The 191,486-nt window shown below is 72.7% G+C and carries 187 protein-coding genes and 4 pseudogenes; 96 read left to right on the top strand and 95 right to left on the bottom strand.

Annotated features, from left to right (window positions below; translation table 11 throughout):
• Window positions 1-95, top strand: a pseudogene (locus ACTMTB_RS26845) (YdeI/OmpD-associated family protein); the annotation flags it as partial.
• 70 nt (window positions 96-165) lie between these two features.
• Here the strand turns inward: ACTMTB_RS26845 and ACTMTB_RS26840 are convergent.
• A complete protein-coding gene (locus ACTMTB_RS26840; RefSeq protein WP_441148978.1) occupies window positions 166-780 on the bottom strand; it encodes a hypothetical protein in 615 nt (204 codons plus the stop codon).
• Window positions 781-918: 138 nt separating this feature from the next.
• Here ACTMTB_RS26840 and ACTMTB_RS26835 point away from each other — a divergent pair, with 138 nt between their 5' ends.
• The gene (locus ACTMTB_RS26835) at window positions 919-2,019 is read left to right on the top strand and encodes a hypothetical protein (RefSeq protein ID WP_441148977.1); all 1,101 of its coding nucleotides are present in this window, start codon (window positions 919-921) and stop codon (window positions 2,017-2,019) included.
• Window positions 2,020-2,185: 166 nt separating this feature from the next.
• Here ACTMTB_RS26835 and ACTMTB_RS26830 read toward each other — a convergent pair whose 3' ends face one another.
• From ACTMTB_RS26830 to ACTMTB_RS26815, 4 genes are all read right to left on the bottom strand, one after another.
• Window positions 2,186-2,776 (bottom strand): TIGR03086 family metal-binding protein, encoded by a 591-nt coding sequence (locus tag ACTMTB_RS26830; protein ID WP_441148976.1) that lies wholly within the window; start codon window positions 2,774-2,776, stop codon window positions 2,186-2,188.
• A gap of 254 nt (window positions 2,777-3,030) precedes the next feature.
• On the bottom strand, window positions 3,031-3,705 hold the full coding sequence (locus tag ACTMTB_RS26825; RefSeq protein ID WP_441148975.1) for a hypothetical protein: 675 nt from the start codon (window positions 3,703-3,705) through the stop codon (window positions 3,031-3,033).
• A gap of 253 nt (window positions 3,706-3,958) precedes the next feature.
• Window positions 3,959-4,576: a GNAT family N-acetyltransferase gene (locus ACTMTB_RS26820; protein ID WP_441148974.1), complete on the bottom strand. Its 618-nt coding sequence runs from the start codon at window positions 4,574-4,576 to the stop codon at window positions 3,959-3,961.
• On the bottom strand, window positions 4,573-4,758 hold the full coding sequence (locus ACTMTB_RS26815) for a hypothetical protein (RefSeq protein ID WP_441148973.1): 186 nt from the start codon (window positions 4,756-4,758) through the stop codon (window positions 4,573-4,575). Before ACTMTB_RS26815 ends, ACTMTB_RS26820 begins: the two co-directional genes overlap by 4 nt.
• Before the next feature lie 320 nt (window positions 4,759-5,078).
• Between ACTMTB_RS26815 and ACTMTB_RS26810 the strand changes: the two genes are divergently transcribed.
• The gene (locus ACTMTB_RS26810; RefSeq protein WP_074310625.1) at window positions 5,079-5,366 is read left to right on the top strand and encodes a hypothetical protein; all 288 of its coding nucleotides are present in this window, start codon (window positions 5,079-5,081) and stop codon (window positions 5,364-5,366) included.
• Window positions 5,367-5,731: 365 nt separating this feature from the next.
• On the opposite strand, the gene ACTMTB_RS26805 is transcribed toward ACTMTB_RS26810, so the two are convergent.
• The 3 genes from ACTMTB_RS26805 to ACTMTB_RS26795 all read right to left on the bottom strand — a co-directional run bounded on the left by ACTMTB_RS26805 (window position 5,732) and on the right by ACTMTB_RS26795 (window position 9,300).
• On the bottom strand, window positions 5,732-7,114 hold the full coding sequence (locus ACTMTB_RS26805; protein WP_441148972.1) for a DUF4241 domain-containing protein: 1,383 nt from the start codon (window positions 7,112-7,114) through the stop codon (window positions 5,732-5,734).
• Between the two features lie 328 nt (window positions 7,115-7,442).
• The gene (locus ACTMTB_RS26800; RefSeq protein ID WP_441148971.1) at window positions 7,443-7,967 is read right to left on the bottom strand and encodes a hypothetical protein; all 525 of its coding nucleotides are present in this window, start codon (window positions 7,965-7,967) and stop codon (window positions 7,443-7,445) included.
• A gap of 73 nt (window positions 7,968-8,040) precedes the next feature.
• The gene (locus ACTMTB_RS26795) at window positions 8,041-9,300 is read right to left on the bottom strand and encodes an IS110 family transposase (protein WP_441148970.1); all 1,260 of its coding nucleotides are present in this window, start codon (window positions 9,298-9,300) and stop codon (window positions 8,041-8,043) included.
• Between the two features lie 322 nt (window positions 9,301-9,622).
• Between ACTMTB_RS26795 and ACTMTB_RS26790 the strand changes: the two genes are divergently transcribed.
• From ACTMTB_RS26790 to ACTMTB_RS26770, 5 genes are all read left to right on the top strand, one after another.
• Complete coding sequence (locus tag ACTMTB_RS26790) at window positions 9,623-11,287, top strand: DUF885 domain-containing protein (RefSeq protein WP_441148969.1); 1,665 nt, start codon at window positions 9,623-9,625, stop codon at window positions 11,285-11,287.
• 573 nt (window positions 11,288-11,860) lie between these two features.
• On the top strand, window positions 11,861-12,265 hold the full coding sequence (locus ACTMTB_RS26785; protein ID WP_441148968.1) for a hypothetical protein: 405 nt from the start codon (window positions 11,861-11,863) through the stop codon (window positions 12,263-12,265).
• 224 nt (window positions 12,266-12,489) lie between these two features.
• Window positions 12,490-12,960 carry a hemerythrin domain-containing protein gene (locus ACTMTB_RS26780; protein ID WP_441148967.1) on the top strand — a complete coding sequence of 157 codons (471 nt, stop codon included), beginning with the start codon at window positions 12,490-12,492 and terminating at the stop codon, window positions 12,958-12,960.
• Between the two features lie 218 nt (window positions 12,961-13,178).
• Window positions 13,179-13,691 (top strand): transposase, encoded by a 513-nt coding sequence (locus ACTMTB_RS26775; RefSeq protein WP_441148966.1) that lies wholly within the window; start codon window positions 13,179-13,181, stop codon window positions 13,689-13,691.
• 38 nt (window positions 13,692-13,729) lie between these two features.
• Window positions 13,730-14,281, top strand: a complete 552-nt coding sequence (locus tag ACTMTB_RS26770; protein ID WP_441148965.1) for a CbrC family protein — start codon at window positions 13,730-13,732, stop codon at window positions 14,279-14,281.
• Here ACTMTB_RS26770 and ACTMTB_RS26765 read toward each other — a convergent pair.
• Entirely contained in the window at window positions 14,254-15,096 is an 843-nt protein-coding gene (locus ACTMTB_RS26765; RefSeq protein WP_441148964.1) for a hypothetical protein, read from the bottom strand. The genes ACTMTB_RS26770 and ACTMTB_RS26765 overlap by 28 nt on opposite strands.
• 145 nt (window positions 15,097-15,241) lie before the next feature.
• Between ACTMTB_RS26765 and ACTMTB_RS26760 the strand changes: the two genes are divergently transcribed.
• Window positions 15,242-15,586, top strand: a complete 345-nt coding sequence (locus ACTMTB_RS26760; protein ID WP_280838951.1) for a DUF1330 domain-containing protein — start codon at window positions 15,242-15,244, stop codon at window positions 15,584-15,586.
• A 581-nt stretch (window positions 15,587-16,167) separates the two neighbouring features.
• On the opposite strand, the gene ACTMTB_RS26755 is transcribed toward ACTMTB_RS26760, so the two are convergent.
• The 3 genes and pseudogenes from ACTMTB_RS26755 to ACTMTB_RS26745 form a co-directional block, all read right to left on the bottom strand.
• Window positions 16,168-16,752 carry a hypothetical protein gene (locus ACTMTB_RS26755; RefSeq protein ID WP_441148963.1) on the bottom strand — a complete coding sequence of 195 codons (585 nt, stop codon included), beginning with the start codon at window positions 16,750-16,752 and terminating at the stop codon, window positions 16,168-16,170.
• 219 nt (window positions 16,753-16,971) lie between these two features.
• Complete coding sequence (locus ACTMTB_RS26750) at window positions 16,972-18,801, bottom strand: hypothetical protein (protein WP_441148962.1); 1,830 nt, start codon at window positions 18,799-18,801, stop codon at window positions 16,972-16,974.
• Window positions 18,802-18,854: 53 nt separating this feature from the next.
• Window positions 18,855-19,075, bottom strand: a pseudogene (locus tag ACTMTB_RS26745) (cupin); the annotation flags it as partial.
• Window positions 19,076-19,581: 506 nt separating this feature from the next.
• Here ACTMTB_RS26745 and ACTMTB_RS26740 point away from each other — a divergent pair.
• Both ACTMTB_RS26740 and ACTMTB_RS26735 read left to right on the top strand, forming a co-directional pair.
• Window positions 19,582-19,737 (top strand): hypothetical protein, encoded by a 156-nt coding sequence (locus tag ACTMTB_RS26740; RefSeq protein ID WP_441148961.1) that lies wholly within the window; start codon window positions 19,582-19,584, stop codon window positions 19,735-19,737.
• A gap of 81 nt (window positions 19,738-19,818) precedes the next feature.
• Window positions 19,819-21,120 (top strand): ROK family transcriptional regulator, encoded by a 1,302-nt coding sequence (locus ACTMTB_RS26735; RefSeq protein ID WP_441148960.1) that lies wholly within the window; start codon window positions 19,819-19,821, stop codon window positions 21,118-21,120.
• Window positions 21,121-21,163: 43 nt separating this feature from the next.
• Here the strand turns inward: ACTMTB_RS26735 and ACTMTB_RS26730 are convergent, their stop codons facing one another.
• From ACTMTB_RS26730 to ACTMTB_RS26690, 9 genes are all read right to left on the bottom strand, one after another.
• Window positions 21,164-23,053, bottom strand: coding sequence for a ricin-type beta-trefoil lectin domain protein (locus ACTMTB_RS26730; protein WP_441148959.1), 1,890 nt, complete (start codon window positions 23,051-23,053; stop codon window positions 21,164-21,166).
• A 151-nt stretch (window positions 23,054-23,204) separates the two neighbouring features.
• A complete protein-coding gene (locus ACTMTB_RS26725) occupies window positions 23,205-24,665 on the bottom strand; it encodes a GH1 family beta-glucosidase (RefSeq protein WP_441148958.1) in 1,461 nt (486 codons plus the stop codon).
• Between the two features lie 47 nt (window positions 24,666-24,712).
• Window positions 24,713-25,720, bottom strand: a complete 1,008-nt coding sequence (locus ACTMTB_RS26720) for an ABC transporter ATP-binding protein (protein WP_441148957.1) — start codon at window positions 25,718-25,720, stop codon at window positions 24,713-24,715.
• The gene (locus ACTMTB_RS26715) at window positions 25,717-26,766 is read right to left on the bottom strand and encodes an ABC transporter permease (protein WP_441148956.1); all 1,050 of its coding nucleotides are present in this window, start codon (window positions 26,764-26,766) and stop codon (window positions 25,717-25,719) included. The genes ACTMTB_RS26720 and ACTMTB_RS26715 overlap by 4 nt, the downstream gene beginning before the upstream one ends.
• Window positions 26,767-26,769: 3 nt before the next feature.
• The gene (locus ACTMTB_RS26710; RefSeq protein WP_280839617.1) at window positions 26,770-27,747 is read right to left on the bottom strand and encodes an ABC transporter permease; all 978 of its coding nucleotides are present in this window, start codon (window positions 27,745-27,747) and stop codon (window positions 26,770-26,772) included.
• Window positions 27,744-28,910 (bottom strand): ABC transporter ATP-binding protein, encoded by a 1,167-nt coding sequence (locus ACTMTB_RS26705; RefSeq protein WP_441148955.1) that lies wholly within the window; start codon window positions 28,908-28,910, stop codon window positions 27,744-27,746. The genes ACTMTB_RS26710 and ACTMTB_RS26705 overlap by 4 nt, the downstream gene beginning before the upstream one ends.
• Window positions 28,911-29,000: 90 nt before the next feature.
• Entirely contained in the window at window positions 29,001-30,677 is a 1,677-nt protein-coding gene (locus ACTMTB_RS26700; protein WP_441148954.1) for an ABC transporter substrate-binding protein, read from the bottom strand.
• A gap of 124 nt (window positions 30,678-30,801) precedes the next feature.
• Window positions 30,802-31,803, bottom strand: coding sequence for a LacI family DNA-binding transcriptional regulator (locus tag ACTMTB_RS26695; RefSeq protein ID WP_441148953.1), 1,002 nt, complete (start codon window positions 31,801-31,803; stop codon window positions 30,802-30,804).
• Between the two features lie 304 nt (window positions 31,804-32,107).
• Entirely contained in the window at window positions 32,108-32,239 is a 132-nt protein-coding gene (locus tag ACTMTB_RS26690; protein WP_441148952.1) for a hypothetical protein, read from the bottom strand.
• A gap of 246 nt (window positions 32,240-32,485) precedes the next feature.
• Here ACTMTB_RS26690 and ACTMTB_RS26685 point away from each other — a divergent pair, with 246 nt between their 5' ends.
• Entirely contained in the window at window positions 32,486-32,854 is a 369-nt protein-coding gene (locus tag ACTMTB_RS26685) for an SgcJ/EcaC family oxidoreductase (protein ID WP_441148951.1), read from the top strand.
• A 37-nt stretch (window positions 32,855-32,891) separates the two neighbouring features.
• On the opposite strand, the gene ACTMTB_RS26680 is transcribed toward ACTMTB_RS26685, so the two are convergent.
• The 3 genes from ACTMTB_RS26680 to ACTMTB_RS26670 all read right to left on the bottom strand — a co-directional run bounded on the left by ACTMTB_RS26680 (window position 32,892) and on the right by ACTMTB_RS26670 (window position 36,125).
• On the bottom strand, window positions 32,892-33,185 hold the full coding sequence (locus tag ACTMTB_RS26680; RefSeq protein ID WP_441148950.1) for a DUF1330 domain-containing protein: 294 nt from the start codon (window positions 33,183-33,185) through the stop codon (window positions 32,892-32,894).
• Window positions 33,186-33,327: 142 nt separating this feature from the next.
• A complete protein-coding gene (locus tag ACTMTB_RS26675) occupies window positions 33,328-33,987 on the bottom strand; it encodes an SGNH/GDSL hydrolase family protein (protein ID WP_441148949.1) in 660 nt (219 codons plus the stop codon).
• Window positions 33,984-36,125 carry an alpha-galactosidase gene (locus tag ACTMTB_RS26670; protein WP_441148948.1) on the bottom strand — a complete coding sequence of 714 codons (2,142 nt, stop codon included), beginning with the start codon at window positions 36,123-36,125 and terminating at the stop codon, window positions 33,984-33,986. The genes ACTMTB_RS26675 and ACTMTB_RS26670 overlap by 4 nt, the downstream gene beginning before the upstream one ends.
• A 341-nt stretch (window positions 36,126-36,466) precedes the next feature.
• Between ACTMTB_RS26670 and ACTMTB_RS26665 the strand changes: the two genes are divergently transcribed.
• The 5 genes from ACTMTB_RS26665 (at window position 36,467) to ACTMTB_RS26645 (ending at window position 43,390) form a co-directional block, all read left to right on the top strand.
• Window positions 36,467-37,309: a carbohydrate ABC transporter permease gene (locus ACTMTB_RS26665; protein ID WP_441148947.1), complete on the top strand. Its 843-nt coding sequence runs from the start codon at window positions 36,467-36,469 to the stop codon at window positions 37,307-37,309.
• Window positions 37,306-38,205, top strand: coding sequence for a carbohydrate ABC transporter permease (locus tag ACTMTB_RS26660; RefSeq protein WP_441148946.1), 900 nt, complete (start codon window positions 37,306-37,308; stop codon window positions 38,203-38,205). Before ACTMTB_RS26665 ends, ACTMTB_RS26660 begins: the two co-directional genes overlap by 4 nt.
• The gene (locus ACTMTB_RS26655; protein ID WP_441148945.1) at window positions 38,202-40,766 is read left to right on the top strand and encodes a glycosyl hydrolase family 95 catalytic domain-containing protein; all 2,565 of its coding nucleotides are present in this window, start codon (window positions 38,202-38,204) and stop codon (window positions 40,764-40,766) included. Before ACTMTB_RS26660 ends, ACTMTB_RS26655 begins: the two co-directional genes overlap by 4 nt.
• Window positions 40,763-42,100 (top strand): ABC transporter substrate-binding protein, encoded by a 1,338-nt coding sequence (locus tag ACTMTB_RS26650; protein ID WP_441148944.1) that lies wholly within the window; start codon window positions 40,763-40,765, stop codon window positions 42,098-42,100. Before ACTMTB_RS26655 ends, ACTMTB_RS26650 begins: the two co-directional genes overlap by 4 nt.
• A 117-nt stretch (window positions 42,101-42,217) precedes the next feature.
• A complete protein-coding gene (locus tag ACTMTB_RS26645; RefSeq protein WP_441148943.1) occupies window positions 42,218-43,390 on the top strand; it encodes an ROK family transcriptional regulator in 1,173 nt (390 codons plus the stop codon).
• Between the two features lie 45 nt (window positions 43,391-43,435).
• On the opposite strand, the gene ACTMTB_RS26640 is transcribed toward ACTMTB_RS26645, so the two are convergent.
• Genes ACTMTB_RS26640 through ACTMTB_RS26625 form a run of 4 tightly spaced genes read right to left on the bottom strand, consistent with a single transcriptional unit; the run spans window position 43,436 to window position 46,953 of the window.
• The gene (locus ACTMTB_RS26640) at window positions 43,436-44,056 is read right to left on the bottom strand and encodes a LutC/YkgG family protein (protein ID WP_441148942.1); all 621 of its coding nucleotides are present in this window, start codon (window positions 44,054-44,056) and stop codon (window positions 43,436-43,438) included.
• Window positions 44,053-45,510, bottom strand: a complete 1,458-nt coding sequence (locus ACTMTB_RS26635) for a LutB/LldF family L-lactate oxidation iron-sulfur protein (protein ID WP_441148941.1) — start codon at window positions 45,508-45,510, stop codon at window positions 44,053-44,055. Before ACTMTB_RS26635 ends, ACTMTB_RS26640 begins: the two co-directional genes overlap by 4 nt.
• Entirely contained in the window at window positions 45,507-46,217 is a 711-nt protein-coding gene (locus tag ACTMTB_RS26630) for a (Fe-S)-binding protein (protein ID WP_441148940.1), read from the bottom strand. Before ACTMTB_RS26630 ends, ACTMTB_RS26635 begins: the two co-directional genes overlap by 4 nt.
• Before the next feature lie 25 nt (window positions 46,218-46,242).
• A complete protein-coding gene (locus ACTMTB_RS26625) occupies window positions 46,243-46,953 on the bottom strand; it encodes a GntR family transcriptional regulator (protein WP_441148939.1) in 711 nt (236 codons plus the stop codon).
• 97 nt (window positions 46,954-47,050) lie between these two features.
• Between ACTMTB_RS26625 and ACTMTB_RS26620 the strand changes: the two genes are divergently transcribed.
• The 5 genes from ACTMTB_RS26620 to ACTMTB_RS26600 all read left to right on the top strand — a co-directional run bounded on the left by ACTMTB_RS26620 (window position 47,051) and on the right by ACTMTB_RS26600 (window position 51,841).
• Window positions 47,051-48,028 (top strand): aldo/keto reductase, encoded by a 978-nt coding sequence (locus ACTMTB_RS26620; protein WP_441148938.1) that lies wholly within the window; start codon window positions 47,051-47,053, stop codon window positions 48,026-48,028.
• Window positions 48,025-48,867, top strand: a complete 843-nt coding sequence (locus ACTMTB_RS26615; RefSeq protein WP_441148937.1) for an amidohydrolase family protein — start codon at window positions 48,025-48,027, stop codon at window positions 48,865-48,867. Before ACTMTB_RS26620 ends, ACTMTB_RS26615 begins: the two co-directional genes overlap by 4 nt.
• Window positions 48,864-49,703 carry a fumarylacetoacetate hydrolase family protein gene (locus ACTMTB_RS26610; RefSeq protein ID WP_441148936.1) on the top strand — a complete coding sequence of 280 codons (840 nt, stop codon included), beginning with the start codon at window positions 48,864-48,866 and terminating at the stop codon, window positions 49,701-49,703. The genes ACTMTB_RS26615 and ACTMTB_RS26610 overlap by 4 nt, the downstream gene beginning before the upstream one ends.
• A complete protein-coding gene (locus tag ACTMTB_RS26605; RefSeq protein ID WP_441148935.1) occupies window positions 49,703-51,007 on the top strand; it encodes an enolase C-terminal domain-like protein in 1,305 nt (434 codons plus the stop codon). The genes ACTMTB_RS26610 and ACTMTB_RS26605 overlap by 1 nt, the downstream gene beginning before the upstream one ends.
• Before the next feature lie 75 nt (window positions 51,008-51,082).
• Complete coding sequence (locus ACTMTB_RS26600) at window positions 51,083-51,841, top strand: SDR family NAD(P)-dependent oxidoreductase (protein WP_441148934.1); 759 nt, start codon at window positions 51,083-51,085, stop codon at window positions 51,839-51,841.
• Window positions 51,842-51,866: 25 nt separating this feature from the next.
• On the opposite strand, the gene ACTMTB_RS26595 is transcribed toward ACTMTB_RS26600, so the two are convergent.
• Window positions 51,867-52,826: an acetylxylan esterase gene (locus ACTMTB_RS26595; RefSeq protein ID WP_441148933.1), complete on the bottom strand. Its 960-nt coding sequence runs from the start codon at window positions 52,824-52,826 to the stop codon at window positions 51,867-51,869.
• A gap of 201 nt (window positions 52,827-53,027) precedes the next feature.
• Here ACTMTB_RS26595 and ACTMTB_RS26590 point away from each other — a divergent pair, with 201 nt between their 5' ends.
• The 3 genes from ACTMTB_RS26590 to ACTMTB_RS26580 all read left to right on the top strand — a co-directional run bounded on the left by ACTMTB_RS26590 (window position 53,028) and on the right by ACTMTB_RS26580 (window position 56,602).
• Window positions 53,028-54,194 carry an ROK family transcriptional regulator gene (locus tag ACTMTB_RS26590; protein ID WP_441148932.1) on the top strand — a complete coding sequence of 389 codons (1,167 nt, stop codon included), beginning with the start codon at window positions 53,028-53,030 and terminating at the stop codon, window positions 54,192-54,194.
• Between the two features lie 81 nt (window positions 54,195-54,275).
• Window positions 54,276-56,240, top strand: a complete 1,965-nt coding sequence (locus tag ACTMTB_RS26585; RefSeq protein WP_441148931.1) for an alpha-galactosidase D — start codon at window positions 54,276-54,278, stop codon at window positions 56,238-56,240.
• A 206-nt stretch (window positions 56,241-56,446) separates the two neighbouring features.
• Entirely contained in the window at window positions 56,447-56,602 is a 156-nt protein-coding gene (locus ACTMTB_RS26580) for a hypothetical protein (protein ID WP_280838622.1), read from the top strand.
• A gap of 180 nt (window positions 56,603-56,782) precedes the next feature.
• Here ACTMTB_RS26580 and ACTMTB_RS26575 read toward each other — a convergent pair whose 3' ends face one another.
• A complete protein-coding gene (locus tag ACTMTB_RS26575) occupies window positions 56,783-57,772 on the bottom strand; it encodes a sigma-70 family RNA polymerase sigma factor (RefSeq protein WP_441148930.1) in 990 nt (329 codons plus the stop codon).
• A 103-nt stretch (window positions 57,773-57,875) separates the two neighbouring features.
• Here ACTMTB_RS26575 and ACTMTB_RS26570 point away from each other — a divergent pair, with 103 nt between their 5' ends.
• From ACTMTB_RS26570 to ygiD, 3 genes are all read left to right on the top strand, one after another.
• The gene (locus tag ACTMTB_RS26570) at window positions 57,876-58,508 is read left to right on the top strand and encodes a maleylpyruvate isomerase family mycothiol-dependent enzyme (protein WP_441148929.1); all 633 of its coding nucleotides are present in this window, start codon (window positions 57,876-57,878) and stop codon (window positions 58,506-58,508) included.
• 90 nt (window positions 58,509-58,598) lie between these two features.
• Entirely contained in the window at window positions 58,599-59,138 is a 540-nt protein-coding gene (locus ACTMTB_RS26565) for an RNA 2'-phosphotransferase (RefSeq protein ID WP_441148928.1), read from the top strand.
• Window positions 59,139-59,215: 77 nt separating this feature from the next.
• Window positions 59,216-60,085: a 4,5-DOPA dioxygenase extradiol gene (ygiD, locus tag ACTMTB_RS26560; RefSeq protein ID WP_441148927.1), complete on the top strand. Its 870-nt coding sequence runs from the start codon at window positions 59,216-59,218 to the stop codon at window positions 60,083-60,085.
• Between the two features lie 12 nt (window positions 60,086-60,097).
• Here ygiD and ACTMTB_RS26555 read toward each other — a convergent pair whose 3' ends face one another.
• Both ACTMTB_RS26555 and ACTMTB_RS26550 read right to left on the bottom strand, forming a co-directional pair.
• Window positions 60,098-60,757, bottom strand: a complete 660-nt coding sequence (locus ACTMTB_RS26555) for a TetR/AcrR family transcriptional regulator (RefSeq protein WP_441148926.1) — start codon at window positions 60,755-60,757, stop codon at window positions 60,098-60,100.
• Window positions 60,754-61,968 carry an acyl-CoA dehydrogenase family protein gene (locus tag ACTMTB_RS26550; protein WP_441148925.1) on the bottom strand — a complete coding sequence of 405 codons (1,215 nt, stop codon included), beginning with the start codon at window positions 61,966-61,968 and terminating at the stop codon, window positions 60,754-60,756. The genes ACTMTB_RS26555 and ACTMTB_RS26550 overlap by 4 nt, the downstream gene beginning before the upstream one ends.
• Before the next feature lie 121 nt (window positions 61,969-62,089).
• On the opposite strand from ACTMTB_RS26550, the gene ACTMTB_RS26545 reads away from it, so the two are divergent.
• From ACTMTB_RS26545 to ACTMTB_RS26510, 8 genes are all read left to right on the top strand, one after another.
• Entirely contained in the window at window positions 62,090-62,842 is a 753-nt protein-coding gene (locus ACTMTB_RS26545) for an SDR family NAD(P)-dependent oxidoreductase (RefSeq protein WP_441148989.1), read from the top strand.
• A 76-nt stretch (window positions 62,843-62,918) separates the two neighbouring features.
• Entirely contained in the window at window positions 62,919-64,472 is a 1,554-nt protein-coding gene (locus tag ACTMTB_RS26540; protein WP_441148924.1) for a long-chain-fatty-acid--CoA ligase, read from the top strand.
• A gap of 195 nt (window positions 64,473-64,667) precedes the next feature.
• The gene (locus ACTMTB_RS26535) at window positions 64,668-65,513 is read left to right on the top strand and encodes an ABC transporter ATP-binding protein (protein ID WP_441148923.1); all 846 of its coding nucleotides are present in this window, start codon (window positions 64,668-64,670) and stop codon (window positions 65,511-65,513) included.
• On the top strand, window positions 65,510-66,226 hold the full coding sequence (locus ACTMTB_RS26530) for an ABC transporter ATP-binding protein (protein WP_441148922.1): 717 nt from the start codon (window positions 65,510-65,512) through the stop codon (window positions 66,224-66,226). The genes ACTMTB_RS26535 and ACTMTB_RS26530 overlap by 4 nt, the downstream gene beginning before the upstream one ends.
• 28 nt (window positions 66,227-66,254) lie before the next feature.
• Window positions 66,255-67,133: a branched-chain amino acid ABC transporter permease gene (locus ACTMTB_RS26525; RefSeq protein WP_357616097.1), complete on the top strand. Its 879-nt coding sequence runs from the start codon at window positions 66,255-66,257 to the stop codon at window positions 67,131-67,133.
• Window positions 67,130-68,269, top strand: a complete 1,140-nt coding sequence (locus ACTMTB_RS26520) for a branched-chain amino acid ABC transporter permease (protein ID WP_441148921.1) — start codon at window positions 67,130-67,132, stop codon at window positions 68,267-68,269. The genes ACTMTB_RS26525 and ACTMTB_RS26520 overlap by 4 nt, the downstream gene beginning before the upstream one ends.
• Before the next feature lie 52 nt (window positions 68,270-68,321).
• Window positions 68,322-69,593 (top strand): ABC transporter substrate-binding protein, encoded by a 1,272-nt coding sequence (locus ACTMTB_RS26515; RefSeq protein ID WP_441148920.1) that lies wholly within the window; start codon window positions 68,322-68,324, stop codon window positions 69,591-69,593.
• Window positions 69,594-69,868: 275 nt separating this feature from the next.
• Entirely contained in the window at window positions 69,869-70,495 is a 627-nt protein-coding gene (locus ACTMTB_RS26510) for a TetR/AcrR family transcriptional regulator (RefSeq protein ID WP_441148919.1), read from the top strand.
• A 45-nt stretch (window positions 70,496-70,540) separates the two neighbouring features.
• Here the strand turns inward: ACTMTB_RS26510 and ACTMTB_RS26505 are convergent.
• Window positions 70,541-70,825, bottom strand: a pseudogene (locus ACTMTB_RS26505) (family 1 glycosylhydrolase); the annotation flags it as partial.
• A gap of 161 nt (window positions 70,826-70,986) precedes the next feature.
• Between ACTMTB_RS26505 and ACTMTB_RS26500 the strand changes: the two are divergent.
• On the top strand, window positions 70,987-72,186 hold the full coding sequence (locus ACTMTB_RS26500) for an ROK family transcriptional regulator (RefSeq protein WP_441148918.1): 1,200 nt from the start codon (window positions 70,987-70,989) through the stop codon (window positions 72,184-72,186).
• 317 nt (window positions 72,187-72,503) lie between these two features.
• Here ACTMTB_RS26500 and ACTMTB_RS26495 read toward each other — a convergent pair whose 3' ends face one another.
• The 3 genes from ACTMTB_RS26495 to ACTMTB_RS26485 form a co-directional block, all read right to left on the bottom strand.
• Entirely contained in the window at window positions 72,504-73,184 is a 681-nt protein-coding gene (locus ACTMTB_RS26495; RefSeq protein ID WP_441148917.1) for a hypothetical protein, read from the bottom strand.
• 274 nt (window positions 73,185-73,458) lie between these two features.
• Window positions 73,459-74,691 (bottom strand): hypothetical protein, encoded by a 1,233-nt coding sequence (locus ACTMTB_RS26490; protein ID WP_441148916.1) that lies wholly within the window; start codon window positions 74,689-74,691, stop codon window positions 73,459-73,461.
• Window positions 74,692-74,805: 114 nt separating this feature from the next.
• Window positions 74,806-75,333 carry an STAS domain-containing protein gene (locus ACTMTB_RS26485; RefSeq protein WP_441148915.1) on the bottom strand — a complete coding sequence of 176 codons (528 nt, stop codon included), beginning with the start codon at window positions 75,331-75,333 and terminating at the stop codon, window positions 74,806-74,808.
• A 330-nt stretch (window positions 75,334-75,663) separates the two neighbouring features.
• Here ACTMTB_RS26485 and ACTMTB_RS26480 point away from each other — a divergent pair, with 330 nt between their 5' ends.
• Window positions 75,664-76,374 carry a GAF and ANTAR domain-containing protein gene (locus ACTMTB_RS26480; protein WP_441148914.1) on the top strand — a complete coding sequence of 237 codons (711 nt, stop codon included), beginning with the start codon at window positions 75,664-75,666 and terminating at the stop codon, window positions 76,372-76,374.
• 8 nt (window positions 76,375-76,382) lie between these two features.
• On the opposite strand, the gene ACTMTB_RS26475 is transcribed toward ACTMTB_RS26480, so the two are convergent.
• From ACTMTB_RS26475 to ACTMTB_RS26455, 5 genes are all read right to left on the bottom strand, one after another.
• Window positions 76,383-77,120 (bottom strand): GAF and ANTAR domain-containing protein, encoded by a 738-nt coding sequence (locus tag ACTMTB_RS26475; RefSeq protein WP_357619059.1) that lies wholly within the window; start codon window positions 77,118-77,120, stop codon window positions 76,383-76,385.
• Window positions 77,121-77,486: 366 nt separating this feature from the next.
• Entirely contained in the window at window positions 77,487-77,927 is a 441-nt protein-coding gene (locus tag ACTMTB_RS26470) for a Rieske (2Fe-2S) protein (protein WP_441148913.1), read from the bottom strand.
• Between the two features lie 22 nt (window positions 77,928-77,949).
• Window positions 77,950-78,462, bottom strand: a complete 513-nt coding sequence (locus ACTMTB_RS26465; RefSeq protein ID WP_441148988.1) for a DUF6529 family protein — start codon at window positions 78,460-78,462, stop codon at window positions 77,950-77,952.
• Window positions 78,463-78,587: 125 nt separating this feature from the next.
• Entirely contained in the window at window positions 78,588-79,322 is a 735-nt protein-coding gene (locus ACTMTB_RS26460; RefSeq protein WP_441148912.1) for a hypothetical protein, read from the bottom strand.
• A gap of 144 nt (window positions 79,323-79,466) precedes the next feature.
• Window positions 79,467-80,480, bottom strand: a complete 1,014-nt coding sequence (locus ACTMTB_RS26455) for a LacI family DNA-binding transcriptional regulator (RefSeq protein WP_280838644.1) — start codon at window positions 80,478-80,480, stop codon at window positions 79,467-79,469.
• 230 nt (window positions 80,481-80,710) lie between these two features.
• On the opposite strand from ACTMTB_RS26455, the gene ACTMTB_RS26450 reads away from it, so the two are divergent.
• The 4 genes from ACTMTB_RS26450 to ACTMTB_RS26435 are packed head-to-tail and all read left to right on the top strand — an operon-like array spanning window position 80,711 to window position 85,507.
• A complete protein-coding gene (locus tag ACTMTB_RS26450; RefSeq protein ID WP_441148911.1) occupies window positions 80,711-82,000 on the top strand; it encodes an ABC transporter substrate-binding protein in 1,290 nt (429 codons plus the stop codon).
• Window positions 81,997-82,920 carry a carbohydrate ABC transporter permease gene (locus ACTMTB_RS26445; RefSeq protein WP_441148910.1) on the top strand — a complete coding sequence of 308 codons (924 nt, stop codon included), beginning with the start codon at window positions 81,997-81,999 and terminating at the stop codon, window positions 82,918-82,920. The genes ACTMTB_RS26450 and ACTMTB_RS26445 overlap by 4 nt, the downstream gene beginning before the upstream one ends.
• The gene (locus tag ACTMTB_RS26440; protein ID WP_441148909.1) at window positions 82,917-83,846 is read left to right on the top strand and encodes a carbohydrate ABC transporter permease; all 930 of its coding nucleotides are present in this window, start codon (window positions 82,917-82,919) and stop codon (window positions 83,844-83,846) included. Before ACTMTB_RS26445 ends, ACTMTB_RS26440 begins: the two co-directional genes overlap by 4 nt.
• Window positions 83,847-83,872: 26 nt before the next feature.
• Window positions 83,873-85,507, top strand: a complete 1,635-nt coding sequence (locus ACTMTB_RS26435; protein WP_441148908.1) for a glycoside hydrolase family 43 protein — start codon at window positions 83,873-83,875, stop codon at window positions 85,505-85,507.
• A 25-nt stretch (window positions 85,508-85,532) separates the two neighbouring features.
• On the opposite strand, the gene ACTMTB_RS26430 is transcribed toward ACTMTB_RS26435, so the two are convergent.
• Together ACTMTB_RS26430 and ACTMTB_RS26425 are read right to left on the bottom strand one after the other, a co-directional pair.
• A complete protein-coding gene (locus tag ACTMTB_RS26430) occupies window positions 85,533-87,164 on the bottom strand; it encodes a copper resistance CopC/CopD family protein (RefSeq protein WP_441148907.1) in 1,632 nt (543 codons plus the stop codon).
• A gap of 53 nt (window positions 87,165-87,217) precedes the next feature.
• Window positions 87,218-88,420, bottom strand: coding sequence for a PucR family transcriptional regulator (locus tag ACTMTB_RS26425; RefSeq protein WP_441148906.1), 1,203 nt, complete (start codon window positions 88,418-88,420; stop codon window positions 87,218-87,220).
• Between the two features lie 100 nt (window positions 88,421-88,520).
• Between ACTMTB_RS26425 and ACTMTB_RS26420 the strand changes: the two genes are divergently transcribed.
• Window positions 88,521-90,179: an FAD-binding dehydrogenase gene (locus tag ACTMTB_RS26420; RefSeq protein ID WP_441148905.1), complete on the top strand. Its 1,659-nt coding sequence runs from the start codon at window positions 88,521-88,523 to the stop codon at window positions 90,177-90,179.
• 115 nt (window positions 90,180-90,294) lie between these two features.
• Here the strand turns inward: ACTMTB_RS26420 and ACTMTB_RS26415 are convergent, their stop codons facing one another.
• The 5 genes from ACTMTB_RS26415 to ACTMTB_RS26395 form a co-directional block, all read right to left on the bottom strand.
• Complete coding sequence (locus ACTMTB_RS26415; RefSeq protein WP_441148904.1) at window positions 90,295-91,749, bottom strand: cellulase family glycosylhydrolase; 1,455 nt, start codon at window positions 91,747-91,749, stop codon at window positions 90,295-90,297.
• A 301-nt stretch (window positions 91,750-92,050) separates the two neighbouring features.
• Window positions 92,051-93,391 (bottom strand): carbohydrate-binding protein, encoded by a 1,341-nt coding sequence (locus ACTMTB_RS26410; protein ID WP_441148903.1) that lies wholly within the window; start codon window positions 93,389-93,391, stop codon window positions 92,051-92,053.
• 76 nt (window positions 93,392-93,467) lie between these two features.
• Window positions 93,468-96,200, bottom strand: coding sequence for a hypothetical protein (locus tag ACTMTB_RS26405; protein ID WP_441148902.1), 2,733 nt, complete (start codon window positions 96,198-96,200; stop codon window positions 93,468-93,470).
• Window positions 96,193-96,738: a hypothetical protein gene (locus ACTMTB_RS26400; RefSeq protein WP_441148901.1), complete on the bottom strand. Its 546-nt coding sequence runs from the start codon at window positions 96,736-96,738 to the stop codon at window positions 96,193-96,195. Before ACTMTB_RS26400 ends, ACTMTB_RS26405 begins: the two co-directional genes overlap by 8 nt.
• Window positions 96,739-97,003: 265 nt before the next feature.
• Window positions 97,004-97,786 (bottom strand): RNA ligase family protein, encoded by a 783-nt coding sequence (locus tag ACTMTB_RS26395; protein ID WP_441148900.1) that lies wholly within the window; start codon window positions 97,784-97,786, stop codon window positions 97,004-97,006.
• A 277-nt stretch (window positions 97,787-98,063) separates the two neighbouring features.
• On the opposite strand from ACTMTB_RS26395, the gene ACTMTB_RS26390 reads away from it, so the two are divergent.
• Entirely contained in the window at window positions 98,064-99,107 is a 1,044-nt protein-coding gene (locus ACTMTB_RS26390) for a zinc-dependent alcohol dehydrogenase family protein (protein WP_441148899.1), read from the top strand.
• Window positions 99,108-99,166: 59 nt separating this feature from the next.
• Window positions 99,167-100,093, top strand: coding sequence for a diacylglycerol kinase family protein (locus ACTMTB_RS26385; RefSeq protein ID WP_441148898.1), 927 nt, complete (start codon window positions 99,167-99,169; stop codon window positions 100,091-100,093).
• Here the strand turns inward: ACTMTB_RS26385 and ACTMTB_RS26380 are convergent.
• The 3 genes from ACTMTB_RS26380 to ACTMTB_RS26370 form a co-directional block, all read right to left on the bottom strand.
• Entirely contained in the window at window positions 100,056-101,051 is a 996-nt protein-coding gene (locus tag ACTMTB_RS26380; protein WP_441148897.1) for an EamA family transporter, read from the bottom strand. The two genes, ACTMTB_RS26385 and ACTMTB_RS26380, sit on opposite strands and share 38 nt — an antisense overlap.
• Window positions 101,052-101,132: 81 nt before the next feature.
• Window positions 101,133-101,834, bottom strand: coding sequence for a TetR/AcrR family transcriptional regulator (locus ACTMTB_RS26375; protein ID WP_441148896.1), 702 nt, complete (start codon window positions 101,832-101,834; stop codon window positions 101,133-101,135).
• 84 nt (window positions 101,835-101,918) lie between these two features.
• Window positions 101,919-102,605, bottom strand: coding sequence for an HAD family hydrolase (locus tag ACTMTB_RS26370; protein ID WP_441148987.1), 687 nt, complete (start codon window positions 102,603-102,605; stop codon window positions 101,919-101,921).
• Window positions 102,606-102,769: 164 nt separating this feature from the next.
• Here ACTMTB_RS26370 and ACTMTB_RS26365 point away from each other — a divergent pair, with 164 nt between their 5' ends.
• On the top strand, window positions 102,770-105,571 hold the full coding sequence (locus ACTMTB_RS26365; protein ID WP_441148895.1) for a DEAD/DEAH box helicase: 2,802 nt from the start codon (window positions 102,770-102,772) through the stop codon (window positions 105,569-105,571).
• 57 nt (window positions 105,572-105,628) lie between these two features.
• Here ACTMTB_RS26365 and ACTMTB_RS26360 read toward each other — a convergent pair whose 3' ends face one another.
• Window positions 105,629-106,549: a 5'-3' exonuclease gene (locus ACTMTB_RS26360; protein ID WP_441148894.1), complete on the bottom strand. Its 921-nt coding sequence runs from the start codon at window positions 106,547-106,549 to the stop codon at window positions 105,629-105,631.
• Between the two features lie 98 nt (window positions 106,550-106,647).
• Window positions 106,648-106,863, bottom strand: a complete 216-nt coding sequence (locus ACTMTB_RS26355) for a hypothetical protein (RefSeq protein WP_441148893.1) — start codon at window positions 106,861-106,863, stop codon at window positions 106,648-106,650.
• Between the two features lie 107 nt (window positions 106,864-106,970).
• Here ACTMTB_RS26355 and ACTMTB_RS26350 point away from each other — a divergent pair, with 107 nt between their 5' ends.
• Window positions 106,971-108,044 carry a DUF4037 domain-containing protein gene (locus ACTMTB_RS26350; protein ID WP_441148892.1) on the top strand — a complete coding sequence of 358 codons (1,074 nt, stop codon included), beginning with the start codon at window positions 106,971-106,973 and terminating at the stop codon, window positions 108,042-108,044.
• A gap of 7 nt (window positions 108,045-108,051) precedes the next feature.
• Here ACTMTB_RS26350 and ACTMTB_RS26345 read toward each other — a convergent pair whose 3' ends face one another.
• Window positions 108,052-109,314, bottom strand: a complete 1,263-nt coding sequence (locus ACTMTB_RS26345) for an MFS transporter (RefSeq protein WP_441148891.1) — start codon at window positions 109,312-109,314, stop codon at window positions 108,052-108,054.
• An 85-nt stretch (window positions 109,315-109,399) separates the two neighbouring features.
• Between ACTMTB_RS26345 and ACTMTB_RS26340 the strand changes: the two genes are divergently transcribed.
• The 3 genes from ACTMTB_RS26340 (at window position 109,400) to ACTMTB_RS26330 (ending at window position 116,134) form a co-directional block, all read left to right on the top strand.
• Entirely contained in the window at window positions 109,400-110,293 is an 894-nt protein-coding gene (locus ACTMTB_RS26340; RefSeq protein WP_441148890.1) for a winged helix-turn-helix transcriptional regulator, read from the top strand.
• 230 nt (window positions 110,294-110,523) lie between these two features.
• Window positions 110,524-114,972 (top strand): HAMP domain-containing protein, encoded by a 4,449-nt coding sequence (locus ACTMTB_RS26335; RefSeq protein ID WP_441148986.1) that lies wholly within the window; start codon window positions 110,524-110,526, stop codon window positions 114,970-114,972.
• Window positions 114,973-115,165: 193 nt separating this feature from the next.
• Window positions 115,166-116,134, top strand: a complete 969-nt coding sequence (locus ACTMTB_RS26330) for a metallophosphoesterase (protein ID WP_441148889.1) — start codon at window positions 115,166-115,168, stop codon at window positions 116,132-116,134.
• A gap of 45 nt (window positions 116,135-116,179) precedes the next feature.
• Here the strand turns inward: ACTMTB_RS26330 and ACTMTB_RS26325 are convergent, their stop codons facing one another.
• Entirely contained in the window at window positions 116,180-117,205 is a 1,026-nt protein-coding gene (locus ACTMTB_RS26325; RefSeq protein WP_441148888.1) for an aldo/keto reductase, read from the bottom strand.
• 154 nt (window positions 117,206-117,359) lie between these two features.
• Between ACTMTB_RS26325 and ACTMTB_RS26320 the strand changes: the two genes are divergently transcribed.
• Genes ACTMTB_RS26320 through ACTMTB_RS26300 form a run of 5 tightly spaced genes read left to right on the top strand, consistent with a single transcriptional unit; the run spans window position 117,360 to window position 121,907 of the window.
• On the top strand, window positions 117,360-118,820 hold the full coding sequence (locus tag ACTMTB_RS26320) for a hypothetical protein (RefSeq protein ID WP_441148887.1): 1,461 nt from the start codon (window positions 117,360-117,362) through the stop codon (window positions 118,818-118,820).
• Window positions 118,821-118,876: 56 nt separating this feature from the next.
• Window positions 118,877-119,992, top strand: coding sequence for a M24 family metallopeptidase (locus ACTMTB_RS26315; RefSeq protein WP_441148886.1), 1,116 nt, complete (start codon window positions 118,877-118,879; stop codon window positions 119,990-119,992).
• The gene (locus ACTMTB_RS26310; RefSeq protein ID WP_441148885.1) at window positions 119,989-121,131 is read left to right on the top strand and encodes an acyl-CoA dehydrogenase family protein; all 1,143 of its coding nucleotides are present in this window, start codon (window positions 119,989-119,991) and stop codon (window positions 121,129-121,131) included. Before ACTMTB_RS26315 ends, ACTMTB_RS26310 begins: the two co-directional genes overlap by 4 nt.
• 9 nt (window positions 121,132-121,140) lie before the next feature.
• Window positions 121,141-121,362: a DUF433 domain-containing protein gene (locus ACTMTB_RS26305; RefSeq protein WP_154936964.1), complete on the top strand. Its 222-nt coding sequence runs from the start codon at window positions 121,141-121,143 to the stop codon at window positions 121,360-121,362.
• Window positions 121,363-121,415: 53 nt separating this feature from the next.
• Complete coding sequence (locus tag ACTMTB_RS26300) at window positions 121,416-121,907, top strand: Lrp/AsnC family transcriptional regulator (RefSeq protein WP_280838668.1); 492 nt, start codon at window positions 121,416-121,418, stop codon at window positions 121,905-121,907.
• 9 nt (window positions 121,908-121,916) lie between these two features.
• Here ACTMTB_RS26300 and ACTMTB_RS26295 read toward each other — a convergent pair whose 3' ends face one another.
• Window positions 121,917-122,483, bottom strand: a complete 567-nt coding sequence (locus ACTMTB_RS26295; RefSeq protein WP_441148884.1) for a histidine phosphatase family protein — start codon at window positions 122,481-122,483, stop codon at window positions 121,917-121,919.
• 518 nt (window positions 122,484-123,001) lie between these two features.
• Between ACTMTB_RS26295 and ACTMTB_RS26290 the strand changes: the two genes are divergently transcribed.
• Both ACTMTB_RS26290 and ACTMTB_RS26285 read left to right on the top strand, forming a co-directional pair.
• A complete protein-coding gene (locus ACTMTB_RS26290; RefSeq protein ID WP_441148883.1) occupies window positions 123,002-123,184 on the top strand; it encodes a CsbD family protein in 183 nt (60 codons plus the stop codon).
• A gap of 63 nt (window positions 123,185-123,247) precedes the next feature.
• Window positions 123,248-123,580 carry a YnfA family protein gene (locus tag ACTMTB_RS26285; RefSeq protein WP_350795493.1) on the top strand — a complete coding sequence of 111 codons (333 nt, stop codon included), beginning with the start codon at window positions 123,248-123,250 and terminating at the stop codon, window positions 123,578-123,580.
• Here the strand turns inward: ACTMTB_RS26285 and ACTMTB_RS26280 are convergent.
• On the bottom strand, window positions 123,558-124,715 hold the full coding sequence (locus tag ACTMTB_RS26280; protein ID WP_441148882.1) for a low temperature requirement protein A: 1,158 nt from the start codon (window positions 124,713-124,715) through the stop codon (window positions 123,558-123,560). The genes ACTMTB_RS26285 and ACTMTB_RS26280 overlap by 23 nt on opposite strands.
• A 102-nt stretch (window positions 124,716-124,817) precedes the next feature.
• Window positions 124,818-126,224: a KamA family radical SAM protein gene (locus tag ACTMTB_RS26275; RefSeq protein WP_441148881.1), complete on the bottom strand. Its 1,407-nt coding sequence runs from the start codon at window positions 126,222-126,224 to the stop codon at window positions 124,818-124,820.
• Between the two features lie 157 nt (window positions 126,225-126,381).
• Between ACTMTB_RS26275 and ACTMTB_RS26270 the strand changes: the two genes are divergently transcribed.
• From ACTMTB_RS26270 to ACTMTB_RS26245, 6 genes are all read left to right on the top strand, one after another.
• A complete protein-coding gene (locus ACTMTB_RS26270; protein ID WP_441148985.1) occupies window positions 126,382-127,431 on the top strand; it encodes a zinc-binding alcohol dehydrogenase in 1,050 nt (349 codons plus the stop codon).
• Between the two features lie 5 nt (window positions 127,432-127,436).
• Entirely contained in the window at window positions 127,437-129,008 is a 1,572-nt protein-coding gene (locus ACTMTB_RS26265; RefSeq protein ID WP_441148880.1) for an amidohydrolase, read from the top strand.
• 67 nt (window positions 129,009-129,075) lie between these two features.
• On the top strand, window positions 129,076-130,638 hold the full coding sequence (locus tag ACTMTB_RS26260; protein ID WP_210779588.1) for a lysine 5,6-aminomutase subunit alpha: 1,563 nt from the start codon (window positions 129,076-129,078) through the stop codon (window positions 130,636-130,638).
• On the top strand, window positions 130,635-131,396 hold the full coding sequence (locus ACTMTB_RS26255) for an OAM dimerization domain-containing protein (protein WP_334573002.1): 762 nt from the start codon (window positions 130,635-130,637) through the stop codon (window positions 131,394-131,396). The genes ACTMTB_RS26260 and ACTMTB_RS26255 overlap by 4 nt, the downstream gene beginning before the upstream one ends.
• Entirely contained in the window at window positions 131,393-131,785 is a 393-nt protein-coding gene (locus tag ACTMTB_RS26250) for a hotdog domain-containing protein (protein ID WP_441148879.1), read from the top strand. The genes ACTMTB_RS26255 and ACTMTB_RS26250 overlap by 4 nt, the downstream gene beginning before the upstream one ends.
• On the top strand, window positions 131,782-133,119 hold the full coding sequence (locus ACTMTB_RS26245; RefSeq protein ID WP_441148878.1) for a glutamate mutase L: 1,338 nt from the start codon (window positions 131,782-131,784) through the stop codon (window positions 133,117-133,119). Before ACTMTB_RS26250 ends, ACTMTB_RS26245 begins: the two co-directional genes overlap by 4 nt.
• Before the next feature lie 402 nt (window positions 133,120-133,521).
• Here ACTMTB_RS26245 and ACTMTB_RS26240 read toward each other — a convergent pair whose 3' ends face one another.
• Entirely contained in the window at window positions 133,522-134,226 is a 705-nt protein-coding gene (locus ACTMTB_RS26240; RefSeq protein ID WP_441148877.1) for an alpha/beta fold hydrolase, read from the bottom strand.
• A gap of 142 nt (window positions 134,227-134,368) precedes the next feature.
• On the opposite strand from ACTMTB_RS26240, the gene lnt reads away from it, so the two are divergent.
• From lnt to ACTMTB_RS26225, 3 genes are all read left to right on the top strand, one after another.
• Window positions 134,369-135,940, top strand: coding sequence for an apolipoprotein N-acyltransferase (gene lnt, locus ACTMTB_RS26235; RefSeq protein ID WP_441148984.1), 1,572 nt, complete (start codon window positions 134,369-134,371; stop codon window positions 135,938-135,940).
• A gap of 12 nt (window positions 135,941-135,952) precedes the next feature.
• Window positions 135,953-136,753, top strand: coding sequence for a polyprenol monophosphomannose synthase (locus tag ACTMTB_RS26230; protein ID WP_441148876.1), 801 nt, complete (start codon window positions 135,953-135,955; stop codon window positions 136,751-136,753).
• 98 nt (window positions 136,754-136,851) lie between these two features.
• Window positions 136,852-137,397, top strand: coding sequence for an FxsA family protein (locus ACTMTB_RS26225; protein ID WP_441148875.1), 546 nt, complete (start codon window positions 136,852-136,854; stop codon window positions 137,395-137,397).
• 62 nt (window positions 137,398-137,459) lie between these two features.
• Here the strand turns inward: ACTMTB_RS26225 and ACTMTB_RS26220 are convergent, their stop codons facing one another.
• Window positions 137,460-137,801 (bottom strand): RNA polymerase-binding protein RbpA, encoded by a 342-nt coding sequence (locus tag ACTMTB_RS26220; protein ID WP_007070998.1) that lies wholly within the window; start codon window positions 137,799-137,801, stop codon window positions 137,460-137,462.
• Window positions 137,802-138,019: 218 nt separating this feature from the next.
• On the opposite strand from ACTMTB_RS26220, the gene ACTMTB_RS26215 reads away from it, so the two are divergent.
• A complete protein-coding gene (locus ACTMTB_RS26215) occupies window positions 138,020-139,501 on the top strand; it encodes a peptide MFS transporter (protein WP_441148874.1) in 1,482 nt (493 codons plus the stop codon).
• Between the two features lie 70 nt (window positions 139,502-139,571).
• Window positions 139,572-141,650, top strand: coding sequence for a molybdopterin-containing oxidoreductase family protein (locus ACTMTB_RS26210; protein ID WP_441148873.1), 2,079 nt, complete (start codon window positions 139,572-139,574; stop codon window positions 141,648-141,650).
• Here ACTMTB_RS26210 and ACTMTB_RS26205 read toward each other — a convergent pair.
• Entirely contained in the window at window positions 141,638-142,756 is a 1,119-nt protein-coding gene (locus ACTMTB_RS26205; RefSeq protein ID WP_441148872.1) for a hypothetical protein, read from the bottom strand. The two genes, ACTMTB_RS26210 and ACTMTB_RS26205, sit on opposite strands and share 13 nt — an antisense overlap.
• A gap of 33 nt (window positions 142,757-142,789) precedes the next feature.
• A complete protein-coding gene (locus ACTMTB_RS26200; protein WP_441148871.1) occupies window positions 142,790-143,074 on the bottom strand; it encodes a hypothetical protein in 285 nt (94 codons plus the stop codon).
• A gap of 16 nt (window positions 143,075-143,090) precedes the next feature.
• On the opposite strand from ACTMTB_RS26200, the gene ACTMTB_RS26195 reads away from it, so the two are divergent.
• Window positions 143,091-143,600, top strand: a complete 510-nt coding sequence (locus tag ACTMTB_RS26195; RefSeq protein WP_441148870.1) for an NUDIX hydrolase — start codon at window positions 143,091-143,093, stop codon at window positions 143,598-143,600.
• 32 nt (window positions 143,601-143,632) lie between these two features.
• Here the strand turns inward: ACTMTB_RS26195 and ACTMTB_RS26190 are convergent, their stop codons facing one another.
• The gene (locus ACTMTB_RS26190; RefSeq protein ID WP_441148869.1) at window positions 143,633-144,283 is read right to left on the bottom strand and encodes a LysE family translocator; all 651 of its coding nucleotides are present in this window, start codon (window positions 144,281-144,283) and stop codon (window positions 143,633-143,635) included.
• Between the two features lie 104 nt (window positions 144,284-144,387).
• Between ACTMTB_RS26190 and ACTMTB_RS26185 the strand changes: the two genes are divergently transcribed.
• Entirely contained in the window at window positions 144,388-144,942 is a 555-nt protein-coding gene (locus tag ACTMTB_RS26185) for a GNAT family N-acetyltransferase (protein WP_441148868.1), read from the top strand.
• A gap of 16 nt (window positions 144,943-144,958) precedes the next feature.
• On the opposite strand, the gene ACTMTB_RS26180 is transcribed toward ACTMTB_RS26185, so the two are convergent.
• Window positions 144,959-145,363, bottom strand: a complete 405-nt coding sequence (locus ACTMTB_RS26180) for a YkvA family protein (RefSeq protein WP_280838691.1) — start codon at window positions 145,361-145,363, stop codon at window positions 144,959-144,961.
• Between the two features lie 142 nt (window positions 145,364-145,505).
• On the opposite strand from ACTMTB_RS26180, the gene ACTMTB_RS26175 reads away from it, so the two are divergent.
• The 4 genes and pseudogenes from ACTMTB_RS26175 (at window position 145,506) to ACTMTB_RS26160 (ending at window position 148,134) form a co-directional block, all read left to right on the top strand.
• Complete coding sequence (locus ACTMTB_RS26175) at window positions 145,506-145,994, top strand: DUF1992 domain-containing protein (protein ID WP_441148867.1); 489 nt, start codon at window positions 145,506-145,508, stop codon at window positions 145,992-145,994.
• A 112-nt stretch (window positions 145,995-146,106) separates the two neighbouring features.
• Window positions 146,107-146,658, top strand: a pseudogene (locus tag ACTMTB_RS26170) (VOC family protein); the annotation flags it as partial.
• A 322-nt stretch (window positions 146,659-146,980) separates the two neighbouring features.
• Window positions 146,981-147,466, top strand: a complete 486-nt coding sequence (locus tag ACTMTB_RS26165) for a DUF1062 domain-containing protein (RefSeq protein ID WP_441148866.1) — start codon at window positions 146,981-146,983, stop codon at window positions 147,464-147,466.
• Between the two features lie 263 nt (window positions 147,467-147,729).
• Window positions 147,730-148,134 carry a hypothetical protein gene (locus tag ACTMTB_RS26160; protein ID WP_441148865.1) on the top strand — a complete coding sequence of 135 codons (405 nt, stop codon included), beginning with the start codon at window positions 147,730-147,732 and terminating at the stop codon, window positions 148,132-148,134.
• A 69-nt stretch (window positions 148,135-148,203) separates the two neighbouring features.
• Here the strand turns inward: ACTMTB_RS26160 and ACTMTB_RS26155 are convergent, their stop codons facing one another.
• From ACTMTB_RS26155 to ACTMTB_RS26125, 7 genes are all read right to left on the bottom strand, one after another.
• Window positions 148,204-148,488, bottom strand: coding sequence for a hypothetical protein (locus ACTMTB_RS26155; RefSeq protein ID WP_319462039.1), 285 nt, complete (start codon window positions 148,486-148,488; stop codon window positions 148,204-148,206).
• A gap of 352 nt (window positions 148,489-148,840) precedes the next feature.
• Window positions 148,841-149,392 (bottom strand): AAA family ATPase, encoded by a 552-nt coding sequence (locus ACTMTB_RS26150; protein WP_441148864.1) that lies wholly within the window; start codon window positions 149,390-149,392, stop codon window positions 148,841-148,843.
• A gap of 70 nt (window positions 149,393-149,462) precedes the next feature.
• Entirely contained in the window at window positions 149,463-150,248 is a 786-nt protein-coding gene (locus ACTMTB_RS26145; RefSeq protein WP_441148863.1) for a maleylpyruvate isomerase N-terminal domain-containing protein, read from the bottom strand.
• 126 nt (window positions 150,249-150,374) lie between these two features.
• Entirely contained in the window at window positions 150,375-150,572 is a 198-nt protein-coding gene (locus ACTMTB_RS26140; RefSeq protein ID WP_441148862.1) for a hypothetical protein, read from the bottom strand.
• Between the two features lie 8 nt (window positions 150,573-150,580).
• Window positions 150,581-151,369 (bottom strand): IS21-like element helper ATPase IstB, encoded by a 789-nt coding sequence (istB, locus tag ACTMTB_RS26135; protein ID WP_441148861.1) that lies wholly within the window; start codon window positions 151,367-151,369, stop codon window positions 150,581-150,583.
• Entirely contained in the window at window positions 151,366-151,695 is a 330-nt protein-coding gene (locus tag ACTMTB_RS26130) for a transposase (protein ID WP_441148860.1), read from the bottom strand. Before ACTMTB_RS26130 ends, istB begins: the two co-directional genes overlap by 4 nt.
• Window positions 151,692-152,252 carry a Mu transposase domain-containing protein gene (locus ACTMTB_RS26125; RefSeq protein WP_441148859.1) on the bottom strand — a complete coding sequence of 187 codons (561 nt, stop codon included), beginning with the start codon at window positions 152,250-152,252 and terminating at the stop codon, window positions 151,692-151,694. Before ACTMTB_RS26125 ends, ACTMTB_RS26130 begins: the two co-directional genes overlap by 4 nt.
• On the opposite strand from ACTMTB_RS26125, the gene ACTMTB_RS26120 reads away from it, so the two are divergent.
• Complete coding sequence (locus tag ACTMTB_RS26120) at window positions 152,241-152,462, top strand: STAS domain-containing protein (RefSeq protein ID WP_441148858.1); 222 nt, start codon at window positions 152,241-152,243, stop codon at window positions 152,460-152,462. The genes ACTMTB_RS26125 and ACTMTB_RS26120 overlap by 12 nt on opposite strands.
• 218 nt (window positions 152,463-152,680) lie before the next feature.
• On the opposite strand, the gene ACTMTB_RS26115 is transcribed toward ACTMTB_RS26120, so the two are convergent.
• The 6 genes from ACTMTB_RS26115 to ACTMTB_RS26090 all read right to left on the bottom strand — a co-directional run bounded on the left by ACTMTB_RS26115 (window position 152,681) and on the right by ACTMTB_RS26090 (window position 159,027).
• A complete protein-coding gene (locus ACTMTB_RS26115; RefSeq protein ID WP_441148857.1) occupies window positions 152,681-153,247 on the bottom strand; it encodes a YbaK/EbsC family protein in 567 nt (188 codons plus the stop codon).
• Complete coding sequence (locus ACTMTB_RS26110; protein ID WP_441148856.1) at window positions 153,244-154,053, bottom strand: 2OG-Fe(II)-dependent halogenase WelO5 family protein; 810 nt, start codon at window positions 154,051-154,053, stop codon at window positions 153,244-153,246. Before ACTMTB_RS26110 ends, ACTMTB_RS26115 begins: the two co-directional genes overlap by 4 nt.
• Window positions 154,040-154,798 carry a class II glutamine amidotransferase gene (locus tag ACTMTB_RS26105; RefSeq protein WP_357611695.1) on the bottom strand — a complete coding sequence of 253 codons (759 nt, stop codon included), beginning with the start codon at window positions 154,796-154,798 and terminating at the stop codon, window positions 154,040-154,042. The genes ACTMTB_RS26110 and ACTMTB_RS26105 overlap by 14 nt, the downstream gene beginning before the upstream one ends.
• A 5-nt stretch (window positions 154,799-154,803) precedes the next feature.
• Complete coding sequence (locus tag ACTMTB_RS26100; protein ID WP_441148855.1) at window positions 154,804-156,087, bottom strand: ATP-grasp domain-containing protein; 1,284 nt, start codon at window positions 156,085-156,087, stop codon at window positions 154,804-154,806.
• A 5-nt stretch (window positions 156,088-156,092) separates the two neighbouring features.
• Window positions 156,093-157,607 (bottom strand): hypothetical protein, encoded by a 1,515-nt coding sequence (locus ACTMTB_RS26095; RefSeq protein WP_441148854.1) that lies wholly within the window; start codon window positions 157,605-157,607, stop codon window positions 156,093-156,095.
• Window positions 157,608-158,088: 481 nt separating this feature from the next.
• Window positions 158,089-159,027 (bottom strand): LysR family transcriptional regulator, encoded by a 939-nt coding sequence (locus tag ACTMTB_RS26090; protein ID WP_441148853.1) that lies wholly within the window; start codon window positions 159,025-159,027, stop codon window positions 158,089-158,091.
• A gap of 102 nt (window positions 159,028-159,129) precedes the next feature.
• Here ACTMTB_RS26090 and ACTMTB_RS26085 point away from each other — a divergent pair, with 102 nt between their 5' ends.
• Window positions 159,130-160,047, top strand: a complete 918-nt coding sequence (locus tag ACTMTB_RS26085; RefSeq protein WP_441148852.1) for an EamA family transporter — start codon at window positions 159,130-159,132, stop codon at window positions 160,045-160,047.
• Between the two features lie 61 nt (window positions 160,048-160,108).
• On the opposite strand, the gene ACTMTB_RS26080 is transcribed toward ACTMTB_RS26085, so the two are convergent.
• Window positions 160,109-160,654 carry an ATP-binding cassette domain-containing protein gene (locus ACTMTB_RS26080; RefSeq protein ID WP_441148851.1) on the bottom strand — a complete coding sequence of 182 codons (546 nt, stop codon included), beginning with the start codon at window positions 160,652-160,654 and terminating at the stop codon, window positions 160,109-160,111.
• Window positions 160,618-161,559, bottom strand: a complete 942-nt coding sequence (locus tag ACTMTB_RS26075; protein WP_441148983.1) for an ABC transporter transmembrane domain-containing protein — start codon at window positions 161,557-161,559, stop codon at window positions 160,618-160,620. Before ACTMTB_RS26075 ends, ACTMTB_RS26080 begins: the two co-directional genes overlap by 37 nt.
• 439 nt (window positions 161,560-161,998) lie before the next feature.
• Here ACTMTB_RS26075 and ACTMTB_RS26070 point away from each other — a divergent pair, with 439 nt between their 5' ends.
• Window positions 161,999-162,580: a hypothetical protein gene (locus tag ACTMTB_RS26070; protein WP_441148850.1), complete on the top strand. Its 582-nt coding sequence runs from the start codon at window positions 161,999-162,001 to the stop codon at window positions 162,578-162,580.
• 8 nt (window positions 162,581-162,588) lie between these two features.
• A complete protein-coding gene (locus tag ACTMTB_RS26065; protein WP_441148849.1) occupies window positions 162,589-163,323 on the top strand; it encodes a class I SAM-dependent methyltransferase in 735 nt (244 codons plus the stop codon).
• 21 nt (window positions 163,324-163,344) lie between these two features.
• Here ACTMTB_RS26065 and ACTMTB_RS26060 read toward each other — a convergent pair whose 3' ends face one another.
• A complete protein-coding gene (locus ACTMTB_RS26060) occupies window positions 163,345-164,874 on the bottom strand; it encodes a glycosyltransferase family 39 protein (RefSeq protein ID WP_441148848.1) in 1,530 nt (509 codons plus the stop codon).
• A 110-nt stretch (window positions 164,875-164,984) separates the two neighbouring features.
• Here ACTMTB_RS26060 and ACTMTB_RS26055 point away from each other — a divergent pair, with 110 nt between their 5' ends.
• Both ACTMTB_RS26055 and ACTMTB_RS26050 read left to right on the top strand, forming a co-directional pair.
• Entirely contained in the window at window positions 164,985-165,470 is a 486-nt protein-coding gene (locus ACTMTB_RS26055) for an N-acetyltransferase family protein (RefSeq protein ID WP_441148847.1), read from the top strand.
• 70 nt (window positions 165,471-165,540) lie between these two features.
• A complete protein-coding gene (locus ACTMTB_RS26050; RefSeq protein ID WP_441148846.1) occupies window positions 165,541-165,930 on the top strand; it encodes a cupin domain-containing protein in 390 nt (129 codons plus the stop codon).
• Between the two features lie 4 nt (window positions 165,931-165,934).
• Here ACTMTB_RS26050 and ACTMTB_RS26045 read toward each other — a convergent pair whose 3' ends face one another.
• Window positions 165,935-167,164 (bottom strand): MFS transporter, encoded by a 1,230-nt coding sequence (locus ACTMTB_RS26045; RefSeq protein WP_441148845.1) that lies wholly within the window; start codon window positions 167,162-167,164, stop codon window positions 165,935-165,937.
• Between the two features lie 69 nt (window positions 167,165-167,233).
• On the opposite strand from ACTMTB_RS26045, the gene ACTMTB_RS26040 reads away from it, so the two are divergent.
• The 6 genes from ACTMTB_RS26040 (at window position 167,234) to ACTMTB_RS26015 (ending at window position 170,447) form a co-directional block, all read left to right on the top strand.
• The gene (locus ACTMTB_RS26040) at window positions 167,234-167,731 is read left to right on the top strand and encodes a MarR family winged helix-turn-helix transcriptional regulator (protein WP_441148844.1); all 498 of its coding nucleotides are present in this window, start codon (window positions 167,234-167,236) and stop codon (window positions 167,729-167,731) included.
• 55 nt (window positions 167,732-167,786) lie between these two features.
• A complete protein-coding gene (locus ACTMTB_RS26035) occupies window positions 167,787-168,305 on the top strand; it encodes a DUF2087 domain-containing protein (RefSeq protein ID WP_441148843.1) in 519 nt (172 codons plus the stop codon).
• Window positions 168,306-168,357: 52 nt separating this feature from the next.
• Window positions 168,358-168,825 carry a MarR family winged helix-turn-helix transcriptional regulator gene (locus tag ACTMTB_RS26030; protein WP_441148842.1) on the top strand — a complete coding sequence of 156 codons (468 nt, stop codon included), beginning with the start codon at window positions 168,358-168,360 and terminating at the stop codon, window positions 168,823-168,825.
• 75 nt (window positions 168,826-168,900) lie between these two features.
• Window positions 168,901-169,314 (top strand): DUF6069 family protein, encoded by a 414-nt coding sequence (locus ACTMTB_RS26025; RefSeq protein ID WP_441148841.1) that lies wholly within the window; start codon window positions 168,901-168,903, stop codon window positions 169,312-169,314.
• Window positions 169,315-169,420: 106 nt separating this feature from the next.
• Window positions 169,421-169,945 (top strand): GNAT family N-acetyltransferase, encoded by a 525-nt coding sequence (locus tag ACTMTB_RS26020; RefSeq protein WP_441148840.1) that lies wholly within the window; start codon window positions 169,421-169,423, stop codon window positions 169,943-169,945.
• Between the two features lie 70 nt (window positions 169,946-170,015).
• Window positions 170,016-170,447, top strand: coding sequence for an Hsp20/alpha crystallin family protein (locus ACTMTB_RS26015; protein ID WP_441148839.1), 432 nt, complete (start codon window positions 170,016-170,018; stop codon window positions 170,445-170,447).
• Here ACTMTB_RS26015 and ACTMTB_RS26010 read toward each other — a convergent pair.
• A complete protein-coding gene (locus ACTMTB_RS26010; protein WP_441148838.1) occupies window positions 170,437-171,459 on the bottom strand; it encodes a helix-turn-helix transcriptional regulator in 1,023 nt (340 codons plus the stop codon). The two genes, ACTMTB_RS26015 and ACTMTB_RS26010, sit on opposite strands and share 11 nt — an antisense overlap.
• A gap of 81 nt (window positions 171,460-171,540) precedes the next feature.
• Between ACTMTB_RS26010 and ACTMTB_RS26005 the strand changes: the two genes are divergently transcribed.
• Window positions 171,541-172,539: a tyrosine-type recombinase/integrase gene (locus ACTMTB_RS26005; RefSeq protein ID WP_441148837.1), complete on the top strand. Its 999-nt coding sequence runs from the start codon at window positions 171,541-171,543 to the stop codon at window positions 172,537-172,539.
• A gap of 72 nt (window positions 172,540-172,611) precedes the next feature.
• On the opposite strand, the gene ACTMTB_RS26000 is transcribed toward ACTMTB_RS26005, so the two are convergent.
• Complete coding sequence (locus ACTMTB_RS26000; protein WP_357611638.1) at window positions 172,612-172,986, bottom strand: VOC family protein; 375 nt, start codon at window positions 172,984-172,986, stop codon at window positions 172,612-172,614.
• Between the two features lie 42 nt (window positions 172,987-173,028).
• Complete coding sequence (locus tag ACTMTB_RS25995) at window positions 173,029-173,466, bottom strand: DUF6194 family protein (RefSeq protein ID WP_441148836.1); 438 nt, start codon at window positions 173,464-173,466, stop codon at window positions 173,029-173,031.
• Window positions 173,467-173,691: 225 nt separating this feature from the next.
• Here ACTMTB_RS25995 and ACTMTB_RS25990 point away from each other — a divergent pair, with 225 nt between their 5' ends.
• Window positions 173,692-174,150 carry an Rv0361 family membrane protein gene (locus tag ACTMTB_RS25990; RefSeq protein ID WP_377608953.1) on the top strand — a complete coding sequence of 153 codons (459 nt, stop codon included), beginning with the start codon at window positions 173,692-173,694 and terminating at the stop codon, window positions 174,148-174,150.
• Here the strand turns inward: ACTMTB_RS25990 and ACTMTB_RS25985 are convergent.
• Genes ACTMTB_RS25985 through ACTMTB_RS25975 form a run of 3 tightly spaced genes read right to left on the bottom strand, consistent with a single transcriptional unit; the run spans window position 174,147 to window position 177,078 of the window.
• Window positions 174,147-174,863, bottom strand: coding sequence for a thymidine kinase (locus ACTMTB_RS25985; protein ID WP_441148835.1), 717 nt, complete (start codon window positions 174,861-174,863; stop codon window positions 174,147-174,149). The two genes, ACTMTB_RS25990 and ACTMTB_RS25985, sit on opposite strands and share 4 nt — an antisense overlap.
• Window positions 174,864-174,906: 43 nt before the next feature.
• A complete protein-coding gene (locus ACTMTB_RS25980; protein ID WP_441148834.1) occupies window positions 174,907-176,295 on the bottom strand; it encodes an MFS transporter in 1,389 nt (462 codons plus the stop codon).
• Window positions 176,296-176,310: 15 nt separating this feature from the next.
• On the bottom strand, window positions 176,311-177,078 hold the full coding sequence (locus tag ACTMTB_RS25975; protein WP_441148833.1) for a glycerophosphodiester phosphodiesterase: 768 nt from the start codon (window positions 177,076-177,078) through the stop codon (window positions 176,311-176,313).
• A 139-nt stretch (window positions 177,079-177,217) separates the two neighbouring features.
• Between ACTMTB_RS25975 and ACTMTB_RS25970 the strand changes: the two genes are divergently transcribed.
• Window positions 177,218-178,048 (top strand): hypothetical protein, encoded by an 831-nt coding sequence (locus ACTMTB_RS25970; RefSeq protein WP_441148832.1) that lies wholly within the window; start codon window positions 177,218-177,220, stop codon window positions 178,046-178,048.
• An 18-nt stretch (window positions 178,049-178,066) separates the two neighbouring features.
• Here the strand turns inward: ACTMTB_RS25970 and ACTMTB_RS25965 are convergent, their stop codons facing one another.
• Window positions 178,067-178,912, bottom strand: a complete 846-nt coding sequence (locus ACTMTB_RS25965) for an SDR family NAD(P)-dependent oxidoreductase (RefSeq protein WP_441148831.1) — start codon at window positions 178,910-178,912, stop codon at window positions 178,067-178,069.
• A gap of 372 nt (window positions 178,913-179,284) precedes the next feature.
• Between ACTMTB_RS25965 and ACTMTB_RS25960 the strand changes: the two genes are divergently transcribed.
• Entirely contained in the window at window positions 179,285-180,121 is an 837-nt protein-coding gene (locus tag ACTMTB_RS25960) for a nitroreductase/quinone reductase family protein (protein ID WP_441148830.1), read from the top strand.
• A gap of 19 nt (window positions 180,122-180,140) precedes the next feature.
• On the opposite strand, the gene ACTMTB_RS25955 is transcribed toward ACTMTB_RS25960, so the two are convergent.
• Window positions 180,141-180,917 carry a lysophospholipid acyltransferase family protein gene (locus ACTMTB_RS25955; protein ID WP_441148829.1) on the bottom strand — a complete coding sequence of 259 codons (777 nt, stop codon included), beginning with the start codon at window positions 180,915-180,917 and terminating at the stop codon, window positions 180,141-180,143.
• Between the two features lie 177 nt (window positions 180,918-181,094).
• On the opposite strand from ACTMTB_RS25955, the gene ACTMTB_RS25950 reads away from it, so the two are divergent.
• From ACTMTB_RS25950 to ACTMTB_RS25940, 3 genes are all read left to right on the top strand, one after another.
• A complete protein-coding gene (locus tag ACTMTB_RS25950; RefSeq protein WP_441148982.1) occupies window positions 181,095-182,510 on the top strand; it encodes a cytochrome ubiquinol oxidase subunit I in 1,416 nt (471 codons plus the stop codon).
• A gap of 13 nt (window positions 182,511-182,523) precedes the next feature.
• Window positions 182,524-183,522, top strand: a complete 999-nt coding sequence (gene cydB, locus ACTMTB_RS25945) for a cytochrome d ubiquinol oxidase subunit II (RefSeq protein WP_441148828.1) — start codon at window positions 182,524-182,526, stop codon at window positions 183,520-183,522.
• Between the two features lie 115 nt (window positions 183,523-183,637).
• Window positions 183,638-184,828: a GNAT family N-acetyltransferase gene (locus ACTMTB_RS25940; protein WP_441148827.1), complete on the top strand. Its 1,191-nt coding sequence runs from the start codon at window positions 183,638-183,640 to the stop codon at window positions 184,826-184,828.
• Between the two features lie 149 nt (window positions 184,829-184,977).
• Here ACTMTB_RS25940 and ACTMTB_RS25935 read toward each other — a convergent pair whose 3' ends face one another.
• The 3 genes from ACTMTB_RS25935 to ACTMTB_RS25925 form a co-directional block, all read right to left on the bottom strand.
• Entirely contained in the window at window positions 184,978-185,505 is a 528-nt protein-coding gene (locus ACTMTB_RS25935; RefSeq protein ID WP_441148826.1) for a DUF4396 domain-containing protein, read from the bottom strand.
• 78 nt (window positions 185,506-185,583) lie between these two features.
• A complete protein-coding gene (locus ACTMTB_RS25930) occupies window positions 185,584-186,111 on the bottom strand; it encodes a DUF2269 domain-containing protein (protein WP_441148825.1) in 528 nt (175 codons plus the stop codon).
• Entirely contained in the window at window positions 186,108-186,290 is a 183-nt protein-coding gene (locus tag ACTMTB_RS25925) for a hypothetical protein (protein ID WP_441148824.1), read from the bottom strand. Before ACTMTB_RS25925 ends, ACTMTB_RS25930 begins: the two co-directional genes overlap by 4 nt.
• Window positions 186,291-186,403: 113 nt before the next feature.
• On the opposite strand from ACTMTB_RS25925, the gene ACTMTB_RS25920 reads away from it, so the two are divergent.
• Window positions 186,404-186,973, top strand: coding sequence for a TetR/AcrR family transcriptional regulator (locus tag ACTMTB_RS25920; protein WP_441148823.1), 570 nt, complete (start codon window positions 186,404-186,406; stop codon window positions 186,971-186,973).
• Between the two features lie 105 nt (window positions 186,974-187,078).
• Here the strand turns inward: ACTMTB_RS25920 and ACTMTB_RS25915 are convergent, their stop codons facing one another.
• The 3 genes from ACTMTB_RS25915 to ACTMTB_RS25905 form a co-directional block, all read right to left on the bottom strand.
• Complete coding sequence (locus tag ACTMTB_RS25915) at window positions 187,079-187,768, bottom strand: hypothetical protein (protein ID WP_441148822.1); 690 nt, start codon at window positions 187,766-187,768, stop codon at window positions 187,079-187,081.
• Window positions 187,769-187,835: 67 nt separating this feature from the next.
• On the bottom strand, window positions 187,836-188,294 hold the full coding sequence (locus ACTMTB_RS25910; RefSeq protein WP_441148821.1) for a peroxiredoxin: 459 nt from the start codon (window positions 188,292-188,294) through the stop codon (window positions 187,836-187,838).
• A gap of 47 nt (window positions 188,295-188,341) precedes the next feature.
• A complete protein-coding gene (locus tag ACTMTB_RS25905; RefSeq protein ID WP_441148820.1) occupies window positions 188,342-189,172 on the bottom strand; it encodes a patatin-like phospholipase family protein in 831 nt (276 codons plus the stop codon).
• Between the two features lie 77 nt (window positions 189,173-189,249).
• On the opposite strand from ACTMTB_RS25905, the gene ACTMTB_RS25900 reads away from it, so the two are divergent.
• Together ACTMTB_RS25900 and ACTMTB_RS25895 are read left to right on the top strand one after the other, a co-directional pair.
• Window positions 189,250-189,978 (top strand): SDR family NAD(P)-dependent oxidoreductase, encoded by a 729-nt coding sequence (locus ACTMTB_RS25900; protein WP_441148819.1) that lies wholly within the window; start codon window positions 189,250-189,252, stop codon window positions 189,976-189,978.
• A 279-nt stretch (window positions 189,979-190,257) separates the two neighbouring features.
• Window positions 190,258-191,166, top strand: coding sequence for a S8 family peptidase (locus tag ACTMTB_RS25895; RefSeq protein ID WP_441148818.1), 909 nt, complete (start codon window positions 190,258-190,260; stop codon window positions 191,164-191,166).
• The last annotated feature ends 320 nt before the right edge of the window (window positions 191,167-191,486 follow it).

Here is a 191,486-nt window from a genome sequence, read left to right as displayed (position 1 = left end):
AGATCAGCGAGTTCGTTGCCATGCTGGCCCGTCACGAGACGATCTACCCGCAGAAGGCCAAGCCTCCGAACTCGCCGCAATCGGCACCTTCATGATCATCTGCGCTCATCTGCCGCGAGCCGCGCCGGTATCCGCGCCGTAGCCTTGGCACGGCGCCGGCCTCAGTCAGGTGTCCAGGTCGGTGAGCGACGGGTCGTATCGCCGCAGCCGGATGCCGAGCACGTCGTAATGCGAGTACGTGTGGATGTCGTCGGTCGTCTCCAGCAGCAGCGCCCGGTCACCACGTCGCCACACCGCCCGGTAGCTGTCGTACGCTCCGGTCACCACGCTCTCCGGCGCACCGAGACGGGTGGTGATTAGCGCGGCGAGGCGATCCCGTTCGGCATGGAACTTGGCCCGCCTTGCGTCCGGCCACCGAGCCCACAGCGGGGGAAGGTCCTCGTCGTGCTCGTCCTCGTCGTGCTCGTCCTCGTCGTCGCGGTCGTCCGGCTCCTCCGCCCCGAACGCCGGCCAGTACAGCGCGCACGGCAGGTGCACCCACACGTCCGGATCCGGCGGGGCCGCGCCGAGCTCGACGAGCCACCCCGACGGTTCACCCTCGTGGTCGACGGCGAACTGCGGTGCTCCCGGGCCCCCCTCCCAACCGACGTCCTCGCCGGGCCGGACGAGACCCCACTCCACGAACATCGCCTCGACCGTCGCCCGTTCCCAGGGCACGTCGGCCAGCATGATCATGCGGTCCACCCACACGTCGTCGACCGGGAGCAGCTTGAGCGACATGACCGCAGACCGTACACGGCAAGGTACGGCCCTTGGAGGAGCGTGCGCCTGGCTCGTCGGCGAAAGATCTGGGTTTCCGCTCGGCGGGCCGACGCCTACACCCTGGGTCGGTCGTGTCGACGGGCGTTAACGCCGGCGATGCCTGGTCTGTGGCCGAGCAGTCGTCCGGAGGCCGAGGTGATATTTTGCCGCGATGCCGATCAAGCCCGTGACGGGTATGGCACCGTTACCGCTGGCCCGGACGATCTTGCCGCGCTGATGGAACTCCTCCAACGGCCTGACTCGGACACCCGAGGGCTCGGTGACCATCTGGCTTTCCTCGCAGGCACGCGACCGGAGTTGTTCCGGCCGTACCAAGAGGCAGTCATCACCGACATGCTCGAACGGTTCGACGTCAGCTTCGCGGACCAGTGTCTGCTGTTGGGCGGTGCACCGGATCGGTGCGTGGAGCACCTGGCGCGAAGGTTGCGTCATCACTGGTCGTTCGGTGACGCTTGGGCGTTCGCCGCGATCGGCAGCGCTGCCGCCCTGAGCGCGATCGCAGAGGATGTGCGTAACGGCGGAGACCGCGAAGAGTATGAGCTCTGCGGGATCTGGGTGCCGCCCACAGGACCAGCACTAAACCGGTTCTCGCCCCATCGCCGCGCCGTTTTCCTGCGGCCCATCAACCAACCGGGAGAACTCGCGGCCGTAGATCACCCGGTGCGACTGCCGGTCGAACAGGTAGCGCAGCGCCCCTCGGCCACCCTGATCTCCTGGCACTACCTGTCGTTGCGTCACACAGACGTGCCGGGCCTGCCACCTTGGCCGGCCGATCGTGTCCACCTCGTCGGGATACGGGCCACCTGCTCGTGGACCCTCCACGCAGGCATCGACGACTACGGCCGCTACCACAGCGAGGCCATCACGTACGACGAGCCGCCCGCCGCCGAGGAAGAGGAGACCTACCGCTCGCTGGAGGTACCCGGCTTTGGGTTGGGCTCGGTGGAACTGCGGCCCTACGACACGGACCTCGTATATCGCAACGGCCACGTCCAACTCACCCCTGGTGTCGTCGGCACTGCCGGCGGCCCGCCGACCGGCCTCTACGCGAATCCGTCCTGGCCCTCCTGCGGACAGCTGATGTTCCACGTCGTCTCGGTCGAGAACCGGATCCGTGAGTACGGCGACGGCTGGCGCAGCCTCTTCATCTGCGAGGACTGCCAGACCGTGTCCTGCAACGCCACGGGATGGAACTAATCACCGCCGTCATCGCGCGCGATTCCTGCTCGTGACGGCTGTACGTTCTCAAGGTCACGTGCACGGTTCTGCCGCTGACCGCGCAGTTGCTCAGAAGGTCTGACTGAGCCCCGGCAGCCAGAGATCCCTTGCCGTCTGCCATCTTCGCCGGATTTGCGTATCGGTGCTAGGACTTCCACCCGGGGTCGCGGCCGGTGAGCCCGAGGACCCGGTCGAGCAGGGGAGCGCCGGCGGGCAGGGTAATCGACGGTCCGAACAGGCCAGGGGTGCCGTCGCTGCTCGCCTGTTGGGACACCAGGCGAGAGACCGTCTCGACGGTCCGATTATCGGCGTCGTATGGCTGTCCGGTCGCGCTGGCGAGATCCCATCCGTGGACGACCAGCTCGTTCAGCGCGACGATGCCCATGATCTCGGCCGGCAGCACCACCCCGCCGGCCGCGGTCTCGCCCCTCCAGGCGGCCGGCTCGCGCCACGCAGCAACCAACTCATCGAGCTGCACCGGCAGTCGGCTGCGCCACTCCGGGTCGAGCTTCGCAACCGAGGGATTGCCAGGGCCAGCCGGCGCGGCGTCGGGTCCCTTCTCAGCAGCTATCCGGAACGCGACCGTCAGCCCCATGAGGTGGTCGAGTAAATCGCCGACCGTCCACCTCTCACACGGGGTGGGACAGGTGAGCAGGTCGTCGGTCACCCCACGCAGCAGCGTCTCCAGCGCGCGGGCCACAGGCTCGAAATCCGAGGTGCCGTTACTGTCGATCATCTGGCTTCTCCTCCGTCGCGAACACTTCTGGACGCTACGCGCCTGGACCGACAAGACAGTTCGCTTGCGCATGATCATGCTGATGACGACCGATCACACCACGGGCCGGCGACGTCGGCCCGATCGCCCAGCCGGTGACCGGCCTAACTGCACTCATTTGCCACGGACAGCGCGTTCGAGACGACCGGATCTGCCGAGGAGAGTGCACCCGCTCAGCCGGGAGACCCGGGCCGAGGAGGTACTGAGGCACGGCGTTACTGCAGTGCCCGCGTCAGATTGAGCAGGTCATCCGGAGGCAGCCCGCCCGGTCGGCGAACCGCATGTCTACCATCGCAAAGCAGTACTTCACCTTGCATAGTCCACCGCGTTTCGTCCTTGAGCAGTTGCTGAGCGGCCTCCACAGCGATCTCGTAGGAGCACGTGGCGTTGCCGACGGCTAACAGTGCTTCGGCAACTTGTCCCACCACGTCCGTCGGCATATCCGCGTCCCCCAGCGCGCGCACAAGCAGAAGCAGACGCTGAGCAGTCGAGCCGAGGTGCCCTCGCTCGATCAACCTCTCTGCCTCCGGCCAGGACAACCCAGGTCCGTAGAAGCCGCCTTCGACACTCGCCACGCTGATACACCGATCGCCACCAGGCAAAACGACGAAGTCGTAGCCCTCCGTGCCGTGACCATGCCAGGCGACCATCGCGAAGTCTGAAGCCTGGGTTCCGAGCCTGAGCACTGGCCACTTACCGGACTGTTCGATCTCTTCATGCAGATTGTCGATCTGGTCAGTTAGCCAGACCTCTTCACCACTGCCGAACAGAGCATCGAGGAGGTCCTCTTCAGCCAAGCCGTACATCAGGCTCGCCCAGAAGGTTCGCCGCTCAAGCAACCAAGTCCCATCGGCCAGGATCTCCGGCGGGACGCCGTCGTAGCGACGCAAGAAGTCGACAGGCTCATTGTGATGTAACACAGGCTCATAATCGCAGCGGAGAGCCAACATCGAACATCCGCTTCTGCCGCGATCTGCGCGCTACGCAGCGTCACGCCGAGCTGGCCCGGTTGCCGTCCGGACGTAGCCGCTGGGCGCGCGGTCGTGCCGAATTGAGGATGTTCGATCAGAGCGTCAGGTCGGACCGGTCAGGCGGGCCAGGAGCTCGCTTGACTGCGGGCTCGGAACCTGAAATCGCCGGTCGCTACCTGACCGGTGGGCGGCGCATCGCGATGTGGGTTGGGCCGCCGGGCACGAGGGGCAACGCGTCGTCGACGACGGTGAAGCCGAACCGTTGATAGAACGCCACGTTGTCCGGGTCGGAGGTCTCCAAGTAGCAGGCGGTGCCGGCGCGGTCGGCATGTCGAAGTCCCGCAGTGACGAGCCGGGATCCGTGGCCGTGGCCCTGGTGGCTCGGACGTACTCCGAGCACGACGAGGTACCAGTGTGGCTCGGTGGGGTGTGCCCGTGCGGCGTTGGACCCTAGGCGCATGAAGGCGGGGAAGGACCGGGGCGCGGCGATCATGGTCTGGATGAGTGTCGGTACGGCCCGCGCCTGCCGGGTGCCGGTCCAGGGGAACGCGCCCGGAGGCAGCCAAACCGCGACGGCGGCCGTGGCGCCGGCATCGGTACTGGCGTACACGGAGCCGAATGGGATCGCGTCGCGCACGGTGGCTTCGAAGAACGGACGCAGTGCCTGCAAGCGGCGCCGAGGGTCAGGGAAGACGTGGCGGAATGCCGGGTAGGCGGCGTGGCTTGCGATTAGCACGTCCGCTCCTTGCCGGTGCTGTCCGCGGCGAAGTCTGATCGCGCCGGTGTTCACGGCGCAACCTTTTCGCCGATAACGGTAGGGATGGTCACGTTCGCGGTGCGGGCGCGGTGGGCGAGCCACTTGATCAGCGGCGCACCGACCGCTATTGGGATGAGCCAGCCCAGCCGCGCATACCAGGCCATGGCAGCTTCGGCGTTGTTGGTGCGAAGGATCGGCGTGATTTGCTCGTCCACGAGCCCATGGTGGCAGACGAGGGCGCTGACCCGAATGCGGGACATCCGCACATGCCGCCGATCGTGCGCGCCGACAACCTGCCGAGGCGTCTGGGACTGGTGCGGACAAGTGCGGACGCGGTGGCGAGACGTCGGCCGAGCCGGCGGGCTGTCGGCCGCCGAAGTTGCAGGTTCGGCGGCCGGGGTTTAGCTCGGGCCGCGGCCAACGCACGGTCAACCCAAGGGGTGAGAGCAGATCAAGGTCGCTCCCCGTGGCCGTTCGCGTTACGGGGCAGTTGTCGTGGCGCGAACGAGCGCAGTCCGGGATAGCCTTGGCGTATATGGCTACCTATCGCAGCGCCTCAGTGCTTCTCTCCTCGGACGGCACCAGGACCCCCGGCACCGCCGCGCTCTTCGCCGAGCCCGCCCGCAAGGGTGGGACCCCGCCGTGGGCAGGCGACTTCCGACCCGCCAACAGCGCCGGCAATGGCCCCAAGAACGCGGTCGGGAAGACCTTTACGTTGGAGTTGCCCGACGGCAGCACAGGCAAGGTCGTGGTCCAGAGCCTCAAGAGCGGGAAGGGAGGCGTCGTGCTGGCGTTGATGGGCGAGGACGCACCTCCCTTCTGATCAGGAAACTGATCGCCGCCGACGCCACCGGCTGGAGACGGCCGGTGTGCGATCCTGCCGATGTCAATGCGTTCGGATAGCTGCCGGGCGCATTGCCTTACCGGTGGCTGGGCGTCGACGAAGGTCAGGTGTACTGATCTGCCGCGATCCGCGCGCTACGCAGGGTTACGTGATCGTTCGCGGCTCGCGGTGCGGATCTGCCGAGATGAGGACGTTTGGCCGGCACGGTGACCGGCGGCGCGCATGCCGACTGCCGCTATTAGGACCTCTTTGTCCGGTCGGATCAGCGGGGCGGACCGGGGCCTTCGGCCTGGACTCGCCGACGGGCTTCGCCAGGACCCGGACGCCGTTGGGCGGGCGGTGCGTCAGCGACGGCTGACCTGCTCCTTTTTGGCGGCGATGCTGGCACCAACGGTGGCCAGGAACTCGGCGGTTGCCTCGGGGTCTGCTGGCTTCGGCTCCGGTCGCACGCCGCTGCCCGTCGGGGTTGGGGTGAGGAAGACGGTGGTGTCGGGTGCGGTGGGCGGCAGGGGCCTCATGTCGTGGAGGACGAGCATGTCGGCCACCAGGCAGGTGACCTCGCCGTCGGCGGTGCGGCCGATCCAGACCGGGTAGGAGCCGTCGCCTCTCCCGCTCGGGTAGGCGATCAGATTGGTGCCGGTGGCCGGGTCGGCGGCCTCCGTCTCCTTGTCATCGTCCCGGGCGCCGCTCTGTTGCCGGTGCTCGTACGCTGCGGCGAGGGCGTCCCGCCCTGACGCGTCCAGGAATGCGCCCATGCCGGTGTCCACTCCGAAGCCGTAGAACTCGTCGTCGCCGAGCAGCCGTATGTCCTGCCCGGGACGGACCGCGAGTTCCCAGCTTGCGGTGGGCTTGTCGAGGATCCGCAGCATGGCGGCGGTCGTCTCGTTCCAGCCTTCGCTCTCCCACCGCATGCCGGCGATCAGCAGGGGGTGGTCTCCCGCCGGGACCATTACCGTGTACGGCTCATCGCGGCTGCCGAGGGTGCTTGGGTCGGCGGCGATCACTGCGCCGGTAGGCACTCGCAGCACCCCGGCGGGTTGGGGTTCGGTAACGATCGCGACGCCGAACTCGGTGTCGGTGAACCGACTGCCCGGGGTGAACAGCGCCTCCAGATGGCGGGGGCGCAGGCCCGACGGAGCCCCCCACAGCGGCGTTGCGGCCTCCCGGTGCTCCTGGTCTTCCTTGTGCCTGGCGGGTACGAGCGTCACGTCGCCGGCACTGCGTTTGAAACCGAGCATCCGGCCGTCCGCGTACGCCGTCCAGTCGCCGAACGGGGCCCTGCGCAGGGTGCGGTGCCGCTCCGGGATGTCGTGGCTGGTCTGGAAAAGGCCGCCATGGTCCAGCTGCACATCGGCGGTGTCACTGTCCGGCCGGGACGTGAGGGTGAAGTGCCAGCCGCGCTCGGGGAATTCCGGCTCGTCCGCAGACGCGTAGCGCCACTGCTCGTAGTGGCGCAGATCGAGCAGGCCCGGCTCGAGCTCGCGGTAGTCATAGGCACGGTCGCGGCGGCCGTGCTCGTCGAAGAGGAACAGGCCCAGGTAATGGCGCCCCCAGTCGATCTGCAGCAGCGCCCTCGGCCGCGCGTCGGCGGTGAGCAGCACCGCGTAAGGCTCTCCGGCCGAATCGCGCTTGCGCGCCCCTTCCACACCCATCACGCCGACGGGCTTTCGGCTCCCCGGATCCCATCCCGCGCAGTAGGTGACCTCGACCGCGCTCTCCTCGGCCACGCCCTGCTCCGCTCTCTCGATCAGTGACGAGCTGATCCGGACAGTAGCCGCCACCACGGAGAGTCCGCCTACCAGCGCTAGGCAGGTCAGGAACACCAGACCGGATCGCCGGCGGCCGAAAGCCCCGCCGGCCGAACCGAACTTCCGCAGACTTCCCCATGAACCACCACGATCTGGAACTCCTCGGGCGCGGTCGGTCGCCCGAGCGTCACCGGCATCATGCTGGGTCGACATGACGTCATGATCCCATGGGTCTCCAGCCATCCATTCGGCTCCCGCCGCCGCAGACACGACCGCTTCAGCCGCCGACCGTGCGTCACGTGGACGACTACGCCGTTGTGGCTCCGGCAACGGCGTTGTGCTGCTGGTTTGCTGCGGTGCGCCGGACGACCTGGATACCGGCGGTCGTGGTGGTCACGAGTGCCACGGATGCGGCGACCAGCAGCAGGGTGGTCTCGGCCAGAACAGTGCGCATGTACTCGCCCCCGTTTGCGGTGGCGGACAGATACTGCACGGCTGCGATCAGGTTGAGGGGTACGGCGATGGTGGCGCCCATCCACCACCAAGCCACTGGCGCTGTGGGTGCGACCGGTGGTCCGGTGCGCCGGGCCCGGATGACCCAGTTGGCGACGCCGGCCCAGGCGGTAAGCAGCGTGAGAAGCAGCAGACAGAACATCGCTGCGGACAGCTCGCGAAGCGGCACGATGGTGTCGAGCATGTCCAACGTGCCGGACCCGTCGTGGGTCACTACGCCGATCCGGTGCTCGTACGCTGCGAGGGCGACGATGGTGTGGAAGACGTCAACGACCATGAGGGCGACAAGGGCGGTCACGGCGATGCGGGCACCGGGCATCTGACGACGATAGCGGTGAAACATCGCTTGAGCGCTGATCCTTAGTTCACGGGTCGCCTCGTAGAGTCCACGCTCACGTGCACGGATCTGCCGCGATCCGCGCGCTACGCAGCGTCACGCCGAGCTGGCCCGGTTGCCCTCCGGTCGTGGCACCCCTCTGTGTCATCCATGAAGAGGCGGCGAGGAGCGGTGTTCTAGGCTGGGGTTCGGCGGGTCCGGGAAGTGACTGTTCCGAAGTGTCGATCATGGGGATCGTGTCGGCCGCGCTGGATTGAAGAGTCGCCCCCACGTGTCCTCCCGGGCCCGTCCCGGCCTTCTTGACGTCTTTGATCATTTGCTTGTAGACGATGTCGGACAGCCGTCGCTTGAGGGCGCGCATGGCCTCCATCGGTGTTTTGCCTGCGGCGAGTTTGCGCCGGTAGTGGGCGCGGCCTTCGGTGTCGTGGCGCAGCTGGACGACGGCCATGATGTGCAGGGCCCGGTTGATGCGCCGGTTCCCGGCCCTCGACAGGCGGTGGCGTTGCTGGTCACCGGACGACGCGTCCAGGGGTGCGGTGCCGTTCCTGGACGCGAAGTGCCCGCGGGTGGCGAAGCGGCTGATGTCCGCGACGTCACCGATCAGGCGGGCGGCGCCGGAGGGGCCGATGCCGTGGAGGTCCTGCAGACTGCTGCCGGTGGTCTCGACGAGCTCGGTCAGTTCCTTGTCCGCGGCCTTGATCTTCTTGTCGACCTGGACCAGTTCACTGATCAGCTCGGAGGCGAGCCGGCGGCGGGTGCGCCCGACCAGATCACGCGGCCGGACGGTATTGAGCAGGGCGCGGGCCTGCGGAGCGGACAGGAACTTCTTCGCCCCACCGGGCAGCAGTTCCAGCAGCAGCTTGTGGATGCGGTTGAGCAGATCGGTGCGGGCATGGCCGAGACCGTCGCGGCGGTCGGCCAGCAGCCTCAACGCAATCGTCACGTCGTCGACGGTGACCTGCCGTAGACCCTTGCTGCGCAGGGCGGCGACGGCGACGCTGTGGGCGTCGACCGGGTCGGTTTTACGGCCCTGACCGGTGTCGAACACCCGGGCCCGCGCGGACAGTTTCGCCGGCACGTCCACCACCGTTTCGCCGTCAGCGACGAGACGCTGGGCGATGTGTCGGCCGATGCCGTTGCAGCCCTCCACCGCCCAGACACGGTCCTTGTGCTGCCGGCCGAGCTTCAACATCGTCTGGTAGCCGTCGCGGTCGGTGCCGAACCGGCCCTGCGCCAGGACCTTCGCGCGGCCGTTGATGACTTCGATAGTCGCGGACCGCTTATGCGGATCCATACCGATGATGACCTGTCCCACGCTCGTCCTCCTCGATCAGACCGGGGCTGAATCCGGCGAGGAGGGCAGCGCTACTTCGAGCTGGGCAGACCCCTCTTGAGCCTCTCCGCGCCACGGTGACCGGCAGGACGCATGCCACGAGTGAGCCACACCAAAACGCGGTGGGCAGCCGAGGTGAGAGCGACCCCACCGGTCACCTCGACCAAGCCTGGCCGGGCTGCGGTCACACCACCAGTAGATAAGTAGCCGATGAGCGGAAGTTGTCAGTTGGTTCTGAACCGCTTGCCGCGATCGATGCAGCTCGCACCACGGCAGCTAGGGCAAGGCCCTAGCAATGCCCCCCATGGTCGAGGACTTCGCGGATCGGCTCCTGTGCGAGATGGCCGACCTCGACCCCTGCACAGCGGTCGTCGAGGCTGGCGAGCAGGATGTCGAGGGGCTTACCGACTACGGCCCGGAGGGCCACCAGGCCCGCGCCGATCTCGCAGCCCGCGCCCTGCGCGAGCTCGAGATCTTGGGTGACGCACTGCCGGCCGCGAGCCCGCTGCACGCCCACCTCGCCGAACGGCTGCATACGCGTATCGCCTTTCACGACGCCGGGGAGGACCTGCGTGAACTGCACGCGGCGGCCACCGGTCCGCTCCAGCTCATCCGCCAGGCCGTCGAGGCCGCGGTTCCCGGCCGCGGCGCCGCGGGCGCGGCCTTCGAGGAGGGCTGGGCTCGTGTCGGCGCACGCCTGGCCGCGATCCCCGCGGCCTTGGACGGGTATGCCCGCAGCCTTTTACTCGCCGCGGAGCGCGGCAATTTGCCGGCGCGGCGCCAGGTGGAGCTCGTCACGCAGCGCTGCCGCAACTGGATCGACGGCGATGTCGCCCTGGTGGATCGCTACGGCGAGGGGCGTCAGCGGGCGTCGTTGCAGGCCGCGGCGGCGGGCGCGCGAGGGGCGTACCAGAAACTGGCCGAGATGCTGACCGCGGACCTGGCACCGCGGGCCGTTGATGAGGAAGCGTTCGGCCAGCAGCGGTACGCGCTCTGGGTGCGCACCTTCCTCGCGACCCAGCCTGACCTGCGCGAGCTGTACGACTGGGGCTGGGACGAGTTCCGAGCGATAGAGGCAGAGCTGATCGCGGAGGCGAAGGCCCTGGGCGGGAGCGTGCCAGAGGTGCTCGCCTGGCTCGCCAGCCCCGACGCACCCGGCACGCTGCACAGCAGGGAGGCGTTCGCCGCGTGGCTGCAGGAGCTGTTGGAGGCCGCCACCGAGCGACTGGACGGCGTGTACTTCGACATCCCCGCCCCGCTGCGGCGCATCGAGTCGCGGTTGACCACGTCGTCCGGCATTGCCTACACCGGGCCGTCGCGGGACCTGACGCGGCCGGGCCGGGTCTGGTGGTCGCTGCCCGAGGACGCAGCGAGTTTCCCCACCTGGTACGCCTACAGCACCGCCTATCACGAGGGCGTTCCCGGCCACCACCTCCACCTCGGCGCCGAGGTCTGCCGGGGAGGCCTCGGGCAGCGGCTGAACCTGCTCGGCGGCCTCTCCGGCAGTCAGGAGGGCTGGGCACTGTACGCCGAGCGGTTCATGGACGAGCTCGGGCTCTATGAACAGCCGGGTGCGCGACTGGGGCATCTATTCATGCAGCTCCTGCGGGCGGCACGGGTCGTGCTCGACATTGGCCTGCACCTGCGGCTGCCGATGCCGTCTGGCGACAGAGCATTGTGGACGCCGGACGCGGCGTTGAAGCTATTGCGGGACCGCTGTCATCAGGGGCCGTACGCGTCCGCCGAGCTCGCGCGTTACCTGGGCCGGCCAGGGCAGGCGCTGGCCTACAAGGTGGGTGAGCGCGTGTGGCTGGCAGGCCGCTCGTCCTTTCCCGGCGACGGGCGCGCATTCCATCGTCAGGCGCTTGAGCTGGGTTCGCTGGGCTTGGATCAGTTGACGGCCGCCCTCCAGGGTGACCGCGCACCACTCGTGCACCGTGGTGAAACGAGCCAGGGACCGCACTTGTAGCTGCACGTCCTTGACGTCGGACCAGTCTGAACCAGGGCCAGACTTAACAGCGCGTACGACCTTGGTATCAACACGGTCATGGTCTATTTCCACGTCCGGATCTGCCGCGATCCGCGCTATGCAGTTGCGGCATGTCGGCGTCGTCAGCGCGTGGACATGCCTCCCAACGAATCCCACGACTGGTCGCCACCCTACGATCGCGGTTCGACCGCCTCTACCAGGTCGAGCAGGACTGGCTGAGCGAGCACTGGCGCGGCATTACCCCGGACGGACCTCACCCAGACCGGCTCGCCCCCGCCCGACCCCGCACCATTCCAGGCCTTGGCATACGCCACCCACCTGTTCCGTCCGGTGCACTGACCGTTCCGAAACAGCGATCCTCGGCGGCGCGATCGACGAGGACAGCAGAGACGGCCCTGCCAGGCTCCACTCCCCGGGAACTCGGCCAAGTCGCCAGAGACAACGGCTACGTGATTGGGGCTCGCGCATGACCGCACGATCAGCGGCATGACAGGACACCGCCCGCGCAAACTCCGATATTCAGGAGATCTTGGACCCCCTACGATCTCCTTCGTGGCTGACTTGGCGCAGTGCTTGAGCAAGAGTTGCACAACCGGCTGGCTCGATTGGGTCCACGGCGAACTGTGGCTTTCGCCGGTCGGTTTGATCAGGCGCCGGCTGAGCTGGAGCGAGTCGAAGTCGCACGGCCTCGGGCCGACGGTTGGCACACCGTTGCCTGAATCCGCCTTGGGCTCGTTCGATCTCGCTACGCTGCTGGCCGAGCATCCCACCAACAAGGTCATTTACTTCGACGCGGTGGTCACTGCGCGGCTGGTCAAGGGCAAAACAAGCGATGCGCTCCGACTCGCCATGAGCGACGGGGACCGACACAAGCTGCTTTGGCTTCGCCGGGACCGGGCATACGAGATCTTGTCGAACTCGCTGCCCGCTGCACTCGGTGACCGGCTACTGCGATGAGGCACTGACCTGCAGAAGCGCGATGGTGGCGGAGCCATTCGGCGCGCGTTGTCGGCGGCAGAAGCGTGCACGGGCTGACCATGGCAGTCTTTCGCCTTTCCGTCAGCTGATCTCGATGAACTATGCTTCGGGTAGCGTCGCGTGCCGGTGGCAGACGGTGTCAGGCATGGAGGCGCCCGACCGAGGGAGACCGACGATGTTGACGTCGCATCCTTCGTCTTCGCGTGACTGAGCGCGAGACGACCAGGCTCATCGCCTGGAGCCGTGAGCTTCGCCAGGTGCACACGCGCCTGCGCGAGGCGCTCGACCTCACCCGCAGTGCGGTTGCCGAAGGCGGGTCCGGCGAGGCAGCCACCCGTGACCTGCTGCTGTACTGCCACGGGTTCTGCGCTGCCCTTGACGGGCACCATCGGGGCGAGGACCACACCCTGTTCCCGGCCATCAAGGCGGTCCACCCGGAGCTGGAGCCCGTGCTCCGCTACCTCACCCAGGACCACTCGATGATCGCGCACCTGCTCGCAGGCCTGCAGGCCGCGGTCGATCGGGCCGCACCGGTCGCCGAGTTGGATCGTCACCTCGAGGGCGTCGCAGCCATTATGGAGAGCCATTTCCGGTACGAGGAGCGTCAGCTGCTCACTGTGCTCGAGACGCTCTCGCTGGATACGCCACCCGAGGAGGTCCTGGGACCGCTGTGAGCAACCCGGGCCCGCGAACCGGCGGGCCCGGCCGCTCCATCCTCAGCTGCCGAACTCGGTCCACGTCCCCCGATTGCCGGGACGAGGACAGCACGATGGTGTCCGGACAGGGTTCACCGCATCGACAGCGCGCTCTTTGGGTCTTTCATCCCTTGTGGAGGGCAATCTACGATGCCGAGACGTGAGGCGTGGCGAGCAGCCGCCGTGGGTCGTGCCGGATGGGCTGTGGCAGCGCATCGAGCCGTTGCTGCCCAAACCTGAGCGCAATCCACGGCACCCGGGACGCAAGCGGATCCCGGACCGGCAGGTGCTGTGCGGGATCCCTGTTCGTGCTGCACACCGGCATCCAGTGGGAGTTCCTGCCCCAGCAGCTGGGGTTCGGTTCCGGGGTGACCTGCTGGCGGCGCCGGGAGGAGTGGAACCGGCCCGGGGTGTGGCAGCGGCTGCATGAGGTGCTGCTGGCCGAACTGCACGGCGCGGGCAAGGTCTACTGGTCCCGCGCCGTGATCGAATCCTCACACGTGCGCGCCGCCGGACGTGGGACGTTGGCAAGCCCATCGATGGCCAACCTACCCCGCCAGGAGGTAGCCCGCTCGGCTGCCGGCTCCCGGTTGCGAGCTGGCCGCCGGCCGCCGCCCGATGTCGGGTCTCAGGACCTGCGTGACAGATCAGTCTCGGGACGTGGGGGACACGTCCGGCTAGACGATCTTCGTTTCAGGGTAGCTGTTTAGGGCTCAGGTGGCTGCTCGTGACGCCCTAGGATCGGCGGGTGCTGGCTGACGAGGAAGGTCTTCCGCAGTTCCCTTATCACCCGGATCCGGTGGGGACGGGTTCGATCGTGGCCGCTGAAGTGGTGTGCGTGTGTTGCAGGCGGCGGCGGCCGTTCACTTATGTCGGCCCGGTCTATGCGGTGGAAGAGCTGGCCAGGGCGCTGTGCCCGTGGTGCATCGCGGACGGCCGGGCGGCGGCGATATTTGACGCGCAGTTCACCGACGCGAGCTGGCGGGTTCCGGATGATGTGCCTGCCGACGTGACGGAGGTGGTTCTCCGCCGAACGCCCGGCTTTGTGGGGTGGCAGCAGGAGCAGTGGTTGCACCATTGCCGAGACGCGGCGGAGTTCCATGGCTCGGTCGGGGCGGACGAGTTGGCTGACTTTCCGGACGCGCTGGAACACCTGCGGCTGGAGTTGGCCGGGGTTGGCTGGTCGGCCGATGAGAAGGACTGGTATCTGCAAGCGCTGAGCAAGGACGGCCCGGTCACCGCATATCTCTTCCGCTGCCGGCACTGCGGCAGTCACCTCGCGTACTCCGACTCGACCTGACCGCCCGCTTTGTGCCGTGAGGGCTCCGGCTTGCGGACCTTGAAGCGGGCGATCGGTTTGACGGTGGTGCGTGGCACTTCGGTGAGGAGCTGGTCGCCGTCATGGACGCGGAAGGTGGTGTCGGCGGCTTCGACGGTGAGGGTTGCTCCGGCGTGGGCGATGCCGACATGGATGCGTTGACCGGCAATGACCAGGGCTCCTCGGCAGCTGACGCGGCGTCTGACCCGCACTGGTTGCGGGTTCGGGGTGGGTGGTGGTCCAGCGGGGCGGGCGTCGCGGATGCTGGCGGCCTCGGCCGGTGTCAGGGGGTTGGGCAGGCTGCGCAGCAGGACCCCGTCGGCGGTGATCTGCATGAGGCCGAGGTCGAGCCGGACGGTGACCCGCCTGCCGGCGAAGTGGTAGCCGACGGGGTGTTGCCGGCCGGCGAGGCTGATCAGGCCGGTGGCGTTGACGAGCCGTTCGACTTCGGTCGGGGCGCCGGCTTGGACGGGGCCGGTGGTGATTGGTGGTGGCCCGGCGGGTTGGCCATCGTCGGCGAGGAGTTGGCGCAGGTGGGTGGGGGTGAGCCGGGACGGGACGGTTTTGAGCCGGACGCCGTCGATGAGCAGGTGAACGACGGAGGTGTCAGCCCACAGGGTGACCGGCAGTCCGGCTCGGGTGGCGCTGAGCCAGAACTGTTGCCCGCAGACGGTCAGGTTGCCCGAGGCGGGAACGAGGCGGGTGACCTCCACGGCCAGGCCGCCGTCGTCGCCGATTGCCAATGGTGCTGCCGCTACCGGTCGGCCGAGCCAGGCGTAGCTCGCACCAGTGCGCATACCAGTCCAGCACCGCCCGGGAGGTCCTGGTGATGCTGCTCGGACGAGTCTCAGTCAAGACGCGGTCGGCGCCGGGACCAAGCCGCTAGATTGAGGGCAGCGGCCCGGTGTTCAGCCGGGCGGATGCACCCCACGTGGAGGAAGCATGCCCGCCTTCGTGCTCGTCCACCTGCGCAGCCCGCAGCTCAACGAGGAAGTCTTCACCTATATGGAGCGGGTCCAGTCAACCCTGGAGCCGTTCGGCGGGCGGTTCCGGGTGCATGTTCCCGAGGTCGAGGTGATCGAGGGCGACTGGCCGGGCACGGTGGTCATCCTCGAGTTCCCTGACAGGGACGCCGCCCGCGCCTGGTACGACTCGCCCGCTTACCAGGAGATCCTGCCGTTGCGTACCCGGAACATCGGTGGTGCGCTGATCATCGTCGACGGGGTCGGGCCGGACTATGACCCCGCCCGGACGGCCGCGGCGTTGCGGGCCCGGACGGCTGGCTGAACCGGACGGGCGGCTGGCAGGTCTGGGCAGCGGACCTGCCGCCATGGGGGGTGTGCACGTCCCGGGTCGGTGCGTGCGACCTCCCGAGCGACGTCCGTCCACAAGCGGCGACTCTTCAACGCTTCAGCGATCGAGTAAGGCACGAAGCCTGGCGGGATAAGCCAACCGTCGGCGGCCTGAAGGCTAAAATGCGCCCCGTCGGCGTACAACCACCAGGCCCGCAGGTCCGGCGGCAGTGGCTGGCCGACCGCCTCCTGCGCCGCCACGAGGTCGGGCTCAGACGCCGGCGGTCGTAGAGCCGCGCGGGCCCGAGGCGCGTGCTGTTGAAGCCACGTGTCAATGCGAACTATCGCGGCCGCCGCGACCGCCGCACGATTTGCACCCGCCATAATCACCGTTCCGATCGCCGAACCAGGCCACCTGCCCGGAGCGGCGACAGTTCAACGCCAAGTGTCAGTAGCAAACCACCCAACTCCCTCCGCGGTTCTCGGAGCCATTGGCCGTGGCCGGCGTGATCTCAGGGTGCCTTCATCCGATCGCACCGACACATGACAGTTGCGGCCCATCGGCGTCGTGACTGCTCAGACGGACAAGCACGTGCCATCGGGCAGCGTCCCAGCTACACCGGCCGCCTCGCGCGAGGAAGACACGTAGCCGAGCACGCAGGCACCTTCAACCCGCGCGGCGAACACGAGCCCCTTGCCCTCGGTGATGTCGTCGGACCGCGCCGGCCGTACGACATGGTCGACCAGACCCACACGGTTCAGCGCGTTCCGCAGCTCGCCGGCGTCGACGTTGTCGCGACTGCATGGCCCGGGCCCGCCGGCCGCAGTCGTCACGCAGACCGGCGGCTGTCGATCCACCACGGCCGACAACTCCGTTCGGAGTTCAACGGCGGCGAGTCGGGCGGCCTCCCGCGCCGCTTCGCTCGGCGTGCTCCGGCCAGCCGCGACGGCGAGGTCCCAGTATGGATCGGGCACCGCTCCGGTCGGTTGCGGGGGTTGGAAACAGGTGATGAAACGGGGGACGCTCGGTTCTGCCGCAGTGCTGCCACCACGACTGCTCTGGACCAAGATCGGCGCGGTGAGCGAGACGGCGGCAGAGAGGACGAAGGCAGCACCGAGCGCTGCCGCTACGACAGCCGGTCTCGGTGAGCGCCAGTTCACCTCGCAGACAGTACGCGGAACGGCTTGGCTCCATGGTCCGACGTTGTCCGAAGGGCCGCCCGCTGGCTCCCGCCCACCGCGGATTCGCCCGTCGTCGCGGCATCGTCTGCGGACGCCACGACTCTTGCCCAGAACGCCTTACAAGCGAACGGTCGATTGGGCCGTCTACGGGCCGTCTGGGCCGTTGCTGGGCCGTCAAGCGCCGACCAAACCGTGGAACTACCCGCGGAGTGACCGGCGACCGCTCTCCCGATGCGGCTCGTTGTCCGCCACCGGCTTGCCCAGCCGGGTCACCCAGTCGACGAACTCCGCGTCCTGCCTCGGCAGCGGCTCGCCGTCCGCCGGGGTGCCCGCGCCGTCCCCGTCGGCCCGGGACTTGTTGCGCCGGAACAGGCCCAGCCGGCCGCTGGCCCGCCCGCTGGCCCGTCCCGCCTCGACGACGGATGCCGGGGCGGCCGGCGCGGCGTCGGTCGTGGGCGGGGGCCCGGCGCGCTGGGCGGTCGCGAGGGCGTCCCAGTTCGCGGCCCGGTTCAGGTCCGTCAGGGGCGGCCGGTGCCGAGGCGGGAGCGCCGGTTTGGGCCTCTCTTGCGTGCCGGCCGAGTGGGTCGCCTCGGCGCCCGGAGCGGGCTCGGTCGAGGGCGGCACCCGCCGCGCCGGCACGACCGACCAGGTCGCCTGAACCCGCGTCCGGTCGGTCCTCGGCGGCTGGTACATCCGGCGGGTCCCCGGGGCGACGAGTGCCCCGTCGGGCGGCATCCAGTCGGGTTCGGTGTTGTCGGCCTCCGCCTCCGCCGTCCCGGAGCCGTCCCCACCGGGTCCCGCGGGAAGGTGGGCCGCCGTCGCGGGGGCCGGTTCCAATGTCTCCGGGGTGTCGTCGAGGTCGGCGGGTGCGGCGGGTGCGGCGGTAACGGCCGGTGCGGCGGTCCGCGTCGCGGAGTCGGCCGGTACGGCGCTGGCGTCCCGGTCGCCAGCCGGCGCACCGAAGCCCAGCGGTTCGGCTGCGGTCGGAAGCTTCGCTGCGGTGGCGCCGGCGACCGGCCCCGTGCCGGCCAGGTCGACGGGCTCCGGCTCGTCGGTCGTACCACCAGCGGCTGGCGTCATGGCCTGCGGCACGGCGGGGCCGGCGGACAGCGGACGGAGGATGTCGGTCGGCTCGACGACCCGCGCTTCGACGGTGCGCGGCAGGAGCGGCCAGCGGAACGACGCGGCGGCGGCCGAACCGAGCACACCGGCGGCGACGGCGAGCAGCGCGACGTAGTACGGCGTGATCTGGTACCGGTCGACGGCGTCGCCGGGACCGGCGGTCAGGTAGGCGAACGCGACCAGCACCGTGCCGGCCGCGCCGGTCGCGCCGTTGACCAGCGGCGGGTGCCCGCGCCAGCGGGCCAGCCCGCCGGTCGCCGCGCCGATGAGCAGGGCCACCGCCGGCAGAATCAGGATCGCCTGCCGGTGTGCCGCGTCGGCGTCGAGCCAGGCCGGCTCCAGCACACCGAGCCGGACGGCGGGCAACGGCCCGGCGGTTGCGAGCGACGGGACGACCGAGACGAGCGCCAGCAGCCAGACCACGCCGCCCACCGCCGCCATGTTCCAGCCCAGCGGCGGCTTCACCAGTACGGCGATCGCGGCACCCGCGCCGACCAGCGCGCCGAGGGTCGCGCAGATGCCGACGGCCCAGATCGGGTCCACAGAGAAGCGCTCGGCGGCCTGGGCCGGCCGGACGCAGAGCGGCGCCACGACGGTGGCGCCCAGCGCGGCGGCGGCGGCGAGGGCCACCAATCTGCCCGTGCTCTCCAGCACCCCGTACCGGCGGGCCAGGCGTGCGGTGACGACGGTGCCGGCTGCGGCGGCGTGTGCCGCGAACCAGCCCACCCAGACGAGCTGGGCAGGCCACTGGTTGACGGTGGCGCCGGGGGAGGCGCCGGTGAGCTGGACGATGCCGAAGCTGAACGCGATGCCGAGCTGACCGGCGCCGGCGAGCACGCCCATCCCGAGCGCTGTGAGCAACAGGTTACGCCAGGTGCGATAGACCATGTCCCGCACGTTACGCACCTGATGCACCATTTTCCGCCGGAATGCCGGATTCAATGCCGCCGTGCCAACGGTTACTTCAGTTCGACCAGGCGCGCGATGTACGCGGTGCCGCCCACATTGGTGAGCATGTGGACGGTGCCCGGGCCACGGTAGACGACGTCGTCGGTCGGCTCGTCGGCGTCGATGCGGTGCCGTCCATGGTCTGCACCACGTTCTTCGCGCCCCGGATCGCCACCACCAGGTACGGGTGGTCGTGCCGGTGCAGCGGCTGCCGCTCACCCGGCTCGAGCCGGCCGGTACAGCGCCGACAAACTGGCTGGGCAACAAGGGGTTCGCCGAGAATGCGTAGCCCGGGTGGGGAATTGGTTGGTGTCGATCATCCTGCACGAACGATTCCCAAGGGCGTAGCTCGGCGCCGATGGTTACCTGGGTGCCAACTGTAGTTCTTCCCAGACGACGATCATGGGTTCATGGTCGCGATCGTCCCTCGGGTACGAACCGAATCCCAACGGCGCGTGGCAAGATCCATTCTTGCCCGCACCGTTTGTGTTTCGGGGTCGTACGTCAGGTGCAGCCCGAGGCTGCGGTAGACCTCCGGCTCGGCGTCCCGCAGGGCGCACGCATGGTCTCCGAGTTCCTCGACGACGGCAATGATCCGCTCCTCGCTGAAGCGAGGAGGGACGTCGGTCTTCTCTTCGACTGGCGTGTGGTGTTGTTCGGGCGCGTCGGCGTTCGGCCTGGGTTTCGGCGATCCAGCCGGCGACCACGCCGGATCGGCGGCCGAGGCGGGCGGCGTAGGTGGCCGAGCTGCCGGCGGTCCAGGTGACGCCCTCGGCCCAGGCCGGCGCGGAGCAGGCCACCAGGGCGGTCTGCGTGGCGGCGAGCTCGGTGGCGGCGAGCAGCGCGACGCCGCCGAGCGCGGCGGTCAACCCGCGTCTGAGTCGCCTGGCATAGCACTTCATCAATGCGCTCGCCCTAGCAGTTAACTTTGTTAAATGTAAACGCGCAGTAGTCTGTCAGCACTTGGTTCACCGCATGAAGCAGGCCGCCGGGGGCGGCCGGGAGAGGATGGCGGCGGACGTGGACGCCAAACGCACCACCGTGCGCGACATGCGTCGTGCCAACCGGTCGGTCCTGCTCACCCGGATCTGGCTGGACGGCCCGCTGAGCCGGCACGAGCTGGGGCAGTCCACCGCGCTGAGCCTGGCCAGCGTGAGCAACCTGGTCGGCGAGATGATCGCCGAGGGCCTGGTCGAGGAGGCCGGCTTGGTCGAGTCCGACGGCGGCCGCCCGCGGGTGCTGCTGCGGGTCGCCCCCGGCTACGGCTACCTGGTCGGCGCCGACGTCGGCGAGACCCGGGTGCAGGTCGAACTCTTCGACCTGGCGATGACCGCCCTCGCCAAGGCGGAGTACCCGATCGCCGCCGCCGAGCCCGACCCCCGGCAGGTCACCGACCACCTGCTGCACGGTCTCACCGCGGTGATCGAGCAGGCCGGCATCGACCCGGCGGCGGTGCTCGGCTTCGGCGTCGCCGTCTCCGGCACCGTCGAGCGCGCCGCCGACGCCGTGGTGCACGCGCAGACCCTCGGCTGGGACGGCGTGCCACTCGGCGCCATGCTGCGCGCCGGCACCGACATCCCGGTGCACATCGACAACGGCGCGAAGACCCTCGGCCAGGCCGAGATGTGGTTCGGCGCCGGCCGCGGCGTCCAGCACGCGGTCGTTGCCCTGGTCGGCTCCGGCGTCGGGGCCTGCGTGGTGGCCGACGGCGTGGGCTACCGCGGCGCGCACAGCAGCGCCGGCGAGTGGGGGCACACCACCATCGTGTACGGGGGCCGTCGCTGCCGCTGCGGCAACCTCGGCTGCCTCGAGGCGTACGTCGGGGCGGAAGGGGTGCTCGACCGGTTCCGCCAGGCCAACCGTGGTCGCCCGGCGACCGGCGGCGACGAGGAGACCGCCTTCGGCGAGCTGCTGCGGGCCACCAGCCGCACCGCCGCCAAGGTGCTCGACGAGACGGTCGGCTACCTCGGCGCCGGGGTGGCGAACCTGGTGAACCTGTTCAACCCCGACCGGGTGGTGCTGGGCGGCTGGGCCGGCCTGGCCCTGGGCGAGCGCTACCTGCCGCAGATCCGCGAGGTCACCGCGCGGCACGCGCTGCGCCAGCCGTACGCCCAGACCTCGATCGAGCTGTGCCGGCTCGGACCGGACGCGGTCGCGATGGGCGCGGCCACCCTGCCGATGGCCCGGCTGCTGCGCCACGGCGGCGTGCCGCGCGAACCCGTCGCCCGGGTGGTCCCGGCGCAGGCCGCGCGGCGGCCCCGGACGCGGACCCGCTGAGCCACCGGGCCGGCGGCGGGAGCGCCGCCGGCCCGGCCCCGGCTCAGGACGGGAGGTTCCACTTCTGGTTGGCCCCGCCGGTGCAGCTCCAGATCTGCGTCTTGGTGCCGTCGGCGGAGGTGTTGCCGGTGACGTCCAGGCACTTGTTCGCCTGCGGGTTCACCAGGTCCCGCCCGGCCGTCCAGGTCCACCGCTGGGCGGCGCTGCCGTTGCAGGTCCACAACTGCACCTTCGTGCCGTCGGCGGTGCCGCCCCCGGCCACGTCGAGGCACTTGCCCAGCGAGCGGAGGGTGCCGTCGGCGGCCCGGGTCCACTGCTGGTTCGCGCCGCCGGTGCAGCTCCAGATCTGCGCCGGCGTGCCGTCGGCGCTGGTGTTGTCGGTGACGTCGAGGCACTTGCCGCCGATGCCGGTGATCGGGCCGGTCGGCGTGCCGCCCCCGCCCGACTGGCTGCCGGACCAGGTGAACGTGGCGGTGGTGCGGGCTGGCAGGGTGTAGGTGAAGGACTGCCCGCCCCAGACCACCTTCACCGACTGGGCGGAGCTGCCGCCGTTGTGCGCCAGCAGCGCCTTGGTCCCGTCCGGGTTGCGGTACGCGACGTTCTGCACGGTGCCGTTGGCGGTGGAGTCGATCCGCACCGCCCCCGGCCGGACGAACTTGGTCAGGTGCCCGGTGGTGTAGTACTCGATCGTGTAGTCGACCTGGCCGGCGCGGGCGCCGCCCTCCTGCACCGTGATGAGGCCGGTGCAGGTGCCGCAGCCGCCGTTGTGCGGGCCCATGAACTGGTTGACCGCGAGGCTCCACTTCACCACGCTCCGGCTCCAGTTCCGGGCGTAGTTCACGATGTCGGCCATGTCCTCGTTGTGCTGGTTGGCGATCCAGGTGCCGCCGGAGTGCTCGGTGCTGAACTGCGGCACCGCCGGGTACTGGCCGTGCACCTGGCTGCCAACCGCCGGGTCACCCCAGTAGCCGTGCCAGGCGATGCCGCCGAAGAGCGGGTCGGTGCGGACCGCGCCGTCGGCGAGCAACCCGGAGCCGATGGTGCCGTAGTCGCCGTAGTTCCAGTCGTGCACGAGCACCTTGGTGGTGATGCCGGCGGCGCGGAACGCCGGGTAGACGAAGTTCTTGGTCAGCTCGACCAGGCCGGAGGAGTTCCAGCTCATCCCCGGGTAGTCCATCGCGGTGGGGTTGCCGGCCTGGCAGCAGTTCGGCTCGTTCTGCACCGAGAGGTAGTCGACCTTCACGCCCCGGGCCGCGTACGCCTGGATGGTCTTGACGAAGTACTGGGCGTAGGTGGCGTAGTACTCCCACTTGAGCCAGCCCATCTGGTCCATCCGGCCGTTGTCCTTCATCCAGCCGGGCGCGCTCCACGGCACCACCATCACCCGCAGCGCCGGGTTGAGCTGCCGGGCCTGGGCGGTGAGCAACTCGACGTTCGTGTCGTAGCCGTTGGCCCCGAAGTCGTTCAGGTCGCAGCAGGTGTCGTCGAGCGAGACGTTGCCGGGCCGGGACAGGTCGGAGGCGCCGATCGGGTTGCGCACGTAGGACAGGCCGATGCCGTCGGTGGGGCTGAACAGCTTGCGCATCACCTCGTCCCGGGTGGCCGCGCTCACCGGCCCGCCGCGTAGCAGGTACGCGGTGGTGTCGGTGATGGACGCCCCGGCGCCCTCGAACGGCTGGTACCGGGTGTTCTCGTCGACGGTGACGGTGTGCGCGGCGGCGGGGCTGCTGGCGGCGAAACTCAGCGGGCTCTGCTGCTGCAGGCCCCGGGTGACGGTCCGCCCGCCGGAGTCGGAGGTGGTGGTCAGCCAGACGTTGACGGTCTCGCCGGCGGCCTGCGCGGCCGGCGGCGGGGTGAGGGCGAGGGTGCCGGCCGCGAGGCAGAGCGCCAGGACGGCGCGGCCGGCGAGCCGGGGAACGGTGGTGGGGGACACGGATGCTCCTTCCGGATAAATCGACATCCGTGAACGAGAAAACCCCTCGCACCTGCTTATGTCAAGACATGAAAAATGTGGCCGGCAAGGTGCCCGGGCGCGGCGGGGCAGCCGCCCGGGAGGATCCCGCGCGGCCGCCCGGAGCGGCCGGTCAGCGCTCCCCGCGCACCCGCCGGATGGTGTCGCGGTACCAGTGCGCGCTGCGCTTCGGCGTGCGCCGCTGGGTGTCGTAGTCCACCCGGACGATGCCGAACCGCTTGTCGTAGCCGTACGCCCACTCGAAGTTGTCCAGCAGCGACCAGGCGAAGTAGCCGCGCACGTCCGCGCCGGCCTGCCGGGCCCGGGCCACCGCCCGCAGGTGCTCGGTCAGGTACGCCACCCGGTCGTCGTCGGCCACGAACCCGTCGGCGTCCGGCTTGTCGTCGAAGGCCGCCCCGTTCTCGGTGATCACCATGGGCACGCCCGGGTAGTCCCGGTGCAGCCGGACCAGCAGCTCGGTGAAGGACTCCGGCACGATCTCCCAGTCCATCGCGGTACGCGGCAGGTCCCGGCGGACGACCCGGCGCACCGGCCGGCCGTCGTCCTCCCGCTCCCGGCCCTGCTCGTCCACTCCCGAGTGCGCCTGCCCGAAGTAGTAGTTCACCCCGAGCACGTCGATCGGGGACGAGATGACCGCCAGGTCGCCGTCCTCGACCGGGATGCGCACCCCCTCGGCGGCTAGGTCTGCCACCACGTCCTCCGGGTAGCGGCCGTGGAAGAGCGGGTCCAGGTAGATCCGGTTGCCCAGGCCGTCCGCCGCCCGAGCGGCGTCCCGGTCGGCGGGGCTGTCGGTGGCCGGGTCGGCGGTGGCCATGTTGAGGGTGATGCCCAGCTCGATCGGGCTGCCCGCCGCGCGCAGCCGCTGCGTCGCCAACCCGTGCCCGAGCAGCAGGTGGTGCGCGGCCGCGATCCCGGCGCCGAGGTCTCGCCGGCCCGGGGCGTGCAGGCCGTACGCGTACCCGAGCATCGCCGAGCACCACGGCTCGTTCAGCGTGGTCCAGGTCTTCACCCGGTCGCCGAGGGCGCCGAAGACCAGCTCCGCGTAGTCGGCGAAGCGGTGGGCGGTGTCCCGGTTCGGCCAGCCGCCCGCGTCCTCCAGCTCCTGCGGCAGGTCCCAGTGGTAGAGCGTCACCCACGGGTCGATCCCGCGGCCCAGCAGCTCGTCCACCAGGCGGTCGTAGAAGGCCAGCCCGGCCGGGTTGGCCGGCCCGCGCCCGCCCGGCTGCACCCGCGGCCAGGCCACCGAGAACCGGTAGGTGTCCAGGCCCAGGTCGGCGATGAGTGCCACGTCCTGCGGCATCCGGTGGTAGTGGTCGCAGGCCACGTCGCCGTGGTCCCCGTTGGCCACCGCGCCCGGGACGTGGCAGAAGGTGTCCCAGATCGACGGCGTCCGGCCGTCCTCGGCCACCGCGCCCTCGATCTGGTACGACGAGGTCGCCACCCCCCACCGGAAGGCCGGCGGGAGGGTGTCGATCGGGTCGGCCTGCCCGTGCGACGACTCCAGCTCAGCGCGTCTGACGCCACGCGGCGACCTGGAGCCGTCGGTGGTCGGGCTGGTGAGGTGGGTGTCCATGGTTCTCCTCGCGGTAGCGGGTCGTTCTGTCGGACGGAGAGCGGGGGTCAGCGGGGTACCGGCGCGGCGACCGGGTGCAGCCAGCAGGCGACGTGCCGGCCCGGGTGGTCGTCGACGGGCGGGCCCAGCGCCGGCACCTTCTTGTCGCACGGGTCGAAGGCTTTCGGACAGCGCGGGTGGAACGCGCAACCCTCCGGCATGGCCCGCAGGTCCGGCGGCGAGCCGGGGATGCCGGTCAGCTCGCGGCGCGGGCCGCGCAGCGCCGGGAAGGACTGCAGCAACCCCTCGGTGTACGGGTGCAGGGCCCGCCGGTAGAGCTGCGCGGCGGGCGCCTCCTCCACGATCCGGCCGCCGTACATGATGGCGATCCGGTCGGAGAACTCGACCAGCAGCGACAGGTCGTGGGTGATGAACAGCACCGCGAAGCCCAGCCGCTCCCGCAGCTCGGCGAGCTGGCCGAGGATCTGCCTCTGCATCACCACGTCCAGCGCGGTGGTCGGCTCGTCCATGATGACCACCTGCGGTTCCAGCGCCAGCGCCATCGCGATCATCACGCGTTGCCGCATGCCGCCGGAGAGCTGGTGCGGGTAGCTGTCCAGCCGGTCGGCGGCGATGCCGACCAGGCGGAGCAGGTCCCGGGCCCGGGCCAGCCGGCCCGCCGCCGTGCTCGTCGGCTCGTGCGCCTTGATCACGTCGAGCAGCTGGGTGGAGACCTTGTGCACCGGGTTGAGCGAGTTCATCGCGCCCTGGAACACGATCGAGGTCTCCGCCCAGCGGAACTTCCGCAGCTGCGCCGGGCTGAGGGTCAGCACGTCCACCGGCGGGCCGTCGACCGGGTGGTAGACCACCTGGCCGCCGCTGACGACCCCGGGCGGCGGTAGCAGCCGGGTCAGCCCGTACGCCAGGGTGGACTTGCCGCTGCCGCTCTCCCCGGCCAGCCCCAGCACCTCGCCCCGGTGCAGGGTCAGGTCGACGTCGCGGACGGCGTGCACCGCCGCGTCGCCGAGCCCGTAGTCGACGCGCAGCCCGCGGATCTCCAGCACCGGATCGCTCATCGCACAACGTCCTCTCGGGTGGTGGCAGCCCGTGGCGTCGGGACGGACGGGGTAGGGGCCAGCACGGGGGTGAAGCCGACCCGCATCCGCACGGTGCGGCCGTCGGCGGTGCGGATCCGGGTCTTGCCGGCGCTGCGCAGCCGGGGGCTGACGAACTCGTCGATGCCGAAGTTGATCAGGGCGAGGGCGGTGCCGAGCAGCGCGATGGCCAGCCCGGCCGGGACGAACCACCACCAGGCGCCCTGCGCGAGGGCCTGCTGGCCCTGGGCCCAGAACAGGATGGTGCCCCAGTTCCAGGATGAGATCGACGAGATGCCGATGAAGGCCAGGGTGATCTCCGACATGACGGCGAAGATGACGGTGCCGACGAAGCCGGACGCGATGATGGCGGTGAGGTTGGGCAGGATCTCGAACAGGATGATGCGCCAGGTCCGCTCGCCGGTGGCCCGGGCCGCCTCGACGTAGTCGCGGCGCCGCAGGGACAATGTCTGGGCGCGTAGCACCCGGGCGCCCCACGCCCACGAGGTGCAGCCGATGATGAGCGCGACCAGCGTGTCGCTGGCCTGCTCGACGATCGACGTCACGATGATGATCAGCGGCAGCGCGGGGATGACCAGGAACACGTTGGACAGGGCCGACAGGCCCTCGTCGGCCGCGCCGCCGATGTAGCCGGCGGTCACGCCGATGAGGATGGACAGGATCGTCGCCAGCACACCGGCGACCAGTCCCACCAGCATGACGCTGCGCGCGCCGACCAGGATCTGGCTGAAGATGTCCTGCCCGAGGTGGGTCGTGCCGAACCAGTGCGTGGCCGACGGCGCCTGGAGCACGTCGCTGCTGCGCGCGTCCGGGTCGTACGGCGCCACCCACGGCCCGATCACCGCGAAGAGGCAGTAGATGCCCAGGATTACCAGCCCGGTGGCGGCCTTGGCGTTGGCGACGAACCGGAACCGGCGCCGCTTCGCTCGGCCCGGCGCGGCCGACGGCTGGGCCATCGCCCCCTGACCGGGGATGACCTGCTCGATGCTCGACGGTGAGATGGTCATCGCTCAGCTCTTTCGGGTCCGCGGGTCGAGAAGCAGGTACGCGACGTCGGCGAGCAGGTTCGCCACCAGCACGGAGATCGTGATGATCAGGAAGATGCCCTGCATCAGCGGGTAGTCCTTGGCGCCGACGGCCTGGAAGAGCTGGTAGCCGAGCCCGGGGTAGGAGAAGACGATCTCCACCAGCAGCGTGCCGCCGACGATGAACCCGAGCGACAGGGCGAAGCCCGACACGTTCGGCAGCAGCGCGTTGCGGGCCGCGTAGCTGAGGGCGACCCGGCGCTCGGACAGCCCCTTCGCGTGGGCGACCGTGATGTAGTCCTCTGAGGAGACGGTGACCATCATGTTGCGCATGCTGAGGATCCACCCGCTCATCGAGGAGACCAGGATGGTGGCGGCGGGCAGGATGCTGTGCTGGATCGCGCTCGGGATGAAGTACTGGTCGAACGCTGGCACGAGGCCCGGCTCGTAGCCGCCGGAGGACGGGAAGAAGCTTCCCGGGCCGGCGAACAGGGCGATGGCGACGAGGCCCAGCCAGAAGTACGGAATCGAGGACAGGAACGTGGTGGCCGGCAGGAGGCCGTCGACCCAGGAGCCGCGCCGCCAGCCGGCGCCGACGCCGAGCGCGGTGCCGAGGAGGAAGCTGATGATCGTGGTGATGCCGACCAGGCCGATCGTCCACGGCAGGCTGTCGCCGATCACCGTCGACACCGGCGCCGGGAAGAAGGTGAACGACAGCCCCAGGTCGCCGTGGAGGAGCTGTCCCCAGTAGTGCAGGTACTGCTCCCAGACGTTCTCGTTCGCGTCCAGCCCGAACAGCACGCGCAGCGACTCGATGGCGTCGGCGCTGATCCGGCCCTGGTTGCGCGAGATGAGGGACTGCACCGGGTCGCCCGGGACCAACCGCGGGATGAAGAAGTTGAGCGTGATGGCCGCCCATGCGGTGAACAGGTAGAAGGCCGTGCGCTGCAGGAGGAATCTCATCGGGTCTCCTCCAAGGTGGCGTTGTCGTCCCGCTCGACCGCTGCCGGGGGCGGTGGCACGGCCGGGTCGGCGTCCGGCGCGGCGGAGCCGGGAGTGTCGGCGGCGACGGTGGCCGGGTCGTAGAGCCAGCAGGCCGCCCAGTGGCCGGGCCGGTCGCCGATGGTCAGCCGTGGCGGCAGGTCCGCCGTGCAGCGCCGCATGGCGTGCGGGCACCGGGGGTGGAACCGGCAGCCGGCGGGCGGGGTGATCAGGCTCGGCGGCTCGCCCTGACCGCGGTCCTCCCCGGCGGCCGCGTCGACGCCGGCGCCGTCGCCGGTGATGCGCTCGGGGTCTGGCGCCGAATCGGTGAGCAGCCGGGTGTACGGGTGGGCCGGGTTCTGGGTGACGGTCTCGCTGTCGCCGCCCTCGACCATCCGGCCGGCGTACATCACGATCGTCTCGTCGGCGAAGTAGCGGGCCGAGGCGATGTCGTGCGTGATGTAGAGGATGGCGATGTTGAGCCGCTGCTTGAGGTCTTGGAGCAGGTTGAGCACGCCGAGGCGGATCGAGACGTCGAGCATGGAGACCGGCTCGTCGGCGAGGAGCACCTCCGGGTCGGCGCCGAGCGCCCGGGCGATGGCGACCCGCTGCCGCTGGCCGCCGGAGAGCTCGTGCGGGAAGGCGTCCAGGTAGCGCTCGGGCGGGGTGAGGCTGACCCGGGTGAGCAGCTTGCCGAGGGCCGCCTCCAGGTCCTCGGCGCTGCGCCCGGCGTTGCCGTGGATCCGCAGCGATCGGGTGAGGTGGTAGCGGACGGTGTGCACCGGATTCAACGACGCGAACGGGTCCTGCAGGATCAGCTGGACCCGTCGCACGTACGACCGGAACGGACGACCGCCGCGCACCCTGGTCGACGTGCCGTGCAGGCGGAGGTCGCCGGCGGTGCGGGGGTAGATCTGGGCCAGCAGCCGGGCCACCGTGGACTTGCCGGAGCCGGACTCCCCGACCAGCGCGGTCACCCGGCCGCGACGCAGCGCGAACGATACGTCGTCGACGGCGTGCACGACTGCCGGCGTCCGGGAGAAGAGGTCACGCAGCCGTCTGCGGACGGGGAAGTGCTTGGTCAGGCCGACGGCCTCCAGCACCACCTCGTCGGCGGGTGCCGCCGCGCTCTCGCTCAACGTCATGCCGAGTTCCTGTCTGGGATCGCGATGTCACGAATATCTGGTGCCGCCTCCCCGGTCGGCCGGGGCCGACCGGGGAGGCGGTGTCGGGGGTCAGCTACCGGCGGGCTTCAGGTGCAGGACCACGTCCAGCGCGTTGGGCTGGGTGGGCTGCATGGCGCCGTACGGGTTCGAGTCGTCGGGCCAGCCGGTCCAGTTCTTCGTGCTGTACGCGCCGCCGATGTTGTCCGCGCCGACCGGGATCATCGGCATCTGGTCGACGAAGATCTTCTGCAGCGTGCTCATCGCGGCGGTACGGGCCGCCTCGTCGGTGGCGTTCGCGTAGGCGACCAGGGCGTCGGTCGCCTGCTTGTTGTTGAAGCGGCCGAAGTTGCCCGCCGGGGAGGCGGTGCCGATCGGCTTGAGCTGCCGGCCGTCCATGATCGTCCGGTAGATGTCGTACGGCGTGGCACCGCCCTCGGTCCACCGGAAGGTCGCCTCGAAGTTGCCCTGCTCGACGTTGCGGAACCAGGCGTCCTGGTTGGCCTTGTCGACCGTCGCGGCGATGCCGATCTTCGACAGGTTGTCCTTCACGATCTCGAGGCTGGTCTGGTAGTCGGACCACCCGGCCGGGTCGGTCAGCTTGATCGTGACGGCCTTGCCGGTCTTGTCCTTGAGGGTGTTGCCGTCGAGCTTGTAGCCGGCGCCGGTGAGCAGCGCCTTGGCGCCCTCGACGTCGACCTTGTGCTCCTGGCCCTTGAACTCCGACGCGATGAACGCGTCACCGGCCGGGCTGGGCAGGCCGGTCACGCTCTTCACCAGCGGGTGGAAGTACCCGGCCTCGGCCGTGGTGAAGATGTCCTGGCGGTCGATGACCATGTTCATGGCCCGGCGCAGCGTCGGGTCGTCGAACGGCTTCTTCGTGGTGTTGAGGTAGAGGCCGTGGATGCCCAGGATCGCGGGCGCCCACATCTTGTGGTGCTCCTGGTCCTTGGCCACAAAGACGGTCTGGTAGTTGGGGATGAAGACGAAGCTCCACTCCGACTCGCCGTTGGCCAGCGCGGTGGTCTGCGCGCTGTTGTCGGTGTAGGAGGTGTAGCGCAGCTCCTTGACCTTCGGCAGGTCCTGCCAGTAGCCACTGTCGCGTACCGCCAGGGTCATGCTGGCCGGGGTGAACGACTTCAGGGTGTACGGGCCGCTGCCGACCGGCTGCTTGACGGTGTCGGTCGTCGGGTCGCTGATCTTCTCCCAGATGTGCTTGGGCACGATCGGCACCCGCCACAGCACCTTCTGCTGGTTCACGAACTGCGGGCTGGCCATCTTGATGGTGACCTCGTTGCCGCTGGCGGTCGCGTCCGTGTAGGGCACGCCCTGGTCGTTGAGCGCCGGGTACTTCTTGACCAGGTTGTAGGTGAAGGCGACGTCCTCGGCGGTGACCTTCTGCCCGTCTGACCAGGTGGCGTTGTCTCGGATAGTGACCTTGACCGAGGCGTAGTCTGACGACCACTCGGCCTTGGTCGCCAGCCACGGCTTGAACGGGTCGGCCGGCTTCACCGGGTTCCACATCATCAGCGGCTCGAAGATCTGCCAGCGGTAGCCCAGCGAGGCTGCGGCGGACGTGGTGAGGAACGGGTTGTTGTTCTCGGCCTGCGGGCCGTTCGGCATGCCGACGTTCAGCACCGTGGCCGCCTGGCCGTTCTTCTTGTTCGCGTTCGGGCTGTCGCCGCACGCGGCGACGCCGGTGGCCATCGCGCCGGCCAGCGCGACGGCGAGGAACTGCCTTCTTCTCATGGAGGTCTCCCTCGGTGCTCCCGCAATCCTCGAGCGGGATGTGGTGGATGGAGGGTGTGCGGTGTTGCCACCGGTGGGCGCGGTGCTCCCGCCGGTGTGGGTGGTGGATACAGCGGTGGAGAGGTCAGGTGGTGCCGGTCGAGGCGCGGACGGTGAAGCTGGTGGGAATGACGGTCGGGGTGTCGGGCAGCGGCGTGCCGGCGAGGTGGGCGATGAGGGTGCGGGCGGCGGCCGCCCCCATCTCCCGCAACGGCTGGCGGACCGAGCTCAGCGGGGGGTGGGTGTGCCCGGCCAGGGGCAGGTCGTCGAAGCCGACCACCGCCACGTCGTCCGGGACCCGCCGGCCGGCGTCGCGCAGCGCCTGGAGCGCCCCGGCGGCGGAGAGGTCGTTGTGCGCGAAGACGGCGTCGAACGGCACGCCGTCGGCGAGCAGGCGTTCCACCGCGACCCGCCCGCACTCGAAGGTGAAGTCACCCTCCACGACGAGGGCGGGGTCGATGGGCAGGCCGGCGTCGGCGTAGCCATCCGCGAAGCCGGCCAGCCGCTCCCGGGTGCAGCCGAAGCGGCTCAGGCCGGTGACGACCAGCGGCCGCTTCCGCCCGTGCGCCAGCAGGTGCACCGCTGCGGCTCGCGCGCCGGACTCGTTGGTGGTGCGCACCGACGGGAAGCCGGGCTGGTGGCCGCGGTCGTCGATGAGGATGACCGGCAGTCCGCGTTCGTGCAGCTCGGTGATGTAGTCGAGGGTGCCCTCCGGCTCGACCACGAGCAGGCCGTCGAAGGACTTCGCGGAGACCTGGGAGGCGAACCGCCGCATCGACTCGTCGCCGTGGGTGCAGGTGAACAGCAGCATGCCATACCCCTCGGCCTCGACCACGTCGGCCGCGCCCTGGAGCACCTCGCCCATCCAGGGCCAGGTCAGGGCGGGCACCAGCATGCCGACCACCCGGGTACGCCCGCGGGCCAGGCCGACCGCGCGGGCGCTCGGCACGTACCCAAGGGCGTTGATGACCGCGCGGACCCGGTCGGCGGTGCGGACGTGCACCTCGCCCTTGCCGTTGAGCACCCGGGAGACCGTCGTCTTGCTCACCCCCGCGCGGGTGGCGACGTCGGCGATGGTGATCGGCACGTGACGCTCCCGGGTCGAAGGGGTGAGGCCTTGTTTCGGAACCGGTTGCGGAAGCGGTTCCGTCGCAGTCAACCGAAGTGGCGGAGGTCACGTCAATAACGGGCGGGTAACGAAACATGGCTAAGTTCGAAACCTGAAAAAACTGCCTCTGGGCAGCGCGGCCGATCCAGGGTGTCACCAGCGTCGATGCGAGGAAACGGGGTCGTCCGCGGGGCGTGCCGGCGCCTACCGTGATCCGATGACCGAACCGGCCGGCCTGGACCGGCTCACCGCCTTCGCCGCTGCCTGACGTCCACCAGGCGGGTCAGGCGGGCCGGGCGCGGGCGTAGACGTCGCCCGAGTTGGCCTCGTGGGGCAGCGCCCGCACGTACGCCGCCACCTCGCCCGCCGGCCGCCAGCCATCAAGGGCGAACGCCACCTGGTCGCCGAGCGCCACGGTGGACCTGGTGAAGCCCAGCCGGGTGAGCCGGTCCAGGCAGTGCGCGGGCAGCGCGGGTCGAGCCGATCTTCTCCAGTCTCAAGCGCTACGACTGGCGACCCGATTCACGAACGACGAAGCGGCACATCCCCCGCGATGTCCGAGATGTTCAAAGCAGTCAGTAGCGGCGAGCCGAACGGGCACGATTGACGGATGAAGGCCCGGACCACCCTCGGCCGAGGTCATGCCAGAACGAGGAGCCCCATGACCAGCAATCCGATGGACGAGGTGCTCGGCCGGTGGAAGGCAGCATTTGACGACCATGATGTCGAGGCCATGGCCGACCTGTTCCACCCGGATGCCCTCTTCCTCGGCTTCGGCCCCGAGGTGCTCGTCGGCCGGCAGATGGTACGTGCCTACTACGGCGCCGCACCCGACGATCGCAGCGCGGACGTGACCGTGTTGCACACCTACTCGATCGGCCAGGGGGCGGCTGGTGGTTTCGCCCACGTCGTTTTCCGCGATCCCACCGGCTGGGAAGCCCCGGTGTACCTGTCCCTGGCCCTCCAGTTCAGCGCGGGTTCCTGGCGGATCCGTCAATACCACGTGTGCAGGATCGGCCCACAACGCTGAAAACCGGAGGCGGGGCTTCAACGCCGGCGGCGTGCGTTCAGGAAAGCGCCTCGATGATGCGCAGGTCGCGTTCGGCTCCGTCGTCGAGCACCCGGAGCGCCTGCTGGTAGGCGGGGCTGTTGTAGGCCGCGACGGCGGCGTCGACACTGTCGAACTCGATCAGCGTGGTGCGCTCCATGATTCCGGACTCGAACGCTCGAGCCGGAAGTCCGCGCGCCAGGAACCTGCCACCCGCGGCGCGCATCGCCGGCCCGGCCAGCTCAACGTAGGCGACCAGCTTCTTCTCGTCTTTGATCGACCGGAAGGTGTTGATCCAGTATGCCTTCGCCATCTTCTCTGTCTCCTGCTCGAGTACGGGGCAAGTAGAACTCGGCCTTACTTGGCATGTAACACCAGGTCGGATCTGCTGGCTTCCCGGTTGCAGGTAACCGAACCGTAGGTTCGGCTGTGGGGACTGCGATTCGCCCGGCCGATCATGTCGCGGGCAACGGTGCTTCGGGCATGGGGCGAGGCGGCGCGTCACCCCGACGTCGGAGCACCGCCGTCAACTGGGAAGTCGCGTGTTCCAGCCACAGCGTCGCAAGCGCCTGGTGACCGCGATGACTCGGGTGTACGCCGTCGGGCGCGAGGCCGGCTGCGTCGCCGAGGGCGTTGAGGGCCGTGTCCGCCGGCACGAGCGCGGCGTCGTACTCCCGCGCGAGGCTCCGTACGATCGCGATCTTCGGTTCGAGGTCGTCGCGCCAGGCGATCTGCTCCGCCCGAACCGGGAGCAGGAATGGCTCGATGAGCACGAGTTCGACCCGGTCGGCGGCGATTGGCTCGAGCAGCGCCCGACAGTTCGTCTCGAAGTCCGCCGCCGGGGTGGGGTCGTCGCTGTCGTAGCGTCGCCAGGTGTCGTTGACGCCGACGAGAATGCTCACGAGCGTCGGCCGCGCCGCCAGCACATCTCGGTCCCACCTTTCGCGGAGATCGCGGCTCCGATCGCCGCTGATGCCGCGGTTGAGCCAGTGCGCCTCGCTGCCCAGCGTCTCGGCGATCCGGCGCACGTATCCGTCGCCGAGCCCGGTGGGGTCTTCACGCCGCCCGCAGTCGGTGACGCTGTCGCCGGCGAAGAGGATGGTCGGCTTGTTCATGGGATCCTTTCGATGTCGATGAGCATCGCCTGCTGCGGGTTGAGCGTCGGCATGGGAACGCCGGCGCCCGCGAGCACGGCGCCGGAGAGTTCGATCGGGTGTTCGGCGGCGCGGGCCACCCACTCGGGGTCTCGCCCCTGGTGCCGGCTCGCCGCGCCGAGTTCCTCCCGGATGGCGACCCGGTAGCGGACGGTGCGGTCGAGTCCGGGGAAGCGGACCCGGCCGGATTGACCGGCCGCGGAGGTCTGGAACCGCACCCAGGTGAACAAGGCTCTCGAGCCGTCGCGGGCGACGGTGCCGTAGAGCGCGGTCGCGTCGTCAGCGAGGTCGGCGTTGACCACCCGTCCCGTCTGGAGGAGCGGCCGGATCTCCCGATACAGCCGCGACCACGCGGCGATCGTCGCGAGTTCGCTGTCGCTCGCGACGGTGAGGTCCTGCTCGATACCCGGGTGCGCCGTGAGCGACGCGATGAGCCGGAACGACAGGTCGGTCGTGCGGGAGGTGGTGTGGGCCCGGGCCGATCCGAGGTGCGAGCCGATCAGTTCCGGCGGCACGAGTGCCCGCGTCCACCGCTCGATCTGCACGCGTTCCACCGGGTCGTTGCAGTCCGAGGCCCACACCCGGTCGGTGCGGTCGAGGATGCCGAGATCGACCCGCCCGCCGCCGCCGGAACACGTCTCGATCTCCAGGCCCGGATGCCGTTCGCGCAGTTCGTCGAGGAGCCGGTAGAGCGCGAGCGTCTGCCGGCGGACGCTGGGCCGGTCGCCGCTCGCCTCGCGGCTGACCGCCTCGATCAGGTCGCGGTTGTGGTCCCACTTGAGGTAGTCGATCGAGTGCTCACGGACGAGAGCGTCGATGCGGGTGAGAAGGTGTTCGTACGCCTCGGGGCGGGCGATGTCGAGCACGTACTGCTGCCTGGAGCTCGGCCCGAGACCGGCGCTCGGCCCGAGGATCCAGTCCGGATGCCGTTCGGCGAGCTCCGAGTCCAGGTTGACCATCTCGGGCTCGAACCAGAGCCCGAACTGCATGCCGTGGGAACGCACGACCTCGACGAACGGGCCGAGGCCGTCCGGCCACACGTCGCGGTCGACGAACCAGTCGCCGAGGCCGGCGTCGGCCTGGCGGCGGCGGTGGAACCAGCCGTCGTCGAGCACGATCCGCTCGACGCCCACCTCGGCGGCTCGTTTCACGAGCTGGGTGAGCCGGTCGAGATCGTGGTCGAAGTAGACGGCCTCCCAGGTGTTCAGCACCAGCGGCCGGGGCGTCGAGGGGTGGTTCGGCCGGCTGCGCAGTCGGCGGTGCAAGCGGTCCGCGAGGCCGTCGGTGCCGGCATCGGACCAGATGAACAGCACCGTCGGCGCCTCGTAGCGGTCGCCGTCGGCGAGCAGGACCTCACCCGAGCGCAGGGACTCGCCCGCGCCGATGACGGCGGAGAACGCACCGGCTCCCTCGGGGAGGCGTTCGGCGAGGTAGCGCTGCTCGCCGCTCCACGCCAGGTGCATCGCCCAGACCTCGCCGTGGCCGAAGCCGAACGACGGCGTGCCGGCGACGAGGAGATAGGGCGAGTCGTGTCCGGGCTTGCCGCGACGGGTGGCGCGGGCGTGCGTACCGAACCCGAACGGCGTGCGCTGCGGGGCGCGCTCACGGCACCACTTCCCGGTGAAGTCGAGCAGCTCGGTGGCCCGTTCGGGCACGGGCATGAGGGCGAGGAGGCCGTCGAGTGTGTACGGGGCGCCGCCGGTCGACGGGTGGAGAGCGGCGTCGCGTTCGATGCTCATCCGCACGGCGAGCACGCCGAAGCGGTCCAGTTCGTAGACGAGCGAGGACCGCAAGGCCGTCACCCGGTCGACGAATCCGAACTCGATCCTGCCGCCGACTCCGTCGTCGGGGACGTCGATGCGATGCGATTCGAGCCGGGGCCGCGGGGTCGTCGCGTACCCCGCCGCGTTCCCCGACTGCGCGGTCGTGCCCGACCAGCCGTCGTACTCGCTCGGCCACACGGACAGGACCCGGGGTTCGTCGGGTGAGTTGTTGAGGACCGCGGGTTCCGCGGTGAGCCGAAGATCGTCGCCGTGGACATCCGTCTGGTCTCCGAGATCCGCCCCCCAGTGCAGGACCCGGGGGGTGGGATGGCGCACCTCGACGACGAGAGCGGTGCCTCCGGCACGGAGGGCGAGTACGGCTTCAGCGCCGGAAAGCATGGGTCACGGCCTCCGTGGACGGTTACAAGAGAGTTACTTGACGCCGTAAATTAATCATGTTTAGTCTGGCCCGGCAAGCGCAGGACGAGATCGGGCACCTCGCCGCCGAGCCGGCACGACAGGTCGAACATGCGGGAGCAGGAAGACCAATGGCGCTCTTGGAATCAGCGGCTCGCGACACGCGGCCACCGCAGCAGGCGGCGCGGCGCCGTAGGGCGCTCCGCCGCCCGATCAACGCGAACTCCCCGGCCCACCGGGGCGACGCACGGCTCGCGTGGGTGCTCATCGCGCCCTCGTTCATCGGATTCGCCGTCTTCGCGGTCTACCCGACGCTCCGCGGCCTCTACCTGAGCTTCACCGACTTCCAGGTCCTCACCCCGCCCACCTGGGTCGGCCTGGACAACTACGTGAAGCTCGCGGACGACGAGGTCTTCTGGTCCTCGCTCGGCGTCACCGTCTACTTCGTCCTGCTCTCGGTGACCCTCAGCATTGCCGTGTCGGTCGTCACCGCGGCGGTGCTGCACCGTCTCACGTCCTCGACCGTGGTCCGCGGCCTCATCATCCTGCCCTTCCTCATCTCCGGGGTCGTCGCCGCGACCGTGTGGTCGTGGCTGCTCGACACCCAGCTCGGGATCGTCAACATCCTCATCGAGGCGCTCGGCGGCGACGGCGTACAGTTCCTGACCTCCCGCGGATGGGCGATCCCGTCGATCGCGCTCATCAACGTGTGGAAGCAGATGGGCTACACCTCGATCATCATCTTCGCCGGCCTGCAGACCATTCCGGCCACGGTCTACGAGGCCGGACGCATCGACGGGGCGAGCGAGCTGCAGATGTTCCGCCGACTCACGCTCCCCCTGCTGCGTCCGATCCTCGCCCTCGTGCTCGTGCTCAACGTCATCGGTGCGTTCCAGGTCTTCGACATCGTCCAAGTCACGACGAAGGGCGGCCCGGCCAACGCCTCGAACGTCCTGCAGATGTACATCTACAGCAAGGCGTTCGGCCAGTTCGACTTCGGCTACGCCTCCGCGATGTCGTTCGCCCTCTTCGCGATCCTCATCGTCATCACCTTCCTGCAGATGCGCCTGCTGCGCGCGAGCGAATCGGACACCAGCGAATGAGCACCTCCGCCACCCGTCGACGCCGCTTCACCACCGGTCGCGCCCTTGCCTGGGCGTACCTCATCGGCATCCTCTTCGTGACGATCTTTCCGTTCTACTGGATCCTGCGCACCGCGCTCTCCGACAACTACGCGCTGATGGCCAACCCGGCCTCGATCCTGCCCGTCGGCTTCACCCTCGGACCCTTCAAGCGGGTGCTCGGGCTCGCGACGACCGAGGAGTCCATCGCCGAGGGCGGCTCGGGCGCATCGGTCGAGATCGGCCACTTCCTCGTCAACTCCCTCATCTACGCCACGGTCTCGACGGCGCTCATCGTGTTCTTCTCCACGATCGCCGCGTACGCCTTCGCGCGCCTGCAATGGCGGGGCCGCGACCTCATGTTCAGCCTCTTCCTCACCGCGCTCATGGTTCCCGGCATCCTCACCCTGCTGCCGAACTTCGTGCTCGTGAAGGAGCTCGGCCTGCTCAACACCTTCGCCGGGATGATCCTGCCCGGGGCGCTCTTCTCGGCCTTCAACATCTTCTTCCTCCGGCAGTTCATGCTCGGCCTGCCGATCGAGACCGAGGAGGCGGCCCTGCTGGACGGCGCCGGCCGGATCAGGATCCTCTTTGGCATCACCCTCCCGATGACGAGCGGGCCCATGATCACGCTGTCGATCCTCGGGTTCATCGGGATGTGGAACGACTACTTCTGGCCGCTGCTCGTGACGAGTGACGAGTCCGTGCAACCGCTCACCCTCGCGCTGGCCGTGTTCAAGCAGTCGTCGCCGCAGGCCCAACCCGACTGGGCGGGACTGATGGCGGCGACGCTCGTCGCGGCCCTGCCGATGCTCGGGCTGTTCATGGTCTTCGGCAGGCGCATCGTCAACTCCATCGGCTTCTCGGGGATCAAGTGACGGCCGGGACCCTCCGCGTCGCCTGGCGGCAACCCGCACGCGACTGGGTCGAGGCCACGCCGCTGGGCAACGGCCGCCTCGGCGCGATGGTCTTCGGCGGCGCCCGAACCCGCATCCAGGTCAACGACGCGACCATCTGGTCGGGTCACCCCGACGGGCCGGCCGACGCGCTCGCCGACCTCGTCGCGCGTGGAGCCGGACCCGAACGCCTCGCCGAGATCCGGTCGGCGATCGACGCCGGGGACCTCCGACGCGCCGAAGCGCTCCTGATGACTTTCGAGGGCCCGTACTCCCAGGAGTTCCTGCCCTTCGTCGACCTGGAACTCGAGACGCGCGGCGCGGCCGTGGCGGAAGGCCGGCCCGCCCGCGTCCTCGACCTCGACGAGGCGTACGTGACCGAACCGCTCGTGGTCGACGGCGCCGCCGTCACGCGCCGTACCTTCGCCTCCGCGCCCGCCGGCTGCCTCTTCGTCGAGTACCTCGCCGACCGGCCGGTGCTCGACGTCGACCTCCGCCTGTCGACGCGCCTGCGCGAGGCGGGCCGCGACACCGCCGCGACCGGCATCACCCTCGACGTGGTCGCGCCGATCGACGGTGCGCCCCTGCACGAGCCCGCGGTGGAGCCGGCTCATCGCTACCTGCCCCCGGACGCCGACGGCTTCGACCACTTCGCGGCCGCGGCGCTCGCGCTGCGAAGCGACGGAACCGTGGGTTCCGCCGGCGACACCCTGCGGATCCGCGGGGCGAGCCGGCTGCTGATCGCACTGTCGACGTCGAGCAGGGCCGGACTGTGGTGGGCCGACCCTGACGGCGCCGGCTGGCGGAGCTCCTCCCGCGAGGAGATCCGGGAGCGCGCCCGCTCGAACGTCACGGCCGCCCTGCGGCAGACGGCGCACGAGCGGTTCGCCGAGCATCTCGCCGACGTGCGGGAGCATGCCTCGGGGGCGCGCTTCGCGATCGGCGGTCGGCGCGCCGGCACCTGGGACGTCGAGCGCGACATCCTGCACGGCGACGACGAAGGCCTCCGGGCGACCGTGCTCGCCGAGTACGGCCGCTACCTGCTCGCCGCGTCGTCGCGCTCGGGCAGCCCCGCCGCGAACCTGCAGGGGATCTGGAACGACGAGCTCCGACCGCCGTGGTCGGCCAACTACACGATCAACATCAACACCCAGATGAACTACTGGGCCGCACCGATCGTGGGACTCGACGATTCGACCGAGCCGCTGGCCGAACTCGTACGGCGAATCGCCAGCACCGGCTCCGACGTCGCGGCCCGCCTCTACGGCGCCCGTGGCTGGGTCGCCCACCACAACAGCGACCTCTGGGGCTGGAGCCTGCCGGTCGGCCTGGGTCACGGCGCCCCGAGCTGGGCGATCTGGATGATGGGCGGCGTCTGGCTCACCCACAACCTCTGGGACCGCTACGAGTTCGCCGGCGACCGCGAGCTGCTGGAGCACACCGTGTGGCCGCTCATGCGCGGGGCGGCGCTGTTCTGCTTCGACTGGCTCGTCGACGACCCCGCGAGCGGCCGGCTGCGCACCATCCCCTCGACCTCGCCGGAGAACCTGTTCGTCGGCTCCGATGGACGGCCCGAAGCGCTCAGCGTCTCGACGACGACGGACATCGCCCTCATCCGAGCGCTGTTCGAGCGCGCCCGCTCGGCGATCGCCGTACTCGGCCTCGACGACCCGCTCGACCGCGACCTCACCGCCGCCCTCGAACGTCTTCCGGAGCTCAGGGTCGGCCCCGACGGCCGGCTGTGCGAATGGTCGACCGATGTCGCGGACGCGGACCCGCACCACCGGCACCTGTCTCCGCTCGTCGCGCTCTACCCGCTCGATCTCATCGACCCCGTCCGCACGCCTGAACTGGCCGAGGCGGCGCGCCGCTTCCTCGACGCGCGCGGACCCGGGGCGATGGGCTGGTCGTGGGCGTGGAAGATCGCGCTCCGAGCCCGGCTCGGCGACGCCGCCGAAGCCCGAGCGCTACTGCTCGAGGCCAGCACCGCGTTCGACCGCGACCACCGCCGGCTCGCCCCCGTCGACGGATCCGAATGGGGCGGGCTCCTGCCGAACCTGTTCAGCACGCACCCGCCCTTCCAGATCGACGGCAACTACGGGTTCACGGCGGCCATCGCCGAGCTGCTCGTGCAGAGCCACCACGGCCGCATCCGGCTGCTGCCCGCGCTGCCCGCGCAATGGCCGAGCGGCCGGGTAGCCGGGTTGCGGGCCCGCGACGGGCTCGAGGTCGACCTCGCCTGGACCGACGGCGCCGTCGACAGCGCCGTGATCCGCGACCTTCGCGGCGCCCCCCACCGGGTCGTCGTCGAGCACGACGACCGGCTGCTCGAACTCGAGGTCCCGGCACACGGCGAGGTCTCGCTACGGCCCGTCGACCTCCCGCGCCGACCTGACACCGCATCGAGGCCGGCGGCGGCAGCGCAGCCGCCGGCCCCGCCGCCAGGCGCACGAACGCGCCGGCGCCGCAGACCCACCACACCCACACCCACCCAACCGGGCGTCAGTGACGGCGCCCCGCCACCCATAGTGAGGAACTCGTGAAACCGAAGCGGATCGCGGCGGTGCTGGCGCTCGTCGCCATGACCGTCACACTCACCGCCTGCTCGACCGGCGAAGACTCCGGCAGCAGCAGCGGCGGCACGGTCAACTGGTGGACCTGGGACGAGCGGCAGGCCGCCTCGTACCAGAAGTGCCTGCCCGGCTTCCAGCAGGCCAACCCCGGCATCACCGTCAAGATCTCCCAGTACGGCGTGGAGGACTACTTCACGAAGCTCACCGCCGGCTTCGTCTCGGGCGCGGCGCCCGACGCGTTCCAGAACAGCGTCCCCCTGCTGGGCGCCTACGCCGGGCAGAAGCAGATCCTGGCCCTCGACGACCAGATCAAGAAGACCGGGTACGACCTGTCGGTCTTCGACATCGGCGTCGACTCGTGGAAGTACACCGACGGCAAGCAGTACGGGATCCCGCTGGACTGGGCGGCCGCCGCGATCTACTTCAACAAGGACAAGGTCGCCGCGGCGGGCCTCACCGACGCCGACATCACGGGCATGACGTGGAACCCCGACGACGGCGGCACCTTCGACGACGTCGTCGCGCGCCTCACCGTCGACAAGAACGGCGTCCGCGGCGACCAGCCCGGATTCGACAAGACCAAGGTGGCCACCTACGGCATCGGCAGCCTCGCCGCCGCTGACTTCAACGGGCAGACCTCGTGGAACCCGTTCGTGTCGACCCTCGGCTGGCGGCTCGGTGACAAGCCGGCCTGGCCGACCCGGTTCCCGTACGACAACCCCGACTTCGTCAAGACCCTGGAGTACGTGCGCGGTCTCGGCGAGCGCGGCCTGATGCCCAAGTTCGGGCAGCTGACGGTCGCGGGCAGCCAGCAGATCGGCTCGGGGTCGGTCGCGATGGTGCAGGGCGGCACGTGGGACGCCACCTCGATCACGAAGATCCCGGGCGCCAAGGTGGGCATCGCGCCGACGGTCAAGGGCCCCAAGGGCCGCTCGATGATCAGCAACTCGAACGCCAACAACATCTACGCCGGCACGAAGAACCTCGACGCGACCTGGAAGTGGGTCACGTACATGGGCTCGGAGGCCTGCCAGTCGGCCGCCGGCGCGGACGCGACGTTCCTGCCGTCGATCGCCAAGTCGCTCCAGGTCGCGGTCGACGCCCAGAAGGCGCAGGGGCTCGACCTGTCGGGCTTCGTCGCCGCACTGAACAACGGCGAGCTGTACCCGGCGCCGCCGACGGCCAACGGCCAGGAGCTCTCCGACACGATCCAGCCGATGTTCGAGGCGTACTTCAGCGGCGAACGTGACAAGGATGTGTTCCCGGAGATGGCCACGAAGACGGAGAAGATCCTCGCCGAGTGACACCGGTGCCGGGGCGGAGTCGGCGCATGCCGGCTCCGCCCCGCTCGCTGACTACGATGGTGCCCGGACGACGCGCTACCACGCCCTGACCGGCGTCCAACCAAGAGGAATCCCGGAATGAACGACGCAGACGCCGCAGTCTCGCTGCTCCAAGGGGCGTCGGCGGCGGCGGCCGAGGTCTTCAGGAGCATCCTCACGCGGGGCCCGATCAGCCGCATCGACATCGCCCGGCTCACCGGACTCTCGCAGGCGGCGGTCACGAAGGCGGTCGCACCACTCATCGGGGCCGGGCTCGTCTCCAACCAGCTCGAGTCGCAGCGCGACGGGCAGCCGGGGCGGCCGGCGAACCCCCTCATGATCGTTGCCGACGCGCTGGTCTTCGTCGGGATCAAGGTCAATGCCGACGAGATCGTCGGCGTCGCGACCGATCTGACGACGAGCATCCTCGCCAGCGACCGGCGCCCGCTGCACTCCACCAAGCTCGACGTCGTCGTCGACGCCATCGAGGCGACCACGACCACACTCGTGGACACGCTCGGCGGGCGAGCCGAACGCATCTGCGCCGTCGCGGTCACCGTGTCCGGCGACGTCGACGCGCACAGCGGCGTCGTCCGCGAGTCCGCGATCATGGGCTGGACCGATGTGCCCCTCGCGAAGATCCTGACCGGCCGCCTCGACCGCGACGTCCTGGTCGAGAACGACGTCCGGGCCCTCACGATCGGCGAGCACTGGTTCGGCGTGGGCGTCGGCACCGCCTCGTTCGCGATCGTCACGATCGGCCGCGGCATCGGCAGCGGACTGCACGTCAACGGCGAGGTCGTCGAAGGCGCCTACGGCGTCGCGGGCGAGATCGGACACCTCCCGCTGACCTCACCTGACCGGATCTGCCCCTGCGGCCGCCGCGGCTGCGTCGAGGCTGTCGCCGGCACCCCCGCCATCGTCGCCGAGGTCTCGCGCGGACACGGCAGGAAACTGTCGATCGACGAGGTCCTCGACCTGGCGCACCGCGGTGACTCCGTCGCCGTGCGGACGTTCGAGCAGGCAGCGACCGTGATCGGCACCGCGATCGCGACACTGGTCAACCTCGCCGGGCCCGAACTCGTCATCATCGGTGGCGAGGCGGTGAGCGACTTCGACCTCTTCGAGGCGCACCTGCGTGCCGCCTTCGCCGAGCACGCCTTCGGCGCGGCGGGCCGCTGCCGGATCGTCACGCGCCCGCACACCTTCGAGGACTGGGCACGCGGCGCCGCAGCCTCGGCTGTCCGTCGGCTGGTGGAGAACCGGATCTGAAGCGCGGCCGGGTCCCGGTCGGTCGGTCCGGCGCCGCCGCCGGCCTCAGCGGCCGGTTGCGGTGGCGGCGTCGTCGGGGACCAGGACGACATCCAGTCGGCGGGGCCCGTGCACCCCCTCCACCCGGTTCAGCTCGATGTCGCTGGTCGCCGACGGGCCGGAGATCCAGGTCTGCGGTGCGCGTGGGTCGAGCCGGGCGACGGCCTCGGGCACCAGGCCCACGATCTGGCCGGTTCGGACCACACAGATGTGCCGGTCGGGGACGAGCGTCAGCATCCGGCGCCCCTGGGTGGATCCGGCGTCCAGCACGATGGTGCCGGTGTCGGCCACCGCCACCGCGCAGCCGGTCAGCACGGCCTCCATACCGTCGAGCTCGGCCGGCGACAGCGGGGGTGTGTCCCGGCGGACCTGCCCGGCGAAGCCGGTCAGCCAGTGCCCGGGGATGTCGTCGGGCACCGCGAGCCGGTCGACGCCGGCCAGCAGACGCGGAAGGGCATCGAGACCGTGGTGGACCACCGCGCGATAGTCCACCAGCCGGTCGACGAACAGCTCGATCAGATCGACGGACTCGGCGACGCGGCGATAGTGACGCGGCACGTCGACCGGCGCCGGCGCGTCGACCAGCGCCGCCCGCAGGCGGGCGAGGATCTCGTCTCGGGCGTTCACTGTTTCTCCCACCATTCCCGGAAGGTCTGCGGCGCGGGCAGCGGTGCGTCCCGCGACCGCGTCCACGCCGACGCCGGCCACGGCAGCCTGCGCAGGGTGCGGGCCCCGGCTCGCCGCTGCCGCCAGGTGCCCAGGGGGCCGGCGGCGCGGCGGGCAACCCGCAACGCGAGGGCCCACCGTCGTGGGCTGCGCATGAGCCACGAGAGGGTACGCATGGCCGTCCGCTCCGCCGCCGCGTGTGGCGCCTGTTGGCGCAGGTGGACGAGGATCTCCGGTATGTCGATCTTGACTGGGCAGACGTCGGCGCAGGCGCCGCAGAGCGTGGACGCGTACGGCAGCGAGGCGTTGTCGGCGACCCCGGTCAACTGCGGCGAGAGGATCGCCCCGATCGGCCCCGGATACACCGACCCGTACGCGTGCCCACCGGCCCGCTCGTAGACCGGGCAGACGTTGAGGCAGGCGGAGCAGCGGATGCAGGACAGCGCCGACCGGCCGACCGGATCCGCCAGCACCGCCGAACGTCCGTTGTCGACGAGCACCACGTGCACCTCCTGCGGGCCGTCGCCCGGCGTGACCCCCGTCCACATCGACGTGTAGGGGTTCATCCGCTCCCCGGTCGAGGAGCGCGGCAGCAGTTGCAGGAAGACCTCCAGGTCGGCGAAGCTCGGCACCAGCTTCTCCACCCCGACGACGCTGATCAGGGTCTGCGGCAGGGTGAGGCACATCCGCCCGTTGCCTTCGGACTCCACCACCACCAGCGTGCCCGTGTCGGCGACCGCGAAGTTCGCCCCGGACACCGCGACCCTCGCCTCCAGGAACCGGCGCCGCAGGTGCTGGCGGGCCGCTTCGGCCAGCTCGCGCGGCTCCGCGCCGAGGTCGGCAGGGGCGTCGGCCATCCGGCGGCGGAAGATGTCCCGGATCTGCGCCCGGTTGTAGTGGATCGCGGGCACCAGGATGTGCGAGGGGGTGTCGTCGCCGAGCTGCACGATCAGCTCGGCGAGGTCGGTCTCGTGGGCGGCGATGCCGGCCGCCGCCAGGGCCTCGTTGAGCTCGATCTCCTGGGTGGCCATGGACTTGACCTTCACCACCTCGTCGGTGCCCGCCGCGCGGGTCAACTCGACCACGATCCGGCATGCCTCGGCCGCGTCCCGGGCCCAGTGCACCCGGGTGCCGGCGGCCGTGGCCGCCGCCTCGAACCGTTCCAGCAGCTCGGGCAGGCGCCGCTGGACATCCGCCTTGATCGCCGCCCCGGCGTCGCGCAACGCCGCCCAGTCCGGGACCTCGTCGACGACGCGGGCCCGTTTGCCGCGGATCGTGCGGGTGGCCCGGTGCAGGTTGGCGCGCAGCTGGTCGTCGGCGACCGCGCTTCGGGCGGCCGTCGGGAACGGCAGCGGGGTGCGGATGCGGCCACCGCCGGTGGCCGGAACTCCGGCGGGGGCGGCGTGCTGGCTCACGCGTCGTCTCCCGTCATGGCGAGGATCTCGGCGTAGTGCATCGCCCGGACGCCGGAGCGGGCCCGGTCCAGGCCGCCGCCGATGTGGGCCAGGCACGAGTTGTCCGCCGCCGCGAGCACCGCCGCGCCCGTCTCGCGTACGCGGGCGCACTTGTCGGCCAGCATCGCGGTGGACACCGCAGCGTTCTTCAGCGCGAAGGTGCCGCCGAAGCCGCAGCATTCGGTGGCGTCGTCGAGCTCGACGAGGCGGATCTGCCGGACGTGGCGCAACAGGGTGAGCGGCTTGTCGCCCAGCCGCAGCATCCGCAGGCCGTGGCAGGTCGGATGGTAGGTGACCGGCTGTGCGAACGCGGCGCCGACGTCGGTGAGGCCGAGGACGTCCACCAGCAGCTCGGACAGTTCGTAGGTGCGGCCGGCGACGGAGGCCGCGGCCGGGTGCAGGCGCGGGTACTGCTCGCGGATCATGGCGGTGCACGAGGCGGACGGCGCGACGACGGCGTCGTAGCCGTCGAAGGTGTCGGCGAAGCCGCGGACCAGCGGCACCGCCTCGTCCCGGTACCCGGTGTTGGCGTGCAGCTGACCGCAGCAGGTCTGCGTGACGGGGAACTCGACGGTGTGACCGAGCCGCCGCAGGATGCGGGTGACCGCGATGCCGGTCTGCGGATAGGCGAGGTCGTTGACGCAGGTGATGAAGAGGGCGATGCGCACGGCGGGTCCTCGGATGTTCGGGGGGTCAGGGCGCGCTGCCCGCGCCCGACGCCGGCAGCCGGTGGAACGCGGGCAGGTGGCGGCGGCGGGCTGCGGTCAGGTGGGCCCGCATCGCCTCGGTGGCGCCCTCGGGGTTGCCAGCGGCGATGGCGGCGGCGATGTGCTGGTGCTCGGCGGCCGTCTCCGACGCGGTCGCGGCGGGGAAGTAGAGGCGGTGCAGATGCAGGTGCGCGTGCAGGCGGGTGATCGCGTCGCGCAGCAGGGGACTGCCGGCAGCCTCCGCGACGAGGTCGTGGAACCGTGCGTCGAGGGCGGTGAAGGCGGCGTGGCGGCGGTAGTCCTCGCCCGCCTCCACGCCGACCGTCGCCCCGGCCTCCGTGCCGATCCGCTCGCGGTCCGCGGTGCCCGCGTGCACCGCCGCCCGGGCGGCGGCCGCACCCTCGAGCAGGATGCGCATGTCGAACAGATCGTCGAACTCGGCCCTGCTCAACAGCGGGGTCGTGGTGTATCCGGACAGCGGCCGCTTGCGGACCAGCCCGTCGGACTCGAGGCGGGCCAGGGCCTCCCGGACGGGGGTGGGGGAGACGTCGAGCTGCCGGGCGAGCACGTCGATGGTCACCCGCGCGCCCGGAGGCAGCGTGTGGTCCATGATCAGCCCCTTGACGGCCTCGTAGACGTCCTCGGAGAGGGTGAGCCGCCGGGCGGGGCGGATGCGGCCTGCGGTCTGGTGCGTCATCGCTTCCTCGTGCCCCCTTGACTGGCTCGGTTCGGACAGAGTAGACACTCTATCCGGGCAATATCCTATAGGAAATAGCATCGCGGGAGGTCGGCGCGTGAAGGCCACCGAGAAGGTGCCCCTGGGGCGTACCGGCCTGACGGTGACCCGGTTGGGGCTCGGGCTGGCGCCGATCGGCGGGCTGTTCACCGCCGTCGGCGACGAGGTCGCCCGGGCCACCGTGGAGGCGGCCTGGGATCTCGGACTGCGCTACTTCGACACCGCCCCGCTGTACGGGTGCGGGCTGTCGGAGCGCCGGGCCGGGGCGGTGCTCGCCGGCCGACCGCGCGACGAGTTCACCCTCTCCACCAAGGTCGGTCGCCTGCTCGTGCCCGACGGCCGCGAGCGGCAGGAGTTCTGGGCGGAGTCGACCGACCTCGCCCCGGTCTTCGACTTCTCCGCCGCCGGGGTCCGCCGCTGTCATGCCGGGAGCCTGGAACGGCTGGGACTCGACCGGATCGACATCGCGCACCTCCACGACCCGGACGACCACCTCGCCGAGGCGATGACCGGCGCCTACCCGGCCCTCGCCGAGCTGCGCGCCGCCGGCGAGATCGGTGCGGTCAGCGCCGGCATGAATCACGCTCCTGGCCTCGTCACGCTGGTCCGGGAGGGCGACTTCGACTGCGTCATGCTCGCCGGTCGGTACACGCTTCTCGACCAGTCCGGCCTGGCCGAGCTGCTGCCGCTGTGCGCGCGGCGGGGCGTCGCCGTCCTCGCCGCGGGCGTCTACAACTCCGGTCTCCTGGCCGACCCACGCCCGGGCGCTCACTACGACTACGCCCCGGCCGACCGCACCGTCCTGGGCCGGGCCGCCGCCATCCGGGCGGTGTGCGACCGGCACGGGGTGCCGCTGCGGGCCGCGGCCATCCAGTTCCCGCTCGGACACCCGGCCGTCGCCAGCGTGGTGATCGGCGCCCGCGACCCGGGGCAGATCGCCGACAACGTCGCGATGTTCCAGTGGGACGTCCCGGGTGCGCTGTGGGCCGACCTGAAGGCCGAGGGACTGCTGGCAGAGGAGGTGCCGACGCCGTGATCGTCGATGCCCACCACCACGTGTGGACCGCCGACTACCCCTGGCTCGCGGCACCCGGGCTGGAGCCGCTGCGCCGCGACTACACCCTCGGCGACCTGACGCCCAGCCTGGCCGAGGCGGGCGTGACGGCGACGGTCCTGGTCGAGGCGGGCCGTTGCGACAGCGCCGAGACCGCCGAGTTCCTGGCCCTCGCCGCCGGCACGCCGCGGATCGCCGGCGTCGTCGGTTGGGCGTCCCTGACCGACCCCGACCTCGCCACCACCCTGGCCGGCTACCGCGCCCTGCCGGGCGGCGCAAAGCTGGTCGGCATCCGCGACCAGGTGCAGGCGGTCACCGACCCGGACCATCTGGCCCGCCCCGACGTCCGGGCCGCCCTCGCCGCCGCCGGCGCCGCCGGACTGACCGTCGACCTCATCGTCCACACCGGACAACTGCCCGCCTGCGCCGAGGCGGCCAGGGCCACCCCGGGCACCACGTTCGTCCTGGACCACCTCGGCAAGCCACCGATCGCCGCGGGCGCCCACGCCCGCTGGCGGGCGGCCATCGCCCGGCTGGCCGCCTGCCACAACGTCACCGCCAAGGTGTCCGGCCTGCTCACCGAGACCGGGCCCGGGTCCGGCCCGGACACCATCCGGCCCTACGTCGACACCGCGCTGGAGCTCTTCGGCCCCGAGCGGCTGATGCTCGGCTCCGACTGGCCGGTGTGCGAGCTGGTCACCACGTACGCGGGTGCCCTGGCGGCGCTCGACGCCTGCCTGGCGGAGCTGTCGCCGCACGAGCGATCGGCGGTCAGGGCCGGCACCGCGATTCGCACCTACGCACTGGAGGTTGGTTCGTGAGACTCATGCGCGTCGGGCCGGTGGGTCAGGAACGGCCCGTACGGTACGACGACGGGCACTACCTCGACCTGTCGGGGCTGACGGCCGACATTGACGCGACCTTTCTCGCCGGCGACGGACTGCGGCGAGCCCGCGAGGCCACTGACCTTCCAGAGATCGACGTCACCGGCCAGCGGATCGGCCCCCCGATCGCCCGCCCCGGCGCGATCCTCTGCGTCGGACAGAACTACGCGGCCCACGCCGCGGAATCCGGCTCGGTGCCGCCCGAGCTGCCGATCGTGTTCTACAAGGCCCCCAACACGGTGGTCGGCCCGTACGACGACGTGCTGATTCCACGCGGGTCGACGAAGACCGACTGGGAGGTCGAACTGGCCGTGGTGATCGGCCGTCAGGCCCGCTATCTGTCCTCGCCCGACGAGGCGCTGGCCCACGTCGCCGGGTACGTGCTCTCCAACGACGTCTCCGAACGCGACTTCCAGCTCACCGTCTCCGGCGGGCAGTGGTCCAAGGGCAAGTCGTGCGAGACGTTCCAGCCGCTCGGACCCTGGCTGGTCACCACCGACGAGGTGGCCGACCCGCAGGCGTTGCGCCTGCGCTCCTGGGTCAACGGCGAGCCCCGCCAGGACTCCACCACCAAAGACATGATCTTCGACGTCGCGTACCTGGTCTGGCACCTGTCCCAGTACACCGTGCTCGACCCGGGGGACGTGATCAACACCGGAACGCCGCAGGGGGTGGCGCTGTCCGGACGGTTCCCGTATCTGTCACCCGGGGACGTCATGGAGGTCGAGATCGACGGTCTCGGCCGGCAGCGCAGCACGATGAGGAGCGCCTGATGGCCCGGATCACCCGCGTCGACACGTACGACGTCCGGTTCCCCACCTCACGGGAGCTCGACGGATCCGACGCGATGAACCCCGATCCCGACTACTCGGCGGCGTACCTGGTGCTGCGCACCGACGACGGCCCGGACGGCCACGGCTTCACCTTCACCATCGGCCGCGGCAACGACATCTGCCGGACGGCGATCGACGCCCTCGTCCCGTTCGTGGTGGGCCTGGACCCGGACACCGTCGACCTGGGCGCGTTCGCCCGATCCCTCACCCACGACTCGCAGCTGCGCTGGCTGGGCCCCGAGAAGGGAGTGGTGCACCTCGCCGCCGGCGCGGTCATCAACGCCATGTGGGACCTGGTCGCCAAACGGGCCGGCAAGCCCGTCTGGCGGTACCTGGCCGAGCTCGGCCCCGAGCAGATCGTCGACCTGGTCGACTGGCGGTACCTCACCGACGCCCTGACCCCGGCGGAGGCCCTGCGGATGCTGCGCGCCGCCGAACCGGGCCGAGCCGGCCGCGCGGCGATCCTGACCGAGCGCGGCTACCCCGCGTACACCACCTCGCCGGGCTGGCTCGGCTACGACGACGACAAGGTGGTACGGCTGGCCAAGCAGGCCGTCGCCGACGGGTTCACCCAGATCAAGCTCAAGGTGGGCGCCGACCGGGCCGACGACCTCCGACGGCTCCGGGCGGCCCGGGCGGCGGTCGGGCCGGACATCCGCATCGCCGTGGACGCCAACCAGCGATGGGACGTGCCCGACGCGATCGCGTGGATGCGCGACCTGGCGCCCTACGACCCCTGGTGGATCGAGGAGCCCACGAGCCCCGACGACGTGCTCGGGCACGCCGCGATCCGGGCCGCGCTCGCCACCGCCGCGCCGTCGGGCGGGGCCATCCGGGTGGCCACCGGCGAGCACGTGCAGAACCGGGTGGTGTTCAAGCAACTGCTCCAGGCCGGGGCGGTGGACGTGGTGCAGATCGACGCCGCCCGGGTGGGCGGGGTGAACGAGAACGTGGCGATCCTGCTGCTGGCCGCGAAGTACGGCGTACCGGTCTGCCCGCACGCCGGGGGAGTCGGCCTGTGTGAACTGGTGCAGCACCTCTCGATGTTCGACTTCGTGGCCGTCTCCGGCAGCACCGACGACCGGGTCATCGAGCACGTCGGTCACCTGCACGAGCACTTCCGCACCCCGGTGGTGGTGCGCGACGGCCACTACCACGCGCCGACCGCACCCGGCTTCTCCGCCGAGATGCACGCCGACAGCCTCGCCCGGTACGCCTACCCGGACGGACCCGCGTGGGCCTGATCGACCTCGACCTCGCCACTGGCCGACCGGCGGTGCAGCGGCTCCGACGACTGCCGGAATGAGAAGGAGACGTTCATGACCTGTGACGGACTGGTCGCCGTGGTGACCGGGGGTGGTTCGGGGATCGGCCGCGCCTGCACCGATGCGCTGCTCGCCGCGGGGGCCCGGGTGGTCGTGCTGGACCTGGACCCGTCAGGTGCGCCGTCCGGACCGGCGGTCCGCGCCGTGCGGGCCGACGTAGCGGACCGCGCCTCCCTGGCGGCCGGCATCGCCGCCGCCGTGGACGCCTTCGGCCGCCTGGACATCCTCGTCAACAACGCCGGCATCTCGGCGGTCGGCGCCGTCGAGGACAACGACGACGCCCAGTGGGCCCGCGTGCTGGACGTGAACGTCGCCGGGGTGGCCCGCACCAGCGCGGTCGCGCTGCCCCACCTCCGCCGGTCACCGGCGGCGGCCATCGTCAACGTGTCCTCCATCGCGGCGACCGCCGGCCTGCCCCGCCGGGCGCTGTACTCCGCGTCCAAGGGCGCCGTGCACGCCCTCACCCTGGCCATGGCCGCGGATCTGATCGGCGACGGCGTACGGGTGAACTGCGTGGCGCCCGGCACGGTGGACACCCCCTGGGTCACCCGGCTGCTCGCCGGCGCCGACGACCCGGCCGCGGAGCGGCGGCTGCTCGCCGCGCGTCAGCCGACCGGCCGCCTGGTCAGCGCCACGGAGGTCGCCGCGGCGGTGGTGTACCTCGCCTCACCCGCCGCGGGAGCTGTCACCGGGACTTCACTCGCCGTCGACGGCGGCATGGCCGGTCTGCGGCTCCCGGCACGGCGCAGCTGAGCGGCCGGCGCCGCCGATCGGGGGCTCAGGCCGCCAACAGGTCGCGCAGCCAGCGCAGTTGGATCGGTGGCTGGAACGTCGCCCCGCCCTCGTGCCCGTTGTACGGCCAGATCTGCAGCTCCTTCGGGCCGGCGTAGTGGTTGTACGCGGCGAACACCGTGGACGGTGGACATACGTCGTCCATCAGCGCGACCGAGTAGAGCGCCGGTGCGGTGGCCCGCGCCGCGAAGTGCACGCCGTCGAAGTAGCTCAGCGTATGGAAGACCTGCTCGATCCGGTCGCGGTTCGTCGCGCAGAAGTCGGCCAGTTCCTGGTACGGGTGGGTGTCGGTGATCTCGGTGGCCCGCCGGAAGTGGGTCAGGAACGGCAGGTCGATGAGCGCGCCTCGTACCTGGGAGTGCAGGCCGGCCACCGCCTGCGCGATCCCGCCGCCCTGGCTGGCACCGGCGACGAGGATCCGGCTGTCGTCCACCTCGGGATGGCTGGCCGCCGCGTCCACCGCCCGCACCGCGTCGGTGAACAACCGGCGGTAGTAGTACTGCTCGGGGTCCAGCACGCCGCGGGTCAGGACGCCGCCGTGCTGCGGCGAGTCGCTGCCCGGCAGATCCACGGTGTCGCCGTCGCCCTGGCCGCGGGAGTCCATGACGAACACCGCGTACCCGGCCGCCGGCCACAGCAGCCACTCGTGGGGCCGGCCCCGGCCGCCGCCGTAGCCGATGAACTGCACGACGCACGGCAGTGGCCCGGCCGTGTCCGCCGGGGTGAGGAACCAGCCGGCCACCCGCTGCCCGCCGGAGCCGCTGAACCGTACGTCGTGGACGTGCACCCGGGGTAGCAGGGCGTCGTACGGGGTGAACTCCGTCGCCAGGTCGTGCTCGGCCGCGGCGGACAGCGTGGCATGCCAGAACGCCTCGAAGTCGTCCGGCTCGGCGCGTTGCGGGCGGTAGGCGCGCAGCTCGGCGAGGGGCAGATCGAACAGGGCCACGGCGACTGCCTTTCTTGCTGCTCGCTGCCGGGTACGTACGCTCGGCAACCGGCACCGCCCTGGTCAGCGCCGGCGCGACTCCCCAATGGACGTGCCGCAGGTGTCTCCGTGGGCGTGCGTGACGGGCTGGCTGAGCGTAGGACTCCCGGTCAGCCGGAATCAATACTTGACGAAGTTAATTATTGAACCTAGGTTTCGGCTATGTTTCCCGAGACCGGCTTGGGCTCGCTCGCCGTCGCCCCGGCGGCAACGGCGGTGTTCACCGCCGTACTGACCGAAGGTCCATTGAGCCGGGTCAGTCTCGCGCGCCGGCTCGGGCTGTCCTCCGCCGCCGTCACCAAGGCCGCGCGCCCGCTCATCGACACGGGTTACCTGCATGAGCTGGCCGCGACCGAACGCACCGGTCCGGGCGCCGGACGCCCGGCCAGTCCACTGGCCGTACGCGCGGACCGCGAGTTCTTCGTCGGGGTGAAGATCACCGCCGATGAACTCATCGGCGTCGTCTGCGACCTCCGTGCGGCGGTACGGGCCACGGCCCGCCGGCCGCTGACCGCCCCCGACGTCGAGGCCGTCCTCACCGACCTCGGCCAGCTCGTCGACGGGCTGCTCGACGGCCCCGGCGACTACCGGGTCCGCACCCGCCGGCTGGGGCTCGCCATCTCCGGCGACGTGGATCGCACCACCGGGCTGGTCCGGTACTCGCCGTTCCTGCGGTGGCGCAACGTCCCGCTCGGCCAGCGCGCGGCCCGGATCACCGGGCTCGCCGCCACGGTGGAGAACGACGTGAAGGCGCTCACCGCCGCTGAGCACTGGTTCGGCGAGGGGGTGGGCGCCGAGTCCTTCGCCCTCGTCACCGTGGGCACCGGCATCGGCTGCGGCCTGGTCGTCCACGGCCGGCTGGTCTCCGGCTCGCACGGCGTCGCCGGCGAGATCGGTCACCTCGCCGTCGACGCCGATGGCCCCAGTTGCCACTGCGGTGGTCGCGGCTGCGTGGAGGCCATCGCCGGCACCCAGGCCATCGTCCGGCAGGCCCGGGAACGCACCGGTCGGCCCGAACTCACCATTGACGCCGCGGTGGCCCTGGCCCGCGCCGGTGACGAGCAGGTCGGTGCCGTCTTCGCCCGTGCCGGCAACGCGATCGGCTCCGGCATCGCGGCCGTGGCGAACCTGGTCGGCCCCGCCCGGATCGTCGTGTCCGGCGAGGGGCTGGCCGCCTACGACCTGTTCGAGGCGCACATCCGCACCGGCTTCGAGCGCCAGGCGTTCGGTGCCGCCGCCCAGTGCCCGCTCTCCATCCGCCCGCTGCCCTTCGAGGAGTGGGCGCGCGGAGCGGCTGCCGTGAGCATCCAGTCGCTCGTCGTTCCCTGAACCATCGGCGTCAATCCGGCCCCCGGCCGGCCATATCGCAACAGGCACCACCCTCGGCCCCCCAAACCAGGAGGTGTGACTGTGAGGTCACCGTTACGCACCACCGCGCAGCGAGTCGAACCACCCACCCGGCGCGAGAGCCGGGTCCGCACGGGCGTGGCCCTCGCCGCCACCCTCGCGGTGGCCATCGGCGCGGGCGCGATCCCGGCGCAGGCTGCCGCACCCGGCGCGAAGACGCGGGCTGCCGCACCCGGTCCGAAACCGAGCCCAGCGCCGAACAGCGCGGGGGCCGGCGCCACCACGAAGGACCCGTCGCCCGCCGACCGGGCGGCCGCGCACAAGGCGGCCGCCGGGGCGGCGGCGGAGGGCGTCGCGGCCCGCCCCTACCTGGGGTGGAGCAGTTGGAGCCTGCAGGCCACCAAGTACCCGGGGGTCAACCCGAACGGTCCCGCGAGCTGGCTGAACGAGGCCAACGTCCTCCAGCAGGCCGACGTGCTCGCCACGAAGCTCAAGCCCTACGGCTACGAGTACGTCAACATCGACGCGGGCTGGTCCACCAACTACCAATGGGAGATCAACTCCGACGGGTACGGGCGCGAGATCGCCTCGCCCGAACGGTTCCCGCACGGCATGAAGTACGTCGCCGACGCCGTCCACGCCAAGGGCCTCAAGGCCGGCATCTACCTCACCGTCGGGCTGAACAAGCCCCTGTACGGCGGCGGCACGGTACCGATCTGGAACGCCCCCGGCTGCACCACCGCCGACATCGTCTACCCGGACCTGCGTACGACGAACGGCTGGGACGGGGCGTACAAGATCGATTTCTCGAAGCCCTGCGCGCAGAAGTATGTCGACTCGCAGGCACAGCTGATCGCCGACTGGGGCTATGACTTCCTCAAGTTCGACGGCGTCGGCCCGGGCTCGTTCCGCAGCGGCGACAACTACAACAACGTCGCGGACGTCGCCGCCTGGCACGCGGCCATCGCCAGGACCGGACGCCCGATCGAGTTTCTCCTGTCCTGGTCGCTCGACCGCAACCACGCCGCCGACTGGAAGCGGTACTCCAACGGCTGGCGGATCGACACCGACGTGGAGTGCTACTGCGACACGCTGGTGACCTGGAACAACTCCGTGAAGGTCCGGTGGGACAACGTACCCGGCTGGACGCCCTGGGCCGGCCCCGGCGGCTGGAACAACCTCGACTCCCTCAACGTCGGCAACGGTGAGATGGACGGCATCACCGAGGACGAGCGGCAGAGCTACATGACGCTGTGGGCGATCTCGGCGGCCCCGCTCTACATCGGTGACGACCTCACCAAGCTCGACGCGTACGGCCTCTCCCTGCTCACCAACCGCGAGGTGATCGCGATCGACCAGCAGGGCATCCCGGCCCGGCCGGTTACCCCGACCGGCCCCACGCAGGTCTGGGGAATGAAGAACGCTGACAACTCGTACACCGTCGCGCTGTTCAACATGGGCAGCCTCCCCGCCCAGGTCACCGCCAACTGGAGCAGCTTCGGCTTCGGTGGCACCGCCACCGTCCGTGACGTGTGGCGGAGCGAAGAACTGGGCGTGCACAACGGCGCGATCTCGGCGACCCTGCCGTCGCACGGTTCCCGGCTGTTCAAGGTCACCCCGACGGGTGTTGCCCCCAAGGTGGCCAGCTACGAGGCGGAGGCCAGCACGAACACCCTCGTGCGGGGCGCCTCGGTCGGCGGCTGTGCCAACTGCTCCGGCGGCGCGAAGGTTGGCAACCTCTACAACGGCGGCGCCCTGCGCATCAACGGCGTCACCGTGCCGAAGACGGGCACCTACCAGGTGAACATCCGCTACACCACGAACGACCCGCGCTCGGCGACCGTCTCGGCCAACGGCCAGAATGCCGTCACCCTGGCCTTCCCGCCCAGCGGTGGTTGGGACATCCCGGCCACCGTGACCGTAGCGATGCAGTTGCGTGCCGGCGCCAACACGATCGAGATCGACAGCACGACGCCGGTCTACTCACCGGACATCGACAAGGTCGAGGTGCCGCTGACCGTACGGTAGGCACGGCTCGTCGGGGGGCCGGAGCGGCACTGCCGCCCCGGCCCCCACGCCATCCAGACGCTACGCTCTGTGACCGTGGCCATACGGGTAATGCTTGCTCGATCAGGTAACCGAGGACTAATTTTGCTTCGTCAAGCAAGTAAAAATTCCTCACCGTTCCGCGCATCCAGATGCCTACCGCGCCCCGTGTCGTTCAGGAGTCGGACATGATTTTTGGGCCAGTTCGTCGCAGCTACCGCGACGAGCAACAATGTCGATCGGCCCGGCGGCGGATCCGGGAGACGCTCGCGGTCCGCCGGGCCGCCGCAGCGGTCGGGCAGCAGAGCGTCGAACTACCCGACGAGGCGAAGTCGGCCGCATGACACGGCGCGACCGCCGGCGGAGGCGATGAGCCACGTCGTGTCGGGGGTGCCGTCGGTGAGCGCGCGCGACCAGGCGTGGCGGTATCTCATCGGATATGCCAGTTACGCGGCCGGTACCCGACTCGCACCGTCCGTCCGCTCCGCGTGACCCCGCGAGTTCCCGGGCCGGGCCCGGGGGCGTCAGGCTGCCGGCGCCGGACCGGTCGAGCGGGCCGGCGGGCCGAACAGCGGCAGCAGCCGGTCCGCGTCGAGGTAGGTGATGATGCCCCGCACCCGGTCGCCGGCGAGGTCCAGGATGACCAGCCCGAAGGGCCGGTGGACGCCGTCGGGCCCCAGCCGGGTCTGCCAGTACGCCGGTGCGCCGTTCGCCGCGGTGGGTACCAGCCGCGAGCCCGCGCACGAGGCCGCCGGGTCGGACAGCGCCTGCGCGATCCGGTCCCGGCCGCGCAGCCACCAGCGCAACGGCGGCATCGACATGGTGGCGTCGGCGTGCAGCAGAGCCACCAGGGCCGGTACGTCGTGGCGTTCGAACGCGGTGCAGTAACGGGTCAGCAGCTCGCGCTGGGCCGCGTCGGCGGGCCGGACCGGCTCCCCGGGGTCGGGGGCGACCGTGCGCAGGGTGGACCGGGCCCGCTGGAGCGCGCTGTTCACCGACGCGACGCTGGCGTCCAGCAGGTGCGCGACCTCGTCGGCCCGCCAGCAGAGCACGTCGCGCAGGATCAGCACGGCCCGCTGTCGGGGCGGCAGGTGTTGCAGGGCGGCCACGAACGCCAGCCGGATGCTCTCCCGCCGCAGCGCCTGCTCCGCCGGGTCGCCGTACCCGGGCAGCACCCGGTCGTCCGGGACCGGCTGGACCCACACGTGCTCCGGTGCCGGCGCCCCGAGCGCCGCACCGGCCTCGGCGGCGGGGCCGAGGTCCATCGCCCGGGCCCGCCGTTGCGCGCCGCGCAGCATGTCCAGGCAGACGTTCGTCGCGATCCGGTAGGCCCAGGTCCGCAGCGACCCGCGGGCCGGGTCGTAGCGGTCGGACGCCCGCCAGATGCGGGTCAACGTCTCCTGCACGGCGTCCTCGGCCTCGAACCCGGAGCCGAGCATCCGGTAGCAGAAGCCGGTCAGTTCGGTGCGCAGCAGCTCGACCGGGACGTCCTCGGCGACCGCTCTCACCCGCACCCGGCGACCATACGCCCACCGACCGATGAGTTTCGCGGGTCCGGCCCGTATCAGTTGCGAGGGCCCCGCGAAGGGTGCCCCGCACTGGACGAAAGGAATCCGGATGACCGACGACGATGTCCGCGCCGCGGTGGTGGCGGAACGGGCGGAACTGGTCGACCTGCTGGCGGCGCTGCCCGCCGATCGGTGGGACGCGCCGACGCTGTGCGACGGGTGGCGGGTGCGGGAGGTCGTCGCGCACACCACGATGCCGTTCCGGACCTCGGTCGGGCGGGCCCTGATGGAGTTGGCCAGGGCGCGCGGGAACGTCAACCGGATGGCCGACCGGACCGCCCGCCGCGACGCCGCCGCGCTGTCGCCCGCGCAGTTGCTCGCGGCGCTGCGGGACAACGTCGAGCACCGGTGGACGCCGCCGGGCGGGGGCGTGCGCGGGGCGCTCTCCCATGACGTCATCCACGGCCTGGACGTCACCGTCGGCCTCGGGCTGGACCGCCGCGTCCCACCGGAGCGGGTAGCCATGGTGCTGACCGGGATGTCGCCGCGCAACGTGGCGTTCTTCGGCACCGACCTGAGCGGCGTCCAGCTCCGGGCGACCGACCTCGACTGGTGCCACGGCGAGGGCACACCCGTGCGCGGGCTCGCCCAGGATCTGCTGCTGGTGGTCTGCGGGCGCCGGCTCCCGTCCGGCCGGCTCGACGGCCCGGCGGCGACCCGGTTCAGTCGGCGGGACCCGTAGCGGGCGCGCGCCTCGCCCCGGGCCCGGGCGCGTCCGGGGCGAGGCGGTATCCCGTCGCCACCGCGTCCGGCCATGGTCGACAATGGTGCGATGGACGATCGGGCGCTGGTGCGGCTGAGCAAGCGGATGTCACTGGCACTGCGCCACCAGCCCGGGAAGTTCGGCCTGGCGCCGGACCGGGCCGGCTGGGTCACCGTGGACGACCTGCTCGCCGCCCTGCGGATCGACCGCGCCGACGTCGACGCCGTCGTGGCCGGTAACGACAAGCAGCGCTTCGCCGTCGAGCGGGGCGCCGACGGGGTGGAGCGGATCCGGGCCAGCCAGGGGCACTCCATCCCCGTCGACCTCCAGCTGGAGCCCACCGCGCCGCCGGAGCACCTGTACCACGGCACCGGCGCGGCCGCGCTCGACTCGATCCGGGCCACCGGCCTGCACCGGGGCGGGCGGCACCACGTACACCTGTCGCCGGACGTGGCGACGGCCCGGCGGGTCGGCGCCCGCCGCAGCGGGACGGTGGTGGTGCTCACCGTCGACGCGGCGGCGATGGCCCGCGACGGGCACGTCTTCTACCGCAGCGCGAACGGGGTGTGGCTGACCGACGCGGTGCCGCCGGCCTACCTCGTCGCCTGACGGCGCGTTCCGCGCCCGATCGGCCGCGACGCCGACCACGCCGGATTACCCTCGGACCACGACCCGGAGGGAGCGGCATGAGCGGTCAGACCAGCCCCGGCACGATGCCCGCCGCCTTCTTCGGCCACGGCAACCCGATGAACGCCCTGGCGGTCAACCGCTACACCTCGGCCTGGCGGGCGTTCGGGCGGGCGGTGCCACGGCCCCGGGCGATCCTGGTGATCTCGGCGCACTGGTACATCGGCGCGACCGCCGTCACCGCGATGCCCCGGCCGCGCACGATCCACGACTTCTACGGCTTCCCCCCGCAGCTCTTCGACGTCGAGTACCCGGCGCCGGGCCTGCCCGAGCTGGCCGAGGAGGTCAGCGACCTGGTGCATCCCACCTGGGTGGGCGCCGACGTGGACTCGTGGGGCATCGACCACGGCACCTGGTCGGTGCTGACCCACGCCTTCCCGGCGGCGGACATCCCGGTGGTGCAGCTGAGCATCAACGCCTTCAAGGGGCTGGACTACCACCTGGGGCTGGGCGCCCAGCTCGCGCCGCTGCGCGAGCGCGGGGTGCTCATCGTGGCCAGCGGCAACGTGGTGCACAACCTGGGCGGGGTGGATCCGCAGCTCGTCGACCAGGGCTTCGACTGGGCGCGGCGCTTCGACGACGCGGCCCGCGAGGTGATGCGGACCGAGCCCTCCGAGGCGGCCCGGCTGGACGCCCACCGCGACTTCGGGTCGGCGGTGCCGACGCCGGACCACTTCATCCCGCTGCTCTATCTCGCCGGCATCGCCGGTGCGACCAGGACCCGGCCCGAGGTGCTGGTGAACGGGTACGCGTACGGGTCGTTGTCGATGACGGCGTACACCCTGGGGTTGGCCTGCCCGGGTGGCGACCAGCCGGCGGGCGCGCCGTCGCTGCCGGCCGACGTGCCGGCCGACTCGGCGAACATCTGACCCCGGCCGGCGTCAGCCCCGCGCCGGGTCCCCGCTCGGCGCGGACTCGGCCGTGGCGCGCACGCCGTCGACGAACAGCGCGACGAGCTGGTGGCCGACCTCGGTGAAGGTCAGCGGCCCGTCCGGGTGGAACCAGGTGTGGATATTGCCCAGGGCGCTGAGGAACGTGTGGGTGACCACGGTGGCGGAGACGTCGGCGCGGACCACGCCGGCCAACTGGGCCTCGTGCACCAGGTCGCGGAACAGGTCGTGGTAGCGCCGGCGCTCCCGGCGGGTGGCCTCGGCGTGCTCGTCGTCGAGCAGGTGCGCCGAGCGGGCCCAGACGGTCAGCTCGGCCAGGTGTTCGGCGGTGTGTTCGACCACGTCGAGGGCCGCGGCGCGCAGCCGCTCCCCGACCGGCCCGTCGCCGGCCGCGATCTCGGCCAGCCGCCGGGTCTGCTCCGCGAGCAGTTCCCGGTAGATGCTGGTCAGCAGCTCGGACTTCGACCCGAACCAGTGGTACAGCGCCCCCTTGGTCACCTCCGCCGCCGCCACGATCTCCTGGACGCTCGTCGCCTCGTAGCCGCGCCGGGCGAACAGCTCGGTGGCGGCCGCGACGATGCTCTGCCGGGCCGATCCGCGGGGTGCCCGCCGTCGCTCGGTGGTGACGGCGGCCTCGGTCACCACGGTCACCGCGACTCCAGCTGGCGGCGGATCTCCCGGCGGGCCACGTCGCGCACGTGCACCTCGTCGGGGCCGTCGGCGATGCGCAGGGTACGGACGCCCGCGTACATCGCCGCGAGCGGGAAGTCGTCGGACACGCCGGCCCCGCCGTGCACCTGGATGGCCCGGTCGAGCACCTCCAGCGCGACGCGGGGCGCGATCACCTTGATCGCGGCGATCTCGGTGCGGGCGGCCTTGGCACCGTACCGGTCGATCATCCAGGCCGCCTTGAGGGTGAGCAGCCGCGCCTGCTCGATCGCCATCCGCGACTCGGCGATCTGCTGCTGCACCACGCCCTGGCGGGCCAGCTCCTGACCGAAGGCGACCCGGGTGGTGGCGCGGCGCACCATCAGGCTCAGCGCCCGCTCGGCCAGGCCGATGGCGCGCATGCAGTGATGGATGCGGCCGGGGCCGAGCCGGGCCTGGGCGAGGGCGAAGCCGCCGCCCTCCTCGCCGAGCAGGTGCGACGCCGGGACCCGGACGTCGGTGAAGACGACCTCGCCGTGGCCGTGCTGGTCGTGGTAGCCGAAGACGGGCAGCGAGCGCACCACCTCGACGCCGGGGGTGTCCACCGGGACCAGGATCATCGACTGCTGGCGGTGGGTGTCCGCCGACGGGTCGGTCTTGCCCATCACGATCATGACAGCGCAGCGCGGGTCGGCGATGCCGGTGGTCCACCACTTGCGGCCGTTGATGACGTACGAGTCGCCGTCGCGCTCGATGCGGGTGCGGACGTTGGTGGCGTCGCTGGAGGCCACGTCCGGCTCGGTCATCGCGAAGGCAGACCGGATCTCGCCGTCGAGCAGCGGGCGCAGCCAGCGCTCCTTCTGCTCGTCCGTGCCGAACATGTGCAGGATCTCCATGTTGCCGGTGTCCGGGGCGGCGCAGTTGACGGCCTCCGGGGCCAGCTCGATGGAGCGGCCGGTCAGCTCCGCGAGGGGGGCGTACTCCAGGTTGGTCAGCCCGGAGACGTCGGGCAGGAACAGGTTCCACAGCCCCCGGCGGCGCGCCTCGGCCTTGAGTTCCTCGACGACCGCGGGCAGGTGGTGGCGGCGGCCGGCCTCGGTGAGTTCGGCGCGCTGGGCCGCGTAGACCGGTTCGGCGGGGTAGACGTGGTCGTCCATGAACTCCTGGAGCCGCTTGAGGTACTCGGCGGACCGTGCGCTCGGTTCGAAATCCATGGCTGGCTCCCCATTGACGGGTGTGTCGGCGGCTCGCTACCGTCGCCGGACGCCGAACATACCGGCTGGTCGGTATGGCGTCCAGAGCACCGTGACCGTGAGGAGCCCCAGGGTGAGCGTGATGGACCGGTTCCGCCTCGACGGGAAGGTCGCCGTCGTCACCGGCGCCTCCTCCGGCCTGGGGGTGTCGTTCGCCCGCGCGCTCGCCGAGGCCGGTGCCGACGTCGTGCTCGGCGCCCGCCGCGTCGAGCGCCTGCCGGAGACGGGCAAGCTGGTCGAGGCGGCCGGCCGGCGGTACGCGGCCCGCGCCACCGACGTCAGCCGGCCCGAGGACTGCCAGGCGCTGGTCGCCACCGCCATCGAGCAGTTCGGTCGGGTGGACGTGCTGGTCAACAACGCCGGGGTCGGCACCGCCGTGCCCGCCTCCCGGGAGTCCCCGGAGCAGTTCCGCTCGGTCGTCGACGTCAACCTGATGGGCAGCTACTGGATGGCACAGGCGTTCGCCCGGGCGGCGACCGGCGGCGGCGCCATCGTCAACATCTCCAGCGTCATCGGCCTGCGCCCGGGCGGCATTCCGCAGGCCGCGTACGCCGCCAGCAAGGCCGGTGTCATCGGCCTGACCCGCGACCTGGCGGCACAGTGGACCGGCCGCAAGGGCATCCGGGTCAACTGCATCGCCCCCGGCTTCTTCGCCTCGGAGATGAGCGACCAGCTCGAGCCGGGCACCTTCGAGATGGTCAAGGCGCTCGCCCCGGCCGGGCGGCTCGGCGAGCACGAGGAGCTCGCCGCCACGCTGATCTGGCTCGCCAGCGACGCCTCGTCGTACGTGACCGGGGTGACCGTGCCGGTCGACGGCGGCCTCGTCATGCCTTGACGCCCGAGGGCGGAGGGCGTAGACCGGCTGTCACGTTGCTCGATGTCCCGCGACTCGCCGTACAGGAGGAGCACCGATGAGCTTCAACCTCGCGACCATCCTCCGGGAGCCCCGCCGGGCGCATCCCGACAAGCCGCTCTGCCACCTCGACCACCTGACCTTCAGCTATCGCCAGGTGGACGAGATCTCCGGGCGGGTCGCCGCCGGCCTGCTCGGGCTGGGCCTGCGCCGGGGCGACAAGGTGGCGGTGCAGCTGCCGAACGTGCCGCAGTTCCTCTTCGCCTACTTCGCCGTCCTCAAGGCGGGCCTGGTCATGGTGCCGCTCAACCCGCTGCTGCGCGCCGGTGAGGTCGCGTACCACCTGGCGGACTCCGACACCAAGGTCCTCATCACCTTCGAGCTGTTCGCGCAGGAGGCGGCCAAGGGGGCCGCCGAGGTCGACGGCGTGACGACGTACGTGGTCAACCTGCCGGGCAGCGACCGGCGGCCCGACGGCACCCGGCACTTCGACGAGCTGTACGCGGCCGAGGACACCGGCGAGATCGCGCCGACGGCCGCCGACGACACGGCCGTGCTGCTCTACACCAGCGGCACCACCGGTCGGCCCAAGGGCGCCGAGCTGACCCACTTCCAGCTCTACATGAACTGCACCGTCGGCGGCGAGCTGTTCGGCTTCCGCGACGACGACATCGGCCTGGCCGTCCTGCCGCTGTTCCACGTCTTCGGCCTCTCCAGCGTGCTCAACGTGGCCGTGCGCTACGGCGGCACCATCGTGCTCGTGCCGCGCTTCGAGGTGGGGCCGGTGGTCGACGCCATCGAGCGGCACCGGTGCACGATCTTCTCCGGCGTACCCACCATGTACTTCGCCCTGTTGCAGGCCGACCTCACCGGTCGGGACCTCTCCTCGCTGCGGGTCGGCGTCTCCGGTGGGGCGGCGATCCCCGGCGAGGTGATCCGGTCCTTCGAGGAGCGGTTCCCGGGCGTGGTGATCCTGGAGGGGTACGGGCTGTCGGAGACGGCCAGCACGACGACGTTCAACATCAGCGCCGAGCAGCGCAAGGTGCTCTCCATCGGCAAGCCGATCTGGGGCGTGGAGACGCGCATCGTCGACGACGCGGACCGGCCGCTGCCGCCCGGGCCCGAGCACGTCGGCGAGATCGTCGTCCGCGGCCACAACGTGATGAAGGGCTACTACAAGAATCCCGAGGCGACCGCCGAGGCGTTCCGTGGCGGCTGGTTCCACACCGGAGACCTGGCGTACGCCGACTCAGACGGCTACCTGTTCATCGTCGACCGCAAGAAGGACATGATCATCCGGGGTGGCTACAACGTCTACCCCCGGGAGGTCGAGGAGGTCCTGTACGCCCACCCGGCGGTCGTCGAGGCGGCGGTGCTCGGCCGCCCCGACGCCAAGCTGGGGGAGGAGGTGGTGGCGGTGCTCAGCGTCACGCCGGACGCGGAGGTGACGCCCGACGACCTGGTGGCGTACTGCCGGGAGCGGCTCGCCGCGTACAAGTACCCGCGGCAGGTCCGCATCGTGGCCGAACTGCCGAAGGGCCCGACCGGCAAGCTGCTCAAGCGCGAGTTGAAGAAAGACCTGCTGGAAACGCCTGCACAGGAAGTGCAATAGCTCTCACGAATCCGGTCGATGGCGGCCCGGGTCGCCCTCATTGTCCTGGTAAGACCCGTCCACATCACAGCGTCGTAACAAGTCATTGACGGTCTCCGCTCGAAAAGTACACTCCCGGTGTAATAACCACCCCCTGATGCTTCGCCCGAGTCGCACCGCGTTTTCCCCCGTCGCCGCGTCCCGTAGAAGGTGAAGATGAGCCCACCACCCACCGACACTCCCGCCGACGGCACCGACCTGGTCCTGCGCGAGGTCGGCGTCCGGTTCGGCGGACTGGTCGCGCTGGACGGCGTCTCCCTGCGGGTGCCGCCCGGCCGGATCGTCGGCGTCATCGGCCCGAACGGCGCCGGGAAGACCACCCTGTTCAACGTGGTCTGCGGCTTCGTCCCGCCGACCAGCGGCTCGCTGACCCTCGACGGCCGGCCGTTCCGGCCGCGTCCGCACCGCCTCACCCGCCTGGGCATCGCCCGCACGTTGCAGGGCGTCGGACTCTTCCCCGGCCTCACCGTCGTCGAGAACGTCATGGCCGGCGCCAGCCACGCCGCCCGGGCCGGCTTCACCACCGCCCTGTTCGGCCTGCCCCGCAGCGACCGTGACGAACGGCGGCTGCGCGAACAGGCCCTCGACCTGCTCACCGAGCTGGGCGTCGGGCGGCACGCCGCCGCCGCGCCCGGCACCCTGCCGTACGCGGTGCGCAAGCGGGTCGCCCTCGCCCGCGCCCTGATCGCCCGACCCCGCCTGCTGCTGCTCGACGAGCCGGCCGGCGGGCTCGGCGCCGAGGACATCGGCGAGCTGGCCGAGCTGATCACCGGGCTGCCCGGCCGGGCCGACGCCGCCTGCTCGATCATGCTCGTCGAGCACCACATGGACCTGGTCATGTCCGTCTGCCACGAGATCGTGGTGCTGGACTTCGGCAAGGTCATCGCCGCCGGCACCCCGGAGCAGGTCCGCGACGACCCGCTGGTGACCGAGGCGTACCTCGGCGCCGACGTCCCGGCCGGCGCCACCGGCACCGCCGCCGGTCCGGTGGTCGCGCCGTGAGCGCCATCCTGGCGGTCGACGGGCTCAGCTCCGGCTACGGCCCGGTGCCGGTGCTGCGCGATGTCACCTTCGAGGTGCCGACCGGGACCATCGCCGCCGTCCTGGGCGCCAACGGCGCCGGCAAGACCACCCTGCTGCGTACCCTGTCCGGCCTGCTGCGTCCCACCACCGGCCAGGTCCGGTTCGACGGCGCGGACCTGCGCGGCGTCCGCGTCGAGGCGCTGGTGCACCGCGGCCTGGCGCACGTGCCCGAGGGCCGCGGCATCGTCGCCGAGCTGACCGTCGAGGAGAACCTGCGCCTCGGCGGGCTGTGGCGCCGCGACCGCGCCGACGCCCGGCGCGCCCAGGACGAGGTGTACGAGCTGTTCGAGCCGCTGGCCCGGCGGCGACGGCACGCCGGGCACCAGCTCTCCGGCGGGGAGCGGCAGATGCTCGCCCTCGGTCGGGCGCTGATCGCCCGGCCCCGGCTGCTGCTGCTCGACGAGCCGTCGCTCGGCCTCGCACCCCGGGTCACCGCGCAGATCATGGCGCTGCTGCGCCGGCTCTGCGACGACACCGGGTTGACCGTCCTGCTCGTTGAGCAGAACGTGCGCAGTGCCCTCTCCGTCGCCGACCAGGGCGTCGTCATGTCCCTGGGCCGCGTCGTCATGGCCACCCCGGCGGCGCAGCTTCGCGACGACGAGACGCTACGTCACGCGTACCTCGGGTTCTGACCACCCCACCCGTAGGAAGGATCCGTTCTTGGACCGGTTCTTGTTCCTCACCTTCGACGGACTGTCCACCGGCGCCGTCTACGCGGCGTTCGCCCTCGCCCTGGTGCTCATCTGGCGGGCGGCCCGTCTGGTCAACTTCGCGCAGGGCGCGATGGCGGTGGCGACGGCCTACGTCGGCTACGCCGTCGCCTCCGCCACCGGTTCGTACTGGCTGGGCCTGGGCGCGGCCGTCCTCGCCGGGCTGGCGATGGGTGCGCTCGTCGAGCGGGTGCTGATGCGCTTCGTCGGTCACGCCAACCCGCTCAACGACGTCATCGTCGCCCTCGGCCTGGTGCTGCTGATCCAGGCGGTGCTCGGCATGGTCTTCGGCAACGAGTACCGGCCGGCGGCCGCGCCGTTCGACACCGACGCCCTGTCGATCGGCGGGATCGCCGCACTGTCCCCGTACGACCTGTGGGTCCTCGGCGCCGTCCTGGTGGTCGTGGTGCTGCTCGCGCTGCTGTTCACCCGTACGCCGATTGGCCTGCGGATGCGGGCCTCCGCCTTCGCTCCCGAGGTGTCCCGGCTGCTCGGGGTGAACGTCAACCGGATGCTCACGGTCGGCTGGGCGCTGGCCGCCGCGGTCGGCGCCCTCGCCGGCATGCTGGTCATCCCCACCGGGCTGGGGCTGCACCCGCACGCGATGGACCTGGTCTTCGTCGTCGCGTTCACCGCCGCCGTCGTCGGCGGCCTGGACAGCCCCGCCGGGGCGGTGGTCGGCGGCCTGCTGGTCGGCCTGATCCTGTCCTACGTCACCGGCTACCTCGGCCCGGACACCACGCCGCTGGCCGTCCTCGTCCTGCTGCTGGCGGTCCTGCTGGTCCGCCCCGGCGGGCTCTTCTCCAGCGCGAGAGCGAGGCACGTGTGACCACCACCCAGCCCGACGTGTCCACGGCCGAACCGCCACCCGGCCGGCCGTCACCGCTGCGCCGGCTGCTGCCCGGCGCGCCGGACGCCGCCCCGGCGGGCGGCTCCACGCTGCTGCGCCACCTGGTCCCGGCCGTGCTCGCCGGCACCCTGGTCGTGCTGCTGACCAACCAGTTGCCGCCGTACCAGAACCTCCAGGTCGCCCGGGTCTGCGCGTTCCTCTGCGTCACCGCCGGCTACACCGTCCTGGTCGGGCTCAACGGCCAGCTCTCGCTCGGGCACGGGGCGCTGATGGCGACCGGCGCGTACACCGTCGCGCTGGTCCAGCGGGCCTTCGAGGCGCGCGCGGTGCAGGGCCGGTGGATCCTGCCGCTGTCCCTGCTGGCCGCCGTCGCGGTGACCGCGGCGGCCGGGCTGGTCATCGGGCTGGCCGCCGCCCGGCTGCGCGGGCCGTACCTGGCCGGCGTGACCCTGACCGTCGCCACCCTGGTCCCGGCGATCGCCACGATCTTCACCGGCGTCTTCAACGGCGAGCAGGGGCTGCGCTTCCCGGCGGAGACGCCGCCGGCGTTCCTGGGGTCGTACTTCCAGCCGGAACGGTGGCTGGCCTGGGTCGCGCTGCTCGCCGCGCTGCTGACCATGCTGCTCATGGCGAACCTGGTGCGCAGCCGGTTCGGCCGGTCCCTGCGCGCCGTCCGCGACGACGAGGTGGCCGCCCGGCTCGCCGGCATCCACGTCGCCCGCAACCAGGTGCTCGCCTTCGTGGTGAGCGCCGCCTGCGCCGGCCTGGGCGGTGGCGTGTACGCGATGTTGACCGCCACCGTGGCCCCCGGCAAGTTCGCCCTCGACCTGTCGCTGTTCCTGCTGATGGCCATCGTGATCGGTGGGCTGGGCAGCCTCGCCGGGGCGGTCTGGGGAGCGGTCCTGCTGGTGGCCCTGCAGGACCTGCCGAGCCTCGTCACCGACACCTTCACCCTGCCCGCGGGCCTCGCCCAGCGACTGGAGGGCAACCTGGCCCTCGCCGTGTTCGGTCTGATCCTCATCGTCGTCATGCTCGCGGCCCCGGGCGGCCTCCAGGGCGCCGCCCGCAGGCTCACCGCACGCCTCCGGCCGGGCCGCCGGACCCCGCACCCCTGACTCTCCCGGTTCCACCCCACCCCGTTTCGCACCTGCACTGGAATGGAGAACCATGCATCCCACCACACGCCGCGTACTCGCGGCCACAGCCGGCCTCGCGCTGTTGGTCGGCGCGTCGGCCTGCGCCAACGACGAGCAGCAGGCGGCCGAGAACGTCCCGGGCGTCACCGACACCGAGGTCGTGATCGGCACCCACCAGCCACTCACCGGCCCCGCCGCGGCCGGCTACTCGAAGATCTCCGCCGCCACCAAGGCGTACTTCGAGCACGTCAACAGCAAGGGCGGCGTCAACGGCCGGAAGATCGTCTACAAGGTGATGGACGACGGCTACAACCCGGCGAACACCGACAACGTCGTCCGCAAGCTCGTCCTCGACGACAAGGTCTTCGCGCTCCTCGGCGGCCTCGGCACCCCCACCCACACCAACGTGCTGGAGTTCGTCAAGACGCAGAAGGTGCCCGACCTCTTCGTCTCCTCCGGCAGCCGCAACTGGAACCAGCCCGAGAAGTACCCGACCACCTTCGGCTGGCAGCCCGACTACACCGTCGAGGGCAAGATCCTCGCCACCTTCGTCAAGCAGCAGTTCCCCGGCCAGAAGGTGTGCCACTTCGGGCAGAACGACGACTTCGGCCGCGACTCCCTCGCCGGGGTGGAGAAGATCCTCGGGCCGGTGGTCGCCAAGCAGACCTACACCCCCACCAACCCGCAGGTCGGCCCGGCGATCGGCGCGCTGAAGGCCGCCGGCTGCCAGGTGGTGATCTCGGCGAGCATCCCGGGCTTCACCGCGCTGGCCATGGGCCAGGCCGCCGGGCAGGGGTTCCGGGCGCAGTGGGTGGTGTCCAATGTCGGCGCCGACTACACCACGCTCTCCGGCCAGCTCGGCGACAAGAAGGTGATCCTTGAGGGGATGATCGCCGACAACTACCTGCCGATGGCGAACGACCCGAGCGACCCGTGGATCAAGGAGTACACCAAGATCCACCAGCAGTACAACGCTGCCAACCCGATCGACGGCAACGCCGTCTACGGCTACTCGATGGCGTACACCTTCGTGCAGGCGCTGCTCGCGGCCGGCAAGGACCTGACCCGCGAGAAGCTGGTCGAGGCGGTGCGCAAGGGCGGCTTCACCGGGCCGGGCCTGACCCCGTTCCGCTACAGCAAGGACGTCCACGCCGGCTACAGCGGCGTGCGGATGAACAAGGTGCAGAACGGCGTCCAGGCGTACTTCGGCCCGACCTACACCACCGACGACGGTGACGGCGCCGTCACCGAGCTGACCGGTGCGCCGGCCGCGCCGCCGGCGGAGGCGATCCCGACGAGCTGATCCGCGACCGCCGCCGGCCACCGCGCTGCGGCGCTCGGTCCCGGGCCGCCACCCGACGGGTGGCGGCCCGGTCTCGTTGTTGGCCAACGCGGCCAGCCGGGCCTGGCCGACCACGCGCCGGTCACGGTGGCCAACAGGTCGCACGTAGGGTGCGCATTGTCGAGCCAACTGGTCGCGGATCGGCGGAGCGGAAGCCCTCCGAACCCCGCTTGCCCTATGTCGATACACTGCCGGTGCAGATTTCTCGGTAGCCGCCGACGACAGGGGACCATCACATGATCGACGTGGACGCCGACGGGCCGGCACGGGTGGACGGGCGCTCGGCGCGCGCCGAGCGTACCCGCACCGCCATCGTCGACGCGCACCTCGCGCTGATCGACGAGGGGGACCTGCGGCCCACCGGGGAGCGCATCGCCGAACGCGCGGGGGTGTCGCTGCGTACCTTGTGGACCAACTTCAAGGACATGGAGACCCTGTTCGCCGCGACCGGCCGGCGGGTCAGCGAGCGGCAGGAGTCGATGGTCCGACCGATTTCGCCGGACTTGCCGCTCACCCGGCGGGTCGGGGAGTTCAGCGTCCAGCGCGCCCGGATGCTGGAGGTGCTGGCGCCCTCGGCCCGCGCCTCCGCGCTGCGCGAGCCCTTCTCGCCGCAGCTGCGCCGCAACCGCGAGGGCAACATCGCCCGGGTACGCGGCGAGATCGAGACCGTCTTCGGCCCGGAGCTGGCGCACGCCGGGCCGGGACGTGAGCAGCTGCTCGACGCGCTGACCGTGGCGAGCACCTGGTCGACCTGGTCGATGCTGCGCGACGCGATGGGCCTGGACGTCGAGGCGGCGCGGGCCACCCTGACGCGGATCCTGGGCGCGCTGCTCGTCGACGCCATCGCCGCCGGGCTGCGCTGACGGCCCGGCCGCCCGCCGGGTGACCCGGCGGGCGGCCGGGGCCGGTCAGCCGCTGACCGGGACCGCCTCGGTCGATCCGGCCAGCCGCTGGTGGGCGCGGATCAGCTCGGCGTAGCGCAGCCCGCTGGCCTTGACCGTGCGCCGCTGGGTGGCGTAGTCGACGTGCACCAGGCCGAAGCGCTTGTCGTAGCCGTAGGCCCACTCGAAGTTGTCCAGCAGGGACCAGACGAAGTAGCCGTCCAGCGGCACGCCACGCTCGCGCACCGCCGCGCAGGCCGCCAGGTGTCCCTCCAGGTACGCGGTCCGCTCCAGGTCATCGACCGTCCCCTCGGGGTGACCCGGGCGGTGGGGCGGGGAGCGAACGGAGACCGTCGATCCCGACGGGTTACATCACGCCTAATTAATGTCGTCATTGAAGTGGTTGTCCGAAGGGCCGCCAAGCATGGGGACGTACAGTCGCCCGGGCGGCCGAGGAGGATGCGAGGTGGCAAGTGGAGCTGGTGCGAGCGACGAACCGGGGGCTCCGGCTGCGCAACCGGTCCACCCTGCTGACGAAGGTCTTCCTCGACGGCCCGCTGACCCGGCAGGACCTGGTGCGCAGCAGCGGGCTGAGCCAGCCCGCGGTGAGCAACGTCGTCGGTGACCTGATCGACGAGGGGCTGGTGGTGGAGGCGGGCGCGGCCTCGTCCGACGGGGGGCGGCCGAGCATGATGCTCCGGGTCGCGCCGGGGTTCGCCGCCGTGATCGGCGTCGACGTGGGGGAGACCCGGGTCCGGGTCGAGCTGTTCGACCTGGCGATGACGCTGCTGGCCAGCGGCGAGTACCCGCTGGACCCGGCCCGCACCGAGCCCGCCGAGGTGGCCGGCCACGTGCTGGCCGGCATCGACGCGGTGACCGCCCGCGCGGGCGTCGCGGCGGCCGACGTGCTCGGCGTCGGCATCGGCGTCTCCGGGGTGGTCGAGCAGGGCGCCCAGGCGGTGGTGCACGCCCAGGCCCTCGGTTGGGACCGCGTTCCGCTGCAACGGCTGATCGCCGACGGGACCGACCTGCCGCTGCACCTCGACAACGGGGCCAAGACCCTCGGCCAGGCGGAGATGTGGTTCGGCGCCGGCCGGGGCGCCCGGCACGCCGTGTTCGCGCTGGTCGGCTCCGGCGTCGGCGCGGCCGTGGTGACCAACGGGATCACCTACCGGGGGGCGTCCAGCAGCGCCGGCGAGTGGGGGCACACCACCCTCATGTACGGCGGCCGGGCCTGTCGCTGCGGCGCCCGGGGCTGCCTGGAGGCGTACGTCGGGGCTGAGGCGATCATCGACCGCTACCGGGAGGCCCGCCGGGGCCGGCCGGTGCCCGGCGACGACGAGGAGTCCCAGCTCGCCGCGCTGGTCGACGCGGCGGCCACCTCGGCCACCGCCCGGCGGGTGCTCGACGAGACCGCCGGCTACCTCGGCGCCGGGGTGGCCAACCTGATCAACCTGTTCAATCCGGAGCGGGTGGTGCTCGGCGGCTGGGCCGCCATGGCCCTCGGCGACCTGCTGCCGGCCATCCGGGCGGCCACCGGCCGGCAGGCGCTGCGCCAGCCGTACGAGCAGGCGTCGATCCAGCTCGGCCGGCTGGGGGTGGACGCGGTGGCGTTGGGCGCGGCGACCCTGCCCATCGCTCGGCTGCTCGCCTCGGGCGGCGTACGCGACTGACCGTCACCGGGCCCGCTGGAAGGCGCGGCCGAGCTCAGGTGTGGCACCAGCCCGCGCCGGACTCGTTGCGGGCCATGGTGGACGGGCGGTCGGGCAGCGCCGGGTGCCCGGTCCGCCCAACGCCGTGGTCGCCGGGGCGCCCAGGTCACGACAGTGGGGCCTATGTCGCGACGGCGCTCGCGGAGCGACATCGCCGGCTCAATGAACGCCCCTGGACGAGGGTCACCGCGGGTCCGCCGAACGACGACGGGGGGCCGGGGCGGCCTCGGGGCCGCCCCGGTTCATCGATGCGCCCGGGACGGTGCGGTGGCGCCCGGTCACCTCGGGACCCACTCCCGCGCCCGGTTCTGCTCGGGTCGGGGTGGTCGCCCGGTCGGCCAGTGGGCGACGTTGGCGGCCCGTCGCCCCGGCCGCGGCGCCGGACGCCACATCGGGTGCACCAGCATCCCGTTCAGCAGGGGGAAGCTGTCGCGCTCCAGGTACCCGTGCCGACCGTGCAGGGCGCGGTGGCCGTCGCTGAAGGTCTCCGCGTACGTCGGCAGGCCGAGCGTGTCCATCCACCGCTGGCTGCCGGCGAGGACGGCGTCGGCCCGCGCGGCACGGTCCGGGCCGGACGGCACCGCCAGGATCGCCAGGTGGTGGTGCGCCTCGGTGGGGCGGTGCGCGGCCAGGGCCTGTTCGAGGAGGAGGAAGCGTTCGTGGTCCTCGCCGCAGGCCAGCGCGAGCCGTTCCTCGTAACGGGCGGGCGACGGGATGGGGCGGTAGCGGTGGAACCAGACGGTGGCGGCCGTGCCGGCGGGCAGCAGGAACACGTCGCCGACCAGCAGCGCGTGTTCGGTCCAGATCCGGGCCACCTCGGCCAGCACGAGCGGCCTGCGCTGCTCGTCGGGAACCAGCCAGGCACCGACCACGGTGGGGGCGAGGCTCGCGGTGACAAGGTCGACGATCCGGCCGACGTCGCACCAGCGGGCGCGGGCGACGGGCATGGGGTAGCTCATGGTGTGACTCCTGATCAAGATCATGATCGGGTACGGCAGGCGTGGTCGACCGGCCGGTGGCCCGGTGACACCAGGCGCCGGTGTGGTCGACGAAGCGGGGCCCGCGCAGGGCCGTCAGTCCGGCGGACGCCGGAGCGGTGGGCGACAGGGACGCGCGGCCGAGGGCGACGGCGGGAACTCCGGTGGCGACGGCCGTCGGGGTCGGACCCGATCCGACGCGACGGCGGCGCCGCCACGACGAGGTGGACCCCCACGTCGCGTCGGCGGACCGCCGTCAGGCGGGTCTGCTCCCCGGCCGGGGACAGCGGGACGGCAGCGGACTGGGAGCGTCCGGCCGGCAGAGCCGCAGCCCGGTGGCGGGCGGCGTCCAGGTGACCGTCGAGGCGTCGCCGGCGGGCTGGTGGACACCGCCGGCCGACGCCACGCCGCCGGTGTCGGTGGCGGGCCCACCGCGGTGCGGGATGACGTCGGGTCGGAGCGGGTGGCGGACCGGATCGGCGCCGGCTCCCGCCGGCGACCACGCGACCGCGCTCGTCTGTGCCGGGCCGGCCAGGGCCGCGCCGGTCCAGGGTTGCCCGGTGGGCGGCATCGCGGCGGATGGTGTCGGCGGGGCGGCCGCGGCGGATGGTAGCCCGGCCGCGCCGGTCACCCCGGGTGCCTGCTCGGCCGTGCCACCCGTCCCGGGTGCCCGCTCGGCGGGCGGGGCGGCCTCGGCCGGACGCAGCGCCCCCAGCACCGGCTCCAGCGGCCGAAGCACGGGCTCCAGCGGTTGGAGCGCGGGCTCCAGCGACTGGAGCACCGGCTCCAGCGGCCTGAGGACCGGGTGGAGGCTGCGCAGCAGCGGGTCGACCACGGGGGTCAGAGCGCCGACGATGGGACCGGCGACCGGGTCGACCACCGGGGGCAGGGCGCCGAGGACGGGACCGGCGACCGGGTCGAGCACGGGGGGCAGGGCGCCGAGGACGGGGCCGGCCACCGGGTCGAGTACGGCGGGCAGAGCGCCCACGACGGGGGTGGCCACCCGGTCGACGGCGTTGGCCGGCGGTGTCGCCACCCGGTCCCGCGGCGGCCGGCTCGCGCGCGCGGCCACGGTCTCCGGCGTCTCCAGGCGGGGCGGGACGGTTCGGGTCGGTCGGCCGGCGGGCGGGGTCGTCCGGCGTTTCGGTGCCGGCGTCGCCTCGCGGGTGTCAGTTGTCGGGGACGACCCGGCCCGGGACGGCGTCGTGCCGCCCGTGCCGCCGCCCACGTCGACGGACCCGGGCGGGCGCGGGGGATCCGGGGTGTCGGCCCCGACCGAGGGCAGGATCGCCACCGGGGAGAGGGTGGACTGGAGCAGGTCGGTCACGCCTCCGACGACCGTATCCACCGTGACGACGGGTAGCGCATCGGCGGCGCGCGCCGACTGGGCCTCGCCCGCCTCGTAACCGATCCAGGCGCAGGCGGCGGCGCCGAGCACGAGCCCGAGGCGCAGCGCGAGAGGCCCCAACGGCCCGCTCCGCACGCCCATCGCCGCACCCCCGACCTCAGCCGCCCCCGAGGGCCGGCACCGGGGACTCTACCGAAAGCGCCGGTGCGGTGACAGAGAGCGCGCGGCGCGGCGCTCAGGTTTCTGTGCCGCTGGTCAGGCCGGCACCTCCCGGCCGCGGGGCAGGGGCGGTCGACCGGCGCCCATCCCAGGGTGGGGCGTCGACAGGGCGCCGATGGCTCGCCTCGGCGGGCCGTGGTCGCCGGTGGCGGCCGGCCCGGCCGACGGCGCGTCGCCCGGGACCGGACCTTCGTCCACTCCGAACAGGTGTGCCGTCGCGGTGAGGTGCAGCAGGCGGGAGACGCAGCGGGACGGTCGTCGCAGCGCCAGGCCGCCCGCCGCCTCGCGCAGCAGGCGGTCCGCCTCGACGAGGGCGCGTACCGCGTGCAGGTCGACGAAGCGGACCCCGGAGAGGTCCAGGACGACCCGGGGGGCGGGGCGGCGGGCGAGCTCCGCCACGAGGTCGACGAGCAGGTGCGCGTTGCTCATGTCCACCTCACCGTGGACCGAGACCACCCTCAGCGGTCCCTCGTGCTCCCAGTCGAGTGACATCACCGGCGCGTCCGGCGCGGGGACGTCGCCGCCCGCGCGCCGGCTCGGACCGTACGGCAGTTCCGTGGACATCGCGCCCCCTTGCGGGATTGATCGGACTTCACGGCACCGCGGTGCGGTGCCGGTCCTGGGCGCGTGTCTCGACCCGGGCCCGACGCTACCCCTGTCGGCCGATTTCCACACGTCACGGTGGCGACCGCCTCCCGGTGCCTCCGGCTCGGGCGACGCGACCTCGGCGCGGCGGGTAGGGTGCGAGGTGCCACGCCGCCCCGGTGCGAGGCCGCCACCGCGGCCCCGGGCACGCGGCCGCCGCGCGCGGTCCGGGGACGGTCCGACCGAAGACCGACGCGGCACACGCCCGCCGCACCCGTGGGGTACGCCCCGTCGTGAAGGGCCCGTTCCATGGCACAGACTCCGCTGTCCCCGCAGGACGCCCTGGCCGAGCTCGGTCGGATCCGGCTCGACGAGGCCGGCGTCGACGAGGTGCTGCGCTCCGTCGCCGGGCTGGCCCGGCGCAGCATCCCCGGCGCCGCCGAGGTCTCCGTGACGCTGTTGCGGGACGCCACCGCGCAGAGTGTGGCCACCACGGGCGAACTCGCCCTCGAACTCGACGAGTTCCAGTACGAGCAGGGCCGGGGCCCGTGCCTGGACGCCTCGGTCAGCGGCGACGCGATCTCCGTGCCGGACACCGCCGACGAGGACCGGTGGCCGGTCTGGGCCGGCCGGGCCCGGGATGCCGGCGTCGGCAGCTCCCTGTCGATCGGGCTGCCCATCCAGGAGGCGGTGGTGGGCACCCTCAACGTCTACGGGCTGGCGACGCGCGCCTTCGACCGGGACGCGCAGGAGCTGGCGAAGACCTTCGCCGCGTACGCCGCCGTGGCCGTGGCCAACGCCCACCTGTACGAGAACGCCGCGACGCTGGCCGAGCAGATGCGCGCGGCGATGGAGAGCCGGGCGGTCATCGAGCAGGCCAAGGGCATCATCATGGGCGAACGGCGGTGCTCGGCCGACGAGGCGTTCGCGATCCTGTCAAAGCTGTCCCAGGACACCAACCGCAAGGTACGCGACGTCGCCGCGGCGCTCGTGGCGCGGGCCGAGGGGACGCCCGGCTGAGCGGTGACTCAGCCCTCCGGGCGGGTCGACTGCCGGGGCGCCGCGCCACCCGCGGTGACCTGACGCACCAGCGCCTCGGCCACGTCCCGCACCTTGCGGTTGGAGTTCTGCGACACCTTGGCCAGGATCGCGAACGCCTCGTCCGCCGAGCACCGCCGCTGCCCCATGATGATGCCCTTGGCCTGCTCGATGACCGCGCGGCTGTGCATCGCCGACTGCATCTGCTGGGCGAGGTTCGCGGTGCTGTCGTAGAGGTGGGCGTTGGCCAGGGCGACGGCGGCGTGGTCGGCGAAGGTCTGCGCGGCCTCGGCCACCTCGTCGAACGCGCCCGGCCGGGTGCCGTAGACGTTCAACGCCCCGACCACCGCCTCCTGGATGGGCAGGCCGATCGACATCGAGCTGCCCGCGCCGGCCTCGCGCGCCCGCCGCGCCCACTCCGGCCACCGGCTCTCCGTCGCCATGTCTGCCACGATCATCACGGTGCCGGTCGTCGCCGCGTCGAGGCACGGGCCCCGACCCTGCTCGTACTGCCACTCGTCGAGGCGCAGCGCCAGGTCGCCGGTGTAGGCGGCGGTGGTGGCCTCGGTGCCGTGCACCAGCGTCACCGACACCTCGGCGGCCCCCGGGATGCCGTCCCGGGCGACCTGGGCGATCCGGGTCAGGATGGCGTCCAGGCCGGTCTCGTCGTGGCGGATCGTGCCCAGCTGGATGAAGGCCTCGGTCAGGTCGAGGGGGGACTGCGGCATGGCGTCTGACGTCCTTGCGAACCGGCGCAATCGTTCCGGCGGAGCCGGGGCAGCGCATGATGGGAACGGCCCATTCCCGTCGGCCGCGGGTGCGGCTCCACGGGGCGGACCGGGGACCAGCGCCGCTGCTTGACGCTCGCTCGCGACGCCTGGCGGGGCGTCGGCTGCGGTGGTCCACTCTACCGTCCCCTCCGGTCGCGGCGGTCCCCGGACCGTCCGTGCGTCGCCAGCCGGGCCGGCCGCCCGGACGGGCCCGCCGGGCCCTACCGTGCGGGCGGTGGGACGACGTGATCCCGTTCGCCACGCGGTGCTGGCCCGGCACCGGCCGCGGGCGGTCACCCCCGGCACCCGAGCGCGCGGCCCCGGTCAGGCCAGCCGGATGCTGTTCCCCTCGACCGAGACGGCCGCCTCCGGCAGCGGCTGACCGGCCGGTCCGCCGCGCACCGAGCCGTCGGCGATGTCGAAGACGCTGTTGTGGCACGCGCAGACGATGGTGCGGTCGCGGACGGCGGTGACGGTGCAGCCCTGGTGGGTGCACTTCGCCGAGAACGCCTTGATGGTGCCCTCGGCGGGCTGGGTGACCACCACCCCCTGGGCGGCGAAGATCCGCCCGCCGCCGACGGGGATGTCCGCCACCGTGGCCAGCGGCTTCGCCGCTCCGCCCGCCGCGCCGGTCGCCTGGGGGGCCGGGGCCCCGGCCTCGCCGTACGTCTGGCAGCCGGTCAGCAGGGCGGTGAGGCCCGCCGCGCCGGCACCGGCCAGCATCGCCCGCCGGGACGGGCAGCCGGGATCGCGGTCGTCGACCATGTCCTCGCCTTCCTCTCGTACCTCAGATGCCGACGCCGACCGTGGTGAAGTACCACAGCGACGAGGTCAGCCAGATGCCCATCAGGACGGTGAAGACCACCCCGCCGATCACCGGCAGCACCCAGCCGGCCAGGCCCGGCCGGGGCAGGGCGAGCATCTTGGTGGTGAAGGCGCCGAAGAACAGGCAGCCGAGCAGCGAGTGCAGCAGGGTGCGCGGGTCGTGGTCGGCGAAGCCGAGCGCGTAGAGACAGTGCACCGCCACCGGCACGGTCAGCAGGAACGCGATCCGGCCCGACCAGCGGTGCGCGGTGCCCGCCCAGGACGGGGAGAAGCCGCCCAGCCGGCCCCACATGGCCAGCGCGGAGAGCAACTGGAGGACGGCGAAGAACGCCGCGCCGCTGCCCAGCCACACCTTCACCGCCTGCGGGCCGGAGAAGCCGGCCAGGTTGACGGCGATGCCGGTCGGGGTGTGGAGCCGACCGTAGACGCCCGTGGCCACCGCGACGGCCGCGCCGACGAGCAACGGAACGAGCAGCGACGCCCGGGGCGCGCCGAACGTGGCGGGCCGGTCCGGCGCGGGAGCCGGGTCGAACCGGACGTGCACGACCGGCGTGGTGTCGTCGACGGAGTCCGCGTCGACGCCGTGCCGGGGACCGAGCCTCACTCCGCCGTACCCGGTTCGGCGGCCACCGGCTCGGCGGCGACGGTGCTGCCGTCGACGATCGTCGTGCCGAACGCCGGGTCGAGCGGCGGGGCCGGCGCCGGGGAGCCGTCGCGGGTGAGCACGCCGATCTGGGAGCCGTCCGGCAGCATGATCCAGCCGCCGTCGACGCCGGCCCGGCGCGTCTGCGCGGTGGCCCGGTAGAGCACGGGCGCGGGCGTGGCGGCGGCCTTGGCGGTGAACCTCCACCGCTGGTCGCCGACGACCAGTTCGCCGGTGACGTCGCCGTCGCCGATCGTGGCGGTGAGGGTGGCGCCCTTCTTGCCGGTCAGCTTCAGCCGGCCGTCCGCGGCGGTGCCCCGCAGCCAGATCTCCAGGCGGCGGCCGTCGCAGACGTAGGCCACGGCCGTGCCCTTGGTGGCGGTGACGGCGATGGTGGCGCCGCTGTCGAGCCGGCCGGTCCAGTTCCCGGTGACCGGCGCGGCCGGGGCGGCCGGGGCGGTGGTGGGAGCGCCGGGGCGGCCGCGCTGCTCGGACGGCTGCGCGGGCGGTTGCCCGGTCGGGTCGACCGGTGGTGACGAGGGCGCGTCGGGTGGCGCCGTGGCGCTGGCCGAGGGGGTGACGGCGGCCGTCGGCTGGACCGTACGCGGCGCCGCCTGGGCGCTCATCGCGAACAGCACGGCGGCCGTCCCGGCCCCGGTCAGCAGGGTCAGCAACGGGGTGATGCGCTTCATGAGCAGCTCCCTTCACCCGGTCGTACGGTGCCGGGGCGCCGGTCGTTCAATCCGCGCGCCGATCCGTCCCGGCAATTTCGCGGGCACGGCCGGGAGCAGCCGCGGCGGCGCCGGGCCCACGGACCCGGGAGGGTGGGGCTCCGCTCAGGCCGGCCGGCGGGTGCTCTGCCGGACGATCAGCGGGGTGGCCAGCTCGATGCGGTGGCTGTCCAGTTCCTCGCCGGCGACCAGCGCGAGCAGCATCCGGGTCGCCATCCCGGCCATCTCGGTCAGCGGCTGGCGGACGGTGGTCAGCGGCGGGGCCGACCAGCGGGCGGCGTCCAGGTCGTCGAAGCCGACGATGCTCACGTCGTCGGGGACCCGCGCGCCGCGCTCGTAGAGCGCCTCGTAGGCGCCGAGGGCCATCTGGTCGGCGCAGGCGAAGACGGCGGTGGGCGGGCGGGAGAGGTCGAGCAGGGCGTTCATCTCCCGGTATCCGGACGGCGCGTTGAAGTCGCCGTGCCGGACGTACCCGGCGGGGATCTTGCGGCCCGCCGCGTTCATCGCGGCCCGGTAGCCGTCGACGCGGGCCCGGCTGCACGGCACGGTGGGCTGGCCGCCGATCACGGCGATCCGGTCGTGGCCGAGGGCGAGCAGGTGCTCGGTTGCGGCGACGCCACCGGCCCAGTTCGTCGCGCCGACGGACGGGATGCCCGCGCCGGGCTGCCCGGCCGGGTCGATGATGACCACCGGGATGCCCAGTTCGTCGAGTTGGCTCTGCTGGCTGGGGGAGAGGTCGGAGAGTACCAGCAGCACCCCGTCGCAGCGGCGGGCGGAGAGCTGCTCGATCCAGCGCCGGTCGGGGCGGGTGCGGTGCCGGCCGTGCACGGCGGAGACCACGACGCCCATGCCGGCCCGGTAGGCCAGCTCCTCGACGCCGTCGAGGATCTGCATCGCCCAGGGGCTGCCGAGGTCGCGGAAGACCAGGTCGATGAGGCCGGCGCCGCCGGAGGAGGTGGCCCGCCGGGCCGTGTAGCCGCGCCGGTCGAGCAGGTCCTGCACCTTCTGCCGGGTGGTGGGCGCGACGTCCGGCCGGCCGTTGAGCACCTTCGAGACGGTGGGCACGGACACGCCGGCGGCGGCCGCGATCTCCGACAGGGTCGCCCGCGTCTCCGGCATGCCACTCTCCTCGGCGATCGATGTGCCCTGCCCTCGATCGTATCCCGAAAGTTTCGAAAACTGCGCACCGGCGTGTCCGATCCGTTAGATTTCGCTGCCAATCCATCGACAGCGACCCCTTGACCCGATCTCGCGACGCTGCCTAGTCTGCCTCGAAATCGAAACTTTCCCGAAACTTGTCGAGGCATCCGGTCGGCGCGGCCGGGTCGTGGAGAGGACGGTGATCGGCCATGCGTCGGCGCGATTTCCTGGGTGGTACGGCCGCAGCCCTGCTCAGCACCGGCGTGCTGGGCTCGCTCGCCGCGTGCGGCAACTCCGGACCGGGCGGGGGTGAGCAGCTTCAGCTCTGGGCTCTGCAGGACGCCGAATACCAGAAGGTCCTCAAGCCCGCCATCGACGCCTACAACTCCGGCGCCGAGAACAAGATCCAGTTCACCACGTACGTCAACGACGCCTACAAGCAGAAGCTCCAGGTGGCGATGGGGTCGCCGCAGGCGCCGGACGTCTTCTTCAACTGGGGTGGCGGCAACCTCGCCCAGTTCGTCAAGGCCGGCCAAGTGGTCGACCTGACCGACCGGACGGCCGACCTGTCCGCCGCGTTCCTGCCGAGCGTGCTGTCGGTGGGGCAGGTCGACGGCCGGCAGTACGCCCTGCCGATGAACGGGATCCAGCCGGTGATCCTCTATTACCACAAGGGCGTCTTCGCCGCCGCCGGGCTCCAGCCGCCGAAGACGTACGACCAGCTGCTCGCGGTGGTCGACGCGCTGAAGGCCAAGGGGGTCACCCCGATCGCGCTGCCCGGCTCGCAGGGCTGGACCGAACTGATGTACCTGGAGTACCTGCTGGACCGGGTCGGTGGCCCCGACAAGTTCGCCGCGATCGCCGCCGGCGGGGCCGGCGCCTGGTCGGACCCGGCGGTGGTGCGGGCCGCCACGATGTGCCAGGAGCTGGCGAAGCGGGGTGCGTTCGGCGGGAACTTCTCCTCGATCAACTACGACAACTCCGGCGCCTCCAAGCTCTTCGCCACCGGCAAGGCGGCCATGTTCCTCATGGGCAGCTGGGAGTACTCCACCCAGCTGACCAACAACCCGGCCTTCGTCAAGGACGGCAAGCTGGGCTGGCTGCCCTTCCCGACGGTCGCCGACGGCGCCGGCGACCCGACGGCGGTGGTCGGCAACCCGAGCAACTACTACTCGGTGTCGGCCAGCTCCAAGCACGCCGACACGGCGGTCGACTTCCTGAAGCGGACCCTGACCTCCGAGTCGTACGTCCAGGGGCTGATCGCCGCCGGGCAGGTGCCGGCGGTCAAGGGCGTGGAGACCAAGCTGGCCGGCACCCCGGGCGCCGAGTTCACCACCTTCACCTACCAGCTGGTGTCCGGCGCGTCCTCGTTCACCCAGTCCTGGGACCAGGCGCTGCCGCCCTCGGTCGGCAGCGAGCTGCTGACCAACCTGCAGAAGCTCTTCCTCTCCCAGCTCACCCCGGCCGAGTTCGTCGCCGCGATGGGCAAGGCGCGGTGACCGCGGCCGTGCCGGCCCTCGGCCGGGCCTCGGCGGACCGGCGCCGGCACGGCCGGCCGGGCGCGCTCTGGGCGGTCCCCGCCGGGCTGTTCTTCACCGTCTTCGGGCTGGCGCCGATCCTGGTCGTGGCCTACCTCAGCCTGACCCGCTGGAACGGGCTCGGCGATCCGGTGTGGACCGGCCTGGACAACTGGCGGGCACTGCGCGACGACGCCGACCTGACCCACGGCATCTGGACCACGCTGCTGCTGACCGCGCTGTGCTGGGTGGTGCAGACGCCGCTGGCGCTGCTGCTGGGCGTCTGGGCGGCGGCGCCGCAGCGCAACCGGGCGATCCTCTCGGCGGCCTTCTTCCTGCCCCTGCTGCTCTCCACCGCCGCGATCGCGCTGGCCTGGCTGTCCCTGCTGGACCCCAACTTCGGCGCCGCGGCGACGCTGGGGCCCTGGCTGGGCGCACCCGACGGCAACCTGATCGGCGACCCGGACCGCGCGCTGTACGTGGTCGCCCTCGTCATCGCCTGGCAGTTCGTCCCGTTCCACACGCTGATCTACCAGGCCGCCGTCCGGCAGATCCCGGCGAGCCTCTACGAGGCCGCGGCCATCGACGGCGCCGACCGGGTACGCCAGTTCCGGTCGATCACCCTGCCGCTGCTGCGCCACACGATCGTCGCCTCCTCGGTGCTGATGATCGTCGGATCGCTCACCTACTTCGAGACGATCCTGCTGCTCACCGGTGGCGGGCCGGGCACCGAGACCCGGGTGCTGCCGCTGCACATGTACATCAAGGGCTTCGTCGGCTTCGACATGGGCTACGCCAGCACGCTGTCGGTGCTGCTGGTGGCCGTCGGCACCGTGCTGTCGGTGCTGATCGTCCGGGCCACCGGCTACCACCGGATGGCCAGCGACCGGGAGGGCCTGTGAGACAACCGCAGTCCGTGCGGCCGGCGCCGCCGCCGACGCCCGGCACGCCCACGCCGGCCACCACGGGGGTACCCGCCGACGAGCCGCCCGCCGCGGGCCGGGCGCGGGCCCGCGGGCCGGTGAACCTGCCGGCCGGGGTCGGGGCGACACTCTGGCTGCTCGTGGTGGTGCTGCCGCTCTACTACATCCTGGTCAGCAGCCTGCGCACCCCCGACGGCTACCTCAACGACGGCGCGCTGGCCCTGCCCGGGACACTGACTCTCGACAACTACGGTCGGGTGCTCGGGCAGGGCTTCGCCCGGCTGCTGCTCAACAGCGCGGTGGTGACCGCCGCGACGATGGTGCTGGTGCTCGCGCTCGCGCTGCCCGCGGCGTACGCGATCGTGCGCGGCACGAGTCGGGCCGTGCGGGTCGGGTTCTCGCTCTTCCTGCTCGGCCTGGCCATCCCCGCCCAGGCCGTGGTCGTCCCGATCTACCTGATCATCACCCGGCTCCAGCTCTACGACTCGCTGCTGGCGATCATCCTGCCCACCGTGGCGTTCTCCCTGCCCATGTCGGTCGTCGTGCTCACCAGCACGCTGCGCGACATCCCCGACGAGCTGTACGAGGCGATGACGGTCGACGGGGCGGGCCCGGCGCGGACCTTCACCCGGCTCGTCGTGCCGCTGGCCCGGCCCGGCCTGGTCAGCATCGGCATCTTCAGCGGGCTGGGCGCCTGGAACGGCTTCCTCTTCCCGCTCGTGCTCACCCAGAGCCCCGAGCAGCGGGTGCTGCCGCTCGGGCTGTGGAACTTCCAGAACCAGTTCGGCACCGACGTGCCCGGCCTGATGGCGCTGGTGGTGTTCTCCGCCCTGCCGGTGCTCACCCTCTACCTGTTCGGCCGGCGTCACCTGCTCGGCGGCCTCACCGCCGGCTTCGGCAAGTGACCCGCCCCCCACGAGGAGACCTCCCCATGACCAGCGGGGTAACCACGCCCACCACCACCCGTGTGATCCACAACCCGGTGCTGCCGGGCTTCCACCCCGACCCGTCGATCCTGCGGGTGGGGGAGGACTACTACCTGGCCACCTCGACGTTCGAGTGGTACCCGGGGGTGCGGCTGCACCACTCCCGGGACCTGGTCCACTGGCGACCGCTCGGCGGCATCCTCACCGAGCGCCGCCTGCTCGACCTCACCGGCGTCGGCGACTCGTGCGGCGTCTGGGCGCCCTGCCTGTCGTACGCGCACGGGCGGTTCCACCTCGTCTACACCGACGTGGCCAGCTTCGCCAGCGGCTACTGGGACCCGCAGAACTACGTGGTCACCGCGCCCGACGTCACCGGCCCCTGGTCGGACCCGGTGCCCGTGCACGCGCACGGCTTCGACCCGTCGCTCTTCCACGACGACGACGGCAGCACCTGGCTGCTGGCGATGCGCGCGGACTGGCGCCCCGGACGGGACTCGTTCGGCGGCATCGAGATCCAGCGGTACGACTCGGTGGCGGGGCGGCTCGTCGGCCCGCCCCGGCTGATCTTCGAGGGCACCACCGCCGGGGTCACCGAGGGGCCGCACCTCTACCGCCGCGACGGCTGGTACTACCTGCTCACCGCCGAGGGCGGCACCAGCTGGGAGCACCAGGCGACGGTGGCCCGCTCCCGGTCGCTGTTCGGCCCGTACCGGCCGGACCCGGCGGGCCCGCTGATCAGCTCGTACGGCCGGCCCGAGCTGCGGTTGCAGAAGGCCGGCCACGGCAGCCTGGTCGAGACCGGTGACGGCCGGTGGTACCTGGCCCACCTCACCGGCCGCCCCTACACCCCGCTGGGCAACTGCGTGCTGGGCCGGGAGACCGCCCTGCAGCCGGTCGAGTGGACCGCCGACGGGTGGCCCCGGGTACGCGGGGGCGTACCGGCCGACGTGGTGGCCGCCCCCGACCTGCCGCCCGCGCCGTGGCCGGCGGAGCCGGCGACCGACCACTTCGACGCCCCCACCCTCGGGCCGGCCTGGTCGACCCTGCGCCGCCCGGCCACCCCGGACTGGGTCGACCTCGCCGCCCGCCCCTCCCACCTGCGGATCGTCGGCGGCCAGTCACCGGTCGGGCGGCACCGGCCCAGCCTGGTCGCCCGCCGGGTCACCGACCCGCGCTGCGCCCTGTCCACCGTGCTGGAGTTCCGGCCGGAGACCTTCCGCCAGCTGGCCGGGATCACCGGCTACTACAACAGCCGGAACTGGCACTACGCCTACGTCAGCCTCGACGACGCGGGGGAGCCGGTGCTCGAGGTGCTCAGCTGCGACTCCGGCCGGCGCACGGCGTACCCGGAGGCGACCGTGCGGCTGGGGCGGCGCGCGCGGATCGGGCTGCGGGTGGTCTTCGACGGGCCGGCCCTGCGGTTCTCCTACGACCTCGGCGACGGGTGGCGGCCCCTGTCACCGGTGCTCGACGCCACCATCCTCTCCGACGAGCACGCCGCCCGCGCGGTGGACGGCGAGCCGACGGGCTGGGGCTTCACCGGGGCGTTCGCCGGCCTCTGGGTGCAGGACATCGGCGCCGACGGCGGGTACGCCGACTTCGACTCGGCGACCTGGCACACCGGCGCGGCCGTCGACTGAACGGCGGGCTCGGCGGATCGGTGGCTCAGCCGACGGGCACGGTGGCGGTGACGGTGGCCTGGTCGACGTCGCTGGTCCGGGCGGTGAACCGCAGCGTCCACTCGCCCCGGACCGGGAAGGTGACCTCCGCGCTGGCGTGGTGCGGTTCCGGCGTGTCGACCGGCACCCGGACCGGCTCCACGCCGGCCGCCGGCAGCGCCAGACTGACCGTCCACTCGACGACCGGCAGCGCCTGGCCCTGCGGGGTGTAGACGTAGGCGTGCAGCGAGTTCGGCGTCCCGACCCGCACCGGGTAGACGTCGAACTGCAAGGTGTACAGGCCGCTGGTCAGCGTCTGGGCGACCCCCTCCCGGCTGGCCCGGGCGGCCTCGGTGCCGGCCGTGCGGCCCGGCGGCGTCTGCACCAGCACGGCGCTGAAGGTCAGCACCAGCGCGGTGGCGACCAGTTCGACCCCCGCCGCCCGGCTGACCCGGCCCGGCCGCCCCGCCGCCAACCCCCGGCGCACCAGGCGTCGCTGGCCGGCGGCGACCGCCAGCACCACGGCGAGCAGGGCGGCCTTGCCGCAGAGCAGCCGCCCGTACGTGGTGTCGAGCAGCGCGGCGGGCCGGCCGAGCTCGACCGCGGCCTGGGCGACGCCGCTGGCGACCAGCCAGCACACCGCGAGGGTGGCCAGCCGGGACCAGGCGGGCAGGACGCGGGCGCGCAGCCGCTCGTGCAGGCCGGGCAGCAGGAACGCCACCAGGGTGAGCAGCCCGCCCGCCCAGACCGACATCGCGGCCAGGTGCACCACGCCGACGGCGACACTGACCGGCGGCAGCGGCCCGGCCACCGGGTGCCCGGCCAACGGCCAGGTGGTCAGCGCGGCAACGCCGACCACCGCCAGCGCGGCCCGCCGCCCCCGACCCGACCGGCCGGCCACGACGGCGGGCAGCAGCGCCGCGGCCACGCCGACCAGGGCCAGCCGGGCGCCCAGCACCGGGCCGACGGCGCTGGCGCCCACCGCCCGCAGGTCGGCCGGGGACAGCTCACCGACCGGCGCTCCCACCATGTCCGCGGCCTGTGCCACCCACTGCCCGGCGGTGGCCACCACGACCAGGCCGAGCCCCGCCCAGGCGGCGACCACGACCGGGCGGCGGGAGCGCCGGCGCGGCCACATCCCGACGGCCAGCAGCACCGGACCGACGGCCAGGACCAGCCCCAGGTAGCCGACGTACCGGGCGGCCGGCGCCAGCGCGCCGCTGGTCCGGGTCCGACCGTCGGGCGGCGGGGGAGTCGCCGACGGGGCGCCGGCGGAGTAGGTGAAGCTGCCCGCCACCGGATGGCTGTCGGCCGAGATCACCCGGTAGCTGACCAGGTAGGTGCCGAGCGGCCGGTCGGGCACCCGGACCGGGATGCGCAGGGTGCCGCCACGCACCACCGGCTCACCCGTGTGGACCTTCCGCCCGTCCGGGCCGAGGACCTGCACCCGCCCCGCGACGGGGGACACCGGCTCGCTGAAGGTCACCACCACCTCCCGTGGCGGGGAACCGATTACCGCGTCGCGTACCGGGCTGGTGGCGATCAGCAGGGCGTGGGCGGCGGCGGGAACGGGTGGCGTCAGCGGAACGGACAGCAGGGCGAGCAGCAGCCCCAGCAGCGCGGCGGTTCGGGTACGCACGACCAGTGGTTCGGATCGGACGGCCGTACGGTTCAACGCGGATGGGTTCCGGATCACCCCTGGCCACCGGCCGGCCGGCTCAGCCGGTGCCGGAGGGCGAGTTGCAGGGCGAGCCGGGCGTCGGGATCGTCCAGCGCCGGGCCGAACAGCTCACGTAGTCGGCGCATCCGGTACCGCACGGTCTGCGTGTGGGTGTGCAGCTCCTCGGCCACGGCGACCACCTGCCCCTGCCGGCGCAGCCAGCTGTGCAGCGTCTCGGCCAGCGCCTGCCGGGCGGCGGGCCGGACGCCGTCCAGCGCGGCGAGCCTGACGGCGGACAGCCGGTCGGCGAGGCCCGGCTCCCACGCCATCAGCAGGGTCAGCAGGTGCTCGTCGCAGCCGAGCGGCCCCGGTGGGAGCACGCCGTCGTGTTGCAGCGCCAGCGCGCGTCGGGAGAGCCGGTACGACAGCCGGGCCCGGCCCAGCTCGACGGTCGGCCCGAGCGCCGCCCGCCGGCCGGACAGCGCCTGCCGGGCGCGGGCCAGGCGTCCGGGCGTGCCCGGGTCGGGCAGGACGAGCCGTACGGCGTCGTCGATGACGGTGGCGATCGCGCCCCCGCCGATGGACCGCGCCAGGTGCTCGGCGTCGGTGCCGTCGACGCTGACCACGGCGACGCTGCGGGGCAGCGGCCAGCGGGCCGCGTCGGCCGCGGCGTGCAGCGCGCTCTCGGCCGGGGCTTCGGGCTGCACCAGCAGGGTGATCAGCCGGCGTCGGGTGGTCGCCCAGTCCTGCGCGACGTCGCGCTGCTCGTCGAGGAACCCCTCCGCCGCCGCGCCGGCGAGGGCGTCGGCGAAGCCGAAGAGCGCGCCGGCGATGACGTACAGGTCGCCCGGCGCCGGGCCGGCCGGGCCGGCGTTCTCCACGAGGAAGGCCCAGATGTCCCGGGCGCCGAGGGTGAGGACGATGCGCAGCGCGTCCACCCGGTGGCCCTCCCGGTACTCGGTGCGGCCGAGAGCGTGGAACACCGCCCGGGTGGCGGCGAGGTCGCGGCCCGGATCGGCGACCGCCTCGACGAACGCGTCGACGGCGGTTTCGACGCCGAGGGTGAGGCCCTGCCCCTGCCCACCGGTCAGCGACCGGCCCTGCGCCCGCATGGCCGCGCGGACGGTCGCGAGGATCCGCCCGTGCAGGGGTGCCCGCAGCCCGCGGAGGTGCTCGCCGACCGTCGGTGGGAGGGCGGCGAGCCCCGGCTCGATGTCGATGAGCGCGTCGGACACCCTTCCGCCCCTCACTTTGTCATCCGGGTTACAAAACCTACCTTGGATCTTGCGCGTGGACCGCCACCACCTTGGCAACCCCGTACGTAACGTCGGTGGCATGGATACGGATGTCATCGTGATCGGCGCCGGGCTGGCCGGGCTGGTCGCCGCCGCCGAGGCCGCCGACGCGGGTCGGCGGGTGCTGCTGCTCGACCAGGAGCCCGCGCAGAACCTCGGCGGGCAGGCGTTCTGGTCGTTCGGCGGCCTCTTCCTGGTGGACTCGCCCGAGCAGCGGCGGATGGGCGTCCGCGACTCGGTCGAGCTGGCCTGGCAGGACTGGACGGGCAGCGCGGCCTTCGACCGGCCCGAGGACCACTGGCCGCGCCGCTGGGCCGAGGCGTACGTGCACTTCGCGGCCGGGGAGAAGCGGGCCTGGCTGCGGGGGATGGGCCACCGGCTCTTCCCGGTGGCCAGCTGGGCCGAGCGGGGCGGGGGAGCGGCCGACGGCCACGGCAACTCCGTACCCCGGTTCCACGTCACCTGGGGCACCGGCCCGGGGCTGGTCGAGCCGTTCGCCCGGCGGGTCCAGAAGGCCGTCGACGAAGGCCGGGTGCGACTGCTGTTCCGGCACCGGGTCGACGAACTGGTCACCACCGGCGGCGTGGTCACCGGGGTACGCGGGACGGTCCTCGAACCCGACGACGCCCCGCGCGGCCGCAGCACCTCCCGGGTGGCCGTCGGTGACTTCACGTACGGCGCGCAGGCCGTGATCATCACCTCGGGCGGCATCGGCGGCAACCACGACCTCGTCCGGCGGGCCTGGCCGGCGCGGCTCGGCACGCCGCCGACCCGGATGGTCGCCGGGGTGCCCGCCCACGTCGACGGCCGGATGCTGGCCATCACCGAGGCCGCCGGCGGGCAGGTGATCAACCCGGACCGGATGTGGCACTACACCGAGGGGCTGCGCAACTGGGACCCGGTCTGGCCGGACCACGGCATCCGGATCCTGCCCGGCCCGTCGTCGCTGTGGCTCGACGCGACCGGCCGGCGCCTGCCCGCGCCGCTGTTCCCCGGCTTCGACACCCTCGCCACCCTGCGGCACCTGCGCGGCACGGGCCACGACTACAGCTGGTTCCTGCTCACTCAGAAGATCATCGAGAAGGAGTTCGCGCTGTCGGGCTCCGAGCAGAACCCGGACCTGACCAACCGCAGCGTCCGGCAGGTCCTGCAACGGGTCCGTCCCGGCGCGCCCGGCCCGGTCGAGGCGTTCAAGCGCCACGGCGCGGACTTCGTGGTCGCCGACACCCTGGAGGAGCTGGTCGACGGGATGAACGCGTTGGCCGCCGAGACGGGCGGCCCGCAGCTGGACGTCACGCCGCTGCGCCGGCTGGTCGAGGCGCGCGACCGCGACATCGCGCACCCGTTCGGCAAGGACGCCCAGCTGCACGCCGTCCGGGGCGCCCGCCGGTACCGGGGCGACCGGCTGATCCGGGTCGCCACGCCGCACCGCCTGCTCGACCCGGCGGCGGGCCCGCTGATCGCCGTCCAGCTGCACGTGCTGACCCGCAAGACCCTCGGCGGGCTGCACACCGACCTCTCCGGCCGGGTGCTGCGCCCCGACGGCGAGCCGCTCGGCGGGGTGTACGCCGCCGGCGAGGTCGCCGGGTTCGGTGGCGGCGGCATGCACGGCTACAACGCCCTGGAGGGCACCTTCCTCGGTGGCTGCCTCTTCTCCGGGCGCACGGCCGGGCGGGCCGCCGCGGCGGCCGTCGCCTGAGGGCCACGCCGGTCGCGGGGCGGCCCGCCCCGCGACCGGCCGGCCGGCCCGCCGCCGGGCGGGAACGGGCGGCGCCCGCCCCGACCGGGACGGGCGCCGTGCGGTGTCGCTCGGGTCAGCTGGTGGGGAAGTTGTCCGGGGTACGGATCCGGTTGCGCATGAAGACGCCGGACTCGGTGAGCACGCCGGTGCCGGCGTACGTGCCGCCGTAGCAGGTGCCCGGCTTGAAGGCGGCGCTGCCCTCGTCGGCGTCGGAGTAGGTCCAGTTGGCGTAGCTGATCTTCAGCCGGTCCAGCAGGTCCAGCCAGGCGGTGCTGCTGCCCGCGTCGACGGCACCGCCGCCGGTGTAGGTGACCGTGCCGAACTCGGTGACGAACAGCGGCAGCCGGGTGGCGGCCCGCTCGACCTCGGCCCGGTAGTTGTCCTTGTGCGACGCGGCGTAGAAGTGGAACGCGTACATGACGTTGCTGGCGTTCACCGGGTTGTTGATCACCTCGGTGGAGTTGCCGCCCTCCGACACGCCCAGCGAGGACCAGCCCCGGGTGCCGACGACGACGATCGCGTCCGGGTCGTTGGCCCGGATCACCGGGATGACCTGTTCGGCATAGTTCTTGATGGTCTGCCAGCTGACCCCGTTGGGCTCGTTGGCGATCTCGTAGACGACGTTGTTGCGGTTGGCGTTGCGAGCCGAGACGGCGGCGAAGAAGGTCTTGGCCCGGTCCAGGTTGTACATCGGGTCGCCGGGGGTCAGCGTGTGGAAGTCGATCAGCGCGTACAGGCCCCGCTCACCCGCCTCGTCGACCAGCGTGTTGACCCGGTCGGTGAAGCCGCTGGGGCTGGTCTCGTAGCCGCCCTCCTGCACGTACATCGAGATCCGCAGCAGGTCGGCGCGCCAGTCGGTGGCGAGCGCGTCGAGGGACGCGTCGTTGTAGCACCGGGCGAACCACTGCAGGCCGTGGGTGCTCATGCCGCGTAGCTGGATCGGCCGGCCGTACTGGTTGCACAGGTTCACCCCGCAGACCCGGAGCTGACCGTTGATCGCCACCGGCGTCTGGCCGGCGGGCGGCGGCGTCGTGGGCGGGGGCGTGGTGGGCGGCGGCGTGGTCGGGGGCGGGGTGGTCGGCGGCGGGGTGGTGGGGGTCGTCGCGCCGGTGCAGACCGTGCCGTTGAGGGTGAACGACGTGGGCGCCGGGTTGCTGCCGGCCCAGCTGCCGTTGAAGCCGATGGTGGTGGACGCGCCGCTGGCCAGGGAGCCGTTCCAGCTCAGGCTCTGCGCGGTGACGGACTGGCCGCTCTGCTGGTACGTCGCCGACCAGCCCTGTCCCACCCGCTGCCCGGCGTCCGGGAAGCTGAAGCCGAGGGTCCAGCCGTTGACCGCGTCCCCGAGGTTCTTGATCGTGATGTTGGCGGTGAACCCGCCGGTCCAGGAGCTGGTGGTGTAGGTGACGGCGCAGCCGGGTGCCGCCATCGCGTTGGCGACCGGCAGGAACGCCGACGCGCCGATGGTCAGGGCGGCCGCGGCACCGGCGGCGAGCAGGTGCCGCCGCGTCGGGCGGGGGATCTTCTGCATGGGACCGTCTCAATCTGTGCGGGGGGTCGGGTGCGAGGTGGTGCTCGGGCCGGCCGTGGACCGGATGGATGTGGTGCCCACACATCACCCACGGGTCGCAGGCGGTGCCCGGTGTCGCCTCGATGCCCGGACGAGGCCCGGGAGCGCTCCCATGGCAGCCTAGAGGCGTCCGCGACATCCTCGCAACATGTCGATGCGTCGAAGTGTCCGGCGCGGGGGGTCCGGCTGCCCGACCGCCGGGTGCGGGCGCGCGCCGGCCCCGCGCCCCGGTGAGCGGGGAGCGGGGCCGGGGGAGCCGATCTCAGCGGCCCTGCAGGGAGCGGACGTTGTCGCCGAAGGTCCAGCCCTTCGCGCCGTCCCAGTTCAGCGACCAGGTCATCAGCCCCTTCAGGCCGCCGCGGTAGGTGTTCCACGCCTGCGCCACCGACGCCGGCGGCAGGTGTCCGCCGCCGGCGCCGGGCTGCGCCGGCAGGCCGGGGACCTGCTTGTCGTACGGGACGCGGATGGTGGTGCCCTGGACGACCAGTCCGGTGTGGAGGCAGTCGGTCTGCGCGGTGAAGCCCTGCACGGTGCCCGCCGGGTAGGAGTCGCCGGAGCAGCCGTACATGCTGCCGTTGTAGTACTGCATGTTCAGCCACCAGAGCCGGCCGTTGTCGGCGTACCGCTTCACGATCGGCAGGTACGCGCCCCAGATGGAGCCGTAGGTGACGCTGCCGCCGGTGACGTACGCCGTCTCCGGGGCCATGGTGAGGCCGAAGCCGGCCGGCATCTGGGCCAGCACCCCGTCGATGATCCGGATCAGGTTCGCCTGGGAGGGGGAGAGCCGGTTGATGTCGCCGCTGCCGGTGAGACCGGTCTCGATGTCGATGTCGATGCCGTCGAAGTTGTGCTTCTTGAGGATCGGCACCACCGTGGCGACGAACCGGTCGGCGACCGCCGCCGAGCTGAGGTCGATGCCGGCGGTGGCGCCGCCGATCGACAGCAGGATGGTTAGGCCGGCCGCCTTCGCCTGGCACATCTCGGCCGGGGTGGGCACCTTGACGGTGGTGTCCATGCCGTCCTCCCAGAGCACCGTGCCGTCGGCGCGGATGACCGGGAAGGCGGCATTGACCACGTTGTAGCCGTGTCCGATGATCCGCGGGTCGGTGATCGGGATCCAGCCCAGCGGCGGGTGGACGCCGTTGGCGGCGCCGTCCCAGTTCTCCCAGTAGCCCTGCAGCACCTTGCCCGCCGGCCGGGGCTTGACCGCGCAGGTCGTCGTGCCGGGCGGCGGGGTGGCGGTCGGCGTTGCGGTCGGCGTCGGCGTCGGTGTGGGCGACGAGGTGCGGGTGGGCGACGGCGTCGGCGTGCCGCCGCCGTCACAGGCCCCGAGGTCCCGCCACAGCGCCGGCGTGGCGGCCGGGTTCCAGCCGGCGCCCGGCGGTGGCGTGTGGGTCACCAGGGCCTCGTAGCGCCGGCCCGCGTAGCTGACCTGGCTGCCCGCCGGATACGTGGTGCCCTCGGCCCAGGCGGGCGCGGTGCAGGCGACGGCCGCGACGTCGGTGATCGCCGCGGCGAGCCCCTGCGTGGTCGGCAGGGCGGCGGCGGCCGTGGCCAACGCCACGCCGGCGGCCAGGGCGGTGAGTGCGGGTCGGAGTCGCATGACATACCTCCTCGTCGATGCGCCGGAGGTTATCAGTTAACTTTGTTAAATGTAAATGTCGCGATGTCTCGGCCCGTCAGGCGCGGCTGCGGACGAAGGTCTCCTCGCCCCACGACCCGTCGTCGGCCGCGAGCCGGATCACCAGCCGGTCACCGGCGCAGCGGTACGAGCCCTCCGAGTCCGCCATCACCGAGCTGATGTCCAGCTCCCGGCCGTCGACCCGCAGCAGGTTCACGTCGCCCGCGGTCACCCCGTTACGCTGCCGGTACCGCCCGGCCCCGGCGCTCCACCGGTACGTCTGCGTGCCCCGCCGGACGTTGCGCACGGTGTGCCCGTTGAGGGAGCCCTCGGCCACGGTCAGGTCGAACAGGTCCGTCGCGGTGCCATCCACCCGGTACGCGCTGGCGAAGCCGGTCTCCGGGCCGCTGGCGAGATCCACGCTCGCGTCCTGTCGCAGCCCGGCCAGCGTGCCCAGCGGCGAGTCGGCGGCGACCTTGACGTGGTAGCGGCCGGCGGTGAGCCGCCACACCCCGACCAGGCAGCCGTCCTGTCCGGTCACCGCCGCACGCCCCGACCCTCGCTGCACGCCGGCGACCGCCCCGGACGCGCCGAGCAGCACCACGACGGCGGCACCGGCCAGCAGCCAGCGCCGGTGCCGGGCGCGTGCCGCCACGGCGAGTGCCGCCGTCACCGCGGCGCCGAGCGCCGCGGCGAGCGTCGCGAAGACCGGTGCGACGAGGAGGGCGTGACTGACCGCCCGGACGACGAGAACCTGCTCGGGAGGTCGGACACAGCCGAGGTCGGCGCCGGTGCCGAGGCAGGGCAGCGCCGCCGTCACGGCCACCAGCACCGGCGCCAGCAGCAGCCCCGCCGTGCCGGCGGCGAGCAGGGCGTGCCAGACCGACAGCCGCCGGCCGGCCACGGCCGCGACCGCCACGGTCATCTCCACCAGCGTCACCGGCAGCAGCGTGTGACCGTCGACCAGCCCCCGCAGCGCCGCCGGCCCGAGGCCCGGGTCCCGGACCGCGACCGCGACGCCGGCCACCACCAGCGGCAGCGCCGCCGCGCCGACGACCCCCGCCACCAGGCCGAGCCGGATCGCCCGCCGGGTGGCGTGCCGGTTCGCCAGGACCGGGTACAGCGCGGCGGCGAGCGGCAGCGCGAGCAGGTACGGCGCCTGGTCGGCCAGCACGCGGACGTACCAGCCGAGGGTGTCCAGCAGGGTGAGCGCGGTGACCTGGTCGGTGTGGCCCTCCCGCGCCGCGAGCACCCGCGGCATGCTCATCTCGGAGTCCGCCGACCACGCGTCCAGGACCAGGAACGACGCCACGAAGGCGGCGGTCAGCACGGTCGTGGCCACGGCGGCGCCGGCCCACGCCAGGCGGGTGCGGGTCGCGTCGTCCGCGGCGACCCGGCGCAGGTGCGCGCGAGCGCCGAGGGCGACCCAGCGGCCGAGCAGGACGCCACCGGCGATCCCGAGCACGGCCCAGGCCAGCTCGACCCACCAGGCCGGCCGGTCGCTGGCGTACCCGGTCGACCAGGCCAGCCGGCGGCCGACGAGCAGCCCGACGGCGAGCGCCGCGCCGAACAGGCCACCCCGGGACGCCGTGCCGCCGCCGTGCCGCGCCCACCAGGCCGACCGCCACAGGGCGCCGGTGGTGACCAGGGCCAGCGGCGCGCCGAGCAGCAGGCCGACGAGGAACGCGCCGCCGGTGAGCGGATCGGGGCCGCCCAGGGTGCGCGGCAGTTGCGACATCAGGTCCAGCAGCGGCGGTGCGGCGATCCCGGCCGCCAGCCCGGCGCCCAGCGCCTCGACCGGGCGGGCGGCGACCCGGCGCGCCGGCCGGGCCAGCTCGTCGGCGCGGGCCCCGGCCAGCGGCTGGAACCGGAACACCGCGGCGAGGCGGGACCAGCGTCCGGCGCGGGTGCGGTCGGCCGCGAGCATCGCCCGGGCGGTCGCCGCGTCCACCTTGCTCAGTCGGGCGTCAGCGGCGAACTCCCGGGCCCGCAGCACCGACCAGGCCGACACCTGCACCACCAGCGCGAACACCGCCAACCGCCAGGCGTCGCCGAGCAGGTGCGCGGCCGGTACGGCGCCGGCGTAGTTGACCGCGACGGGAGCGAGCACGCCCAGCGGGAAGGCCCACGCCAACGCGATCGTCAGCCGGGTCAGGTCCACGTCCGCGTTGCGCAGGTGAGCGAGTTCGTGCAGCACGACCGCCCGGAACACGCCGGGCGCCGTCCGGTGGGCGTGCACGAGCCCCAGGTCGAGCCGGACGTACCGGACGCCGAACGTGCCGAAGGTGTTGCCGCTGACCCGTGCCGACCTCGACACCACGAACGTCGGCGGCCGACGCAACCCCGCCTCGCGGACCAGGGCGGCCAGGTCCGCCCGCAACGCCTCGGTGCCCGGCATCCGGTCCAGCCGGCGCAGGTCACGCAACCGGCGTTCGCACCACGGCGCGGCCAGGTAGATCGCCGCCGTCACGGCCGCCAGCACCGCCAGCCCGACGAGCATCTGACGCACCACGTCGGCGTGCAGGGTGCCGAGGCACCGTTGCACCGCCGCGGCCGACTCCTCGTTGACCGTGCCGGCCCGCACGTCGATCGGCGGCGGAAACCGGCGCAGCCCGCTGACGCACTCGGCCCGTTCCCGGGTGAGCGCCGCGTCGATGAGCACCGTCTGCCAGCCGAACATGCTCGTCCCGACGACCGCGGTCACCACGGCGACGAAGCGGCCCAGGGCCGGCGAGGGCAGCGGCGGGGTCACCGCGGCGTGGCCGGCGCGGTGCGCCGTCGCCTCACTCACCGTCGGCGTTCCCGCCGTCCACTCCGAACCGCGCCACGAACGCGTCCCGCACCGCGGCGCGCAGCAGTGCCACCTGGTCCTCGGTGAGCGCCCAGCGCGGGTCGCGGGCGGCGGCGGTGACCGCCTCCTCGATGCGCAGCACCTGCCCGGGCCGCAGCCGCACCGCCGGCAGCGTCGGCGCCTCGGCACCCGAGCGGCGGGCCCGCCACCGCCGGCCGAGCCGGCGCAGGCCGCCGCGCACCGCCTCGGTGGCGTGGCCCTGCGCCGCGTCGCGCAGCGCGGTGAGCGCGACGCCGGTCAGCACCATGACGTACGGCAGCAGCGGCTCGACGGTCTCGTGGAACCCGCCGCCCCCGGCCTCACCGCCGCCGACCCGCACCAAGTCGCGCGGGTCGTCGCGCCAGCGGTCGGGGCGACGCCGGTACGCCGGTTGCAGGAACACCAGCAGCGGCTCCTCCTCGGGGGCCACCGCCCGGATCGCCAGCCGGACGAGGTCCTCCTCCGTCCCGCCGCCCGAGACCTGCCTGGTCGGGTTCATGGTGATCGTGCCTCCCGGCCTCTCGGGTCGCCGCGCGCTCCCGCGGTCACGTTAGGAGCCACCCTCAAAGAGCGCGATCAGCAATCAGACAGTCACCATGCGTCACTCCCTCGGTGCAACCGCCCTCCCGCCTCGCTGATCAAGAGGTTTGCGTCAGGTCCGGGGCTGATTCCGACGCCAACTTCTTGATCACCGAGGCGGGAGGCCGCGCTCGGTGCCGGGGCCCGGCGGTGGCCCGGGGGAGCGGGCCACCGCCATGGCGGGTTCAGCGGCCGCCGGAGCGCCGCCGCCGGGCCCGCTCGTAGTCCTGGAAGCGGGCCTTGGCGATCACCGACCGGTCCGCGCCGCGCAGCACCAGCCCCTCCGACCGGCCGGGTACGCCGTCCAGCGCCACCAGCGTGTGCGGCAGGTGGTCGGTCAGGAACGCGTACGTCTTGTCCACGTCACGAGGCAGCTCGGCGGCGTCCACCGTCGCCAGCCGGGGAACGGTGTCCACGCCGTACGCCTGCGCCCGCGCGAGGAGTTCCCGCTCGTCGAGCCAGCGCTGGCCGCCGCCGTCGCGCCAGGCGGCGAGCTGCTCCGGTGACCGGTCCAGCAGGTCGGCGTACCCGTCGAACTCGGCGATGTCGAAGAGCCGGTAACCGACCCGGCGGCTGCCGGTGTAGTGCTTCGACGCGCCGGTCACCTTCCCGCCGTACACCTCCAGGTAGCAGACGGTGAACCGGTCGGCGTCGGTCGCGCGCAGCCGCCCGGCCAGCCCGCGCAGCGCCTCGACGATGCCCAGCGCCGGGTTGGCGATCAGGTCACCGTGAGCGTGCAGCAGCTCCTCGCGGCTGCCGATCAGGTACCGCCCGTCCGGGGTGAGGATGATCCGGCTGTTCGTGCCGTCCACCTTCTCGGTCAGGGTCACCGGGCCGGTGAACTCGACGGTCTCCTCGCGCAGGCCCCCGTCGCGCGGCTCGAGCGCGTGGTAGGTCGGGATCGACGGGTACTTGGTCATCGAGTTGACCGCGCGCAGGTCGACGGCCCGCAGGTCGAAGCTCGGCACTGGCGTTCCTCCCCGTGGCGTCCGCCGGCCGTCGGCGGGTGGGCGGCAGCGTATCGGGACCCGCTCCGGCGGCGCCCGCCCTTTTCCGCCCCGCCGGGGCGCATCGCGTCCGTGCCGAAACGGCCGGACCGTGCGGGGTGAGCCCCGCCACCCTGGTCACGCCGCGTGCGGTGGGCACCCGGCGCCGGTCTACCGTCGTCCGGGCCCGTCGACCGCCCGCCTGAGCGGGGCGGTCCACGGACCGCCGAGCACTGTCGATCCCGCGAAGGACGGTCACATGCGCGCCACCGTGATCCACGGCCCGAACGACATCCGCGTCGAGGAGGTGCCCGACGCCGCCGTGCGCCAACCCACCGACGCCGTCGTCCGGGTCGTCACCGCGTGTATCTGTGGCAGTGACCTGTGGGCGTACCGGGGCGTGGCCAGCCGGCAGCCCGGGCAGCGCATCGGCCACGAGTTCCTGGGCGTGGTGGAGGCCACCGGCGCCGAGGTGACCTCGGTGCGCACCGGCGACCTGGTGGTGGCCCCGTTCGTCTGGTCCGACGGCGTCTGCGACTTCTGCCGCGAGGGCCTGCACACCTCCTGCCCGCACGGCGGGTTCTGGGGCGAGCCCGGCTCCGACGGCGGGCAGGGCGAAGCCGTCCGCGTCCCGTACGCCGACGGCACCCTGGTGCGGCTCCCCGCCGAGGCCGCCGGCGACGAGCGGCTGCTCGCCGCGCTGCTGGCGCTCTCGGACGTGATGTCCACCGGCCACCACGCGGCGCTCGCCGCCCGGGTCCGTCCCGGCGCCACCGTCGCCGTGGTCGGCGACGGCGCGGTGGGGCTCTGCGGCGTGCTGGCCGCCCGGCGGCTCGGCGCCGAGCAGATCATCGCGCTGGGCCGGCACACCGCCCGCACCGACATCGCCCGGGCCTTCGGCGCCACCGACGTGGTCGCCGAGCGCGGCGACGCCGCGGTCGCCGCCGTCCGGGAGCTGACCAAGGGTCAGGGCGCGCACGCCGTGCTGGAGGCCGTCGGCACCGAGGAGTCCATGCGTACGGCGATCTCGATCGCCCGCGACGGTGGCGCGGTCGGCTACGTCGGGGTGCCGCACGGGGGCAGCGCCGGCGTGGACATCCGCCAGCTGTTCGGCCGCAACGTCGCCCTCGGCGGCGGGGTCGCCCCGGCCCGCACCTACCTCCCGGAGCTGCTCGCCGACGTGCTCGACGGCACCATCGACCCGTCGCCGGTCTTCGACCGGACCGTCACCCTCGACGGGGTGCCCGACGGCTACCGGGCGATGGACGAGCGCACCGCGCTGAAGGTCCGCATCACCTTCTGACCGCCACTACCGCCGGTGACGACGCCGCCCCTGGTGGGCGGCGTCCGCCGTACCGTACGGTGCTCGCCGTGACCGCAGACGATCACTCCTCGACCGGCCCCGTGGCCGTGCTCGCCAACCCCACCGCGGGCCGGGGCCGGCACCGCGGCCTGCTGCCCGCACTGCTGGAGCAACTGGCCACCGCCGGCCGCCCGGTCGAGCTCCTGACCGCGGGTACCCCGGCCGAGGCGGAGGCGGCGTGCCACGCCGCGGTCGCCGACGGCGCGGGCGCGCTGATCGCTGTCGGTGGCGACGGCACGGTCCACCGGGCGGTGCAGGCGGTCGCCGGTACGGCGGTGCCGTTCGGCCCGGTCCCGGCCGGCACCGGCAACGACTTCGCGGCCGACAGCGGCTTCCCGGCCGACCCGCTGGGCGCCGTCGAGGTGATCGCCGCCGCGCTGCGCGAGGGGCGTACCCGGCCGGTCGACCTGGCCCGGATGACCGGGGCGGACGGCGGCGACCGCTGGTACGGGGCGGTGCTCGCGGCGGGCTTCGACGCGATCGTCAACGAGCGGGCCAACCGGATGCGCTGGCCGCGCGGTCCCCGCCGCTACGACCTGGCGATCCTGATCGAGCTGGCCCGGCTGCGCCCGCGCCGCTACACGCTGCGGCTGGACGGCGAGGTGCACGAGCTGGACGCGGTACTGGTGGCGGTCGGCAACGGCGCCAGCTACGGCGGCGGGATGCGGATCTGCCCGGACGCCGATCCCACCGATGGGCTGCTGGACGTGGTGGTCGGCGGGCGGTTCGACCGGCGCACCCTGATGCGGGTCAAGCCGCGCATCTACCAGGGCACCCATGTGACGCACCCGCTGGTGCGCAGCTACCGGGCCCGGACGGTGGAGCTGGCCGCCGAGGGCATCACCACGTACGCCGACGGGGAACGCTCCCTCGACCTGCCGGTGCGGATCACCGCCGTACCGGGGGCGCTGCGGTTGCTGCGCTGAGCTGTTCGTCGGTGCCGGTGTCCACCGGGCCGGCCGGTGCGGCGTCGGGGTGCGCCGGTCGGTCGGCGGTGCGCGGCGTGCCGGCCCGCACGGCTCCGATGCTGGCGGCGACCACCAGGGCGATGGCCAGCACCTCCGTCAGGTGCAGGTCCTGCCCGAGGACCAGCCAGCCGGCGAGCGCGGCGAGCGCCGGGCCGAGGCTCATCAGCACCGCGAAGGTCGAGGTGGCCAGCCGGCGCAGCGCCAGCAGTTCGAGGGTGTAGGGCAGTACCGAGGCGAGCAGCGCCAGCCCGGCGCCGAGCGCCAGCACGGCCGGGTGCCACAGCCGCGTCCCGGCGTCGGCCAGCCCGAACGGCAGCGTGAGCAGGGCCGCCACCGTCATGGCCAGGGCCAGCCCGTCGGCCCGGGGGAACCGGCCGCCGACCCGGGCCGAGCAGACGATGTACGCCGCCCAGAGCGCCCCCGCGCCCAGTGCCAGGCCGGCGCCGACCGGGTTCAGCCGGTCGAACCCGCCCTGGCCGAGCAGCGCCACCCCGGCCAGCGCCAGACCGGCCCAGCACCACGCGGTCCACCGGTGGGCGGTCAGCACCGACAGGGTGAGCGGCCCGAGCACCTCCAGGGTCACCGCCGGCCCCAGCGGGATCCGCTCGATGGCCTGGTAGAACACCGAGTTCATGCCGGCCAGGGCGAGCCCGAACAGGACCACCGACGCCCAGTCGCCCCGGCTGTAGCCCCGCAGCCGGGGCCGGCACACCAGCAGCATGAGCAGCGCGCCGATGGCCAGCCGCAGCGTGACCGTGCCGGCCACCCCGGCCCGGGGGAAGAGCAGCGCGGCGACCGCCGAGCCGAAGTGCACCGACAGCGCGCCGCCGAGCACCAGCCCGACCGCCCCCACCTGGCCGGTTCCCCAGCGGCGCAGGATGCGGGCGGGCGTCGACGGGCGGGCGTGGGAGTCCATTCCCGCGACGCTAGTGCGCCCACCGGGCCGGCCCGCAGCCGGTGGCCCGCCAGGTGCAGGCCCACACACCAGCGGAGTGGGTCACGCTTGCCGGTCGGCGCCGGCGAGTCGGTCCAGCCACTCCGCGAGCAGCGCCCGCTCGGCCGGGGTGAGGTCGCCGGCCAGCCGCGGCAGCGCCGCGCGCAGGGCGACGGCGTGGCGGACCGGCCGGTCGGGTGGGCGGACGGCGCGGGCGGCGGGGCTGTCGGCGCAGATCGCGGTGACGACCGCCTCGCGGGTGGCGACCGACAGGCCCGGGTCGCCGCCCTGGATCAGGGTGAGGGTGACGCCGCAGCTGGCCGCGTGGACCATCTCGGCCGCCCGGTCCACGTCGACGCGCAGCCGCCCCGCCTCGGCCACCCGCACGACGAGCTGGCGGAAGATGTCGGCGGCCACCCGGGCGGCGGTGGGGCGCGCGCCGGGGCGCGGGTCGCCGTACATCAGGGTGTGAAATGCCGGGTTGGCGACGCCGAACCCGACGTGCATGTCCCAGCCCCGGCGCAGGTCGTCCACCGGGTCGTCGGCGGGCTCGCGGGCGGCCTGCGCGTGCAGGTGCGCGGCGAAGCCGTAGCTGGCGGCGGCGTCGAGCAGGCCGCGCAGGTCGCCGAACTGGCGGTAGATGGTCGGGGCCTGCACGCCGGCGGCGCGGCTCACCGCGCGGGTGGAGACCGCCTCCCGGCCGCCCTCGGCGAGCAGCGCGGCGGCGGCCCGCACGATCCGGTCCCGGGCCGGCGTCTCGGTCACGATAGCGACGATAACCCCTCGGTGTTAGCGGCCGGTCCTAACGCGATTATCAAGATCCTGTTAGCGCTGATGTATCGCCGCAGGTCAGTCGCGCAGCGCCAGGTCGAGCACGGCACCGAGGCCGTTCTCCCGGCCCGGATCGGCGCAGGGCAGCACCAGGACGGCACAGCCGGCGTTGACCGCGCCGGCGTCGGCCGGGGTGTCGCCCACCATCAGCGTCCGCTCCGGGTCCACGCCCAGCATCCCGCAGGCGCGCAGGAAGATCCCCGGGTCCGGCTTGCAGCGCCCCACCTCGTACGACAGGGCGTACGCGTCGACCAGCCCGTCGAGGCCCCAGGCGGCGAAGAGCGGCCGGATGTCGAAGCCGATGTTGCTCACCACCGCCACCTTCACTCCCGCCTTGTGCAGAGCGCCCAGGGTGGCCTCGACGCCCGGATAGGGCACCCAGCCCTCCGGGACCAGCAGCCGCTCGTAGAGCGCCTCGGCGAAGCCCTCGATGCCGGCGTCCACCGTCTCGGCCAGCCCGGTGTAGGCCCCCCGGTGCGCGTACGGGTAGAGGTCCCGGTCGGCCCAGAGCTCGGCCAGCCGCGGCGGCACCCGCGCCGGCAGCGGTCCGCCCGCCCGACCCGCGGTGAGCAGCCGGTCGGCCAGCGCGGTGGCCCGCATCCGCTCCAGCGTCACCCCGCAGGCGGCAGCCGCCTGGAGTACCCACTCGTGGGGCTCCTCCACCTGGGCCAGGGTGCCGTGGAAGTCGAACAGGACCGCCTCCACGGCGCGGCGGGGCGGACCCGGGCGGACGGCGTCGTCGGCGCCGCTCGGGACATGGGGCGGTTGGGCATGATCCGGCACGTCGTGCACCCTACCGACCCCCACCGATCACCCCGGCGAACGGCCTTGGCGGGTAGCCGTGCGGAGTACGCACTAATCTTGAGGACATGTCGAGCCCCGCCGAGCGGTACGCCGCGGCGCGCCGCCGGGCCGCGCAGGCCTCTCAGTTCCCGGCGCTGGACGAGTTCGCCCTCGATCTGGGGTTCGATCTCGACGACTTCCAGCGCGAGGCGTGCCAGGCCCTGGAACGGGGAAGCGGCGTCCTCGTCTGCGCTCCCACCGGCGCCGGCAAGACCGTGGTCGGCGAGTTCGCCGTACACCTGGCCCTGCGGGGGACGCCCGCGCGGCCGGCGGCGGCCGACGGCGGCGAGCCGCCGCCCGCCCGGCGCAAGTGCTTCTACACCACGCCGATCAAGGCGCTGTCCAATCAGAAGTACCACGACCTCGTCGACCGGTACGGCGCCGAGCAGGTCGGCCTGCTCACCGGCGACAACGCGATCAACGGCGACGCCCCCGTGGTGGTGATGACCACCGAGGTGCTGCGCAACATGCTCTACGCCGGCTCGGCCACCCTGGAAGGCCTGGCCTACGTGGTGATGGACGAGGTGCACTACCTCGCCGACCGGTTCCGCGGCGGGGTCTGGGAAGAGGTGATCATCCACCTGCCCGCCTCGGTCACCCTGGTCTCGCTGTCGGCCACCGTCTCCAACGCCGAGGAGTTCGCCGACTGGCTGGTCACCGTGCGCGGCGAGACCGCGGTGGTGGTCAGCGAGCACCGGCCGGTGCCGCTGTGGCAGCACATGCTGGTCGGCAAGCGGATGTTCGACCTGTTCCACGACGCGGACGCGGCCCGCAAGCACGACGTGCACCCGGAGCTGCTGCGCTACACCCGCGACACGGTGCGCCGCCTGGAGCTGGGCGAGGGGCGCAGCGCCGGCCCCGGCGCCGGGCGGCGCGGTCCCCGCTGGCGCGGTCCGATGCGTCCGGACATCGTCGACCGGCTCGACCGCGAGGGGCTGCTCCCGGCGATCCTGTTCATCTTCAGCCGGGCCGGCTGCGCCGCCGCCGTGCAGCAGTGCCTCGCCGCCGGGCTGCGCCTCACCTCGCCCGAGGAGCGCGCCGAGATCCGCCGGGTGGTCGAGTCCCGGGTCACCGCCATCCCCGGCGAGGACCTGACGGTGCTGGGCTACTGGGAGTGGCTCGACGGGCTGGAGCGCGGCCTGGCCGCGCACCACGCCGGCATGCTGCCGGTGTTCAAGGAGGTCGTCGAGGAGCTGTTCGTCCGCGGCCTGGTCAAGGCGGTCTTCGCCACCGAGACCCTCGCGCTGGGCATCAACATGCCGGCCCGCTGCGTGGTGCTGGAACGGCTGGTCAAGTTCAACGGCGAGGCGCACGTCGACCTGACGCCGGGGGAGTACACGCAGCTCACCGGCCGGGCCGGCCGGCGCGGCATCGACGTCGAGGGGCACGCCGTCGTGGTGTGGTCCCCGGAGACCGACCCGCGGCACGTCGCCGGGCTCGCCTCCACCCGGACCTATCCGCTGCGCTCCAGCTTCCGGCCGTCGTACAACATGGCGGTCAACCTGGTCGGCACGGTGGGCGCGGAGCCCGCCCGGGCGCTGCTGGAGTCGTCGTTCGCGCAGTTCCAGGCGGACCGGTCGGTGGTCGGCCTGGCCCGGCAGGTGCAGCGCAACACCGAGACCATCGAGGCGTACGGCGTGGAGGCCGCCTGCCACCACGGTGACTTCGACGAGTACTTCGCGCTGCGGGTGGCGATCGCCGACCGCGAGCGGGCCATCGCCCGGCAGGGGCAGACCCAGCGCAAGGCGGCGGCGGTCGCCTCCCTGGAGCGGCTGCGGGTCGGCGACGTGATCCGGGTGCCGGCGGGCCGGCGGGCCGGGCTCGCCGTCGTCCTCGACCCGGCCACCGGCGGCTTCGGCGAGCCGCGCCCGCTGGTGCTCACCCAGGACCGCTGGGCCGGCCGGGTCAGCCCCGGCGACTTCACCACCCCGGCGGAGGTGCTCGCCCGCATCCGGGTGCCCAAGCACTTCAACCACCGCTCCCCGGCCGCCCGGCGTGACCTCGCCGCCGAGGTCAGCGGCACCGGCCTGGACCGGCACGGCGGTCGCCGCGGCGGCCGGTCCCGGCAGGCCGCCGGCGAGGACCACCGGCTCAGCCAGCTCCGCACCGAGCTGCGTAACCATCCCTGCCACGGCTGCCCGGACCGGGAGGAGCACGCCCGCTGGGCGGAGCGGAGCCGCCGGCTGGAGAAGGACACCGAGGAGCTGCGCCAGCGGGTGGCCGGCCGGACCGGCTCGCTGGCCCGGACGTTCGACCGGATCGTCGCGCTGCTCACCGCCCGGGGCTACCTCTCCGCCGACGGCGGGGTCACCGACGCCGGCCGGATGCTCGGCCGGATCTGGACCGAGGCCGACCTGCTGGTCGCCGAGTGCCTGCGCCGGGGCGTCTGGGACGGGCTCTCCCCGGCCGAGCTGGCCGCCGCCGTCTCGGTGGTGGTCTTCGAGGCCCGCCGCGACGTCGACGAGCGGGCCGGACTGCCCCGCGGTCCGGTCGCCGACGCGGTCGACGAGACGCTCAAGCTGTGGGGGGAGATCGAGGCCGACGAGGCCGGCCGAGGTCTCACCGTCACCCGCGAGCCGGACCTCGGCTTCGCCTGGCCGATCTACCGCTGGGCCCGGGGTGAGGCCCTGGCCAAGGTGCTGGCCAGTGGGCACGAGATCGACGGGGAGATGCCAGCCGGCGACTTCGTGCGCTGGTCCCGGCAGGTCGTCGACCTGCTCGGTCAGCTCGCCGACTCCGGTGGCGCCTCGGCCGACCTGCGGTCCACCGCGCGGCAGGCGATCGCCGCGGTCAACCGGGGCGTGCTGGCGTACCACTTCTCCACCTGAGACCCGCGGCGGTCGTTGCCCGTCCCGGCCCGCCCCGCCGGCCGCCCGGGCCGGTGGTCAGGGCCGGTCGGCGAGGGCGTCGACCAGTCGCCGGCAGGAGCCGGCCAGGTTCCACCGCTGCGCCAGCTCCAGCAGCCGCTCCGGCTGCGCGGGCGCCGTCGGCAACGCGGTGGGCAGCGCCGGCAGCGGTACGTCCCGCGCCACCTCCACCACCTTCGGCGCGACGGCCAGGTAGCCCCGGGCCGCGTCCAGCTTGGTGCGCAGCCCCGGCGCGAAGCCGGAACCGGGCTCGTCCAGCGCGGCGAGGATGCCGGCGAGACTGCCGTACCGGTCGATCAGCCGGGCGGCCGTCTTCTCACCCACCCCGGGCACGCCGGGCAGCCCGTCGCTCGGGTCGCCGCGCAGCGCGGCGAAGTCGGCGTACCGGTCGGCGGGCACCCCGTAGCGGCCGCGGACCGCCGCGTCGTCGCAGTCCTCCAGCTTGGCCACGCCCCGCCCGATGTAGAGCAGCCGCACCCCGCGCCCGTCGTCGACGAGCTGGAACAGGTCGCGGTCGCCGGAGACCACCTCCACCGGCGCGTCCTGGGTCACCGACAGCGTGCCCAGCACGTCGTCGGCCTCGTAGCCGGTCGCGCCGACCGCGGTGATGCCGATCGCCTCCAGCACATCCAGGATCATCGGCACCTGCGGCGAGAGGGTGTCCGGCACCACCTCGCCGCCCTGGGGCGCCACCCGGTGCGCCTTGTACGACGGCAGCAGCTCCACCCGCCAGGCCGGCCGCCAGTCGTGGTCCAGCGCGCAGACCATCCGGTCGGGGCGGCGGGTGCGCACCAGTTGGGCGAGCATGTCGAGGAAGCCGCGGACGGCGTTGACCGGCTGGCCGTCCTCGGTCTTCGCGACCGACTCGGGAATGCCGAAGTAGGCCCGGAAGTAGAGACTCGGCGCGTCGATCAGCAGGATCGGGGGTCGCTGTGCCACGCCCGACAGCCTGTCACAGCCCTACGACGGGATGGGAACGTGGCGTGCCGCGCCGGCCTGGTCGGCTCCGGTCCGGGCCCGCGCCGTCCCGCCGCGGCTCACCGCTCGTCGTGGCGGTAGAGCGTCTTGCGACGGGCCACGTACTGCAGGGCGTAGCTGGCCAGCAGCAGCACGATCGCCAGCACCACCTCGACGCCGGCGAGGACGCCGTCGGCGACGGTGAGGCCGAGCGCCAGCAGCGCCAGCCCGAGCACGGCGAGGATGGCGGCCGCGAACATCCGGCGACGCCGTCCCGCTGCGCGCTCCTGCGTCACCGTCCCCACCTTCCCGTCGGTCACCTCCGGTCCAGGTTATCGGCGGTGACCGGCAGGCGGGCTGGTATTCCGGTGGCGGCCCGCGCCCGCACCGGCAGACTGCCGGCATGGCGTTCGTACCCGGCCTGACGCTCTGCCGCAGATTCCACGACGAAGTCCTCGCGCCGCTGCTGGCGCGGCGCTGTCCCGGGTTGGCCTATGCCGCCGGCCTGCTCGACGGCGGCTCGGAACTGCTCGGGCTGGACACGCCCCGCTCCACCGACCACGACTGGGGTCCGCGGGCCCAGCTCTTCGTCGCCGACGCCGCAGACGTCGCGCCGGTCCGCGCCGCTCTGGACGTCGGCCTGCCGGCGCAGTTCCTGGGCTGGCCAACCCGGTTCGCCGGTGGCCCCGGCACCCGCCTCGGGGTGGTGGACGCGGCCGGTGACCGACACGGGGTCGGCGTGGACGAACTCGGCGGCTGGCTACGCGGCCGGCTCGGTCTCGACCCGACCGCCGGGGTCACCAAGGAGGACTGGCTGTCGCTGCCGACCCAGCGACTGGCCGAGCTGACCGGCGGGGCGGTCTTCCATGACGGGCTCGGCGGGGCGCTGCGCGCTGCCCGGGACCGGCTGGCCTGGTACCCGGACGACGTGTGGCGCTACATTCTGAGCGCCGCCTGGACCCGGATCGGCCAGTGCGAGCACCTGGCCGGGCGGTGCGCCGAGGTCGGCGACGAGCTGGGCAGCCGGGTGGTCACCGCCGGGTTGGCCCGCGACCTGATGCGCCTCGGGCTGCTGCTGCACCGCCGCTGGCCCCCGTACGACAAGTGGCTCGGCACCGTCTTCGCCCGGCTGCCGCAGGCGCCGCCGGTGGTGGCCGCGTTGACCGACGCCCTAGGGTCGGGCGGCTGGACGGCGCGGGAGGCCGGGCTCGGCCGGGCCCTGGAGACCCTCGCGGACTGGACGAACGGCACGGGCCTCGCCGCGCCGGTCGACCCCCGGGTGCGGCCCTTCCACGGCCGGCCGTTCCTGGTGCTGGACGCCGGCCGGTTCGCCGCCGCGTTGCGCGCCGCGATCGGTGACCCGGCGCTGCGCGGGCGTCCGCCGATCGGCGCCGTCGACCAGTACGTCGACAACGTGGACGTGCTCACCCACCCGGAGCGGGTCCGCCGGCTCGCGGCGGCCCTGCCGCCGCGCTGACCCCCCGTCACCGGGCGCCGAGGACCTCCCGGCGATCGACGCCGTCCACCCGCAGGTCGGTGAAGTCCCGCAGCCGACGCACGGGCGACAGGAGCAGGGCCAGCGGCGCGCACACCGCGGCGGCGGCGAAGACGAACAGGGTGCCCCGCGCGCCGACGACACCGGCGAGGGCGCCGGCGACCAGCCCGCCGATGGGGATCGCGCCCCAGGAGACGAAGCGGACGGTGGCCATCACCCGGGAGAGCAGCTCGGGCGGGCTGGCCGTCTGCCGGTAGGTGCGGGTGGTCACGCTGAGCACCACCACGCTGCCGGCGAAGACCACGTTGCCGACGGCGAACGCCAGGTACGCCGCCCAGCCCACCCCGACCGGGACGACGAACGCGCCGGCGACGGAGACCAGGCAGGCGACCAGGACCGACCGGGCGGTGCCCCACCGGCCGGTGATCCACGGGGTCAGCGCGGCACCCACCAGCGACCCGACGCCCTCCACGGCGAGCAGCACGCCGACCAGCACGGCCGGGGCGTGCAGTTCGCGGACGAGGTAGAGCGGGTAGACCGCGAGCTGCGCCCCGCAGACGAAGTTCACCGCGGTGGCGGTCCACATGGTCGGGCCCATGACCGGGTGGCGGGTCACGTACCGCCAGCCCTCGCCGATCATCTGGCGGATCGGGGGCCACCGGTCGGGGGCGTCGGTGCGGCGGGCCGGCAGCGAGCGCAGCAGCGCCGCGGAGACGAGGTAACTGGCCGCGTCGACCAGCACCGTCGGCACCGCGCCGAGGGCCTGCACCGCGAGCCCGCCCAGCGCGGGACCGCTGAGCTGGGTGGCGGCGTGGGTGGCCGAGGTCAGGCTGTTGCGGGAGTGCAGCTGCTCGCGGCCGACGATGGCCGGCAGGAAGGTGGAGTTGGCGACGTCGAAGAGCACGTTGGCGAAGCTGACCACCAGCGCCACCACGACCAGTTGGGCGACGGTCAGCCACCCCCACCACCAGGCCAGCGGGATGGACGCCACCGCTACGGCGCGGGCCAGGTCGGCGCCGACCTGCGCGCCACGCAGCGGCAACCGCTGCACGATGACCCCGGCGGGCAGCCCGATCACCAGCCAGGCCACGTAGCCGGCGGCGGCGACCAGGCCCATCTCGAAGGCGGTCGCGTCCAGCACGGTCAGCGCGGTCAGCGGCAGCGCCACCCCGCCGACCGCCGACCCGACCAGGCTGGTCGTGCCGGCGGCCCACCAGCGCCAGAACACCCCGGCTCCCTGCTCGACGGTCATGACCGTCAACCCCCGTCCCCGAGCCAGTGAGTTCCAATCTGGAACGGACTATAGTCGACGGCGGACCGAGCGAGGGGGTGGGTGGATGAGGCGGGTGGACCTCGCCGACGCCGACTGCGGCATCGCCCAGGCGCTCGGCGTGCTGGGCGACTGGTGGACCTTCCTGATCGTGCGCGACGTCGCCGGCGGCACCACCCGCTTCGACGCGCTCCAGCGCGAGCTGGGGGTCAGCCGCCGGGCGCTGACCGAACGACTCGCCGCGCTGGTCGAGCACGGGGTGCTGCGCCGGGAGGCGTACTCGCACCACCCGCTCCGCTACGACTACCTGCTCACACCGAAGGGGGAGGCACTGCTGCCGGTGCTGGTCGCCCTGCAGGACTGGGGCAGCCGGCACGTGCTGGGCGACGGGGCCCTCACCGCGACCGCGCGCGCCGACTCCGCCGAGGCCCGCCGGGTACGCCAGCTCGTCGGCCGCCGGCTGCCGGCGGTCACGCTGCCCCGGCACGACGGCGGCGACGAGTCGCCGGCCGTGCCGGGCCGCTGGACGGTGCTCTACCTCTTCCCCGGCGCGTTCGCCCCCGGCGACCAGGGACTTCCGCCGGGCTGGGGGGACATCCCCGGCGCCGTCGGGTGCACGCTGGAGGCCCGCACGTACGCCGACCGGCACGAGCTCATCCGGGCCGCCGGCGCCGAGGTGCGGGGCGTGAGCACACAGCGCCCCGACCAGTTGCGGGCCTTCGCCGAGCACGCCCGGCTGCCGTACCCGCTCCTGTCCGACCAGGACGGGCGGCTCGCGGCGGGGCTGCTGCTGCCGACGTTCCGGGCCGGCGGGGTGGACCGGTTCAAGCGCCTCACCCTGCTGGTCGACCCCGACGCCGTGGTCCGCGCGGTGCAGTTCCCGGTGACCGACCCGGCCGGCTCGGTGGCGGAGATGGTGGAGCTGGTCCGTCAGTCGTGCGGGCGCCCGGCGACGCGCTGATCCGGGTTACGCCCGAGCGTCACCCGCCCACCTCCGTCCCCGCCACCCCGGCGCAGCTCACCCCGGTTCGCTCTCCCATGCGGGCCGCTCGCCCCATCGGCATACTTGCGCGGTTGATGTTGTCGCCGGGACGGCTCCAGCCGTTCCCGGCGGCTCGGCGATGGGGGCGAGTGGTGGTCGAACAGACGGTGCCGCGGCGACGCGAGACGGCGGGCAGCGCCGGCGGGCCGATGGCTGATCCGGGCCTGCGGCAGCTGCTGGCGGGCCTGACGGCGGTGCGGGACGGCGACTTCGGCACCCGACTGCCCGAGGACGCCGACGGGCTGCTCGGCGAGATCGCCACCGTCTTCAACGGCATGGTGGACCAGTTGTCGCTGTTCACCTCCGAGGTGACCCGGGTGGCCCGGGAGGTCGGCACCGAGGGCCAGCTCGGCGGCCAGGCCGAGGTGCCCGGCGTCTCCGGCACCTGGAAGGACCTCACCGACTCCGTCAACGCGATGGCCGGCAACCTCACCGACCAGGTCCGCGACATCGCCGAGGTCGCCACCGCGGTTGCCCGGGGCGACCTGTCGCAGAAGATCACGGTCGACGTGCGCGGCGAGATCCTGGAGCTGAAGATCACCATCAACACGATGGTGGACCAGTTGTCGTCGTTCGCCGACGAGGTCACCCGGGTCGCCCGGGAGGTGGGCAGCGAGGGCCGCCTCGGCGGCCAGGCCGAGGTGCCCGGCGTCGCCGGCACCTGGCGCGACCTCACCGACTCGGTGAACTTCATGGCCGGCAATCTGACCAGCCAGGTCCGCAACATCGCCCAGGTCACCACCGCCGTGGCCCGCGGCGACCTGTCGCAGAAGATCACCGTCGACGCCCGCGGCGAGATCCTGGAGCTCAAGAGCACCATCAACACGATGGTGGATCAGTTGTCGTCGTTCGCCGACGAGGTCACCCGGGTCGCCCGGGAGGTCGGCACCGACGGGCGCCTCGGCGGCCAGGCCCAGGTCAGCGGCGTCGCCGGCACCTGGCGCGACCTCACCGACTCGGTCAACTCGATGGCCGGCAACCTCACCGACCAGGTGCGCAGCATCGCCCAGGTGGCCACGGCGGTGGCCCGCGGCGACCTGTCGCAGAAGATCACCGTCACCGCGCACGGCGAGATCCTGGAGCTCAAGAGCACCATCAACACGATGGTGGACCAGTTGTCGTCGTTCGCCGACGAGGTCACCCGGGTCGCCCGCGAGGTGGGCACCGAGGGCCGCCTCGGCGGCCAGGCCGACGTGAAGGGCGTCTCCGGCACCTGGAAGGACCTCACCGAGTCGGTCAACGTCATGGCCGACAACCTCACCGCGCAGGTACGCAGCATCGCGGAGGTCACCACCGCGGTCGCCAAGGGCGACCTGACGCAGAAGATCCGGGTCGACGCGCGGGGGGAGATCCTGGCGCTGAAGGAGACCATCAACACGATGGTCGACCAGCTCTCCGCGTTCGCCGACGAGGTGACCCGGGTGGCGCGGGAGGTCGGCACCGAGGGGCGGCTCGGCGGTCAGGCCCGGGTCTCCAACGTGGGCGGCACCTGGAAGGACCTGACCGACAACGTCAACGAGATGGCCAACAACCTCACCAACCAGGTGCGCTCGATCGCGCTGGTCGCCACCGCCGTCGCCCAAGGCGACCTGAGCCGGCAGATCACCGTCGAGGCCAAGGGTGAGGTCGCGGTCCTGGCCCAGACCATCAACACGATGGTCGGCACGCTGAGCGCCTTCGCCGACGAGGTGACCCGGGTGGCGCGCGAGGTGGGCACCGAGGGACGCCTCGGCGGTCAGGCCCGGGTGCCCAACGTCGCGGGCACCTGGAAGGACCTCACCGACAACGTCAACTCGATGGCGAACAACCTCACCGGCCAGGTCCGCAACATCGCCCAGGTCACCACGGCGGTGGCGCAGGGCGACCTGACCAAGAAGATCGACGTCGACGCCCGCGGCGAGATCCTGGAACTGAAGACCACCATCAACACGATGGTCGACCAGCTCTCCAGCTTCGCCGCCGAGGTCACCCGGGTGGCCCGGGAGGTGGGCAGCGAGGGCCGCCTCGGCGGTCAGGCCGAGGTCGAGGGCGTCTCCGGCACCTGGAAGCGGCTCACCGAGAACGTCAACGAGCTGGCCGGCAACCTGACCCGCCAGGTGCGGGCGATCGCCGAGGTGACCAGCGCCGTCGCCACCGGCGACCTGACCCGGTCCATCACGGTGGACGCCCCGGGCGAGGTCGGCGAGCTGAAGGACAACATCAACTCGATGGTGGAGTCGCTGCGCGAGACCACCCGCACCAACCAGGAACAGGACTGGCTCAAGACCAACCTGGCCCGCATCTCCGGGCTCATGCAGGGCCACCGCGACCTCGAGGTGGTCGCCGGTCTGGTGATGAACGAGCTGGCACCCCTGGTCTCCGCGCAGCTCGGCACGTTCCTGCTGGTCGACGACCTCGCCGAGGGCAAGGCGCTGCGGGTCGTCGGCGGCTACGGGCACGACGCCACCCGGCGCCGCTACGCCCTCGGCGACTCCCTCGTCGGCCAGGCGGCGGTGAGCAAGCGGGCCATCGTGGTCGACGCGGTGCCGGCCGACTACGTGACCGTCTCGTCCAGCCTGGGGGCCGCCGCCCCGCTGCACCTCGTGGTGTTGCCGGTGCTCTTCGAGGACCAGGTGCTCGGCGTCATCGAGCTGGCCAGCATGAGCCGGTTCACCGACATCCAGCGCGACTTCCTCGACCAGCTCACCGAGACCATCGGGGTGAACGTCAACACCATCGTCGCCAACGCCCGTACCGACATCCTGCTCACCGAGTCCCAGCGCCTCGCGGCCGAGCTGCGGACCCGGTCGGAGGAACTGCAGGCCCGCTCCGAGGAGCTGCAGCGCTCCAACGCCGAGCTGGAGGACAAGGCGGCGCTGCTGGCCCGGCAGAACCACGACATCGAGACGAAGAACTCCGAGATCGAGCAGGCCCGCCAGGAGCTGGAGGCGCGCGCCCAGCAGCTCGCGCTCGCCTCGAAGTACAAGTCCGAGTTTCTGGCCAACATGAGCCACGAGCTGCGCACCCCGCTGAACTCGCTGCTCATCCTGGCCCAACTGCTCGCGCAGAACCCCAACCGCAACCTGACCAGCAAGCAGGTCGAGTACGCGACGGTCATCCACTCCGCCGGCACCGACCTGTTGCAGCTCATCAACGACATCCTCGACCTGTCGAAGGTCGAGGCCGGCAAGATGGACATCAACCCGGAGACCTTCGACCTGTCGGTCCTGCGCGACTACGTCGACGCCACCTTCCGCCCGCTGACCACGCCGCGTGGGCTGGAGCTGGACATCGTCACCGGCCCGGACGTGCCCACCACCCTGCACACCGACGAGCAGCGGCTGCGTCAGGTGCTGCGCAACCTGGTCTCCAACGCGGTCAAGTTCACCGAGCAGGGCAGGGTGCAGCTGCGCATCGAGCGGGCCCGGCCGGACGAGCTGCCCGGCGGCGTCGAGCCGGCGGAGACCGTCATCGCGTTCCGCGTGATCGACACCGGCATCGGCATCGCCGAGCAGCACCTGACCGCCATCTTCGACGCCTTCCAACAGGCCGACGGCACCACCAGCCGCCGGTACGGGGGCACCGGCCTCGGGCTCTCCATCAGCCGCGAGATCGCCCACCTGCTGGGCGGTCGGATCACCGCGCAGAGCGTCCTGGGTCAGGGCAGCACCTTCACCCTCTACCTGCCCGCCACCGTCGTCGGACCGTACGGCGCCGACTCCGCCGGCCCGCTCAGCGGTCACCTGGTCGGGACGGCGGAGCCGGACACCTACCGGCGTACCGAGCAGCGGCGCCTGCTGGTGCTCGAGGGACACGACAAGGGCCTGCTCACCATGCTGGCCGAGGGCGTCGCGGCGGGGCCGGCAGAGCACGCAGCCGACGTGTCCACGGCGGTGGACACGGCCTCGGCGATCGAGGCGCTCACCGCGCACCGGCACCACCTGCTGGTGCTGCACCTCGACATGTCCGTCGAGGGCGGGACGGCCCTGCTCAAGGCGCTCGACGACCACCCGGACCTGCACCGCCTGCCGGTGCTGGCCTACCACGGGCAGCCGTTGACCGCCGGCCAGGAGACGCTGCTGCAGGCCATCGCCAAGGACCGGCCGCTGGAGGTGCTGCGCAGCCTGGACGACCTGCGCGAGCGCATCGCCCTGCACCTGTCGGCGGAGAGCCCCGAGCGGGTCGTGCCGCTCACGCCCGCCACCGCCGACGCCGCGCCGGCCGGGGACGCGTTCGCCGCGGCGCTGACCGGGCGCAAGGTCCTGGTCGTCGACGACGACGCCCGCAACGTCTTCGCGCTGACCAACATCCTGGAACTGCACGGCATCGACGTCGTCTACGCCGAGAACGGCCGCACGGGCGTCGAGACGCTGATGCGCCACGACGACATCGACCTGGTGCTGATGGACGTGATGATGCCGGAGATGGACGGATACGCCGCCACGGCGGCGATCCGGGCCATGCCCCGCTACGCCGAGCTGCCGATCATCGCCGTCACCGCCAAGGCGATGCACGGCGACCGGGAGAAGAGCATCTCCTCGGGCGCCAGCGACTACGTCACCAAGCCGGTCGACGCCGACGACCTGCTGCACTGCATCCACCGCTGGCTGAGCAACTGAGTCCGGGCCGCAGGTGCGCCAGCCCGGCTGCTGGTGGCGTACCTGCGGCGGGGCCGGCGCGGCCGCCTCCGCCCGCCGGCGAACGGGTCGGCACGGCGGGGAACGCCGCCGGTCGGCGGATCGTCGGCGGATCGTCGCGGGGGTGTCAGCGGACGGCCACCCTCTGGTGAGGACGACCTGCGGGAATCATCCGATGCGATGGACCCGCCTTCCGGCCCTTGCCCTCGTCTCCACGATCGTCGCCGCGCTGCCGGCCGCATCGGCCACCGCCGCGCCCGACCACGGCGCCGCCGCCAACCCGGTCACCTTCGCCCTGCTCGGCGACACGCCGTACTCCGACGCCCAACGGGCCCAGTTCCCCGCCCTGGTCGACGACGTCAACGCCGACCCGCGGGTGAGCTTCGTGCTGCACGCCGGTGACGTGAAGAGCGGCTCGTCGACCTGCGACGACGCCCGCTTCGCCGACCTGCGCCGGCTCTACGACACCTTCGCCGACCCGTTCGTGCTGACACCCGGCGACAACGAGTGGACCGACTGCCACCGCACGGCCGCCGGCGGCTACCTGCCGACCGAACGCCTCGACGCGGTCCGCCGGGTCTTCTACCCGCAGGCCGGCAGCACCATCGGCGGCCGGCCGACGCCGGTGCTGTCGCAGGCCGCCGACCCCCGCCACCGCGACTACCGGGAGAACGTGCTCTTCGTCCGCAGCCGGATCGTCTTCGCCACCGTCCACGTGGTGGGCAGCGAGAACGACCTCGCGCCGTGGTCGCAGCTGCCCGGCGGCGACCGCCCCGACCTGCGGCTGGCCGAGTTCGAGGCCCGCAAGGCCGCCGCACTGGACTGGATCGACGCCACGTTCGCCGCGGCCCGGCTGACCGCCGCGCCCGGCGTGCTGCTGATGATGCAGGCCGAGCCGCTGGCCACGCCGGGCTACGCCGACATCCGGGCCCGCATCGCCGAGCGGGCCGCGGCGTACGGCAGGCCGGTGCTGCTCGTGCACGGCGACGAGCACGTCTACGAGGTCGAGCCGGCCTACGCCGGCGTGGCCAACCTGACCCGGCTCGAGACGTACGGCGACACCGCCTCGAACTGGCTGCGGGTCACCGCCGACCCGCGGGCGGCGGCGGTGTTCTCCTGGCAGTCGGAGACCGTCACGGGCTGACCCGCGACCGGGCGGGGCGCGTCAGGGAGCGCCCCGCCCGGCGGGTCACGCCGGCAGGTCGCGGGCGCGCTGCCGGACGCCCGGCCCGCCGTACGGGTAGTCGGCCACCGCCGGGGCGCTCGCCTCGTCCAGCAACCGGGTCTGCTCCTCGTCCAGGCTCAGGTCGGCGGCGGTGAGGTTGTCGTCGAGCTGGTCGGTGGTCCGGGCACCGAGGATCACCGAGGTGACCGCGGGCCGGTCGGCCAGCCAGGCCAGCGCCACCGCCGACATGGAGACCCCGCGCTGCCCGGCGACCTTCCGCACCGCGTCGATCACCCGCCAGGTCCGCTCCTGGGCGTTGCGCCCCGCGTACGCCTCGACCCCCCGCTCCGGGTCCTCGCCCAGGCGGGTGGCGCCGGTCGGCGCGGTGTCCCGCCGGTACTTGCCGGTCAGCCAGCCCCCGCCCAGCGGGGACCACGGGAGGATGCCGATGCCCTCGTTCTCGCAGACCGGCACCAGTTCGAACTCGATCTCCCGGACCAGCAGGTTGTACTGCGGCTGCAGGGTGACGATCGGGGCCAGCTGGAGGTGCTGGGTCAGCAGGGCGGCCTTCTGCAGTTGCCAGCCGGTGAAGTTGCTGACCCCGGCGTAGCGGATCTTCCCCGCGCGCACAGCGTCGTCGAAGAACCGCAGCGTCTCCGGCAGCGGCGTCAGCGGATCCCAGGCGTGCGCCTGGTAGAGGTCGACCGCCTCCACGCCGAGTCGCCGCAGGCTGGCGTCCAGGGCGCGGGTGAGGTGCACCCGGGACAGGCCGGCGTCGTTCGGCCCGGCTCCCGTCGGGAACCGCCCCTTGGTGGCGATCACCACCCGGTCCCGCATTCCCGGCCGATCGCGCAGCCAGCGCCCGACCATCTCCTCCGAGACCCCGGCGGAGTAGACGTCGGCGGTGTCGATGAAGGTGCCGCCGGCCTCGACGAACCGGTCCAGTTGGGCGAAGCTGCCCGCCTCGTCGGTCTCCGCGCCGAAGGTCATGGTGCCCAGGCAGAGGTTCGACACCACCGTTCCGGTGGAGCCGAGGGTGCGGTATCGCATGGTGTCCTTCCGGTCGTCGACTCCGGCGATCCTCGCACCGCGTCGCGCCGTCCGCCCGCGGCCCCCGAGCCCGCGCTGCAGGTCATGCCGGCATGAGGCAGAGTGGCATCCGCGTCGGGACGGTCCGGCGCCACCGACGGAAGGGGCAGCGGCCGTGGCGGGACCGACCGGGGTGGTGTTCCCCCGTACCGGCGAGGGGCGCAGCACGAGCGCGCTCGGGCGGGCTGTCGTCGCCGACGCGCTGCGCGCTGTCGATCCGGTCGGTGCGCGCTCGGCAGAGCACGAGACCAACTGGCGGCACGGCTACCTGGGGCACTTCCGCCGGCTGGTCGAGGCGGGGCTGCTCTCCCGCGAGGCCGCCCTGAGCATCGCCCGGGACGGGCTCGCCTCGCTGCACGCCCGGATGACCGTGATTGGTGCCGACGGCCGGGAGACCGGGCTCGACGAGGCCTTCACGACCGCCGCCGACGAGCCCCTGGAGACGGCGACGGTCACCGGCGGTGGGCCGGTCGAGCGGGACCTGTCGCTGCCCTACCGGGGCCAGCGGCTGCGCGGCGACGAGCTGCGCCGCCGACTCGACGCCTGGGTCACCGCCGGGGTCATCGAGCCGTCCTGCGCCGAGGCGGTCGGCGCGGTCCTCGCCAACCCGGACTGGCTCGACCTGCGCGACCAGCGGGTCGTCGTGCTCGGCGCGGGCGCCGAGATGGGCCCGCTGCCGTCCCTGCTCCGCTGGGGCGGCGACGTGGTGGCGGTCGACCTGCCGCGACCGGAGCTCTGGCGGCGGGTGCTGCAGACCGCCCGTCGGCACGGCGGTCGCCTCCGGCTGCCGGTACGCCCCGGCGACGCCGCCGACGACCAGGCGCTGGCCGCCCGGGCCGGCGCCGACCTGCTGCACCGCCTGCCGCAGGTCGCCGACTGGCTGCGCGGCATCGACGGCCGGCTGGTGCTCGGCAACTACGTGTACGCCGACGGGGCCACCAACGTGCGCGTCGCCATGGCGGTCGATGCGCTAACCGGCCACCTCCAGCAGCACCGCGACGACGTCGCACTCGCCTTCCTCGCCACCCCCACCGACGTCTTCGCCATCCCGGCCGAGGCGGTGCGGCACGCCGAGCGGGGCTACGCGGCCCGCGGCTGGGCGCGCCGATCGCTGCGCGTCGTCTCCGGGGGGCGGCTGCTGCACCGCAACTATCCGCCGGGCGCCGATCCCGGCATCAACGACAGCCTGGTCCCGCAGCAGGGCCCGAACTACGCCCTCGCGAAGCGGCTCCAGCGGTGGCGGGCCACGGTGGCGCGGGACGCCGGCTCGACGGTGTCGTTCACCGTCGCCCCGCCCACCCGCACCCGTTCGGTGCTGCGCAACCGGGCGCTCGCCGCCGCGTACGCCGGCGCCCACCGGTTCGGCATCGAGGTGTTCGAGCCGGCGACCAGCAACACCCTGATGGCCGCGCTCCTGGTGCACGACCTGCGCACCGGCGGCGGTCCGGCGCTGGCCCACCCGTGGCAGGACGAGGCGTACGGCGCGGCACACGGCGGGCTCTGGCGGGTGCCGTACGCGCCGCGCAGCGCGCTGGGGCTGGCCGTCCTGCTCGGCCTCGGCGGCGCCCGGGCCTGACCGGGGGCGCGCGAGCCGGAGTAGGTTGCCGCCCAAACGAGCGTTAAGCTGGCCGGGTGGGAACCGAGGAGCTGTACCCCGCCGACCGGCTGGCCGCCGCGCGCCGCGCCACCGCCGCCGCCGGCCTGGACGCGCTGCTGCTCACGCCCGGTTCCGACCTGCGCTACCTGACCGGCTACGACGCGCACGCGGGGGAGCGGCTGACCTGCCTGGTGCTGCCGGCCGAGGGCGAGCCGACCCTGATCGTCCCCACCCTGGAACGTCCGGCCGCCGAGGCGTCCCCGGCGCCGGCCACCGGCGTGCGCATCGTCGACCACGCCGACGGCACCGACCCGTACCCGCTGGTCACCGCCGCCCTCGGCGGACCGGTCGCGGCGGTCGGGCTGGCCGACCGGATGTGGGCCGAGCAGGTCCTCGCGCTGCGCGCCGCGCTGCCCGGGGCGACCCAGCGGCTGGCCGGCGAGGTGCTGAGCGAGTTGCGGGTGCGCAAGTCGCCCGCCGAGGTCGCCGCCCTGGCGGAGGCGGGCGCCGCGATCGACGCGGTGCACGCCCGGATGGGTGAGTGGCTGCGGCCGGGGCGGACCGAGACCGAGGTCGCCACCGACATCGCCGCGGCGATCCGCGCCGCCGGCCACGCGACCGTGGACTTCGTCATCGTCGCCGCCGGCCCGAACGGCGCCAGCCCGCACCACGGCACCTCGGACCGCCCGATCCAGGCCGGCGAACCGGTCGTCGTCGACATCGGCGGCACCATGCCCTCGGGTTACTGCTCCGACTCCACCCGCACCTACCTCGCCGGCGGGCGCGCCCCGGCCGAGTTCACCGACTACTACCAGGTGCTGCACGCGGCGCAGCGCGCCGCCGTGGCCGCGGTCCGGCCCGGCGTGACCGCCGAGGCGGTCGACGCGGCCGCCCGCGAGCCGATCACCGCCGCCGGGTACGGCGACGCCTTCCTGCACCGCACCGGCCACGGCATCGGCCTGGACGGGCACGAGGAGCCGTACGTCGTCGCCGGCAACTCCCGGCCGTTGGAGCCCGGCATGGCGTTCTCCATCGAACCCGGCATCTACCTCGCGGGCCGACACGGCGCCCGCATCGAGGACATCGTCGTCTGCACGACGGACGGCGTACACCGGCTCAACACCACCCCCACGGAGCTCATCGCGCTATGACTGTCGACCGGATCCTCCCCACCGACGAGGCCCACGACCTGCTCGACCTCGCCACCGAACTCGCCGACCGCGAGCTGGCCCCCCGGGCCGCCGGGTTCGAGGAGCGCGCCGAGTTCCCCCGGGAGGTGCTGCGCACCCTGGGCCGGGCCGGCCTGCTCGGCCTGCCCTACGCCGAGGAGTACGGCGGCGCCGCTCAGCCGTACGAGGTCTATCTCCAGGTGCTGGAGATCCTGGCCAGCCGCTGGCTCGCCGTGGCCGAGGCGGTCAGCGTGCACACCCTGTCCTGTTACCCGGTGGCCCAGTTCGGCAACGACGCCCAGCGCAAGCTGCTGCCCGACATGATCGGCGGGGAGCTGCTCGGGGCGTACTGCCTCTCCGAGCCGCAGGGTGGCTCGGACGCGGCGGCGATGACCACGAAGGCCGTCCGCGACCGTGACTCGTACGTCGTCTCCGGCACCAAGGCGTGGATCACGCACGCCCGGGTCGCGGACTTCTACAACATCTTCTGCCGCACCGGCGGCTCCGGCCCGAAGGGCATCTCCTGCCTGTTGGCCGACCGGAACACCGCGGGCCTGCACCCGCAGGCCGCCGAACGGACCATGGGCCTGCACGCCTCCCCGGTCGCGCAGATCGCCTTCGACGACGCCCGGGTGCCCGCCGACCGGCTGATCGGCGGCGAGGGCATGGGCTTCACCATCGCCATGTCGGCCCTGGACTCCGGCCGGCTCGGCATCGCCGCCTGTGCGGTCGGGCTGGCCCAGGCCGCCCTCGACTACGCGGTCGGGTACGCGAAGGAACGGCGGCAGTTCGGCCAGGCGATCATCGACTTCCAGGGGCTCGGCTTCAACCTCGCCGACCTGGCCACGCAGATCTCCGCCGCCCGGGCCCTGACGCTCGCCGCGGCCCGGCTGCGCGACGCCGGCCGGCCGTACTCGATCGAGGCGGCGAAGGCGAAGCTCTTCGCCACCGACGTGGCGATGCGGGTGACCACCGACGCGGTGCAGGTGCTCGGCGGCGCCGGATACGTCGCCGACCACCCGGTGGAGCGGTACATGCGGGAGGCGAAGGTGCTCCAGATCGTCGAGGGCACCAACCAGATCCAGCGGCTGGTGATCTCCCGGGCGCTGGCGAAGGGCTAACCTGTGCCGGTGACCTTCCCCCGGATCACCGTCGACCCCGAGGTGATGGGCGGCGCGCCCTGCGTGCGGCAGTCCCGGATCCCGGTGGCCACCCTGCTGGCGATGATGGCGGAGGGGATGTCCGTCACCGACATCCTCACCGACCTGCCCTTCCTCGACGAGGAGGACATGGCCGAGGTGCTGAACTACGCGGCCGATGCGGTGCGCGACCGGACGGCCCGCCCAGCGTGACCGCGGCCGGCCGGTCGTCGCACCCCGGGCTTCCACCCGGTAGGTTGCACGCCGTGGAGGAGATCGACCGCGCCATCGTCGCCGCGCTGACCGTTGACGGTCGGCTGTCGTACACGGATCTGGCGGAGAAGGTGGGGCTGTCGGTCTCCGCGGTGCACCAGCGGGTCCGCCGGCTGGAGCAGCGCGGGGTGATCAACGGCTACGTCGCCCGGGTCTCGTTCGAGGCGCTGGACCTGCCGCTGACCGCCTTCGTGGCGATCCGCCCGTTCGACCCGTCGCAGCCGGACGACGCGCCGGAGCGGCTGGCCCACCTGCCCGAGATCGACTCCTGCTACTCGGTGGCGGGGGAGGACTTCTACCTGCTGCTGGTGCGGGTGGCCGGCCCGGCCGACCTGGAGCGGGTGCTCCAGGAGATCCGCACCGCGGCCAACGTCACCACCCGCACCACGGTGGTGCTCTCGACCCCGTACGAGGGGCGGCCGCCGAAGATCGACCTCGATCCGCGGACCCGGGTGCGGCCCCGCGCCAACGGCGAGGCCGGCTGAGCGGGCTGGTCAGCCGCCGTTCCAGCGGAGGATGACGCGGCGCCCGTGCTCGTGTCCGAGCACGCTGACCGTGGCGGTGTCCAGCCGGAGCTTTCCGCCGCCGGACGGGGGCAGCCCGATCCAGCGCGCGCCCACGACGCGCAGGTTGTGCGCGTGCCCGACGAGGGCGACGCTGCCCTGGTCGAGCAGGGGAGTGACCCGGTCGAGCAACCGGTCGACCCGCTCGCCGATCTGTTCGGGCGTCTCGCCGCCGGGACAGCCGTCGGTCCAGATGTTCCACCGCGGATCGTCCTTGTGGATGTCCACCGTGGTCCGGCCCTCGTACTCGCCGTAGTTCCACTCGGTCAGGTCGTCGTCCACCTCGTCCACGGTGAGGCCGGCCAGCTGCGCGGTGGCCCGGGCGCGCTGGCGGGGACTGGACAGCACCCGGGCGAACCGCCGGCCGACCAGCACCGCGCCGAGGGCGCGGGCCTGCCGCTCGCCGTCGGGAGTCAGTGCCAGATCGGTGTACGAAGTGTGTTGGCGGCTGGCGCTCCAGGTGGTCTCGCCGTGCCGGACCAGGAGGATCTCGCTCATGCCTCCAGTCAACCAGTACCGGACGCCGTCGGCCGGACAGTGACGAACCACCTATTGTCCTAGGACGGCGCAGCGGGTGTGACGTGACTGCCCCGGGGCCGCCCTGACGCCGGCTCTGGCGCCCATGCCTTGTCGTCGGGCCGCTGCCGGCGGTCGAGTCGGTAGGGCAGGAGGCGGCCGAACCAGTACGGCACGGTGCCGCCTCCTGGCCGACGCTGCGCGGCTCGCCCCCGTTCTCCTGGGGGGACCGCCGTTCCCGGTGTTCCTTCCCTGGCCGGGCTGACCCGGCATGCCGTGCACGCCACGTTCATCGCGCCCTTCACGTCGCAGGCCAGGGATGGCGCTTCCCGGTATGACTCACAGACCAGCATCCTAGGACGGACTACGCGGCGCGAGCCGAGTCACGCCGGAGGAAGACCGCAACAGCGCGGGCACCGTTTCGGGCCATGGTGACCGGGGACGCACCGGGGGAGGCGGGGCGGAGCGCCTCGCACACCGCCGGAGCAGCAGGAGGCGACATGAGCTTCACGGAGAAGGCGAAGAACAAGGCCCAGCAGCTCACCGGCGTCGCAAAGGAGCGGATCGGCGACGTCACCGACAACGAGCGGATGCGGGGCGAGGGCGCCACCGAGCAGAGCACCGCCCGGGCCAGGCAGGGTGTCGAGGACGCAGGTCGCCGGGCGCGGGACGCGTTCCGCTGATCCAGACGAGTGCCGAGCGGTCCCCGGGGCGTCCCCGGGGACCGCTCGGTTAGCGTGGCGGGCGTGACGGTCGCCCGGTCCCTGCTGCTGTTCGGTCTGGCCGCGCTCGCCGAGATCGGCGGGGCGTGGCTGGTCTGGCAGGGCTGGCGGGAGCACCGCGGCCTGTGGTGGATCGCGGCCGGGGTGATCGCGCTGGGCTGCTACGGCTTCGTGGCCACCTTCCAGCCGGACCCGCACTTCGGTCGGATCCTGGCCGCGTACGGCGGTGTGTTCGTGGCGGGGTCGCTGGCCTGGGGGGTGCTCGTGGACGGCTTCCGGCCGGACCGGTGGGACCTGGCCGGCGCGGCCATCTGCCTGGTCGGCGTCGCGGTCATCATGTACGCGCCGCGCGGCTGACCGGTCGCCCCTGGCCGCCGGCGTGGTGGCCGTCGACGACCAGCATCGCGGTCACCGAGGCGATCACGATGACCAGGTGCAGGGTGGCGTTGACGTAGGCGCCGATCGGGACGGTGACCAGGACCAGGGCCGCGGTGACCAGGCGGCTGGCCGGGCGGCCGTGGTGGACGACGCGGCGGATGTCGGCGATGCCGACCAGGAAGAGGGCCACTCCACCGGAGAGGGCGAGCGCGGCCGGCCAACCGGTCGGGGCGTCGGGATGGGCGACGGTGGCGTGCAGGCCGGTGGCGGTGGCGATGATGCCGAGCAGCAGGACGAAGTGGCTGAGGATGTAGACGCGGGCGGACAGTCGGCTCCGGGCGCCGGGTTCGGCGCGGTCGAGGATTGCCTCGCCGGCGCCGGCCTCGGTGAAGTAGGTCCACCAGAGGGCGGCGGGGAGCGCGAGGGCCAGCACGATGGCGCCCGCGGTGCTGGGAGTGAGGTGGTTCAGGGGCGCGCCCATGCCGATGGTGACCACGGTTTCGCCGAGGGCGACGATGACGAGCAGGCCGTGCCGTTCGACGAAGTGGGTCGGGACGATGCGGAAACTGGCGGCGACGCCGAGCCACGAGTGGCCGGGAAGCAGGTAGGGCAGCGCGGTCTGGACGAAGACGGCGGCGGCCCAGAGGGCATACACGGCGGGTCCGGAGAGCAGGCCGGCGGCGAGGACAAGCAGGGCGGCGCCGAGGTTGTAGGGGGCAAGCCGGCGTACGCCGGCGCGGGCGGTGCTCTGGCTGAACAGCGTCAGGTGGACGGTGACCACGACGAGGTAGCCGATGCCGAAGAGCAGGCCGCTGCCGGTGAAGGCGTCGGGGATGGCGACGGCGGTGAGCAGGAAGCCGGCCATCCCGCCGAAGAGGAGGAGTTTGCGGGCGGGCCGGCGCGGTGGCACGTGGTTGGTGAGCCAGGCGTAGCCGCTGTAGAGGTACCAGAGCAGGCCGAGGATCAGGACGGTGCTGCCGAGGCCGGTCCAGTCGAGGTGGTCCTCGAGCAGGTGGGCGAGTTGGGTGATGGTGAGGACGAAGACGACGTCGAAGAAGACCTCGACGGGGGTGGCCCGGTCGGCGGTGTCGGCGTCGTCTCGCGCGGGTCCCATGGGTGCAGGGTAGTCAGCGCGTCGTGCCGGGGTTTCCCGGATCGGCTACGCCGCACCCTCGGTCGCCGGCGGGGCGGCGACCGAGGGTGGTGCGGGTGCCGTTCAGTCGTCGCGGTGCGCGACCCACCACTGCTGCCCGCCCTCGGGCAGCGTGTCGATCGGGTCGTAGTAGGCGTAGCGCTTGTTGAGCGCCTCCAGGTCGGCGGACTCGATGGAGGTGCGGTAGTTCTTGGTCCAGTACGAGATGCCGCGTTCGCGGTCGTACTCGGTGAGCATGTGCACCCAGCGCTTGCCGACGAACGGGACGTCGCAGACGATCCGCGGGGTGGCGTAGCCGGGCAGGTAGCCCATGATGTCGTGCTGGAGTTGCTGGGCGTGCCAGACGGGGACCCGCCAGTGCTCGGCGTTGGGGATCATGTCGCACATGTAGAAGTAGTACGGCAGGATGCCCGCCTCACCCTGCAGGGCGAAGCAGAGGTCGAGCAGGTCGGGGGTGGTGGCGTTGACGCCGCGCATGAGCACGCCCTGGTTGCGTACGTCGCGGACGCCGACGTCGAGGGCGGTCTGGGCGGCCTTGGCGACCAGTGGGGTCAGCGACTGGGCGTGGTTGACGTGGGTGTGGATGGCCAGGTTGACGCCGCGTCGGGCGGCGGTGCGGGCGACCCGCTCCAGGCCCTCGACGACGTCGTGCTGGAGCCAGTGCTGCGGCAGGCCCATGAGGGCCTTGGTGGCGAGCCGGATGTCGCGGACGGTCTCCAGTTCCAGCAGCCGCATCAGGTACGACTCGAGGTTGCGCCACGGCACGTTGGCCACGTCGCCGCCGGAGACGACGACGTCGCGGACGCCGGGGTGGGCCTTGAGGTAGGCGATGTGGGCGTCGTAGCGGTCGACGGGCTTGAGGGTGAGCTTGAGCTTGTCGACGGCGGGGGTGGAGTTGCCGACCAGGTCCATCCGGGTGCAGTGCCCGCAGTACTGCGGGCAGGTGGAGAGCAGTTCGGCGAGGACCTTGGTGGGGTAGCGGTGGGTGAGGCCCTCGGCGACCCACATGTCGTGCTCGTGCAGGGAGTCGCGGCTGGCGTAGGGGTGTGAGGGCCAGTCGGTGCGCCGGTCGGAGGCGACGGGGATCATGTAGCGCCGCACGGGGTCGGCGAGGAACGCCTCGGTGGTCATCGGGGCGAACGGGACCATGGTGTTGAGCATCTGCGGCGGCACCAGCATGGACATGGTGGCCAGGGCCTTCTGGTCGGCCTCCAGGTCGGCGTAGAAGGTCTCGTCGACGAGGTCGCCGAGCACGGTGCGCAGCTGCTTGATGTTCTTGACGCAGTTGACGCGCTGCCACTGGGCGTTCTCCCACTGCTCGCGGGTGACGTGGCGCCAGCCGGGGAAGCGGGTCCAGTCGGGCTCGACCAGGGGGCTGCGGCGGTATTCGTACGGCTGCCCGGCGGTCGGCGTCGCGACCGGGGCGTGACGGGGTTGAGGGATGGTCTCAACCGGTTGGGTCTGGGTCACGGCCCCTCCTCGGTGCGTAGTGGTGCAGATGATCAGCGGCCCGTAGGCTACTGGAAAATATCCGGTGAAGAAATTAGTCTGCCGGAAGTTTTCCCGCGATGCGAGCCCAAGCCGGGGCTTCACGCGGCTGACAGGGGAGGTCGGCGTGACGTCACCGGTGGGTCTGCACCGCGTTGTGGAACCGGCGGGGGTGCTGCCGCAGGCGGCGTGGCGGCTGGACGCCGACCCGCGGATCGCACCGAACGAGGTGCGGATCCGGGTCGAGCGGCTGAACCTGGACGCGGCGAGCTTCCGGCAGTTGTCGGAGAAGCACGGCGGCGACGGGGCGAAGGTCCGCGCCGAGGTGCTGGAGATCATCGCCAGCCGGGGCAAGATGCAGAACCCGGTGACCGGGTCGGGCGGCATGCTGATCGGCACCGTGGAGGAGGTCGGCCGGCGCTCGCCGCTGGAGCTGACGGCCGGTGACCGGGTGGCGACGCTGGTGTCGCTGACCCTGACCCCGCTGACCATCCTCGACGGGCTGGCCCGCTGGGACGGGCGCAGCGAGCAGGTGCCGTGCGACGGGTACGCGATCCTGTTCGCCCGGTCGATCGCGGCGGTCCTCCCGACCGACCTGCACCCGGAGCTGTCCCTGGCGGTGCTGGACGTGTGCGGGGCGCCGGCGCTGACCGGCCGGGTCGTCGCGGAGCACGTGGCGCGCAGGCAGCGCGAGAACGACCCGACGCCGGTGACCGTGGCGGTGATCGGTGGGGCCGGTAAGAGCGGGTCGCTGTCCCTTGCTGCGGCGCGGCGGGCGGGCGCGGGTCGTACCGTCGGGGTGGTGCCGGTGGCGGCGGAGCGCGACGCGCTGACCGAGGCCGGGCTGGCCTCGATGGTCGCGTTGGCCGACGCCCGGGATCCGGTGGCGTTGTCGACGGCGGTGACGTCGGCGCTGGGGGTGCCGGCGGACGTGACGGTGGTCTGCGTGGACGTGCCGGGTTGCGAGCACGGGGCGGTGCTGGCCACGGCGGACGGCGGCACGGTGATCTTCTTCTCGATGGCGACGAGCTTCGCGGCGGCGGCGTTGGGCGCGGAGGGTCTGGCGGCGGACGTGACGATGCTGGTGGGCAACGGCTACGTGCCGGGTCACGCGGAGCTGGCGCTGGGTCTGCTGCGGTCGGAGCCGGGGGTCCGCGCTCTGTTCGAGTCCCGGCTGGCGGCAGACTGAGTGTCATGACGAACCCCTCGACTCTGTACCGCGGCGGCGTGCTGCACTGTCCGGCCGATCCGCGCGCGACGGCCCTGCTGGTGACCGACGGCCGGATCGCCTGGTTGGGTGCGGACCGGGACGCGCCGGTCGCCGACCGGGTGGTGGAGCTGGACGGCGCGCTGGTGACGCCGGCGTTCGTGGACGCGCACGTGCACGCCACGGACACGGGGTTGGCGCTGTCGGGGTTGGACCTGTCCGGGGTGCGGTCGGCGGCGGGGCTGCTGGAGGCGGTGGCGGCGTTCGCGGCGGGGTTGCCGTCGGACGCGGTGGTGCTGGGGCACGGTTGGGACGAGTCGAACTGGCCGGTGCCGCAGCTGCCGGACGCGGCGGCGCTGGACCGGGCGGCCGGGGGTCGGCGGGTGTACCTGTCGCAGGCGTCGATCCATTCGGCGCTGGTGTCGGCGGCGCTGCTGGCGGCGTGTCCGCAGGCGGCGCAGGCGGCCGGGTACGACGCGTCGGGCTGGTTGCGTCGGGACGCGCACCACGTGGTGCGGGCGGCGGCGTTCGCGTCGGTGACGCGCCCGCAGCGGGTGGCGGCGCAGCGGGCGGCCCTCGAACACGCGGCGTCGTTGGGCATCGCGGCGGTGCACGAGTGCGGTGGTCCGGAGATCTCCGACGAGGAGGACTTCACCGGTCTGCTGGCGGTGTCGGCCGACGGCGTGCCGGAGGTGTACGGCTACTGGGGTGAGCTGCTGGGTGCGGCGCGGGCCCGGGAGCTGGGCGCGGTGGGGGCCGGTGGTGACCTGTTCGCCGACGGCGCGTTGGGGTCGCGGACGGCGCACGTGTCGGCGGCGTACCTGGACGGTGACACGGGGTCGTGCGGGCACGGGTACGTCTCCGCGGACGAGGTGCGCGATCACCTGCTGGACTGTGCGGCGCACGGGATGCAGGGCGGTTTCCACGCGATCGGGGACGCGGCGATCTCGACGGTGCTGCAGGGGTTCGCGGCGGCGGCGGAGAAGCTGGGCACGGACCGGGTGCGGGCGGCGCGGCACCGGGTGGAGCACGCGGAGATCATGAACAAGCGGCTGATCGCCGGGTTCGTGGAGTACGGGATCGTGGCGAGCATGCAGCCGGCGTTCGACCGGTTGTGGGGTGGCGCGGGTCGGATGTACGAGTCGCGGTTGGGGTTGGACCGGTCGTTGGAGTCGAACCCGATGGGGGCGATGCACGCGGTCGGGGTGGCGTTGGCGTTCGGGTCGGATTCGCCGGTGACGCCGCTGGACCCGTGGGGTTCGGTGCGGGCGGCGGCGGCGCACCACAACCCGGTGCAGCGGATGAGTGCGCGGGCGGCGTTCGCGGCGCACACCCGGGGTGGCTGGCGGGCGGTGCACCTGGACAACGAGGGTGTGCTGGCGTTGGGGGCGCCGGCGACGTTCGCGGTGTGGTCGACGCCGGCGGGGGTGGAGCGGGGTCTGCCGGTGTTGCAGGCCGAGGATCCGGAGCTGCGGGGTCCGCAGGATCCGACGCCGTTGCCGGTGTGCCGGCGCACGGTGCTGCGCGGTGAGGTCATCTATGAGGAAGGGTCTGCGTGAGCGAGCGAAGGATCGAGGCAGCACGGGCGCGGGTCGCGCCGGCGGCGAGCGGGGCCGGGGTGCCGGCGTGACGGGCAAGCTCGACCTGGATCCGGTGCTGGTGGCGCGGGCGCGGGAGTTGGCGCGCCGCGCCGGGCAGCCGGTGGTGGATCTGGCGCGTAGCCACACGACGGTGTCGGTGGAGCGGGCGGTGTTGCGGCTGGCCGGGGTGACCGGCGCGGACCCGGACGGCATTCCGTGGGTGAACCGGCTGGTGGACGCGGTGGTGGCCGACGTCGGGTTGGGGCACGGGGTGGCGGTGCCGGTGTTCGACGCCCTCGCGCGGGAGCAGATCAGCGACGTGACGTTGCTGGCGCAGAAGGCGGCGGCCGGGTCGGTGCGCTTCACGCAGCCGGCCGGGAAGGCGGCCACCGCCGCCCGGAAGGCGGCCCGCAAGGCGGTCGGGGCGGGTGTCCGGTTGATCGACCGGCGGCGCGCGGAGCGGGACCGGCTGGTGAAGCGGTACGGGGATCCGGCGCAGCGGCCGTGGATCTACCTGATCGTGGCCACCGGTGACATCTACGAGGACATCCCGCAGGCGCAGGCCGCGGCGCGGGCCGGCGCGGACGTCATCGCGGTGATCCGGTCGACGGGGCAGTCGCTGCTGGACTACGTGCCGGAGGGGGCGACCCGGGAGGGTTTCGCCGGCACGTACGCCACGCAGGAGAACTTCCGGTTGATGCGGGCGGCGTTGGACGAGACGTCGAAGGAGTTGGGCCGGTACGTGCGGCTGACGAACTACGCGTCGGGGCTGTGCATGCCGGAGATGGCGACCCTGGCCGGCCTGGAGCGGCTGGACATGATGCTCAACGACTCGATGTACGGGATCCTGTTCCGCGACATCAACCCGATCCGCACGTTCGTGGACCAGCGGTTCTCCCGGCAGGTGCACGCCCGGGCGGGGATCATCATCAACACCGGTGAGGACAACTACCTGACCACCGCCGACGCGGTGGACGAGGCGCACACGGTGACGGTGTCGCAGTTGCTCAACGAGTTCTTCGCGCACGAGGCGGGGTTGGCCGACTGGCAGTTGGGGCTGGGGCACGCGTTCGAGATCAACCCGGATCTGCCGGAGTCGTTCCGGTTGGAGTTGGCGCACGCGCTGTTGGCGCGGGAGTTGTTCCCGGACGCGCCGTTGAAGTGGATGCCGCCGACGAAGCACATGACCGGGGACGTGTTCCGCGGCAATCTGCTCGACGGGTTCTTCAACCTGGTGGGCACCATGACCGGGCAGGGCATCCTGCTGGTGGGGATGATGACCGAGGCGGTGGTGACGCCGTGGCTGTCGGATCGGGACATCGCCCTGCAGAACGTGCGGTACGTGCTGGGCGCGGCCGGTGGGTTGCACGAGGACTTCGTGCCGGCGCCGGGCGGGTTCATCCAGCAGCGCGCCAACCGGGTGCTGGGTGAGGCGCTGGATCTGCTGGAGCGCATCGGTGACCAGTCGCTGTTGACGGCGATCGCCGAGGGCACGTTCGGGATCATGAAGCGGCCCGCGGACCGGGGCAAGGGCCTGGCCGGGGTGGCCGCGCACGACGCCGACTACTACAACCCGGCCACCGAGATCCTGGAAGGGGACCGCGCGTGACGGCCGCGGCGGAGAAGAAGATCGTCCGGCCGTACGGGGACACCACCGGTGACGGCATGGTGCAGGTGTCGTTCACGTTGCCGGTGCCGCACGACAAGCGGGCCGAGGGCGCGGCGATCCAGCTGGCCAACAAGATGGGCATCGACCCGGCGATGCTGGTGCACGCCAAGCCGATGAGCGACGGGTTCACCTTCTTCGTGGTGTACGGGCGGGTGAACCATCTGGTGGACCTTTCCGCGGTGCAGGTGGTGGAGCGGGACTTCCCGCTGCTGAGCGCCAAGGAGGTCAACGCGGTGGTGAAGCAGCGGTTGCGGCGCAAGCTGTCGGTGGTGGGGGCGTGCATCGGCACGGATGCGCACACTGTGGGCATCGACGCGATCCTCAACGTCAAGGGCATCGCGGGGGAGAAGGGCCTGGAGTACTACCGGGAGCTGAAGGTCACCAACCTCGGCGCGCAGGTCAGCGTGCCGGAGCTGGTGGAGGCGGCCCGGGTGGAGAAGGCCGACGCGGTGCTGGTGTCGCAGGTGGTGACGCAGCGCGACGCGCACCTGCACAACACGCGGGAGATGTCCGCGGCGTTCCGGGAGGCGATGCCGGCGGGGAAGCGGCCGCTGCTGATCGTGGGCGGGCCACGGTTCGACGAGACGATGACCGGCGAGCTGGGCGTGGACCGGATCTTCGGCCGGGGCACCACCCCGGGTGAGGTGGCCAGCTACCTGGTGCACGCGCTGATCACGAACAAGAAGGCGAAGGCATGAGTGATTCCCGGGTCGGGCTGACCGTCACCCACCGGCGGTATGTGCCGTACTCGCACGCCCACTACGCGGGGAACCTGGTCGACGGGGCGTACGCGCTGGGGTTGTTCGGGGACGTGGCGACGGAGGTGTGCATCCGCACCGACGGCGACGAGGGGTTGTTCGCGTCGTACTCGGATGTGCAGTTCCGCAGCGCCATGCGGGCGGGTGACGTGTTGGAGGTGACGGCGACGGTGACCCGGGTGGGTACCCGCAGCCGCACCATCGACTTCGAGGCGCGGGTGGTGTGCCGGGGTCGTCCGGACCGGTCGGAGTCGGCGGCGGAGGTGCTCGAGACGCCGATCGTGGCGGTCACCGCGACCGGCACCGTGGTCGTCCCGCCGCCGGCGTGAGCCTCGCCGTCTGCGCCGACGTCGGGTCCACGTACACGAAGGTCGCGGTGGTGGACTTCGACGCCGCCGCGCTGGTCGCGGCGGCGTCGGCGCCGACCACGGTCGGCACGGACGTGCTGCACGGCCTGGACGCCGCGGTCGGCGCGGCCACCGCCGGGCTCAATGCCCGGGACCTGCCGTGGTACGTGTGCTCGTCGGCCGGTGGTGGGCTGCGCCTGGCGGTGGTGGGCTACGAGCCGCTGGTCACCGCGCAGGCGGGCCGGCGGGTGGGGTTGTCGGCGGGCGCGAACGTGGTGCACGTGGCCGCGGGCCGGCTCGGCGCGACCGACCTGGCGGCGTTGCGGGCGGCCCGCCCGGACGTGGTGCTGCTGGTCGGTGGCACCGACGGTGGGGACGCCGAGGTGTTGACGCACAACGCGACCCGGTTGGCGAAGGCCCGCTGGCGGGTGCCGGTGGTGCTGGCCGGCAACGTCGCGGTCCGCGACGAGTTGTCCGCCCTGCTGGCCGGGGCGGGGGTGCCGGTGACGGCGGCTGACAACGTGCTGCCGCGCATCGGGGTGCTGGCCCCGGCGTCGGCGCGGGCGGCGATCCGGGAGGTGTTCCTGCGGCACGTCATCGGCGGCAAGCGGTTGTCGCGGGGTACCCGGTTCGCGCGGCTGGTGCGCGCGGCCACCCCGGACGCGGTGCTGACCGGCGTGGAGGTACTCGCCGACACCCTCGGCGGTGACCTGGCGGTGGTGGACGTCGGTGGGGCCACCACCGACGTGTACTCGGTGCTCACCCCGGACGAGCGGGCCGACGGGCTGGGCCGGGAGGTCGCCGGGACGCTGTGGCGGGCCCGCACCGTCGAGGGGGATCTGGGGATGCGGTGGAGCGCGCCGGGGGTGGTCCGCGCCGCCGCCGAGGAACGCCTGCTCGCGGTGGGGGAGCAGGACGTTCTGGCGCGGGCGGCGGCGGTGCGGGCCGCCGCCCCGGGGTTCCTGGCCGAATCCGGCGCGGAGCGGGCCGCCGACCGGCGGATCGCGGCGCTGGCCGCGACGGTGGCGCTGCGCCGGCACGCCCGGGGCGCGGCCACCGGGGAACGCGCCGGCCGGGACCTGCGGGACGTGCGGCTGATGGTGGGTTCCGGTGGGGTGCTGCGGCATGCCCCCGCCGACCACGCCGCCGGGGTCCTCGCCGCGGTGCTGGCCGACCACGCCGGCGGGTGGCCGCTGCCCCGGGAGGCGCGCGCGGTGGTCGATGTGGACTACGTGCTGGCCGCCGGCGGGCTGCTCGCCGACGAGCATCCGGGGGCGGCGCGGGCGTTGCTGCGCCGGCATCTCGGCACGGATTGAGACGCGCCGACGCGACACGCCGTGTCGCAACACAAGACTGGCCGGGGGTGGGTTGACAGCGGCGGGGGTGCAAGCCGTACCGTCTTTGAGTCCTACTACGGGAAGCGGCTGTTGTTCGCTTCGTCCCTTCGTCCGCTGGCCGAGCGACACGGTGCAACTCGTCGCGGCGGCCAGGTCCAGCGGGCGGGGGTCGGCGGGGCGGCGCGAACCGGCCGCGGTTACCGGTGTACGGGCAGGGTGAGAGGCACGGCCAGTAGACAACGGCCCGGCGGGGGCAGCCAGTCCGCGTCCGGTCGGTCCGAAGGTCGGCGCACCTCACTCTCGCCCCACCGGCCGGGAAGGGCCTGGGAGCATCGGGGCGCGGCGTATGCCGCGCCCCGATTTCTGTTCCCGCCCGCCCGTTCAGATGGCCCGGGCGTAGGACTCCAGCAGGTCGGCCAGCCGGCGTGGCTGGCTCAACGCCAGCAGGTGCCCGCCGGGCAGCTCGTCGGGGCGCACGCCGAGGCGCTCCACGGCCAGGCGGCGCTGGAAGTCCGCCGGGAAGAACCGGTCGTCGCGGCCGGTCACCACCCGGGTCGGCACGTCCGGCCAGCGGCGCAGCGGGTTCGGCCGGACGAACACCGCCTCCGACTCCGGCTCGCCCGCGCCGTCGAGCAGCCGGGCGGTCACCTCGGCGGGCACGTCGTGGAAGAAGTCCACCGCCAGGTCGACGTCGGCGTGCGGGTCGCGGCCCTGCGCGGCGGCGTACGCGGCGCGCGCCGGGCCGTGGCCGGTGGCCGCCCACCAGTCGCCGGCCGTCTCACCCGGCGCCGGCATCATCGGGTTGACCAGCACCAGCAGCCGCACCGCCGGATGGTCGGCGACCAGCGGGGCGGTGAAGGCGCCCAGCGACTGCGCCACCAGCACCACCCGCGGGTGCGGGTCGACGGCGGCGCGGACCACGGCCGCGTACTCGGGCAGCGCGGCGTGCGGGTCGGCGGCGGGCAGCGCCACCGCCACCGCCTCCCGGCCCCGCCGGCGCAGCTCGTCGACCAGCAGGTGCCAGTAGTCGGCGCTGCCGCCGGCGCCGGGTATCAGCACGTACGTCACGGTCGGGGGCGCTGTCATGCCGGTCACCCTGCCAGCCGGGTACGACACGACCTGGTCCGGCCGGCGGCACCGGCCACCGCCGGCCGGGTAGCCTTCGCCGCGTGATCGTGGTGAGGTGCCGGTGACGACGCTCGACCGGGATGAGACCCGGGCCGCCGAGGTGGTTGGCCGCGCGGACGCCCCGCGCGCGCTGCCGCTGCGGCTGGCCGTGCCCGCCGCCGTGCTCGCCGGGCTGGCGATGCTGCTGGCGTTCCCCCCGTACGGGGTGTGGCCGCTGGCCCCGGTGGGGGTGGCGCTGCTGGGCGCGGCCGCGCACCGGCGGCGGCTGCGTGCCGGCGCCGGGCTGGGCTTCCTGACCGGGGTGGCGCTGTTCGCGCCGATGCTGGAGTGGACCAACCTGCACACCGGCTACCTGCCGTGGGTGCTGCTGTCGCTGCTGCAGGCCGGCTACCTGGCGCTGCTCGGCGTCGCCACCGCGTGGGTGTCGCCGCTGGTCGACCGGCGCCGCTGGGCGTGGCCGGTGGTAACCGGGCTGCTCTGGGTGGCGCAGGAGGCGCTGCGCGACCGGACCCCGTTCGGCGGGTTCCCCTGGGGGCGGCTGGCGTTCAGCCAGGACACCTCCCCGCTGCTGCGGCTGGCCTGGCTCGGTGGCGCGCCGCTGGTGACGTTCGCCGTGGCGCTGACCGGTGGGCTGCTGCTCGCCGCCGGGTGGCGGCGCTGGCCGGGCCGTGACCGGCGCGGCTGGGCGCCGGTGGCGCTGCTGGTGGCGTCGGCCCTGGCGCTCACCGGCGGGGCGCTGCTGGTGCCCACCGGCGCCGCCGGCACCGGCCGGACCGTCACCGTGGCGGTCGTGCAGGGCAACGTGCCCCGCCTCGGGTTGGACTTCAACGCCCAACGTCAGGCGGTGCTCAACAACCACGTCGACGCCACCCTGGAGCTGGCCGCCGGGGTCGACGCCGGCACGCGGCCCCGCCCCGACCTGGTGGTGTGGCCGGAGAACTCCTCCGACATCGACCCGCTGCGCAACGCCGCCGCCGGGGAGCGGATCTCCCAGGCCGCCGACGCGATCGGCGCGCCGATCCTGGTCGGCGCGGTGCTGCTCGGCCCCGACCGGGGACAGGTGCGCAACGCGGGGATCCTGTGGCGCCCGGGCACCGGGGCGGACCTGTCGCAGCTGTACACCAAACGGCACCCCGTCCCGTTCGCCGAGTACGTGCCGTTGCGCACGATCGCCCGGATGGTCAGCAAGCAGGTCGACCTCGTCCGCAACGACTTCGTGGCCGGTGAGCGGCCCGGCGTGGTCCGGTCCGGACCGGCGGTGCTCGGCGACGTGATCTGCTTCGAGGTCGCCTACGACGGCCTGGTGCGCGACACCGTCGACGGTGGGGCGCAGCTGCTGGTGGTGCAGACCAACAACGCCACCTTCGACGTCGCCGAGGCCCGCCAGCAGCTGGCGATGGTGCGGCTGCGGGCCGTCGAGCACGGCCGGGGCGCGTTGATGGCCTCCACGGTCGGGGTGTCCGGGTTCGTGACCCCCGACGGGCGGGTAAGCGGCGCCACCGGGTTCAACACCCGCGCGGTGGTGCTGCGTCAGGTGGCGCTCGCCGACGGGCGTACCCCCGCCACCCGGGCGGGCGTGTGGCCGGAGCTGGCCCTGGCCGGGCTCGCGGTGGCGGTCCTGGTGGCCGCCGGGGGGCTGCGCCGCCGCCGGGAGGTCGACGCCGGCCGGTGAGGCCGGGGGCGGATGCGCGGAAGGGGTGCGGTGAGCGAGCCAGTGCCGGTGGGCCACCCCGGGGTGGGGCGCGTGCTGGTGGTGATCCCCACCTACAACGAGGCGGAGAACCTCCCCGACGTCGTCGCCCGGGTCCGCGCCGCCGCGCCGGCGGTGGACATCCTCGTCGCCGACGACAACAGCCCCGACGGCACCGGCGCGCTCGCTCAGGCGATGGCGGCCACCGACCCGCACGTCAACGTGCTGCGCCGCCCCGGCAAGGAGGGGCTCGGCGCGGCGTACCTGGCCGGGTTCGGCTGGGCGCGGCGGCGCGGCTACGACGCGGTGGTGGAGATGGACGCCGACGGCTCGCACGCCCCGGAGGACCTGCCCACCCTGCTGGCCGCCGCCCGCGACGCCGACGTGGTCATCGGCTCCCGGTGGACCCGCGGGGCGCGGGTGCTGAACTGGCCGCTGCGGCGGCTGCTGCTGTCGCGCTGCGGCAACCTGTACGCGCGGTTGGCGCTGGGTATGCCGGTCTCCGACGCCACCGGCGGCTACCGGGTGTACCGGTCGACGGCGCTGACGGCGATGGAGCTGGAGTCGGTCTGCTCGCAGGGCTACTCGTTCCAGGTGGAGCTGTCGCGGCTGGCGCACCGGGCGGGGGTGCGGATCGTGGAGGTGCCGATCACCTTCGCCGAACGGGAGCGCGGCGCGAGCAAGATGAGCCCGCTGATCGTGGCGGAGGCGCTGTGGCGGATCACGACGTGGGGGCTGCGGGACCGGCGGGCGGCGGCGTGGCCCGGCCGGCGGGTCGCGGGCCGGTGGCCGTGACGCCCGGGCGTGTCATGCTGGAGGGGCGGGGTTTCCGCCCCGTGTCCGGTTCACGGCGGCGTCGTCGACCGGGCGCCGCGCGACGCGGATGAGGTGAGATGCGCCGATACCTGAGGTTCGTGCCGCCGGCCCTGCTGCTGGCGGTGGTGCTGGAGCTGGCGGTCTTCGTCGGGGTGGGCCGGGTGATCGGGTTCGGCTCGGCGGTGCTGCTGGTGTTCGCGGCGTCGCTGCTGGGGCTGGTGCTGCTGCGCCGGGAGGGGATGCGCGCCTGGCGCGGGTTCCGCTCGTCGGTGGAGGCCCGGCAGCCGCCCGGTCGGCAGGTCACCGACGGGCTGGTGGGGCTGCTGGGGGCGCTGCTGCTGGCCACCCCGGGCCTGGTCAGCGGCGTGGTGGGTCTGTTGCTGCTGGTGCCGCCGGTGCGCCGGCTGGCCCGCGCCGGGGTGCAACGTGCCGCCGAGCGCCGGGTGTCGTCGATGGTCGCCGGTGACCTGTTCGGGCCGCGCACCGTGCGGGTGCGCCGCGGCGCCAGCCGGCCCGCGTCGGAGCCGACGGTCGACGGGCAGGTCGTCGATGCGGGCCCGCCGCAGGTCGTCGACGGGGGCCGGGCCATCGAGGGTGAGATCGTCGAGCCGCGCCGCCCCTGACACACACGACGGCGCCCCGGGAGGTATCTCCCGGGGCGCCGTCGTCCGTCAGGTGGGGCCGCTCAGGCGCGGCCGCGGCGGGTACGGACCTCCTGCAGCCGCTCGGCGAGGATGTCCTCCAGCTCGGCGATGGAGCGCCGCTCCAGCAGCATGTCCCAGTGGGTACGCGGCGGCTTGGCCTTCTTCTGCTCCGGCTCGGTGCCGTCGACCAGCCGGGCGACGCTGCCGTCGAACTTGCACTCCCAGGTCGTGGGGACCTCGGCGTCGACGGCGAACGGCACCTCGAACTGGTGACCCTTGGCGCACAGGTACTCGCGGGTCTGACGCGGCGCGAGCTCCGTGTTGCGGTCGGATTCGTAGCTGACCGCGCCCAGCCGGCTACCGCGCAGCATACGCTCGCCCATGATCGACTTCCCCTCGTTCGTGGTGCTGGTCTTCTCGGTGTAACGGCCCGTCGCCCCCGCGGCATTCCCGCCCGGCTGGGTGATCCGGCCGGTGGCCCCTGCAAGGGTAACCGGCCACGGGCGAGACCCGGCGGGGTCGTCCCCGGCCGGGTCGAATCGGTGGAGTGTTTCGGCGCTCACCGGGGATGTTAGCCGCCCCAGATCGGGAGGAGGTGACGATGACCAGTGACACGCCGGTCGACGCCCGACCGCCGGGCGGGAAGACCTTCTTCGGTCATCCCCGGGCGCTGTCGACGCTGTTCCTCACCGAGATGTGGGAGCGGTTCAGCTTCTACGGCATGCGCGCCATCCTGGTGCTCTACCTGACCGCCGCGGTCGCCGAGGACGGCCTGGGCATGCGGGAGTCCACCGCCAACGCGGTCTACGGCACCTACAACGCCATGGTCTACCTGATGGCGCTGCCCGGCGGCTGGGTCGCCGACCGACTGATCGGCGCTCGCCGCAGCGTGCTGTGGGGCGGCGTGATCATCGCCGTCGGGCACTACGTGATGGCGATCCCCGCCCGGTGGAGCGTGTTCGCCGGGATGACCCTGATCGTGCTCGGCACCGGGCTGCTCAAGCCCAACATCTCGACCATGGTCGGCTCGCTCTACGACCGCGACTCGCCCCGCCGCGACGCCGGCTTCTCCATCTTCTACATGGGCATCAACCTGGGCGCGTTCATCGCCCCGCTGGTCACCGGCTTCCTCGGCGAGAAGATCAACTGGCACCTGGGGTTCGGGGCCGCCGCGATCGGCATGACCTTCGGCGTGCTCCAGTACGTCCTGGGCCGGCGCAACCTCGGCGACGCCGGCGAGCGCCCCGCCGACCCGCTGCTGGGCGCCGACCGTCGCCGGGCGCTGACCCGCATCGGCGTCGGCGTGCTGGTGCTGCTGGTGGTGCTCGCCGCGCTCGCCGTGGCCGACCTGTTCACCGTCAACACCGTGGTCAACTCCCTGACCATCGCCACCGTGCTGATCACCATCGGCTACTTCGCGCGGATCATCACCGACCAGGAGATCAGCAACACCGAACGCAGCCGGATGAAGGCGTACCTGTGGCTGTTCGTCTTCGCCGCCGCCTTCTGGCTGATCTACGACCAGGCCGGGTCGGTGCTGAACATCTTCGCCGCCGACCGGACCGACCGGGACGTGCTCGGCTTCACCTTCCCCGCCTCCTGGCTCCAGTCGGTCAACCCGATCCTGATCATCATCGGGGCGCCGCTGTTCGCCTGGCTCTGGCTGCGCCTGGGCCACCGGGTGTCCACGCCGGTGAAGTTCGCCGTCGGCCTGGTCCTCAACGGCCTGTCGTTCGTGCTGATGGCCGCCGCCGCGCAGGCCGCCGTCGGCGGGGACCTGGTCTCCCCGTGGTGGCTGGTGGCCGTGTACGCCATCCAGGTCGCCGGTGAGCTGTCGCTGAGCCCGGTGGGCCTGTCCGCCACCACCAAGCTCGCCCCGGTCAAGTACGCCAGCCAGATGATGGGCCTGTGGTTCCTCGCCACCGCCGTCGGCGACGCCATCGGCGGGCAGGTCGCCCGGCTCGCCGAGACCTGGCCCGAACCGACCTACTTCCTCACCTTCGGCCTGGCCTCGGTCCTGCTCGGCCTCGGCGCGGTGATGTTCACCCGGCACATCTCCCGGCTGATGGCCGGCATCCACTGACCCCGGTCCGGCCCGCGCCCGGCGCGCGCGGGGCCGCCCCGCCCGGCGTGGTGGGGATACGATCCGCGCCATGGCCCGCACCACGATCCACCCCGGCGCCTGCCCGCTGGACTGCCCGGACACCTGCACCTGGCAGCTCACCGTCACCGACGGCAGGGCGGTGGCGCTGCGCGGCGACCGGGACCACCCGTTCACCCGGGGCGCGCTGTGCGGCAAGGTCAACCGTTACCTCGACGCGGTCAACGGAGCCGACCGGCTCACCCGGCCGCTGGTGCGGGTCGGGCCCAAGGGCGTCGGGCCGGTGTCGTACCGGCCGGCGAGCTGGGACGAGGCGCTGCAACGGGTGGCGGCCGGGCTGCGCGCCACCATCGACGCCGACGGGCCGCAGGCGATCCTGCCGTACTACTTCGCCGGCACGATGGGCCTGGTGCAGGGCTGGACGATGGGGCCTCGGCTCTTCGCCCACCTGGGCGCGTCGCGGCTGCGGACCACCATCTGCACCGCCGCCGCCCGCGCCGCCCTCCAGTCGATCTACGGCGGGTCGGTCGGCTTCGAACCGGAGTCGATCGTGGACGCCCGGCTGATCGTGCTGTGGGGCGCGAACCTGCTCTCGACGAACCTGCACCACTGGCCGTTCGTGCAGGAGGCGCAGCGGCGCGGCGCGTACGTGGTGACGATCGACCCGCTGCGCACCGACACCGCCGCGCGCAGCGACGAGCACGTCGCGCCGCTGCCCGGCACCGACGCCGCCCTCGCGCTGGGGTTGATGCGCCACATCCGCGACCTCGGTGGTGTCGACCGGGAATGGCGGGACGCGCACACCACCGGCGGGGAACGGCTCGACGCCCGCCTCGACGAGTGGCCGGTGGAACGCGCCGCCGCCGAGTGCGGTCTCGACGCCGACGTGCTGCGCCGGCTCGGCGCGCGGATCGCCGGCACCCGGCCCACCGCCATCCGGGTCGGGCTGGGCCTGCAACGGCACGCCGGCGCCGGCCAGGCCGTCCGGGCCATCGCGGCGATCCCGCTGCTGACCGGGGACTTCCGCTACCCGGGCGGCGGGGCGCTGGTGACCACCTCCGGGCACCACCGGATCGACCCCGACCGGGTGGCCCGCCCGGCCGACCTGCCCACCCCGCCGGCCCGCTCGATCAACATGAGCCGGCTCGCCGCCGCGCTGACCGGCGAGGCCGACCCGCCGGTCACCTCGCTGGTGGTGTTCGACGCCAACCCGGCCGCCACCGTCCCGGACCAGAACCGGCTGCGCGCCGGGCTGGGCCGGGCCGACCTGTTCACCGTGGTGCTGGAGCAGCGCTGGACGGACACCTGCGACTGGGCAGACGTGGTGCTGCCAGCCACCATGCAGCCCGAACACCTCGACCTGCACACCTCCTACGGGCACCACTACGCGACGCTGAACCTGCCGGCGAGCACCCCGCCGGGGGAGGCGCTGCCGAACACGGAGATCTTCCGCCGCATCGCCGCCGCCCTCGGCCTGACCCATCCCCGGCTGCGCGACACCGACGAGGACCTGGCCCGGCAGCTGCTCGACGGCGCCGGGGTCAGCTTCGAGGAGCTGCGCGAGCACACCTACGCGCGGGCCACCGGTGTGGACGTCGGCGCCGCCCCGTACGCCAAGGGCGGCTTCCCCACCCGCGACGGGCGGGCCCGGTTGTACGACCCGCAGCTCACCGGGCAGGGCGTCGACCCGCTGATCGGCTACACCCCGCCGGTGGAGGCCGCCGACCCGCAGCTGGCGCGGCGGTTCCCGCTGGCGCTGATCTCCCCGGCGGGCCGGTTCCTGATGAATTCCACCTTCGCGTCGCTGCCCTGGCACCTCGACCGCACCGGCCCGCCCCGCATCCACCTGCACCCCGTCGACGCGGCCGCCCGGGGGCTGGCCGACGGCGACGCGGCGCGGGTGCACAACGACCGGGGCGCGTTCCTGGCCACCGTCGCGGTGGACGAGGCCACCCGGCCGGGGCTGGCGTTCACCTACAAGGCGTACTGGGCGCGGTTGAGCCCCGGCGGCAGCACCGTCAACGCCGTCACCGCCGTCCGTGACACCGACCTGGGTGGCGGGCCGACGTTCCACGACACGAGGGTGCAGGTCGAGGCCGCACCGGCCGAGGTGCCCGCTCAGCCCGCCTGAGGCGGCGCGCCGAGCCGGGCCAGCGCGGCGGCCAGGTCGCTGACCTGGTCGGCGAGCTGCGCGGCCCGCCGCTGGGCGGCGTCGCGGTCGGCTTCGGCGGCGCGCAGCCGTACCTCGGTCTCGGTCAGCCGGGCCTGCGCGGCGTCGCCGCCGCGGCGGGCCTCGGCGAGCTCGGCCGCGAGCGCGTCGCGCTGCGTGGCGGCCCCGGCGGCCTCCTCGCGGGCGCGGGCCGACACCGCGGCGGCCTCCTCGCGGGCGGCGTCGGCCGCCGCCCGCGCGGCGTCCCGGTCAGCGGTCGCGGCGGCGGCCTCCGCGTGCGCCCGCCGGGCCTGCTCGGCGTGCCGGTCGGCCTCGGTACGCGCCCGCGCGGCCTCGGCCTCGGCCCGCTCGGCCTGCCGCACCGCCTCTGCGGCGGCGGCGGTGGCCCGCTGGGCGTCGGCGCGGGCGGCGTCGCGTTCGACGGTCAGGTCGGCGGCGCGCCGCCGGTCGGTGTCCCGCTCGGTGCGCAGGCCGCGCAGCTCGTGGCGGGCGGCGTCGCGGTCCCGTTCGGCCTGGGCGCGCAGCGCCTCGGCGGCGCTGGCCTCGCGGCGGGCGACGTCCCGGTCCGCCGCGGCGCGCTCGGCGTGGTCCCGCGCGGCGGCGGCCCGCGCGTCGGCCTGCTCGGCGCGGGCCAGGGCGGTGTCGCGGTCGGCGGCGGCGGCGCGGGCCTCCTGCCGGGCGCGGGTGGCCTCGGCGGCGGCGGTCTCGGCGTCGGTGCGGGCCTCGTCGCGCTCGGTGTGCGCCCGGGCGATGTCGGCGGCGGTCTCGGCGCGCAGCTGGGCGAGCTGGCGTTCCACCCCGGCCGGGGAGAGCTCGGCGTGCAGCGCCTCGGTAAGCGTCTCGACGATCTGGTCGAGCCGGTCCACCGCCTCCCAGGTGCGGGCCACCTGCCCCGGCAGGCCGGGGGCGTTGCGGTGCCGCATCCGGGAGTTGCGGGAGGCCCGCTGGCAGGCGCCGTCGTTGTCCCGGCAGTAGCGGAACGGCCGGCCGGCGCCGACGCGCTGCGGCACGTCCCGTCCACAGTGGGCGCAGGGGCGGGTGTCGGCGGGGGCGGGCTGGGCGTCCATCGAGGCGGAAGTCTAGTGCCGGCGTCGGGACGGTCAGTCCCCGGCGCGGGCGGCGCGGTCCAGGGTGTAGCGGCGTTGCAGCAGCAGCGCCGCGAGCATCGCCGCGGCGGGCAGCAGCCCGAAGCCCCAGCGGATCGCGTCCAGCGCCGCGTCGGGCTGGGTGACGCTCTGCCCGGCGGTGGAGGCGACGAACCCGCCGGCGGCGAGGCAGAGCGCGTACGCCCAGGGGCCCGGCGCCGTCGCCGGCCGGATCGCCGCCGGTGACCTCGACGCGGCGCCGCTGGCCGCCGGGATGGTCCGCCGGCACCGCGACGCCACCGGCTAGCGTGTGCCGGTGCCCGTCCCCTCGTACGTGACCAGGCTGCGCGCCCACATCGGCCACGACCTGCTCCTGCTGCCCGGCGTCAGCGGCGTGGTACGCGACGACGCCGGGCGGGTGCTGCTGGCCCGGCGGGGCGACAACGGCCGCTGGTCGGTGCCCGCCGGCATCGTCGACCCGGGCGAGCAGCCGGCCGACGCCGTCGTGCGGGAGGTCTTCGAGGAGACCGGCGTGCGGGTCCGGGTCGAGCGGGTCGGCGGCGTCGCCACCCACCCGGTGGTCTATCCCAACGGCGACGTCTGCGAGTACCTCAACGTCTGGTTCCGCTGCGCGCCGGTGGGTGGCGAGCCGCGCGCCGACGGCGACGAGTCGACCGAGGTGGGCTGGTTCGCCCCGGACGACCTGCCGGACCTGGACGAGTGGGCGCGGCTGCGCATCGACACCACGCTGCGCGAGGACGCCCCGACCTGGCACGCACGGCTCGGCGAGCGGCACCCGGCGCTGCGCCGACCGGACGCCCTCTGAGGGTCAGCGCCGACCCTGGCGGCCGGGACGGGTCAGCCGGTGGCGACGGCGGCCCGGGAGCGGTCGGCGGCGATGCGCACCGCGAGGCCGGCCAGCACGGTGCCCATCACGTACCGCTGCGCCCGCGCCCAACCCGGCCGGCGGAGCAGGAACGCCGACACCGAACCGGCGGTCAGCACGATCAGGGCGTTGACCGTCAGCGCGATCACGATCTGGGTCAGCCCGAGCAGCAGGCTCTGCACCGCCACGTGGCCGCGCGCCGGGTCGACGAACTGCGGCAGCAGCGACACGTACAGGATGGCGATCTTCGGGTTGAGCAGGTTGGTGACCAGGCCCATGGTGAACAGCCGGCGCGGTCGGTCCGGCGGCAGCGGCGTCGGGGTGAACGCCGATTGCCCGCCTGGGCGCAGCGTCCGCCAGGCCAGCCACAGCAGGTACGCCGCGCCGGCCAGCTTCACCGCCGTGTACAGCGGCGGCACCAGCACAAAGACCGTGGCGATGCCGGCCACCGCGGCGGCCAGGTAGACCAGGAAACCGACCGCCACCCCGAGCAGGGAGACCAGCCCGGCGCGGCGGCCCTGGGTCACCGACCGGGACACCAGGTAGACCATGTTCGGCCCGGGCGTCAGCACCAGGCCGAGCGCCACCAGACCGATCCCGACCAGCGCGCCCACCGTCACCATCGCCGCACCGCCCCTCCCGTGTCCGCCCCGACCCTACGCCGGGAACCGCTGCGCCGTGCGCACCGCATCTTTGCGCCGGCCCGTTCAGCGGTGACACTGCTGTGATGTCCGTCGTCCTGCGGGTGCCCGCCACCACGTCCACCGCCGAGTTGGTCCTGCGCCCGTGGCGCGACGACGACGTCGACGCGCTGCTGGAGATCTACCGCGATCCGGAACTGCGGGCGCGCACCCGGCGCCCGGTGCGCACCGCCGCCGACGCCCGCCGCTGGGTGGCGCGGCACCGGCAGGGCTGGGCGGCCGGCCGCCGCTTCTGCTTTGCCGTCTGCGAGACGGACCCGGTCGACGGCGGGCAGCGGCTCGTCGCCTGCGTGCTGCTCAAGGACGTCACGCCGGGACGGCCGGACGCTGAGGTGGGCTACTGGACGGCCGCGGCGGCCCGGGGCCGCGGGGTGGCCCCGCGTGCGGTGGACGCGGTGAGCCGTTGGGCGTTCACCCGCTTCGCCGCCACCGGACTGACCCGGCTGGAGCTGCTGCACGAGGTCGACAACCCGGCGTCCTGCCGGGTGGCGGAGAAGAGCGGGTACCCGTTCGTGGAGGTGCTGCCCGCCCGGCCACCGTACCCGGGTGACGGGCACCGCCACGTGCGCCGGCGGGACTGATCGTCTCCGGCGGGGATCAGGCCGGCGGCGTGGCGGGCGGGCCGAGCAGCCGCAGCAGCAGGCGCGGCTCCCCGGGCCAGGCGGCGAGCAGCACCTCACGCGGCACCTGCCGGCCCGCGTAGCGCAGCGCGAGCGCGACCACCACGATGTCGTCCAGCGGGCCGATCACCGGCAGGAACTCCGGGATCAGGTCGATCGGGCTGGCCAGCCAGAGGCCCGCCACCACGATGGCGATCTTCGCCTTGCGGGGGACCCGGGGGTCGGCGCGCAGCCGGCGGACCGTGGTCAGACAGTCGGGGATGAACGCGGCCAGATCGCGCAGGATGCCCGGCGGCAGCCGCCGGGCCAGCAGCACCAGCAGCGCCCAACTGGCCAGCAGGCAGGCCACCGCCACACCGAGCCCGATCAGCCAGTCCCGCACGCTGCCCTCCTCCGCCCCGCGTCGACCCTGCCGGGAATCTACGCTCCGGCCGCCACCACCCGCCGGCGGGGAATGCCCGGCCGCGCCGGGGCGCTGAACCTCGGCGGTACGGCGGATACCGTGGTTCGGGGAGGTGGGTGACGTGAGCAACGCGTGGGAAGCGGCGGTCGAGGCGCAGATCCGCACCGCAGTGGAGCGCGGCGACTTCGACAACCTGCCCGGCATGGGCAAGCCGATCCCGGGCCGCGGCGCCCCCTACGACGAGTCGTGGTGGATCAAGAGTTTCCTGGAGCGGGAGGCCCTGCCCAGCGATCTGCTGCTGCCGACGCCGCTGCAACTGCGCCGCCGGGTCGAGCAGGTCCCCGACGAGGTCCGTGACCTGCCCACCGAGGAGTCCGTCCGGGCGTACGTGGCCGCGCTGAACACCGAGATCGTGGCCTGGCTGCGTACCCCGACCGGCCCCCGGGTGGTGGTCCGGCCGGTCAACGTCGACGAGACGGTACGACGCTGGCGGGCCGACCGGGAACAGCGCTCGGCGGCTGTCCTGGCCGCTGCCACCGAGCCGGCGACCACCGCCGGCCGCCCGGCCCGGCGCCGCCGCTGGCGTTTTCCGTGGCGGCGCTCGCGCTGACCGCACCCCGTCACGGGCGCCGGCCGTACGGTTGGCCTCCTCCGACCGGGAGTGGCGGATGGCCCACTGGCTGGTTCATCCACTCATCCACCGGGCATAGGTCACCGTGCCGGACCCCGAAACCGTGAAGTACCGCGTGCACCTCGATCTCGCCACCACCTCTGCGGCCCATCAGGCGGAGTTGGTCGCGCGCCTGATGGATCTCGGTGCGACGCCCGCGGATGTGGGCCAGGGCGATGTCCCGTGGACGGTTCTGGCCGACCCGGAGGGCAACGTGTTCTGCGTGTTGGAGCCTCGGGAGATCTACCGGGATACCGGGCCGATCGCCGCGGTGGTGGTCGACTGTGCGGATCCGCGGGCCATGGCCCGGTTCTGGGGCGAGGCGATGGACTGGACCCTGCACGAGGTGACCGATGATCATGCGGTGCTGCGCTCGGCCAAGGGTGTCGGGCCGTATCTGGAGTTCCTTCGCACGCCCGTGAAGACCGTGTGGAACCGCGTCCATCTCGACCTGAAGCCGTATCCCGGTGATGATCAGGCGGCGGAGGTGGCCCGGCTGGAGGCTCTCGGTGCCACCGGCGCCGACGTCGGCCAGGGCGATGTGTCCTGGCGGTGCCTCGCCGACCCCGAGGGCAACGAGTTCTGCGTCCTCTCCCCGGGCTGACGAAGTCTCGGTCGAAAACCGTTTGAGCCCTCCTTCCGCGTTCCCATAGGGTGCCTGCGGCCCGTCGCTGTGAGGACAGAGGACAAAACGCGTGACCCCGCCTGCTCTGTAGACCTGACACCTTTTTCCGCTCACCTGTAGCCGACGCTCTCCGTCGGTTCTGCCGGGCTGCCCTTGTGCGCCCGGTCGTACAGCGTCTGAGGCCGCGCGCGTAATCGGCCTCGTGTCAGGTCCAGAGAGAGAGATCATGTCTTCACAACCTCATATCGTGCTGCCCTGGGTCGTTCGTCGGACCAGGCTGCCTCTGCTGTCGTTGCGGTGCGTGGACTGCCGGTCGGAGTCGGCCACCACCGGCGAGGGCAAATTCCGCGTCAACGCCAACGGCAAGTTGCTGGACGTGTGGCTGCTGGTCCGCTGCGTGTCCTGCGACCGGACGAGCAAGCTCACCGTCCACGAGCGAGCGCCGGTCAGATCCTTCGATCCGGCCGAGCTCCACGGCTACGGCGTCAACGATCCGGAACTGGTGGCGTCCCGGCTGTTGGATCCGCTGCTCGCCCGGCGCAACCGCTTCACCCTGGACTGGACGGGGGCCTGGCGGTTGGACACCCCGCCGGCCTGGCCGGACGAGGCGTGGCCGGTCCAGGTGGAGGTCGTCTTCGAGGATCCGGTACCGGTGCGCCCGGAACGACTCATCGCGCAAGGGCTGGGCCTCAGCAGGAACGAGGTACTGCGCCGGATCAAGTGCGACATTTCGCTGCGCCGTCCGACGAGCGCCGGATTCACCTTCACGGTGGTGGCCGGGGACTAGCGGGGATGTAGCCGCGGCGGGCCACCCGGCCCGCCCGGCTTCATCCCCGAACCATGCCGGATACCGGAGGCGCAAGCCACACCCGTCATAGAACGTCGTGCCCGACGGCGCGCAGTTGGGTCAGGGCTTGGCCTTTGTTGGGCTGGCGCTGCCAGGAACCTCTACAGCCCGCCAGTCAGCAGGGCTTTCGGTTTATTGAATAACCGGTAACGATATTCCAGTATTCAGGCTGGACGTAACGGGCAAAGCGGCGATGCATCATAATGTCTGTTCTGTTGCTTCCTATCGCCGTGCACACCTACGACGCCCAGGTCGCCGTGGGCGCCCCGCAGCCGCTGCCGGACGAGGTGGCCCTCGACGGTGTCGACCAGTTCCTGACCACCTGCGTCGCGACGACGGCCGCGTGGCCGCACAAGCCCGCGGTCATCGACTACCACGCCACCGAGGGCCGTTCCTGGCGGCTCTGGTTCTCCGCCGACGGCGCCCGGACCGCCCGCCTCCCCACGCCGGTCGCCGGCGAGGGCCCGGAGGCGGCCTATGTCTCCGCCCGGGGCACGGCCAATGAGCTGGTCATGTTCTGCTACGGCCGCATTCCGATGGACTCGCTGCGGCTCGACGGCGACCGGCGCGTCCTCGACCAGCTGATCGCCTGGGAGCCGGAGGAATAGGACGCGACGACGGACCCACCGCCCTGCGCCGACCTCGGCCTCAGCGCACGGCGGTGGGTCCGCGGCCCGTCACTCGTAGCGGTATTTCAGCGAGTCCGCCTCCACCTGTTCGATGTCGGCGATCGTCAGCGCCGGCATCCGCAGCTGGGCCAGCGTCACCTCGGCCGAGGTCGGCTGGGCGTCCGCCGGCAGCCACTGCTCCGGCTTCCAGGCCCCGCCGCGCAGCAGCGCCTTGGGGCAGTGCGGGTAGACCTCCTCGATGCCCAGCACCAGCGCACTGGCCGGTGGCTTGCCCACGGCGGTCAGCTGCGACAGCAGCTCGGGGCGAGTGGAGACGCAGGCCCGGCCGTTCACCCTGAGTGTCGTGGTGGGCCCCGGGATGACGAACAGCAGCCCGGCCCCAGGGTTGGTTCGACCGTCGGTGTTGGCCACGAGGTAGCGCAGCGACGCCCTGCTGGCCGGCCCACCAGCTGCACAGGACAGGCAGATGAGCCACGACGGCGGAACGGGCGGTCGTTGTTGGGCAGTTCAGCTCGTTCTCGACCACGATCAAGTCGCTGCGGCGACCGCCTGATTCTGACGGCTTGCGGTGGCCCGGCTCGGACGGTCTGTGGTGGCCCCATCGCGGTGGAGGCGTGCGATGGTGTGACGGCCCGATTTGGCCCCACCCCGGTTTGCCGCAGGAACTCAGATCAGTGACTGTGCGTTAGGTATGTAGGCGCTCGGCTTCGGGCCGAAGCTGCCATCCGACCTGTTCGATGACTTCGCGAGCTGCCTCCGCAACAGGCCTTGCGTGGGTCGACACTTGAAAGTCTCGGATCCTCGCAAGATCGCTCCGCTGCTGGTAGAGATCGACGAAGTTGCGTAGCCGGCTGCGCCAGTACTCGTTCGGTTCCCGTGCGGTGACCCGTTCCTTCAAGACCGTCTCAGGGGCGGTCAGCTCGCAGACGACAAACCGTGAGCCCGGCACGGCAGCGCGAAGCTGCACCCGTTCGTCCTCGTCCGCGATGACACTGGGAATGATGAGCCGCAGGTCCGCAATAGTCGCGCAATTGGGCCACATTGCCCTGAGATTGTTGAGCGCGAAAGACCGCTCGGGGTGCGGGTAGACCATGGTGAGGTCATCGAGGTCGATCACCGCGTTCGCCAAACCGGACTCACGCAGCAGGTCCGCTATGGCGCCCGACAGGGTGGACTTTCCCGAGCCTGGCGATCCGTGCAGGACGAGCACATCAACGTTGTTCACGAGCGTAGCCACCCGAGCCGGATACCTGCGACTTCGCTGCGGCCTCGGCCTCGGGGCGCAGGAGATGGCGTGTCGTCGGTTGTCACACGGACGGGTCCCAGGCTACGAGCTGATCGAAGATACGACGGTCGCCTTCGAACTTCAGCGAATCCAGCGGTATGCGGCCGTAGAAGAACAGGACCAGGTCACTGGCCGTGCCCTGGGCGGAGGCATCGGCCGTGTCGGAGTCCTCGCCGGCAGCGGGCGTGAGGTGGGCGACCTGTGCGCCGTCGTGGGACAGCCGAAGGCGCCAGGAGTGGCCCTCGGTGGCGTGGTAATCGACGACGGCGGGTTCGTGTGGCCAGGCGACCGTCGTTGCGCAGAGGGTGAACTGGCAGTCGTCGAAACCGTCGAGGGCGATCTCCTCCGGTATCGGCTGCGGGGCACCCCCGGTGAGCTGGACGTCGTAGGTGTGCACCGCGATCTCGTGGAGCTGGCGCCGCGCCCAGGCCCCGGAGGTCTGCGGTGACGGCGAGTCCCACCACCATGTCCAGCAACCGCGATCCGGGCCCGCCTCGCGCAGCACGCTCGCCAGGTGCTCGACGGACTCGACCCACCAGGCCAGGAGAGCCTCGCGCTCCCGAGGTGCACCCGTGCCGCCTCCCCATGCGGACTCCTCCGGCGGAGCGTCCGCGGGCCCGGCGGTGACGATGGCGGCTGCCTTGCGGCGACCCATGCCCACGTGTTGCACGTGATCGAACAGCGTCCGCTCGGGATGGGTCGGCATCTGAACGTCGAGGCTGGGTGCCGCGGCGACCGCAGCGCGGAAGGCGGCCGACCGTTCGTTGATCAGCCGCAGCTGATCAGGGAACGTGAGAATTTTGTGCACCCCGGCTTTCTATCACTGTGCTCCGACGACCGGACAGCGATTTTGGCAGCCGACGCGGCGGCCGCCCCGGCACTGATACGTGCCCTTGGATGACGCGCGGGCGCCCCTTCCTCAGATCGGTGATCCTCAGAAGGCAACAGCATCGCTCACGCTGGGGTGCGCGGGGGGTGGCTGCTCTGTTGCGGGTGTCCATTCGTCGATGTCGTCGGGCCAGGGTGCGGGGCGGCCGGTGTCGTCCCAGAAACCGGTCTCAGTGCCGGTGGCGAGCAGGGCGGCGTTGAGCGCGGCCCGTTCGGCAGGTGTGGGGATGGTCGGGTCGCTCATGGCGTGGGTCAGTCCGCGGCCATGGCCAGGTTCTTCTGGTGAGCGTGGGCGAGGCGGTAGGAGCCGGTGCCGGTCTCGATGATGTTGCCGCCGAAGGTGAGCCGGTCGACGATCGCCGCGCAGAGGCGAGGGTCGGTGAAGGTTTTCGTCCAGCCGGAGAACGACTCGTTGGACGCGATCGCCACCGAGTTGGTTTCCTCGCGTTCAGTCAGTACCTGGAACAGCAACTCGGCGCCGTGCCGGTCGAGCTCCATGTAGCCGAGTTCGTCGATGCAGAGCAGATCGACGCGGCCGTAGCGGGCGATGGTCTTGTTGAGGATCTTGTCGTCGGCGGCTTCGACGAGTTCGTTGACCAGTTTCGCGGCCAGCACGTAACGGACCCGGAACCCGGCCATCGCGGCGGCGCCCAGGCCGATGAGCAGGTGGGACTTGCCGGTGCCGGAGTCGCCGACGAGGCAGAGCGGTTCGCCGTTGCGGACCCAGCCGCAGGTGGCCAAGGTATTGATCATCGCTGAGCTGATGTTTGGGTTGGCGTCGAAGTCGAAGTCGCTCAGCCACTTCTGCCGGGGGAAGCCGGCGGCCTTGATGCGTCGTTCGGAGCGGCGCCGGTCGCGGTCGTCACACTCGGCGATGAGCAGTTCGGCGAGGAACCCGCGGTAGGACAGTTGTTCCTTCTCGGCAGCGGTGGCCAGGTCGTTGACGCGGGTGCGCATGGTGGGCAGCCGCAGTGCTCGGCAGGCTTGGTCGATCGCGGCTTCGGCGGCGGGTTCGGTCATGGGGCGGCGGGCTCGGCTCACGAGACGGCTCCTTGCGACGGTGGTGGCTGTCCTGCTCGCCGGAGGCGCAGCAGCTGGTCGTAGTGGGCGACCGAGGGCAGCGGCCGGCTGTCTTTCGGCAGCGCGGCCAGGCGCCGTTCGGTGAGGCTGACGACCCGCCGTTGTTCACTGCTGCCCGCGGCAGCGTCGGCGTCGCCAGAGGGAACGGACTGGCTGACCTGCCGGGCCCTCCGCGCTTCGACGGCCACCACGTCGGCGCTGGTGGCCCCGGCTGACAGGGCCAGGGTGATGCCGGCGATGACGTCCGCAGCGGGCAGCCGGCGATGCAGCAGCAACACGTCGATCAAAGCGCGGTCCCGTCGGCGTCGCCGTGGGCCTTCTTCGCCGCCGCCCAGAACGCCTCGTGGGCCATCGTGAACACGCCAGTCTCGCGGGCCTGCGCTAGTGCGGTGGAGCCCGACAGGGCACCGGGCTTGCGCAGCAGCACCTCCAGATAGTGGTCCAACACCAAGGTCTGCGAACTCTTCGTCACCGACCGCTCGTGACGGGCGATCTCGGTGCGTCCGTCGAACACGACCACCTCGCTGGCGTGCAACATCACCCGCACCGTCTGGCTGATAAACCGCGCCGGAACCGAGTAGAACGACGAGCGCACCCCAATCAACCCGTAACGGTTGACCTTCGGAGTCAGCTGCCGGCCAGCCCCGAACGGCTCGACAGGTAGCGGCGCCAGCAGTGGCTGCTCGACGCCGAAGTCCTGCCCGATGGTGCGCACTCGGTGCTCCAGCCGCCGCTCGTCCTCGGCGCGGTCGATGAGTGCGATCCGCTCGTTGAGCTCGGCCAGGGTGGCGACTTCCGGCACCGGGACCAGGTGGTTTACGTCGAAGACGTCATGGGCGGGCAACCGCCGCCGGTACTCGTGCTCGATCTGAGCGGGGTGAGCTTCTTCTCCGCCGCCGGGATATCCGCGCTGCTGACCGTACGGCGGAGGGCCGCCTCGGACGGCTGTGCGTTGCTCGTACGCAACCCGTCCCGGATCACCGCCACCGTCCTCGGCCTGGTCGGCCTGGCCGACGAGTTCCCGACGGCGTGGATCGGTGATCGGCCGGGATGAGCGGGTGCCCGCCTGGCACTCCCATGTGCCAGCAGCGACCGCTGCCCGGAAGGACGAGCATCCTGCCGGGGCCTGGCGCGGGCGCCGGAAGGACTTGAACCCCGAGGCTCTGTCGAGACCGAAGGGGTTCGAGCCTCCCGGCGAACCCAACCAGAAACAGTGACGTGGTCACCCGGTATCAACCCCCGGTGCGGGCCGAGCTGATGCGTCCGCGGGCGTCAGCCGACCCCGGCTCCCGCCGGTGCGGTCTCGGCCGGCGGACAACGGGGCAGCGGCTCGGCGATCGGGTGCAGCACCGGCCGTGCCAGGCGGACGTAGTCGTCGGTGTGCAGGGCGACCGAGCGGTCCAGTGTGGCGGCGTTGAAGAACAGCTCCGGGTGCCGAAGCAGGTCGGGGTCGACGACCAACTCCAGCCCGGGGTCGAAGCTGAACGGGATGATCGCGCCGCTGACCGCATCTGCCAGCCGCTCCGCGGTCTGCCGGTCGGCGAAGACGGCCTCCCGGGCCTGGCGCAGTCGGCAGACCCGCTCCAGGTCGACCCGCCGGTCCCCCGGTACGACGGCCAGCACGTACCGGGACACCTTCTTGGTCATCCTGGTCCGCACCACGATGCACTTGGCGGCCTGCTCCACCGGGTGCCCCCGCAACCTGCTGGCCAGGTCGGTACGCCCCTCCGGCGGGTGCGTGATCAGCCGGTACCGGGCACCGCCGCAGTCCAGCAGCGCCAGCAGCCGGTCCGCGGCCGACGCGTGGGCGCGGGTCGCGTCGTCAATGGGCCGGGTCATCCCCACACCACCGCCGAGTCGAGGGCGTCGTCGGCGAAGCCGATGAAGAAGCCCATGGTCAGCCGGTCGGTGCCGGAAACCCGCTCGATGGCGTGGTAACGGGTCGGGTTGATGAGGTACACGTCGCCGGTGCGGGGCTTGAACTCGTGTGCCGGCACGCCGGCCACCACCTGCTCGTCGTACCCCAGGTGGCCCGGGATCTTGTGCTGCTCGTCGGTCGCCTCCCACGGCTTGCGGTACATCCACAGCTCGCCACCGCTGGTGCACTCCTGAAGGCAAACCACGCAGCTGAGCTGGTAGGCGAGGTCCCGGAGGACGATGTCGACGTTGCGGGCATCACGCATGATGTTGTCGTTGTGCAGCGGGTTGCGTACACCGTCGGCGTGAATGCGCACCACCGAGCCGGCGTACTCGCGTCCGTCAGGCTCGCGCGCCGGCTCCAGGCTCTGCAGGCCGAACTGCTCCCGGAGTTCCTGCCGGGTTCGTGCCGCCAGGTCGAAGGAGGCCTCGGCCAGCATCGTCTCGGACTCCTTGGCGGCCTGGAAGTAGCCGTCCAGGTCATCCAGGTACTTGTTCAGGTAGGGGCCGATGGTGGTGAGGGTGCCGTTGACGTACTGCGTCGTCGAGGCGCTGCCGAACAGCTCCCGGACGCGGGCCAGGTTGCGGGTGAACGCGTCCTCCCGCAAAAGTCCCCGCAGGACGACGACGGCGGCGCGGCCATTGACCAGGTCACGGAGCAGTGCCGGGTCCGGCCGCTGCTCACGGACGTCGACGACAACGCGGTCCCAGGTGTCAGACGTGGGCATGGTGGGTGTCCTTTCCGAGGTGCGCGACACGAGCGGTCGGGGCGAAGGGGATCTCGAGAACGTGGTCGGCGGGGAGTGGACGCCAGTCCGCGGCCGACGCGAACTGCGGCAGGATCTCCGAGGAGACGAACGTCGCCGCCGCCGTGTCCAGGCGGGACATGCCGAAGTAGCGCGGCCGCGCCTCCTGCGGCGGCGTCCAGTGGATGACGTAGGCGGCGTACGGGTTCACCGCGAAGGCGTTGCCGGAGCTGCCGCCGACGGGGATGTCCCGAAGCAGGGCGAGCGTGGCGACAGGGTCCAGCGCTCGGGCCTCCGCCGGCACGATGTAGTCGAAGTACTCCCGCGAGTCGAAGACGGAGTCGCTCAGTCCCAGCCGCAGGTGCACGGTAGGCAGGAAGCCGTTGTGCATGAAGTACCAGGGCACCACGTCGACCCGCTCCAACGGATGGGTGAACTCCAGCCCGAGCTTGGTGGGGATGGTGGCGTGCCGGGTGTGGATGGCCAGCACGTCAGTCCGCAGGTCCACCAGGGGTGAGTCCTGGAAGCTCTCCTCGATGGGCCGGACGTCACGGTGGACCCGCAACCGCCCGGAACCGTCGGGGTCGCGCCAGACCGCGCCCCAGCCGTTGGGGTGACGAAAGATCGGCCCTTCGTGGTCGGCGGTCCGGCCGCAGGCCATGTCGACGGCGGCCTCCAGCACCTGACCGGCGTCGAAGCGACCGGTGGCGAGCAGCAGACGGCACACGTTGATCAACCTCGCAATCGATGACGGACCAGGGACTCCAAGGCGGCCCGGACCTCGTCGACGTGGTCCCCGGTTACGACGACGCGACCCAGTGCCCCGGTGTGTCGCAGCAGGTCCGAGCCGAGAGCGGCCCGGTCCGCGGCGGCCGGTGCATCCGCGGCGGGCACCGGTGCCGGCCTCAGGTCCACGCCGAGCCGCGCGGTGTCCAGGGCCCGCGCGGCGTCCCACTCGGCCGGCGCGGTGACGGCGACCTGCCCGGCAACGCCGCGCCGGCCGGCTGGTGGTGCGGGCAGACGCGGCGGCCGACCGTCCAGGTGCGCCTGGAACACCACGGACGGCCAGGACACCCCGGTCGCCCGCTCGACGAGTGCGACCAGCCCGCCGCCGGAGAGCCGGAAGCCCATCTCCAGGAAGACCGGCCCGGCGGTGCCGCGGATCGCGTCCACGTGGAACGGCCCCTCCCGGTACCCGACCGCGTCGATCGCGGCCTGGGTGAGTCTCCGCAGCTCGGGATCGGCCAGGCCGCCATGGCGCGCGACGTGCCCGACCTCCCGGAAGCTGACCAGCTCGGCGCCACCCGGACCGGGATGCCGCTCGATCGTGGTGATCTTGTCGCAGACGCTCACCAGCACGGCCCGCCCGTCGTGGGCGACGGCTTGGACCGACACCTCCGGGCCCTTGACGAACTCCTCGGCCACAACTGCGCCGAAGGCCCCCCCGCCGTAGTTGCTCAGCGCGCCGATGGCGGCCAGAGCCCGGCCGCGTTCCTCGGCGCCGTCAACCAGCAGGACGCCGAGCCCGCCGCCGCCGTCCACCGGCTTGACCACCTGCGGATAGCACAGCTCCGGCCCGTCGCAGCGGCCGTGCCGGTCGAGGAGGGCGATACCGGGTTGCGGCAGGTGGGGCGCCTGCCGGGCGAGGGCCTCGCGCTGGCGGAGCTTGTCGAGCGGGTGGAACGTCTCCCCGACCCGCGGCCACGGCGGCACCCGCAACCGGCGCGCCGCCGCGAAGGCGGACCCGACGTAGCGCTCGAAGCCGCACAGCAGCAGGGCCGGCGCGACGTCGTGGCCGCGCAGCGCCGCGATCACCCGCTCGACGTCCTGCGGCTGGTCGACCGCCATTTCGACGTCGAACGGCCGCCGCCCGAGTGCGCGGCGCCACCGCAGGTAGGCCGGCGTCTCGACAAGTACCGCCCGCATCCCCCGCTGCCGGGCCTGGTCGAGATACGGATCCAGCCCGTCCCTGGTGGCGCCGACCTGCACGAAGTCGGTGCCGCTCCGGTCGCCCATCGGGTTCATCGCCCGGAAAGCAGTTCGGGAACCAGATCGCCGCCCGCCTCGCGCCTGGTCATGATGACGTCCTTGTGCGGGTCGCCGGACAGGATGGCGTCGATGAGCTCTCCCTCGGCGGGTTGCAGCGACGGCAACCGCAGGGAACTGCGGTAGAGCACTCGCAGCTGGGCCAGGGTCAGCCCACTGAGCCGCTCCAGGCGGGCGGTCAGTGCCACCTCGTCGTCGGCCGCGGCCAGCAGCTCGTGGATCCGCGAGGCCTCACCGACCAGGTCGGGCTGCTCGGCGGCCAGGTACCGGGCCAGGCCCACGCCCTTCTCCGCGAACGGCGCATGCACCATCGCCACCAACTGCTCTTCGGTCAGGCCATACGCCTCCGAGGCGTACGCGTCCATCGCCGCGCGCATCCGCTCGACCGCGCCGGGCATGGTGTAGCGCTCCTGCATGATGGTCACCAGGCGCTCGGGGAACTCCTTGCGCCGCATCAGGGACACGGCAAACTCGACGTATTCCAGCAGGCCCTCGGCGTACGAGCGGCCGTGGCACCGCTCGGCCTTCAGCGCCCGCAGGTGCGCCATGAGGGAGGGGTTGCCGCAGTCGGACTCGGTGAAGCTGAAGGCGATGTCGTCGAAGACGAAGCCGAGGAACTCGGTGAGCAGTTCCCAGTGCTCGCCCGCGGCGTAGGCGGTGTCGTCGTAGATCGAGAAAAACTGCAGATCCGGGTGGACGTCCGTGGTGATCGCGTGCTCGGCCACGGTCTGCTGAGCCTCCGCACCGTGGATGTCGGTGAAGTAGGCCCCGGCGATGCGGTTGAGTGAGCCCAGGAATCCCTTGAAGCCCTGCCGCTCCCCGGTCGGCGGCTGCAGGCCGAAACGGCGGGCGAGTCGGTTGACCCAGAGGACGTAGTCGCGCTGCTCCCGGCGCGAGTCGCCGGTGATGATCAGATCCACGCCGTCGCCGTACGCCGCCGCCAGGCCGAATGAGTTCACCATGCTCAGGTTGCAGGCATTGCAGAAGGTGGGACGGGCATCCCCGGCCGTACGGTGCCCGGTCATCAGGATGTCGACCCGGTTGCGTTCGATCACTGCGGGGCTCTGGGGCAGGTCCACGTCGAAGACCGAGACGGTGGTGCCGTCGATGAGCAGCAGTTCGCAGTCCGGGTCGGCGGAGAGCGAGAGCGCCCGGTACGCGCGGTCGATGTTCTCCATCACCGCGCGCGGCATGCCGGCGTGCCGGTTGGTGGCCACCCGCATCCGGAAGGTGGCGCCGTGGATCTGAAACAGGATGAGCTGCATCGCCCGCACGAAGGTGAGGGTGTAGGAGCTGTCCTTGCCGCCGCCGTACGCCACCAGCACGACGTTTCGCTCCAATGTGGACTGATGGGGCAGGGCGGCATGCAGGCGTACGGCGCACCGCGCGGCCCCGGCGAAGTCGGCGGCGGAGAGCACCGACCTGAGTTCGGCGAGGGCGTCCCGACGGAGCGTGTCCACGGCGGACCGCTGCGGGGTCTCGATGACCATCTTGTCGTTTCCTCTCTACAGGATGAGGACGCGCGTCATCGCCTGCGCGTGCCCGGCGGACACGGGCGCGCGCAGGAACGCGCTCCAGGTGGTTGCGAGTGGTGGTAGGGCTCGGGCGGGCCACCGGGCAGGAGAAGCGGAAGGTGGCGCGATGAAGGGATTCTGCGGCCGCACTCCACCGAGCGGCACAATCAGAAAGTCAGAAATCGTTTACCCGAACCACGCCGCGCTTTACATCGCGCACGGTCTCGTCCAGACAACACCCCCGTTGGCTATCCGGCTCGGGATCACCTTGGGGCACGGTCCGGGAAACGTCAACCCGTCGTCTCACGATTTGAGCCGGCGCAACCGCATTGAATGACGCCGCAGTGTATTGAGGGCAGGTGAACGGGAAATTGTGTGCTCGGACATTCGGTGCCCGGGCTTGGCCGGCAGCGCCGTCACATATCTGACTCGCCGCCGCCGGCTCGCGCGCGGCCGTTCAGCGGGCGGCCCGGGTCAGGTCGGCGCCCGGCCGCGGCGAAGGGTCGGGCCACCGCCGACGCAGCGCCGCCAGCGCCGCGGCGACGGCGGGGCGGAGGGTGCTCTGCGGCCGCCAGATGGCGATGATCCGCCGAGAGGTGGCCGGGTGCAGCGGCACCACCCGCACCCCCGGCGGCACAGCCCCCCGGCCGAGTCTCGGCACCAGCGCGACCCCCACACCGGCCGCCACCACCGCCATCTGGGACTGGTACTCGTCGACCTGGTAGGCGACGTCCGGCCGCCGCCCCTGCTCGGCGAAGGAGCGCAGCAGCCAGTCGTGGCACATCGAGCCCGGGTGCTGGCTGACCCACCGCTCGTCGGTCAGGTCGGCCACGTCCAGCGCGGCACGAGCGGCCAGCGGGTGGCCGGCCGGCAGCACCGCGTCCGCCACGTCGACGCCGACGGTCTCCGCGCGGAGCGTCCCCGGCAGGATCAGCGGGGTGTTGTCCCAGTCGTGCACGACCGCGACGTCGACCTCACCCTCCACGACGAGGTCAACCGCCCGGTACGGGTCGATCTCCCATAGTCGGATGTCCAGTTCGGCGTGCTGTTCGGCCAACTCCGCGACGACCTCCGGCAGCAGGCCCCGACAGGCGGTCGGGAAGGCCGCCAGCACCAGGCGGCCGGCGGGAACGCCCCGCTGCCCCTCCAACCGGGCCTCCGCCTGCTCGAGCGCCGCCAGCACGTCTCGGGCCGCCTCGGCAAGCAGCCGTCCCGCCGGGGTCAGGGCCGCCCGCCGGCCCTGGCGGTCGAGCAGCTCGGTGCGTACCTCCCGCTCCAGCTTGGCGATCTGCTGGGAGACGGCCGACGGGGTGTAGCCGAGGGCCGTGGCGGCGGCGGCGATTGAGCCGTAGGTGGCCACAGCGTGCAGGGCCCGGAGCCGGCCGAGATCGAGCATTAAGCCATGCTAATGGCATTCGTTTAGCAGGTCTCGCTGGCGGACGGGGACGTTCTGTGGTTTTGTTCACCCTCAGGTGACCACCGTGAAAGAGACAGCAGAATGAAGCCCGCTCACGTCTTACTTGCCGTTCTCGTCGCGGCCATCTGGGGAGTCAACTTCGTCGTCATCGACGTGGGGCTCGACGATTTCCCGCCCTTGCTGTTTTCCGCGTTGCGTTTCCTCCTGGCGGCCGTTCCCGCAGTTTTCTTCGTCGGTCCGCCACGGGTGGCATGGCGGTGGGTGGTCATCGTCGGGATCGTGCTCGGCGTGCTCAAGTTCAGCTTCCTCTTCATCGGGATGCACATCGGCATGCCGCCCGGGCTGGCGTCGCTGGTGCTGCAGAGTCAGGCCGCCTTCACTGTCCTCTTCGCCGCAGTCCTGCTGCGCGAGCAGCCTCGAGTGGCGCAGTTGGGCGGCATGGCGATCGCGGCCGCCGGCATCGTCCTGGTCGGGCTGCGCCTCGGCGCCACCGCACCGGTCGTCGGCTTCCTACTCGTCATTGTCGCCGCCGTCTGTTGGGGGTTGTCCAACGTCGCCACCCGACGGGCGAGCCCTCCGGACATGTTCCGGTTCATGGTCTGGGTGAGTCTGGTCCCTCCGGTGCCGCTGCTGGTGCTTTCGCTGCTGTTCGAGGGAGCCGGGAAGGACCTGGCCGCGTTGCGGTCGATGACGCCGTCCGGCGCCGCGGCCACCGTGTACGTCGCCTGGGTGGCCACCCTGCTCGGGTACGCCGTGTGGGGTCACCTCATCAAGGTCCACGGGGCCACCCCGGTGGCCCCGTACGCACTGCTGATCCCGGTCTTCGGCCTGGCGGCCGCCGCGCTCTTCCGCGACGAGCCGGTCACCATGGTCACCGTCGTCGCGGCCGTTCTCGTGATCGCCGGCATCGCGATCGGCGCGGTGCGCCCGGGCCGCCCCCGACTCCTGCCCGTCGCGTCGGTGACCGGGCAGGACCGCGTGCCGGCCGACACGAACTGAGGCGCGGCTCGTCAGAGCAGACCCGCAGCGAGACGGCATCGACTCCCCGGGCCGAGGTGGGTCACGAGCCGGGACCGTCGAGACGAACGTCGGTCGGGCCGCCACGTTGTCGGGAGGGCCGCGGTGCGGGACTCGGATCATCCCGGGCGGGACCGGCGCTCCAAGCTCGCCACAGCGCCGCATACGGACCATCCGTCTCGACCAGGGCGTCATGGTGTCCCAATTCAACGATCCGGCCATTCAGCAGGACGGCCACCCGGTCGGCCCGTCGAGCGGTGTCGAGTCGGTGCGCGATGACGACGACCGTGCGGCCAGTGATCAGCGCCGCGAGCGACCGTTCGAGGTCCCGGGCGGCGCGGGGATCGAGCATGGCGGTGGCCTCGTCCAGCACCACGACGGCCGGATCGGTGAGGACGACGCGGGACAGTGACACCTGCTGCGCCTGAGCCGGGGAAAGGTCGACGCCTCCGGCGCCGACCCGTGTGTCGATCCCGATCCGTTGCGCCCAGTCCCAGGCGCCCACGGCGCGCAACGCGTTCTCGATCTCGTGATCCGCGGCATCGGGCCGGGTCAGGTTGACGTTCTCCCGCAGCGTACCGGCGAACACATGGACTCCTGCCGGACGAGGACGACTCGCCTGCGCAGCTCGTCCGGGGGCAGCGCGGTCAGCGCCACGCCGCCGACGGTGACCGCACCGGCGCGGGGCGCTTCAAGTCCGGCGATCAGCCGCCCCAGCGTGCTCTTTCCAGCACCGGACGGACCGACGACGGCCAACGTCTCACCCGGCCGTATCTCCAGGTCCACCCCGTGCAGAACGTCGCGGCCCGGCTGGTACGCGTGCCGGACCCCGCGGAGCTGGATCACCCACTCTTCGCCCGGCGGCGTGGCCGCCGACCCGCCATCGCGGCGTCGGGGTCGGACCCCGAGCAGCCGGGCCATCGAAGCGCCGCCGAGCTGAAGGTCCTCCAGCCGGCCCAGCAGCAGGTTGACCGGCTGGATGAGCTGGTGGGCGTAGAGCGTCGCCGTGGTCACGGTCGACACCCCCACCAGACCGGCGGCGTGCAGGTAGCCTCCGATCAGCAGGGTGAGCACCACGGGCACCATGGTCGCGGTGTCGAGACAGGGCAGAAACGCCGTGCGTAGCCGCAGGGTGTACCGCTCGGCGGCGGACGCCTCCGCGACGTCGCGACGCGCCCGCCGCACGCGGCGGTCGGCGAGGCCGAACGCCTCGACCGTGCGCGCACCGTCGACTGTCTCGGCGAGGCCGTCAGTGATCCGGGAGTACGCCGAGCTCTCCCGTAGGTACGCGCCGCCCGCCCGTGCGAGGTAACGGCGCGCCACCAGCCACACCAGCGGCACACCGACCAGGCCGGGAACGGCCACGCGCGGGTCCAGCAGCAGCATCGCGCCCAGCCCGACGAGGATCGCCGTTCCGGCGGTCATCGCGTCCGGCACGGCCGTGCGGACCTCGGTGGAGAGCAGCGCGACGTCCCGCGTGGTCCGGGTGACCAGGTGATGTGCGAGCTACCGCTGCCCGCCGCCGCCTCGGTCTATAAGCGGCGCATCACGACCGACCCGATCTGCCCGGACTGCCACGCCGTCCGGAAGCAAGCGCTGAAAGAACTCCGCGAACTCGACCGCCTACTGCCGCCCCCGGCACGGACGGCGATGCGGCAACCACCCCGTCCGCAGATCGTCCGCGGCGGTCTGCCCACGCTTGGACGAGACCGTTGAAAGATCCAGTTAGTTCACCGTCCGCCCCGTACCCGGCGGACGTGGACGCCTACACCACCTGCGCGGCCAACCATGACCAGCGATCGATCACTGAAGATCGGCGTCGTACCGACTGAAGACCACATGTCGTTCAACAGCGACGTTGCCAGGCGGTCACGGGAGTTGGGACGGCACGAGCCGGGTCACGCTTGCTTCGCTGCGGTGGCAGACTGCACCGATGATCGACGAGGCAGGTGACGAGGACGCCCTGGACCGCAGCGATTTCGTTCCGGCCGAGGGCGGTGAGTGGCGGGGGCTGTTGTTCGAGAACCGGACGCTAGGACTGCCACCGCAGCTGACCTGGAGCTTCCACTTTCCCTTCCAGCCGGTGTCCCGCGATCATGGGAGCAGCCCACTCACCCTCGACCTCGAGTGGCTGCCGATCCAGGCGGACGGGTGGCGCAGCATGGCAGGCCGGAGTGCCAGCAGCTCACGATTCGCCGAGCCGGGCGAGGCCAGTGTCTACTACTTCGCGCACCACCGCTACGACGCGATCCAGCTGCAGATACTGGAGCAGCGCGATCTGGCCATCCAGGTCCGGGTGAACGTGTCCGGTGACCTGGACAGGCTGGGACTCGAATCGGTCGCCGCAGACGCGTGGTTGCACTTCGCCGGCATCACCGTGTCGCTGAGCGACACCCTGACCGCCGACGTGGCCCTCGCTCGGCTCAGCGAATTCAGCGACATCACCGGGCTGACGCATGACGCCCTTCCCAACGGGATCCACTTCCGGTTTGCTCCCGCTGGCCCCGTGGGATAGGTGCGGCGGTGCGCAATGCGGAGTTCACCGATCCCCGTCTCGTCGCGGTCTACGACGTCGAATGCCCGTGGGGCCCCGACGACGACTTCTTCCTCGCCGAGGTCGGCGTCGACCCGGCCCGGGTGCTGGACTTCGGCTGCGGCACCGGCCGGCTGGCGCTGGCCCTGGCCGCCGCCGGGCACACCGTCACCGGCGTCGACCCGGCCCGCGCCTCACTGGACGCGGCCCGCGCCAAGCCCGGCGCGGACCGGGTCACCTGGATCGAGGGTGGCGCGGAGGTGCTGCCCGGCGGGGCGTACGACGTGGCGGTGATGACCAGCCACGTGGCGCAGTTCGTGGTGGACGACGACGAGTGGCGGCGGGTCCTCGCCGCGCTGCGTCGGGCGCTGCGTACGGGTGGCCGGCTGCTCTTCGACTCCCGGGATCCGGCCGACCGGCGTTGGGAGCGGTGGAACCGGGTCGACTCGCGCCGGTCGGTCCGTCTGCCGGACGGCTCCGTCGTGGTCACCTGGACCGAGGTGACCGACGCGCGGGACGGCGTCGTGCGGTTCACCCGGCACTTCGGCTTCGCCGACGGTGAGCTGCGCGGCGACGCGGTGCTGCGGTTCCGTACCGAGGGGGAGTTGCGGGGCTCGCTCGCGCAGGCGGGTTTCCGGGTGCAGCGGATCCACGGCGGCTGGCAGGGAGAACCGGTGGGCGCGGGGGACGACGGCGAGTTCGTGGTGGTGGCGACGGCGGTCTGACGATTTCCGGCGGTACCCCGCTCAGCCGGCGTGGCGTACCTCCTGCTCCCAGATCTGGTCCCACGGGCGCCGCAGGCCCTGACAGAGCCAGATCGGGCCGCCGTTCTCGTCGTTGTCCACGTCGACGCGCTGGTCGACCCGACCGGCGAGGGTGACCTGCCGGAACCAGCCGCGCAGCTGGTCGGGGCGGTCCCAGCCGACCGCGATCACGGTGTCGGCGTCGGCGTCGGCGGGCGGCCGGCCGAACTCGGCCATGCTGTTGTGCCCGGAGTAGGCGCGGGGCAGGTCGCGTGCGGGACCGTAGCGGGCGACGGCGCCGGCCTCGCCGTAGTTGCCGGTGAGGATCACCGCGCGCTGCCGCTGCTCCGGCGGCAGGCCCCGGTGCACGGCGGCGAGCGAGTCGGCGAACGCCGGCCAGCCGATGGTCTCCCCGGCGTCGTAGTTGACCTCGACGACGAAGCCGGCCAGCCGGTCGGCGGGCAGCGTGGGCAGCAGCAGCACCGCGCTGCCGGCGACCGCGACGACAGCGGCGGCGGCCAGCAGGACCCGACGCGGCACGGTACGAGCCCAGTCGACGGTGACGACCGCGCCGGCGGCGGTGAGCACCAGCAGCAGCGGCGCGTCGTAGTAGCCCTTGCCGCCGGCCACCAGCACGATGCCGAACACCACCAGCCACGCCCAGCCCAGCGCCCGGAAGGCTCGCCACCGGGGGTGGCGCAGCAGCGCGATCAGCCCGGCGACCCAGATCGGCACCGCCATCGGGCTGATGATGAGCAGTTGCAGCACGACCGAGTCGAGGCGGCCGCTGTAGGAGCTGTCCCCGTCGGCGATCGACGAGGCGACCGCGAGCTGCGGGAAGTCGTGCGCGGCCTGCCAGGCAAGGTTCGGCGCGGCGAGCAGCGCGGCCAGCGCCACGCCGGCGAGCACCCACCGGTCGCGTAGCAGCCGGCGCGGCCCGGCGATCGCCACCCCGGCGAGCAGGCCCACGCCGAGCAGCGCGGGCAGCAGCTTGTTGAGCATCCCGACGCCGAGTACCGCGCCGAGGCCGAGCGTCCAGCGCGGGTCGCCGCGCAGCACCCGGACCGCGCAGTACGCCGCGGCCAGCCAGACCAGCAGGTCCACGGTGGTGGTGCTGAGCAGGTGCCCGGTGGCGAGGACGACCCCGGCCACCGCGGCGGTGCCGGCGGCGAGGAGCTGCCCGCCGCGTCCGGCGCCGAACTGGCGGGCCAGCGCCGCCACCAGCAGCACCGCGGCGCCGGCGATCAGCGCCGACGGGGTACGCAGCACGACGAGGTTGCCCGGGGCGAGGGTGTCCATCGCCCGGGCCAGCGCCGGGACGAGCGGCCCCTGGTCGACGTAGCCCCAGTCCAGGTGCCGACCGCAGAGCAGGAAGTACAGCTCGTCGCGGTGGTAGCCGTACCGGTGGGCGAGCGCCAGCAGCACGACGGTGACCACGCCGGCGACCAGCCATGGCCCCTTCGTGCGGGGTCCGGGTGGCGGCGGCCCGGCGGGAGCTGCCGCGTCCGGGCGGTCGGTGACGGGTACGGCCACGCTCCCATGGTGACCGCTCGGGTGCGTGCCGCGCTGTCCCGTACCGGTCACGGTTCGGCACCGTCGAACCCGGTTGGCGTGGCGGCCACGCTGCGGTTAGCTTTGCTCCAATGCTGATCAGAGAGTTCGCCGACGCCGACTGGCCGCAGGTGTGGTCGATCGTGCGGGAGGTCGTCGTCGCGGCCGACACCTTCGTCTACGACCCGGGGCTGACCGAGGAGTCGGCACGCGCCATGTGGGTGGAGGCACCGCCGGGCGTCACCGTGGTCGCCCTCGACGGTGACCGGGTCCTCGGCACGGCGAAGATCGGCCCGAACAAGCCCGGGCCCGGCGCGCACGTCGCCACAGCCAGTTTCATGGTGTCCGCCGACGCGCGGGGCCGCGGCGTCGGCCGGGCGATGGTCGAGTACGCCCTGGACTGGGCCCGCCGGCAGGGGTACGCGGCGATGCAGTTCAACGCGGTGGCCGAGTCCAACACGTGGGCGGTGGAGCTGTACCGGCGGCTCGGGTTCACGGTGATCGGCACCGTGCCGGAGGCGTTCGCGCTGCCGGACGGCAAGCGGGTCGGCCTGCACATCATGCACCGCTTCCTCTGAGCCCTGCGGGAACACCCGCGCGCCCTGCGGGGGGACACCCGCGCGAGCGCGGCGGTGCCAGGATGGGCCGATGAGCGATGAGCCGATCGACCTGGCGGTGGCGCTGGCCGGTTTCGACCAGCTGTGGAGCCCGCGGATCGTCACCCGGGTCAACGACTACGACGTACGGATCGCCAAGGTGGCCGGGGAGCACGTCTGGCACGTCCACGACCACACCGACGAGTTCTTCCTGGTCCTCGACGGCGAGCTGCGCATCGCGCTGCGCGACGGCGAGGACGAGCGGACGGTGGTGCTGCCCCGCGGCGCGGTGTACGTGGTGCCGCGGGGGACGTCGCACCGGCCGTCCTCGCTGGACGGGGCGTCCATCCTGATGTTCGAGCCGTCCGGCACGTCCAGTGTCGGGGACCGGCACGACGAGGTCCCCGAGCACGTGGACGCCACCACCGGTCACGCGCTCTGACCGGTCAGCCCACCGCCGCCCCGGCCCGCTCCGCCGCCGGGGCGGCGGGCCAGGTCAGCCGCCGTACGCCGGGCACGGCGGCGGTGCCGGCGCAGGCGAGCGCGACCAGCAGCGCCGCCCCGGCCAGCGGCGCGGACGCGCCCCAGGCTCCGGCGGCGAGCGGGGCGACCGCGTAGCCGATCGGCATCGCGCCCAGCGACATCAGCCAGTCGTACGAGGTGACCCGGGCGAGCACCTCGGGCGCGAACTGCCCCTGCACGACGGTCTCCCAGACCGGGTTGAGGAAGCCCAGCGCGGTCAGCGCGAGGCAGTACGCGGCGATCACCGCCGGGGCGGGCGCCGCGGCGGCCAGCAACACCAGCGGGACCGCGTACGTGGCCAGGGCCAGGTTGCCGACCAGGACGGGCCGCCGGGGCCGGAACCGGCCGGCCGCCAGCGAACCGGCCAGCATGCCGACGGCCCCGCCCTGGAGCATGAGCACCCACACGCCCTCGCCGCCGAGGCGGTCGACGGCGACCGCGGGGCCGAGGGTCATCAGCACGGCCGCGGCGCCGTTCCACACGCCGTGCCCGACCAGGCTGGTCCAGTACCAGTCCCGGGCGCGCACCTCCCGCCAGCCGCGCACCAGGTCGGTGCCGAGGGAGCGGTGCGGCACCGGCACGTGCCGGACCCGGATCGCGGCCACCAGCAGGGCGCTGACGGCGAAGGAGATCCCGTCGAGGACGAACGCCCAGCCGGGGCCGGCGGCCCAGATCAGCAGGCCGGCCAGGGCGGGACCGGCGAGCCGGCTGGCGTTGGCGGTCACCCCCAGCAGGGCGTTGGCGCGTTGCCGCCCGTCGGCCTCGACGGTGCCGGCGACCAGCGGCGCGGCGGTGGGGATGGCGAAGGCGGAGGCGGCGCCGCCGACCGCGGCGGCCACCGCCACGAGGGTCAGCGACGGGGCGTCGGCGAGCAGTTGCACCCCGACCACCAGTTGGGCGGCGCAGCGCACCAGGTCGGTGGTCACGGCGACCCGTTGGGCGTGGAACCGGTCGGCCACCACGCCGCCCAGGGGCAGCAGGAGCAGCCGGGGGACCAGCGCGCAGGCCAGCACCAGGGCCAGCGAGCCGGTGGAGCCGGTCGCGCGGAGCACCGCCAGGGCGAGGGCGACCGGTACGACCGCGTCGCCCAGGCCGGAGACGGTACGGCTGAGGAACAGCAGCCGGAAGGAGCGTACGCGGAGGGGATGAGTCACCCCGACAACTTATTTCGACGCCGAACATTTCGTCAACGAATATTTAGCTGTCGACGTACAGTGGCCGGCATGACGGCACGCGACCGCACCGATCGGCACATCGAGCGCTGGCTGCCCGTGCTGCCGGAACTCGACCCCGATGTCGAGGGGGCGGTCACCCGGATGTCCGTTCTCACCCGGCACCTGCGCACGGTGAAGGACCGCTCCCTGGCCGAGCTCGGCCTGCCCGCCCACGAGTACGACACCCTGCACGCCCTCGCCGGGCGGCGCGGCCGGGCCACCCCCGGCGAGCTGGCCGACGACATGGCGATGGCCCCCGCCTCGGTGACCGCCCGGCTCGACGCCCTGGAGCGACGCGGCTTCGTGCGGCGCATCCCGTCGACGGTGGACCGGCGCCGGGTCGACGTGGAGCTGACCGACGCCGGGCGCGCCGCCTGGCATGCGGCGATCGAGGTGATCGGCCAGGAGGAGCACCGCCTGCTCGGCGTGCTCACCCCGGACGAGCGCCGACTCCTGGCCGACCTGCTGCGGCGGGTCTCCCTGCACGCCGAGCGCAGCACCGGTTGAGTCGGGCGCGAAAACGCCTGGCCTCGCCCGTGAGCGGGCTGGCAGGGTGGCCGGCATGACGGCCCAGACTCTGGCGGGCGCCCTCGCCGACCCCGTACGGCGACAGGTCTTCGCGGCGATCGTGCTCGGCGCCGCCGACGCGACGGCGGTGGCGGACCGCACCGGTCTGCCGACCCGGCAGGTGGTCACCGCGCTGCGGCGCCTGGTCGAGGCCGGGGTGATCGCCGACGCGGGCGACGATCTGCGGGTCGACGCCGACCGGTTCCGCGAGGCCGCGCGGACACCGGCACCGGACGCCGGCCCGGAGGAATCGACGGACCGGGTGCTGCGCACGTTTCTGCGCGACGGGGTGGTGGTGCGGCTGCCGGCGCAGCGCGGCCGGCGGCGGGTGCTGCTGGCCCACGTCGTGGCCGCGTTCGAGCCGGGCGTGCGCTACCCGGAACGGGCGGTCGACGCGATCCTGCGGCGCTGGTGCGACGGTGGCGGCTCGGACCACGTGACCCTGCGTCGCCACCTGGTGGACGAGCAGTTGCTCGCCCGTGAGCAGGGGATCTACTGGCGGATCGGGCCGTGACCGTTCGGGCCGCAAACCATCCCGCGCGGGACGGTGTTGTTAGCCTCGGGGCATGACCTCGCGCTCGCCCGGTGGCTCACCCGACCTGATGTTCCTGCTCTCCTGGGCGAGCCACGCCTTGATGGCGGAGCACGCCACCGGCCTGGCCCGGCTGGGCATCTCCCCGCGCGCGCACTGCGTGCTGCTCAAGGCGCGGCCCGGGGGGCTCACCCAGCGGCAGATCGGCGAGCTGTGCGGGATCGACAAGACCACCATGGTGGTGACCCTGGACCAGTTGGAGGGCGCGGGCCTGGCCCGACGCCTGCCCTCGCCGAGCGACCGGCGGGCGCGGCTGGTCGAGGTGACCCCGGAGGGGGAGAAGGTCCTCGACGAGGCGCAGGAGATCGCCGGCCGGATCCAGCAGGACGTGCTGGCCACCCTGCCCGAGGCCGACCGCGCGGTGTTCCTGCGCTCGATCAGCGCCCTGGTCGGCGGTCGACTCGCCGGCGGCGGAGCCTGCGGCGTCCGCCCCGCCTGCTAGTCCCGAGCAGGATAGTTCCGGACGGAACTATCTGATACGGTCGCACCTGTCTGGTTCCCTGACCGAGGAGCACGCATGACCGCGACCGCGCATCCCACCGCCACGACCCCGTCCCTGCGCCGCCGCGCCCTGGGCGTGGCCGCCACCGTCCTGACCTGCGTCGTGCTCTGGATCGTGGGCGCGGTCGCCGGGGTCGACTACACCGTCGAGAATCCCGGGCAGCCGGCGTTCGTCGTCGGCGTCGTGCCGGTCATCATCTTCTCCCTCGGCTCGGCGCTGGTGGGTTGGGCCGGGCTGGTCCTGCTGGAGCGCTTCGCCGGCCGGCGGGCCACCGTCATCTGGATCGCGCTCGCGGTGCTGATCGCCCTGCTGTCCCTCGTGCCCGTCGTCGCCACCGAGGCGACCACCGGCGCCAAGGTGATGCTGGGGGCGATGCACCTGGCGGTCGCCGCGGTGCTGATCGCCTTCCTGCCCCGACGCGCCCGCTGACGATCGACGCATGACGGCGGCGTCCCCACTACGGGGACGCCGCCGCCGCGTCCCCGGCCAGGTCCCGTCGACGGAATTGCGTTGACCTTGGCGCGAGGATCGACGGGTGCGCACCACTGACCCGACCACCTGGACGCTGATGCCGGCCCGGCCCGCCGACCCCGACGCGGCGGATCTGCTGTGGCGGTACTTCGAGGAGATCGTCCGCCGCTACCACCGTCGCCCCGTCCGGCCCGGCGAGGTCGAGACGGCGATGGCTGAATCACCCAGCGGCGACCTCGTCCCGCCGACCGGGCTGCTGCTGGTGGCGTACCGCGACGGCCGGCCCGCCGGCTGTGCCGGGCTGCGGCTGCGGCCCGACTGGGCCGAACTGACCCGGGTCTTCGTCCACCCCGCCCACCGGGGCCACGGCGGCGGCGCCGCGCTGCTGGCCGGCGCCGAGCGGCACGCCCGCGCGTCCGGTGCCGACCGGATCCGGTTGGACACCCGCGCCGACCTCGTCGAGGCCCGCGCCCTGTACGCCCGGCACGGCTACCACGAGATCCCCGCCTACAACGACGACGTGTACGCCGAGCACTGGTTCGAAAAGGTCCTCCGCGAGTTGACGCCGGGCGCGCGGCGCGCTAAATAGAGAAGAGGAAGTTGAGTCGTATGGACTCAACTACGACACCTTCGGCCAGGAGAACCGAGGAGGCACGACCATGCTGATGCGTACCGACCCGTTCCGTGAGATCGACCGGCTCGCCGAGCAGCTGTTCGGCACCACCAGCCGCCCCGCCGTCATGCACATGGACGCCTACCGCGACGGCGACCACTTCTACGCCGCGTTCGACCTGCCCGGCGTGGACCCCGACAGCATCGACTGCACCGTCGAGCGCAACGTGCTGACCGTCCGCGCCGAGCGGCGCCGCCCCACCGGCGACAACGTCGAGCTGGTCGCCGCCGAACGTCCGATGGGCACCTTCACCCGGCAGCTGTTCCTCGGCGACACCCTCGACGCCGACCGCCTCGAGGCCGGGTACGACAACGGCGTGCTGACGCTGCGCATCCCGATCGCGGAGCGCGCCAAGCCGCGCCGGGTCACCGTCACCGCCGGCAGCAGCGGCAACGGGCACAAGCAGCTCACCTCGTGACGGTGGAATCGCCGGTGGACGCGTGCGGCGCGTTCGCCGGCGCCGGATAGATGGCGGCCATCGCGTGGGCGCTGGCCGCCATCAGCTCCCGCAGCTCCGCCGGGGCGAGCACCTCCACCTGTGCGCCCAGCTTCAGCAGCTCGGTGTGCCCGTGCCGCACCGACTCGATCGGCACCGTCGTGTGCAGCCAGCCCTGCGCGTCCGGTGCGCCCGCCGCCGCCCGGGCCGCCCGGCTCATCGCCGGCGGGAAGACGTACGCCATGAACTCCAGCGCCGCGGCCGTGACCCGCACCCGCGCCTCGTCGCGGTAGACGCCGCGCTCGTACCGGTCGGTCCACTCACGCCAGAACGCGACCAGGTCGAAGTCGGCCGGCCGGTCGAACCGCTCGTCGCGCACGGTCAGCGCCAGGACGGCCGCGACCCGGTAGGTGCGGACCTGCTCCCCGGCCCGGCCCACCAGGTACCAGCGGCCGGCCTTGAGCACCACGCCCAGCGGCGCCAGCACCCGGCTCACCTCGCGAGGCCGCTTCCAGCGCTGGTAGCGGAGATCGACCAGGCGCTCCTCCCAGATCGCCTCGGCCAGCGCGGTCAGGTGCGGGGTGGGCTCCGGGTCCCGGAACCAGCCGGGCGCGTCCAGATGGAACCGCTGCCGGATCCGGTCACCCTGCTCCGCCAGGTCCGGCGGCAGGGCGGCGCGCAGCTTCAACTCCGCCGCGGTGAGGACCGCGCCGAGGCCCAGCTCCGCGGCCGGCCCGGGGACCCCGGCCAGGAACAGCGCCGCCGCCTCGTCGGAGGTCATCCCGGTCAGCCGGGTGCGGTAGCCGCCGAGCAGCCGGTAACCGCCGGCCGGGCCCCGGTCGGCGTACACCGGGACGCCGGAGGCGCCGAGCGCCTCGACGTCCCGGTAGACGGTACGCACCGAGACCTCCAGCGCCTCGGCGAGTTCCTGGGCGGTCATCCGCCCCCGGGCCTGCAGGAGCAGCAGCAGGGAGACCAGCCGGCTGGCGCGCACCCGACGACGGTAGCGCGCGCCACGGATCCGCTCGGGCGCGCCTCGTGGTCATTGGCCGCCGAGGCTGAGAGCCTTTTTCACATGCTGCGTTCTGACGTCCCGGTCCTGCCCCGCGCCTCGGCCCGGCCCGCCCTGCCGACCGGGCCGGTCGACTTCACCGAGGCGTGGCTGCGCAACCGGCGGCTGTCGGAACACACCCGCGCCGCGTACCGGCGGGACATCGGCGGCTGGCTGGCCTGGTGCGCCGCCCGCGAACTGGACCCGCTGCACGCCAACTTCCTCGACGTCAACGCCTACGGCCGCGACCTGGAGGCCACCCTGGGCGCGCGGACCGGCCGGCCGCTGACCCCGGCGACCGTGGCCCGCAAGCTCTCCGCGCTCTCGAGCTGGTACGAGTTCCTGGTCAAGCTGCGGGCGGTGGAGGCGAACCCGGTCTCCGGCGCCGACCGGCCGCGCGTCGACCGGGACCACTCGGCCACCGTCGGGCTCACCCCGGAGGAGGTGGACGCGTTGCTGGCGGCCGCCGACGCCGACGCCGGCCCGACCGCCGCCCGCAACCGGGCCGCCATCGCCCTGCTCGCCGATCTCGGCCTGCGGGTGGGGGAGCTGGTCTCGCTGAACCTCGACGACCTGGGCGCCGAGCGGGGGCACCGCAGCGTGCGGTTCGTCGGCAAGGGCGGCAAGCCACGCCGTCGGGCGCTGACCCCCGGCACCGCGTACGCCGTCGACGCGTACCTGGCCGACCGGGCGGCCGTGCAGGGAGTGGGCGTGGAGCAGCTCACCGGCCCGCTGCTGGCCACCGCCACCGGCGGTCGACTCGACCGGCACTCGGTGTTCCGGCTGGTCCGCCGGCTGGCCCTGGCTGCCGGCATTCCGGCGGCGGCGAAGTTGTCGCCGCACTCGCTGCGGCACGCCTTCGCCACCACCGCTCGCGCCGAGGGCGTGCCGCTGGAGGACGTGCAGGACGCCATGGGTCACGCCGACCCGCGCACCACCCGCCGCTACGACCGGGACCGGCACAACCTCGACCGGGACCCGGCGTACGCGATCTGGGCGGCGCGGGCCCGCCGCCGCGGCTGACCCGCGCCGCACCAGGGAGACGACCAACGTCGCCCCCGGGCCGGCCCCCCTTCCGGCCGGGGGCGGCGGCCGTCAGCCGCGCGGGCGGGGGCAGATGCAGAACGGCTGGCCCACCGGGTCGAGCAGCACCACCCAGCGCCCGTCGCCCGGCTGGAACTCGGGCTTCGTCGCGCCCGCCGCCACGAACTCCTTCTCCGCGACGGTCAGGTCGTCGACGTACAGGTCGAGGTGGTAGCGCTTGGCGGAGGTCTCGTCGGGCCAGCGCGGCGGCTGGTAGCCGTCGACCCGGCCGAACCCGATCGAGACGCCGTCGGGCCTGCTGATCATGGCGTAGTCGGCTTCGCTGTGGGTGATCTCCCAGCCGAGGACGCGGTGGTAGAAGTCGGCGTGCGCGGCCGGGTCGGAGCTGTCGAGGTTGACCATGGCGAGGTCGGCGGTGACTGTCATGACCGCAAGGCTGCCGCAGGTACCTGACATCTTCTGGCAGGTTCAGTCGGCGTGCCGGCGGCGGCGCTGGTTGTCGTGCTTGCGGACGGCGAAGTCGTACGCGTCGGCGAGCAGTTCCGAGACCAGTTCCCGGGTCGCCGGACCGGGGTCGACCACGCACACCCAGTGCTGCGGGGCGTAGACCGGGTGCGGCAGCAGCGTGTCGGCGCGGGTGTGGTCCACGCCGGCCGGCGGCGTCGGGAACAACGACAGGTACCGCGCCCGGGTCAGCCCGATGTTGAGCCGCCACGCCCCCGGCCGGTCCAACGCCGAGGCGGTGTCGTAACGGTCGCCGGTCACGATCGTGGCGAACGGCAGCCACCGGTCGGCGGGCAGGTCACCGGACGGGTCGTAGACGAGGAACGTGTCGCCGCCGCCGTCGACGGCGGTGACCCCCTCGAACGAGTCGCAGATGTGTCGTTTCATGTCGTCGGCGTCCATGGCTTCAATTTTTTCATTGAAGTTCCTTGTGAGAGTTGAGCCGGATTTCGCGCTCGAAGCCCGGCTCAACCCTCAACTGCGGCGGTAACCCGTCAGCGGAGCAGGTCGAGGTGGTGGCGGGCGTCGGCGGCGATGTCCTCGTGCCGCAGTAGACGATGCCGTGGCGAATGCGACAGAGGGCGATGTTCCTGCGCGGACCGGACGGTGCGCATACGGTCGCAGGTGATGGGCGGTGAGCAGGCGTGGACCCGACCGGCCCGGCCCCGCCGGCCGGTACGCACCGGTCTGCTGCTGGGTGGCCTGACGATGGCGCTGTGCCTGGTCGGGGTGGCCGGGCTGGGCGCCTGGAACGTGCAGGTGGTGATGCAGGCCGGCGGCCCGGTGCGGGAGACCGCCGACGGGTTCTTCCGGGAGCTGTCCGCCGGCGAGGTCGACCGGGCGTACGGCCGGCTCTGCGACCAGGCGCGCGGCCGGTGGAGCGAGGTCGGCTTCGCCGGCTGGGTGAAGACGCCGCCGGTGGTCAGCGGCTACGAGATCCTGGACGTGTCGGTGCGTACCAAGGCCGGCCGCCCGATCGGTGAGGTGACCGTCCGCGTCACCCGCGAGGGTGGGGCCGCCGAGGAGCGCCGGCTGCCGGTGGTGAAGGAGGACGGCGAGTGGCGGGTCTGCGGGGACCCCTTCTAGGAGCGGGGGCCCAGGTCGCCGGAGCGGTAGTGCCGCCGGCAGAGCACCTGGTAGCGCACCTCGGCGGTGTCCGCGGTGTCGCCGATGACGACCTGCGCGCCCTCGCGGACCACCCGCCCGTCGACCACTCGGGCGTTGAGCAGCCCCTCCCGGCCGCACCAGCAGAGCACCTCGATCTGGATCCGGGCCACCTGGTCGGCCAGCTCGAACAGCCGCTGCGCGGCGGGGAAGAGGCAGGACCGGAAGTCGGTGGCCAGGCCGAAGGCGTACACGTCGACGTCGTAGCCGTCGACCAGCTCGGCCATCTGCTCGACGTGCTCGACGTTGTAGAAGGACGCCTCGTCGCAGATCAGGTAGTCGACGCGTACCCCCTCGGCCCAGGTGTCGCGGACCAGCGTCCGCAGGTCGAGGGAGTCGGTGACCTCGACGGCGGAGTGTGCCAGGCCGATGCGGCTGGTGACCTGCGGGCCCAGCGACCGGTCGATGCGGGTGGTGACCAGGCCGCGGCGGCCCTGCCGGGCGTGGTTGTAGTTCATCTGCAACGCCATGGTGGACTTGCCGGAGTCCATCGGCCCCCAGAAGAACTTGAGCGCGGCGGCGTGCAGCGGCCGCCCGTCGACACCGCGGGCGGCGGCACAGCCGATGCCGTTCTCGTCCGGGCCCGGCAGCGGTCGGGCCAGGCAGGTGGGGGCGGCAGCGGCGTCGTCGGTCACGTCGGGGCAGCCTAGTCCATCGAGGCGCCCCGATCGGTTCGGCTCAGAGCACCTTCGGTGGGGTGTTGCCGGCCGCGATGATGGCCCGGCGGATCGGCACGGCGGCCAGCAGCGCGAAGCCCAGCACGAAGAAGATCAGCAGGGAGACCAGGCCCACCCGGTAGGAGGCGGTGAGCTGGAACACCAGCCCGAAGGCGAGCGGCCCGAGCCAGCTGGTGCCCTTGTCGCTGATCTCGTAGAAGCCGTAGTACTCGCCCTCCTTGCCGGTGGGGATGAGCTGGCTGAACAGTGACCGGCTCAGCGCCTGGCTGCCGCCGAGGACCAGGCCGATGGCCGCGCCGAGGGCCATGAACGGCAGCGGCGCCTCGGCGGGCAGCCGGAACGCGGCGATGATCACACCGATCCACAACACCAGCGACAGCAGCACCGTCTTCCACGCGCCGATGCGCCGGGCCAGCGCGCCGAGGGCGAGCGCCCCGCCGAAGGCGAGGAACTGCACCAGCAGGATCGTCACGATCAGGGTGTCCTGCTCCAGCTTCAGCTCCTTGGTGCCGTACTGGCTGGCGAGTGTGATCACGGTCTGGATGCCGTCGTTGTAGACCAGGAAGGCGAGCAGGAAGAACAGCGTCAGCGGGTACGCCTTGATCTCGCGCAGGGTGCGGCCGAGCTGCCGGAAGCCGTCGGTGAGCACGTTGCCGCCGCCGGCCAGCGCCGCGACGGTGGGGCGTTCGCGCAGCCAGCGCAGCGGCACCAGGGTGAACACCGCCCACCACACGCCGGCGGACACGATGGACCAGCGGGCCAGGTCCAGGGTGCGCTGCGGGTTGCCCTCCTCGCTGAGCGACCTCACCGCGAGCAGGTTCAGCGCGAGCAGCACGCCGCCGCCGAGGTAGCCGATGGCCCAGCCACGGCTGGAGATGCCGTCGCGTTCGTCGGGGCCGCCGAGCTGCGGCAGGAACGAGTTGTAGACGACCACCGCCGCGCCGAAGGCGATGTTGGCGATCAGGAACAGCGCGCCGCCGAGCAGATACCGCTCGCCGGTGACGAAGGCCATCGCGATGGTCGCCCCCGCGCCGGTGAACGCCGCGCCGGCCAGCAGCCGCTTCTTGTGCACCGACCGGTCGGCGATCGCCCCGATGACCGGCAGCACGAAGACGGTGAGGAACACCGACAGCGAGATCAGGTACGGGTAGTAGGAGCCGGCGGCGACCCGGATGCCCAGCGGGTGCACGTACCCGTCGCAGCTGTCCGCGCCGAGTTCGCAGCCGGCCGCCAGCTCGGTGACGGTGGTGAGGAACGGGCCGAGGAAGACCGTGATGACGGTGGTCTGGAACGCCGAGTTGGCCCAGTCGTAGAGGTACCAGCCGCGGCGTTCCCGGCGGGTGCTCGCCGGCGGTGGGTCCTGCACCGCGGGGGTGACGGTCTCGGCCATGGGGTTCCTCGGTGTTCAGGCGGCCCAGTGGCCGCGGCTGCGGTAGACGTCGCGCAGCACGCCGACGTGATCGGTCATGATGCCATCCACCCCAAGATCAAGTAAGTCGTGCATCTCGGCAGGTTCGTCGATCGTCCAGACGTGCACCTGCAGCCCCAACCGGTGGCAGTAGGCGAGGAACCGCCGGTCCACCACCGGCACCCGCCCGTAGCGCGGCGGCACCTGCGCGGCCACCACCGACGGCGGCAGGCGCAGCCGCCACCCGTGCAGCGACGCCACCCGCAGCCGGGCCACGCCGCGCATGCCGAGGCTGGTCGCGATCCGACCCTCGGTCAGGGCCCGCATCCGGATCAGCCGGGCGTCGCTGAACGACGCCAGCAGCACCCGTTCGGCCGCGCCCGCCCGGGTCACCGTCTCGACCGTCGGCGCGACCCCGCCGTCGGCCTTCACGTCGATGTTGAACCGCACCCGCGGCCACGCCGCCAGGACTTCCTCGAGCCGAGGTACGACCGCGGCCCCGCCGACGCGTACCGACGCCAGGTCCGCCCACCGCAGGTCGGCGATGCGCCCCCGCTCACCGGTGATCCGTTCCAGCGTGGCGTCGTGGAAGACCACGGCCACCCCGTCGGCGGTGCCGTGCACGTCGGTCTCGACGTACCGGTAGCCCAGGCCGACGGCCCGGGCGAACGCCTCGACGGTGTTCTCGTCGCCCTCGGCGGCCCCGCCGCGATGGGCGAACGCCAGCGGCGCGGGCGCGTCGAGATAGCCGTATCGGGTCAGCACGCAGCGCAGTATGCCTCGGCCCGGTGGCCCGCGGACGACCGGCCGGCGAGCACCCCGTGTCGCCGGTCCGGCCACCCGGTACGGTGCCCTGCGACCTCGCGGTGCGCCCGCCGCGACCGGCGTGAGGCGGGGGAGACGCGTGCGGCCCAGCATCCTGTTCGTCACCGACCTGGCCTACCCGGCGCAGGGCCGCCGCTACGGCGACGAGGACGTCTTCCTGACCTCCCGGCTGCGCGAGGACTTCGACCTGGCGCTGTGCCATCCCCGCGACGCGGCCGCCCTGATGGACCGCTTCGACGCGGTCGTGGTCCGCAACAGCGGCCCGGTCCTGGCCTACCGGGAGGCGTACGAGGTGTTCCGCGCCGCCGCGCTGGCCGGGGGCGTGCGGGTGTACAACCCGCTGACCGGCCGGGGCGACATGGCGGGCAAGCGGTACCTGGTGGAACTCACCGCCGCCGGCGAGCCGGTGATCCCGACCGTCGACCGGCTCGCCGACGTCGACCGGCTGCCGCCGACCGACGAGTACGTGGTCAAGCCGGTCGCCGGCGCGGACTCCGTCGGCCTGCGGTTCGTTTCCCGCGATGGGCTCGCCGAGGCGGTCGACGGGCAGTCGCTGATCCAGCCGCGGGTGCCCTTCCGGTACGAGGTGTCCTTCTACTTCGTCGACGACGCCTTCCAGTACGCCCTGCACGCCCCCGACCCGCGGCGGCGCTGGGCCCTGGCCCCGTACGCGCCGACCGGGGCGGACCTGGACTTCGCCCGCCGCTTCGTGCGCTGGAACACCCTCGCCCACGGCGTGCAGCGGGTTGACGCCTGCCGCACCGGCGACGGGACGCTGCTGCTGGTGGAGCTGGAGGACCTCAACCCGTACCTGTCGCTGGACCTGGTCGCCGCCGACGTGCGGGAGGGGTTCGTGGCGGCGCTGACCACTTCCCTGCGCCGCTTCCTGGCCGCCGGCCAGGGGCTTTGACGCAGGCCCTGCGTCGGGTCAGCGCAGCCAACCGGAGGTCAGATCGGTGACCGCCGTCCCCGCGAGGTCGGCCAGTTTCACCCGGACGAACTCCCGCGCCGTCGTCGAGGTCTGCGTGCGCGGCGACGGGGTCGGGCCGGTGACGGCCGCGACGACGACGGTGGCGGCGTCCGCCGGGGACTGCGCCGCCGCGAAGACCCCCGCCGCGCTGCGGTCGAGGTACGCGCGCAGCGCCGGCCCGTACACCCCGGCCCGCTCGATCGCGCGGTCCCGGTCGACGCCGACGTTGGCGACGAACTCGCTGGCCACCGCGCCCGGTTCGATCACGGCGACGGTCACCCCGACACTCGCCGCGACCGGCGCGAGGGACTCCATGAACCCCTCCACGGCGAACTTCGCCGCGCAGTACGCCTCGTTGAACGGCTGACCGACCACCCCACCGACGCTGGTGACGGTGACCAGCCGGCCCCGACAGGCCCGCAGGTGCGGCAGCGCGGCCCGGCTGACGTGCAGCACCCCGAAGAAGTTGACCTCCATGACGGCCCGTACGTCGTCGACGGTCTCCTGTTCCAGGGTGCCGACGTGCCCGGCGCCGGCGTTGTTGACCACCGCGTCGAGCCGCCCGTACGCGGCCACCGTCTCGGCCACGGCGGCGGCGGCCGCGTCGGCGTCGGTGACGTCGAGCGGGCGTACGTCGATCAGGTCGGCCACCCCGGCGGCGTCGGCGGCCTCGCGCAGCCGGTCGGCGCGCCCGAGGTCGCGCATGGTGGCCACGGTGCGCCAGCCGGCGCGCGCGCAGCCCAGCGCGATCTCCAGCCCGATCCCGGTGGAGGTGCCGGTGACCAGCACCGTCTGCTCGCTCATGTCTGCCCTGCCTCTCCTGGTGGAACGCCTGCGGGCAGGGTCTCACCGTTCGGGGCCGCGCGAGGGCAACTCCGGGTTGCCCGGCGCGGGGAGCGGACACTAGGGTCGATGACGTGACTGCCGGGTCGGCCATGGGCCACGAGCGGACAGGGCACCCGGCCGACGCGTGAGCCCCGGGTGGGCCCGAGGCCCGCCACGCGTGTGCTCCGCCCGTCGCCCTCGCCGCGACGCCTCCGCGATCCGCACGCACCACGGCTCGGGCCGTCGGTGCCGCCTGCTGCGCGTGCCGTCCGTCGACGTCCGCGTTCCCCGCTCTTCGCACCCACCGCGCCGCCGCGCGGCGCGCCCATCTGCCCGGAGTAGCCACACCGCATGCCGAACGACGTCAACACCCAGGTCATCGAAGAGTTCCGCGCCAACGCCGGCCGTGTCGGCGGCTGGTTCGAGGGCGCCCGACTGCTGTTGCTCACCACCACCGGGGCGCGTACCGGCGCCCCGCACACCACCCCGCTGGGCTATCTGCCCGACGGGGATCGGGTCCTGGTGATCGCCTCCGCCGGGGGCGCGCCGCGGCACCCGCAGTGGTTCCGCAACCTGGTGGCCGACCCGCTGGTCACCGTGGAGGACGGGGTCTTCACCTACCGGGCCCGCGCCGAGGTGCTCCCCGACGCCGACCGGGACCGCGCCTTCGCCCGGGCCGCCGAGGCCGACCCGGGGTGGGCCGACTACCAGGACCGGGCGGGCCGTCGGCTGCCGGTGGTGGCGCTGGAGCCCCTGCCCGGCCCGCCGAGCCCGCCGCCCGGCCCCCCGGGCGCGGCGCTGATCGCCGTGCACGACGCGTTTCGCCGCGAACTCGCCCTGATCCGGCAGGAGGTGGCGGCGGCGGGGCCGACGATCGGCGCGCAGCTGCGGGTGAACTGCCTGACCCTCTGCGAGGGGCTGCACGGGCACCACCAGCGCGAGGACGGGGGCCTCTTCGCCTGGCTGGCCAACGAGCGGCCGGATCTCGCCCCGGTGCTCGACCGCCTCGCCGCCGAGCACCGGGCGATGGCGGCGTTGCTGGACGAGTTGCGTGCCGTCCTGGCCACTCCCGCCGCCGATCGCGACGCGCTGGGCCAGGAGGTGGACCGCCTGACCGACCAGGTGCGGGCGCACCTGGCGTACGAGGAGGAGCAGCTGGTGCCGGTCCTGAACGCCGCCGTCGGGTGACGTCGTCGCCCGGCGGGGGTCAGGCCGCCGGGCGGCGGCGGTGGGCGCGGCTGGTGTCGACGGGGCGGCCCGGGTCGACGTGGCGGGGGCGGTCCGGCTCGTCGCGGCGCAGCGGCACCAGGGCGTCGGTGATCGCGTCGATGATCCGGTCGGTGCCCCGGCGGGCGGCGCCGGGCGCGCCGTGGGCCAGGTCGTGCAGGTCCAGCGGGTCGCCGAAGCGCACCCGGATCACCGGTCGGCGCAGCAGCGACCGGGCGATGCCGGGCAGCATGCCCTCAGGTGTCCGGTAGGGCAGCACCTCGTGCGAGCCCCACTGGGCGACGGGAATGATCGGGGCGCCGCAGGCCAGGGCGAGCCGGGCGGCGCCGGTCTTGCCGCGCTCGGGCCACAGGCCCGGATCGAGGCCGATGCGGCCCTCCGGGTAGACCAGCACCACCGAGCCGCGCGCCACCGCCGCGGCGGCGTCGTCGAGGGCCCGGTGCACCCCGGCGGTGCCCCGGTCGACGCGCAGGTGCCCGGCGTGGCGCATCAGGGCCCCGACGACCGGGGCGCGGAAGAGCCCGCCGGTGGCCATGATCCGGGGGGCGATGCCGCGGGTCTGGCAGGCCGCGGCGAGGACGGCCGGGTCGAACGGGCTGATGTGGTTGGCGGCCAGGATCAGCGGGCCGCGGCGCAGGTGCTCGGGCACGTCGCCGCTGACCTCCAGCCGGGCCAGTAGGGCGACGAGGAGGCGGGCGAGGACCTGTACGGCGCGCCAGAACAGCGGCGGCCGCCAGGTGGCGGTCGGGGTGTCCATCAGTGCTGGATGGTCGCACGCCGCCGGGTGAGGGCGGGCACCGATCCCGGGCCGTGCGGCAGAGGTGATCAGGGTCATTGGTCCCGGGGCGGGTCGGGGCCCCCGGCCCTGCCCCCATCTCTACGACGCGCAGTAGTATTTACTACGTCTCGTAGTATGAACAGCTGGGGGTTACTGGTGGACGCGTTGGACGTCGCCCGCTGGCAGTTCGGTGTCACCACCGTCTACCACTTCCTATTCGTGCCGCTGACCATCGGCCTGTCGATGCTGGTGGCCATCCTTCAGACGCTGTGGCACCGCACCGGCAACGAGCGCTACCTCAAGCTCACCAAGTTCTACGGCAAGCTCTTCCTGATCAACTTCGCCATGGGCGTGGTCACCGGCATCGTGCAGGAGTTCCAGTTCGGCATGAACTGGAGCGACTACTCCCGCTTCGTCGGCGACATCTTCGGCGCCCCCCTCGCGATCGAGGCGCTGGTCGCGTTCTTCCTGGAGTCGACCTTCATCGGCCTGTGGATCTTCGGCTGGGACCGGCTGCCCAAGCGGGCGCACCTGGCCAGCATCTGGATCGCCGCGATCGGCACCAACCTCAGCGCCTACTTCATCCTCGCCGCGAACTCGTTCATGCAGAACCCGGTCGGCTACCGGATCAACCCCGACACCGGCCGCGCCGAACTCACCGACTTCGTCGCCGTGCTCACCAACAAGGTCGCGCTGATCACCTTCCCGCACACCCTGGCCGGCTCGTTCCTGGTCGCCGGCTCGCTGGTGGTCACCGTCGGGCTGTGGCACCTGATGCGCAACCGCGACAGCGCCGACACCGGGGCGTACCGGTTCGCCACGAAGTTCGGCTCGTGGGTGGTGCTGGTCTCCGCCACCCTGGTCGTGATCACCGGCGACATCCAGGGCAAGATCATGACGCAGGTGCAGCCGATGAAGATGGCCGCCGCCGAGGGCCTCTACACCACCGAGAGCCCCGCCTCGTTCTCCGTGCTCACCGTCGGCAGCCTTGACGGCAGCCGGGAACTCTTCGCCATCAAGATCCCGTACCTGCTGTCGTACCTGGGCACCGGCGACCCCAACGGCACCGTGCACGGCATCAACGATCTGCAGGCCCAGTACGCCAGCCAGTACGGCGCCGGCAGCTACACCCCGATCATCCCGGTCACCTACTGGAGCTTCCGCTTCATGATCGCCTTCGGGCTGGCCGCCGCCGCGATCGCCCTGCTGGTGCTCTGGTCGCAGCGCAAGGGCCGCACCCCCACCAGCCGCTGGCTGCTGCGCGCCGGCCTGGTCATGCCGGTGCTGCCCCTGCTCGCCAACTCCTTCGGCTGGATCTTCACCGAGATGGGCCGCCAGCCCTGGATCGTCTTCGGCGAGATGCTCACCCGCGACGGCGTGTCCCGCAGCGTCTCGCTGACCGAGGTGCTCACCTCGTTCACCGCCTTCACCCTGATCTACGCCACCCTCGCCGTCATCGAGTTCAAGCTGCTCGTCCGCTACGCCCGCGCCGGCGTGCCCGACCTCACCCCCGATCCCGCGATCGACGACAGCCACGACGACGCCGAGCGCCCGCTCGCCTTCGCCTACTGACCCGGAGCCCACCGTGGAACTGACGACCGTCTGGTTTCTCCTCGTCGCCGTGCTCTTCACCGGCTACTTCATCCTCGAAGGCTTCGACTTCGGCGTCGGCATGCTACTGCCCGTCCTCGGCCGCGACGACCGGGAACGCCGCGTCCTGATCAACACCATCGGCCCGGTCTGGGACGGCAACGAGGTCTGGCTGATCACCGCCGGCGGCGCCATGTTCGCCGCCTTTCCCGAGTGGTACGCCACCCTCTTCTCCGGCTTCTACCTGCCGCTGCTGCTGATCCTGCTCGCCCTGATCGCCCGGGGCGTGGCCTTCGAGTACCGGCACAAGCGCCCCGAGGCGTCCTGGAAGCGCCGCTGGGACACGGCGATCTTCGTCGGCTCCGTCGTACCGGCGGTGCTGTGGGGCGTCGCCTTCGCCAACATCCTGCGCGGCGTGCCACTGGACGCCGACCACGAGTACGTCGGCGGCCTGGTCGACCTGCTGCACCCGTACGCGCTGCTCGGCGGGGTGACCACCGCGGCGCTGTTCCTCACCCACGGCGCGGTGTTCCTCGCCCTGAAGACCACCGGTGAGATCCGGGAGCGGGCCGGCGCGCTCGCCGTGCGCCTGGGCGTGGGCACCGCGGTCGCCGCGGTGGCGTTCCTGACCTGGACGCTGAGCATCCGCTCCAGCACCGCCGCCGTCGTGTTCGCCGTCGGCGCGGCCCTGGCCCTGCTCGGCGCGCTCGCCGCCGCCCGGGTACGCCGGGAGGGCTGGGCGTTCACCGGCACCGCCGTGGCGATCGGCCTGGCCGTGGCGACCCTGTTCGCGGCGCTGTTCCCGAACGTACTGCCCTCCACCCTGGACGCCGCCGGCACGCTCACCGCCACCAACGCCGCCTCCACCCCCTACACCCTCAAGATCATGACCTGGGTGGCGGTGATCTTCACCCCGATCGTGCTGGCCTACCAGGGTTGGACGTACTGGGTGTTCCGCAAGCGGATCGGGGTAGTGAACATCCCGCAGCACTGAGAACCTGCGGGGGCGCGGGACGCGGGGCCGGGCGAGGGGGTCGCACCGGCCCCGCGGGCTGTTCCCCGCCGGAAAATCCGTCCACCCTCAAGATCCGCGCCGCTATGGTGGGCCGATGGCCAGCCCCCCGCACGTGCGTGAACTCACCGTCGACGACCTCACCGACGCCAGGCACCTCGGTCGGCGCGCCTTCGGCTCCGACCCGCAACCGGCGCCGCACGCCACCGTCGCGGTGCCCGGCCTGACCCGCTACGGCGCCTTCGACGACACCGGCAGGCTCCTCGGCAAGGCCGTCGACCTGCACCACGAGCAGTGGTGGTCCGGGCGGGCCGTGCCCGCCGCCGACGTCGCCGGGGTCGCCGTCGCCCCCGAGGCCCGCGGCCGTGGCGTGGCCCGCGCCCTGCTCACCGGCCTGCTGCGCGGCGCCCACGATCGCGGCGCCGCCGTCAGCGCGCTGTTTCCCACCGTCACCGCCCCCTACCGCGCCTGCGGCTGGGACGTCGCCGGGGTGATGCGCACCGTCGACGTGCCCACGGTGGCGCTGCCCCGGCACCGCCCGGCCCCGCACCTGAGCGTCCGCGCGGGCACGCCCGAGGACATGCCGGCCGTCGTCGCCCTCTACGAACGCCTCGCCCGGGACCGGCGCGGGCTGCTCACCCGCCGCGGTGACCTCTTCGACCCGCACACCACCGCCGACACCCTGCCCTTCGACGGGCTCACCCTGGTCGAGGACGACGGGCACCTGGTCGGCTACGCCAGCTGGGACCGCGGCCGCGGCTACGGCGACGACGCCGTGCTCACCGTCCACGACGTCCTGGCCACCACCGCCGACGCCGCCCGCGAACTCGCCGGCGTCCTCGCCAGCTGGCACAGCGTCACCCCCACGGTGCGGCTGCGCCTGCTCGACGGCGACGCCGTCAGCGCCCACCTGCCGCTGGAAGCCGTCCGCGAACACGAGCAGGAACCGTGGATGCACCGGCCCGTCGACGTCACCCGCGCCGTCGCCGCCCGCGGCTGGCCCGCCCATGCCCGCGGCACCGTCGAGTTCACCCTCACCGACCCACTCGCCGACTGGAATACCGGCACCTGGCGGCTGGCGGTCGCCGACGGCGCCGCCGAACTCACCCGCGTCACCGCCGAGGTCGACCTGCACCTGTCGGTGCGCGGCTTCGCCCTGCTCTACAGCGGCGCCAGCACCGCCGCGTCCGTCGCCGACGCCGGCCTGCTGCACGCCACCGGGACCGACCCGCGCGCGCTGGACCTGCTGGCGGCCGGGGGAGCGGCGCACCTGCTCGACTACTTCTGAGTGGTGCACCACCCCGCGGCGGCTCGCCCGCCGACCTGCCGCCTCCCGGCGGCGATGGTGCCATCCCCGGGCGGGCCGTGGAGCCCGCCCGGGCGGCGGCCGGGCCGCCCGCCCCGCAGGGTGGTGGCCCGGCCGCCGGGGGTGGCGCGTCAGTGCGCGTGGTGGTAGGCGTGCACGACGGCGTGGCCCTTGCCGCGCGAGATCAGCCACCGGTTGATCGGCGTGGTGAGCACGAACGCCACCAGCAGCGCGAACGCCAGCGACGCCCAGAACACCCAGCTGGTCAGCCCGGCCTCCATCGCGCCGGGTACGGCGAGCATGACGGCGTTGTCGAGGAACTCCATCACGGCGATCGACACGGTGTCGGCGGCCAGCGCCACCTTCAGCGCGGTACGCACGTCCACGCCGGCGCGCAGCACCCCGCGCATCGTCAGCGCGTAGCCGAAGACGAACGCCAACGCGACCGCGAGCACGACGGTGGGCAGCGCGGACCAGCCCAGCGCGGTGCCGATGACCATGCCGAGCACCTCACCGATCGCGCAGCCGGTCAGGCAGTGCAGGGTGGCCTGCGCGGCCACGGCCCATGACGTCGCCGTGGCCGCCGCCGAGGCGGGCGGGTGGTGACCGTGATCGGTGTGCGCGGCGCCGCCGGGGTGGTGATGGATGCTGTGGTTCATGAACGGGCCTCCCTTCAACACCACCGACTATACCCCCCGGGGGTATAGATGGGAAGTGGTCGCCGGGGGAGGGCGGTGCTACGAGGCAGCGGGTGGGCCGGGCAACACCTGGCGGCGGCGGCCGTAGCCGGTCACGCCGCGTGGCTTGTAGATGGCCAGCACGGTGGTGGTCAGCAGCACCAGCAGCCCGCCCGCGGCGTGCACGACCAGCGACATCCGCGCCTCCCGCCACCGTCCGCCCGCCAGGCCCGAACCGACCGCGGCGTCGGCGAGCGCGCCGATCGAGCCCAACTGCAGCAGCAGCACCACCGTGGCCACCACGATCAACCCGAACTTGATCAGTACCCACCAGTGCCGGAGCAGGCCCCACGCGGTGCCCAGCGACGACACCAGGCCGCTGGCCAGCGCCGCGAGCGCGAGCGGGACGATCACGAGCCGGGCGGTCAGGTCCATCGCGACGTACCCGGCCCGGATCACGGCGGTGTCGGTGCTGCGTAGCGCCGCCACCGCGAGGACGAGGAACACCACGACCGCGCCGAGCCAACCCACCGAGGTGGTGACGTGCACGGTCAGCGCCGCCCTGCGCGCGGCCGGCGGCAGGGTCACCGCTGACCCGCCGGCGCCGAGGCGCCGGCCGGGGAGTGTCGGCCCGGGCCGTGCTCGCCGGCGATGCCGGTGAGCTGCACGATCGCGAACAGCGCCAGGAGCGCCACCACGATGATCCCGAAGAGCTTCACCCAGCGCGGCACACCCGACGATCCGGGCTCCTGCGGCTGCCCCGTCATCCACGTCTCCCGTCAAGCTGGCCTGCTACCCGTACGCCCGGCCAGCTTTATCGAGACAGTGTGTAAGTGTCAAGTCATCCTGTCGTGGACGTGTCGGTATGTATGATGCCGAGGTGCCGAAGCTGTGGACCGACACGATCGAGGCGCACCGGGCCGCGGTGCGTGACGCGACCCTCGACGCCACCGCGGCGTTGGTCGCCGAGCACGGGCCGACCGGGGTGACCATGTCGCGCATCGCCGAGGTCACCGGCATCGGCCGAGCCACCCTCTACAAGTACTTTCCCGACGTCCAGGCGATCCTGATCGCCTGGCACGAACGGCAGGTCACCCGACACCTGACCCACCTCGTCGAGGTCGCCGACAGCACCGCCGACCCGGTGACGCGACTGCACACGGTCCTGCACACCTACGCCCGGATGTCGCGACACCGCCACGGCGGCGACCTCGCCGCGATGCTGCACCGCGCCCCACACGTCGACAGCGCGCACCAGCAGCTGTCCACCTTCGTCGCCGACCTGCTCACCGCCGCCGCTGACGCCGGCGCCGTCCGCGACGACATCCCCACCGGCGAACTGGCCGCCTACTGCCTGCACGCCCTCGCCGCCGCGAGCACGCTGGACACCGACGACGCGGTGACCCGCCTGGTCACACTGACCCTCGCCGGCCTGCGCCCCGGCCCCTGACCCGCGCCGGGCCACGGCCGTCAGGTCCGCCGCCCGGGGTGCCGGCGCCGCGCCGCACCCCCGCCCGAGAGAGGGCCAGGGTGCGGCACGCGCGCGAACATGCCGTCAGCGCGCCTCGCGCAACTCCGCCAGCCGCGCCTCGATCTCCGCCAGCTCCGCGCGCAGCTTCTCCGCCTGCTGCTCCGCCTCCGCCCGCTCCGCGGCCATGATCTGCTCCACCGCCTCGTGCACCCCCGGCACGTCCACCAGCGCCACCATCCTCAACGCCTCCGCCGGCTTCACCACGTACGGCTTCGCCAGCGCCTTGGCCCCCTGCTGCGCCGCCACCGTCCACTCACCGTCGGCGTACGCCAGGGTCACCGTCAGGCCCGCCGGGCCCTTCGGCTTCGCCGCCTTCACCGCCCGCCGGGCCGGCTTCGCCTCCACCTGCTGCTCCACCTTCGACTCCTCCCGACGCGGCGCCGGCACCCGGTCCAACACGAACTCCGGCTCCGCCGGCGCGGCCGGCGGCTGCTCCACCTGCGGCTCCGGCTCCGGCTTCGGCTCGGCCACCTTGCGCCCCGTGCCCCGGGGCGCCACCGTCACGTCGGCGGGGGAGAAGGGCAACTCGTCGCGGCCGAAGCGCACCACGACGAACTCCTCGGACACCTCGGGGTCGGTCAGCTCGACCACCTGGCCCACCTGGCCGGCGATCTGCCCCGCCGACGCCGTGAACACCACCTTGGGCTTCCGCCCGGCGGCCAACGCCTCCCGGATGCCGTGCACCTCGTCCTCGGACAAACCCTGGCCCGCCATCACAGCCCTCTTCCGTACATGTGTTTGACAGCTGTCTTGATACCAGCCGGCCCCGACAACCGGAAGATCAACCCCCCAGCGCCCGCAACGCCCCGTCCGCGTGCTCGTTCATCCCCAACTCGTTGTGGATCACCGCGAGCACCCGCCGGTCCGGTCCGATCACGAACGTCATCCGGCGCATGCTCAACGGCCCCAACGGCAACCGCCGCCGCACCCCGAACCGCTGCGCCACCGCACCGTCGACATCCGACAGCAGCGGATAGTCGAACCCGTGCCGCCGGGCGAACTCCGCCTGCTTCTCCACCGGATCCCGGCTGATACCCACCCGCTGCGCGCCCACCGCCGCGAACTCCGCCGCCAGATCACGGAAGTGGCAGCTCTCCGCCGTGCAGCCCCGCGTCATCGCCGCCGGGTAGAAGAACAGCACCACCGGCCCCGCCGCCACCAGCTCCGACAGCCGCCGCGGCGTACCCGTCTGGTCCGGCAGCTCGAAATCCTCCACCAGGTCACCGACACCCACACCCACCGCGCACCTCCACCGATCGACCGACGACGCGCGGTGAGCCTAAGCGATCAGCCCCACACCCCGGCCACGTCGGCGGCAACCGCCTCGGCCTGCGCGAACCCCGCCCGCGCCGCGGCCGCCCGCCGCGCCGGATCAAGCACGTTCCGGCCGATCGCCGCCCGCGCCGCCCGATCCGGTGACACCACCGCCACCCGCGCCACCGACCGCAACGCCGCCACCTGCGCCGACAACCGCGGCATCGGCCCGAACCCCGACGTCATCGGCGCCAGCACCACCACCCGCTCCGCGCCCGCCGCCAGATCCGCGTTCACCACCGACCGCACCCCACCGTCGACGTACCGGCGATCCCCGATCGTCACCGGCGGCCACACCCCCGGCACCGCGCAACTGGCCCCCACCGCGTCCACCAACGACACCCCACTGGCCGCGTCGAACACCACGAACTCACCCGAGATCGCGTCCACCGCCGTCACCAGCAACCGCCGCGCCGGCCACTGCCGCGCCGGCAACCGGGCCTCGATCACCGCCCGCCGCGACGCCTCCGACGGGGTACGCGCCGCCACCGCCATCGCCCCCACCCGTGCCCGGGCCCGCACCGCGTCCCGGGTACGACCACCCGCCCACACCAGCCGCGCCACCGCCGACCACCCGAACCGCGCCGCCACCTCACCCGTCGGCGCCGCCAACTGCGCCTCGTACGACTCGCGCACCGGCCGCCCCGAACACAACTGCGCGCCCACCACCGACCCGGCCGACGTCCCCACCACCAGGTCCGCGTCCGCCAGCACCACCCCTCGCTGCGCCAGCCCCGCCAACAGCCCCCACTCCCAGGCCACCCCGGTCACCCCGCCGCCACCCAGCACCAACGCCCGCGTCATGTGTGACCACCCTCTCCGTGACCGGCCCGTGTCCAAAACGGTAGCGTCGCCACCACACGGGGCAGGGGAGCGGTCCATTGAATCCGGTCACGGTCATCACCGGCGGCAGCCGCGGCATCGGCGCCGCCGTGGCCCGCCGCCTCGCCCACGACGGCCACCACATCGCCATCGGCTACCGACGCGACCACGCCGCCGCCGCCGCGGTGCTGGCCGACGTCCGTGCCCTCGGCCGCCAGGCCGTCGCCGTACCCGCCGACACCACCGACCCCGACCAGGTCGACCGGCTCTTCGACGCCGCCGCCGACCTCGGCCCGCTCACCGGCCTGGTCAACAACGCCGGCGTCACCAGCCCCATCGGCGCCTTCACCGACCTGCGCCCCGACGACCTGCGCCACGTCGTCGACGTCAACCTCATCGGCTACGTCCTCTGCGCGCAGCAGGCCGCCCGCCGCCTCGGCACCGGCGGCGCCATCGTCAACATCTCCTCCGCCGCCGCCACCCTCGGCAGCCCGGGGGAGTACATCCACTACGCCGCCGTCAAGGCCGCCACCGACACCCTCACCATCGGCCTGGCCAAGGAACTCGCCCCGCACGGCATCCGGGTCAACGCCGTCGCCCCCGGCCTCATCCGCACCGACATCCACGCCCTCTCCGGCATGCCGGACCGCCCCGACCGCAACGCCGGCCGGGTGCCGATCGGCCGACCGGGCGAGCCCGACGAGGTCGCCGGGGCCGTCGCCTGGCTTTTGGGCCCCGACGCCTCCTACACCACCGGCGCGGTGCTGCGGGTCGCCGGCGGCATGTGAGCCGGCCTCGGGGCCCGACCCGTCAACTGGTGAGCAACGTCGCCGCCGTGACCAGGGTGCGCGCCACCCCGTAACCGTCACGGACGAAATCCCCCAGCGGATGATCACGACAGGGGGACCGGCTCGGCTGATTCTCCTGTCTCCCGCACGGCCCGTTGCTACCCTCGACACAGCATCTGACCAGGCATAACGCGGTGGAGAGTTCCGAAACAGACCGCACGAAAGCGGCGCGGGCAGGCACCTGTCGCCCGCTCGTCGAGTGGCGGGAAGGCGTGATCAATGAGCGGTCACCAACAGGCGCGGGTCCAGGGAATCCGGTCGACGCAGGCTGCCAATCTCCCCGCGTTGAGACTGGTGTCCCTGACGCGCCTCATGGCGTTGACCACCGGTCGCCCGGAGACCGTGCTCGGGATCATCGACGGCCCCGTCAGGACGGATCACCCCGAGCTCGCTTCCGCGTCCATCCGACAGTTGACCGCACCGCCCATCCCGGCCCAGACGGGGCAGGGCGCCGCATCCGACCACGCGACCGCCATCGCCGGGATCCTGATGGCCGGCCGCGACACGTCCCACCCCGGCATCTGCCCCGACGCCACCCTGCTCGTCCGTCCGATCTTCACGGCGGCGCACCGCGTCGGCGCGGTGCCACCGGCGGAGCTGGCATCAGCGATCGTGGAGACCGTCGACGCCGGGGCGCGGGTGGTGAACCTCAGCCTCGGCCTGGTGCCCCTCGCCACGCCGGCCGCCGACAAGGGGCTGTCACAGGCGCTGGACCACGCGTTCCAGCGAGGGGCCATAGTCGTCGCGGCCGCCGGAAACCAGGCGACGATCGGCAGCACGGAGATCACCCGCCATCATGCGGTGATCCCCGTTGTCGCCTACGACCTGCAAGGACGCCCCCTGCCGGGCTCGAACTTCGCGCACTCGACGGGCCGTCGCGGCGTCGGCGCCCCGGGCGAGGGCGTCACCGGCCTCGCCGCCGACGGCAGGCGCGCGTTCGGCGGCACGAGCGCCGCCGCAGCGTTCGTGACGGGCGCGGTGGGACTGCTGTGGTCGCTGTTCCCCACGGCCGGCCCAGCCGAACTGCTGTTCGCCGTGACCCGGTCGACGGCCCGGCGAACATCCGTCGTTCCACCGCTGCTCAACGCGGCAGCGGCGTTCGAGCTGCTGCGGACCATGCGGCAGTAGGAAGGGGGTTGCCATGACCGAGGACTCGCCGAAAGCCGGTTCCCCGGACACACCGGGTCGAAAGCCTTCCCGGCTGCGCATACCGGGATTCGTCAACGATCAAGACGTCGGACTCGGTGACGTGGTGAAGCGCGTGACCAGCATGGCCGGCGTGAAGACGTGCCGCGGATGCGAGGGGCGGGCCGCGGCCCTGAACAGGTGGGTGACCTTCTCCGGCCGGAACAGCCCGGGGCGATGAGTCAGCGGCCGACCCCGGCAGTGACTCGATTGAGCAGATCTTCGTACACAGGAGCGCGCATGCAAGATCCGACAAGCGGCAT

The organism is Micromonospora sp. L32 (assembly GCF_052068055.1).
Lineage (GTDB): Bacteria > Actinomycetota > Actinomycetes > Mycobacteriales > Micromonosporaceae > Micromonospora > Micromonospora purpureochromogenes.
The sequence above is the reverse complement of the archived record's forward strand: the minus strand, read 5'-3'. Positions and strand labels throughout refer to the sequence as shown.

Coding starts and splice junctions, on each gene's coding strand:
- ACTMTB_RS26035 (WP_441148843.1), top strand. CDS start 167,787: ATGACGGCCCAGACTCTGGCGGGCGCCCTCGCCGACCCCGTACGGCGA.
- ACTMTB_RS26515 (WP_441148920.1), top strand. CDS start 68,322: ATGCATCCCACCACACGCCGCGTACTCGCGGCCACAGCCGGCCTCGCG.
- ACTMTB_RS26545 (WP_441148989.1), top strand. CDS start 62,090: ATGGACCGGTTCCGCCTCGACGGGAAGGTCGCCGTCGTCACCGGCGCC.
- ACTMTB_RS26415 (WP_441148904.1), bottom strand. CDS start 91,749: ATGCAGAAGATCCCCCGCCCGACGCGGCGGCACCTGCTCGCCGCCGGT.
- ACTMTB_RS26210 (WP_441148873.1), top strand. CDS start 139,572: ATGGCCCGCACCACGATCCACCCCGGCGCCTGCCCGCTGGACTGCCCG.
- ACTMTB_RS26490 (WP_441148916.1), bottom strand. CDS start 74,691: ATGGGCGTGCGGAGCGGGCCGTTGGGGCCTCTCGCGCTGCGCCTCGGG.
- ACTMTB_RS26775 (WP_441148966.1), top strand. CDS start 13,179: ATGGGCTGTGGCAGCGCATCGAGCCGTTGCTGCCCAAACCTGAGCGCA.
- ACTMTB_RS26485 (WP_441148915.1), bottom strand. CDS start 75,333: ATGTCCACGGAACTGCCGTACGGTCCGAGCCGGCGCGCGGGCGGCGAC.
- ACTMTB_RS26185 (WP_441148868.1), top strand. CDS start 144,388: ATGTCCGTCGTCCTGCGGGTGCCCGCCACCACGTCCACCGCCGAGTTG.
- ACTMTB_RS26450 (WP_441148911.1), top strand. CDS start 80,711: ATGCGTCGGCGCGATTTCCTGGGTGGTACGGCCGCAGCCCTGCTCAGC.
- ACTMTB_RS26205 (WP_441148872.1), bottom strand. CDS start 142,756: ATGGACGCCCAGCCCGCCCCCGCCGACACCCGCCCCTGCGCCCACTGT.
- ACTMTB_RS26645 (WP_441148943.1), top strand. CDS start 42,218: ATGAACGACGCAGACGCCGCAGTCTCGCTGCTCCAAGGGGCGTCGGCG.
- ACTMTB_RS26085 (WP_441148852.1), top strand. CDS start 159,130: ATGAAGCCCGCTCACGTCTTACTTGCCGTTCTCGTCGCGGCCATCTGG.
- ACTMTB_RS26600 (WP_441148934.1), top strand. CDS start 51,083: ATGACCTGTGACGGACTGGTCGCCGTGGTGACCGGGGGTGGTTCGGGG.
- ACTMTB_RS26720 (WP_441148957.1), bottom strand. CDS start 25,720: ATGAGCGATCCGGTGCTGGAGATCCGCGGGCTGCGCGTCGACTACGGG.
- ACTMTB_RS26160 (WP_441148865.1), top strand. CDS start 147,730: ATGTCTGTTCTGTTGCTTCCTATCGCCGTGCACACCTACGACGCCCAG.
- ACTMTB_RS25995 (WP_441148836.1), bottom strand. CDS start 173,466: ATGGACGCCGACGACATGAAACGACACATCTGCGACTCGTTCGAGGGG.
- ACTMTB_RS26705 (WP_441148955.1), bottom strand. CDS start 28,910: ATGACGTTGAGCGAGAGCGCGGCGGCACCCGCCGACGAGGTGGTGCTG.
- ACTMTB_RS26100 (WP_441148855.1), bottom strand. CDS start 156,087: ATGGGCGACCGGAGCGGCACCGACTTCGTGCAGGTCGGCGCCACCAGG.
- ACTMTB_RS26735 (WP_441148960.1), top strand. CDS start 19,819: ATGAAGCAGGCCGCCGGGGGCGGCCGGGAGAGGATGGCGGCGGACGTG.
- ACTMTB_RS26765 (WP_441148964.1), bottom strand. CDS start 15,096: ATGCGCACTGGTGCGAGCTACGCCTGGCTCGGCCGACCGGTAGCGGCA.
- ACTMTB_RS26460 (WP_441148912.1), bottom strand. CDS start 79,322: ATGAAGCGCATCACCCCGTTGCTGACCCTGCTGACCGGGGCCGGGACG.
- ACTMTB_RS26495 (WP_441148917.1), bottom strand. CDS start 73,184: ATGAGCTACCCCATGCCCGTCGCCCGCGCCCGCTGGTGCGACGTCGGC.
- ACTMTB_RS26015 (WP_441148839.1), top strand. CDS start 170,016: ATGCTGATGCGTACCGACCCGTTCCGTGAGATCGACCGGCTCGCCGAG.
- ACTMTB_RS26090 (WP_441148853.1), bottom strand. CDS start 159,027: ATGCTCGATCTCGGCCGGCTCCGGGCCCTGCACGCTGTGGCCACCTAC.
- ACTMTB_RS26680 (WP_441148950.1), bottom strand. CDS start 33,185: ATGGCGAAGGCATACTGGATCAACACCTTCCGGTCGATCAAAGACGAG.
- ACTMTB_RS25955 (WP_441148829.1), bottom strand. CDS start 180,917: ATGGACACCCCGACCGCCACCTGGCGGCCGCCGCTGTTCTGGCGCGCC.
- ACTMTB_RS26540 (WP_441148924.1), top strand. CDS start 62,919: ATGAGCTTCAACCTCGCGACCATCCTCCGGGAGCCCCGCCGGGCGCAT.
- ACTMTB_RS26265 (WP_441148880.1), top strand. CDS start 127,437: ATGACGAACCCCTCGACTCTGTACCGCGGCGGCGTGCTGCACTGTCCG.
- ACTMTB_RS26790 (WP_441148969.1), top strand. CDS start 9,623: ATGGTCGAGGACTTCGCGGATCGGCTCCTGTGCGAGATGGCCGACCTC.
- ACTMTB_RS26280 (WP_441148882.1), bottom strand. CDS start 124,715: ATGGGACCCGCGCGAGACGACGCCGACACCGCCGACCGGGCCACCCCC.
- ACTMTB_RS26675 (WP_441148949.1), bottom strand. CDS start 33,987: ATGAACAAGCCGACCATCCTCTTCGCCGGCGACAGCGTCACCGACTGC.
- ACTMTB_RS26455 (WP_280838644.1), bottom strand. CDS start 80,480: ATGCCGGAGACGCGGGCGACCCTGTCGGAGATCGCGGCCGCCGCCGGC.
- ACTMTB_RS26365 (WP_441148895.1), top strand. CDS start 102,770: ATGTCGAGCCCCGCCGAGCGGTACGCCGCGGCGCGCCGCCGGGCCGCG.
- ACTMTB_RS26190 (WP_441148869.1), bottom strand. CDS start 144,283: ATGGTGACGGTGGGCGCGCTGGTCGGGATCGGTCTGGTGGCGCTCGGC.
- ACTMTB_RS26000 (WP_357611638.1), bottom strand. CDS start 172,986: ATGACAGTCACCGCCGACCTCGCCATGGTCAACCTCGACAGCTCCGAC.
- ACTMTB_RS26480 (WP_441148914.1), top strand. CDS start 75,664: ATGGCACAGACTCCGCTGTCCCCGCAGGACGCCCTGGCCGAGCTCGGT.
- ACTMTB_RS26220 (WP_007070998.1), bottom strand. CDS start 137,801: ATGGGCGAGCGTATGCTGCGCGGTAGCCGGCTGGGCGCGGTCAGCTAC.
- ACTMTB_RS25915 (WP_441148822.1), bottom strand. CDS start 187,768: ATGGCGGGCCAGGGTTTGTCCGAGGACGAGGTGCACGGCATCCGGGAG.
- ACTMTB_RS25905 (WP_441148820.1), bottom strand. CDS start 189,172: ATGACGCGGGCGTTGGTGCTGGGTGGCGGCGGGGTGACCGGGGTGGCC.
- ACTMTB_RS26420 (WP_441148905.1), top strand. CDS start 88,521: ATGGATACGGATGTCATCGTGATCGGCGCCGGGCTGGCCGGGCTGGTC.
- ACTMTB_RS26040 (WP_441148844.1), top strand. CDS start 167,234: ATGACGGCACGCGACCGCACCGATCGGCACATCGAGCGCTGGCTGCCC.
- ACTMTB_RS26230 (WP_441148876.1), top strand. CDS start 135,953: ATGCGCGGAAGGGGTGCGGTGAGCGAGCCAGTGCCGGTGGGCCACCCC.
- ACTMTB_RS26110 (WP_441148856.1), bottom strand. CDS start 154,053: ATGCCCACGTCTGACACCTGGGACCGCGTTGTCGTCGACGTCCGTGAG.
- ACTMTB_RS26830 (WP_441148976.1), bottom strand. CDS start 2,776: ATGATCGACAGTAACGGCACCTCGGATTTCGAGCCTGTGGCCCGCGCG.
- ACTMTB_RS26290 (WP_441148883.1), top strand. CDS start 123,002: ATGAGCTTCACGGAGAAGGCGAAGAACAAGGCCCAGCAGCTCACCGGC.
- ACTMTB_RS26120 (WP_441148858.1), top strand. CDS start 152,241: ATGGGCGGGCAACCGCCGCCGGTACTCGTGCTCGATCTGAGCGGGGTG.
- ACTMTB_RS26725 (WP_441148958.1), bottom strand. CDS start 24,665: ATGGACACCCACCTCACCAGCCCGACCACCGACGGCTCCAGGTCGCCG.
- ACTMTB_RS26475 (WP_357619059.1), bottom strand. CDS start 77,120: ATGCCGCAGTCCCCCCTCGACCTGACCGAGGCCTTCATCCAGCTGGGC.
- ACTMTB_RS26225 (WP_441148875.1), top strand. CDS start 136,852: ATGCGCCGATACCTGAGGTTCGTGCCGCCGGCCCTGCTGCTGGCGGTG.
- ACTMTB_RS25940 (WP_441148827.1), top strand. CDS start 183,638: ATGGCCAGCCCCCCGCACGTGCGTGAACTCACCGTCGACGACCTCACC.
- ACTMTB_RS26140 (WP_441148862.1), bottom strand. CDS start 150,572: ATGAGCGACCCGACCATCCCCACACCTGCCGAACGGGCCGCGCTCAAC.
- ACTMTB_RS26400 (WP_441148901.1), bottom strand. CDS start 96,738: ATGAACCCGACCAGGCAGGTCTCGGGCGGCGGGACGGAGGAGGACCTC.
- ACTMTB_RS26030 (WP_441148842.1), top strand. CDS start 168,358: ATGACCTCGCGCTCGCCCGGTGGCTCACCCGACCTGATGTTCCTGCTC.
- ACTMTB_RS26295 (WP_441148884.1), bottom strand. CDS start 122,483: ATGAGCGAGATCCTCCTGGTCCGGCACGGCGAGACCACCTGGAGCGCC.
- ACTMTB_RS26660 (WP_441148946.1), top strand. CDS start 37,306: ATGAGCACCTCCGCCACCCGTCGACGCCGCTTCACCACCGGTCGCGCC.
- ACTMTB_RS26345 (WP_441148891.1), bottom strand. CDS start 109,314: ATGACCGTCGAGCAGGGAGCCGGGGTGTTCTGGCGCTGGTGGGCCGCC.
- ACTMTB_RS26310 (WP_441148885.1), top strand. CDS start 119,989: ATGACTGTCGACCGGATCCTCCCCACCGACGAGGCCCACGACCTGCTC.
- ACTMTB_RS26055 (WP_441148847.1), top strand. CDS start 164,985: ATGCTGATCAGAGAGTTCGCCGACGCCGACTGGCCGCAGGTGTGGTCG.
- ACTMTB_RS26570 (WP_441148929.1), top strand. CDS start 57,876: ATGACCGACGACGATGTCCGCGCCGCGGTGGTGGCGGAACGGGCGGAA.
- ACTMTB_RS25895 (WP_441148818.1), top strand. CDS start 190,258: ATGAGCGGTCACCAACAGGCGCGGGTCCAGGGAATCCGGTCGACGCAG.
- ACTMTB_RS26005 (WP_441148837.1), top strand. CDS start 171,541: ATGCTGCGTTCTGACGTCCCGGTCCTGCCCCGCGCCTCGGCCCGGCCC.
- ACTMTB_RS25990 (WP_377608953.1), top strand. CDS start 173,692: ATGGGCGGTGAGCAGGCGTGGACCCGACCGGCCCGGCCCCGCCGGCCG.
- ACTMTB_RS25925 (WP_441148824.1), bottom strand. CDS start 186,290: ATGACGGGGCAGCCGCAGGAGCCCGGATCGTCGGGTGTGCCGCGCTGG.
- ACTMTB_RS25960 (WP_441148830.1), top strand. CDS start 179,285: ATGCCGAACGACGTCAACACCCAGGTCATCGAAGAGTTCCGCGCCAAC.
- ACTMTB_RS26330 (WP_441148889.1), top strand. CDS start 115,166: ATGCGATGGACCCGCCTTCCGGCCCTTGCCCTCGTCTCCACGATCGTC.
- ygiD (WP_441148927.1), top strand. CDS start 59,216: ATGAGCGGTCAGACCAGCCCCGGCACGATGCCCGCCGCCTTCTTCGGC.
- ACTMTB_RS26470 (WP_441148913.1), bottom strand. CDS start 77,927: ATGGTCGACGACCGCGATCCCGGCTGCCCGTCCCGGCGGGCGATGCTG.
- ACTMTB_RS26390 (WP_441148899.1), top strand. CDS start 98,064: ATGCGCGCCACCGTGATCCACGGCCCGAACGACATCCGCGTCGAGGAG.
- ACTMTB_RS26840 (WP_441148978.1), bottom strand. CDS start 780: ATGTCGCTCAAGCTGCTCCCGGTCGACGACGTGTGGGTGGACCGCATG.
- ACTMTB_RS26590 (WP_441148932.1), top strand. CDS start 53,028: ATGTTTCCCGAGACCGGCTTGGGCTCGCTCGCCGTCGCCCCGGCGGCA.
- ACTMTB_RS26380 (WP_441148897.1), bottom strand. CDS start 101,051: ATGGACTCCCACGCCCGCCCGTCGACGCCCGCCCGCATCCTGCGCCGC.
- ACTMTB_RS26250 (WP_441148879.1), top strand. CDS start 131,393: ATGAGTGATTCCCGGGTCGGGCTGACCGTCACCCACCGGCGGTATGTG.
- ACTMTB_RS26605 (WP_441148935.1), top strand. CDS start 49,703: ATGGCCCGGATCACCCGCGTCGACACGTACGACGTCCGGTTCCCCACC.
- ACTMTB_RS26625 (WP_441148939.1), bottom strand. CDS start 46,953: ATGACGCACCAGACCGCAGGCCGCATCCGCCCCGCCCGGCGGCTCACC.
- ACTMTB_RS26050 (WP_441148846.1), top strand. CDS start 165,541: ATGAGCGATGAGCCGATCGACCTGGCGGTGGCGCTGGCCGGTTTCGAC.
- ACTMTB_RS26710 (WP_280839617.1), bottom strand. CDS start 27,747: ATGAGATTCCTCCTGCAGCGCACGGCCTTCTACCTGTTCACCGCATGG.
- ACTMTB_RS26760 (WP_280838951.1), top strand. CDS start 15,242: ATGCCCGCCTTCGTGCTCGTCCACCTGCGCAGCCCGCAGCTCAACGAG.
- ACTMTB_RS26685 (WP_441148951.1), top strand. CDS start 32,486: ATGACCAGCAATCCGATGGACGAGGTGCTCGGCCGGTGGAAGGCAGCA.
- ACTMTB_RS26095 (WP_441148854.1), bottom strand. CDS start 157,607: ATGGTCATCGAGACCCCGCAGCGGTCCGCCGTGGACACGCTCCGTCGG.
- ACTMTB_RS26565 (WP_441148928.1), top strand. CDS start 58,599: ATGGACGATCGGGCGCTGGTGCGGCTGAGCAAGCGGATGTCACTGGCA.
- ACTMTB_RS26070 (WP_441148850.1), top strand. CDS start 161,999: ATGATCGACGAGGCAGGTGACGAGGACGCCCTGGACCGCAGCGATTTC.
- ACTMTB_RS26580 (WP_280838622.1), top strand. CDS start 56,447: ATGATTTTTGGGCCAGTTCGTCGCAGCTACCGCGACGAGCAACAATGT.
- ACTMTB_RS26700 (WP_441148954.1), bottom strand. CDS start 30,677: ATGAGAAGAAGGCAGTTCCTCGCCGTCGCGCTGGCCGGCGCGATGGCC.
- ACTMTB_RS26835 (WP_441148977.1), top strand. CDS start 919: ATGCCTGGTCTGTGGCCGAGCAGTCGTCCGGAGGCCGAGGTGATATTT.
- ACTMTB_RS26810 (WP_074310625.1), top strand. CDS start 5,079: ATGGCTACCTATCGCAGCGCCTCAGTGCTTCTCTCCTCGGACGGCACC.
- ACTMTB_RS26025 (WP_441148841.1), top strand. CDS start 168,901: ATGACCGCGACCGCGCATCCCACCGCCACGACCCCGTCCCTGCGCCGC.
- ACTMTB_RS26335 (WP_441148986.1), top strand. CDS start 110,524: ATGGCTGATCCGGGCCTGCGGCAGCTGCTGGCGGGCCTGACGGCGGTG.
- ACTMTB_RS26215 (WP_441148874.1), top strand. CDS start 138,020: ATGACCAGTGACACGCCGGTCGACGCCCGACCGCCGGGCGGGAAGACC.
- ACTMTB_RS26800 (WP_441148971.1), bottom strand. CDS start 7,967: ATGCCCGGTGCCCGCATCGCCGTGACCGCCCTTGTCGCCCTCATGGTC.
- ACTMTB_RS26340 (WP_441148890.1), top strand. CDS start 109,400: ATGAGGCGGGTGGACCTCGCCGACGCCGACTGCGGCATCGCCCAGGCG.
- ACTMTB_RS26510 (WP_441148919.1), top strand. CDS start 69,869: ATGATCGACGTGGACGCCGACGGGCCGGCACGGGTGGACGGGCGCTCG.
- ACTMTB_RS26115 (WP_441148857.1), bottom strand. CDS start 153,247: ATGACCCGGCCCATTGACGACGCGACCCGCGCCCACGCGTCGGCCGCG.
- ACTMTB_RS26350 (WP_441148892.1), top strand. CDS start 106,971: ATGGCGTTCGTACCCGGCCTGACGCTCTGCCGCAGATTCCACGACGAA.
- ACTMTB_RS26535 (WP_441148923.1), top strand. CDS start 64,668: ATGAGCCCACCACCCACCGACACTCCCGCCGACGGCACCGACCTGGTC.
- ACTMTB_RS26240 (WP_441148877.1), bottom strand. CDS start 134,226: ATGACAGCGCCCCCGACCGTGACGTACGTGCTGATACCCGGCGCCGGC.
- ACTMTB_RS25935 (WP_441148826.1), bottom strand. CDS start 185,505: ATGAACCACAGCATCCATCACCACCCCGGCGGCGCCGCGCACACCGAT.
- ACTMTB_RS26435 (WP_441148908.1), top strand. CDS start 83,873: ATGACCAGCGGGGTAACCACGCCCACCACCACCCGTGTGATCCACAAC.
- ACTMTB_RS26410 (WP_441148903.1), bottom strand. CDS start 93,391: ATGCGACTCCGACCCGCACTCACCGCCCTGGCCGCCGGCGTGGCGTTG.
- ACTMTB_RS26325 (WP_441148888.1), bottom strand. CDS start 117,205: ATGCGATACCGCACCCTCGGCTCCACCGGAACGGTGGTGTCGAACCTC.
- ACTMTB_RS26715 (WP_441148956.1), bottom strand. CDS start 26,766: ATGACCATCTCACCGTCGAGCATCGAGCAGGTCATCCCCGGTCAGGGG.
- ACTMTB_RS25965 (WP_441148831.1), bottom strand. CDS start 178,912: ATGAGCGAGCAGACGGTGCTGGTCACCGGCACCTCCACCGGGATCGGG.
- ACTMTB_RS25980 (WP_441148834.1), bottom strand. CDS start 176,295: ATGGCCGAGACCGTCACCCCCGCGGTGCAGGACCCACCGCCGGCGAGC.
- ACTMTB_RS26550 (WP_441148925.1), bottom strand. CDS start 61,968: ATGGATTTCGAACCGAGCGCACGGTCCGCCGAGTACCTCAAGCGGCTC.